A 230686-nucleotide genomic window follows, 5' to 3' on the forward strand; every position below is an offset into this window, starting at 1 on the left:
AACATCTAATTGAAGCAAGATTTGATATTACCATTAACCAGGAAAAAGAGGGAATGCCAAAGTTCTACAGCCATCAATACCGTCTATTCGAGCTTTATGAATTGCGCATGCTGATTGATGCCGTTGCTTCTGCACGCTTCATCACCAAAGATGAGACAAAACAGCTGATCCGGAAAATTAAAAAGCTGACAAGCATTCATCATGCCAAAAAGCTGCATAATGAAATATTGATCGATTCCTCTGTGAAAAGTGAAAGTAAACTGGTTCGGCTGGCTATCAATGATTTGCATGAAGCCATTTCAGAACGGAGAATCGTCACATTTCAATATGGAAGATATAATCTCAACAAGGAATTTGTTTTAAGCCACAATGGAGGGCAATACAGGGTCAAACCGCTGGCGCTCACATGGGTAAATGACTTTTATTATTTAATAGCCTACTATTTTGCAAAAGAAGAAATCCGCCATTATCGGATTGACCGTCTCCGTAATGTTCAAATAACAGAAGAACAATTCGCATATGAACCCTTTGATGTATCCAAGTATGTGAGCTCAACCTTTCATATGTATGCCGGATCTGAAGAGTGGATAAAAATCCGATTCCACAATGATTTAATCAACGTGATAATTGATAAATTTGGGCGGGATGCAGACATAAGAAAACAGGATGAGAACCATTTCGTTTTATCAGCAAAAGCTATTGTGAGTGATGGACTTGTCAAATGGCTCCTCAACTGGGGTAATCAGGCCAGAGTGCTTTCACCATCCTCACTCATTGATCAGGTAACAGACGAAATCAAAAATATGATGGCTGTGTATGAAAAAGAAATGGATTAACCTCAGCTATTAAACTTAAAGACACTCCAATATTGGGGTGTCTTTTTATTAGAAAAATATTTGAAATCCCTTTGAACGATTTATGTACTTAAACGTCATATGAATGACAGTACAAAGGGAGGACATCGAAATGGAAATTTTAGAAGGCATTAACTGGGCAATTCTTGCACCTATAGTCATCATTCAGCTGATATTATTGGTCGTTGCCATTATTGATCTCGTAAAAATTGAAAAAGCAAATGGTCCGAAATGGGTATGGGCTCTCGTCATTATATTTATTAATCTGCTTGGGCCGATCATTTACTTTATTTTCGGAAGGAGAAGCTGATTATGCCGGTTGTAAGCATAACAAATCTTAAAAAGCGGTATAAGGATCAGGAGGTAATAAAAGGTCTGGATTTTCAATTATCTGAAGGGAAATGTATTGCTTTGCTGGGAGCAAATGGAGCAGGAAAAACAACTACACTTAAGATGCTTGCCGGCCTGGTGAAGCCAGATTCCGGCACGATCGTGTATGAAGGGAGAGAAAAAGCGGATTTTCGCAGATTAATAGGCTATCTTCCTCAATTTCCTGTTTTTTATGAATGGATGACAGGCAGGGAATTTCTTGAATACGCGGGGCAGCTTGCAGGCCTTCCCAAAGCAGAAGCAAAAGACAGAGCAGCGGAGCTTCTTAAACTTACCGGTATCTCCGAAGCTAAAAACCGCCGGATTGGAAAATACTCTGGAGGTATGAAGCAGCGGCTTGGCATTGCTCAGGCGATCATTCACCGCCCCAAGCTTGTCATGCTCGATGAACCGGTTTCAGCGCTTGATCCATTTGGACGCAGGGAAGTGCTGGAAATGATGGATAAGCTGAAAAATGAAACTGCCATCCTGTTTTCAACACATATCTTAAATGATGCCGAAGAAATCTGTGATGAAATACTATTTCTCCATAATGGTGAACTGGTTGAGTCTGGAACAATGGCAGACCTGAGAGCTAAACATCAGCAGGCAAAGATTGACTTAGCTTTTAAGCAGAATACTCCGCAATTTGCCGAAGAATTATCTCTGCTTCAGCCTGTTTCTTCAATGAAATTGGATGGAGAGTGTGCGAGTTTTTTGGTTGAGGATATAGAATATGCCAGAAAACTATTTTTAACTGAGATTATGAAACGGAACTTGCCGCTGGTTAAGTTTGAAATCAGCAGAACAAGCCTGGAGGATGTCTTCATGAAGGTGGTGCGAAAATGAACCAATGGTTAACTTTATTTAAAAAAGAGATGCTTGAAATGGCCAGAAATTACAAATGGATCTGGGTGCCTCTTACTTTTATTTTGATAGCTGTAAAAGAGCCGCTGACATTATATTATATGCCTCAGATTATTGATTCTTTAGGCGGTCTTCCGGAAGGGGCAGTCATCGAGCTTCCTGTTCCTTCTGCAGGTGAAGCACTCGCTGCAAGTCTTAGCCAGTTCAATACGTTTGGTGTGCTTATTATTATATTAATTACAATGGGGACTATTGCTGGGGAAAGGAAAAGCGGTGTGGCGGGTCTTATACTGGTGAAGCCTGTTTCATACGCTCGGTTTGTAACTTCAAAGTGGGCGGGTTCTATGATTCTCATATGGTTCTCATATTTTCTAGGTTACTTCCTCTCCTGGTACTATGTGGGCATATTATTTGAATTTATTCCTTTTGCGGATTTTCTTCAATCCTTCTTTGTTTATGGTATCTGGCTTACCCTTATAATCACTATAGTCATCCTCTTCAATACATTTATAAAATCGCCTGGGGCAGTTGGATTTATCTCAATTGGCATTATAATCATAGCAACTTTATTGAGCACTTCGCTTTCTCATCTGCTGGAGTGGAGTCCGGCCCTTCTGTCTGCTTATACAAATACTTTTATCATGGGCGGTAACTTCTCTGATGATTTATTGCCGAGTATTATTGTTTCTGTGATTGCCATTACGCTTTCCATACTTGCATCCATTGCGATTTTTAAACGGAGGGAACTTGCCTGATTTCATGCAAGTTTCTTCCTTTTGGGCATATTTGTATATCGGAGGGTGCTATTTTGGTAGTATTGCTTTAAAAGATAGAAAGGAAGATGAAAGGTGATCAGTGAAACGGGCCTGGTGCTTGAAGGCGGAGGAATGCGTGGAGTGTATACAGCCGGTGTTCTCGAATATTTTCTTGAACAGGACCTCAGCTTTCCTTATGTTATTGGTGTTTCTGCAGGGGCATGCAATGCCGCTTCGTATTTGTCCAAACAAAAGGGCAGAAACAGAATTGTAAATGTGGATTATGTAACAGATCCGCGATATATCTCATGGCGCAATTTCTTTAAATCGCGTCAGTTTTTCGGAATGGATTTTATTTTTGATGAAATACCGAATAAGCTTGTCCCGTATCACTACGAAGAGTTTTATAAAAACCAGTCTGAATTTGTAATTGGAACAACAGATTGCCATACAGGCAAGCCTGTTTATTTCAGTAGAAAAGACTATGGGAAAGATATGCTGAAGGTTTTAAAAGCATCCAGTTCCCTGCCTTTTATTGCACCTGAGGTAGATTTTAATAAAAGGGTCCTCCTTGATGGAGGAATCAGCGATCCCATACCAATCAAAAAAGCGCAGCAGGATGGATTCAAAAAAAATATAGTAATCCTGACAAGAAACCGGGGCTATTCCAAAAAGCCCTCAAAATTTGCTTTTATGGTAAAAAGGAAATATCCGCATTTTACCGGGCTGCAAAAAGCACTGGCAGAAAGGTATCGGACCTATAACGAGACCCTTCGCTATGTAGAGCAGGAAGAAAAGAAGGGGACAGTCCTTGTCGTCCAGCCGCAGGAGCCGTTAACAGTGGGACGGATGGAACGGAATCCTCAAAAATTGGAAAAGTTATATCTCCAAGGATATGATGATGCCAGAAAATCACTTGAAAGAATCAATCAATTTTAACCGTATCTATCAGGATGCGGTTTATTTTTATTAGGACAAAACTCTTATCTTTTCGACATTAAGGAAATGGAAAGAAAAAATGTTTTGCAGAATATAAGGCTAATATGCCTGTGTTTGTTTAAATCTTTGGATTTTAATGTAAATAATATGAGTTCTTAGTTGCAGCTTTTGTTCTTGGGACAGAAGGATATGTCGAATAACAAAGATTGCCGGCATATTTATTTTGAATATAATGAAAATTAGGAAATATAAGGGGGGTCAATTACAAAATGAATATGAAAAAGGGCATCGTAACGGGTGCATTAAGTTTGGCATTATGTGCCTCAGCTGTTTTTGCGGGTGTTGGACAAGCCCAAACGGCAGAAAAAAACTATTTAGTCGTTTTTAAAGATGAAGCAAAGCTTCCTGCAGGGTATGCAGATTTAGTGAAAAAGGCTGGAGGGCAAGTAGAGAATCAGCTGAACAAATTAGGAGCTGTTGAAGTTTCTTCAGCAAATCCTAACTTTCTTAATGAAATCAGAAAGTCTTCCCTTGTATCGGCTGCCGGCGCTGAAAATGTCATATATCCCGAAGCTCCTGCAGTGGAAGCAGATCTTCCATTAGATGGTGCGGATTTATATAATCGTCTGCAATGGGATATCAAACAAGTAACAAATGATGGAGCATCATGGAACCTTCCAGGAGGAACTGGAAAGGCCGCTGATGGCAAAGATATCGTGGTTGGGGTAATCGATACAGGTATCGACTATAATCACCCGGATCTAAAGGAAAATTACGCATATGGTAAATCATTTGTTCCCGGCTATCCAGATCCAATGGATGAAAACAGCCATGGAACACATGTTGCGGGGTCCATCGCAGCTAAAGGAAGAACGATGGGTGTTGGACCAGACTTAAAGGTAGCGGCTTACCGTGTATTCGGTCCTGAAGGGGGAGCAGCTACTTCCCATATTGCCGAAGCTTTAATGACAGCTGCTGATGATAATGTAGATGTTGTTAACATGTCTCTTGGCGGATATGATTGGTTCCAGAATCCTGAGTATGCAACAAAAGATACTGTAGCGGACGTGCAAATGTTTAACAGAGCTATCAAATATGCGATTCAAAAAGGTGTTACTGTAGTTGGTTCAGCAGGCAATAACGCTGTTGATTTAAAGAGTCCGGGGCAGCTGTCAGGTTCAGATACTGGTGCCACACACAGAAGTCCCAGCAGTCAACTGATGATTCGGGTGTCTGCGGGAGGAGCTTTAAAGAATCTTGCGTTCTATTCCAATTATGGTGTCGGAAAAATTGATGTTATGGCTCCAGGAGGAGACTTGGGACCAAACTATGATCCAAATACTGGAGCGGGCAGGGATAATACTTACTTGGCATTAGCAACAATCCCTGGCGGAGGCTATGGCTATAAGGGAGGAACTTCCATGGCTGCCCCGAAAGTTGCGGCACTTGCTGGTGTGATCATCGCAAAACATGGGAAAGACAAAATCTCTCCCGCACAAGTTAAACACATCATTCAAACTTCTTCAGAAGATATCTTTAGTCCTGGGTATGACGAGCAATCAGGCCACGGGCTAATAAATGCAGTTAATGCGTTAAAATAATCTATTAATCAGGCTGGCGGAAACTTTCCGTCAGCTTTATTTTTTGAAATGAATTATTAAGAGTTCCCATCAATTAATTCCTTTCATAATTCATTTTTATTGGACCTGATTAATAGAATATAGAGAGAATTAAATAATACAGGGGAGACTTACTGATGAATATCCAGCACTATTACCTGAAAACAGCTGACATCTCTTTGAATGCAAGCCTTACAGCACTTATGCCCCCATCTTTCTTACTTTTGTTATTCTTCAACAAATTTCCAGGGGCTAATTTCATTGTTATTTTGATCCCTTTTGTTATTTATAGTTTTTTGTGTCATCAAATGTATCTGCTGAATAAACAAAGGGCAGCCGAGGCAGCAGCAAGTAATGATTTCTATATAGGACAAGCCCCTCTATCGTTTTTAGAGCAGTCAAGTGTGCTGATCGCTTTTTTGCCGGCTCCTTCTCTCAGAATGGTTATTTTTGATCCTCAAGGAATGATGATAGGTGAAATCAGAGATATGAAAATGAGGAGGATTCGCTGGTTCCTTCCTTATTTTATTGACCAATTTTTCCCAAAAATACTGGGGGTTTATGACCATACTGAAAATCTTGAGGCATCAATCATCATCCGTAAAAAGGGAATCGAAATCTTGTCTTCAGATGGACACTGCAGGGAAATAGTCGAATTTAAAAAGGATGGAAGCACTCTGCTGTTTCAGAATGGAGATATGCAGTATGCCGTTCCTAAAACCTTTTTCCACACAGATCTGCAGGTTTTGGATGATCAATCGAAAAGAATTGCCCGTCTTCGCAAAGGGTGGATGCCATTTGAGTGGGGGAAGCGCTTTAAGGATCCAAACACACCTGTCCTTTCCTTTAATATTATTCTGGATGCAAAAGAAAAGCGCAGAATTTATGCCATTTTTGCGGCTCTGTTTCTTTATCGCAATCATTAAAACCATGTGCACATTTATAGATTCTGGATTCCCCATATAGTATGATAAATTCAGTTTAAGTATAGGGAAATCAGTACAGAGGTGTTGGAATGAAAAAGTTTTTACTGGCAGCTGCAATTATTGTCCTTTTGCTGTTCATTGTTGACAAGACCATTCTTAAGGAAAAGGGAGTAGTAGAGCAGGCTGGACAAATGCAAAAATACGATAAAATTGAAGATCCTGAGGATTTGCCTATTGGTTTGGAGAAAGGCAACATTGCTCCAGATTTTGAACTGACAGATATGGAAGGAAATCCGGTGAAACTCAGTGACTACAGGGGCAAAGCTGTACTTCTGAATTTTTGGGCAAGCTGGTGTCCTCCATGCCGCGCGGAAATGCCGCATATGGAAAAGCTGTATAAAAAGTACAAAGATAAAAAATTCGATATTCTTGCCGTAAATCTCACAAACACTGAAAAGAATAATGGAGATGCTGAGAAGTTCGTGAAAGAGCTGGGTCTGACTTTTACAATCCCTATGGATGTAAAAGGCGCTGTTGGTGCGGATTATAATATTATGGCCTATCCTACAAGCTATTTTATTGACTCTGATGGAGTTATTAGAGAAAAGGTTTTGGGAGCCTTAAATGAAGAATATATGGAGAAGGAGATCAAAAAGCTTCCATAAACAAACCGGAGAGTCATATTAGCTCTCCGGTTTTATATCTGCAATCATATCCTGGTGAAGCCTATTAACGATTACTCTTTTTCTGTATAGCATTATGCCGGCTTCGGCAATATCGTTAACAGCTGAGCGATTTATAAAAGCACCAAAAAGCAATCCGGCTATAGGGATCATTTGGAAAAGTTTTTTCCATCCTATTTGGTCCCTGTACGAAAACACAACCTCTCTCCAGCCTTGAAGCTCAGAAACGACTTCCCTCTTCGGTCCTTCTTCTTTAGCGCCAAACATGGTAAGCTGCTGCAGAATGGTTTTTTTTCCAACAATGTCACTGGAAACAAATTGAAGGATTTTGACGATGAACATTCTTTCATTTTTATCTGCAGGATCGAAACCATAGCAAATCGCAATATCCTGCAGTGTTTTTAATTGAATGCCGAGGAGAAGGGGGATATCAATGGTCAGGGTGAAAATCCCTCCGACTCCAGTTCCAGCACCCTGCAATGCAGCGGTCCTTTTTCGGTTTGCGGTTAGCTTTTCCGCGGCTTCATCTATCTTTACTATGGGCAGGGCTTCTACATCCTGCAGGGTATGGATATTCTGTCCAGGATAATAATTCTTTAACGCTGCTGCTGAACTTAAATATCTTCCTCCTGATTGAATGTACGTGCCAAGCTCATCAAGAATCACTCCAACCTTTTTTTGTATGAACTCCGGTGTGAATCTATCAATAAGTTTGAAAGGCAGCCTCCCGAGCTTCTCCCAAAACCACAAATCACCTTGGTCTTTTTCCCATTCTTCGCATTTCTTCAATTCATTTATCAGCTGTTCTTTCTGTTCAATCATTAGTACCGCCCTTTCCTTCCTTCTTCTATATTTTAACTATACGGCTGGTAAAAGCAAAAGTTTCAATTCTGTTATAACCAATTCTCTTTGTATATTCCGACTATTCATGGTAAGATTCTTATAATAGAATAGGATTTCCTTCGGGGCAGGGTGAAATTCCCAACCGGCGGTGATGAGGGTACGCCCTCTTAGTCCGTGACCCGGTTTTATTAGCAGAGATAGGTGCTTGCGCTTTTAAAAGATAAGTTTGCAAAATGCTGAAGCTAGATAAGTGTCTAGCTCCAGGCGCCTTCCGCTTTTCTTATAAAAACGGTGGATTTGGTGAAATTCCAAAGCCGACAGTGAAAGTCTGGATGGGAGAAGGAATGAGTATAGTAACGCGTTGAAAATTTCATTTTTAAACGCTTATTTCGTCATGTGTTATTGCCCCGTTTCACCTACTTGGTGTACGGGGTTTTGCCGTTTCATACTTAATTTGGAGAAATAGTAAGGGAAGGAGGATTCAAATAATTTGAACCATCAGGAATATATGAAGTTAGCCATCAGTCTGGCAGCGGCAGCCAAAGGACAAACAAGTCCTAACCCGCAGGTGGGTGCGGTTGTTGTTAAAAATGGTGAAATTCTGGGGATGGGTGCTCATTTGAAAGCAGGAACTCCTCATGCAGAAGTCCATGCGATTGCTGCGGCTGGCGATGAGGTTAAAGGCGCTGATATTTATGTCACTCTTGAACCGTGCAGCCATTTTGGCAGGACTCCGCCATGCGCAGACTTAATTATTAATTCGGGAATTAATAGGGTTTTTATTGCTTCTGCCGATCCAAATCCTCTGGTTTCAGGCAAAGGAATCGAAAGGATGCAGGATGCCGGTATTGACGTGGTGACCGGTCTATTGAAGGAGGAAGCAGATGCCCTAAACGAACCATTTTTCCATTTTATAAAAACAAAGACGCCATACGTAACCATTAAAGCAGCTTCATCGTTTGATGGGAAAACAGCTGCAAAAACCGGTGACAGCAAATGGATTACCTCTCCAGAATCCAGGCAGGATGTACACCGTCTACGGCATGAACATGACGCAATACTTACAGGTGTAAATACCATCATTCACGATAATCCCCTTTTAACCGCCAGGCTGCCCCAAGGCGGAAAAAATCCCATTCGAGTTGTATTAGATACAAATCTGAGAATTCCGGCTGACGCAAATGTCATCCGAGATCAATCTGTAAAGACCATAATTTTTACCGGCTGCGAAATAGATCGGTCAAAGGCAGAAGAGATTAAGAAGTATAATGCTGAAGTTTTTTCTTTTCCTGCTACTGAGGTGCCGATTAAAGAAGTATTAAAAAATTTAGGTGAAAGAAATATCATGACTTTATTTGTTGAGGGCGGATCAGAGGTTCATGCTTCATTTATAAAAAGTGGTTTCTTTCAGCAGATAATCCTTTATATGGCTCCTAAAATTATTGGAGGCAATAAGGCTATTCCATTTATTGGAGGGGATGGTGCCGACTATGTTAAAGACGGCTCTGTACTGGAATTCACAGAAATTCAAAGGATTGGCGGAGACCTTAGAATTACCGCAAAACCGCTGAGGGAGGCCAGGGAATAATGTTTACTGGAATTATTGAGGAACTGGGAACAGTAAAAAAAGTAGTTCAGCAAGGCAAGGCAATGAAACTGACGATTCAGGCCTCCGAAATTTTATCAGATGTTCAATTGGGGGACAGCATTTCGGTAAATGGCGTGTGTCTCACGGTTACGGAATTTGCAAATAATGAATTTTCAGCAGATGTCATGCCTGAAACGTTCAAAAGTACTTCGCTTTCAGCCATTAAAGAACGAACAAAAGTCAACTTGGAAAGGGCGATGTCGGCAAATGGCCGTTATGGCGGGCACTTTGTGACAGGGCATGTGGATGGTACAGGTCAGATTCTTAAAAAGACATCGAGTGAAAATGCTATTTATGTACAAATATCTGTGCCGGCTGCCTTAAGCCATTTGCTTATTATGAAAGGCTCTATCGCAGTGGATGGGATTTCACTGACGGTTTTCGGAAATGAAGACAATACAGTTACAGTCTCGATCATTCCCCATACAGCGAGTGAAACGGTATTGGGCTTCAAAACAGTTGGAGACATTGTTAATCTCGAATTCGATATGCTTGCCAAGTATCTATATTCCTTTATGAACAGGCAGCATCAGAAGACCACACCGCCTAAAGAAGGAATATCAGAAGGATTCCTTAAGGAGAACGGCTTCTTATAATTAGCAAAAGGAGGGGCAATAAACCATGTTCAGTGAAATAAATGAGGCCTTGGAAGATTTAAAAGCAGGAAAAGTCATCATAGTCTGTGATGATGAAGACAGGGAAAATGAAGGGGATTTCCTGGCAATCGCGGAATATGCGAAACCGGAAACCATCAACTTTATGGCCAAAGAAGGCAGAGGCCTGATTTGTACACCCATCACTGAGGAGCTGGCTGAAAAACTGGAACTGAATCCGATGGCAGAAGTAAATACTGACAGCCATGGAACAGCCTTCACAGTAAGTATTGATCATGTGAAAAGCACTACAGGCATCAGTGCTTTTGAGCGTGCTTTCACAATAAAAGAAATGCTCGAGGGTGACGCTAAGCCTTCAGACTTCTCCCGTCCGGGACATGTTTTTCCGCTAGTTGCAAAAAAAGGAGGAGTCCTTAGGAGGGCAGGCCATACTGAAGCGGCAGTCGATCTGGCTCGTCTTGCCGGTGCTGCACCTGCCGGGGTTATCTGTGAAATCATGAAAGATGATGGAACAATGGCGCGCGTGGATGACCTTGAAAAAGTGGCAGAAACGTTTAACTTAAAAATGATTACGATTCAGCAATTGATCGAGTATCGATTGAAACATGACTCCATTGTGAAAAGGGAAGTGGAGATTCAGCTTCCAACAGAATTTGGAGATTTTAAAGCAGTAGGGTATACGAACACTGTCGATGGAAAAGACCATGTTGCTCTTGTAAAGGGAGAAATTGATGAAAATGAACCGGTATTGCTTCGTGTTCATTCCGAGTGCCTGACCGGAGATGTATTCGGATCTAACCGCTGTGATTGCGGACCGCAGCTTGAAGCAGCGCTGACACAGATTGAAAAGGAAGGCCGGGGCATTCTTTTATACATGAGACAGGAAGGACGAGGCATCGGCCTGATCAATAAATTGAAAGCCTATAAGCTTCAGGAAGAAGGCTATGATACCGTCGAGGCAAATCATAAGCTCGGGTTTAAGGACGATCTTCGCGACTATGGGGTAGGTGCACAAATCCTAAGGGATCTGGGAGTGAAAAAAATGCGCCTCCTAACCAATAATCCCCGCAAGATTGCGGGATTGGGCGGCTATGGGCTGGAGGTAGCCGAACGGGTTCCTCTTCAAATGCCTGCCAAATCTGAAAATGAGAATTACTTAAAAACAAAGAAAACAAAACTTGGACATTTATTACAATTTTAAGGGAGCGATTTGAGATGAAAAAGGTAATCGAAGGACATTTAGTAGGAACAGGATTAAAAATGGCAATTGTCGTGTCGCGTTTTAATGAATTTATTACGGGCAAGCTTTTAAGCGGAGCGGAAGATGCACTTAAGCGCCATGGAGTGAGTGAAGAAGACGTGACAGTAGTATGGGTTCCTGGAGCATTTGAAATCCCGCTTGCAGCTAAAAAGCTATCCCAATCCGGAAAATTTGATGCAGTTATTACACTTGGCACAGTAATCCGCGGAGCAACTCCGCATTTTGATTATGTCAGCGGCGAAGTGGCAAAAGGGGTCTCCAGCATAGCATTGCAAAGCGGTGTCCCAGTTATATTCGGAGTTCTGACAACTGACACAATTGAACAGGCTATTGAGCGTGCTGGCACCAAAGCCGGAAACAAAGGATGGGAAGCAGCTGTCGGAGCCATTGAAATGGGCAATCTATATAGACAGTTATCCGTTGGTGAATAAGGTTTCATAATATATATGTATACAGGTGCAGTTATGTTGACCTGTTATCAATCAAAATCGGCGGGATAATATTCGCCGGTTTTTTTTTAGGTATATCTGAACAGACGTCTGACCTTTCTATTGGCAGAATGTATTTTTTTTGTTAAAATACTGCTTGTGGCTCACCCGTGTTTAGATCTGCGGGGAGAGCGGGTAGGGAGAGGGCTAATTGAATAGATAGGTAGTATATATGAATAAGTGGTTTAACCGGCTTTTTCAGCTGAATTCAAATGGAACAACTGTTAAAAGGGAGGTTATGGCTGGGACAATCGGCTTTTTTACGATTGTTTATATTATCGCAGTTAACTCTCTAATTCTCTCTGAAGCAGGAATACCTTTGGAAGCAGCTATCTTTGCAACCATTTTAACTTCGGTGGTTGGCTGCTTGATTATGGGGTTTTGGGCAAATGTACCGATCCTCCTTGTGCCTGGAATGGGAATAAATGCGTTATTCTCCTATACTATGGTCCAATCCATGGGCTTATCCTGGCAGGAAGCATTGGCTGTAGTCTTCATATCCGGTCTAATCTTTATGTTCGTGGCTTTTTCGCGATTTGCACAGACATTAAGTGAATCGATTCCTCATTCACTTAAAGAAGCGATAACAGTGGGACTGGGTCTTTTCCTGATGCTGATCGGACTTGAAAAAGGCGGAATCGTTGAAAAAGGGACAAACTCCATTATTGCTTTAGGTGAGCTTGGAGACCCGCAAGTGCTTGCAACCATCTTAACGTTCCTGCTGGCCATCATTTTATTCATGCGGAATGTACCTGGCAACTTTTTAATTACTGTTGTAGCAGGAACAATGATCGCATGGGCTTTTGGGCTGATAGATGTGCAGAAGACTGATGAAAAGTCGTTCGCACTCTCTGACTATATGGATGTATTTGGAGCAATGTCATTTGATAACTTTCTTTCCGTCACTTTTTGGATTGCAATTTTTTCGTTGACAATGGTTCTGGTATTTGAAAATATCGGATTAGTCCATGGTCATGTTGGTTTTATTAACAGGCCCGAACAGTTTAAGCGTGCTTTTCAGGCAAATTCTGTTTCAGCACTATTGTCCGGTATTTTTGGGACAAGTCCAACTGTAGCAACAGTTGAAAGTGCAGCAAGTATGGCTGCCGGGGGACGTACAGGATTGACAGCAGTTACAACCGGGATGCTGTTTGTGCTTTCTGCATTCTTTATTCCTGTTATTAAGTTGATCCCCAACAGCGCGATTGCCCCTATTCTGATCATTATTGGCGGACTGATGCTTCAAAACATCCGCAATCTTGATTTAAAGGATATGAGCGAAAGCTTCCCGGCTATCTTTATCATTGCCATGATTCCGTTCACTTACAGTATCGCGGACGGCATTGCAATTGGATTTATTCTTTATCCAATCTTAAAGATTTCGATAGGCAAAGCAAAGGAAGTTTCAGTTGCTTTATATGTAATAGCAGCTTTGTTTTTATTCAACTTTGTTTTTCATGTGATTAGTTAATATAGATAATGGGATGTCCTTATAATGGGGCATCCTTTTTCTTTTTTTTGGAAATGCAATTATTCGCAAGGTTTGTTGCTTTTTATATATATATTTGCTGAGTTGATTAGAGCGGAAATCAACGGACAACATTGATAGCTGAAAAAATATGAAAAATGAGCCTGCGAAAAAAAGAAAATATTATAAATAAAATAAAAAAATTCTATTTATTCAACAAGTTTCGACAAGCGTAATAATTAACCTGAGTTAAAATAGGCCTATAGTATTAGGTATTTTCGGAGGTATGTTAATGGAAGTGTTTGTAGCAAGACAGCCGATTTTCAACTCAAAGGAAGAAGTGTTCGCTTACGAACTTCTGTATAGAAATAATCAGGTGAATGCCTTCCCTGATATAGATGAAGATCAGGCTACAGCTGAGGTTATCATTAATAGTTTTTTAAATATAGGAATCGACCAGCTATCTGAAGGGAAGCCATGTTTTATAAATTTTACGGAAAAATTGCTTAAGCTAAGGGTGCCTGCCTATTTTAGGCCCCGGGAAATTGTTGTCGAAATCCTGGAAACTGTAGAGCCGAGCGCGGAACTTGTCAGGATATGCAGGGATTTAAAGGAGCTTGGCTATCAGGTAGCGCTGGATGATTATGTATTTAATGAAACCAATCCATTTGCAAGGCAATTGCTGAAATATGCAGACATCATTAAGGTGGATTTTCTTAATACCCCAAAGGAGATGCGGAAAAAAATAGAATTGCTTGTTAACCAGCTCAGAATAAAGACAGTAGCTGAAAAGGTTGAGACAAGAGAGGAATACGAGGAAGCCAAAAGCAAGGGGTATGATTATTTTCAGGGTTACTTTTTTGCGAAGCCTGTCATTATGTCTACACATGATGTGCCGGCATATTTTCAATCCTATTATGAGATGATCCAAAACCTGTCAAAAGAGGAGCCAAGTCTTGACCGTATAACCGAGTTAATAGAACGTGACATATCACTGTCTTATAAATTGCTGAGACTAATAAACTCACCGGCTTACCGTCCTAAGCAAAAGATAAATTCTATCCGGCAGGCCATCGTTCTCCTGGGTCTGATAGAGCTTGAAAAGTGGATCTATGTACTGGCAGTAAGGGAAAATATCGTTCATCATTCCCAAATGGCTGAAGAGACCATCAGGTTATCAATGACTCGTGCGAAAATGTGTGAGGAAATAGGCAGACTCCAAACCGGAAAAAGCGTTTCGTCAAGCTATTTTATGACTGGAATGTTTTCATTAATGGATTCATTGCTTAATATCCCGATGAAGCAAATTCTGGATGAGCTTCCCCTGCAGGATGATATTTGTGAAGCCCTCCGCGGGGAAAATAATCATCTTAAAGAGATACTCGATCTTGCTGTTGCAGTCGAGAAAGCACAATGGAGCAGAATCAGTGAAATGTGCGAGAAGCTGAATGCTGATGAAAAAACCATTTTTAAGATCTATTCAGAAGCATTAGCCTGGTCCAGTCAGCTGCTGAATCCTGAAAAGATCACAAACTAAAGCCGCAAGGTTTGTAGAATTATATTCTCAGAGTCTATATAATATAGAAAACAATTATTGAATAATAAAAGCTTTTATGGCACTCTTATCTATAAGTTGAATTACTATTGGTCTGGAGGTATTACATTGAATATTGAACTATTGAAATGTCATGGATCAGGAAATGATTTCTATATTATAGATGAGATATCCAATACGTATCATTTTACAGAAGAGAATCGTGCGGAGCTTGCCAGAGCTATATGCGACCGCAGCACTGAGCTGGGCTCAGATGGAATTCTTTTCGTATTAAAAAGCGATAAAGCAGATGCCAGGATGCGTGTTTTTAATCCGGATGGTTCTGAAGCCTCAATGTGCGGAAATGGGTTAAGATGCGTTGCCCGTTATGTTTGTGAACTTCTTGGGCTGAAAGAAGCTATCATTGAGACCATGAAAGCTGATTTACAGGTGAAAAAGCAAGAAGATATATTTGTGGACATTCCGACTTATCTTGTTGAAATCTCACCTGTTTCATTCGATTTGAAGGATCTTCCTTTAGTTCTTGATAAAGATACTGTATTTAATGAAAAAGTGAGCGGGATTTCAGATGAATTAGCTTTTACAGCCTTAGCAGTCCCTAATCCTCATTTCGTTTCTATAGTGGAGAAAGAGCAAATAGCATCAGACCTGCAAAAAAAGATCAGCGAATATTTGAATGGGCCAAATGAATTCTTTCCTGATGGAGTAAATGTCAGCTTTGTAATGCCGCTAAAAAAAGGGCAGATTTATGTACGAACATTTGAACGGGGAGTAGGATTTACCAATGCCTGCGGTACAGCGATGTCCGCTTCGACACTTGTCACTTGCATGAATGGGCTGAATAAAATCGAAGAGCCTGTAGAGGTATATAATAATGGCGGAAAGGTGCGCTGTGTAGTCCATGAAGAGAATGGCAGGCAATCCATTGACTTAATTGGAAATGCGAGCTATGTTTACCGCTGTGAAGCAGAGACTAACATGGAAAACCCTGCAGAGTTTTCCCTTTCCCCGAAAGAGGAATATACTGGAGAAATTAAGCAGTATGCTAAACTTCAGGAATATGCTCAGGCAGTACTTAAAGAGTGGTTGTAGGATAAGGCATCAGAGCCTTATCCTTTTTTATTATGTTCCTTTAAAAACTCCAGCACTGGTGAAAACGGCTGAATTTCCTTTGTTTGAAAATAAGTGGTAAAAGGATCGCCATCACTGTTTATCCTTTTAATCATATTGGTTATTTGAAACCTTTCCATAGAGAGCTTTTCGTTAACTTCCTCCCAAAACAGCGGAGCTGCAACTGTTGCCGATTTATTTCCTCTGGGTGAATAAGGGGCTATAATCGTCTTACCTTCTGCATGCTGGATATAATCTACATAAAGCCGCCCGCCCCGGTGTTTCTTTAACCTTTCAATTGTAAAAGAATCCGGGTCTTTGTTTAAGAGATACTGGGCAATGAATTCAGTGAAAAGCCGTGTATCATCAAAGGTATAAGCATTTTCCGGCAAAGGAATATAAACTTGCAGCCCTTTATTGCCGGATGTTTTAACGAAGCTGATTAATTTAAGCTGATCCAGCACCTCTTTAATATAAACAGCGGCTTTAATGGCGAGAGGAAAAGCCTCCCGGGACGGCGGGTCCAAATCAAAAACGATTTCACTTGGTCCGGAGCTTGCGATCGTTTTAAACGGTATATGATATTCAAAAGCAAGCTGGTTGCCAAGCCACAACAAGGTCTTTAAATTATTACAGACAATATAATCAATACCTTCAGACATCTCGGTTTCTACAAAGTCAGGTGCGTAATCCGGGCAGTTTTTCTGGTAGAAGGGTTCGGCAAATATCCCATGCGGATACCGGATAACGGTTAAAAGCCTGTTTTTTAAAAATGGCAGCATATAGGGTGCAACTTCTCTTAAAAAATGAATGTAATCAATCTTTTGAATAGCCGGAGTTTCCCATAATGGCTTTTCCGGATGGGTGATTTCTATTTCTGGAGGCAGGTTTTTCTGCTGCTGTATAAATTGATCATATGTACAGGCATCAGGCTTCAAATCGAAACGAAATTGGTGAAAGTGCGGCTCCCGCATTTGCTCCTCATAGATCTCGAGGTATTTAACATCCACACAGATTGCAGGTTCTACAAATATGAATTGGCTGTTTTCATCTGCTTTATTTTCTTTAATTATTTGAAATAAGGCTTGTTTTTCATCCGGCTTCAAGCCAAAAAGAAACTGTCCGATTCCTATGACAGCATCCCCCTGATATACCCCGGCATAAAAGTATCCATTTGATTTTTCATAAGCAGTGATAAAGCAGGAAACGTATTTCCAGTTTTTGAATTTCAGCCATAAAGAAGATCTTTTTCCTTCTTCCCATTTATTCTTCATCTGCTTGGCCACAATTCCTTCACCGTCATGTAGAACGATTTTTTCCCAAAGCTCCTTAAAACTGGGGTATGGAGGAATTAATTGCATTAGCCTTGAATCCTTCTCGTCAGGTTTTAAAGGCAAATCACAGCTTTTAAACAAAGCTTCAAGCTCTGCTTTTCTGGCAGAGTACTCTTTATCGGCAATTTTTCTGCCCTTTATCATCAGGATGTCAAAAACAAGAAATCGGCAGGGAGCTGTTTTGGCTTTCTCAAGAATCTTTTTTTCAGATCGCATTCTTCCCCTGACCTGAATCGACCCAAAATGAGCTTTATAGGCATTTTCCAGCAAGACTACTTCTCCATCTAATATAAGCGGAAGGTATTGTGCAATTTTATCTTTGTGCTGTTCCAAAAAAGCCTTTATCTCCGGGAAAAGATTTAATAAGGGTTTATCGTTTCTGCTTGTCAGTCTGAGTTCCTTGTCCCAGTGCAGGATCGCTCTAAAACCATCATATTTTGCTTCAAATAGCCATTCTCTCTCTTCCGGAACATCGAAAGTTAATGTAGGAAGCATAGGTTTCATGCAATTTGGCCTCCTTTACAATCGTCATTATAGTTTTAGCAGTTGCCGCTAAAACTACTCAGTTTCCAATTCTTTTTGCGTATCTCAGTTTTTATTAATACACAAATTATGATTATTACATCAAAATGAATGGGAGTCTGACTATGCATACAATGTGGAAAGGAAGCATCAGTTTTGGGCTGGTGAATATACCAATTAAGCTGCATTCGGCTACAGAAGATAAGGATATTAAGCTGAGAAATCTTCATAAGGAATGTCATTCGCCAATTAAGTATGAGAAAACATGTCCTGTTTGTGAAAAGGAAATTAAGAACGAGGATATTGTAAAAGCTTATGAATACACAAAAGGAAAGTTTGTTGTTTTAGAGGATGAGGATTTAGAAAAGCTTAAACAGGAAAATGAGGATAAAGCTGTAGAAATAATGGACTTTGTAAAATTACAGGAAATTGATCCAATTTACTACAATCGCACGTATTATATGTCTCCAGGGGACGGGGGAGGGAAAGCGTATTCCCTTTTGAGAAAAGCGCTCGAGACGTCTGAAAAAGTAGGTCTGGCAAAAATTATTATCCGCTCCAAAGAACAGCTGGCTGTTGTCCGTGTATATGAAAACACTCTTGTCATGGAGACGATCCATTACCCTGATGAAGTACGGAAAGCTGCGGATGTGCCAAATGTGCCTGCTGAAGACAAAGTGACGGATAAGGAAATCGATACTGCCATCATGCTGATTGATCAATTAACCACAGAATTTAAACCAGAAAAATATAATGATGACTACCGGACAGCCCTTTTGGAGCTTATCGAAGCAAAACGGACTGGCAAAGATATCGTCACGCCTGTTGAAAAAGAGCCTGCGGCAAATGTTACCGACCTCATGGCTGCCCTTCAGGCATCAATTGATAAAACTAAACCTGCTGATGCGGAAACAAAGAAAAAACCTGCAGCTAAAAAGAAACGTGCTTCAATAAAAACAAAGGCTAAAAAGCAAGCTTGATGAACAAAAACCGAATTTGCTGATGCAGACTCGGTTTTTTTATTGGGCGGATCATAATTTGGGTGGATGCGGCTCACTCTATTCGCAAAAATGTTCCGATTATGATATTTTGTGGTAATTCTAACTAAAAAGGATTTGAGTGAATGAACTGGAGAAATATAACACGTAATAATATACTTTACTTATCGTTGGCTGCTTCTATCATTGGCGGGTTTTTGATGCTATTTATCGAAATAGTGGACGAACTGAAGGAAGAGGAGCTAATTCATTTCGATGAGTCAGTGATCCAATATATACAGGCATTTATTTCTCCCCGGCTCACAGAATATATGAGTGTAGTTACCTTTTTGGGGTCGGTAAAGTGGCTCGCTTTTTCTGTACTTCTAGCAGCTGTACTTTTGTTCCTGTTTAAAAAGAGATCACTTGCATGGTTCATGGTTCTTTCATCGGGTCTAGGAGCACTTTTTAACCTGCTGCTAAAATGGATTTTCAAAAGAGAACGTCCGGATATCAGACCTCTGATTGAAGAGCAGGGCTTCAGTTTTCCTAGCGGACATTCAATGGGATCTTTTATTTTTTATGGCTCACTTGCCTATATGATCATCCATCTGGCAAAAAGAAAGCGCTGGAAGGCTGCTTGGACAGTGATGCTGGTATGCTTTATTATAATGATTGGATTAAGCCGCATTTATTTAGGTGTTCATTTTCCAAGTGATGTAATAGCTGGTTTTGCAGCCGGAGGTGTCTGGCTTACCATCATGATTATTGGATTCCGCTATTATGAGTACCGTAAAAATTTATAATGGGTATTGAGAAATATGCACATTCTTAATAACATAGGGAAATAACAGAAACAGGAGTGGAAAGAATGAACCAAAAAATTTTGCCGGCATCAACAAATATGAAAGAATTTGAAAAGTTCCTGAGAAGCCCTTATGAAATTGGTGTATTTCTCGATATGCATATTTCACAGCTGAAACATATTTCGCAGATGGCTAAAACACATAACAAAAAAATGATTTATCATGTTGACCTGATTCATGGCTTGAAAAGCGACGACTTTGCCGTTGAATATATTTGCCAGGAATACAAGCCGTATGGGTTAATATCTACTAAATCCAGCGTCATCCTGAAAGCCAAGCAAAAGGGAGTGATTGCTGTCCAGAGGATTTTCCTAATCGATTCGCACGCACTTGAAAAGAGTTATAAATTAATCGAGAAAACCAGGCCGAACTATATAGAAGTTTTGCCGGGAGCCATGCCATGGATGATCAAAGAAGTGAATGAACGTTTGAATACCCCTATATTTGCCGGAGGACTCATCCGCTCAGAAGAAGAAGTGAAGAATGCGCTTGATGCAGGAGCAGCTGCCATTACAACATCAAAAATAGAATTATGGGAAAGGTTTTCATAAAAATGTTCTTGAAATGTTTGACAACGTTTTCATAGACTTGTATACTCGGTTTAACAAGTTAATTTATGTGTCGGAGATTAGGAGATTCACACAGTTTTGCCTTTTTAGGGTTAATCTGTCGTGAATCTCCTTTTTTGTTTCCGATCAGCAAAAATGGAAAGGGGATTTTCAGATGTCTGCTTTTATGGGAGAAATGATTGGAACGATGATTTTGATTCTTTTTGGAGGAGGAGTTGTTGCCGGGGCGAATTTAAAAAAGACCTTCTCTTTTAATGGAGGCTGGATTGTTATTACGATTGCCTGGGGACTTGCTGTAACGATGGGGGTTTTTGCTGTAGGGTCGATCAGCGGTGCGCACTTGAACCCTGCTGTAACCATTGGATTTGCGCTTAGCGGTGATTTCCCATGGCAAGACGTGCCCGGGTATATTCTGGCTCAGATCCTGGGTGGGTTCTTGGGAGGGGTGATTGTATTTCTTCACTATCTGCCGCATTGGAAAGAAACAGAGGACCAGGGTGCCAAGCTTGCTGTTTTCTCAACAAGTCCTGCCATTCCCCATACATTTTCAAATTTATTGAGTGAAATAATCGGGACGTTCATTCTTGTATTGGGTTTGATGTTTATAGGAGCAAATCAATTTACTGAAGGATTAAATCCGATTGCTGTTGGCCTTCTCATCGTTGTTATCGGCATGTCGCTTGGCGGGACAACCGGCTATGCAATTAATCCGGCCCGTGATTTGGGGCCGCGCATTGCTCATTTTCTTCTTCCCATTGCAGGCAAAGGGAAATCGAACTGGGGATATGCATGGATCCCGGTAGCCGGGCCAATCCTTGGGGGATTAATGGGATCAGCATTCTATCAAGTTATGTTCGATGGCAAAGCATCAGGTATGTTATGGGCAGTGCTGGGTGTTAATATAATAGTATTAATTCTTTCGTATATTTTTGGCAAAAAACAGCCGGGAGAAGTTGATTCTTCAAAAGTGGCTGCATAAATAAGAGTATTGAACGAGATTGGGAGGGGTCCAAAATGGAAAAGTATATTTTATCATTAGATCAGGGAACTACAAGTTCACGGGCTATTCTTTTTAATAAAGAAGGGGAAATTGTGCACACGGCACAAAAAGAGTTCACACAGCATTTTCCTAAGCCTGGCTGGGTTGAACATAATGCTAATGAAATATGGGGTTCAATTTTATCGGTAATAGCAGGTGTTTTTTCAGAATCCGGCATAAAGCCTGAACAGATTGCCGGCATTGGCATCACAAACCAGAGGGAAACAACTGTTGTTTGGGATAAAGAAACGGGAGCACCGATTTATAATGCGATTGTATGGCAGTCAAGGCAGACCAGCGAAATTTGTGATGACTTGAAAGAAAAAGGCTATAACGACCTGTTCAGAGAAAAAACCGGCCTATTAATTGATGCATATTTCTCCGGAACAAAGGTTAAATGGATATTGGATCATGTGGAAGGGGCAAGGGAAAAAGCGGAACAGGGAAAATTATTGTTTGGAACCATTGATACATGGCTAATCTGGAAGCTATCTGGAGGGAAGGCACATGTGACCGATTACTCCAATGCCTCCCGCACATTAATGTTTAATATCCATGAACTTAAGTGGGATGAAGAGCTCCTGAATATTCTTGGAGTCCCGAAAGCGATGCTTCCTGAAGTGAAGCCATCTTCCGAGGTGTATGCCAAGACCATTGACTATCACTTTTTCGGAAAGGAAGTACCGATCGCCGGGGCGGCGGGGGATCAGCAGGCTGCGCTGTTTGGACAAGCATGCTTCGAGAAAGGAATGGCTAAAAACACTTACGGCACAGGCTGTTTCATGCTTATGAACACAGGTGAAAAAGCCGTGCAGTCTGAACATGGACTTCTAACAACCATTGCCTGGGGGCTTGATGGGAAAATTGAATATGCATTGGAGGGCAGCATTTTTGTTGCCGGCTCAGCTATTCAATGGCTGCGTGATGGAATGAGAATGCTCAAGGATGCGAAGGACAGTGAAAGCTATGCCAAAAAAGTGGACTCGACTGATGGAGTATATGTAGTTCCAGCTTTTGTAGGCCTTGGGACTCCGTATTGGGATAGTGATGTAAGGGGAGCAGTATTCGGAGTCACGCGGGGAACGTCCAAAGAGCATTTTATCAGGGCGACACTTGAGTCACTTGCTTATCAGACAAAAGATGTCCTCTCTGCGATGGAAGCAGACTCTGGCATTGAACTTAAGACGCTTAGAGCTGATGGCGGTGCCGTGAAAAATAATTTCCTGATGGAGTTCCAGTCAGATATTTTAAATGTTCCTGTAGAGAGGCCGGTAATTAATGAAACGACCGCTCTTGGGGCAGCTTATCTTGCGGGATTGGCTGTCGGGTTCTGGAAATCACAGGAGGAAATTGCTGAGCAGTGGGCAATTGACCAATCATATCATCCATCGATGGATGATCAAGTGCGTGAAAATCTTTATCAGGGCTGGAAAAAGGCTGTAAAGGCAGCTATAGCCTTTAAATAATCAGACGCAAGTTGTTTACACAAATTATATCTTTTATGTTATAATAATCTTAAGTTAATAGTTCGGCAGGAGATGCGGAGAGACCACAAAATCATTATCGTCTTATCGATAATGTATTTTGTGGTCTCTTTTTTATTACCTGCTTAAAAAGGGTAGTTACAACTACCAGCTATTCGACAAGGAGGAGACAGCAATGACATTTTCTAATTTAAATCGTACTGACATGATAAATACACTTACAGCAGAAGAATTTGATATTCTCATTATTGGCGGCGGCATAACGGGAGCGGGGATTGCTTTGGACGCTGCAACACGGGGAATGAAAACGGCGCTCGTTGAAATGCAGGATTTTGCAGCCGGAACTTCCAGCCGTTCAACCAAACTGGTTCACGGAGGCTTAAGATATCTTAAGCAATTCGAAGTTAAAATGGTAGCTGAAGTCGGCAAGGAGCGGGCGATCGTATATGAAAATGGCCCACATGTGACTACACCGGAGTGGATGCTGCTTCCAATGCATAAAGGGGGCACCTTTGGAAAATTCTCAACTTCAATCGGCCTGAGAGTTTACGATTTTCTTGCAGGCGTCAGAAAGTCTGAACGCAGAAATATGCTCAATGTCCGGGAAACCTTAACAAAAGAGCCGCTTATAAAAAAAGATGGACTAAAAGGCGGGGGCTATTATGTGGAATACCGCACCGATGATGCCCGTCTTACAATAGAGGTAATGAAAGCTGCTGCAGAAAAAGGCGCTCTTCCAGTTAACTATTTGAAGGTCGAGAACCTTTTATATGATGAACAAGGTAAAGTATGCGGAGCTGCTGCTGCAGATCAGCTGACTGGAAAGATTCATGAAATCAGAGCGAACAAGGTCATCAACGCTGCTGGTCCCTGGGTTGATTCTATACGTGAGAAAGACGGTTCCAGAAAAGGAAAGACCCTGCGTCTGACTAAAGGTGTTCATTTGGTAATTGACCAATCAAAGTTCCCTTTAAAACAGGCTGTGTACTTTGATACTCCTGACAAAAGGATGGTATTTGCCATACCTAGAAACGGAAAAACATATGTGGGGACAACAGATACATTCTATGATTCAGATCCCGTAAATCCAAAAATGACTGCAAGTGACAGAACATACATCATAAACGCTATTAACTTTATGTTTCCTTCTGTGAAAATAACGGAGAATGACATTGAATCAAGCTGGGCTGGTGTTCGTCCGCTTATTTGGGAAGAAGGAAAAGACCCTTCCGAAATATCACGTAAAGATGAAATTTGGGAGTCTGATACTGGTTTGCTGACAATTGCCGGCGGGAAATTGACCGGCTACCGGAAAATGGCCGAAACCATTGTTGATTTGCTTGCTGAAAAATTCAAACAGGAATCGAATAGGACATTTAGCAGCAGTATTACAAAAACATTGCCCATTTCTGGTGGAAATGTAGGGGGATCATCCAAGTTCCGGGAATTTATTGGGTTCCAGACTGAAAAAGGTACAAGTATCGGTTTAACAGCTGAACAGTCCAAACACCTTGTTAATTTGTATGGTTCTAACGTTGGCATCATTTTTAATATGATTGAAGCGGACAGGAGTGAAGCTGAGAAATACGGTCTGCCGATTGTATTGTGGGCAAAGTTGAAATATGCAATTGAACATGAAATGGCTGCCACCCCTGTTGACTTTTTTAACCGGAGAACAGGAGCGCTTCTTTTTGATATTGAAACGGTAAGAAATTATCAAAGGCAAGTAATATCATATATGGCTGATGCATTTAAATGGGATAAGGCTTCTGAAAGAAATTTTGAGAACCAGCTGAACCAGGAACTAAGCTTTGCAATAAAGCCTGCTGATCAGGAATAAAACTCTCCGGACGGGGAGTTTTATTTTAATAGGTGAATTTAAACAAAAGGGACATTCCACAGGCATACTATATTATAAATAGGTAGCGGAGGTGGGTTATGTACAATGTTCTCATGTTTGTTGACTCGGGGGTTGATGATTCACTTGCCCTAATGTATGCCCTTCAGCATCCTGAGATTAATTTAGTTGGTGTAGTCAGCGCTTATGGTAACATAACCAAAGAAGAATCCATTAATAATACTGCCTATTTGCTGAACCTTGCCGGCAGAGAGGACATTCCTATTATAGCAGGGGCAAGCGGGCCATTATCGGGTGAGACCGCTGTCTTTTATCCTGAAATTCATGGGGAGGAAGGACTGGGGCCCATTCAGCCTCCGGAGAATTTTAGCAGCAAAATAAAGGTATATGATATTGACAAAATTATTGAAATTGTGAATCAATACAAAAATGATCTTGTGATCGTTGGTGTTGGAAGGCAGACAGATTTGGCACTGCCGCTCATTCTGTATGGAAAGGATGCATATCAAGATGTAAATGCATTTTATTTAATGGGCGGTGCGTTTCTGGTTCCGGGAAATGTAACGCCAGAGGCAGAAGCCAACTTTTATGCTGACCCCATCGCAGCGGATTCAGTGCTGGAAAAAGCTAAAAACATTTATATATTTCCTCTGAATGTAACAAATAAAGCGATTATCCGGCCTGAGACGATTAATTTTATTGTAAGTAATACCCAGTCACCTTTTAAAGATTTAATCAAACCGGCTTATGATTATTATTATGAAGCTTACCAAAAGCTTGTTCCGGGAATTCAGGGTGCACCTCTCCATGATGTTCTTGTTCTAAGTGTTCTTACAAATCCCGATCTGGTCAACTATGTTAAACGAAGAGTGAGAATTGAACAGTTTGGAAAGGCCAAAGGAAAAAGCATAGCTGATTTTAGGCCTAAACCAGAAGAGGAACCGCCGGAAACAATTGATAATATCGCTATGGAGCTTGACATGGAACCTTTTATCATTGATTTTATGGAGGTTTTTCTCTCTCAGAAAAATCAGAAATAGCTTTTGACACATTGTGTTAAAAGCTTTTTTATTTGTGTTGAAGGGGAATGGGAAGTTCACATAGAATGTATTAACATGGAAAACATTTGCAGTGAGTGGAAGATTATTTCGAAATAATTAAAATGGCAATAAATCCATTTCTTCGGCAACATTAATCAAAATCAAATGGAGGCTCTCAAATTGCTGAAAAATAAAAAATTAAACATGACTCTTTCAATTCTCGGAATGGTCATAGCCATTGCCCTGGCGTACAGTGTGCTTGTCTTTTTAAATAAGGATGAATCTAAGATGCAAAAGACCTCGGCAAATGCGGAGGCACCCGCACAGGGATTAATGTACGAAGATTTAGGGGACTTTATTGCCTCCAATCATACTTTTTATAATGAAACACTTGGATGGGGAAGAGACCGTAAAGTCAGCTGGCCTAAGCAAAAAGAGCAGGCTGATTTAATCGTCAACTCCCTTAAAAAAATATCAGCGGAGAATAAAGACCTTCAGACAGACCTGGGCACAATTAAAAGTCTGGCAGAAACTGTGCAGTCAGGCACCAAGGAAAAAGACGTATTAATCAAACTGCACCGGTATTTTCATGATCTGGATATAGGTTTTAATGACTATAAAGATACAACCGATTATTTTGATGTAACCGAGTATAAAGGAGAAAGCTAATCTAAGGGTGACAAGATTTTTTCTTGACAGATAACCGCATATAAGATAATATAGTGATTGAAGTATTTGAGGTATATTGTTGAAGTCGTTAATTCACATGGAATGTTCGGCAGCCGAACCTTCTTGCTAGTGAAACTGCGGCTTTTTATTATGTTTTATGCTCTTTAGGATTTTGAAAGAGTAAGTATGTGTTTGTAATTAAGAATAATTTGTGTGGACAGCTTTATGCTGAATGTTCTTCTTAATCATCTTCTGTAAACCAGACACTTCTCCGTATTTTTACTTCAGTAAGTTTCTTACCATTTAATATTAAAATCTCAGAGAGCATCTAAGTCGGAAAGGATTCCGACCAACCTGATTCCCACTGGCGCGGTCTCGGAGCCGCAAGGATGGAAGAGAGGAAGGGCTTTCATTGTTTTAGGTAATAATTAATTAACTCAAATATATCACTTATAAGGACAGTATTTGCTGTCCTTTTTTATTTACTTTGCAAAAACACGAACATTTGAATAAATTTCAGTTTGAACATTTGTGTTTTTGTGGTATTATCTACTTAATAGAATAGCTTTTCAAAATCGCAGTGACTGACGACAATGCGGAATCAACCGCTGGGGAGCTGCGTCTATGTATAGCCGGTCGTCTGGGCAGAGATAAGGGATACCCTTGTCTCTTTTTTTCATAACAAAATGGAAAAGCCCGCAAGCCGAATAGGTGCTTTTCCTATAGGAGGAATATGCATGGCGGAAAAAAAAATTACTCTTGATGGAAATGTTGTGGCAAAACATGTGAAAGACCAATTAAAGAATCGAATTGAAGAATTAAAGGGAAAAGGTGTTGAGCCATGTTTAGCCACAATTTTAGTGGGGGATGATCCTTCGTCTGAAACGTATGTAAGGATGAAGGGGAATGCATGTGAAAAGCTAGGTATTTTATCAAAACGTATTCATATGTCAAAGGATACAACAACACAAGAACTACTGGAGAAAATTGCAGAACTGAACGAGGATCCTTCAGTACATGGAATCCTTCTCCAGCATCCTGTACCCGGACATATCGATGAACGTAAAGCTTTTGAAGCCATTGCAATTGAAAAAGACGTAGATGGTGTTACAAGCCTTGGATATGGTCAAACTGCTTTCGGCTTTGGTGAATATCCGTCCTGTACACCTGCAGCTATTTTGGAGATTATGGATTATTATAAATTGAATGCTGAAGGTATGCATGCTGTTGTCATCGGCAGAAGCCCAATCCTTGGCAAGCCGGTTTCTGCCCTTTTACTCAATCGAAATGCAACGGTCACAACCTGCCATTCATATACCAAAGATCTGCCCCGGATTGTAAAGCAGGCTGATATTGTAGTTGCAGCTGTGGGAAAACCTAACTTTGTTAAGGGTGAATGGATTAAAGAAGGGGCCATTGTTCTTGATGCCGGATATAATGAAGGAAATATTGGAGATGCAGAGTATGACAGCTGTTTCGAAAAAGCATTTGCTATTACACCTGTACCTGGTGGAGTAGGACCTGTAACGATTTCCATGCTTTTGAAACATACAGTTCAGGCTGCGGAAAAGACGCTAACTAACAAGAAAATCGTAAATAGTCAATTTATCCCTAATTAAAAATTGATCTTCAAAAGGATTGACTTATAGATGGGTGTCGTTTATTATTAGGTTAACGCTGTAAAGTTCGTAATATACTTTTTGGATAAGTAGTCGTAGCTGCAAAGAAATGTAGGCGATCGTTCATCCTCATTTCTGGCAGCTGCGGCTTTTTTATGTTTAAGTTTATATGGTACATTATAGTGAAAAACAACTTATTGGGAGGCAACACAAATGAACACAGGTAAAGTTAAATGGTTTAATGCAGAAAAAGGTTTCGGATTCATCGAATCTTCAGAAGGTCAAGATGTATTCGTACACTTCTCCGCTATCCAAACTGAAGGTTTCAAAACTTTAGAAGAAGGTCAAGACGTAACTTTCGAAATCGTTGAAGGTAACCGTGGACCTCAAGCTGCTAACGTAACAAAAGCATAATTTTGCTTAAATGAGGTGATGCATGTCTAATCATGCATCACCTTTTTATGTTTGCTTATCCACTTTGTAGCCTTCAGCATTCCTCAAAACAGATCTTCTGCAATACCTGCTTTTAGGATATGTATTTTTCATTTCACCCAATTAAAATTCTTCACTTACAAAAAGTTTAAAATTAGTGCAAACGGAAATGTAAAAAAGAGATGCAAACTGGAAAGCCTAGTAAAGTGTCATTGTCTTTATACAAAACAGTCTTTCAGTACCTAATAACATATATAATTCAAGGAGGAACAAATATTTTGACAACTTTTTCAGATTTTGGCTTAAGTAATGAAATAGTAAAAGCTCTTTCCAATATGGGCTTCGAGGAACCAACACCAATTCAGGCACAGGCTATTCCAATCGGAATGCAGGGGAAGGACATGATTGGCCAGGCGCAGACTGGAACTGGAAAAACCACCGCTTTCGGTGTACCGCTTTTAGAGCAGATTGATTTAAACGAAGGAATTCAAGGACTTGTCCTTGCTCCAACAAGGGAGCTTGCCGTACAGGTAGCTGAAGAATTAAACCGTATAGGACAGGTAAAAGGTGTGCGGACACTTCCTGTTTACGGCGGTCAGGATATTAGCCGCCAAATTCGTGCACTTAAAAAACACCCGCATATCATTGCAGCTACACCAGGCAGATTAATTGATCATATTGAAAGAAAAACAATCCGCTTAAGCAATATCAAAATGGTCGTTTTAGATGAAGCGGATGAAATGCTCAATATGGGATTCATTGAGGATATCGAAAGAATATTAAGTGAAATTAAAGGGGAGCGCCAAACCCTGCTTTTCTCGGCAACAATGCCAAGAAGAATTCAGTCCCTTGCTGAAAAATTCATGCAGGAGCCTGAAATGGTTAAAGTGAAAGCGAAAGAAATGACAGTTAAAAATATTGAACAGTATTATATGGAAACGCATGAAAAACAAAAATTTGATGTGCTTTGCAATTTGCTGGATATTCAATCACCTGAGCTGGCGATTGTATTTGGCCGGACAAAAAAGCGTGTAGATGAAGTGGTGGAAGGACTCATTAAGAGAGGATACTCAGCTGAAGGAATTCATGGCGATATTCCACAGGCGAAAAGAGATCAGGTAATCCGCCGATTTAAAGAGCAGACAATCGATATTATGGTAGCAACTGATGTTGCTGCCCGAGGCCTTGATATTTCAGGCGTCTCCCATGTTTATAACTTCGATATCCCGCAGGATCCTGAAAGCTATGTTCACAGAATTGGACGTACTGGCCGTGCAGGAAACAAAGGGCTTGCGATCACGTTCGTTTCACCAAGAGAAATCGACCACCTGAAAATAATTGAAAATGTTACAAAGAGCAAAATGGCGAAAAAGCCTGTACCTTCATTTAAGGATGTAGTAGCTGGCAATCAGGAGTCGACTATTAATAAGCTCATGGAAGTTATTGAAAAAGAGGAACATGCAGACTTCAAGAGAGTAGCCGAAAACCTTCTTGAAGAGACAGATTCTGTAACCTTGCTTGCTGCAGCAATGAAATTACTGACTAAAGGTCCTGATGTAACACCGGTTAAATTAACTGCGGTTGAACCTATCCGTGTCAGAAAACCTAAAGGTGATCGCGGAGGAAGAAGATTCAGCGACAGATCCAGAGGCGGCGGACGCGATAGAAGAGATTTTAAAGGCGGCCGGGACAGACGGAGCAGTAAGCCACGCAGCAATAGCAATAAGGGATAATGCGGCCTGAATAGCGAAAAAAAGATTTTTTTCACTGCTTTTTGAATATTTTATTATAAAAATTGAAGTTTTTACCCATATTAGTAAATGCAGGGTAATTAATCACTCTGTGAGTTATTGATATTAGGAGGAAATTTACATGGCAACAGGCAAAGTAAAATGGTTTAACTCAGAAAAAGGTTTTGGTTTTATCGAAGTTGAAGGCGGAGAAGATGTATTTGTTCATTACTCTGCAATCCAGACAGAAGGTTTCAAAACCCTTGATGAAGGCCAGGAAGTTAACTTTGACATAGAGCAGGGCCAGCGTGGACCGCAAGCTGTAAATGTAACAAAGTTATAATGACTGATAAGAGAGTCCCTTAATGGGGGCTCTCTTTTAATTTTGGGGGTAAATAAGATACTACAGTAAGGAGAAAGGACTGATAGTGATTAGAATCATCATTTTATCCGATACCCACATGCCAAGGAAATCAAAAAAGCTGCCAGGAGTATTGCTGAATGAAATGAATGGCTGTGACTTAATTATTCATGCAGGGGATTGGCAGAGCATCGAACTTTATGAGGAATTAAAAGAACGTGCTCCGGTTGAGGGGGTATATGGAAATACTGACAATGATGAACTGCGCGCTATTTTGAAGGAAAAAATTCTGCTTGAAATAGAAGGTTATAAAATAGGTGTTGTCCATGGGCATGGAAGGGGAAAAACAACTGAAAAAAGAAGTATTGAGGCTTTCGATGATGAAGAGGTTGATGCTGTTATTTTCGGGCATTCGCATATCCCGGTCAAGAAACTTCATAATGGAGTTATCCTGTTTAATCCCGGGTCTCCAACTGACAAGCGCAGGATGCCGAATTATTCGTTCGGCATCCTGGAAATTACAGATGAGTTAATATTCAATCATGTTTTTTTCAATTCTAAGGAATAAAACTTCATTAAATCTTAAGTGTATTAAGGTCAAATTCATAATAATCCTGTGTGCCGTATGGTTCAAAGCCGCATAATTTGTATAGTGATAGAGCATGGTCATTTTCTGCAGCGACTTCAAGATGCACCCAGCTGATTCCCTTGCTGTGCTGATGGTTAACAGCATTAGTAAGGGCGCTTCTGCCGATTCCTTTTCCCTGGAATAAAGGATCGACAGCAAAACCGTAAAACCAGGCAGCACCTTCTTCTATTTGAATCCTGATTTTGCCGGATTTTACGCCTTTGTATTTAATTATAAATGTCTTCTCATTTTCGCAGTCAAAGATATTTTTATTAAATGCCGCTGCCTCTTCTTTTGGAACATCAAAGCATACTGTATCCAGATGATTAATGAAATCCAGGTCACTTCTCACTGCTTTCTCCATGGTTACTTCCTGGTTTATTGTTCCGATCTCCGCGCTTTTATGGCGTTTCATTTGATACTCGGAGAAAGAATAGCTGCAAGGAAATGACTTTATAAAACCTTTCGCAGATTCAGAAGTGGCTGGTGCATTAATAAGCAATTTGCTTGCCTGGGTCAATTGTTTAGCTGCTTCATTGAACAGACTGCAGAAGATGCCTTTGCGTCTATGATCCGGATGAACCATTCCGCATAATTCCGCCGGGCCTCCGAAACTATAAAGAGCAAGGTAGCCCAATAATTTTCCGCTTTTATCATAATGAAAATAGTCATTTTTCTCATCTGCAGGTCTCGATTTCAAAGTATCCCAATTTAATTTTAATTCGATATTCTCTGTCTCTTCGCATATCTGCTGTAGAGAACGAATATCGTCTAATTGTTTTTTTGTCAGCAATCAGGCAGCCTCCTGTATAAAAAATTGATAAACCAATAATATATGAAAAAGGTTCAAACGAATAGTCATAAAATTGAATACATTTGAGTGCGGATTGAAATTATGTTAATAAATATAGCAATATGTTAGGATTGTATGGATTAGGGGGAGATTGAATGAAAAATTTCACAGTGAAGTTCCATAAGGAAGACAATATAAAGCAGATGGCTGTTCAGAAGCTGAATGAAAATGATTTTGAGCAATATACAGAAGGCGGAACAAGGCATTTATTTGAATTGAACTCAAATGTTGGCTATTTTATATTTTTTGATGCTGTCGACAAGGAAGGTAAAGAGTCTTACATGGTTCTCCAATATGAAGGCGAATCGGAAGAACCCAATTCATGCTTTGCTTTTGAATTAAAAGACTTCTACCAATTCACAGCTCTTTATCTGAATGACCTCGATTTTAATGAAGGAAGTAATGTGGACAGGGAAGAGGCTTATACACCTATACAGCATTTAGCGCATCTAATGTATCACATTATTGAAGAGGGAAAGGGAGTTTAAATAAAGTGAAAGAGCAGGGGAACCCTGCTCTTATTCTTCTGCATGGGAGAGGTTGTCCCGGCAGAAAGCTGAGACTGTTTTTTCTTCGTCTTCATCTAAAGCGAAATCCAAAACCGTTCCAGAACCGCCTTCAACAAAATGATAATTAAGAATCCTCTCGTCTTCTCCGTTTTTAAAGTAAAGCACTCTTAGCTTAATCCCATTCTCTGAATATAATTCATCTTCTTCATCCACATCAATATCTAAAAAGAATTCGTAGCGGTCACCTGTTAAAATGCCAGTAGGATCCTGTATGTACTCAACAGTATAACTTGTAATGTTCATGGTCTTCACCCTTTCTATCGCTGCTGTACATGTCATTATACACTTTTCCCGGATTGGGTTAATAGTATTTAACAATTTTTTGCTGTGTTTCAATGATTACAGCTGCAGGTTTAGAACTTTTTGACAGAAGCATTTAAATATGTTATACTAATTTTAGTTAAAAGAATATAATATTGCCCATAAACACTTGTTATATAGAGCCAGTGGTTCGTCACTTTATATAGCAAGTGATTTTTATTTTGGGTAAGGGTCTTACTCTTTGGGAGGTGCCTCTATATGGCAATGGGATTTGGCAGAAAAAACATGGAAGAAATCAAGGTTGAAGAAGTGAAAATCTGGGAGTGTACATCTGAGTCCTGCAACTGCTGGGTAAGGGACAATTTCAAAAGCAGCCAGGTGCCTCTTTGTCCGATTTGCAAAAGTGAAATGAAAGAAACGACTAAAGAATTGCAAGTCGTTAACAATAACAGCATATTTTCTAAATAGTTGCAAGGGCGATCTAAATCGCCCTTTTATTTTTTGCATCATAATAAATAAGAGAAAGTCTTGTCTAAGTTACTTTCCCTGTCTTACATTCGTTCCGCAGAAAGCGCTGTTATTCAAGGTAGGCGTTTTTTCATAAAAAATTTTCTCGTTCCTTGAAAAAGTATATGTTTGTCCGAGATGAACAAAATAATGGAAACGAGCGAAACTGGATGTGGAAGAATGTCAAACTTGCTTTGGTTTCTTGGATTAGTGCTCATTAGCATTGGCCTTATTTATATAACTTATAAGAAAACAGACTTTCGTTTTAATTTGGCGGTTTATTTCTTCACTATGGGTCTTGCTTTTTTAATGGAATATGTCGTATTGATTTTAGGTAACGCCTACTCCTATTATCCGAATGTCTTTTCAATCCATTGGTATGATGATGTTTTTGGTTCGAGTATTTCACAGGCTTTTTTTATTCCTAGTGTTTTAATGGCAATAGCGGCTTTTAGAATCCCCTTCAAGTGGATTATTTTAATAATAGCCTCTATATATGGAATAGAAGAGCTATTTCTGTGGCTTGGCATCTATGAACATAACTGGTGGAAATCCTGGTTTACCCCTGTAATATTGTTTGCGTCTGTGTTTGTAATAAAATGGTGGAGGAATAGGGTCGAGGGGCCATCTTTTTTTATCCAATTTATAACTGTGTATATGGCTATCACCACAATCTTTCAAGGAATCTCTTTTGGATTGACGGCTATCGTTGGATCTCATCATTATAAAATCGGCTGGTTTGAATCTCCTTATCAGGACCATGTAGCTTTCAGTGTTCTAATCTGGATTGTTTATGCACTGCTGCTGACAGTTGTGACAATAAAATATTATCAATTTAAATGGCTCTCATTATTATTTTTTGCTGATTTTGCATTTCATATTATTATGGAAAAGGTGGGCATTTTAGAAATAAGCTCTTTTTGGAATCCTATTTTCTTTAGTGTGATACTTATACTATTGCTTATGGTAATCAGGAAGTTAAATAATTATATGTTCCCGTCCATGCGATTAGCGCGAAACACTTAAAGTTGTTTTTTTTTAAGTAATATATAGTATAGAAATAAATTGGTATAATATACCACGTTTAAAACATTGACCTCAAACATAGACGATGATATTATTTAAGAACAGCTTTCAAAAACATCTTAAAAAACTATTATTGATTTTTGTTGACGCGGAAGGCTGTAAATGATATTGTATTAAAGTTGCTTAAAGATAGCAACTGACAGATTGATCTTTGAAAACTGAACGAACAATACGTCAACGTTTAATCATTAGTCTTTTTTGAAAAGACAATCAGAGCTTAATCAACTCTTATATGGAGAGTTTGATCCTGGCTCAGGACGAACGCTGGCGGCGTGCCTAATACATGCAAGTCGAGCGGACAGATGGGAGCTTGCTCCCTGAAGTCAGCGGCGGACGGGTGAGTAACACGTGGGCAACCTGCCTGTAAGACTGGGATAACTCCGGGAAACCGGGGCTAATACCGGATAACTCTTTTCCTCACATGAGGAAAAGCTGAAAGATGGCATCTCGCTATCACTTACAGATGGGCCCGCGGCGCATTAGCTAGTTGGTGAGGTAACGGCTCACCAAGGCCACGATGCGTAGCCGACCTGAGAGGGTGATCGGCCACACTGGGACTGAGACACGGCCCAGACTCCTACGGGAGGCAGCAGTAGGGAATCTTCCGCAATGGACGAAAGTCTGACGGAGCAACGCCGCGTGAGTGATGAAGGTTTTCGGATCGTAAAACTCTGTTGTCAGGGAAGAACAAGTACCGGAGTAACTGCCGGTACCTTGACGGTACCTGACCAGAAAGCCACGGCTAACTACGTGCCAGCAGCCGCGGTAATACGTAGGTGGCAAGCGTTGTCCGGAATTATTGGGCGTAAAGCGCGCGCAGGCGGTTCCTTAAGTCTGATGTGAAAGCCCCCGGCTCAACCGGGGAGGGTCATTGGAAACTGGGGAACTTGAGTGCAGAAGAGAAGAGTGGAATTCCACGTGTAGCGGTGAAATGCGTAGAGATGTGGAGGAACACCAGTGGCGAAGGCGACTCTTTGGTCTGTAACTGACGCTGAGGCGCGAAAGCGTGGGGAGCAAACAGGATTAGATACCCTGGTAGTCCACGCCGTAAACGATGAGTGCTAAGTGTTAGAGGGTTTCCGCCCTTTAGTGCTGCAGCAAACGCATTAAGCACTCCGCCTGGGGAGTACGGCCGCAAGGCTGAAACTCAAAGGAATTGACGGGGGCCCGCACAAGCGGTGGAGCATGTGGTTTAATTCGAAGCAACGCGAAGAACCTTACCAGGTCTTGACATCTCCTGACAACCCTAGAGATAGGGCGTTCCCCTTCGGGGGACAGGATGACAGGTGGTGCATGGTTGTCGTCAGCTCGTGTCGTGAGATGTTGGGTTAAGTCCCGCAACGAGCGCAACCCTTGATCTTAGTTGCCAGCATTCAGTTGGGCACTCTAAGGTGACTGCCGGTGACAAACCGGAGGAAGGTGGGGATGACGTCAAATCATCATGCCCCTTATGACCTGGGCTACACACGTGCTACAATGGATGGTACAAAGGGCTGCGAAACCGCGAGGTTAAGCGAATCCCATAAAACCATTCTCAGTTCGGATTGCAGGCTGCAACTCGCCTGCATGAAGCCGGAATCGCTAGTAATCGCGGATCAGCATGCCGCGGTGAATACGTTCCCGGGCCTTGTACACACCGCCCGTCACACCACGAGAGTTTGTAACACCCGAAGTCGGTGGGGTAACCTTTTGGAGCCAGCCGCCTAAGGTGGGACAGATGATTGGGGTGAAGTCGTAACAAGGTAGCCGTATCGGAAGGTGCGGCTGGATCACCTCCTTTCTAAGGAATATTTACAAGAAACGTGACGTTCTTTGTTCGTTCAGTTTTGAGAGTTCAATCTCTCAATGAAAGATTCGTTCTTTGAAAACTAGATAATGTTAATGAAGAAGCAATAACCGAGTAATCGCCATCTTAGTTTTTTTCTCTTATTTAAAAATAAGTAAGAGCACAAACCATGAGGACGATGAGCGGCAAGGAGATTAAGGAAGCGACCGAGTGAGCACCGAAGCGTACTTTAGTACGTGAGGAGCGGAGCGAGAGAGCTGACGCAGAGATCCGCAGTCGATCAGCGGCCGAAGTAGGTTAAGTTAGAAAGGGCGCACGGTGAATGCCTTGGCACTAGGAGCCGATGAAGGACGGTACTAACACCGATATGCTTCGGGGAGCTGTAAGTAAGCTTTGATCCGGAGATTTCCGAATGGGGAAACCCCCTATCCGTAATGGGATGGGATCCTTATCTGAATACATAGGATATGGAAGGCAGACCCGGGGAACTGAAACATCTAAGTACCCGGAGGAAGAGAAAGCAAACGCGATTCCCTGAGTAGCGGCGAGCGAAACGGGATTAGCCCAAACCAGGAGGCTTGCCTCCTGGGGTTGTAGGACACTCTACACGGAGTTACAAAGGAACGAGGTAAATGAACAGGTCTGGAAAGGCCGGCCAGAGAAGGTAAAAGCCCTGTAGTTGAAACTTCGTTCCCTCCAGAGTGGATCCTGAGTACGGCGGGACACGAGAAATCCCGTCGGAAGCAGGGAGGACCATCTCCCAAGGCTAAATACTCCCTAGTGACCGATAGTGAACCAGTACCGTGAGGGAAAGGTGAAAAGCACCCCGGAAGGGGAGTGAAAGAGATCCTGAAACCGTGTGCCTACAAGTAGTTAGAGCCCGTTAATGGGTGATAGCGTGCCTTTTGTAGAATGAACCGGCGAGTTACGATTACATGCGAGGTTAAGTTGATAAGACGGAGCCGCAGCGAAAGCGAGTCTGAATAGGGCGAATGAGTATGTGGTCGTAGACCCGAAACCAGGTGATCTACCCATGTCCAGGGTGAAGTCCAGGTAACACTGGATGGAGGCCCGAACCCACGCACGTTGAAAAGTGCGGGGATGAGGTGTGGGTAGCGGAGAAATTCCAATCGAACCTGGAGATAGCTGGTTCTCTCCGAAATAGCTTTAGGGCTAGCCTCATGTAGTAAGAGTCTTGGAGGTAGAGCACTGTTTGGACTAGGGGCCCCCATCGGGTTACCGAATTCAGACAAACTCCGAATGCCAAAGACTTATCCATGGGAGTCAGACTGCGAGTGATAAGATCCGTAGTCAAGAGGGAAACAGCCCAGACCACCAGCTAAGGTCCCAAAGTATACGTTAAGTGGAAAAGGATGTGGAGTTGCTTAGACAACCAGGATGTTGGCTTAGAAGCAGCCACCATTTAAAGAGTGCGTAATAGCTCACTGGTCGAGTGACTCCGCGCCGAAAATGTACCGGGGCTAAACGTATCACCGAAGCTGTGGATTGACATCTTCCGATGTCAGTGGTAGGAGAGCGTTCTAAGGGCGTTGAAGCCAGACCGCAAGGACTGGTGGAGCGCTTAGAAGTGAGAATGCCGGTATGAGTAGCGAAAGATGGGTGAGAATCCCATCCACCGAATGCCTAAGGTTTCCTGAGGAAGGCTCGTCCGCTCAGGGTTAGTCGGGACCTAAGCCGAGGCTGAAAAGCGTAGGCGATGGACAACAGGTTGATATTCCTGTACCACCTCTTTACCGTTTGAGCAATGGGGGGACGCAGGAGGATAGGGTAAGCGCGCTGCTGGATTAGCGCGTCCAAGCAGTTAGGCCGGTAACGAGGCAAATCCCGTTACCACACAGGCTGAGCTGTGACGGCGAGGGAAATTTAGTACCGAAGTTCCTGATTCCACACTGCCAAGAAAAGCCTCTAGCGAGGGAAAAGGTGCCCGTACCGCAAACCGACACAGGTAGGCGAGGAGAGAATCCTAAGGTGAGCGAGAGAACTCTCGTTAAGGAACTCGGCAAAATGACCCCGTAACTTCGGGAGAAGGGGTGCTCATTAGGGTGAATAGCCCTGATGAGCCGCAGTGAATAGGCCCAGGCGACTGTTTAGCAAAAACACAGGTCTCTGCGAAGCCGCAAGGCGAAGTATAGGGGCTGACGCCTGCCCGGTGCTGGAAGGTTAAGAGGAGAGGTTAGCGCAAGCGAAGCTTTGAATCGAAGCCCCAGTAAACGGCGGCCGTAACTATAACGGTCCTAAGGTAGCGAAATTCCTTGTCGGGTAAGTTCCGACCCGCACGAAAGGCGTAACGATCTGGGCACTGTCTCAACGAGAGACTCGGTGAAATTATAGTACCTGTGAAGATGCAGGTTACCCGCGACAGGACGGAAAGACCCCGTGGAGCTTTACTGTAGCCTGATATTGAATTTTGGTACAGCTTGTACAGGATAGGTAGGAGCCTGAGAAGCCGGAGCGCCAGCTTCGGTGGAGGCGTCGGTGGGATACTACCCTGGCTGTATTGAAATTCTAACCCGCGCCCCTGATCGGGGCGGGAGACAGTGTCAGGTGGGCAGTTTGACTGGGGCGGTCGCCTCCTAAAAAGTAACGGAGGCGCCCAAAGGTTCCCTCAGAATGGTTGGAAATCATTCGCAGAGTGTAAAGGCACAAGGGAGCTTGACTGCGAGACCTACAAGTCGAGCAGGGACGAAAGTCGGGCTTAGTGATCCGGTGGTTCCGCATGGAAGGGCCATCGCTCAACGGATAAAAGCTACCCCGGGGATAACAGGCTTATCTCCCCCAAGAGTCCACATCGACGGGGAGGTTTGGCACCTCGATGTCGGCTCATCGCATCCTGGGGCTGTAGTCGGTCCCAAGGGTTGGGCTGTTCGCCCATTAAAGCGGTACGCGAGCTGGGTTCAGAACGTCGTGAGACAGTTCGGTCCCTATCCGTCGTGGGCGCAGGAAATTTGAGAGGAGCTGTCCTTAGTACGAGAGGACCGGGATGGACGCACCGCTGGTGTACCAGTTGTCTTGCCAAAGGCATCGCTGGGTAGCTATGTGCGGAAGGGATAAGTGCTGAAAGCATCTAAGCATGAAGCCCCCCTCGAGATGAGATTTCCCATAGCGTCAAGCTAGTAAGATCCCTGAAAGATGATCAGGTTGATAGGTCAGAGGTGGAAGCGTGGCGACATGTGGAGCTGACTGATACTAATCGATCGAGGACTTAACCAAGTCATATTGGTAATTACTCGGCAACTGCTTCTTCATGCATTATCTAGTTTTGAGGGAACGAAGTTTCTTCAAACCAAATAGTCCGGTGGCGATAGCGAGAAGGTCACACCCGTTCCCATACCGAACACGGAAGTTAAGCTTCTCAGCGCCGATGGTAGTTGGGGGCTGTCCCCCTGTGAGAGTAGGACGCTGCCGGGCAAAAGAAAGAGCACCTGTTGGGTGCTCTTTTTTGTGCAGTTGCATGATTTTTCGATTAAAAAAACTGTATTGGGGCTCTTTCAGAGGAATTATAAATCCGTGCAAATCTGGTCAACATATGTGCCACTCTCATATATATATTTATATGCCACTCCATATATCTCCGGCTTCTAAATAAACGAAATATGTTCTCTGCAAAGGTTGTCTGCAGCGCAGTTTTAAAGATACTACTCAATATATTCTTCTCTATTTACCGAATGGGTGGAATATGTATTTAAAACAAAAGTTTATAAGCCTGCAATCCAAAATAAATCCCAAAGCCAATCAAGGACATTCCAGATAAAACTGAAATAAGAGCGAGAATTTTTCCGGTTAAAAATCTTCTAAAGCTGCTGGCGACAGCTGCCATTGTTACATCCCAGAGAAGAAGACCTGTAAAAATCGCTCCGCTGTATAAAACAACATGGGCCTTGTCATACTCAGCTGCTGTTTTTGCAAGGATGGAACCATAGATGCCGAGCCAAAACAGTATTGTTAAAGGATTTGACAATGACATGAGAAATCCTGACATAAAGGATTTAACTTTAGATTCATTTTTAGTCCTTACGCTTGATACTACTTTGCCGGCGCTTAATAAGGTTTCCAAACCTGTATATACCAGGACAAAGAATCCAAAGCACCATAAAAAAGCTTTCATAAATGGAATCTCAAGAAAATGTACTATACCCAAATATACGGCCGCCATATAAACTGCATCTGCTGTTATAGCTCCCAGCCCCACAAGCCAGGCGTGGAAAAAACCATTTTTTATCCCTTTATCCAATTGCGCAGCATTTATTGGACCAATTGGTGCCGCAAGCGATAGACCCAAGAAAACATAGCCTAGAAATATGCTCATATGTGTACAACCCCTAACTGCCAAAACATGTTTGTACAAAGTGTATTCAGAATATAGGAAGGATAGGACAACTATTTAATCCGGAGCAAGGTGCACCTGCCCGGGGCACACTTATAAGATTGTTGTATTGTATTTATCACACCATAGACAGAGCATTCAGTTTCGCAGGAGGCGGAAATAACACCAATCTGTTGGTGATTGAGGCTTGGGGTTGTTTTTGACTTGGGCGGATTCGGACTCTGACTGCAGTTTTAATGCGTTTTGTGTCCGAAGGTATCTCAAGTTCGGACTCAAACAGGAGTGTTCCAGCGCTCTGAGTCCGAAGTTGTCCCAAGTTTTGACTCTAACAGGTGCTTTCGTGAGTTTTGAGTCTGAAGGTATCTAAAGTTCGGACTTAAACAGGAGTGTTCCAGCACTCTGAGTCTGAAGTTGCCCCAAGTTCTGACTCTAACAGGCGCTTTCGTGAGTTTTGTGTCCGAAGGTATCTAAAGTTCGAACTCAAACAGGAGTGGTCCAGCATTCTGAATTTGAAGTTGTCCCAAGTTCCAACTCTGACTCGCGCTTTCCAGCATTCTGTGTCCTAAGTTTTCCCGTGTGCGGGCTATCAAAAATGACTGCTTCACACTTTTAACAAAGCAAGCATAAATTTCTCAGCGATGCAAAAAATAAACTGAAAAAAGCAGAGGAGAGTGTTTCTTATGGATGCAAAGCGAGTGAAGCAAATTCTTTCATCATCAGCAGATATCGAAGTAAGATACAATGGTGCTTCCGTGTGGATCGATAAGCTTAATGAAGATGGGAGAACAGCGACAGTACATTTACGCGGCCCGCTTGAAGAAAGGTCCGAGGTGGAAATAGGAGAACTGACTGAATTGTAATATGACATTAAGCCGCCAGCACTGGCGGCTTTTCGTCTATATATCCTGATTGGATTCAGTTTCTGCCCGTTCATTTAAGTACTTATTCTCAGCAGAAGCAAAGTTTACTGACTGCAGGCTAATTTCTTTGTCAATTCCATACAGATCTTTGCCCGTGTCTTCTAAATTTTCATGCCTTCTATCCACATCATCGGCCTCCTTTTTAAGTGTTTCCGTTAGTATAAACAGAGATTTTCAATAACATGAAAGGGAAATTATACTTGAAAATCCGAAATTTATACCATTTTGAATTCAGAACTTTACATAGGGTACCGGGGTATAATATAATTAATATTAAGGAGGCTGATCAAATGGCTTTTGATTTGGAAAATGAGGATTTATCTGCTGCCAGCTGCTCGGTTGAGTCGGAGCGAAAAAGTCATCATTCAGAAAAAGTTAAGAAGAATTTGACTACCCGATTAAATCGAATTGAAGGGCAAATACGCGGGATAAAAGGACTTATTGACAGAGACGTGTATTGTGACGACATAATAACACAAATTTCTGCAACTCAGTCCGCTTTGAATAGCGTAGCCAAGCTATTGCTTGAAGGCCATTTGAAAAGCTGTGTTGTGGATCGAATCCACGAAGGCGATGAAGAAGTGCTTGATGAATTTTTAGTCACAATCCAGAAGTTAATGAAAAAATAACGGGAGGCTGCATTATTATGGAAAACGTAACTTTAAAAGTAAGCGGAATGTCATGCGGACATTGTGTAAAAGCGGTAGAGGGCAGTGTCGGCAAATTAAATGGTGTGGATAAGGTAGCAGTGGACCTTGATAATGGTCAGGTGAAGGTTCAATTTGACTCATCTGCAGTTTCACTTGAACAAATCAAAGAAACAATTGACGATCAAGGCTATGATGTAGAGTAATCTAATTGGGAAGGAACGTGTGAACTAAATGCACGTTCTCTTTTTTTACAAATTAAGAAATTTGTCTAATTATATATGGTTGACATATAGGGTAGGAGGGTATAGTATATTAGTGTAAGGTACTTCGTTTGATAAAGGAGTGGGAGTGATGGGTGATGCGGCTCTGAAGGAGGTTCACCTTCCAATATCGGGAATGACATGTGCAGCCTGTTCATCTCGAATTGAGAAGGGGCTGAATAAGCTGGATGGTGTCCAGGAAGCAAGTGTCAATCTTGCATTGGAAAAAGCAGCGATAAAATATAATCCAGAAGTAACTTCTGTTGAAGCTTTTGAGAAAAAAATTGAGGATCTCGGTTATGCAGTAGTATCGGAGAAAGCAGAGTTCGAATTGCTTGGGATGACATGCGCAGCCTGCTCCGGAAGAATTGAAAAGGGACTTAATAAACTTCCTGGGGTAAAACATGCTGTGGTCAATTTGGCTCTTGAAACGGGCACTGTCGAATATAATCCCGAGCAAGTCTCAATCCAGGATATGATAAAGAAAGTAGAGAATTTAGGGTATCAGGCAAAAGTAAAAACGGATAAAGACCAAGAAATCGAAGGTTACAGGGAAAAGGATATCGAGAAGCAAAAAGGCAAATTCATCTTCTCATTAATTCTTTCCATCCCTTTATTCTGGTCCATGGTGGGACATTTCGAGTTTACATCCTTTATTTACGTTCCCGATATGTTTATGAATCCGTGGGTGCAGCTGGCGCTTGCAGCTCCCGTGCAATTTTTCATAGGAAAACAATTTTATGTTGGGGCGTATAAGGCATTAAAAAATAAAAGCGCCAATATGGATGTGCTGGTTGCACTGGGTACTTCTGCCGCTTTTTTCTATAGCTTATACCAATCATTATTATCAATTGGCAGCAATGGACATATGGTGGAGCTCTATTATGAAACAAGTGCGATCCTTATAACATTAATCATTTTAGGCAAGCTGTTTGAAGCGAGGGCTAAGGGGCGTTCTTCTGAAGCAATCAAAAAGCTTATGGGTCTTCAGGCAAAAACAGCAACTGTCTTAAGGGAAGGGGAAGAAATTGAAATTCCCCTGGAAGAAGTTATTGCTGGAGAAATCTTATTTGTAAAACCGGGTGAAAAAATTCCGGTTGATGGTGAGATTATCGAGGGACAGTCAGCATTGGATGAATCCATGCTGACAGGGGAAAGCGTACCTGTTGATAAAACAGCAGGCGACACAGTCATTGGATCCACCCTTAATAAAAATGGCTTCCTGAAAATTAAAGCCACTAAAGTTGGCAAAGATACAGCACTGTCACAGATTATTAAAGTAGTGGAAGAAGCACAAGGTTCCAAAGCGCCGATACAGCGAATGGCAGACAAAATCTCCGGGATATTTGTTCCTATTGTTGTGAGTATAGCAGTGGTTACATTCCTGGTATGGTATATATGGGTAAGTCCCGGCAATTTTGCAGAAGCACTGGAAAAATTGATAGCCGTCCTGGTGATTGCATGTCCATGTGCCCTGGGTCTGGCTACGCCAACTTCTATAATGGCAGGTTCTGGCCGGGCAGCGGAATATGGAGTTCTTTTTAAAGGCGGGGAGCACCTGGAGCTTACACATGAAATCACTACAGTCGTTCTTGATAAAACCGGAACAGTAACACATGGCAAACCGGTTTTAACGGATGTGTTTACGGAAGCCTGCGTTGAAGAAAGGGCATTTCTCCAGCTTGTAGGGTCTGCTGAGAAACAGTCTGAGCATCCATTGGCCGAAGCGATTGTGAAGGGAATAAAAGATAAAGGAATCACTCTATTTAATCCGCAGGAATTTGAGGCTATTCCCGGTTATGGGATTAAAGCAAAAGTGGAAGGCAAGAAGCTTCTAATCGGTACAAGAAGATTAATGGACAAATACGATATCAATGCCCAATCAGCCAAACTGAAAATGGAGACACTTGAGGAAAATGGAAAAACGGCAATGCTTGTTGCGGTCGATGGCAAATATGCAGGTATCGTTGCAGTTGCAGATACAATAAAGGAAACTTCCAGAAATGCAATCAATCGCTTAAAACAACTGGGGATTGAAGTCATTATGATAACCGGTGATAACAAACGTACAGCACAGGCAATAGCTGAGGAAGTGGGGATAGACTTTGCAATTGCAGAGGTTCTGCCTGAAGGCAAGGCAGAAGAAGTAAAAAAACTTCAAAACCAGGGAAAAAAAGTCGCCATGGTCGGCGATGGCATAAACAATGCTCCTGCACTTGCTGTTGCTGATATAGGAATGGCGATTGGAACCGGTACAGACGTTGCGATGGAAGCAGCAGATATTACTCTAATGAGAGGGGATCTGAATAGTATCGCAGACGCCATCCTAATGAGTAAAAAAACCATAAGGAATATCAAACAAAATCTTTTCTGGGCATTTGCATACAATACACTTGGCATCCCAGTAGCTGCATTAGGGTTCCTTGCTCCATGGCTTGCCGGTGCAGCAATGGCTTTCAGCTCCGTATCTGTCGTTTTAAACGCACTTAGATTACAACGAGTAAAAGTAAGTGAAAAAAACGTTTAATTGGAAGGGGCAAATTTAAATGAAGAAATGGGCAGGTGCAGCGATTGCTTATCTGGTACTTGTAATAGCTGGTTATGCGGCATATGATTCTTTTTGGGCTAAGCCAGAGCTGGTACCACATGATATTGAAATCGAAAATCATGAATAATAAATGACCGGGCAGAGGGGAATCCTCCTCTGCCCGTTTTTCGCAGATTAATAAATTGTAATTTATTTCTCGATATGATAGAATCGTCTACAATATATAGTATGGATTTTTAAAAGTAAAAACTACATATAGATCGTGATTGGTGTCCTATATGGACTTAATAGGGAATTCGGTGAAAAACCGAAGCTGTCCCCGCAACTGTAAGTGCAGACGAAAAAAGCATGCCACTGTACAAAGCGCTTCATGGCGCTAGTATGGGAAGGGCTTTTAGTAGAGTGAAGCACAAGCCAGGAGACCTGCCAGGGCGATCGAAAGTTTCTTATCTCCGGGGATTGAGATGATGAAACGATCGCGTAATGGCCGTTTGTTCATCTGCTTCCTGCTATTATACTATCGTTTGATCCGCTCATTTTCCGGGCGGATTTTTATTTTGCCTTTAGGAGGAAGTAAAATGGTCCAAACCATACAACCGATAGAAATTTTAGAAGAACTTAAGACTGAATTTCCACAGCTTGGCATTGAAAAACTGGTAAAAAGGTATGAAGATATGAGTCAGCTGAGAGCAGAGGCCATGTATGACCAGCTTATTCTTGATTGTTTATCTTTTATCAGCATTGAAGAGCCTGATTGGACGTTTGCCGCTTCACGTCTGCTTCTTAAAAAGCTCTATATCGAGTCCGGAAAAAACAGAGGATGCGAGCCGGATGATTCCTACACACATTTTTATACGCTAATTAAACGTCTGACCGCTTTGGGAATTTATGAACAGGATTTATTAGATGTGTATTCAAAGGATGAGATAAATGAGCTGTCCCATTTTATTAAAAAAGAAAATGACCGTTTATTTACATATTTGGGGCTGAAAATGCTGGCAGATCGGTATCTTGCCAGGGACAAACAGAGAAAACTCTATGAGCTTCCACAGGAGCGGTTCATGATCATCAGCATGGTTCTGATGAAAAAGGAGCCGAAGGACAAGCGTCTTAAGCTTGTTAAAGAAGCGTATTGGGCAATGAGCGGGTTGTACATGACTGTTGCCACTCCGACCCTTTCTAATGCAGGGAAAAACTGGGGTCAGCTTTCAAGCTGTTTCATTGAGACCGTTGATGACAGTCTTGATGCCATTTATGACAGTAATACCGATATTGCATCACTTTCCAAAAATGGCGGAGGAATCGGAGTTTATTTGGGGAAAATCCGCAGCAGAGGCAGTGATATTAAAGGGTTTAAGGGGGCATCTTCAGGTGTGATTCCCTGGATGAAGCAGCTGAATAACACAGCTGTCAGTGTCGACCAGCTTGGACAAAGGCAGGGTGCTATAAGCGTCTATCTGGATGTCTGGCATAAAGATATTTTCTCGTTTCTTGATGCAAAGCTTAATAATGGAGATGAAAGGCAGCGGACACATGATTTATTCACAGGTGTCTGCATTCCTGATTTATTTATGGAAAAAGTGGAAAGCCGCGGATATTGGTATTTATTTGATCCCCATGAAGTCCGCACAGTCATGGGCTTTTCTCTGGAGGATTTTTATGACGAAGGAATAGGCAAAGGTTCATTCCGCCAGAAATATAAAGAATGCATTGATAACCCGAATCTATCAAGGGAAAAAGTTCCTGCTATCGAGATCATGAAATCCATTATGAGAAGTCAGCTTGAAACCGGGACACCATTCATGTTCTACAGGGATGAGGTTAATCGGAAAAATGCCAATTCACATTGCGGAATGATTTATTGTACCAACCTTTGCACTGAGATCGTACAAAACCAAAGTGTTACTAAGAGGGTTGAAGAATATACAAGGGATGGGAGAATTATTATCGAAAAACAGCCGGGAGACTTCGTTGTCTGCAATCTTTCATCCATCAATCTTGCACGGGCCATAAGTGAAGGAGTCCTTGAAAGGCTTGTGCCCATTCAGGTGCGAATGCTTGATAATGTTATTGATATAAATAGAATTCCAGTTCCTCAGGGGCATATAACAAATCAAAAGTACCGTGCGATTGGACTGGGGACTTTTGGCTGGCACCACCTTCTTGCACTGAAAAAGATCACATGGGAAAGCGAAGAAGCAGAAGAATTCGCTGACATTCTATATGAACAAATTGCTTTTTTAGCGATAAAAAGTTCTATGAATCTGGCAAAAGAAAAAGGTAGCTATTCAGCCTTTAAAGGCTCTGATTGGGAAACGGGTGCTTACTTTGAAAAGCGGGGATATCTGGAGGCAAAGCCAGAAATGGACTGGACAGGATTGAGCAGGGAGGTAAAGGAATTCGGCATCCGAAACGCCTATCTGATGGCGGTTGCCCCTAATGCATCTACTGCATTAATTGCAGGAAGCACACCGAGTATTGATCCTATATTTAACAAGCAGTATTCCGAAGAGAAAAAGGATTATCGAATCCCTGTTACAGCCCCTGATATTAACAGTGAGACCATCTGGTACTACAAATCTGCCTATCATATTAACCAGGAGTGGAGCATCAGGCAGAATGCTAACAGACAAAAGCATATAGATCAGGCTATTTCATTTAATTTCTATATACCTAACCATATTAAAGCTATCGATCTTTTAAATCTGCATCTTTCAGCATGGAAGAATAAATTAAAAACAACTTACTATATCCGTTCAACTTCATCAGAGGTTGAAGACTGCGAATCTTGCTCAAGCTAAAGGAGGACCCTTATGAATACTCTAAAAAAACGCCAAATTATTAATCAATCGGCGCCTAATAAATCAACTTCAATCATCAATGGAGAATGCTCCAATATCCTTAATTGGGATGATGTCCGCTTCTCATGGGCCTATCCAAAGTATAAAAAAATGCTTGCTAACTTTTGGACGCCCTTTGAAATAAACATGTCACAGGACATTAAGCAATTTCCGGATTTAACGAAAAGTGAACAAGATGCATTTTTGAAAATTATTGGGCTGCTTGCATTGCTCGACAGCATCCAGACGGATTATGCCGGTAAAGTTGCTGATTATATTACCGATTCAAGCATATCAGCACTCATGATCATACTTGCACAGCAGGAGGTGATTCATAATCATTCCTATTCCTATGTTCTATCAAGCCTTGTTGCCAAACAAAAACAGGATGAGGTTTTTGAATTCTGGCGGACAGAACCTATATTGGCTGAAAGAAATGAATTTGTTGTGAACGGATATAAAGATTTTGCAGAGAATCCAAGTGCGGAGAACCTGCTGAAATCCATTGTGTTTGATGTCGTTCTGGAGGGGCTTTTCTTTTATTCAGGCTTTGCATTCTTTTATCACCTGGCAAGAAATCAGAAGATGGTTGCCACCTCAACAATGATTAATTACATCAACCGGGATGAACAAATCCATGTAGATTTGTTTGTTAAAATTTTTAAAGAAATTCTTAAGGAAAATCCGGAGCTTAATACTAATGAATTAAGTGAATTCGTCCAGGAGACTTTTGAAAAAGCAGCTGAACTGGAAATTGAATGGGCCCGCGATGTGATCGGCAGCAAAACAGAAGGCATCCTGCTGTCTGACGTTGAAGCTTATATCAAATTTTATGCCAACGTCCGCTGCAACCAGCTGGGATATGAACGGCCATTTGAAGGCTATAGGACCAATCCTCTCCGCTGGATAGTAGCCTATGAGGAGGTTGATCACGGGAAGTCCGATTTCTTTGAGCAAAAATCACGGCAATATACTAAAGTTCAAATAGATAATGGGTTTGACGAATTATAGAAAAGATATATATTAAAAAAGATTCTGCTTCGGCGCAGAATCTTTTTTTGATCAGGATAATACCGGCTCCCCGGCTGCATAATCAATTTCAAAACCCAGATCCTTCAGCATTTGATGGTCTGCTGTGCTTTCCTGACCGGCGGTGGTTAAGTAATCTCCTACGAAAATGGAATTGGCCGGGTATAATCCAAGTGGCTGTAGGCTCCTGAGATTCACTTCTCTGCCCCCGGATATTCTGATTTCCTTTGATGGATTGATAAAACGCATGAGACAAAGCACCTTCAGGCAATAGCGGGGATTCAGCTCATCGGTTCCTTCTAATGGCGTCCCATCAATGGCATGGAGGAAATTAACAGGAATTGAGTCGGCATCAAGCACTTTTAAGCTTCTGGCCATCGCTATGACATCTTCCTTGGTTTCCTTCATGCCGATGATTACACCGGAGCATGGTGAGATGCCTGCCGCCTTTATTAATTGAACAGTATTGACTCTGTCTCGATATGTATGGGATGTAGTAATGCTCTCATGATGATCTTCAGATGTATTAATATTGTGATTGTAGCGGTCTACTCCGGCTTCCTTCAGCTTCTCAGCCTGTTCAGGCTTCAGGAGTCCGAGGCAGGCGCAGACCTTCATGTTATAGTGGTCCTTTATTTCTTTAACAGCAGATACAACTTCATTTAGCTCTTTGTTGCTTGGTCCTCTGCCGCTAGCAACGATACAATATGTTCCAACATTAAGCTGATGCGCCTGTTTAGCTCCCTGTATGATGGAGTCCTTATCCATCATACGGTATTTTTCAATAGGTGCAGTTGAGATGCTGGATTGTGAACAATAGCCGCAGTTCTCAGGGCATAATCCGGATTTTGTATTTATAATCATGTTTAATTTAACTCTATTCCCGTAATGATGATGGCGGATTTTATAGGCACTGTGCAATAAATCCAGAAGCTCATCATCTGGGCAATTTAATATGGACATTGCCTCCAAGTCTGTCAATTCATGTCCTTCCAATACATCAAAAGCTAATCTTTGATAATCCATATGTATCCTCCTTTATACTATTTGTTAAGCTGCACGGTTCATCTTTCTGAAATGACTGCGGGCAAATACTCTATGCTCCAGTCGATATGCCATTAACCCGGCAAAAACAGAGAGAATGATATCCTTTGGAAGAGGGACTGCCATCCATAGCCATGCCATTTGATAGGTAAATCCTTGGGGTGCCGTAAACCAGAGTTTATAAGCCAGGTACATCCAATTTGTCCCGAATACATAATTAATCGCCATTCCGATTAGAGCAGCAGTAACATACACCGGAACTGATTTTTTCTTTTCAATAATTTTTCCTGTGACATAGGCTGTTAGAATAAATGAAAGGATAAAACCGAAAGTCGGATTTAGTAATGATGCAAAACCGCCGCCGAATTTTGAAAAGACCGGGGCGCCTGCAAGCCCAACGAAAGCATAGACAGCTATTGTAATAGCTCCCAATCGGCTTCCTAAAATAGCCCCTGCCAAAATGGCAAAAAAGGTCTGTAAAGTAATTGGTACTCCTCCGATAACCAAAAATGGAACAAATGAAGTGATGTTTGCCCCAACCGCCATCAGGGCAACAAACATTCCAGCCAATGTTAAATCAATTGTCCTCAAACCTGTCTTCATAAAAAGCCTCCTGCTAGATTTGTATTTATCGCTGTCTTACGGACAGTAAGACCCCCACTTCAAAACTCAGATGAAAAAATGGAGGATAAGTGGGGGATCTAACTGCCCGTAAAGGCCCGAGTGATTCAACTAACAATCAGTAGGAGATAAAGAAAACCCCCACTGATTGAAGTTCCACTTTATACAATTTAGAATAATAGCAGCAGATGACAATTGTCAACCTAATTTTAATTAAGGTTTACATATATTTCGTGTTAAAGAAGGTATCGGAAGGGAGGGAGGACAACTAGCGAATGGGCTGGGTGGCTTGATTTTTCCGAATTAAATAGCCGCCGGCAATTCGCCAGCGGCTATATTGAAGTATTAATTATTGCCCTTTGTTTTTTTTCGAACCACATCAAAAAGTCCGGAACCAATAATATCAAGTGCTGATTGCATTCTTTCTTCAGAGATATTATCTTCAATTGTATCCTGAGGTGTATGGTATACTTTTTCAATATGATAAACAAGCGGATCCCAGCTGTCTATGCCCATCCAGATAAAAAGGGCCGCAGGAATGCCGGCATTATGAAAAGGAACATGGTCACTCGATCCGAATTTGCCTGGGAGAATGTCCGAATTGCCTAAGCGTGCACCAGCTTCACCAGTTGAAGAAGTTACAATGTTTTGGCTGCCGTCTGGTGTCATGGCATATAGGTTTGTCGCCTTGTCATAATTTGTAGCAACCATATCAGGAACAAAAACAGCCTCTATCTGATCTTTTTGTGTCTCTGTTAACTGATCTACATAATATCTTGCTCCTAAAAGTCCGCGTTCCTCAGATCCAAATGCAATGAATTTGAGGGTTTTGTCTGTATTATAACCTTTATAAACTCTGGCTAGCTCAAGCATTAACCCTACCCCGGAAGCATTATCATTCGCACCAGGAGCACCCACTACACTATCATGATGGGCGCCAAGTATAACCTCTTTTGTATCTTTATCTTTTGATTTAGCTTCTTTTGTAGCAATTACATTTACCGATTTAAGATCTTTATAATGTTTTGCTGTCAGGGAGAGCTCAACTGCACCTTGCTCCATTTGTTCCTTAAGCCACTCACCATGAATATAGGAAGCCCCGAAAACCGGAATATCATATTTCGCAGTAAGGTTGGGATTAAAAGTTTGTCCGTAATTGCCGCGGCTTCCAACGAGGCTTTGCAGAATTACACCTGCTGCTCCTGCCTCGACTGCTTTTTCTACCTGCTCACGGTATCCGGCTGTAGTATCTGCGCGAGCCAGCAGTACAACTTTACCTTCGGCTCCCTGGAAATTTTCATTTTCCACAAAGATCACTTCAGCATGAACTGGTGCTTCGCTGATTGCTCCATTCGGGGCAGCACCCATTTCCCAAACAGTTCCGTCTCCAAATGCAACACTGCCTATGTATTGATCTGCAACAGGAAAGTATTGAAATTCGACATCATAACCATAACTCTTAAGTGTATTTGCAATATACTGTGCAGACTTCTTTTCATTTTCTAATCCGCCCGGTCTTGTCCCAATTTCTTCTGATAAATACCTTACGTGGCCAATAGCACGTTCAGCATTAACTCTGGCAATAATCTTCTGATCCTGCGAGTGAGATGAGTTTCCGTTTTCAGTACTTACCGGGGCAGCATACCCGACTGACCCATAAGCTAATGAAGCTGCTAGAGCTACTGCGAGTATCCTGGCGGATTTTCGGTTTTTTCTTGACATAATAACCTCCTGAAAATAAGTATTTTTCGATTACCTAACGATTCCTAGTTTAGTAGATATTGGTATTTTATGAATAGAGTAATAGTTCCTATGAGGCATACCCATTATTCCGACACCATCTGCTAAATCTATATGTTAAACGACAAAGTTTTCGGTACATTACTCCTATATTTATTAAAAGCTGGGTGTTTTTTATTTTTCCTGAGAGGGTAAAGTGAAACTGCTCATCAATTAGATGATGTCCACACAATATAAGGAGGTATAAACATGGCAAATAATAATAACAACATTCAAAGTGACGAACAAAAACAATATTTTAAAGACCGGGCAGGCACAGATGATGCGAGATTCCATGTAGTACCGCATGATGAAGAAGGGTGGGCAGTCAAAAAGGAAGGTCAAGACGAGCCAGAGTACACTGCAGATTCACAGTCAGATGCTGTTGAGGAAGCAAAGCGCATGGCTAAAGAAGCAGGCACAATGGCGATTCTGCACAATGAAGATGGAAAAATTGAAGATCTGCTAAATTATGAAGATAAATAATCTTAGAGAAGGGCATTACCTTTGTGTAGTGCTCTTTTGTTTTGGAGAAAATGTGATTTTTTCCTAAAACAAAAAAATTCCGCTTTCTATAAGAAAGCGGTTCAAAAAAGAGACCTTGGAACGAGTGAATTCTAAAAATTAAACAATATATAGTAGCGTTAGTTGTAAGAAGAAACTATATATTGTTATTTTAGATTCTAGCATAATAAATCATAGAGAGCAAACTATTATCTTGATATATTTAAAATATTCTAATAAAAAGAATAAATATTCTATAAACAATCAAAAACGTTCAAATTATGATTGGTTTTGATTTATTTTGAGCGAAAATGATTGATTTTTGCAATCGGTTTCAGTATGATGAATTCAAGAAGAACAACACAGCCAGGGAGGTGATGTTTTGTTAACACCAGAGCGCCACAAATTGATACTGCAGCTTATAAAAGAGAAAGGTGTAGTGAAAATTCAGGATCTCGTTGACATGACAGAAACATCGGAATCAACAATCAGAAGGGACCTTACCCAGCTCGAGGAAGGAAAGTACCTAAAAAGAATTCATGGAGGTGCAGCCAGGCTTCAGGGCAAGCTTCAGGAACCCAGCATGTCTGAAAAATCATCCAAAAACCTTCAGCAAAAGCGCCAAATTGCACAATACGCAGCAAACCTTGTTGAAGAGGGGGATTCCATCTATTTGGATGCAGGCTCGACAGTAACTGAAATGATTCCCTTTTTGCCTGCAAAAGAAATTGTGGTTGTGACGAACGGATTAATGCATATCCAAGCATTGCTGGAACGGAATATAAAAACATTTTTAATCGGCGGATTTGCCAAGGAACAGACAAAAGCGATCATCGGCAGGGGTGCATTGGCCAGTCTGGAAAATTATCGATTTGATAAATGCTTTATGGGGGTTAACGGCATCCATCCTCAATTTGGCTACACCACACCGGATCAGGATGAGGCCATGATCAAGCAAATGGCCATTTCGCTTTCAAGGGAGGCATTCGTGCTTGCTGATGATACGAAGTTTTCAGAAATCGCGTTTGCGAAGATTGCCGATTTGCATACAGCAGCAATTATTACAAATGAGCTGAATGAGGATCAGAAGGAGACTTATAGCAGCAAAACTACAATAAAGGTCGTGACAGCATGATACACACATTGACGCTAAATCCGTCAGTGGACTACATCGTCGAATTGGATGAAATTATAGTCGGCGGTCTTAACCGCATGAAGCATGATTCAAAGTTTCCTGGAGGAAAAGGGATCAATGTTTCGAGAGTGCTGAAAAAAATGAATGTTGAAAGCAAGGCCCTTGGCTTTGCAGGCGGTTTTACAGGAGATTATATTGTTAATTCCTTAAATAAGGAGAATATCCAAAGTGACTTCATACAAGTTGCTGAGGACACAAGAATCAATGTAAAGATCAAGGCTGAGACGGAAACAGAAGTCAATGCCAAAGGGCCGGCCATTTCAGGAAGGAATTTTGAGGATCTTAAAAATAAGATCCGCAGCCTGTCAGAAGAAGATTTGCTTGTCCTCGCAGGCAGTATTCCATCAACCCTGCCTGAAACAACATATGAAGAGCTGGTGAAGATCTGTTCAGGAAATGGAGCGGCTTTTGTGGTGGACGCTGAGGGAGAATTATTGAAAAAGGTCCTTCCTTACAAACCGTTTTTAATAAAGCCTAATCACCATGAATTGGGGGAAATATTCAGCACAGAATTTACTTCCGCTGAAGAAGTCATCCCTTTTGGACAGAAACTTGTTGAAATGGGCGCCCAAAATGTAATTGTTTCATTAGCAGGCAAGGGAGCAGTCTTGATATCTGCTGATGCTGCATATATTTCAAGCGTTCCAAAAGGAAAAGTAAAAAGTTCAGTTGGCGCCGGAGATTCCATGGTAGCCGGTTTCCTTGCAGCTTATGAAAAAAACAAAAATATAGAAAAGGCTTTTCAATACAGTGTTGCTTCCGGAAGTGCTACCGCTTTTTCGCTAGGTCTTTGCACAAAGGAAAAAGCGGAGGAATTGCTTTCTCAGGTTTCAATTGAAAAGGTTAGCCTAAAAGGGGAGATTTAGGATGAGAATAACAGAATTACTGACAAGAGATACGATTCTGCTCTCATTGAGCGGAACAGGCAAAATGGATGCCATAAATGGATTGGTAAACAAGCTTGATGCAGCTGGAAAGCTTCATGACCGGGATGCCTTCAAGAATGCAATCTTAAAAAGGGAAGAACAAAGCACAACAGGCATAGGTGATGGAATTGCCATTCCTCATGCCAAAACGGGTGCGGTCAAAGAACCTGCTATTGCGTTCGGCAAATCAGAAGAAGGCGTAAATTATGAATCGCTTGACGGTCAGCCAGCACACTTATTTTTTATGATTGCAGCCCCGGAAGGAGCAAATAATACACATCTGGAGGCTCTATCCAGGCTTTCATCGATATTAATGAACGAGGAAGCACGCAAAAAACTTCAGCATGCTGCTTCTGCGGACGAAGTTATTGAAATCATTGACAGCTATGACGGGACAGAAGAAGAGGAAGTCCAAAATATTGCAGACAGCAAACGATTTGTTGTGGCTGTAACAGCTTGCCCAACAGGAATTGCCCATACTTATATGGCAGCTGATTCACTAAAGGCTAAGGCAGCTGAAATGGGTGTTGATATTAAAGTTGAAACCAATGGCTCAAGCGGTGCTAAAAACGTTCTGACACCAGAGGAAATCGCGAATGCAGCAGCAATTATCGTTGCAGCTGATACCAAGGTTGAAATGGAGCGATTCAGCGGTAAGCATGTTCTTGAAACGGCAGTTGCTGACGGCATCCGTAAACCTCAGGAGCTTATTGAAAAAGCGCTTAACCAGGATGCTCCTGTATACAAGGGCGGAAGTGCGGACAACAGCGGGTCTGCTGGGAATCAAAAAGAACAAAAAGCCGGAATTTATAAGCACTTAATGAATGGCGTATCCAACATGCTTCCATTTGTTGTAGGCGGAGGAATCCTGATTGCCATTTCATTTATGTTCGGATATAAAGCAGCTGATCCTAATGATCCGTCATACCATCCTATCGCTGAAGCACTGATGACGATTGGCGGGGGGAATGCATTTGGATTAATCGTTCCAATCCTTGCGGCGTTCATTGCCATGAGTATTGCGGACCGTCCCGGCTTTGCGGCAGGTGCAGTCGGCGGAATGCTGGCAGCATCTGGAGGCGCCGGCTTCCTTGGCGGCATTATTGCCGGCTTCCTTGCTGGTTATGTGGTAGTTGGGTTAAAAAAAGTTTTTGCTGGCCTGCCTTCATCTCTTGAAGGAATTAAAACGATTTTGCTCTATCCGCTCTTTGGAATTGCTGTCACAGGATTGCTGATGCTTTATGTTGTCAACAAACCAGTTGGCGCATTAAATTCTGCTATCACTGAGTGGCTTTCAGGTCTTGGCACTGGAAATGCTGTCCTGCTTGGAGCAGTCCTTGGGCTGATGATGGCATTTGATATGGGCGGCCCGGTTAATAAATCCGCATACGTTTTTGGTACAGGGCTGCTTGCAAATGGAGTATATGAACCAATGGCAGCAATCATGGCGGCAGGTATGGTTCCGCCACTTGCCATCGCGCTTGCCACGACTTTATTTAAAAATAGATTTACTAAACAGGAACAGGATGCAGGAAAAGCAAACTATATAATGGGATTTTCGTTTATTACAGAAGGTGCAATCCCATTCGCAGCAGCGGACCCATTGCGTGTTATCCCATCCATCATGGCAGGATCTGCCGTGGCAGGTGCCATCTCTATGATGGCTGGAATCGGATTAAGGGCGCCGCACGGCGGAGTCTTTGTCGTCCCTCTAGTCGATGGACCATGGGGAATTTACCTTGCAGGAATAATAGCAGGTGCTCTTTTGTCCGCTGTCCTTATTGGACTCCTGAAAAAGCCTATAAATAAATAATGTATGAACCAGAGCCGGTACTAGATGTATCGGCTTTCATTTTTAAAAAAGCTTTTAAAATAGATTGAAAAAACTGAAAATAAATGCTTTAATTAAAATAAACTCATTAGTCTATATATTTTTTGTTATTAAATAAACTACTCAGTCTATTTTGAGATGGAGGTGTAGAAGGATGGCCATTATCATTGTAATTAAAAGAGGGAACAAACATAAATAACTAACCACCAGAAAATCATGAAGGAGAGCGGCTATGAAAATAAAAAGACTTTCCCAATGCACCCTGGAGGAGGCGCTGACTGCCTGGAACAAAGGCTTTGAAGGCTATATAGTTCCCATTAAGATGGATCTTCAGGCATTTGTTAATCGAATGATATCTGAGGATCTTTCGCCTGAAAAATCGATTGTTGTCTTTATTAACGGTGAGCCCTGCGGAATTATAATGAATGGATTCCGGGAGATTAACGGCAGGAAAATTGCATGGAACGGAGGCACTGGAATCGCACCTGAATTCAGGGGTAAAGGCCTCTCTGCAGCATTGATGGAAGAGGTAATTAGCATCTACAGAGCTGAAAAAGCCCACACCGCTGTTCTTGAAGCAATTGAAGAAAATGAGAGAGCGATTAGGCTTTACAAAAAAGCCGGCTATGTGGTTACTGATCACTTGCTTTATTTAAACAAGAAGCTTATACGTAAAGAACCAAACTTATTAAAGGAAAGCCATTTTGCCATAAAAAAGTTATATCCTGAACAGCTGCAGTCACTAAGCATTTATGACAGCAGAGCTGCCTGGCAGTGCCAGTGGCAAAGCGCAAAAAATGGAGAAGCTGCTGTGCTATTAAATGAAGATGGGAAAGAGGAGGGCTGCATTTTATACAAAAGAATACTGGAAGCGGGAGGACGAACAGACCGTATCATCATCTATCAGCTAAGGGTTACTAACGAAAATGACTATGAAAAAATGACGGAAAGCATTCTTCGCCATCTGTTCCTTGATGGAGATAATTCTATTGATTTCACTGCAGTTAATATTTCTGTTTCCAATCCTGTCTCAAAAGCTTTAATAAAAATGGGATTTGAAAAGAAGATTGGCCAAGTAATGATGGAAAAGCCCCTATAGTATTCCTGCTTTTCAATTTTCCCCTTTCTGCCAAAAGCTAAGTTGCCGATCTATAATTGAGGTTAGTGCTTAGGCATAATTTCAGCTGGTTTCTGATATGTTTTTATGAGTAAGCTTGAAAGGGGAGATATAATTGGCTGCTGGATTTGAAAATGCTGCAAAATTTGAACACGGGTTTTGGCTGCAGATTTTGGGTGACCATGCACGCTTTATACATGATTCGCTATCACCAAAGGAAAAAGACAGCATTGAACGGGCAAAGTACTTTATACAAACCTTTGATCAGCTATTAGGAAGGGTTGAAGTGGATAATCTGGAGCAATTGAGCCGGAGGGCTGAACAGGAAGCTAATAAGCTGCGGGAATTTAAACTGACCCTGATTGAACGACATTTGACAGGGAAAATATCCATTCATCTTGGCCCGGTATTTATTAACCATATGGTCAATGAACTTGAAGAATATATGCTTGTCCTCCAATATTTAAAAAAGGGGGAAGCCCCGCCCGTATTTCATGAGCTCCATCACCATTTAATCTGGCTTCTGGATGCAGCTGGCCATGCAGGTGCCATATCTGACAATATGGATCGGGTTGAGAAGAAAATTAAAAAAATCAGTGATGGCTATACAAAGGATTTTGAAGCATTTTATTTAAAGGCCGTAGAAATGTCCGGCTTCCTTCGGACTAAGGTTGAATCATTCCCCGCACTGCAAAAGTTTAACAGCGATGTTACGCTGGAAATGTCTTTGTTTATGAACTTTCTCAATGAAATTGAGGAGCTTAAGTTAAGCAAGGAGGCATTGGGAACATTTGCAGCTCTAATGGCTGATCACATGTATCGTGAAGAATGCTATTACCTCTCAAAGCTTGCAGAGTCCACGCAGTCAGAAAAGCCGAAATGTGATCCAGCCAAACCAAGGCTTAAGGAATAATTTCAAAGCTGCCATTTTCGGCAGTTTTTTTGCATTCAGAACATGAAACCATGTTTTCCGGGTAAATGAATATTAAAAAGGCTGATATCATGGAACTGATTAAATGGAGTTATATGAGGAGAAATCAGGTAAAGGGGTTCTTTGACTGTTATCCTGAAGCAATCATCATTTTTAAAAGAATAAAAAGTTATTATTTTATCCATAGTGTGGAATGGAGAGGCATTCCCCAGTTAATTGCTGAGCAGCAGCTGAAGGAAATGGAGTATTTGCTTAATCAGGAGATGGGTTTTCTTCATGGATATCTTCAAAGGAAATCTGCAGATAAAAAAGATTTGAAAAAATAGGAAAGAAGAATCAATTTACTTAAAATAGAACACACGTTCGACTAAATGGACAGGATTGTGTTATAATAGAGAAGCAGTGGGAGTTTCTCAAGGGTGGTCGGCTAGCCCCGTATTTGAAAGGGGGTGATGCCTTTGACAGTTTTCGAATCGATCATGATGATGATTTCTTTTTCAAGTCTGATCATTGCTGTCATGACTTTTAACCATAAAAAATAGACCTCCCTTGATCTGACAATTGAGGGAGAGGTCTACGTCTTTGACAGGCCGATCCCCTAAGGGAACGACTATTGCGAATGACCGTGGGTGCGGCAACACCTGCGGTCGTTTTTTTTATTCATATTCTTAATTCAAGGATATCATATACGTCTCAGAAAGTCACGGAAATAAGCAGAATCGCATGATCACTTATAGTATATGCAGATCTCGATTAAAAATCCCATAATGATTTTTAGCCTGGGGTGCAATACTAATATGGCAGCACAGTACCATTTAGTTTGAACAATAAAGGGTGTAGCGTTCCGCATAAAGCCATCTATGTTTTGTCAATGGAAAGGACGATTCAATTGCCGGCATTTATTTATGAGGATACAAAGATTTTTTATGAAACGATGGGCAAGGGTGTGCCGATCATCTTTATACATCCGCCTGCTATGGGGAGAAAGGTATTTTATTATCAAGGCCTCCTGGCAGAGCATTTTCAGGTTATTTTTCCTGATTTAAGCGGGAATGGAGATACCGCTGGCCCCGAAAAAACAGTAACCATACAAGGATATGCAGAAGAGATAAAAGCTGTATTAGACCACTTGGATATTGAAAAAGCTGTTATTCTGGGGTATTCATCAGGCGGCATAATAGCTCAGGAGTTTGCCCTCTCATATCCGGAAAGGACACTTGGTGTCATTCTCTCAGGCGGGTTTCCTGAGGTGTTATCAGAAACCTTCAAATATGAGCATATTCTGGGAATGTACTTTGTGAAGCACTTTCCTGGTTTTCTGCAGTATGTAATAGCATCGAGCCATACAAAAGATAAAAAAGTCAGAGACGAGATTCTGGAGCATATGAAAAAAGCAAATCACACCATGTGGTTTCAATTTTATGATAGATCACTTCACTATTCCTGCACCGACCGCCTTAGGAACTTAAGTGTCCCCCTTCTCCTTATATATGGCTCAAGAGATTTTGTTAATCAGCATATAAGGAGCTATAGAAGATATGTCAGCTTTCAGGCAGCCATAATCAAAGGTGTTTCCCATCAGGTGCCAACTAAAAAGTGGCAGCTATTCAACCAGGTTGTAACTGGTTTTGTACAGCAGAACTTTAAATAAAAAAATCCGTATCGTCATTGAACGATACGGATTTTTTTAGCTGTCATTTGCGTCAGGTTTGATTGCTATAATGGCTGCAAGGGCAGCAAGAATGGTTATTCCGCTTAAAATATAAAAGAGCCCTTGATCAGAATGCTTCATCAGAATAGCAATGGCCGGCGGGCCGCCGGCAACGCCTATAAACCTCATAGAACTGTATAAAGAAGTAATGGTACCACGTTCTTCTTTTGCAATTCCTTCCGTAATCAGCGCATCCAATGAAGGCAATGCAACGCCTATGCCAATACCGGCAAACAGGAACATGCTGATCATAAACCACATATTGTTTGAAAAGCTTAAGATGGCAGTGGCAGCTGCCACAAGCACTGATCCTAAGAATATGATCCACTTCATCAGTATTTTATTTTCTTTTATTTTTTTGCCTGTCAGATAGGATGATAGGCAGAGTGCGCCAAGCGGGACAGCCAGTAGCAGCCCTTTTTTAACATCTTTAATATCATATGTCTTTTCAAGCACATCAGATAAATAAAAAAGGATTCCAAAAAGTACAAACATAAGAATAGCACCAATTAAGAAAATAGCATAAAGCCATTTTCCGTCGTTTTTAAAAGTATCCATGATATTGCTCCAAAACTTCTTTAGCTGTAGAGGTTCTTCTCTTTTATTTGGCGTTTTTACTAGGAAGAAAACCAGCAGGATTGAAATGGTACAAAAAACTGGAAAAGAAAAAAACGGCAAAAACCATATAAACCCTGCAAGAAAAGCGCCAAGTATAGGTGATAAAACTTTTCCAAAAGTATTGGAAGTTTCAATAAGGCCAAGGGAGCTGCTGACATCATCATCATTTTTAAACATATCCCCGACTAAAGGCATAACTATTGGTGCAGCACCTGCTGCCCCAACACCCTGCAATGCCCTCCCGGCTAATATGATCCAATAAGCATCCGCCATTTTCCATGCCGCCCATCCAGAGATCAGCCCGCCAATTCCTGCAATGAGAAGACTGGGTATAATGACTTTTTTACGGCCGATATGATCGGATAAAAAGCCTGCGATTGGAATCAATATAATGGCTACAATACTGTATACCGTAATAATCATGCTGGATTGGAATGCAGAAATATTTAGTTTATTTTCCATCGCCGGCAGAACGGGAATCAGCATGGAATTCCCAAGTGTCATAACGAGAGGAATGGAAGATAGTGAAAGAATGGCCCATTTTTGGTTATGAACATCATCACCTGACTTCTTTTTAGCTTTTGAATTTACAGGTTGTAAATTTTCAATGTGCTCCATATTTCTGACCTTCCTTTTCGTTAATCAAACTAGTCTTAATATGAGCTAAATCAAGAAAAACAAACTAGAAAAAGCTTTGTCTTTTTATGGGAAAGTTCAAATTCTGGAAAAATTTGTTTCGATTTCCTAAAAAGAAACCGTTACACTATAAAGAAAAACGAATACGGGGAGGGAATCATGTGGGGGTGATTATTTCCTTAAGCATTGGAAAGCCAAAAAAGCACAGCTGGAAAAACAATGAGGAAATTTCGGGAATTGGCAAAGAAAAAATCCACAGTGTGTTTCTAACAAAGGAAGGTTTTATGGGGGATGGAGTGGCAAATACTGATTTTCATGGCGGTCCAGACCGTGCAGTGTGCCTATATCCCTACGAACATTACGGTATGTGGGAGAAAGAATTTAAAAAGACATTCTCTACGCCGTCATTTGGGGAAAATATTTGTGCGGGAAATATGCTCGAAAAGGATGTTTTTATAGGTGACACCTTTTCACTGGGGGAATCTGTCATCCAAATAACTCAGGGGCGTATCCCATGCTCCACAATATCAAAGCATAACGGAGAAGATCGGCTTTTAGGAAGAATTGTGGAAACAGGCTTCACAGGCTACTTTTTCAGAGTGCTGAAAGAAGGAACTGTAACAGCAGACAGCGTACTAAAGCTCAAAGAACGGAAGCAGGAAAGACTATCAGTCCTGCAATCAAACTATATCATGTTCCATGACCGCAAAAACATTAAAGCCATTGAAGAACTGCTTCGGATTGAGGAGCTTGCAGATGTGTGGAGAGAAAAGCTGGAAAAAGCATTATTATAAAAAAAATGAAATTTTCCCCTTGACATTTTTCATTTATCGGAATAGTATAATAAGCAATATATCGATCGGCAATGACAAAGAGTAGTAACTGCGGTTGAAGCTAAAGAGAGCTGATGGTTGGTGCAAATCAGTGTGGAAACAGCAGTGAATGGACTTTCGAGCCTCCAAACCGAACCTTTTTTAAGCAGTAGGCTTTGGCGAACGGTCTCATCGTTACAAGGGACAGATATTCAGGCGATTTTCGCTTTGATATCTGTTAAGTGAGCTGTTTGATCAGCTAACGAAGGTGGCACCACGGGTTTCTCGTCCTTTTTAGACGGGGAGCCCTTTTTTATTTTCATACAACTTTAATACTTTAAATCGCTGAGCAAGAGGAGTAGATTGATGGAGTCCGTTTTAGAGAGCCGGGGAAAGGTGAAAGCCCGGTACGGAAAGTCATTCGAATGGACTTGCGAGAGGCTTCCTGAACGATAGTAGGGAAGCACGGGTTTCCGCCGTTAAGAGGATGGGGTATCGACATATTTCCGTACCCGAGAAAGGGAGCAGTATTTTGCTCTAAAAAGAGGTGGCACCACGTTCACAAGATACGTCCTCTATACCTGCAGCTGCTGTGGGTATAGGGGACTTTTTTATTTTCCTTAAAGAACTGGAGGAGAGATATAGTGAAAACAAAATTAGCTGGGACGTATATGATCGAAGAGCTAGAGGGTGACACATTAACACCTATTTTAATCTATCAGAGAATGAGCGGAAGAAAGAAATTCCTGTTAGAAAGCTCGCTAAAGCATGAAAAATCGGGAAGGTATTCCTTTATTGGCGCAGACCCTGTGATGGAACTAAAAGGGGAAGGGGCCCGGACAGCTGTTACGGCCGGGGGGAAGACAGAAGTTTTTGCTGAAAAGCCGCTTGATGCAGTAAGAAGGCTGATGCCTGAGGAAAAGGTGCCCACCCTTGAACGTTTCCCTTTCTGTGGAGGAGCTGTTGGCTATGCAGGCTATGATGTCATCAGACAATACGAAGATATCGGAATAATTCCTCATGATGAACTGGATGTTCCGGATGTTCACCTTATGTTTTTTGAGGAAGTGGCGGTTTTCGACCATCTGGAGCAAAAGGTATATCTCGTAGCCATGCCTTTACTGGAAGAAACCGATGAATCTCAGCTGCGTGAAAAAATAAAGAAAAGAAAGGCCGAAATACAAGAGGGGACAGCGGGAGCTGGATCGGAAGCAGCCACACTGTCAGCTTTCAAAGCTTCCATATCTAAAGAAGACTTCGTTAAAAAGGTAAACAGAGCTAAGTCCTATATTGAAGAGGGAGACATCTTCCAGGTGGTGCTTTCTCAGCGGTTAAAAGCAGAATTGACCGGAGATCCTTTCGCATTTTACCGGAAGTTAAGAGTACAAAATCCTTCCCCATATATGTATTATCTTGATTTTGATGAATATGCAGTTGCAGGGGCATCACCGGAAAGTCTTATAAAAACAGCAGGAAACAAAGTAATCACGAACCCGATTGCAGGAACAAGGCCAAGAGGCAAGACAGAAGATGAGGACTTACAGCTTGAAAGGGACCTGATAGAAGATGAAAAGGAGCTTGCCGAACACAGGATGCTGCTCGATCTGGGCAGAAATGATCTCGGCCGTGTCTGCGAATTTGGATCGGTCGCTATAGAAAAAAACATGGTAATTGAGAGATATAAGCATGTCATGCACCTTGTATCCGAAGTTGGCGGCAGGCTGAAAAATCCCAACACATCGATTGATGCTTTAATAGCGTGTCTGCCTGCCGGAACAGTTTCAGGTGCTCCTAAAATTAGAGCAATGGAAATCATCAATGAACTTGAAACTGTGAAAAGAGGAATTTACTCAGGAGCAGTCGGCTATTTTTCCGGGAATGGCAATATGGATTTCGCACTGGCAATCAGGACAATGGTGATTAAAGATGGATTTGCCTATATACAAGCTGGGGCGGGCATAGTGCATGATTCCATCCCTGAAAAAGAGTACGAAGAAACACTTCATAAATTAAAAGCATTTTTGGAGGACAAAAAATGATTCTGCTGATTGATAATTATGATTCATTCACATTTAACCTTTATCAGTATCTGGGTGAACTGGGACAGGAAATTAAAGTTGTAAGAAATGATCAGATAACAATCGAAGAAATTGAAAAATTAAATCCTGAAGCGATTGTTCTTTCACCTGGACCGGGACGGCCGGAACAAGCGGGAGTCATTGTTGAAGTTATTCAGCAATTTTACAGGAAGCTTCCTATCCTGGGCATTTGCCTTGGCCATCAGGCAATCGGCTACGCCTTTGGGGCAAGGATTGAAAAAGCCAAGAAAATTATGCATGGCAAGGTGTCTAATCTGAAGCATAACGGATCACAGCTGTTTCAATACATGCCGCAGCCAATCAGCATCATGCGTTATCATTCCTTAATAATACAGTCGGGAACACTGCCTGGCATATTTAAGGTTTTAGCCCGATCAATGGATGATAATGAAATAATGGCAATCAAGCATGAAGACTATCCTTTATACGGGTTGCAATTCCATCCGGAGTCAGTAGGAACAGGCCTTGGAAAAAGGATTTTGGAAAACTTTTTACAAACAATCAGGAGGGAAGAAGAGAGTGAAAACAATACTGCAGAGGTTATCTGAACGGGAGTCATTAACAGAGGCAGAAATGAAGGAAGCAATGGAAAATTTATTTGCCCATGATGTGACGGACAGTGAAATTGCGGCATTTATGGTGGGTCTTAAAACAAAAGGGGAAACAGTTGAAGAAATTGCAGGCATCGTAAAAGCAATGAGGGATAAATCCCTTTCATTTAGTAAGAAGATTCCTAATGTTTTGGATAATTGCGGTACAGGAGGAGATGGTTCAAGCAGCTTTAATATCAGTTCCACTTCTGCCTTTGTGATTGCAGGTGCCGGAATTCCTGTTGCTAAGCATGGTAACCGAAGTGTATCCAGCAAAACAGGCAGTGCAGATGTTCTGGAGCATTTGGGAATCAATCTAAATCACCCGCCTGAGCGCACAGAGGAAATATTGGAGGAAATCGGGATTGCCTTTCTTTTCGCCCCTCATGTCCATCCGAACATTAAAAGAATCATGAAAGTGCGCAAGGATTTGAGAATACCGACAACCTTCAATCTGATAGGTCCATTAACCAATCCGGTTGAACTTGATCATCAGCTTCTCGGGATCTATCGAAGAGATTATATTGAAATGTTTGCAGAGGTCCTGAAAACTTTGGGAAGGAAGCGAGCAGTTGTTTTAAATGGTGCAGGGTTTATGGATGAAGCATCCCTGCAGGGGGAAAACCACCTGGCTATCCTGACTGACGGCAAGGTAACGAAAAAGGTCCTCCACCCAGATGAAGTTGGGTTATCCGTCTGCAGCAATGAGGCGATCAGAGGGGGAGATTCCAGGGAAAATGCTGAAATACTTCTGAGTGTCCTGAAGGGAGAAAAGGGAGCAAGAAGAGATACGGTCCTCCTTAATGCCGGCATTGGGATCTTTACAGGAGGCAAGGCTGAAACAATTCAAGATGGGATAAATTTAGCCAAAGAGAGCATTGATTCAGGAGCTGCATTACAAAAGCTTCATCAGTTAATTGAGACAAGCAGAAGTGTCCATAAAGAGGTGATATAAGTGGGAACGATTTTAGATCAAATACTGGCTGAAAAAAGAAAAGAAGTCGTCGTGCTGAAGCAGGAAATTATCGATGCTCCAGAAACCGCAAGTAAACGCTCATTTATTAATAAGCTTGGGTCAGGCAGTGAACTGGCTGTGATTGCCGAATTCAAAAGAGCTTCACCTTCAAAAGGTGATATAAATATCGGTCAAAATCCGAAAGACCAGGCATTATTTTATAAAAAGTATGGTGCGGATGCGATTTCCGTTTTAACAGACAATAGGTTTTTTAAAGGAAGTTTTGATGACCTGTCAGCTGTCAGAGAGACAGTGGACCTGCCGATCCTCTGCAAAGACTTTATTGTTGATGAGGTGCAGATTTTAAAAGCAAAAGCATCAGGGGCAAACCTGATTTTACTCATTGCTGCTGCCATGGATGCAGAACGGCTTCAAGAGCTTTTTGATTTTGCTGAGGGTGAAGGCCTTGAAGTATTAATGGAGGTTCATAATGAAGAAGAGCTGGAAATAGCGCTAAAAACCGGAGCACAACTGATCGGAGTAAACAACCGGAATTTAAAAACCTTTGAAGTGGATCTGAGTGTAACAGAAAAACTTGCGCCGCTAATAAAGAAAGCGGGGAAATTTCTGATCAGCGAGAGCGGAATTCAGTCGGAAGACGATGTGCGGCGTGTCATTGCAGCAGGAGCAAATGCCATCCTTGTCGGAGAAGCATTTATGAAAGCAGAGAATCTGGAAGGGCTTTTGAAGGCCATGAAGCTTCCTTTGCAGGGGGCTGTAAGACAATGAAGGTTAAGATTTGCGGAATTAGAGATATCAGCACGGCACTTTCTGCCATTGAAAGCGGTGCGGATGCTCTGGGATTTGTTTTTGCTGAAAGCAAAAGAAAAATTACACCTGCGGCGGCAGGCGAAATAATTAAAGAGCTTCCCTTGGACGTTTTAAAAGTCGGAGTATTTGTGAATGAAACGAAAGAAAACATTGAGAAAATAGCCAGTATTTCAGGAATAAATGTCATCCAGCTTCATGGAGATGAAACGCCGGAATTTTGCTGCTCATTTTCTTTACCGGTTATAAAAGCTCTGAGCATTGGATCATCAGGTGATCTATCTAAACTGGATGAATATGCATGTGAATATGTTCTTCTTGATAGTCCAAAAGGAAAATATCGGGGGGGCAACGGGGTATCGTTTGATTGGTCGATTCTAAACAAAAATCCCAAACAAAACAACAAAACCATCCTTGCAGGAGGACTCAATCCTGAGAATGTCGGGGAAGGAATTAAAGCAGCCAATCCTTATATGGTTGATGTAAGCAGCGGGGTTGAAACGGAAGGAAAGAAAGATCCTGAGAAAATAAAAAGATTCATAGATAACGCTAAACGTGTGGAGAGGGAGGAAGTAAAATGAACGAAGCTTATACATTGCCTGATGAACGGGGGCATTTTGGGACATATGGAGGCAGGTATGTGCCTGAAACACTTATGCAGGCCATTCTTGAATTGGAGGAGGAGTATAAGAAAGCACAAGCTGATGAAGTGTTTCAAAAGGAACTTCAAGGTTTGCTGAAAGACTATGTCGGGAGGGAAACTCCTCTGTATTTTGCAGAAAACCTCACAAAATATGCCGGCGGTGCGAAGGTCTATCTTAAAAGAGAAGATTTGAATCATACAGGTGCCCATAAAATCAACAACTCACTCGGTCAGGCTCTATTGGCGCAGCGAATGGGCAAAAGAAAAATCGTAGCTGAGACGGGTGCTGGGCAGCATGGAGTCGCAACAGCCACAGCTTGTGCGCTTTTAAATCTTGAATGCATTATTTTTATGGGTGAAGAGGATATCAGGAGACAGCAGCTGAACGTCTTCAGAATGGAGCTGCTTGGAGCGAAGGTTGTAGGTGTGCAATCAGGAAGTGCCACACTAAAAGATGCTGTCAACGAAGCCCTCCGCTACTGGGTGACAAATGTTGAGGATACCCATTACATTCTTGGTTCAGTCATGGGCCCGCATCCTTTTCCAATGATTGTCCGGGATTTTCAAAGTGTTATCGGAAATGAGACAAAGGAGCAATATCTTGAAAAAGAAGGAAAACTCCCTGATGCAGTTGTAGCCTGCATTGGCGGCGGCAGCAATTCAATGGGCATGTTCTATCCTTTCATAAAAGATGAAACGGTCCGCATGATTGGGGTGGAAGCAGCAGGATTGGGAACAGATACTGAAAAACATGCTGCCTCTTTAACAAAAGGAACTCCAGGAGTTCTTCATGGGGCATTAATGTATTTGCTGCAGGATGAACACGGACAGATTCAGGAAGCCCATTCCATCTCAGCGGGCCTGGATTACCCTGGAGTAGGTCCCGAGCACAGTTATTTAAAAGACAGCGGAAGAGCCGAGTATGAATCGATCACAGATGAAGAGGCACTCGAGGCGTTACAGCTTTTATGCAAGCTGGAAGGCATTATTCCTGCTTTAGAAAGCTCCCATGCCATTGCCTATGCATTAAAGCTTGCACCGCAAATGAAAAAAGATGAAGGCCTTGTCATTTGTTTATCCGGCAGAGGAGATAAAGATGTAGAAACTGTGAGAGCAAGATTAGGAGGGAAAGGACAATGAACCGGATTGAAAAAGTTTTTCAGAACCTAAAGCAAAACAATGAAAAGGCGTTTGTGCCATATATTATGGCCGGTGATGGAGGCTTGAAGACACTGGCTGAGAAAATTACATTCCTCGAAAAAGCGGGAGCAACAGCCATTGAGATCGGGATTCCGTTTTCGGATCCGGTCGCAGATGGGCCGGTAATCCAGCAGGCAGGCATTCGGGCATTAGAAGCCGGAACAACACTTAGGGGCGTATTAGCTGCAATTGCGGAAATCCGGCCTATTGTTCATATTCCGCTTATTTTTATGACATATATGAATCCGATCATGGCATATGGCATTGGCAACTTTATATCTGATGCCTCAGGATCTGGGGTGGACGGCCTAATATTGCCGGATCTTCCTGCAGAGGAAGAGGAAATTATTGCACCAATTGCTGAGAAAGCGGGAATCGAGATCATCCGGCTTGTGACACTGACCAGTCCATTAGAGAGGATACAAGAGATTGCAGCTAAAGGGAAAGGCTTTTTATACGCTGTAACTGTTAATGGCATAACAGGCGCAAGAAAAGGATTCAAAGATGAACTCGGAAAGCATTTGGAAAGGGTTAAAGAAATTAGTCCGATTCCGGTATTGGCAGGCTTCGGAATTTCGGAGCCTGAGCATGTAATAGAAATGAATAAGCATTGCGACGGGGTTATTGTTGGGAGCAGGATCATAGAGCTTTTTCAAAGCGGTGAGTTAGCAAAAGTGGAAGAGCTGATCGCTTCATCTAGAATAGAAGAAATTAAATTGTGAAACAAAAGCTTCCTCCTTTATGGAGGAAGCTTTTTATTTGATTATGCCCATTTTTAAAAATATTTGGTGTAAAGGTTGACATGCAAAGTGAATACATTATAATTACAAGTAATCCGAGTAAATTAATGAGATTTATAGGAATAGGTGATTTTGAATGTTCATTGAGATAAACGATGTAAATAAACAATATAACGATAAAGAAAATCGGCCTGTTGACGTCCTGAAAGATATTAATCTATCGGTTGAGAAGGGGCAATTTGTCTCGATTTTAGGACCTTCAGGATGCGGAAAGTCAACACTTCTATCAATTGTTGCAGGGCTGACTAAAACCACTTCAGGCAACATTCAAATTGATGGAAAAACCATAACAAAACCCGGAAAAGACAGGGGAATGGTTTTCCAGCAGGCAGCGTTATTTCCCTGGCTGACAGTCATGGAAAACGTTACGTTTCCCCTGAAAAAAGAAATGAAGAAAAAGGATGCAGAGGAAACCGCACTAAAGTATCTGCAAATGGTTCAGCTGGGAAAATATATATCCCATTATCCTCATGAGCTTTCAGGAGGAATGCAGCAGAGGGTAGCAATCGCAAGAGCACTTGCCATGAACCCTGAAACACTTCTAATGGATGAACCATTCGGAGCTCTTGATGAACAGACCCGAACGCGATTGCACGGACAGCTGGAAAACATTTGGACTGAGACGAAGAAAACGATTCTTTTTGTTACTCACAGCATCTCAGAATCTATTAAACTTTCAGACCGGATCATTGTAATGGGGACAAAGCCGGGAATTATATTACAGGATATAATCGTTGATATTCCCAGACCCCGTGAGGACCACAAAAAAGAAATGCTCGAAATCGAGGATCACATTATGAAATACCTGAAAAAGGAAATAGATAAAGTTGTCAGTGAGGAGCTCCAATATGCAAACAGCCATTAAACGGATCATATTTTTTGCAGCCATCATTGCCTTCTGGGAAATTGGATCACGGCTTGAGCTCTGGCATCCTCTGATTTTTCCTTCTCTGTCCAGTGTATTCAGTGCTCTTGTTGAAGGGTTTCAGGATAAAACATTAATCTATGATTTAATCGCAAGCTTTAAGCGGCTCGCAGTCGGTTTAACGATCAGCCTTATTATTGGTACTCTGATTGGAATTCTTTTAGGGAAATCCAAAACGGCTGATGAAACACTTGGTGCTGTCATTCTTGCTTTACAAAGTGTACCAAGCATCGTCTGGCTGCCGATCGCGATTATGTGGTTTGGCTTGAATGAAAAGGCTGTTATTTTTGTAACCATTCTTGGCGGTACATTTGTAATGGCTCTGAACATGAGAACAGGGATTAAAAATGTTTCACCATTATATATCAAAGCAGCCCAGACAATGGGTGCGACTGGAATTGACTTATTTACAAGAGTCATCTTTCCTGCATCCATTCCTTACGTAGTAACCGGCTCCCGTCTTGCCTGGGCATTTGCCTGGCGGGCATTGATGGCTGGTGAGCTTTTAAGTACAGGACCTGGATTGGGATACACACTTCGTTATGCTTCAGACTTTGGAAGAATGGACATCGTAATCGGTGTCATGATTATTATTGGAGCAATCGGAATGATTGTTGACCAATTCATATTCCAGCGCATTGAAAAATCTGTTATTAAAAAATGGGGACTTGAGTCTTAAATTTGGAGGGATATTTATGAAAAAGGCGTTTTTATGGGCCGCTGTATTATTTATGTTCACCGGGCTGCTTACGGGCTGCGGATCATCTGAGAAAAGCAGCGGTGAGGAAGACAAGATTGTCATCGGTTATTTCCCTAATATCAATCATGTGCCGGCAATGGTTGCGAAAGATCAGGGATATTTTGAAAAACAGCTTGGCGATGGGACGAAAGTCGAATATAAGACATTTGCTGAAGGCGGTTCTTTCATGACAGCTTTGAAAACGGGCGACATTGATGCAGGTCTTGTAGGACCCGGACCAGCCATGAACAACTTCTCAACCGGGGCTGATGTTAAAATTATTGCAGGTGCCTCAACTGGCGGAACCGTTGTCCTTGCCAGAGAAGGGGTAAAAATCAACTCCCTGGAAGACTTCCAGGGAAAAACATTTATCACACCTGGTGTAGGCTGCACACATGATGTTCAGTATGAAACATATCTTGAAGAAGCGGGCATCACATCAGCACGCATCGGCGGTACTATGAAGCATTTAACAGGTAACCCTGCACAATATGCAAGCATGCTGAAAACAGGTAAAGTCGATATTGCAGTTGCTCCAGAACCATGGGCAGCCGTCATCGAACAGGAAACAAATGCAGAAGTGGTAATCGGATGGGATGAAGTTTCCTTTGGTGAAACACTTCCAGCATCCGTATTAGTTGCAACGGGCGACGAAGTGAAGAACAGCCCGGAAAAAGTACAGAAAATCGTTAATGCACATAAAGATGCTGTAAAATTTATCGAAGAAAATCCTGAAGAAGCAAAAGCCATTACAATCAAAGACATTAAAGAAGTGACCGGCCAGGAGCTGGAAAAAGAAGTAGTAGACCGCGCCTGGGAAAGAATTGGGTTTACTTACGATGTTGATGCAGACACAATCCAGGAATTTGCAGATTCATCCTACACGTTAAAATTCCTTAAGGATAAACCGGAATTCAGTGAACTGATTGCGAAGAACTTTATTAAATAAGCAAATTTTACCGGAGCCCGGATGGGTTCCGGTTTTTCTTGTCCGCTCAGAAGGGGTCGCCTCGCGTGAAACACACTAAAATTCGTGCCCAAAAGTACCATTCCCGCTCAAAAGAAAATGCAGCCCGCGCATAAAAACGTATTACCTGCGCAAACCAAAAGCTGCCCACCCAATCTCCTGGTTTAACTTTCACCCAAAAAAGGAAAAATATCATGCAAGTGACAAAAACAACATAGAAACAGGAGTGGCGAAAATGAAAAAAGGTATGGGAGTTTTAATTGCCGTAATTGCGGCAGTAGTCATAGCAGGTATGCTGCTGATGTCAAGCTATAACGGATTTGTCAGTGCTGAGGAAAATGTGGATCAGGCTTATTCACAGATTGAGAACCAGCTGCAGAGAAGGCTGGATTTGATTCCTAATCTGGTAAATACAGTTAAGGGGTATGCTGCACACGAGAAGGAGACGATTCAAGCGGTATCAGATGCACGTGCCAGATTGGCGGGAGCCCGTTCGCCTGAAGAGGAAGCAGCAGCAAATGCCGAGCTGTCAGGAGCTCTGAGCCGGCTGCTTGTCGTTGTTGAGAACTATCCCGACCTAAAAGCGGATAAGCAGTTTACCCAATTAATGGACGAGCTTGCCGGTACGGAAAATCGGATTTCGGTTGCCCGCAAGGATTATAATGACCAGGTTTCTGTATATAACAAAAAAGTAAAAAGGTTTCCGGGTGCAATTGTAGCCGGGATAACAGGCTTTGATGAAAAAGAGTATTTTAGGGCGGATCCTCTGGCGAATGAAGCACCTGAAGTTGACTTTGGAGGCAATGGAGAATGATCATCCGCAGGGTCTTCTTGACCCTTCTTTTAGTAAATTTGATAATGGGTGCATTCTCAGTCCATGCAGATGAATCCATACCCCAGCCTGCTGGAGATATTTATGTCCAGGATTTTGCAGGTGTTCTAAATGAACGGGAAAGATCTGAGCTGATTAACCTGGGGAGACAATTGGAGGATCAGACAACTGCACAGGTGACAGTGTTAACCGTTGATACAATTGGGGACAGGCCGATTGAAGAATATGCGAATGAAGCTTTCCGGTCATATGGCATAGGCAGTGCTGCTAAGAATAATGGTGTCTTATTAGTTGTAGCCATGCAGGATCGGAAGGTGCGCATTGAGGTTGGATATGGGCTTGAAGGCCGAATTCCTGATGGAAAAGCCGGCAGAATTCTGGATCAGGTTACCATTCCATATCTCCAGGATGGCCAGCCCAATAAAGCTGTAATTGAAACCTATAAGGTGCTTGTACAGGAAGCTGCCGGAGAAGAAGTGAATTTAGGGAATAGCGGCGATTATGCTGATGCCGGGTCAAAAGATGGAGGCATTGGCATACCGTCCTGGCTGTTGATTATCATTGCTGTCGGTTTGCTGTTTCTTGATATTAAATTCTTTGGCGGAGCCTTTTCATATGCCATACTTTCCATTCTCTCAAGAGGCGGAGGCAGAGGAGGAGGCGGTCCGCGGGGAGGCGGAGGCGGCTCATCAGGCGGTGGAGGAGCCAGCCGGGGCTGGTGAAAGCGGAAAAGAGCGGGGGCTCCCCGCTCTTTTCTATTATTTTATTCCAGTTACACAAACGGTTAATACGGGCCGGGCCTCTTTATATGAAATGGAAATGGAATTAAACCCTGCAGCCTCCATATCAGCTTTGATTACCTGCCCCAGATTTTTAGCAATGGTTTCATCTGCACCTTCTTCTCTCGGCTGAACCGTAATGGCAATTACTCCGTCTTTCTCAAGCATCTCATGCAGATGCTGAAGGGATTCTCTTGGTTTTGTCCAGAGTGGATAATTGTTGACTGAAAAGATTTTATTATACTTTTTATCCGGAAAGTAATCGTGAACATCTATAAGGAACAATCTGACCTTTCCCTGCTGAATATAGTCATCGTTCAGTTTGGCTGCAGCTGCCTTCATATCTTCGGATACATCGACTCCATCCGTCTCTGCATGGCGCCAGTGATCCATAATATGCTTAATACTGTAGCCGGGACCGAAGCCAACCTCTAAAATAGAGTCCCTGCGATTAATCTGTAATTGTTCTATTGTCCATTTGTTAATCTTGCGGTTTTCAAAGTACATGATTTTACCGGCAAGCTTTCCCAATAATCCTTCTGGCTTCTCAAATTGTTTTCCCAAAATATCGAACATGTCCCTCACCTCGGTGTTTAATACTTATATTTAGTCTCTTTATAGAGGTTCTAAACCTATTCCGTAAAATGGATAAATAATTTTTTACTGGAAAAGGTACTATTATGAATTAAGATAGGAGGAAGTCCGGTGATTTATGGCGAAGATCAATACCGAAAAGATCTAAATCGGTATATAGGAAATATTGATGATCAAATTCACTCGCTTTCCAAAACTCTTGAGGAATTCAGCTGCTGTATTTTATCTGATTTCGAAACCTTGCAGAAGACAGTTGCAGAAGCCCACACCATTGCTTCGACATATTATCTGCAGTCATATTTAGCTCCTTTTACGAAGGAATATTCAAGCGTATCACTCGCTGCCCAGCATCTATCTGAAAAAAGGCATGGGGGGCTGATTGTTGTAGAAAGAAGACAGCCGGTTGAAGAATATATACATAACGGGACGCCGATAGGAGCAAAAGTAAGCAACACATTGATTGAAACGATCTTTTATCCGGGTAACCCGCTGCATGATGGAGGTACATTAATAAGAGAAGACATCATAGTTTCTGCAGGAAGCATTCTGCCCCTTACAAATAAAACCATTGAAGGAAAGAAACTTGGGACAAGGCACAGAGCTGCAATTGGCATCACTGAAAAATCAGACGCGGCTGCCATAGTTATTTCAGAGGAAACAGGCCGCATTTCTTTTGCAGTAGATGGCCAGCTATATACAATCCGTACTTAAAAAATCCCCCTAATACTGGGGGATTTTATCTTAGTTATTTCTTATTAATTTGTTTCCCGCTTTTTTTCTGGCTTTGAGATTTATTGTTTCCCGCCTGAAACTCATTTCCGAGTTCAATATCGTTTCGCTTATCCTGTTTTTCAATTTGGGCTCTCGTTTGATTTGAATTTTGTCTGCCTTGTTTTGTCATATTTCATTCCTCCCTTAAAATAGCTGACAGTCTTAATATGCGCTATAACCGGGAATAGATGAACAATATATTATAAAAATGACTTAAAGAGGTGATTATAGTGTGCGGCAGGTTTACTTTAACGGAAACAATTCATAAACTTCAGCTGCTGTTTGGGTTTGAATATGCAGAAGGTGAGGTTATGCCCAGATATAATATTGCCCCCAGCCAGAATATTTTAACAGTCACTGCTGACGGCAAGCAGCGAATCGGCAGACAGATGAAATGGGGACTGGTTCCTTTCTGGGCGAAGGATGAAAAAATAGGTTACAAAATGATAAACGCCAGAGCGGAAGGCATCGACTCGAAACCAAGCTTTAAAGCTCCCTTTAGAAGCAAAAGATGCTTAATCCTGGCAGATGGGTTTTATGAATGGAAGAAAACCGAAGAAGGAAAGCAGCCTTACAGGTTTATCATGAATGATGAACAGCCTTTTGCTTTTGCAGGAATTTGGGATATCTGTAATAAAGACAAAGCTCCTTTATTAACCTGTACAATTATTACAACGGGACCTAATGAAGTAACAGAAGAAGTTCATGACAGGATGCCGGTCATCTTAAAGAAAGATGATTTTGAGGATTGGCTGAATCCCCGTTTTCATGACACTGAATACCTGAAGTCTTTACTTGTACCTTACCCGGCTGAAAAAATGGATAAATATCCGGTATCAGCTAAAGTGAATTCACCCAAGAATGAACTGGCAGAATTAATTTCTCCACTTAATAGTTTATAAAACGGACGCGCAATGCGTCCGTCTCCTTACCCTTTGCTCACAAACATCGGAAGATCCGTATGGCCCATTTCCCGTACATAAACAAACAGGTTCCCTTTATGGTGAATTTCATGATCCATTGCAATCTGCAGCAGCTGGCTGCCGGTAAGTTCCATTCCGAAAATTCCGGTCATATCAATTTTTCTTTCCAATTCCTCACTGGTTAAGGATGAAATCACTTCAATTGTTTTCTCTGTAAAATTTTCAGCAGCTTCTGATAGATTTGGAGCAATTTCATCGAACTTTTCACCAAACACTGCCGGGAAGCCATCTTTTGCTGTTTTGGCAAACATATAAAAAGAGGTGAGCATATGGGTAACCAGTTTGCCGGCAGGCATGCTAGTTTCAGTTGGTCTGTAACCATAATCTTTGTCATCAATTTTCCTGATCAGCTCATTGGTCACCTTTCTATGTGATAAAAAATAGGTTAAGTATTTTTGTGCTCTTTCCAAATAAGTTCCCTCCTAAAAAGATTATCAGAATTAAATTTCAACTAAACCTGTGTAAATCCCTTTATATTACAAAAATTTTATAGCTGGCAGGAATTTTGCGAAAATGGTGGAATTATTTAACAGGGGAAGATTTGGAAGAATCTCTATATTGCAGACGTATTGTTCATAGGGGGGAGATTCAAATATGGGGAAAAAGAAGAAAAAGAAAAGCCATGTGCCTTTTAGGGTCAATTTATTGTTTTTCTCTGTTTTTGTTTTATTTTCATTATTAATCTTAAGGCTTGGTGTAGTACAGATTGTAAATGGCGAGACATACAAAAAAGAAGTCGACAGGACGGAAGATGTCATCGTATCTAACCCGGTTCCAAGGGGAAGGATGCTTGACCGGAACCATCAGGTTATTGTGGATAATCACCCAAAGAGTGCGATTACATATACCAACCGGAATGCCAAACAGGACGAAATGCTTCAGGTGGCAGAACGGCTGGCTGTTCTGATTGATAAAAAGACTGATAAAGTGACCGAACGGGATAAGAAGGATCATTGGATCTTGAAAAACCCGGAAGCTGCCCGGAAAAAAATAACTGAAAAGGAATGGAAGCTTTTTAAAGAAAAAAAACTGGATGATAAGCAAATCTATAAGCTGCAGCTAAAAAGAATCACAGAAGAAGATCTGAAGCAGCTGAGTAAGAAGGATATGGAAGTGCTGGCAATCTTTCGTGAATTCACGAGCGGCTATGCGATGACACCGCAAATTGTTAAGAATGAAGGTGTATCACAAAAAGAATATGCGGCGGTAAGCGAGAATCTCCAATATCTTCCAGGTGTCAATACAACGACTGATTGGGACCGGACTTATGCTTTTGAAAGTACGCTCCAGACAGTGCTTGGCAGGGTTACGGATTCCAGTGAAGGGCTGCCCCAGGAGCGGCTTGATTATTTTCTGTCCAGAGATTACAGCAGAAATGAACGTGTTGGAAAGAGCTATCTGGAAATGCAATATGAAGATGTTCTGCATGGCCAAAAATCAAAGGAAAAGCTTATTACGAAAAAAGGGGAAATTCTCGGAAGTGAATTGGTTTCTGAAGGACAAAGAGGCAAAGATCTTGTCCTGACGATTGATATGGACCTTCAGAAAGCTGTGGAAGAAATTTTGGAAGAGGAAATTTGGGCTGCCAAGCGGACCCGGGGAACTTATTTAATGGATCGTGCGTTTGTCGTCCTAATGGATCCGCATACAGGTGAAGTTCTGACAATGGCAGGAAAGATGATTGGCAAGGATGAAAATGGCAAAATCGTTCTGCAGGATTATGCGCTGGGTACCATTTCATCTTCTTACAATGTGGGATCCTCTGTAAAAGGGGCAACTGTTTTAACAGGCTATAAAACGGGTGCAATTACACCCGGAACGACCTTTTTAGATGCACCGATGAAAATTGCAGGAACCCCGCAGGTGAAAAAATCATGGTTTAACTTTCAGGCAATCATGAACGAAACAAGGGCATTGCGTATCTCCTCAAACGTATATATGTTTAAAACAGCCATTGAAATTGCGGATGCGCGTTATGCTTATGATCAGCCACTTGGATTTAAAAATCCTAATGCATTTGAAGATATGAGAGAATCTTTCGGCCAATTTGGCCTTGGTGTCAGAACTGGCATTGATTTGCCAAATGAGGCAATAGGTTATGAGGGTCCTCTCAGATTGCCGGGATTCCTGTTAGACCTTGCAATCGGACAGTATGATACCTATACTCCAATGCAAATGGCCCAATATATATCAACGATAGCCAATGGAGGATACCGCATTCAGCCGCGGCTTTTAAAAGAAATTCGCGAGCCGGCAACGGAGCAGGAGGAACTTGGCCCAATCTGGAAGGATATTCAGCCGACTGTCTTAAATACGATAGATGTAAGCGAAAGAGAGCTAAAGACTGTTAAAGAGGGACTAAGACAGGTGATGCAGCATCCAGAAGGCACTGCATATAGAAGGTTCGCAGACGCACCATATTCTCCAGCAGGAAAAACTGGCACAGCGGAAGCATTTTATGACGGCCCGCTCAAAAAAAAGGGTGATAAATTAATAGATGTTATGAACTTGAGCCTTGTTGCCTATGCACCGCATAATAATCCTGAAATCGCCATGTCAGTCATTGTTCCATGGGCATACCAGGGAAGAAGCGGGCATACTGCCAATTATGAAATTGGCAGGAAAGTTTTAGATAGATATTTTGAGCTGAAAAAGAAGCGGATGTCCGGTGCAGAACAGGAGAAGCCTGCCGAAGAAGATTCAGAAACAGAAGAAAACTAATATTTTTTGGCCTAAGACGGCTGGACAAAAAGCCTTTCCTTATTGGGAATGGCTTTTTTTATACCTGAATTTATTTTTAAAGTGTTTGAATTTATCTTTAATCAAAATCGGTTCGTCATTTTTTTCAAAGATCTTGCGGTTAACCATGAATTGAATCGCTTCTTCCAGAATTGCGAGGATAATAATAGGGATGAAGATTACCAGAAACCAAAACCACATTGCTTCTGCTCCTTTCGTCTGATCGCATACAATTTATTTATATTCAGGAATGTACAGATAATGATGTGAATGGGAAAATAACCCATTCATTCTCCGGGCTTAACCATGTCCTGGTTGTTTTCTTAAATAACCTATTATTACTAAAATAAACTTCTGCTTCTTTAAGGTACTGTGTAGTTTAATGAAAGGGCATTCGGGAAAATAAGTTAAAAAGGAGGTCCTGACATGAAAACAATAAATGTAGAGCTTCAATATGATGATCAGGAAATGAATAATAATCAGACAAAAGCATTTGATAAATTGAAGAGCCATCTCGAAGGCACAGGATTTAAAGTGGTAACGATTATGGAAAATGACCAATATCTAAAGGATAATTCTGGCCTTCCAAGTCAAAAGAAAAATAAGGTTTTGCCATCTCAGCCTGAAGGAGCAGAACCTGATATCAATTCCAGCGGTGCTGGAGGCATGGTCTCCCCTGATTCCAGTGAAAGCAAATACTCTGAGTAAGAATATTAGCCTTAGTCACATTGCAGACTAAGGTTTTTTATTATTAAAAAGGAATTAATCTGTTTGGAGGAGTATCGTTATTGAGGTTAGGGCTCCTAAAAGCGGAAAACAGTTTACCTATTCATCAGAAAATTACTAAGAGAGCAGACAATGTACTCTGCTCTCTTTTCCATACAGCAATGTTTTATATGCAACCCTTTAGCAATTATCTGATTTGTGTAGATGAAGCGGCGGAGGAATCAGCCAGCCTTTTTCTTTGTTCATGCGAAGAACCTTTATGCCTAAAGCAGCTTTCTGAGTATGAAATTGGCCAAACATGCCTGCAATATCTTCGCGTACACATTGACCCATGATCGTACTGCAGCCAACCATTCCTGCAGCCAAGTCTCCTGCTAATTTTGCAGCTACCTCAGGATCCATGAACCTGGCACCTGGAGGAATATCATTCACACAAGCATCAGGTCTGTCCGGTGGTGAAGGAGGAAGGCCAATCCCGTTCTCCTTTAACATAGCCTCAACCTGTTCTTCTTCCTGTTTGGAGAGGCGGATTGCTTCTTCAAGCATCTTCTTTAAGTCCTCATCTCCAGAGTGACTTAGCATGGTCTGGTAGGCAGAAGCCATACCTTTGCCTGCGAGCAGGTAAGACCAGGTACTAAAGACTTCACCATAGTGCATCGGTTCATCTTTTGGATTTCCGCTTAAAATACCCATAGTATACCTCCTGAGAAAATTCATTATTGTGCCACCTTCCTTATAATGCACAGCTATATCATGCCCATTCGGAGCCTGAAAATGTAATCAATATTAAATGGTTAATTTTCATTAATTTGTGGTAAATAACGTATAAAAGCAGAGGAGATGAAAACTATGGACCAAACAAAAAATACCTATTATATAGATATTGAAAATGCGCAGATTTACTCCGAACCTGTAGAAGCTGCCGAATGGCAGTTTAAAATATTTGCGACTGACGAAGAATTGGCTCAGTTAAATGAATACATTAATGAGAATTATGATGCAGATCTTAAAACATTTGCCCGTGCCCATGTGCCGTTCCTCGAGTACCACAAAGAATCGAAAAATGATGAATACGATGCATCCATGGAAGGCATATATAAAATGATTTATAAATTGGGTGATGAGGAAGCCCGGAAACATATAGAAGGAATGGGGATACTGTAATCGGAAAAATGCAGCTGGTCTTAAACAGACTGGCTGTTTTTTAATAAAATAATACATAAAAAGAACCGTCTATTCTGCTTTCATCAGAATGACGGTTTTTATATTTGTTCCTGTATAATTGATCTTTTTTAGTTTTTGTTTTCCTTGTGCGCATGTCGCTAAACACAAATGGGCTTCGATTGCATTCAGGGTTTCTTGTTCCCTCACGCACTGCTTTGTCCCTTACCTTCTTAGCAGATGATTTAGCCATATTACCAGCTCCTTTTGTTAGGATTGTATCATTAATTCCTAGATAACTCCATCCCCGGCAGACAGATTTACTGCCAGTCAAAAAGACCGTGAGTGGTCTTTTTTTTGTCAAAAGCTTTGTCTGTCATTTCTCAAATTTTTTTAAGATAGGGGAATTTTCCCCTCCAAATGGGGAAGTTCCCCGATATGGAAAAAAACCTCCCGCTTATACAATAAGGTTAAGGTAATTGTTTGTGAATGAGGAGGAGTTATTATGCAGGCAAAAGCTGCAGTCAATCAAAAATCAGGGCACACATTAAACAATGCGTTTGCATCACATTTTGCCAAGTCGATGTTTTTATCTGTAACAGCATTAGCTATTCTTTCTTTTATTGGCACAAGAATGTTTACACATGTTGATTTAAACCTGTACGGATATATGGTCGGAACGATTGTGTTTATTGGAGGGTTCTTCTATAGATTCATCGCTTGGGGCGAAAGGCCGCCAACAAAGCTTATCCTGAAAAAAGGATTGAAACTGTTATTTAGAAAGTCAACGCCAAAGACATCTGTTGAGCATCTGGCAACATACAATTTCATCTGGAATAGGGGAATTTACCGATGGACACAGCACGTGCTGATCGGCTGGGGCTGTATCTTATCCTGCTTCGTTACATTCCCTCTCGTTTTCGGCTGGATGTATTTTACGATGGATGACAATGGCCATTACAACATAATTGCAATGGGCATGAAGGTAATGACTGTCCCCGCGGATGGCGTTATCGCCAACCTTTCTTACAACGCACTGAATATTACAGCAGTAATGGTAATCGCCGGTGTTTGCATGGCGCTTTACCGCCGCCTGAAAAATATGCAGGCAAGAGCAGAGCAGAAATTCCTGTATGATTTTATGCCTTTATACATGCTGCTTCTAGTCAGCATCACAGGCTTGGCTTTAACTTTTATGAATATCTTTTTACACGGTGCGGGACAGCCGGCAATGTCACTGATCCATCAATGGTCAGTTATCATTACTCTGATTTACCTGCCATTTGGTAAACTTGCGCATATTCCTTTCCGGCCAATGAGTGTTTTGGCTAGAAACTACCGGGAACACTATGCCGAACAGGGCATGAAGGAATGTAAGGTCTGCGGAGATCATTTTGTTTCAGTTGAGCAATCAAAAGATGTCGTCGATGTACTCGGCGTAAATGCTATTGAATTTAAAGCGAAGGAAGGGCATCATCTTGCAGAAATGTGCCTCCCTTGCAGAAGAAAGTACCGGATTGCACAATTTTCCGGATTCCCTACTCATGAAGTGAAGGTCAAGGAGGCAAATCAGAATGCAAAGGGATAAGTTTTTTAAAGAAATTGAAAATCTGAACCATCCGAATGAAAAATTGATAAAAACACACTGCAGCTATTGCGGCATGCAATGCGGAATGAATTTGAGGGTTAATACACAGACAAACAAAATCATCGGGGTTGAACCCCGTTATGACTGGCCGGTTACTGTCGGCAAAATGTGTCCGAAAGGGGTTACCGCCTACCAGCAGACCAACCACAAAGACCGCCTGCTGAAGCCGCTGATCCGGGATGATGCTTCTTTGAAAGGAACTGCAGAAGGATTCCGTGAAGCAAGCTGGGATGAGGCATATGATTTGATCGCAAAAAAATTCAAAGAGCTTCAGGCAGAATACGGAAAAGATTCACTCTCCGTCTTCAGCGGAGTTTCCATGACAAATGAAAAATGTTATCTGACAGGCAAGTTTGCCCGGGTTGCTATGGGAACGCGCTATATTGACTATAACGGCAGATTCTGTATGTCCAGTGCAGCCGGCGGATTCCTTCGTTCTTTCGGAGTAGATAGGGGCTCAACATTGCCTTGGACGGATATTCACGAAACGGATTGCCTGTTTATCGCCGGAAGCAATACGGCTGAATGCCATCCAACCTCCATGTTCCGTATTTGGAACGTTCAGGAAAGAGGCGGTTATATCATTGTGGTGGATCCCCGTGAAACGCCAATTGCGAGAAGGGCGGACCTTCATCTTGATTTGCAGCCTGGAACAGATCTTGCACTTGCAAACGGGATTGTAAATCAATTGATTGAAATGGGCTATATAGATGAAGAATTCATTAACAAACATACAAACGGATTTGAAGAAACAAAGGATCTTGTAAAGGATTTTACACCTGAATATACAAGCATGCTGACTGGTGTGGCGCCTGAAAAAATTATTCGCGCTGCTGAAATATACGGAAAAGCTCCAAATGCGGTTGTTATGTTTGCGCGGGGTGTTGAACAGCAGCATAAGGGTGTTGATAATGTTTCCGCCTACACCAACATGGCGCTTGTTACTGGAAAGATCGGCCGCCCTAAAGCCGGAGTAGCCACTTTCACTGGACAGGGCAATGGACAGGGCGGGAGAGAGCATGGGCAAAAGTCAGATTTGCTTCCAGGCTACCGGAAAATTACTAATCCAAAACATGTTGAAGAAGTATGCAGCGTTTGGGGAATCACACCTGAAGAAATGCCGCAGCCTGGTGTATCTGCTTATGAAATGATTGAACTGATGGAGCAAAAGACCATTCGCGGTTTATACCTTCTATGTTCGAATCCGGCTGTATCAGCACCAAATCAAAATTTTGTGAGGAAAGCATTTAAAGCCTTGGATTTCATGGTCTGCTCCGATTTCTATCTTTCTGAATCGGCAGAATTTGCAGATGTGATCCTGCCAGCCGTTACATGGTCAGAGGATGAAGGGACAGTAACAAATATTGAAGGACGTATTATAAAAATCAACAAAGCACAGGAGCCTGTTGGTGAATCAAAGCCGGACTGGCAGATTCAAGTGGAGCTGGCTGAGCGGTTAGGCAGAGGGAAATATTTTTCTCATCTGAAAACAGCCAGAGATGTTGCAGATGAGTTCAGGCTGGCAACTAAGGGCGGCTATGCTGATTATTATGGTGCCACATGGGATAAGATCGATAAGCAGGACGGGGTTTTCTGGCCTTGCAAAGACGAAAAAGATGAAGGAACACCGCATATGTTCCTTGATAAAAAGTTCTATCATCCGGATGGCAAAGCAAAGATATGCGCCCTGCCATACCGTCCGCCAGCGGAAGAACCGTGTGAAAAATATCCGCTCCGTTTAACAACCGGCCGTGTGGTTTACCATTATCTATCAGGAAATCAGACTAGGAGAATTCCTTTCCTTCACGATATGTGTCCTGAACCATATGTGGAAATCCATCCGGAAACAGCATCAACATATAATATGGAGCATGAAGAAAGAGTCCGTCTGTTTACAAGAAGAGGCGAGGCTATCTATAAAGTCAAAATTACGGAAGCCATCCGCAAGGATACAGTCTTTGTTCCATACCATTTTGGACATGAAGACTCTATTAATCTATTAACGATTGCAGCGTTAGATCCAATCTCCCGTATGCCTGAATTCAAGGCATGTGCTGCACAGCTGGAAAAAGTCGAACTAAAGAAGGTGCAATAAATGAAGAAGAGGCTGTATTTGGAACTTGAAAACTGTATAGGATGCCGTTCTTGTCTGGCAGCATGTACACAATGCGGGGGGCATGAGGAGCGCAACAGAAACTATGTGTATGATGTAAATCCTCTTGTGAACCGGCAGACAATGCCTCTCATGTGCCTTCACTGTGAAAACCCGGCATGTGCGCGAAGCTGCCCTGCCCAGGCTATTCAGATTCATGAGACAGGGGCTGTTTTATCTGCACTTGTCGAAAAGTGTATCGGCTGCCAGAACTGTACAATTGCCTGCCCATATGGCATACCAAAGTTTGATCACGAGCAGAACCTAATGTATAAATGCGATCTATGCATTGATCGTACAAAAGATGGAATTCCTCCTATGTGTGCGAGTGTGTGTCCATCCAATACACTTCAATGGCTGACAGATGAAGAAATAGAAAACAAGAAGAAGCAATTTAACCTTGATAACGGCAAATGGGTTACAAGTATGCCATATCTTGAAGGTGAAACAAACGTAAAAGTAAATCTGCCGGGAATCCTTCAGGGGATTACAAAGCTGTTTTAGGAGGGATTAGGGATGTCTGATAAGAATAACAAGATTCCCTTTAATGAAGATAACTATACGCACAATATCGAACGGAATAACGAAAGAAAACTGGATAGACGGGGATTCATGAAAACTTTGGTAGGTGCGGCCGGTGTATTTGCGGTTTCCTCCCTTCCCTGGGGGGCGGTAGCTGCCAAAGAATTGATGGGGCTTGGCGAAAAGGAATATCCTCATAAGAAAATAACCGAAGTAAGCAAGCTTCCAATCGGCGATGCAGTGGAGTTCAAGTTTCCCGGAGATCATGATGATGCAATATTAATCCGCTTATCAGAGAACAAATATGTTGCCTATCAGAACGCGTGTACACATCTGCGCTGCCCGGTATTCTGGGTGAAGGAGCAAGGAGAAATGATTTGTCCTTGCCACCACGGCAAGTTCAATGTGGAAACTGGTGCGCCGACTGCGGGACCGCCAAGAAGGCCGCTTCCGGAAATACAGGTTAATGTGGAGAATGGCGCAATTTATGCGGTCAGGGTGAAGCGTTATGAAGCGTAGATACCTTGGAGTCATTATTTTGGCCGCGATATTAATGATGAATATTATCTTTACTCAATATATGGTCCACCAATATTATTACGAAAACTATGAAAATGTACTAATTTTTGGCGGGCTGAATATTGTTCTTTTTCCCCTGGCTGTATTCGCTTATAAAAAGACGATTAACATGAGGGCGTGATTCATATGAACAGTGAAACATATCTTGATTTTTGTTTTGTAAGAGAACGATCCGGGGATTTTGCTCCGGAAGTTGATCAGCTCCTCTCCGAACTCTTTAAGGGAGTCCGCCTCAACTGGTACTTGGATGAAAAGTCACATGACGGCATGGACATTGTTGTAGCGGAGGTAAAAGGCATGAGCAAATGGCAATCGGAAGAGGAAACCATTGAATTTATAGAAGAAAATGCAGGAGAATCTTTCTGGAAATATCTGCAGGGATACCAGATGTATGTTTATCCTGCCAAAAGAGGGTGCGGCAGCTGTGGAACTCATTAAAAAAGAGGATCTGGATGGATTTGTCCGGGAGAAGGTTCAGGTGGCAATCTTAGATGAAGATGGAAATGACAAAGCACCATTTGTTCCTAAGATCATTGAAAAAACCGGACTATGTCCTGATGGAACACACTTACGGATTTATTTCGATAAAATGAACTTTTTTGCGGTCCCGCTGACCTCCTCTGCAGAAGCATCTGAGACCCAGTGGGCTGCAATTGATCAGGAAGCCGGATTAAAATATGTAATTAAGAAGAGAGCGTGAACAAAATGATAAGAAAAATACAGCTTCCATTGCAGACGTTAAACTTAGTGGCCGGGTTTATGGTTTGGGTGCTGATATCCTCTCTTATGCCATTTATAAAGGAAGATATCAATATACCTGCCGATAAGCTTGCTCTTGTAACAGCTGTTCCGGTCATCCTCGGATCGCTGCTCCGCATACCTCTGGGATATTATGCTAATCAGTTTGGCGCAAGAGTAATCTTTATGCTGAGTTTTATTCTTCTATTATTTCCAGTCTATTATATCAGCATAGCAGATTCGATTACTGATTTGCTTATCGGGGGATTATTCCTCGGCCTTGGAGGAGCGGTATTCTCTGTTGGTGTTACTTCTCTTCCGAAGTATTACCCAAAGGAGCGCCATGGGTTTGTTAATGGCATTTACGGGGCAGGGAATCTTGGAACAGCCATCACTGCCTTTGCAGCACCAGTTGTTGCCACAAAATTTGGATGGTCCCTAACTGTACAGATTTACCTTGTTCTGCTGGGGATTTTCATTGCGGCTAACTTCTTCCTGGGAGATAAAAAAGAAGTTAAGGTACAGACTCCGCTTCTTGAGCAAATAAAAGGGGTCTACAAAAATGAAAAACTATGGCTATTGAGTTTATTCTATTTTATTACCTTCGGTTCATTTGTGGCATTTACTATTTATCTGCCAAACTTCCTTGTCGCTCATTTTGAACTTGATAAAGTTGATGCGGGCTTAAGAACTGCAGGTTTCATTGTTCTTGCAACTGCCATGAGGCCAATAGGCGGATGGCTGGCTGACCGCTTTCACTCTTTAATTTTGCTGATGTTTGTTTTTGGAGTCTACACTATTTCAGCGGTGATCCTATCTCTATCCCCGTCTATTACATGGTATACATTCGGATGCTTAAGCATTGCTCTATCAGCAGGAATTGGAAACGGCGTTATCTTTAAGCTTGTGCCTATGTACTTCCAGAAGCAGGCCGGCATCGTAAACGGAATTGTGTCTGCGATGGGCGGTCTGGGAGGATTTTTCCCTCCGCTGATTTTGACTCTTTTATTTAACATTACTGGTCATTACGCGATTGGTTTTATGGCATTGTCTCAAGTGGCGCTCGCCAGCCTGATTCTCGTTGTATGGATGTACTTCCAGGGAAGAATGGAAATTGCGAGCCAGGTGATTGATCATACAATCGAAGGCATTCTGGTTACGGATAAGAATGGAAAAATAATCTCTGTAAACCCTGCCTTCACAGAAATCACCGGATATAAGGAAGAGGAAGTAGTCGGAAAAAACCCAAGTGTACTTAAATCAGGGAGGCAGTCTAAAGGCTTCTACCAGGACTTGTGGACTTCAATCGAAAAGAATGGATTCTGGCAAGGGGAAATATGGAATTCCCGTAAGGATGGGGAAGAATATCTCCAGTGGCTAACCATAAGTGCAATAAAAAATGATGCAGGTGATGTAGTCCAATATGCAGGCATGTTCAGTGATATTTCCAGCCATCGGGTAAAAAAAGCTTAAAAAAAGCAAAATAATAAATTCAAAAGGAGGAGGGATGAAATGGAAACCCAGCCAGCAAAGAAAAATATCAGTTCATATATTATTCAATCTCAGGAAGATGAGATCAAGCGTATCGCTCTGGAGCTTCACGAAGGGGTAGGGCAGACGCTTTACAGCTTATATACAGGCATGCAGTTCATTCAGACAGCTGTCGATCAGCCTGAGGTGAAGGGCTATTTAGGGGATATGGCTCAAATGATGGAAAAAACGATTCAGGAAATCAGGCTTCTGGCTGTGGAATTGCATCCCCCTGCTTTAGGAACCCTCGGTCTGCTGCCGGCCCTGAAAAGTTATCTGAAATTATATACTTCCACCTATGGAATCATCGTTGATCTTCAAAATGAGGGAACGGAAGTGCAAATCAGGGAACAGGAAAGGATTACTCTGTTCCGTGTTTGCCAGGAAGCCCTGGCTAACATAGCAAGGTATGCTGACACAATGAGTGCAGGCATTATTCTTCGGTGGGAACCGGGAAAGCTTTCGATCACTATTCAAGATAAGGGGAAGGGCTTTGATGTAGATGCCGCGATGAAAAATTCAGCCGGCATTGCTGCCATGATGGAGAGAATGCTGTTAATCAACGGCAGATGCGTAATCAGCTCAAAAATCGGTGAAGGGACTTCAATAGATATCACCCTTCCGTTATACTAAGATTATACTTAACAAGGGATCTGCATATAGCGGCTCCCTTGTTGCCTATTTCAGATTTTTATATACGGACAAATACTAAGGGGGAGCGGGCTTGATCAATATTTTACTTTGCGACGACCACGCGGTGGTCAGGATGGGTTTGAAAATGCTTTTAAATAACCATGATGACATGCAAGTGGTTGGTGAAGCTTCTGAAGGCAATGAGGGGATTCAGCAGGCCCTGGAATTAAAGCCTGATGTGGTTGTCATGGATTTAAGCATGCCCCATGGGAAAGATGGCATGTCGGCAACCTCAGAATTAAAAAAACTAATGCCTGAAATAGCGATCCTTATTTTAACCATGCATGATGATGAGGAATACTTATTCAGGGCGATTCAAGCGGGCGCTTCCGGGTGTATTTTAAAGAGTGCACCTCATGATGAACTGCTCGCAGCAATCCGGTCTGTTGCAAGCGGGAATGCGTATTTGCATCCTTCTGCAACCAAAAGGCTTATGGAAGAATATATCGGAAGTGTGAAGCAGGGGAACACCGATACATTCAACCTTCTTTCCGACAGGGAGAAAGAAGTTCTTACATTAATAGCCAAAGGGTTTTCCAATAAGGAAATTGCTGAACAGCTTGTGATCAGTGTCAAGACAGTTGAAACACATAAAGGAAATTTAATGGAAAAGCTTCAGATGAAAACCCGGCCTGAGCTCGTTGCTTACGCCTTAAAGAAAGGGCTGCTTGGCTATGGAATATAAGGGGTGCAGTCCTGGCGAAAGCGTCCAAATTGATCAGGCTTGTGAGAAGGTGCTGACAGAGCTTGAATGTGATTTTGTTGGATTGGCACTGCAAAATACTGATGGCCCGGATGTGAAATGGCATTATGCCGCAGGAAACAGCAACGAGAAATATAAGCGGATAACAGTAAGGTACGGCAAAGGCATTGCAGGGAAAGTGATTTCAACCGGAAGGCCGATGTATGCGGACAACTTCCCCGAAAATATTGCCGGCAAAGCATTGGAATACCCGATTATGCTTGCTGAAGGCCTGAAGCATGCATATGCTGTTCCCATTCATTTTAATGGTATCCCCAAGGGGGTCCTCCTGATCGGGAACCGGTCGGCTCATCCTATAAATGAAAGCATGCAAAGTTCAGCAAGGGATGCAGCCAGGACACTTGAAAAAAAGCTGAATGGTTAAAATAATGCAACTGGAGGAACGTAAATGGACAGGAATAATCAGCTGGCGAAAAAGAGAGAGATTGCTCCTGATTCCAGTGATGCAACGATTCTTGTAAATAGATTTGGGAATATTTATTATGCGAACGAGCAGGCTCAGAAGCAATTTGGATATAGCGAACTGGAGCTGCAGGGGAAGAGTCTGGAGGAACTGCTTCCTGAGATCACTCTTCTTGAAACAGAAGAGGGTAAAGTGGTTCACCAGTATGGACATCATCGTAATGGTGGCGTATTTTCAATTTTTTATAGAATTAATTCTTTCAAGCTGGCAGAAGAAAGCTATTATCTAATCGTCTTTCACTCAGTCAAAGACCGTTCCCGCTTAAAAAAGCAGCAGTCATACCCGTTAAAGGAATTGGTTGACCTGCAATTTGCCCTGGATGAATCAACAATTGTCGCCTTTACAGACAGAAAAGGGAAAATCACCTATGTGAATGAAAAGTTCTGTGAGGTATCGAAATATTCTGCAGAAGAGCTGATTGGCAAGGACCATAGAATTATCAACTCCTCATACCATTCCAAGGATTTTATGGAAAATCTTTGGACTACCATTTCGAGCGGGGAAGTCTGGCGCGGAGAAATAAAAAACAAAGCTAAAGACGGAACTTATTATTGGGTAGATACTACGATCGTTCCTTTTATTGATGAAAAAGGGAAGCCGTATAAATACCTGGCAATCCGGAAGGAAGTAACAGAATATAAGCGGGTTGTCGAGGAACTGAAAAATTCCGTGAACGAGCTGATTGATTTAAAGTTTGCCCTGGATTCTTCATCCATTGTGGCCATTACAAATCAGAAAGGAACGATTACGTATGTGAATGATCAATTCTGCAGCATCTCAAAATATTCAAGGGAAGAATTGCTGGGACAGGATCATAGAATTATAAACTCAGGGTACCATTCCAGAGATTTTTTCAGAGATTTATGGAGGACCATTACTTCCGGGAGGGTATGGAAAGGCGAGATCAAGAACAGAGCTAAGGATGGAACTTATTATTGGGTGGATACCACGATCGTCCCATTCCTTAATGAAAAAGGGAAACCCTATCAGCACCTTGCTATTCGACATGAAGTCACACAGCGAAAAAATGCAGAAGAAGAGCTGCAGAAAATGATGACAAGAATAATAGATGTTCAAGAGGATGAGCGGAAAAGGCTGTCACGGGAACTTCACGACGGAATAGGACAAAATTTGTACAGCCATCTGATTACCATTAATAGGCTTCAGGCTGAAATAAGCCATCCGCTGCTTGATCAAATGCAGGATGAGGCTACTGAAATCATTGAAGAGCTGCGGAATCTTTCATGGGAGCTTCGTCCCTCAGTGCTTGATGACCTGGGTCTGATACCTGCGATCCGATCCTACCTGGTCCGTTTTTCAGAACATCATAATATCAATGTCCATTTTGATTGTTACCTGGCTTCCCGCCTTAGTTCAAATAAAGAAATCACCATCTATAGAATCATTCAGGAAGCACTGACGAATATAAGGAAATATGCTGAGACAGATGAAGCAGCAGTTACAATCAGGCAAATGGAAGCAGAAATCCGTATTGTCATTGAAGATAAAGGGAAAGGGTTCAATGTTAATGAAGTTTCAAGAGGAGTCGGTCTATTTAGCATGGAAGAGCGGGCAAGAGCTGCGGGCGGTTCCATAAATGTTTATTCAGAAGAAAATAAAGGGACAAAAATTATACTTGAAATTCCTTTATAGAAAAAAGCTGCCGAGTTTTGGCAGCTTTTCCTGATGCGTTTCTAAATTACATATCCTAATAAAGTTCCGCCAAGGGCTCCAGTCACAACAATGATCCAAGGCGGCAGTTTCCAATAAACAAGCATGCTGAATAATACTGCGGCAAAGGCAAAATCCGCCGGCTCGAGGATACTGCTGGTCCATATGGGATGATAAAAGGCAGAGATTAAAATGCCGACAACTGCCGCATTCACACCCATTAATGCGCCCTTGATTTTAGGATTGCGGCGAAGTGTGTCCCAAAATGGGAGTGTTCCTAAGATCAGCAGAAAAGCAGGCAGGAAGATTGCAGCCGTTGCAAGCAAACCGCCCTGCCACCCGTTCATCACTGCTCCAAGATAAGCTGCGAAAGTAAATAACGGCCCCGGTACTGCCTGAGCTGCACCGTATCCTGCCAGAAAGGCTTCTTCACTTAGCCAGCCTGTTGGGACGAATTCTCGTTCCAGCAAAGGAAGGACAACATGACCGCCGCCGAAAACCAGAGATCCTGAACGATAAAAGCTGTCAAATAAAGCAACCCACTCCACTGCGGTTAGCTCCCTTAAAATCGGAAGCCCTATTAAAAGGCTAAAAAACAACACTAAACAGCCAATGGCAAAGCCTTTGGAGATTGGGAACTCCATCGGTGCATTATCGTTATCTGCATGCTTTTTATAGATTAAAAATCCGATAAAACCAGAGACAAGGATGACCGCAACCTGCGTAATGGCTGTCTGCCATAAAAGTGTTGCAATAATTGCAAGCAGTGCCAGCGTTTTTCGGGAAAGGTCAGGTACAAGCTTTTGTGCCATTCCAAGGACAGCGTGAGCCACTACGGCCACCGCGACAATTTTGAGTCCGTGGATCCAGCCGGCTTCTGCCGGATTAATGCCTTGAAGAAGAATGGCAAAAATAATCAGAGCTATAACAGATGGCAAGGTGAAACCAAGGAATGCCATAATGCCGCCTGCTGCTCCAGCCCTCATGGCACCAATGCCGATCCCGACCTGGCTGCTTGCCGGACCGGGAAGGAACTGACAAAGTGCTACTAAGTCTGCGTAGCTTTTCTCATCCATCCATTTTCTTCTGCGGACATACTCATCGTGGAAATAGCCGAGATGAGCTACAGGTCCCCCGAAAGATGTTAGTCCAAGCCTTGTTGAAACCATTAATATTTCCAGTAAAGTTTTAAGGCCAGTTTTGTTTTTTTTCATATGCATCTCCTTTAATCCTTGATTTCTTTAAAAAGCTCATAAGCTTTTTTTCTCGATTCCTCCAGAACAATAATCCCTTTTTTAGTTGCGGTATAATACTTTCTGATTCTGCCATCTACATTTTTCTTCTCCTGTTGAAGGAGTCCGTCTGACTCCATTGAATGCAGGATCGGATACAATGTTCCGGAACTGATGCTGTACCCATGCTCTCTCAGTTCTTCAGCCATCCATGCGCCGAAGACAGGGTGCTCCTTTGCATGATGAAGAATATGGATTTGAATAAACCCCAGAAAAAGTTTTCGCAGTATTTTATCTTCCAAGCAAAAGCCTCCCTTGTTAATTTCGAAAATCGATATCGGATTTCGATAATTGGATGATACCAAAATAAAGGTGACAGGAAAAGGGGGAGCATCTTAAATTTACAAAACTTTAACATAGGCATAAAAAAGAACGCTTTTAAAGCGTTCCATTATCAGCTATTCTGTTCATTTCTTAAAATTTCATAAGCCTGATAACCGGCTTCTGCCGTTAACTTTTCCCACAGCTGATCACGCAGTAAATCGAGTTCAATAATCCTTCTCGCCAGATCTATTGTATTTTTTGAATCCATAATGGCCCCCTGATTAATAACGGCATGAATTGCTGTTTTTTAATATAACCTCAAGTTCTGTTAGGGTCAGCTTTTGTAAAGCAGGTTCAGAATGCTGATATTCGCTCCCTGATTTGACCAGCAGATCAATTATATATTGCCGTTTTTTCTCAATGGCTTTCCGTAAATATTGCATTATTGTCTCCCCTTCTCTTTAAGTTTTTGTTTATTCTAAAATAAATGCAACTCTTATTCAGTTGTTATGTTAATTTTTCTGACATGGTTTTTGCTGTTTTGTTAGATTTTCTGACAGGAGTAATGAAAACTTTTGAAAGATTAGTATAATGAAAGAAATTGGATATATTGAGGTGACGCGATTGGATAGAGAAACATCCTATAAAACCAGAAAAGTCATTTCGATTGGGACGGTAAGCGAACTGACAGGACTTAGTGAACGGCAGATTCGTTACTACGAAGAGAGGAAATTGGTTTTCCCTGAAAGGTCAGAAAGAGGAAGCAGAAAATATTCTTTTCTCGATGTGGAGACGCTCATTGACATAGCCAACAAAAGGGAGGAGGGAGTCCGAACAGAAGAAATCCGCTCTGAATTGAAGCGAAAAAAGAAAAAAGACGATAAAGCATCACGGTCAAAAATGATTCAGGGTCAGATTAATGCGCAGTTTGGAATACCGAAGAAATAAATGAGAAAGTGATTATTCTGCAGGCAATAATCGCTTTTTTTTATTCAATTTCTATTCAGCCTTACATGGTATGCTCCGATCTTAGCGAACATTTTTATATAAAATATTAGACAAAAGGTCTTTCTTTCGTTTACCATTTCCGTTAAGATGTAACCCTATATAAGAGAGTTTTCAATTTTAGTTTTATAAAGCAGGTGGAAAAATGGGGAAAGAATACCCGCCGACAATAGAAGTAATTGAGATATGCTTGCTTGCAGGGAAAATCATGCTCCAGGGCGGGGCAGAAACGTATCGGGTAGAGGACACCATGACAAGGATTGCTGCTTCCCTGGGCATACCGCACTCACATAGCTATGTAACGCCAACCGGAATTATATTTTCTACAGATGGAACTGAACCGGCGAAGCTGATCCGGATTTCAGAACGTTCAACGGATTTGTACAAAGTGACATTGGTGAACGGAGTTTCGCGCAGGATCAGCAGCGGTGAACTGGATGGAAAGGAAGCATTGGCAAGGCTGAAGGGAATTGAAAGTGCCGACTATACCTTCCCTGTATATCAGCAGATTCTTGCAGCCTCAATTGCAAGCGGCTGTTTTTTAATTATGTTCCTTGGAAGCTGGACTGATTTTATTCCAGCCATGATTGCAGGCGGTCTTGGTTTTGTATCATTTTTATACGTACATAGAGTTGTCCAGATCAAATTTTTCTCTGAATTTATTGCTTCATTATTAATCGGCCTTATCGCCTATTTCTTTGTGTACTCAGGAGTGGGCACAGAGCTTGATAAGATCATTATCGGGTCAGTGATGCCGCTTGTTCCGGGGCTATTGATAACAAATGCAGTCAGGGATTTAATGGCCGGGCACCTTGTTTCCGGACTGTCAAAAGGTGCTGAAGCATTTTTGACAGCTTTTGCCATTGGTGCTGGGATTGCTCTGGTCTTCACTTTTTAAATGCAATAGCGGAGGAATATGCCTATGTTTATGTTGACTCATATGATTACAAGCTTTATTGCATCAGCAGGGTTCGGAGTGCTTTTCAATGCCCCGAAAAAATCGCTGCTGAAATGCGGCTTTGTCGGGATGGTCGGCTGGTTCGTTTATATTTGGCTTGTCAATTGGCAGTATGATGCTGTCATTTCTTCATTAATTGCAGCTTTTACGATCGCCGTGATCAGCCAGATTTTTGCCAAAATGTATAAAACACCTATTATTATTTTTAGTGTTGCCGGCATCATACCACTGGTTCCAGGAGGGATTGCTTATGATGCGATGCGGAATTTTGTTGAAAATGATTACAATACGGCCATTCAGCTCGCTGCAAAAGCATTCATGATTTCCGGAGCCATCGCAGTAGGACTTGTCATTTCAGAAGTAATCAATCAAATGATCCGCAAAGTTCAGTTCAAATCAAGGATTTGAATTTCAGCTGATGCTTTAACACCAGCCTTATAAAGCGGTACAGCCAGACTCGTTCTGGAAATAAAAGGAACGGATTTTTCTTGTAATATATTCCTGGTGAATTTATAATCAAATATATTTGATTTTTTCAGAAAAAGGAGAATAAAATGATCCGACGGTTTTTTAGCTACTATAAGCCGCATAAGCGCTTGTTCATTCTTGATTTCAGTTCAGCAGTATTCGTTGCAATCCTTGAATTGGGCTTTCCGCTTGCGGTTCAGTGGTTTATCGACAGCCTGCTTCCAAGCGGGAATTGGTCCATGATTGTTTCTGTCAGTGCCGGCCTGCTTGCTCTTTATGTGACGAGCACACTTCTTCAGTTTGTGGTTAACTATTGGGGCCACAAGCTCGGCATCAACATCGAAACAGATATGCGGCAGCAGCTTTTTCAGCATGTGCAAAGGCAGTCTTTCCGCTTTTTCGATAATACCAAAACAGGGCATATCATGAGCCGGGTGACAAACGATCTTATGGATATCGGAGAGCTTGCCCATCATGGACCGGAGGATTTATTTATAGCGGTCATGACGTTTGTGGGTGCATTCTGGATTATGCTGACGATCAATGTCAAGCTGGCTTTTGTAACCATATTTGTTCTTCCGTTTCTTGTATGGCTGATTACGTTCTGCAATATTAAAATGAACAAAGCATGGAAAAGAATGTACGGTGAAATTGCCGATATCAACGCACAGGTAGAGGATAGTGTATCTGGTGTTCGTGTGGTTCAGTCTTTTACAAATGAAAGCTATGAGATTAAAAGATTTAAGGAAAACAATGGCAGATTCCGTCTTGCCAAGCTTGCAGCTTACAAGATTATGAGCTTCAGTGCATCCGGAGTCTACATGCTGACCAGATTAGTTACGCTGATTGTTCTTGTATATGGTTCCTGGCTGAGCTTTAGCGGGCAGCTTTCATACGGTGAATTGGTTGGATTTGTGCTCTATGTGAATGTGCTATTAAAGCCAATTGATAAAATCAGCGCCCTTATGGAACTGTATCCAAAGGGAATGGCTGGTTTCAAACGGTTTTTAGAAATCATTGATACTGAACCGGAAATTGAGGATACGAAAGATGCCATAGAGGTTGAATCCTTAAGGGGTGAAATCCGTTTTCAGGATGTATCGTTCAGTTATGACGAGCATAAATCGGTGCTTGAAGGAATTGATCTTCAAATAAATGCAGGTGAAACAGTTGCTTTTGTCGGACCTTCCGGAGCCGGAAAGACAACGATTTGTTCTTTGATTCCACGCTTTTATGATGTGAATGGCGGAAGTATTAAGATCGATGGAATGGATATCAGGGACATGACGAAAAAATCACTGAGATCGCATATTGGCATTGTCCAGCAGGATGTCTTCCTGTTTACCGGTACCCTGAAGGAGAATATTGCTTACGGAATGCTTGGAGCTACATATGAGCAGATTGCGGACGCGGCAAAAAAAGCACACCTGCAGGACTTCATCACATCTCTTCCGGATGGCTGGGAAACACAAATTGGGGAACGGGGATTAAAACTGTCAGGCGGACAAAAACAACGAATCGCCATTGCGAGAATGTTCCTTAAAAATCCGCCGATCTTAATCCTGGATGAAGCAACCTCGGCGTTGGATACTGAAACCGAACAAATTATTCAAACGGCATTGAACGAGCTTGCCGTAAACCGCACCACACTGGTCATTGCCCACAGGCTTGCAACCATCCGCAATGCGGACAGAGTAGTCGTTGTCACAGAAGACGGGATTGCTGAAGAAGGCACACATGATGAACTGATCGAAAAGAACGGAATCTTTGCAGGTCTTCATAATGTACAGTTTCAAAGATAAGCAGAATCCGATTTGGATTCTGCTTTCTTTGTGTTACTTCGAAATCTGAGAATCATCCAATAAATTGAGGTTAATTTTCAGAACAGTCAAAAAGTACTATTGGTTTTTCTGCTTTATATGGAAGTTTTTAACTAGAACAGGACTTATGTGGTATAGACAACTATACTCTAGCTCTATTAATCTTACAATATGTAAACCCTTTCATTAAGAAGAGGAGGTTAAAGGCTGATGAAGATTCATAAAAATAAAGGAGGTAATATGAAAAATAAAACTATGCTTGTTGCGCTATCTGCCGCACTTAGCACATCACTCTTTATTCCGGCAGCATATCCTGCGTCTGCGCAAAGCGCTGAAGGAGTTAAGCCAACGATGGAAATGAAAAACAATAAAGATGTGAAACACAAAATTCATCCTATTTTTTCGTGGGATCGTCCTGGGCCGATTTCTCCTATTCTTCATCCTGGTTCTGCAGTGGGTGCCGGAATGGTTCAGCTGCCCCTTGATAAAATCGATCCATTAATGGAGGAGATGATTTCAGAAGGCGTCATGCCGGGTGCTGTCACTTTTGTGGCAAGGCGCGGCCATATCGTCAAGCATGATGCATACGGATATTCGTACCGCTACACGGATGATAAGTTTACTGAGGCTCAGAACCCGATTGAAATGACAGAAGATACCATCTTTGATCTGGCTTCAATCAGTAAAATTTTTACCACAACAGCTGCGATGATAATTTATGATGAAGGCCGCTTTCAGCTGGATGATCCTGTTGCGGAATATATTCCCGAGTTTGCCGAAAACGGAAAGGAAAATGTAACGATACGCCAGCTGATGACACATACTTCAGGCTTTACTGCATGGATTCCATTATATTCACAAGGAAGCAGCAGAGAGGAACGCATGCAACTCGTTTTTAAACATCCATTGGCCAATGAGCCGGGTGAAGCGTATACATACAGCGATTTGAATATGATTACGCTCGGTGCACTAATCGAACGCCTTTCAGGACAAAGCCTGGATGAGTTTGTGAAAGAACGCATAACCAAACCGCTCGGTATGAAGGATACGATGTATAATCCGCCTGAATCTTTGAAGCATCGGATTGCAGCCACGGAATATCAGCCTGCTATCAACAGGGGGCTTGTGTGGGGAAAGGTTCACGATGAAAATGCCTGGTCGCTTGATGGAGTTGCCGGACATGCGGGTGTCTTTTCCACTGCCTCCGATCTTGCCAAGTTTGCCCATATGTATGTAAATGACGGGCGGTATGGCGGCAAGCGGATATTAAAAGAAGAGACGGTGAAAATGCTGATTCAAAATCAAATCCCTCAATTTCCAGGTGATGATCATGGCCTGGGCTGGGAGCTTGGCCAGGGATGGTTCATGGATGCCTTATCAGAGGGGACTTCGCTTGGGCATACAGGGTACACTGGAACATCCATTGTCATAAACCGAAATAATGGCACGATTGCAATTCTCTTAACAAACCGTGTGCATCCTTCAAGAAATACGGTTACAACGAATATTGCAAGGCGTGCATTTGCAAGACAAGTGGCGGATTCAATTCCTGTAGCCATTCCGGGAAAAGGGCCGGCGTGGTTCTCAGGATATGGAGATAAAGTTCAGCATGAGTTAACCGCTAAAGTGGATCTCAAACAAAAGGCGGTCCTGTCGTTCGATACCTGGTACAGAACTGAAACAAATGCAGATATGGGTGTGGTTGAGTTCTCAGAAGATGGCGTTAATTGGAAACAGGCAGCACAGCCATATACAGGCAGCAGCATCGACTGGAAAAAGGAAAAGCTGATGATTCCGGCAGGAACTTCCCACATCCGATTCCGTTTCGTGACAGATAGTACAGTAAACGGCAGAGGCTGGTATGTTGATAATGTAAAACTCCAGCTTTCAGATGGACAAAAAGTGAAGCCTGCCCTCTCAGGAAACGGTTGGGAAAAAAGAAATTACTAGTATTCGATTTTTTAGTAAAAAGTAAGCTCATATGAAAAAGCAGTAAGGACGGTGGAAGAAATGGGTAAAGTCAGCAAAGTTATGTTTATTTTCCTTCTCACAATTACACTTGCCGTTTCGCAATTATGGATGGGAGGATCCTTGAAAAACGCAGCGGCAGAAAGTACAGCAAAGGATTTAATACTCCTGGAGAATGTACCCCAGGCCAGCACGGAAATCAGTGGAGATGCATTCCAATTAAAAGCGCTTCATGTATATAAAGAAGGGCATTTCATGGGAGTATCTGAAGGGCTGAAATGGAATTCCAGCAATAAAACTGCTGCAGCAGTTGATCAGTCAGGGAATATTACTTTAAGAGGGAAGCCGGGAAAAACCTTTATCAGTGTAACAGACGGAGTATATAAGGACCGTATCGGACTTCAAATAAAACCTGACCATAAAAAGGGCAGCAAAGGCAAGCCTGCTTTTAAAGTGAAAATTATAAAAGAGCATGGGAAACGGTATGACCTCATCAGCCGGGCAGTGAAAAATATGTCCATTGAAGAGAAGGTAGGCCAGATGCTGATGCCGGATTTCCGCACCTGGAAGGGACAAAATGTCACTAAAATGCTGCCGGAAATAGAGAAGCTGGTAAAAGATTATCATCTTGGCGGGGTAATATTATTCCGTGAAAATGTGGTGACAACCGAACAGACTGCCACATTGGTTTCAGATTATCAGAAAGCTGCCCATAAATTCGGCTTATTGATGACGATTGACCAGGAAGGCGGAATTGTTACACGTCTTCAATCAGGAACTGACATGCCTGGCAATATGGCGTTAGGGGCTGCCCGTTCTGAAGAAATTTCCCGCAAGGTCGGAAAGGCGATTGGGGAGGAGCTTTCATCACTCGGTATTAATATGAACTTTGCACCTGTCATGGATGTAAATAATAATCCCGACAATCCTGTAATTGGCGTTCGTTCATTTGGGGAGGACCCGCAGCTTGTTGCTGACTTGGGTGTTGCTTATACTGAAGGATTGCAATCAGCAGGTGTTGCTGCTACTGCAAAGCATTTTCCCGGACATGGAGATACAGCAGTTGACTCACATCTTGGATTGCCTGAAGTGCCTCATGATAAAGAACGTCTAAAGGAAGTTGAATTGTATCCTTTTCAAAAAGGAATGGAAGCAGGAGTGGATGCCATCATGACTGCCCATGTTACCTTCCCTAAGATTGATGACACGAAAGCAATTTCGAAAAAAACAGGTGAAGAAATCGCCGTCCCGGCCACTCTTTCCCATAAAGTGCTGACAGAACTTATGCGTGAAGAAATGGGATATGAAGGGGTAATTACAACAGATGCAATGAATATGAACGCTATCGCTGAACACTTTGGGCCAGTTGACGCAGCTATTCGGGCAGTTAAAGCTGGAACAGATATTGTGCTAATGCCTGTTGGACTCGAAGAAGTTGCAGAAGGGCTACTGAATGCAGTGGAGAATGGAGAAATATCAGAAAAACGCATTGAATCATCAGTCAAACGAATTTTAACACTGAAATTAAAGCGGGGAATTATTAAAGAAGAGAAACCCCAGCCGATTGATGAAAAAATTGCAAACGCTCTTAAAACAGTCGGATCAGAAGAACATAAACAAATAGAAAAAGAAGCAGCAGAACGTTCTATCACATTGGTGAAAAATGAAGGAGATGCACTGCCATTACAAGTATCTCCTGAGGATAAGATTGTCGTTGTCGGCAATACGTATATTACAGACTTAAAGAACGCAATGGGCAAGTTTCATGCAAAAACAACGGTCATCCAGACCTCAAGCTATGTATTAACGGAAGAGCAGAAGGAACAAATCAGGAATGCCAGTGCGGTTATTGTGGGCTCCTATACGTTTAATGTATCAGGACGATCACCAGATAGCGCCCAGATGAAGATGGTTAATTCCATCATTGCTGAATCAGAAGCTCCAGTCATTTCGGTTGGCATCCGTAACCCATATGACATCATGGCCTATCCGGAAGTTGATGCTTACATTGCACAATATGGCTTCAGAACGGCGAGCTTTGATGCAGCAGCAGGTGTTATCTTTGGCCAGATTAATCCTTCAGGCAAATTGCCTGTAACAATTCCGGGTACAGATGGCAATGTACTATATGAATTTGGGCATGGATTGAGCTATTAGGATGAGGCATAAAAAACAGAATGGGTACATGCAGGTTTAGTTCTTGCATGTACCTATCCTTAACCTGGGAGGGGAAAATAATGAAGAAATGGTTTATGGGTTTTTTGACAATGATTCTCGTACTCTCTTCTTTAACTGTTGTGCTAGCAGATAACGGCAATGGCAAAGGAAAAGGCAAGAAAAAGAAATTCGAGCTTGGTGTTGAAGTCCTTTTGGATGATAAAAAAGACCTTATTGAAGGAAAACGGGTTGGCCTAATTACAAACCCGACTGGGGTCGACTCGAATTTAAACAGTATTGTTGATATTCTGCACAATGATCCGGACGTGGAGTTAACTGCGTTATATGGTCCGGAGCATGGAGTCCGCGGGAGTGCGCAAGCGGGAGAATATGTTGAGTATTATATCGATGAAAAGACAGGGCTTCCTGTTTACAGCTTATATGGAAAAACCAAAAAGCCTACGCCTGAAATGCTTGAAAATATTGACGTGCTTCTGTTTGATATCCAGGATGTCGGAACACGTTTTTACACGTATATTTACACAATGGCTTACGCGATGGAAGCAGCAAAAGAAAACAATATCCCTTTCATCGTGCTGGACAGGCCTAATCCTCAAGGTGGTACAAAGGTTGAAGGACCGGTGCTTGATATGGAGTATTCCTCCTTTGTGGGGAATTACCCGATTCCGCTTCGCCATGGGATGACTGTAGGTGAACTGGCCGAATTGTTTAATGAAGAGTTTGAAATAGGTGCAGATTTAACTGTTGTCAAGATGAATGGATGGAAGCGCAATATGTATTACGATGACACCAGACTTCAGTTTGTCATGCCGTCTCCTAATATGCCAACACTCGAAACAGCGTTAGTATATCCGGGAGCGGCATTGATTGAAGGAACGAATGTTTCTGAGGGGCGCGGCACAACAAAGCCGTTTGAACTGATTGGTGCTCCATTTATCAATGCCGATGATTTGGCTGGACATTTGAACGGTCTAGATCTTCCCGGGGTAACTTTTAGAGCTGCATCATTTACACCAAGCTTCTCCAAGCATGCAGGACAGCTTTCCCACGGGATTCAGATTCATGTTACACATCGTGATGCATTCAAGCCTGTCGAGACCGGCCTTCACATTGTGAAGGCGATCCATGATATGTATCCGGAAGACTTCGAATTCCGTGCAGAGAACAGTTCTGGAATTTCATTCTTTGACAACCTGATGGGTAATGGCTGGGTACGTGAAGCCATTGAGGAAGGAAAAACTGTTGAAGAAATCTCCTCCAAATGGGAAAAGGAATTAAAACAATTCAAAAAGACACGCGAAGAATATTTACTCTATTAAATTTGCAGGAAAGAACCTGGTGGCATTATGCTCCAGGTTCTTTTTTTGCGGGTCAGCGCAGCACTGATGGTCCCTGGTACTGAATTATAAAGCCTGTTCATATTATGTAATAATCCATGGAGAAAGAGGTGTGTGAAAATGCTGGGGTTTTTACAGAAGATTGGCAAGTCTTTAATGCTGCCGATTGCAGTTATGCCTGCTGCTGCACTTTTGCTGAGGCTGGGACAGGATGACCTTTTAGGGATACCATTTATATCTGCAGCCGGAAATGCTGTTTTCGGACATTTGGCTCTCTTGTTTGCCATTGGAATTGCCATCGGTTTTTCTAAGGATGGCAGCGGGGCAGCTGCCCTTGCTGGTGCAGTGGGTTATTTTGTACTGACTGAAGGTGCCGCAGCGATAAACGATACGGTCAATATGGGCGTTTTTGGAGGGATCATTTCCGGTATAATTGCAGGGCTATTATACAATAAATATCATGATATTAAGCTGCCGGAATGGCTTGGTTTCTTTGGGGGAAAACGGTTTGTGCCGATTATCACTTCACTCGTTATGATCGTTATTGCATTTTTGTTCGGCTATGTGTGGCCGCCGGTCCAGGCAGGCATTAACAGTGTCGGCGATTGGATAATCGGTGCAGGTGCAGCAGGTGTCGGGGTCTTTGGATTCCTGAACCGTCTATTAATTCCGGTTGGTCTCCATCATATACTGAACACACTTGTCTGGTTTGAGTTCGGCGAGTTTACCAATGCAGCAGGGGATGTCATCAAAGGAGATTTATGGCGCTTCCTTGCCAAGGATCCATCTGCTGGAATCTTTATGACAGGATTCTTTCCAATTATGATGTTCGGGCTGCCTGGTGCGGCTCTTGCCATGGTTGCGGCTGCAAAGAAGGAAAGAAGGAAGGCAGTGGCAGGGGCGATGGCCGGACTCGCATTTACTTCCTTCCTGACAGGTATTACAGAGCCGATTGAATTCCTGTTTATGTTCTTATCGCCGGTTCTATATTTAATTCATGCTGCTTTGACAGGTCTGGCTATGTCCATTACCTATGTCCTGGATATTCATCATGGGTTCGGGTTCTCGGCAGGTGCCCTCGATTATATACTAAACTTTGGAATAGCTCAGAAGCCGGTTCTGCTGGCCGGGATAGGTATTCTATATGCCCTTCTGTATTTTGCAGTTTTCTATTTCCTGATCAAGAAACTGGATTTGAAAACACCTGGAAGGGAAGATGAAATTGAAGGTGAATTTGAAGGGAATTCTGCTCTAAAGGGCAAATATGCTGAAGCAGGAGATGCTTACCTGGCGGCATTGGGCGGTAAAGAAAACCTTGAAGAAATCGATAATTGTGTTACCCGCCTTCGTTTAAGGGTAAAAGATATGGCTCTTGTCGATGAAGTGCAATTAAAACAGCTGGGTGCAAAAGGAGTCATCAAACTCAGCAAAACCAGTCTGCAGGTCATTGTGGGAACGGATGTAGAGTTCCTTTCAAATGAAATGAAGAAAAAACTATAAAATTTGCAATCTGGCTCTGATAAAGGGCCGGATTTTTTATTCTGTAGCAGTGATTGGACAAGTGCCAATTTTTGCATGGCCGGGATATTTGTTTATGCATGTCCAAGTTTGGAACATACGATGTAAACGTAAGGGTACCCTTATTAATTGAATAAAAGGGGGGATATCGTATGTTAACAGGATCCTTAACACCGTTAATTGTGCTAGGACTAGTAATTTTATGGGTTTTGGCAAGACTTATTTCACCGTGTTTAGCTGACAGACTTAGGGATAAAATTTGCAGTCTTTTAGGTTGTCAGGCTCTTCAAAATAGTTAAAAAGTTGAGTCCTTTGAAACCCTGGTAATTGTCCAGGGTTTTTCAATGTGTTTTCCATCGTTCTGCATTTTTTTGTATGTTTGTCCATTCCATTTATTAAGCTTATACATAATATAGGATAGAAACTATGAAAGGCGGACTAAATATGGATCAACCTACTAAAGGGAAAGATGTTTTTGAGGATTCGGATAACCTGGAAAAGCTGGCAGTTGAACTGCTGAAAGACGGACAGACTATAGATTTTAAATCATTATTGAGTTTGGCCGGTAAAATTATAGAAGATGATTCTATACTGAATCTTTCAGAAGGTTTAAAGGTGCATGAAGAAGAAGCGGCAGGTGAGGAAATCGGCGAAAATGGAGACATCGTATACGTAAAGAAACAAATGGCCTCTTTAAGAGCTGAACTGATAACTCTCAAAAAAGAGGTTAGTGAATTAAAAAAACAAAATAGATCCCTAATTGGCATCTATATGAGACTGGTAAAAGCGGCAAATCAAGACTTTCAAAAAGGTGTCGGGCTTATTACAGGATTAAGCAAGCTAATAAAATAAGAGCATTAAAGCATTACTTTAACCAAGTGATGCTTTTTTGTTTAACAACTTACTTTATTAGTTTAATAAACTCCTAACGAAAAAAAAGTTAGTTAAATAAAATACTGTGAAATAAAAAATTTCGAAAACCGATAAAAAAGTATTGTGCAAGGCAGGAAAATCATTGATAATCTTTTAAAGATAGAGTGATACTCATCTATACATTTTTCTGATGAGGGGGAGTACATTGAAAATTCGTGTATCCGCTGTGCAGTATCATCTGCACACCATTCGTTCATTTGAAGAGTTTGCAAGCCAATGTGAGCATTATATTAAAACTGCCCAGGAGTTTGGGTCTGAGTTTGTTTTATTTCCTGAGTTTTTCACCACACAGCTTTTATCAATAGGAAGTGAGCAGGGAACAAGTCTGACCATTAACGAACTGCCTGGTTTTACTGAACAATATAAAAACCTATTTTCCAATTTTGCTAAACAAACAAACATGCATATAATCGGCGGTACACACGTTATTAACCGAGATGGACGCCTTTATAATGTGGCACATTTATTTTATCCGGATGGGCGAATTGAAGAGCAGGCTAAAATGCATATCACGCCTACTGAAGTTCATGAGTGGAACATGTCACCTGGCGAAGGCCTGCGTGTATTCGATACAGATAAAGGAAGAATAGCCATTCTGACGTGCTATGACATTGAGTTTCCGGAAATTGTCCGTATGGCAAAAGCCAAAGGAGCAGATGTTATTTTCTGCCCTTCCTGTACAGACGATCGCCATGGGTTCCACCGTGTCCGCTATACAAGCCATGCCAGAGCAATTGAGAATCAGGTATATGTTGTGGTTACAGGAACAATTGGCTCCCTGCATACTGTCGATTTTATGCGTGCCAATTTCGGGCAGGCAGCCGTCATTACACCGAATGATATTCCATTTCCGCCAAAGGGGATTATGGTGGAAGGCGAGCTGAATGACGATATGATTGTGACTGCCGATCTTGACCTTAGCCTTTTATATGAAGTCCGTGAGCGCGGTTCGGTTACGACCTGGCGGGACCGCAGAACAGATTTGTATGTAGACTGGGAAAAAGAAAATATCGAAGGATAGCATATGGCATATCGAAGCGAATTTTTTGTGTTTGACGGGGATAAGCCGGTGCCGGCTGTAATCAGAAATTATACGAAAGAAGATTTCGATCAGTTAATAGACATTCAGGCTGAATGCTTTCCGCCGCCTTTTCCTTCAGATTTATGGTGGAATCGCGAGCAGCTGGCAAATCATGTAGAACTCTTTGCGGAGGGGGCGCTCTGTATTGAGGCTGATGGAGTATTGGCAGGGTCCTTAACCGGGCTTATTGTTGATTTTGATCCTTCACATCCACGGCATACATGGGAAGAAATAACCGACAGCGGTTATATACGCAATCATAAACCTCAAGGCAATACATTATATATTGTTGATATCAGTGTCCGGCCTCGTTTCCGTAAACTAGGTCTTGGCAAACTTTTGATGCAGTCTATGTATCAGACTGTCATAAATTTAGGACTTGATCGATTGCTCGGTGGAGGACGGATGCCCGGCTACCATAAATGCGCACATGAAATGTCAGCCGAAGACTATCTCCAGCAACTGATCGACGGGAAAAAGAAGGATCCGGTCATCACATTTTTGCTGAGATGCGGAAGGACACCGCTTTGTGTAGCAGAAAATTATTTAGAAGATGAAGAGTCACTTAATTACGGCGCCTTGATGGAATGGAAGAATCCTTTTAAGGATAAGCGATTATAATTCGGCAAGAAGCCCTTTTATTAAGGGCTTTTTAATTTGAAGTTTAGCGGGCACACTGAAAAGGTAAAGGATATTATAAAGATGTTCAAACCGAAATGAGGGATCCGTTCATGGCTGTAAAAAGAATAATTAAAGCTTTTATAGTAAAACAAGGTGCAACTATAGTAAAAAAGTATGTTGTTCCCGCAGTAAAAAGAAAGCTGAAAAGCAGGAAATAAATTGATGCAGGCATCTTCCTTTGGAAGGTGTTTTTTTTGGGGGGACAAAAGAAATAAAAGCTCCTTGTAATCTAGTTATATAGAAGGGGGCAGAAAATGTCTTATTATGTAGAAATAATAGGAAAGATTGTCGATATTAAAAATTCTGAATTTTCTTTAATATAGAAACTGCAGTATTTCGGGACACTTAAATTCTATAATGTACCGATTACATAGCACCACAAATAAGGAGGAATCACTTTGAAAAAGAAAATCCTGATTAAAACTGCATTGGCAGGGGTGCTTGTACTCTCTGCCGGAGGGACAGCCGCATTTGCACATGATGAGTTCAGCGGAGGCATTGAAAAAGGTGATAGTCTGGCCGGTATTGAATTAGCAGTTCCATTGCTTGAAGGCAGCAAGAATACAGGTAATCTCCAAGAAGTGGCTGCTGTTCCACTGAAAGAAGTTAAAGAGGGCGTACAAAATTCATCGGGGGATGTTTATGCGCATAAAGGCTTTGCTTATGTAGGCACACATACAAAAAATGGAGGAGAAGGCGGTGTCCGCGTATTTGATATGAAAGATCCTTCAAATCCTGTGGAAGTGTCGTCATTTGCTCACCTTCCAGGGACTTGGCAGGAAAAAGTGATTGTGAAAACAGTGAATACAAAGCATTTCAAAGGGGACTTAGCCGCAGTCAGTGTTCAAAAGGTCGATCGCACCAACCCTAATGCAAAGGGAGGATTTGTATTATATGATGTAACAAATCCAAGGGAACCGAAAGAGCTGGGGTTCTGGGAGGATACTTCCGGTGCGAGAGGAACCCATGAGCTTTACCTGACAGTCCAGGGGAATAATGTTTATGTGCTGACTGCAAATTGCTATGCAGATCTTTACTCTCATGGTGAAAAGATGGATGTTAATATTGTAGACGTTTCAAAGCCATCGGCACCTGAAACGATTTATGAATTTAATCCGCGTAATTATATTCCTGAAGTAAGTGATGCCAATTATGACGGGTATAATTGGACTGATGAAAATGGAATTAAAAGGGCAGCATTTGCACATAGCGTCAAAACAGATGGAACTGGGCAAACAGCTTTCCTATCTTACTGGGATTTAGGTACAATCATGCTTGATATCAGTGATGCAAAAAACCCTGTATATCTAGGTAGAACCGATTTCTCCAATGAAGTTCAGGGGGCTGCCCATTCAATGGATTTAGCCAAGGGCGGAAATGTCCTTATTGAGACAAGGGAGGTATTTGGACCAACTAGAGAAGGCTTTGAGAGTGCCTATGGATACACAATGATATATGATATTAAAGATAAAACAAATCCAAAGCTGCTAAGTACGTTTAGAACGGATTTCACCGAGAAGATTCCTGGTGGTGCGACGGTCCACGATCCTAAGGTACAGGGGAACACATTGTACCTCTCTCATTATGCTGGCGGAGTAAGAACAGTAGACATTACTGATCCATCTAATCCTGAGGAAATTGGTGTCTATATTCCAAGCAAATCTAATATTTGGGGTGTATTCGTAGATCGCAATTATGTACTTGCATCTGATATGGGTTCAGGCCTTAAAGTTCTGCAGAAGAACGGCAGCCATTAATACCTAAAAAAACAGGAGTTCTCTGATGGAGACTCCTGTTTTTTAATCTCTGCTAAATAAAGGACAAAAATAATGAACTATTAATCTTATAAGAAAGAAAGCCTAAAGAAAGTTATGAATTCATTTCTAAGTTATAGAGTTATTTTTGAGTTTTCAGCTCTCCCTTTTCGCGGCCAAATTGTATAGCTGAAGCTGATGGCAAAATCGATTGCCAGAACCAATGTCCACATTTTTATTAATCCCCGCAGGTTTTCTGTTTGCTCTGGATTTCCTATGAAGAAGATCATGGCAAATAATAATGCCAGACCAATGATCCATGCGAGAAGATGTCTGTACCATCCGTTTCTTTCTCTCCTGGCATGTTCGCTGCCGTACTTTGGAGGCTTTGCCGGTTTAGAGCCATTCCCGAACTTATAGGCGAATCTTTCATCTGCCCATTGAACCATCTGTTTTCCATATGCAATGGTTACCCCGATATAAATTGCCGCTATCCCATGGAATATGGTAGCTTTGGTTCCTTTGTGCAAGTCAATTGTGGTTGCTGCGACTAGAATTAAATCAATCACAGGTGTGCAAAGCAAAAGCAGACTGCCTAATGTTTTATTCCTCAAAATATATCTTGCCGTTAAACCTGCTGCAACGAAAACCCAAAACCCAATCTCACAGGCGATTATCAGCCAGCCAATCATTTAATTCACATCCCTTTTTAATACACTTGTGTTATGAAAATTAATATAACACAAGTGTATTAAAAAAACAATTGGTGCTATAATATATTTATGCCTAAAAAAGTTGATCATGAAAAACAAAAACATTTATTAGCAAAAGCAGCATGGCGGGTGATTAAGAAGGAGGGCATTGAAGGAGCTTCTGTCCGGAAGATAGCAGAAGAAGCTGGTTTATCACCAGGATCACTGCGCCATTACTTCTCAAATCAAAGTGAATTATTGGCTTATTCTATGAATTTAGTTTCAGAAAGGGTGAAAACCAGAATTCAGAATGCACCATTTACAGATGATCATTTTGAAAATATGATACTGGTGCTTGGCGAGCTGCTTCCTTTAGATGTAGAACGGAGATTGGAAATGGAAGTCTGGATAGCATTTAATATTAAAGCTCTTGTTGACCCGAACCTTGCTGAACTTAGCAGCCGCGTATACGGAGAAATGAAGGAAGGCATCCGAAAAGTCATCGAGGGGCTGAAGTTAATGGGGATATCCAGGTCTGATTTGAATGTTGGAGAAGAGGCGGAACGTCTCTATGCTCTTATTGACGGTCTCGCCCTCCATGCGGTAATGAAGCCTGATCTTTTTACTGAAAGTAAAATGAAAGGGATTCTTAGAACTCACTTGTTGTCATTATGCTAATAATGAATCCGGTAAAAAACAGCTGAATTTTCAGCTGTTTTTTTACTATTCACTTTTTTATGAATGCCAGGGCACATCATCCAATATCATTAACTAAACGTTTAACATTTTCCTGCGAGGGTACTGAAAACCTAAGAAACTGATTCATTGAAAGGATGGTTGATTTGCCAGGATCTCTCAATTTAAAGATAAATGGTATAGAAATGAAGGCAGAGCAGGGGCAAACCGTTCTGCAGTTATTAAATGACAGCTCGATCGAAATTCCTCAGGTCTGCTTCCATCCCAGCCTTGGAGCAATAGAAACCTGCGATACCTGCATTGTTTCCGTTAATGGAGAACTTGTACGGTCATGCTCCACAAAAATTAATGATGGAGACGTAATTGATACGGTGGGGCCTGATGTTAAACAGGCGCAGACCATTGCCATGGATAAGATTCTCTTTAATCATGAGCTGTATTGTACGGTATGTGATTATAACAACGGGGGATGTGAAATACATAATACGGTTAAGGCGATGAAAATCAATCATCAAAGCATCCCTTTTGATCACAAGCCATATGAAAAGGATGAATCTCATCCTTTTTACAGATATGACCCGGATCAGTGCATTCTGTGCGGCAGATGTGTGGAAGCCTGTCAGGATGTTCAGGTGACTGAAACCCTTACCATTGATTGGGAGAGGGAGAGACCAAGAGTTATCTGGGATAATGATGTGCCCATTAACGAGTCCTCCTGCGTTTCCTGTGGACACTGCTCCACTGTTTGTCCGTGTAATGCCATGATGGAAAAAGGAATGGAAGGGGAAGCAGGGTTTCTGACCGGCATAGCCAAAAACACCCTTCGTCCAATGATTGAAATCACTAAAAACGTTGAAACAGGATATGGCTCTATCCTTGCTATATCCGATATGGAAGCTGCCATGCGCGAAGAGAAAATCAAAAAGACCAAAACGGTCTGTACCTATTGTGGTGTCGGCTGCAGTTTTGATGTATGGACAAAAGGCCGGGAAATATTGAAGGTGGAGCCTCAGGCGGAAGCGCCTGCCAATGGCATTTCTACATGTGTAAAAGGGAAGTTTGGCTGGGACTTTGTGAATAGTGAGGAACGTTTAACCAAACCGCTAATCAGAGAAGGCGATTCATTCCGTGAAGCAGAATGGGACGAAGCTCTTGACCTGATTGCAAGGAAATTTACAGAAATCAAAGAACAGCATGGTCCGGATGCACTAAGCTTTATTACCTCTTCTAAATGTACCAATGAAGAATCGTATCTAATGCAGAAGCTTGGCAGGGCAGTTATAGGAACGAACAATATTGATAATTGTTCAAGATATTGCCAGACTCCTGCAACTGTAGGACTGTTCAGAACTGTTGGATATGGCGGGGATGCCGGTTCAATTGAAGATATTAAGAATTCCGGTTTAGTATTGATTATCGGATCCAATACATCGGAATCCCACCCGGTTCTTTCCACCAGGGTGAAGCGATCCCAGAAGCTTAACGGCCAGAAAGTAATCGTAGCTGATTTGAGGGAACACGAAATGGCAGAGCGTTCTGATCTGTTTGTGCGCCCTAGAGCCGGTACTGATATGGTATGGCTTTCTGCCATTACGAAATACATTATAGATCAGGGATGGGCGGATGAGAAGTTTCTGCAGGAAAAAGTGAATGGTTTGGAAGAATTTGTATCAAACCTGGAGAAATATACGCTGGAATTTGCTGAAGAAACAACCGGTATATCCAGAGATAATCTAATCAAAATGGCAGAAATGATTCATCAAGCCGATAGTGTTTCTGCATTATGGGCAATGGGTGTCACACAGCATCTTGGAGGCAGTGATACAAGTACAGCCATTTCAAATCTGCTGCTTGTAACCGGCAATTACGCCAAGCCTGGTGCAGGTGCTTATCCTTTAAGAGGCCATAACAATGTGCAGGGGGCAGGAGATTTCGGAAGCAGTCCTGATAATTTGCCTGGTTATCAAAAGGTGTCAGATTCTGATGTGAGAAAGAAGTTCGAAAATGCCTGGGCTGTAAAACTTCCTGAAAAAGCCGGAATGAATAATCACGAGATGGTAGAAGGGGTTCATGAGGGGCAGCTGAAAGCGATGTATCTGAAGGGCGAAGATATGGGGCTTGTGGATTCAAACATCAATTATGTGCAGTCAGCATTTGAGAAGCTTGATTTCTTTGTCGTCCAGGATATCTTCCTATCCCGTACAGCTGAGTTTGCAGATGTTGTTCTCCCGGCAAGCCCAAGCCTGGAAAAGGAAGGAACATTTACGAACACAGAAAGAAGAATCCAGCGTCTGTACCAGGCGTTTGAACCCCTTGGAGATTCAAAGCCGGATTGGCAGATTATTATTGAAGTTGCGAATCGCCTAGGAGCAGGCTGGACGTATACACATCCAAGCGAAGTAATGGCCGAAGCCGCTAAGCTTATGCCTCTATACGCAGGCGTTACCTTTGATAGATTGGAAGGATACAATAGTCTGCAATGGCCTGTCGCTGAGGACGGAACTGATACTCCACTCCTCTATACGGATGGCTTCCCGTTCCCGGATGGCAAGGCAAGACTTTTTCCGGTAGATTGGACTCCTGCTCTTGAATTCCCGGCGGAATATGATATCCATGTCAATAATGGCCGTCTCCTGGAGCATTTCCATGAAGGAAATATGACATATAAGTCAAAAGGAATCAGCTCTAAAACACCGGAAGTGTTCCTTGAGGTATCACCTGAATTGGCCAATGAGCGAGGCTTGAAAGACGGCACGCTTGTTCGGCTGACTTCACCGTATGGCAATGTGAAAGTTAAATGCCATATAACCAACAGGGTAAAAGGAAAGGAAGTTTACCTTCCTATGAATGATAGAGGAGACGGGGCCATAAATTTATTAACAAGCAGCTATGCCGACAAGGATACTGATACGCCGGCATATAAGGAAACAAAGGCAAAGCTTGAAATTCTGAGTGAAGAAGGCAGCAATCCACTTCCTAGAATTAATCACCGCTATGGCAATCCGCAGCCGCAAATAGGTGTAAATGTCCAAAAGAAATGGGCAAGGAAAGATTATATTTTCCCGGGAGAAATGGTGAAAAAGGAGCGGAAGCATCATGGCTAAAGCGATCAATAACATCAAGCGTTTTGAGTTGACACCCGAGGATAAACGAAAAAAAGACCTGGAGGAAGTGGAGAATGCCCTCATAGAAAATAAAGAACCCATACTTGAGCTTTTGAAAGCGGTCGGACATATGCATGACCGGGGAGTTCTCTCATTATTGAATGGCCTGTTTGGACAGGGAGATAAAGTTTTGAATGTCCTTGTTAAAGCATTAGACAAACCAGAAGCTACAAATACAATAAAAAACCTGCTTCTTATGGTTGGAACCCTCGGTACCATTAATGTCCAGCAGCTTGAACCCTTGCTGTTAAAATTAAATTCAGGTATTGCTAGAGTGGCGGATTATAAAGATACTGATGAAAAAACAAGCTATTTCGATCTTGTTAAGGCATTGAAGGATCCGGAAGTCAATCGGGCAGTTACACTTCTGATCACCTTCTTAAAAGGAATGGGCGAAGATACAAGCGAAATGGAAAGGAACACCCAGCTTCCAGAAGATCAGAAATTACACAAAATGGAGAAAAACGAAAGTGATGTTCCTCCCAATAAAAGAGAATGACATTTAGCCAGTGGTCCAAATAGCGGTCACTGGCTTTTATTATGAAATAAAATACAAATAGGTACATAGACTCAAATTTTTACAATATTATCTTATAAACCAAAAATATAGCAGAATTTTGTGGAAAAATGGAAAACCATATACTAGAATTGGAATATAAGATAGATAAATAGGTGAAACCCAATACATACATCATTTGAGAAGGTATTAGAAAGAGGGTAATAAAGTGGGCATTATAAATGAAGCTAGTTTCATTGAAACAGTCCACATGAAAGGGTTGCAAATCTCCCTGATTGCTTCGGGGGACGGTACGGAGGTTATTTACCATAGGCTGGAACCAGATGCTAGGTGGGGACTGGAACCGTTAGAAGGCGGTGAAACGCTGGAATATCTTCATTTACTTTCCGGTGAACTGCTATTAAAGGATTCTAATGGGGAAAAAACACTTAGAGCTGGTGATTCGTTTCAAAGATGCCCAGTAACTGAACATCATATCTTTCAATCAATAGGTCAATCTGAATTTTTATATGTAACATCTAGTCCAGTTTTTCATTACTACAGCAGAGTGACAAATGAATTAAGAGAATTGGTCATATCAATTGAAGAAAAAGATGGATATACAAGCGACCATTGCGATAGAATTACAAAAATGTCAATGCTCATGGCTGACGCACTTGGTTTAAATTCCCGGCAAATTTTAAAACTTAACCTTGCTGCATTTTTGCATGATATAGGAAAAGTAAAGGTTCCAATAGACATTCTTCAAAAACCAGGTAAATTAACCTCTGATGAGTGGGAGTTAATGAAACAGCATTCGACATTTGGACGAGAAATATTGCAAGAAACAGGTCTGCCGAGTTTAATAGAAGCAGGCGAAGTGGTAGAACAGCATCATGAAAAATATGATGGCACTGGATACCCCAAAGGACTTAAAGGTGATCAAATTACAATAGAGGCAGCAATTATTTCAGTTGTAGACTCATTTGATGCAATGACTACTGACCGTGTTTATCAGAAAGGCAGAAGTGTAGTTGAAGCATTAAATGAACTTAGAAGTAATCGGGGCACTATGTACAATCCAGTTATTGTAGATACATTTTTTAAGATAAAAGACAAATTAGTAAAAATCTAAGGGGGAACAAAAATGAAGAAAGCAGTTGTTGTACTGTTAAGTTTGATGTTATTACTTGTATTCAACGTAAAAACATCGGAGGCTGCATACTTACCTGAATATGATAAGTATGTAGAAGTATCGTATGAAGAAGCTAGGTATATAGCTGATTTAATGGGATTGCAGGATTATGAATTAGGTGAAGAAACAGCAAGATTGTCATTTGAATTGCAGGAAGGGTTAATAGCAAAGATCGAGAACGTCCTGAAAACGGAAATTGACCATTATTACATCTGGTTAACCGTAGATGGTGAAACGGTTTTGGGTATAGATCCTCCACATCCAATGTTTTAACAAAAAGCAAGTTAAAGCTTATGCTTTAACTTGCTTTTTGTTTTCCTGTACTAATGGCAAAAAGGTGTGATGAAACATAAAGAGCCTCTGGAAATAAAGAGATCCCAAAATTAATTGGGACCCCTACTAAGCTTTCTTCTCAAATACTATTCTTTCAGAATGCGAATAAACATTAAAAGATTGACCGCGAATAAAGCCAACTGCTGTAATATTTAGGTCTTCTGCCAGCTTGATGGCTAAATCAGTCGGTGCAGATTTTGATAGAATGATGCCAACTCCAATTTTTGCGGCTTTAAGCAGAACTTCAGATGAGATTCTGCCGCTGAATGCAATGACTTTATCCCTTACAGGAATCCTGTTCTCAATGCAATACCCAAGGATTTTATCCAGAGCATTATGCCGGCCAATGTCTGTTCTGCTGAGAATCATTTCATCTGCAGAAAATAAAGCTGCATTATGCACTCCGCCTGTTTCATGAAAAGTCATACTGCCATCCTGAAGCTGCTGCATATATGAAATGCATTGGTTGGGAGTCAGTGTCAGCTTTGATGTAGAAGTCCTGGCTGTCCTGGCATCGTTATGAAAGTAAAATTGCCTGCTCTTTCCGCAGCATGAACCGATAAATCGTTTAGAGTGAAACTCATGGCTTGCTGTAGAGGTTTGGGTATGTAATTCGACATAAGCAAATCCCTTGTTTTCATCTATTTGAATACTCTTTATTTCCTCATATCTTCTAATAAAGCCTTCAGAAGCCAAAAAGCCGATTGTCAATTCCCTAATGTTCGAAGGGCTGCAGACCATCGTTGCGAACTCTTCTCCGTTGAGATGAATTGTGAGCGGATGTTCAGAAACAATAGAATCTTCTGCTTCCTGCAGAACATCATTCTCAAATCTGACCATTTTTCTGCTGCTAATATCCATAATACTTCCTCCTAGAACCTTTCGACTAACAAAATATTAGCATATAATTTCAGTAATACAAGAAATTAAGATTGTATGGTTTGACAATTATTGTATTAATTGATTAACTTAATAAAGTGTATACGGACTTGTATCAATGAGATTATACATGAAATAAGGGTATATGAGGGCTGGAATATGAACAAATATGAAGCTGAATTCAGTAACTTAGTGCGCTCCTTCCGAAAAAAACATATGGGCAAAGGGCCAAGCAAGGTTAAGACTACTTTCTGCAAAAATTGGGCCATATGTGAAATGGAAGGCAATTTATCTCCTGTGGAAAAATTTATAGCGAGTGCAGATGAAGGGAAGCAAATGCTTCGGGCTGCCAGAACAGAGATGGTCAAGGAAATGTATAAAAAAAATCGGCCGGCAGAAATGGAAGATTTTTTGCAGGCAAGGCTAATAGATCTTTTTGTGGATATTGATATAGAACGGGATTTTGGAATGTCGGTATTTGTATTCGATCAGGACATTCAAAGCAAGTTTATGGAATAAAAAGACTGAAATCTGGAAGATATATTCTGGATTCCAGTCTTTTTTATTTTTTTGGTATCCTTCTTAAAACTCACGTTGGATATCTTTATTGTGTAAAATAGGGAATTATGTCACATGAGAATAGCGAAAAAAGGGGTTTAATGTCACGTTTGAAATATTTTTGTAATATTACTCTAACAAGTCTGTCAAATAAGGATGGTATAATCCTCCATGGAAAGACAAATTTACTAGAGACATAACTGAAAAGATATACATAGATAAATAGTTTGATATACGGCTGTTTAATAGACCGAGTACATATTAGAAAGCAGGGTAATGACTTTGAAAAAAAGGCTCCTCGTTTTAAATACGACAATTATTCTTGGGCTTGGAAGTGCTTTTTCAATACCGGGTGTAAATGCTGAATCAATTAATAAGCTCGAGAATCAAAAAAGCCAAATCCAGCAGCAGCGCTCTAATTTGCAGGCTACATTGGCTGAAGCTGATAAGGAACTGGTAAGTGTACTTAAAGAAATTGCAGAGTTAAATGCTAAAATTACTAAAGTTGAAAAAGCAATTGAAGATAATAATAAATTAATAGCAGAAACGGAAACTAATATTGCCAGCACAAAAGCCGAAGTAGATCAATTGAAGGCAGAAATGGCGATCATCCAGGAAAGAATTGAAAAGAGAAGTGCTATCCTGAAACAGCGTGCACAATCTTTTCAGGAAAGCGGCGGAACAGTTGCATACCTGGATGTTCTTCTTGGGGCTTCCAGTTTCAGTGATTTCGTTGACCGTGTCGGGGCAGTAACCACATTTGTGCAGGCGGACAAACAATTACTGGAAGAACAGGAACAGGATAAAAAAGCTTTTGAAGAAAAGAAGGCTGCAGTGGAAGAAGAGCTAGCAGGATTAACAAGCATGATGACTGAGTTAAAGGGCATGCAGGCTACTATGGAAGAGCAAAAACAGCAAAATAGCTCATTAATCCAGCAATTAAAAGAAAAGGAAAACTCTATTGCTGCTAAAAAGGCAAAGCTGCAGAGTGAAGATGTTAAATATGCATCATTGATTGCTCAAATCGAACAAAGCATTGAGGCCCAGGCAGCACCGGCAGCTCAGTCTGTACCGTCAGCCCAGTCAGTGGCTTCAGCACCATCAGGCTCGGCTGCGGCCAATACGCAAAAAACTGCTGCCCAAAAAACAAAAGGCTCCAGCTCCTCTGCTCCAAAGCCAAGCGTTAATGGCGGAAGCGCAATTAGCATTGTTACAACAGCAGGTAATAAATATATCGGTAATTCTGTTTATGTGTTTGGCGGCGGCAGAAATGCTTATGATATCGCAAATGGAAGATTTGATTGCTCAGGCTTTGTACACTGGTCATTCTCCCAAGCAGGGATCAGTGTCGGAGCAAGCACAGATTCTCTTAAATTTGCCGGACGCCAGGTTTCAGCAAGCGAGATGAGAGCGGGAGACCTTGTTTTCTTTGATACCTACAAGAGGGACGGCCATGTAGGCATTTACCTTGGCGGCGGTAAATTTATCGGTTCCCAAAGCTCTACGGGTGTTGCGATTGCAAATATGTCCAGCGGCTATTGGAAAACTACATTTAACGGCCGTGTTGTACGCGTTATAGAATAGTGAAATGAACCTGACTTACATGTGAAAACGTGGAAGTCAGGTTTTTTTGATCTTATCTGAGTTAGAGGTAGAAACAGGTTCGGACTCAAGTTATTGAATTTGCAGCTCCTGAGTCCGAAGTAGAACCAAGTTCAGACTTAAATTTCAGGATTTGACCTGTCAGAGTCGGAAGTTACTCCAAGTTCGGACTCAGTTTACAAGATTTGCTCCATCTGAGTCAGAAGTTACTCCAAGTTCGGACTCAATCTCCTATATTCCCTCTATTTGAGTCAGAAGTTACGCCAGGTTCGGCCCTCATCTCCTAGATTTCCTCCACATGAGTCCGAATTTGCCCCCAGCGCCCAAACAAAAACCCTATCCATAAAAAACTTTCAAATTTTTAATAGATTCAAAATATTTTATTGATTATTACAATTAAGCGTGATTAAATAGTAAATAACAAACAACTTATCAGATATGTGATGTCTGCAAAGAAAGGGGGGCGTGAGGATGAATGTGAAAAAGATTTCAACACGCAAAATTTCTGAGATTGCTGCTGAGCAAATTGAAGATATGATTGCCAAAGGATCCTTTAAACCTGGGGATAAGCTTCCTTCAGTAAGAGAGCTGTGCGAATTATTCGGTGTCGGACGGTCAGCTGTCAGAGACGCCCTAACCTCTTTGCAGGGCAAAGGAATTGTGCAGGTTAAGCAGGGGGAAGGCACTTATATAACCAGGTTTGATTCTTCTAAGCTGTTTATCAATCCGCATTTGCATCCGGACATAAAAGACATCCAGGAGTTGTTCCAGGCAAGAAAAATGGTGGAAACAGGGCTTGCTGAAATGGCAGCTGCAAATCGGTCGGATAAGGATTTGGCAATGATGAAGACGCTGATTTCCGATGCAGCCATACATGGATGGGAGGAGGATTACCAGTTTCATATGGCGATTGCCCGTGCAGCAGGTAATGATATCCTTATCCAATTTGTGCAGTTCATTTCTGAAACATTGAAAAAGTCCATGATTGATTTTCACCATTACCTTGAAACACGGGCTGACATTGCGAGAAAAATTGAGGAACAGCATTTGGAAATCTATTTGTCTATTGAAAATAAGCAGCCCGATCAGGCACATAAAAACATGGTTGACCATTTAGAATTGGTTGAGAAACTATTGCAGATGAGTATCCTTCAGGAGCAATGATGTTTTTTTGAATTTTACCAGAAACATTGTTTGTTATTACGAAACAAAAGGCGGTGGATAGTTTGATTGCAGCAGAATCAATAAGTGAGTTAAAGGCTTCTTTAAGAGAAGACCAGATTAGTAAAAATGAAGCTTTAAGCCCATTTGGCAATTCCGGAGATATGGTTGTTTTTCCGGAAACAGAAGAGGAAATTGCAGCTGTACTTAAGCATTCAGATTCGAATGGTTTAACCATCAACATTATGGGCGGAGGCACAAAGCGGGGATTCGGTGGCTTAACCGAAAAAACGGATATTCTTCTATCGCTTGAAAAATATACAGGGATTGTGGAACACACGCCCGGTGATATGACGTTAACGGTAAAAGCTGGAACTCGCTTTAAAGATCTTCAGGATTATCTCGCACAGCATAATCAAAAAATATCACTCGATCCTTATTGGCCTGAAAATGCCACAATAGGCGGGATCATTGCAGCAAATGAAAGCGGACCCAAAAGATTGGGCTACGGTTCAGCCCGTGATGCAGTCATTGGTTTAAGGACTGTATACCCTGATGGAAAAGTAATCCGATCCGGTGGAAGAGTCGTAAAAAATGTGGCCGGCTATGATATGAATAAACTATTTATTGGGGCGATGGGCACACTTGGTGTCATTTCTGAGATCACCTTAAAGCTTCGCCCTATACCTAAGTGCGAGAGCCTGGTTCTTGTTTTGTTTCCACAAGGAAACCTGGAGGGAATTAAAGCTTTTGCAGTGAAGGTTTTGGATTCTATGATTGAACCTGTCTCACTTGAACTCCTGAATCCGGCACTTTCTGATAAGCTAGCCGGAATAAAGGCCTACACTATAGCGATGGGTTTTGAAGATGTGGAAAGCTCTGTCCGCTATCAGGAAGAATTCGTGAGGAATATGCTGCCTGATGATGCGAAATTGTTTATAAATCCAAAGGAAAAAGCCGATTTGTTTTGGCACCGGTTTTACAGGCACATCCCCAATGGATTGGATGGGGAATTGCCAATCCAAACCGAAGCCATCCTTAAAATTGGAACTGTAAATCTTGAAGCGTTGAACTTGTTAAAGGAAGCGGAACTGCTGCAGGACCGATTTAATGTTGAGATCGAGTCGCATGGAGGACTTGGCCACGGATTGAGTCAAGTAACCATCAGAGGTGCAGAATCTGATGTCGCCAATGCCGCTGCCCATGTAAGGCAAATCGCTGAAAAAGCCGGCGGCTATGCGATTATCAAGCATTTGCCATTGAATCTTCGGAAACAAGTCGAGATATGGGGCAATAAACCGTCTTATTTCTTTTTGCTGCAGGGCATTAAAACAAAGGTTGATCCAAATAAAACATTAAATCCAAACAGATTTATAGGAGGGATTTAAATGAGCGTGCGGGAACTCGATTTAAAGCAAGAACCGCCATGTACTTCCGGATTGGGAAATTATTTATGGAGCGATCCGCCCGATGAAAAGAAATGGGCTGACTGTGTCCATTGCGGCATGTGTCTGGAATCCTGCCCGACATATGAACAGACAGGCCAGGAACAGCATTCTCCAAGGGGCCGGGTTCACTTAATCAAATCGGTGGCAGAAGGGAAGCTTCAAGTAAATGAGCAATTCATGGACCCGGTGTTTCAATGTCTGGATTGCCGCGCCTGTACAACTGCATGCCCGGCTGATGTCGATGTGGGCGGTTTGATTGAGGAAGCACGGGGCCAGATTCGTCAGGCAATGCCATTAACAGGTGTAAAAGGAGCCATAAGTAAATTTTTTCTTCATGATCTATTCCCGCACCAGAATCGCTTAAATACGCTCGGCAGCCTTCTGAGATTCTATCAAAAAAGCGGCATGCAAAAAGCTGTCCGGAAAACAAAATTAATCAATGTCATGCCGCAGCACCTCGTAGATATGGAATCCATTATGCCTGAAGTGAAAGAGCCTGTTAAAAAGAAATATAAAGACGTAAAAGTAATAAAAGCAACTGGGGAGACAAAGCAGGAAGTTGCCATGCTGACCGGCTGTGTAATGGATGTCATGTTCAGTGATATTAATGAATCCACCATCAGCGTACTGACCAGGAATGGAAATGATGTTGTCATTCCACAAAAGCAGACTTGCTGCGGAGCCCTGCATGTTCACGCGGGAGACCGTGATATGGGCAGAAAGCTGGCAAAGCAGAATATGGAGGCATTCAAGGACTTTGATAAAGTGATTGTTAATGCTGCCGGCTGCGGATGCATGATGAAGGAATACGCAGAATTATTTAAGGAAGACCCGGAAATGCATGCAAAAGCGGAAGAGTTTTCCGAAAAGGTAGAGGATATTTCAAAATTTCTTCATGAAACAGGCTATGAAAAGCCAAAGGCTGAGATGAACACTAGAATTACTTATCATGATGCCTGCCATTTAGCGCATGGACAGGGGATCCGTCAGCAGCCGCGCGATATTCTCCTTGATATTCCCGGTGTAGACATGGTTCATATGCCTAATTCAGACCGCTGCTGCGGAAGTGCAGGAATCTACAATATTACCAATCCTGAAATGGCCAATGCCGTCCTTGAAAGCAAAATGGAGAATGTTCCCGATGATGTTGAAATGATCTCTATGGGTAATCCCGGCTGTATGCTGCAGATGGCAATGGGAGTTCAAAAATACGGCAGAAACCAGAAAATCGTCCATACAGTCCAGCTTCTGGACTGGGCTTATCAAAAGGAAGACCGTATGCGGGAGGGAGAAGAGTGAAAGCAAAAGACCGGGTTAAATCAAAGGACAAACACATCTTAAATTTGGCTGATATCGTTGGCGGTGCCCGTTCCATTCTTTACCTGAAAGAAGATCTGGTTGCCTATGACTGTGACGGCTTTACGATTCATAAACATTTGCCGAAGGCCGTCGTTTTTCCTAAAAACACACAAGAAGTGGCGGAGATTGTTAAATATTGCTCTGAAAACGATCTTCCCTTCCTGGCAAGGGGAGCAGGAACAGGGCTTAGCGGCGGAGCCATACCGCTTAATGGAGAAATCATTATCAGTATGGTCAGGATGAAAAAGCTTATTAGCGTAGATCTGGAAAATCGCCGTGCCGTTGTAGAGCCTGGATTTGTCAATCTGAAACTCACCAATTCCATATCCGATAAAGGGTATTATTACGCACCAGATCCATCAAGCCAATATTGCTGTACAATTGGGGGCAATGTGGCAGAAAATGCCGGCGGTGCACATTGTCTGAAATACGGAGTCACGACAAACCATATTCTTGGACTTGAAGTGGTCATGCCCAATGGAGAAATAGTGGAAATTGGTAAAGACGGTATTCCGGATGCTCCTGGATATGATTTGCTTGGTCTGATCACAGGTTCTGAAGGAACCCTTGGCATTGTAACAAAAATAACAGTGAGGGTTCTGAAAAATCCTGAAGGAAAACAGACCGTTCTTGCCTACTTTGATCGTGTTGATGATGGTAGCCAGGCTGTATCGGACATAATTTCTGCAGGTATAGTGCCGGCAGCCCTTGAAATGATGGATAAAACTGCGATTGAAGGGGTGGAAGCTGCTGCTTTTCCGGTAGGCCATCCAAAAGATATCGAAGCAGTGCTCCTGATTGAAGTGGATGGGATTGCTGCGGGAATTCAGGAACAGATTGACCAGATCCTCGAGGTATGCCGAAAGAGGAATGTCCGTGAAGTCCGGGCGGCTGGAAGTGAAGAGGAAAGAGCCAGATGGTGGGCGAACCGGAAGACAGGCTTTGGTGCAATGGGAGCCATTTCTCCTGATTATCTGGTTCAGGATGGGGTTATTCCCCGAAGCAGGCTGCCTGAGGTTTTAAACAGAATCAATCAGATCAGCAGTGAATCGGGTTTGAGGATTGCGAATATTTTTCATGCAGGAGACGGAAATCTTCACCCCCTTGTTCTTTTTGATGCACGGGTACCAGGAGAATCAGAGAAAGCACTTGAAGCTGGAAGTCAATGCCTGAAGGTATGTGCGGATGTTGGAGGGACCATTACTGGAGAACATGGTGTCGGTATTGAGAAACGGGAAGAAATGCGATTTGTTTTCACAGAAGAGGAAATCGCTGCCCAGACAGAAATCCGGGAAGTCTTTAATCCTCATAATCTGCTGAATGCAGGAAAGCTGTTCCCATCGCCGGGCAGATGTGCCGAAGTTAAAAAAGAGATGAAAACCCAGGCAATTTCATAGGGAGTTCCCAGCCTTTCCTGGTGAAAGGCTGGCATTGAGATCAGAGAAGAATAAAATTGTGTGAAAATTATTGAAAATACTTTTGGAAACATGCTATTATTTTTTTAAGAGAAAGTTAGAAACGCTGTTTCGTAATAAGAAACAACCGAAATTAAAAGCAGCAATCAAAGGAGGAAATGAATAATGGAGAACTATGTGAAAACAGGAAGCCTGCAGGTTGCAAGGGAGCTCTATGAATTTATTAATTCCGAGGCTCTGCCGGGAAGCGGAGTTAATCAGGAGCAATTCTGGTCAGGTTTGGAATCGCTTATAAATGATCTGACCCCTAAAAATAAAGCATTGCTTGCAAAGCGTGATGAAATTCAGCATAAGCTGAACACTTGGCACAGAGAAAACCAGAATTTTGATTTTAATAACTATAAGTCATTCTTAGAAGAAATCGGTTATCTTGAGCCAAAAGCCGAGGATTTTAAAATCACTACAGAAAACGTGGATGAAGAAGTAGCTGTGAAGGCCGGACCGCAATTGGTCGTTCCAGTTAATAATGGAAGATATGCGATCAATGCAGCAAATGCCCGGTGGGGAAGCTTGTACGATGCACTTTATGGAACCGATGCAATCAGTGAAGAAAATGGGGCAAATAGGGACGGCGGATATAATCCTGTAAGGGGAGAAAAGGTTATTGCATTTGCCAGGGAATTCCTTGACCAAACTGTTCCTCTCTCAAGCGGTTCGCATAAGGACGCTGTACAGTACAAGGTTGATGAAGGGAAACTGGAAGTTGTGCTGGGCAATGGCGAAACTGCAAATCTAAAAGAAGAAGCAAAGTTTGCCGGATACCAGGGAGATCAGGATCAGCCTTCTGCGGTACTCTTAAAGAATAATGGCCTTTATTTTGAGATTCAGTTTGACAGAAGCCACCCAATTGGAAAAACGGATAATGCAGGGGTGAAGGATGTTTTACTTGAAGCTGCAATTACCACAATTATGGACTGTGAGGATTCAGTAACAGCAGTTGATGCTGAAGACAAGGTCCTTGTATACCGCAACTGGCTCGGTTTGATGAAGGGTGACCTTTCCGCAGCCTTCACAAAGGACTCTAAATCAATGACACGTAAATTGAATCCAGACCGGTCATATGTGTCTCCTGAAGGAAAGGATTTCTCATTATCAGGACGTTCATTGATGTTTGTCAGGAATGTCGGACATTTAATGTCCATTAACGCTATTTTGGATGCAGAAGGAAATGAAGTGCAGGAAGGTATCCTCGATACGGTAGTTACTTCCCTGATTGGGAAGCATACATTGCTTGGAAATGGACCATACCAAAACACATCTGAGGGATCCATTTATATCGTTAAGCCAAAAATGCACGGGTCCAAAGAGGTTGCTTTTGCAAACGAGTTATTTGACCGGACGGAAGATCTGCTTGGACTGGAGCGGAACACACTGAAAATTGGTGTAATGGATGAGGAGCGCCGTACATCCTTGAATCTTGCAGCCTGCATCCGTGAAGTAAAGGAGCGCATTGTTTTCATAAACACCGGATTCCTTGACCGTACAGGGGATGAGATGCACACTTCCATGGAAGCTGGCCCGATGATCCGCAAGAATGATATGAAAGCAACAGCCTGGCTAAAAGGCTATGAAAAATCCAATGTCAATACAGGCCTTGAAACAGGCTTCCAGGGACGTGCGCAAATTGGAAAAGGCATGTGGGCTATGCCTGATATGATGGCAGATATGATGGAGCAAAAGATCGGCCATCTGAACGCCGGCGCCAATACTGCCTGGGTACCGTCTCCAACTGCAGCCACCCTTCATGCATTGCATTACCATCAGGTAGAAGTTCAGAAGGTGCAAAACAAGCTGCTGGAGGAAGTTACAGACCTTCGTGACGAAATTCTGCAGATACCGGTTGCAGAAAATCCGCAATGGACTCAAGAGGAGATCCAGGAAGAACTGGAAAACAACGCACAGGGTATTCTCGGATATGTGGTACGCTGGGTTGAGCAGGGCATCGGCTGTTCCAAAGTTCCTGATATCAATAATATTGGTTTAATGGAGGACCGTGCGACATTAAGGATTTCGAGCCAGCATGCTGCAAATTGGCTTCACCATGGCATCTGCACGAAGGAACAAGTGCTTGAGACACTTAAGAAAATGGCTAAGGTAGTAGATGAACAAAACAGTGGAGATACCGCATACCGCCCAATGGCAGCTGATTTCGATCAATCGGTTGCATTCCAGGCAGCATGTGACCTTGTTTTCGAAGGCTATGATCAGCCAAACGGCTATACAGAACCAATCTTGCACCGCCGCCGTCTTGAAGCGAAGTCCAAATATGCTGTTAAACAGTAATAATTTCAGAACAGGGCATGCAGGTGCCCTGTTTTTCTAAGGATGTGCAGACTTAAAGTAATTGAGGGGAGAGGAAGAACAATGAAATTCACCAGATTTGAAGTTAATGGAGCAGTACATGCAGGAGTATTAGAAGACGGTATGATTAAAGAAATTAAAGGTGATATTTTCGGAGATTGGGAGTATACCGGCCAAAACTTTTCCCCGAATGAAGCTAAACAGCTTGCACCGCTGGTTCCAAATCAGATAATTGGAATTGGAGCCAACTATGTGTCCGAGAAATCTGATTTGCCTGAGACACTCCCTGAAATTCCTGTATTCTTCTTCAAGCCTGTATCTTCTGTTATCGGTCCTGATGAAGATATTATCATTCCTGAAGGCATTGAAGAGGTGAAATTCGAATCAGAACTGGCTGTAGTTATTGGCAGAGAAGCAAAAAATGTAGCAGAGTCAGACGTGCTTGATTATGTTTTCGGCTACACAGTGGGGAATGATGTTACTGCTCCGCAATTTTTCCATAATGACGGACATTGGACAATTGGCAAATCCTTTGACAGTTTTACCCCGCTTGGTCCCGTAATCGAAACAGAACTCGATCCGTTTCAGTTGAAAGTTGAAGCAAAATTAAACGGCTCAGAAAAGCAGAACAGCAGCACTGATCTCATGATTATCCCAATCCGAAAAATGATTTCCTACCTGTCTAATGTCATGACACTGAAGCCGGGTGACGTTATCCTTACAGGAAGTCCTGTTGGAGCTGAAATGGTCAGGTCAGGCGATGTTATCGAATGTGAAATCAAAGAGATTGGAACCCTGCGAAATACATTTGCAGTGGCACGTGAAAGCGCAAAAACGGTATAATTCAAGTATATTGAATTATGTTTTTGCACCTGAGGTGAGTATTTTGGAAAGAGAAAATATGGTCAAGTCCGTCAGCAGGGCATTGGATATTATTACATTGATCAGCCTGAAGAAAACCGGTCTTGGCGTTACGGAAATTGCCAATCAGATCGACATCAACAAAAGCTCTGTTTATCGTATTCTATCTACCCTTGTTCAGTACGGATATATAGAGCAGGACACCGGAACCGGAAAGTACAAATTAGGGTATAAGTTCCTCGAGATCAGCTCAAAGCTGCTTGAATCAATCGATTTGCGTGCAGAAGCAAGGCCTTTTCTGCAGGAGCTTGAAAATGAAACAAATGAAGTCATTCATTTAGTCGTTTACGATCAGGGCGAAGTTGTGTACATCGAGAAGCTTGAGGGCAATGAGACGTTAAGAATGCATTCTAAAGTCGGGAAACGCGCTCCCATGCATTGCACATCTGTCGGGAAGGCCATTCTTGCACACCTGCCTTCAAGCATTGTATCCGATATTCTAGAGAGAAAAGGGATGCCGGTCCATACAGATAAAACCATAACGGATAAAGACGAATTCATGAAAGAATTGGGTCAGGTAAGGCAAAAAGGATATGCTTTTGATCTCGAAGAAAATGAATACGGAATTACTTGTGTTGCCGTTCCTATTTTTGACCACCTTGGCAAGGTTATTGCTGCAGTCAGTATTTCAGGTCCGACCATGAGGATGACAGATGATCGGCTTGATGCATTAAAATCCATAATGGTAAAGACAGGACAAGGAATTTCCGCACGTCTTGGTCATGTAAGCCGAATCAATTAGTTATTAGCTCGATATATCTCGATAAAAAGATATATTGAGCTAATTTTTTTGTATATACATACAAATATTTTTGTGTAAATACATAGATTTAATTTTCCAAATATTATTGAAATTATGAAAAATGTTTGTATAATGTAAATAAGCCTAATGCCATGTTGTATAACAAAACCATTATAGTTATATAACATGTTTCGCTGTCCGCAACAAAATGCAATCATTGTTCGTTATTACAAAACAAAGGGGGAAACGTAATTTGAGTACTGGAATGTTAGCTTTATTATCTTTATTGCCAATTATTGCAGTTGCAGTATTTCTTGTCGGATTGAGATGGCCGGCAAGTAAGGCGATGCCCATCTCGTACCTGGTAGCAGTTGTCCTGGCGCTATTTGTCTGGAAGGTGTCGGGTGCTAAAGTGGCGGCTGCATCCATTAACGGCCTGGTTGTCGCCGGAACACTTCTTTATATTATTTTCGGGGCTATTCTGCTTCTAAATACCCTTCAGGAAAGCGGTGGCTTAAAAACCATCCGTCAAGGATTTACAGATATATCGCCTGACCGCCGTATACAAGTCATTATCATTGCCTGGCTGTTCGGTTCTTTCATTGAAGGCGCATCCGGGTTTGGTACTCCAGCGGCAGTAGCTGTTCCGCTGTTAGTTGGACTTGGCTTTCCGGCTATGGCCGCAGTTATTGCCGGAATGGTCATTCAAAGTACACCAGTGTCATTCGGTGCTGTAGGGACACCGATGCTTGTCGGCGTTCAGACTGGTTTATCCGGCAATGCCAGCCTTACAGATAACCTGCTTGGATTAGTAACTCAAATCGCAGGTCAAGTAGCTATTCTCCACATGATTGCGGGAACATTAATTCCTTTATTTGTAGTAGCTTTAATGACAAGATTTTTCGGCAAAAATAAATCATTTACCGAAGGGGTAAAAATCTGGAAGTTTGCCCTTTTTGCAGCTTTTTCCATGACAATCCCTTATGTTATTGTCGCAAATGTCCTTGGACCTGAATTCCCATCGATGATTGGGGGATTAGCTGGTTTAGCTATCGTTGTTTTTGCGGCTAAAAAAGGCTTCCTTATGCCTCCTAAGGATCAGGTTTGGGATTTTGAAGAGAAATCCAAGTGGGATCCTGAATGGACTGGAAAGCTGGAAATCAAAGCTGTTGCTCACAAAAGCGGAAGCATGAGTATGATGCGTGCCTGGACACCTTATGTTTTAGTCGGACTATTCTTAGTATTGTCAAGATTGAAATCGCTTCCATTTTTAGAGTGGCTTCAGGCGTGGACGGTCAAATTTGAGAACATCTTTGATTCCGGCATCACTTCAAGCTTCCAGCCACTGTATTTGCCGGGTACGATTTTTATTCTTGTATCTGTTATCACTTATTTTATCCATGGAATGAATTCCAGTTCATACAAAAAAGCCTGGGCAGATTCAGGAAAGACCACTGTTGCTGCTTCAACAGCTTTAATTTTCACTGTTCCGATGGTACAGGTTTTCATCAATACCGGCGGTGGAGAAGCAGGCTATAATCAGATGCCGATCGAGCTCGCGAACGGTGCTGCAGCTCTTGCTGGAGAATTCTGGCCATTCTTTGCAACCTTCATCGGGGGTCTGGGAGCCTTTATTGCAGGAAGTAATACAGTCAGTAATATGATGTTTGCATTATTCCAGTATGATGTCGGCTCGCAGATCGGGGTCGATGCCACCTGGATTGTAGCCCTTCAGGCAGTCGGAGGCGCAGCCGGAAACATGATTTGTGTGCATAACGTCGTTGCTGCATCAGCTGTTGTGGGACTTGTCGGAAAAGAAGGCACTGTCATTCGTAAAACGTTATTCCCATTCTTCTACTATGCACTGCTGGCAGGATCTGTAGGTTACTCGATTGTCTGGTATTCGCAAAAAGGGATTTTCAATATCGGTTCCTTCATTGCAGTTGCCATCGCATTCGCAGCTGTTTATATAATTGCAACAAATAACAGGCGTTCCAACATGATTTTGCCTCCGCCTCCGGTGAATGTAAAATCTGCTAAATAATACTTTTAACTGGTTTAGCCCTTTGGCTGGCCAGTTTTTTCTTGCGTAAAAAAATTTAATTTCCCTCTTCTCTTTTCCAATAACTTGTAATATAATTTAACTGTGTTAACTGTACTAGGAATCATAGTACACTATATACAGGTGGGAGGGTAAGCATGTTTGAATTGGACGTAAGGAGCCGAAAACCTATATATGAACAGCTGGTTGAGCGGCTTAAAGAGCTGATCATCACAGAGGTCTTATCAGCAGATGAACAGCTGCCTTCCGTTCGAACGCTGGCCCAGCAGCTGACGATCAATCCTAATACCATTCAGAAGGCGTATAGGGAGCTTGAGTCCCAGGGCTATATTTATTCCATAAAAGGGAAAGGCAGTTTTGTCAGTGCAGCGACACCCAATCTGAACAGCGAAAAAATAGAAAAAGTGAAAAATGAACTTTCAAAGCTTTTATCAGAAGCTATATACCTTGGAATCACAAAGAATGAATTATTCAAGCTCATACAGGAAATAGAAGCAGCTATAGGGGGAGGGATAGAAGATGATCAAAATCCGTAATGTGCGAAAATCTTTCGAGGAGATGGATGCTGTCGAAAATGTCTGCATCGAAGTGAATAAAGGGTCCATATACGGCTTGCTTGGATCCAATGGAGCCGGAAAAACAACACTTTTAAAGCTTTTGGCAGGCATCTATGCAGAGGATGAAGGGTCCATTGCCATTGACGGCCAGCCGGTGTTCGAAAACCCGCAAATGAAAGAAAAGATCTTTTTTATTCAGGACCATCCCTATTTTCTGCCTCAATATACAGTTAAGCAGATGGCGCAATTTTATAGAAATATTTACAGCAGGTGGGATGAAGAACGCTTTGAAGAACTGGCTGCTATTTTTGAAATGGATATACATAAAAAGATTCATAGATTCTCAAAAGGCATTCAGAGGCAGGCTGCTTTTATCCTTGCTTTGTCTGCCAGGCCGGAAGTGTTAATTTTGGATGAGCCTATGGACGGGCTTGACCCTGTCATGAGGAAGAAAGTGAAAAGCCTGCTGATCGATGAGGTTGCAGAAAGAGAAATGACGATTCTTATTTCCTCTCATAATCTGCGTGAAGTTGAAGATCTATGTGATTATATAGGCATTATGCATAATGGGCGTATGATTCTGGAAAAAGATCTTGATGATCTTAAAACAGATACCCATAAAATTCAGGTTGCCTTTAAAGGATCTGTACCAGCCATTTTCGATCCGCTGAAGATTCTTCATAAAGAAAAAAGAGGCAGCATAATGATCTGCATTGTAAAGGGAGATGCAAAGGAAATATCGTCATATGTAGAACAATTTAAACCAGTAATTTTCGATATGCTTCCCCTGACATTAGAGGAGATTTTCATTTATGAAATGGGGGACATTGGATATGCAGTCCAAAACATCCTTGATTAAAAGGGAAATTCTAAAAACGATCTTCAGAAGTGTCGGCTGGGTTTCCATCTTGTATTTTCTCGGTCTGTTCTTTGCCATTCCTCTTGATATCATAATGAATTCTTCAGAGGAACAGCGGAAATTCCTGGACATTGATAATCTGTTTCAATACAACTTCCAGCTCCAATTTATATTTAGTATATCAGTACCGGTGGCCTTGTCTGTGTTCTTATTCAGGTATACACAGGTAAAACAATATAGCGATTTAATGCACAGCCTCCCAGTTAAAAGGGAATCCATTTTCCATCAATATGCTTTAACAGGAATCATGCTATTAATTTTGCCGGTTTTACTCATTGCTTTGATTGTCCTGGTTCTTTACCAGCCCATGAATTTGCAGGACTTTTATTCAATGGGGGATATCCTCAATTGGGTGGGCATCACGCTTTTATTTAATATTGTGATCTACCTGGCAGGTGTTTCTGTAGGAATGCTGACGGGATTAACCGCGGTACAGGGTGCCTTAACGTATATCTTTCTCTTGCTCCCTGTTGGACTGATCATTTTAGTTTCTATTAATTTGCCTTTCTATTTATTCGGCTTTCCAGGCCAATATTATATGGAAAGCAAATTCGAAAAGTTCTCTCCTTTGATTGCATTTACTCAGATGAATATGCGTACACCGTCAAGTGTGGAGGCTGCCGTTTATCTCATACTTATTGTGTCCCTGTATTTTCTCGGTTTGCAGATTTATAAAAGGAGAAGAATGGAGGCGGTCTCCCATGCGCTTGTTTTTCCGATAACAAAGCCCATTTTTAAATATGGTGTAACGTTTTGCACCATGCTTCTTGGCGGCGGTTATTTCGGTGAGATGCAGGGCGGCATGAGCTGGATTATAGCGGGATATGTATTTGGAGCATTGATTGGTTATGCTGCGGCCGAAATGGTACTGCAGAAATCATGGCGAGTGACCATTCATATAAAAGGATTGATGGTATACACAGCCATAATGGCGGCTTTATTCGTCTTATTTCAATTTGATTTGACTAAGTATGAAAAAAGCATACCGCGGAGCAATGAAATTGAGCGGGTCCATTTCAGCGAGAGTTATTACCTTTATAGTGATATTGATCATGAAGAACCGATATATTTAAAGGAATACGAGAATATTGATTTGGTCAGAAGGTTTCATGAGAAGCTTGTAAAGAATGAAGACAGACAGGCGCAGCTTTCGGGCCGTGATTCCATATTTATTGTATACGAACTGAAAAATGGCGAAAAGCTGATTCGCGATTACAGGATTAGTAAAAGGGAATATAAGCCATTTCTTAAGCTGATTTATGAATCGGATGAATATAAAATGGCAACAAATGAAATCTATCAGGTATCAGCAGATGATACTACGAAAATCACAATTACCCCATCCGGGCCAGTTTCAAAGCGGGCGGTCATTACAGATAAAGAAGAACTAAAAGAAGCTGTTGAGATATTGACTGAGGAAGTGGACACAGCTTCTTATGAAGAGCTTCAGGGAATTGACGAGCCATATGCGCATATTGAGATTTATTATAATGACAGCAAAAAAGCTTATATGACCTGGAATCCTTCTTATACAAGATTTGAGAAATGGCTGGAAGAAAAGTCATTGCTGAATGATGCAAAAGTGAATAGCAATGATATTTCTTATGCACTGGCTGCAAAAGCGGATGATATCGATATCAACTTTGCGGCAGGGTACTCTTATGAGGAAGTTTTTGAAGAGATGGCTGACAGCAAATCTTCAATCAAAATTACGGATAAGGAACAAATAGAAAGCGGTTTGAGGAATTCAAATGGATACATTGAAGGAGACTATATTATTGCATTCTATTTTGATGAGCAAAGGACAATTGATATTAAGAGTTTCACTGAAAAAACAATACCGGACTTCATAAAAGAACGGCTTCAATAATAAGGGAGAAATCTACAGGAGAGGGGGATTACAGTGATAAAACCTTCAATGGATATGAGAGAAATCTGCAGACTCTACAATAAGCGGCTTTATCATATCGCATATAGCATAACACGGGATCATTATCTAGCACAGGATGTTGTACAGGAAACACTGATCAAGGCTTATAAAAAAATGGACAGCATAGATGATCAGGATAAGCTGGGATCATGGTTATCATCAATTGCGACCAGAACTGCAATAGATTTTGTGCGAAAAGAAAGAAGGACTAATGAGAGGATACAGGATTCCGTTGATTTTGAGAACTGCATGGAAAGCAGGTACAGCGATACTGGGCAGGAAGCAGAGATCAATATGCTTCAGGAGCAGATATACGCTTATGTGGATTCCCTCTCCTATGAACAGAAAAGGGTTTTCCTGCTTAAAACGAAGCATGGACTGAAGGAAAGAGAAATAGCGGACCTTCTCCATCTCAACCCGAATACTGTTAAAACAAAACTATATCGGGTTAGACAGCATCTGAGAGAAATCCTTGCTGATCGGAATTTGGCATAGAAAAACAGCTTCTGAAAAGGAGCTGTTTTTTGTCCAATAACAAGAACTGATAAATAATCAGACAGTCAGCAGGAAAATCACCATTCCAAATGGAAATGACTTCATAGAATACCTGATTAATAAAAGGAGGTTCATTATGGAATTGAAAGAATGCAGAGCTATAGTTACGGGCGGTGCTTCGGGGCTTGGAGAGGCGACAGTGAGAAAAATAGCCGGATGCGGAGGGAAGGTCCTTATTGCAGATTTGGCGGAAGATCGGGCAGCTTATCTTATCAGGGAACTGGGTGAAAATGTTCTTTTTGTGAAAACGGATGTTACAAAAGAAGAAGACGTAAAGAGGGCAGTGTCGTTTGCTGTTGAACAATTTGGCAGCATTAATACTGCAGTTAATTGTGCCGGCATCGGAATTGCCGCAAAGCTGCTGGGCCGAAAAGGCGTCCATTCTCTGGACATGTTCCAAAAGGTCATTATGATAAATCTGATTGGGACTTTTAATGTCATTCGTCTGGCTGCAGAACAAATGGCAAAGAATGACCCGAATGATCAAGGAGAAAGAGGTGTGATTATTAATACGGCTTCCGTCGCAGCCTTTGAAGGACAAATTGGCCAGTCAGCATATAGTGCATCCAAAGGCGGAGTGGTTGGTATGACCCTGCCGATTGCCAGGGAGCTGGCGGGTTATGGGATTCGTGTGATGACGATTGCCCCTGGGTTGTTTAACACACCAATGTTTGATTCGCTGCCTGATGAGGCAAGGGATTCTTTGGGGAAAATGGTGCCTTTTCCTTCAAGGCTTGGATATCCTGAGGAGTATGCCAGGCTGGCTGAAAGTATCTTAGTAAATCCCATGCTGAATGGCGAAACTATCAGGCTGGATGGAGGCATCCGCATGCAGCCAAAGTAAATGAGAGAACCGTCCTTTATTCAAAAGACAAGGTTTTCTTAAAAAAAATGAATTTTAAATGTTCTAAAAATATAGATAATTATTGTACAATATAATTGTAAGCCTTTACAAAGGCAGTAGATATCACTTTGTGTTATGCAAAAAAAATTTTAGTTTCGGAGGTTCATAATATGGCAGCGTCATACCTGCAGGAAGAGCATGAAATTTTTAGAGAATCTCTGCGTAAGTTCTTAGAGAAAGAAGCATATCCGAACTATGACAAATGGGAAGAGGACAGGATCATTCCCCGTGAATTTTGGCGCAAGATGGGGGAGCAGGGTTTTTTATGCCCCGATATTGAAGAAAAGTATGGCGGAAGCAATGTTGATTGGGGCTTTTCAGTAATTATCAATGAAGAACTTGAACGGGTTGGCTCTGGGCTGGTGGGAATTGGGCTCCACAATGATATCGTCGTCCCGTACATTACTGCTTATGGAACTGATGAGCAAAAAGAAAGGTGGCTGCCAAAGTGTGCAGCGGGTGAATTCATTACGGCAATAGCAATGACTGAACCTGGCGCCGGCTCTGACTTAGCAGGCATCAGAACGACAGCTAAGCTTGAAGGGGACCATTACATAGTGAATGGCGAAAAGACCTTTATTACCAACGGAATTCATTCCGATTTAATCATCATAGCCTGTAAAACAGATCCCCATGCCGTCCCCCGGCATAAAGGAGTAAGCCTGCTTGCGGTCGAGAGGGGAACAGAAGGGTTTTCAAGAGGGAGGAAATTAAACAAGGTCGGTCTTCATTGTCAGGATACTGCAGAGTTAATCTTCGAGGACTGCAGGGTTCCGAAGGAAAACCTGATCGGCGAAGAAGGAAAAGGTTTTCTATATTTAATGGAAAAGCTGCAGCAGGAAAGGCTTGTCGTGGCAATTGCTGCCCAGGTGACTGCAGAGGAAATGCTTAACTTAACAATAAATTATGTAAAGAATCGCGAGGCATTCGGAAAACTGGTCAGCCAGTTTCAGAACACTCAATTTAAAATTGCAGAAATGGCAACAGATATTGAGATGGGAAGGGTGTTCCTTGATCAATTGATTACAGAGCATATGGCAGAAAAAGATGTAGTCACAAAGGTCTCCATGGCGAAATGGAAGCTGACAGAAAATGCCCGCAAGATTGCAGCTGAATGCATGCAGCTTCATGGCGGCTATGGCTATATGGAAGAATACGAGATTGCAAGGAGGTTCAGAGATATACCAGTCGCCAGCATATATGCAGGCACAAATGAAATCATGAAAACCATTATTGCGAAGAACATGGGTTTATAGGGAGGAGTATATATGCGTGAAGCTGTCATTGTCGAAGGAGTCAGAACACCAGTAGGAAGAAAAAACGGCTTATTAAAGGATATCAGGGCAGATGATTTGGCTGCAGAAGCACTAAAGGCACTTGTGAGACGTGCAGGCCTTAAGCCGGAAATGATTGATGATGTCATTCTTGGCTGTGTCTCCCAAATAGGAGAACAAACAGGGGATATTGCAAGGGTCTCTGCATTGATCGCAGGGTTTCCGATTGAAGTGCCGGGTACAACCATAGACCGCCAATGCGGGTCCAGCCAGCAGGCTGTCCATTTTGCAGCTCAGGCGATTTTAGCCGGAGATATGGATATTGTGATCGCAGGCGGTGTCGAAAGCATGTCCCGTGTCCCTATCGGCTCCAGCTATCAGGGGGTTGGTTTCAGTGAAAAACTGACAGACAGACATGAAATCATCCACCAGGGCTTATCAGCTGAACGCATTGCTGAAAAATATGGCTTTACAAGAGAAGAGCTGGACCTCTATTCATTTGAGAGCCATCAGAAGGCTTTAAATGCCCAAGCTGAAGGCCGGTTTGAGAGAGAGATTGCATCATTGGATGTGACAATGTCTGATGGACAGCTTTTGACTGTAACGGAAGACGCTGGACCGAGAAAGGAAACCTCTCTGGAAGCATTGGCGAGCTTAAAAACTGTTTTTAAAGAGAATGGAGTAATTCATGCAGGAAACTCCAGCCAAATTAGTGATGGAGCAGCAGCCCTATTAATTATGTCCCGTGAAAAGGCAGAGGAGCTTGGAATAAAACCGAGGTTCAGAATTCTTGCGCGTACCGCAGTGGGCTCGGATCCTGCTTTAATGCTGACTGGCCCAATACCGGCAACAAAGAACGTGTTAAAGAAAGCTGGACTGGCTATTGAGGACATAGATGTGTTCGAAGTGAACGAAGCATTCGCTCCTGTACCGCTTGCCTGGCTGAAAGAAACAGGAGCGGATCCGGCAAAGCTTAATCCAAACGGGGGTGCTATTGCACTCGGCCATCCTTTAGGCGGAAGCGGTGCACGGCTGATGGTCACCATGATGCATGAACTTGAAAGAACAGGGGGGCGCTATGGACTGCAGACCATGTGTGAAGGTCTTGGCATGGCGAATGCGACTATTATTGAACGATTAGATTGAAAAATGGGGAGGAATGACAATGACTACTACTATAGGAAGAATTTTTGATCTCACGGCAGGAAAATTTCCCGATAAAGAAGCTCTGTATGATGTCAGAAAAAATCTGCGTTTTACCTATAAGGAATGGAGTTCTGAGATCAATAAATTGGCCAATGCCTTAATAAATGCAGGTGTCAGGAAGGGTGACAGGGTTTCAACCTGCCTTTTTAACACCGAGGAACTTGCAACAGCATTCTTTGCCTGTGCAAAAATCGGCGCCGTTTTTAATCCGATCAACTTTAGGCTGATGTCAGAAGAAATTGCTTATATTCTCCAGGATGCAGAGCCAAAAGTAGTGTTATTTGAACAAATGCTGGAATCCGGCATTACCCCCATTGCTAAGCGTTTTCCGCATACAGAGTTCTGGTACATTGATGACAATGCACCTCCATACGCTTCATCCTATCGCGAAAAGGTGGATGCAGCATCGCATGATGAAATAGATATTGAGATACATGAGAATGATTTGTACGCGATCATGTACACAAGCGGCACCACGGGAAGGCCAAAGGGTGTAGTCCACAGACACAGGGATATGGCTGAACAAAGTCTGATTGTTGTAGGAGCGACAAAGCTTGAAAGCAGTGACCACGGTCTTGTGACTGCGCCTATGTTCCACTGCGCAGAGCTTCACTGTGCTTTTTTGCCAAGGGTGCATGTGGGTGCTGCCAATACCATCCTGCATCACTTTGATGCAAAGGAAGTATTGAGGTTAATCTCAGAAGAGAAAATCACAAAGTTTTTTGCAGCTCCGACCATGTGGAATATGCTCCTGCAGGAAAACTTAAGCCATTATAGTCTGGAAAGCCTGAAGCTGGGACTGTATGGAGCGGCACCAATGGCTCCTGCACTTGTTTATGCATGCCGTGAAAAATTAGGCATCTCCCTGGTACAGGCATATGGAATGACCGAGATGGGTCCGGCGATTACGTTTTTATCGGAAGATGATCAAATCAGGAAAGCTGGATCTGCAGGACAGGCCTGTTTAAACCATGAGATCAGGATTGTAAGGCCGAATGAGAATGGTCCATCAGATCCTGATGATGTGATGCCTCCGGGAGAAACGGGTGAAATCATTGTAAAAGGTCCATGCATGATGAGTGGTTATTTTAATCGGGACGAGGCAACCGTTCATGCCATGCATGGAGGCTGGTACCACTCTGGTGATATCGGATATCTGGATGACGAGGGCTTTTTGTACGTCAAAGATAGAGTCGACGATATGATCATTAGCGGCGGAGAAAATATTTATCCCCGTGAAGTGGAGGATCTTTTATATACGCATAACGGCGTACTGGATGTTGCAGTGATCGGCCAGCCTGATGACCGCTGGGGTGAAACCGTCACAGCTTTCGTTGTCAAAAAAGATCCGGCACTATCTGAAGAAGAACTCGATGAATTGTGCAGGAATAGTGATGAACTCGCCAATTATAAGCGTCCTAGAAAATATGTATTCTGTGAAGCTCTTCCAAGAAATGCGAGCGGAAAAATTCAAAAGTTCATGCTCCGAAAACAGCTGGAGGATCTGTTCGCTGAAGGAAAAATCTAGCCGGAAGAAGGGAATGCAAGATGTTAAAAGGCATAAGAGTGATCGATTTTTCCAACTATCTCCCTGGTCCGTTTGCTTCCCAGAGGCTTGCAGAGCTTGGAGCAGAAGTGATAAAAGTGGAACCGGAATCCGGTGACCCCGGCAGACATCTCGATATCAAAATAGAGGGGACAGGTGCAGTGTTTGCCGCCAATAACCGCGGCAAAAAAAGCATTACACTTAACCTGAAGAGCGAAGAAGGAAGAAATGCGGCCCTCATGCTGATTTCAGAAAGTGATGCGGTCCTTGAAAGTTTTCGGCCTGGTGTAATGAAAAAGCTGGGCTTGGATTATGAGAATGTGAAAAAGCATAAACCAAATATCGTTTATTGCTCACTTACAGGCTACGGTGAGAATGAAGACTATCAATATTTAGGAAGCCATGATTTAAATTATATGGCGGTAAGCGGGGTCCTTGCCCAGTTGAAGGACCGCAATGGCCGTCCTGTTCACCCGTCCAACACAATAGCGGACTTCATGGGAGGAATGGCAGCCAGTGAAAGGATACTGGCTGCCCTGCTTTCCAGCAAAATGTCCGGCCAAGGCGGGCATCACTGCATTTCCATTGCGGAAGTGATGGCTTCCACCATGGGGAACCATTTGCTGATTGAGAATAAGACAGGATATCCTAAAGGACTTTCGGTATTGAACGGTGAAGTCGTTGCCTATTCTATTTACGAAACAAAGGATAGCCGGTTTGCTGCACTTGCCTCTCTGGAGCCGAAGTTCTGGATAAACTTCTGTAAGAGTGCAGGAAGAGAGGATTGGATTGATTATCATCTTTCCACTGCCTCTGCTGATAATCCTGTCTTTATGGAGATAACCGAATTCTTTAAAAGCAGGACATTAAAAGAGTGGACTGAATTTGGCCAAAGAGCAGATTGCTGTCTGACTCCTGTATTGGAGGCCGGCGAATTGCAAGACTTTCCGCTATTTAATGGAATTTTAAATTCTACCCCAAATTACCCTTTGGTAAAAATGCATGGCGGAATAGAATCAGCAATGGGGGGTCCTCCAAAATTAGGAGAACATAATGAGGAAGTTCTAAGCAATATTGCAAAGAGAAATATTAAAATATGACCGTATGATTAAAGAGTCCCTAATCATGAGGATGATTAGGGATTCTTCATTTATTATGCCTCAAAAATGGTGACACTGGCGAAATCCAGGCGAGTCACTCTTCCTTGAGGGAAAGGCGAAGGGCCGGATAGTACAAGACGGATCTTATCTCCCTTCTCCAGCTCCTCCAGCAATAAAGTGGATGTTGCATAGTCAACGTCAAAATTATTGTTATTAAAAGAGGTTTGGGAGTTGATGAGAGTTCCGCCATTCCGCTGAAGCTCAAATTTCAACGGCAGATTCGCCTGTCCTGCAGCAGCAAATACTTGTACGCTGAACTGAAGGAAATAAAAGCCTCTTTCCTTAACTGTAATCGTATTGTTCACCGGGTCAAAGTGAAAATGGGATTTCCCTTTGGCGCTGTTTAGATTGACTGTGGATGGAATGGATGTGTTCTGGTCAAAAAATTGCGGAATGAAGTCATTGGTGACATAAATCTTACCCGGAGCTTTTGAATATTCTTCTTTACCCGAGCAGTAGTGGTCCTGGGAATAAAAAGATAACAAATGAATCACCTCCTACTATATTTAATGATGAGTTTTAAAATTGGTATAGGACAAGTACCTAACACAATGGATTTTTGCCTTGGAATTTTCGAAAGGGAAGGATGCAGCTGAGATTAAATGGTATAATGAAAGGGCATATATATTAAAATAATCTTTTCAATTTTTGGAGTGTGATGGTCACTAGTGCGTTTTATTAAAACAATCCCCAATATGGTCACTTTGGGTAATTTATATTGCGGCTTTCTTTCAATCGGCATGGCTGCCAATGGAGAATTTAAAAATGCAGCCATATTAATTTTAATTGGCATGATGCTTGACAGCATGGACGGCAGGCTGGCCAGAATGCTGAAAGCGGATAGTACACTAGGAAAAGAGCTTGATTCACTGGCAGATATTGTTACATTTGGCGTAGCCCCTTCATTTTTGGTCTTTTATACATACTTTTTTCAATTTGGAATTCTTGGATTAGCTGTTTCAGGCCTTTTTCCTTTATTTGGGGCATATCGGCTTGCCCGATTCAATATCAGCCCGCCAAAATCCTCTTTAAACTATTTTATTGGAGTTCCGATAACAGCAGCAGGCGGGATCATGGCCATACTGACCCTTTTTGGTGAGCATATACCCAATATCATTACAACGGTTGTTTTTACCGCACTCTGCTTTCTTATGGTAAGCAGAATCCGGATTCCCAGCTTTAAAGAAGTTCCCCTTCCAAAATACGGAACAATTGTTACCGTTTTTCTGGGAAGTGTTCTATACGTTATTTACAAGGGCTCTTACGGGCCGTTTCCCGATTTGATTTATATTGCGATACCGCTTTACATTGCGTATTTGACATACCGATTCATAAAAGGCAAAAACAAAAAAGAGATAGATTAAATAAAAAAAGGCCGGGATGGCCTTTTTTTATTTGTAAAATACTTTGTCGATATTATATTTTGCCTGAAGGGCATTAATGATATAAGTCTCATAAATCTCGCGCTCCATGCTGTCTTCCACAAAAATGACCGCAATTTTATGGACATCATCACGATGATTTTTTAAAGGAGAAACATTGTCTTCAAAATGCTTTTTAACCCGCTGTCTTAATTTGCGGGCTTTTCCTACAAAGAGCAGATCTTCTTTCGCATCAAAAAATAGAATCATGCCGCCCTTGTCTCTTGGTATCTTATGATAATCTGTGAATCCATAGACACTGCTAAGGTCACTTTCTCCTGCCTGTCCCGTCTGTCTGTTTCTTGTAATGACGAGATTAGGCTCTGGTATTTCAATTTTTATCAATATCATCACTTCCTATTCTAAGATTAAAGGGTACCATAAATTTGAAATGTAATCCACATTAAAAATATCATTGTATCCTGCCTGTCCACCACTCTTCGGAACAGCACTGAAATATATTTAGAAAGCTTGCATCTGCTCCTTATATGAAGTGTAATGTTTTTGTCTTTCTTCTGTCATATTCAGCAGCATTTCATTGTTGAGCGAGTATGCCATTTTAAGGGTGAGATCTAAAACTTTTTTGATTCCTTCCTCCTGGCCGTAATCAAAAGCTATCCGATCACATTGAACCTCAGTATCTGTACAGATTACATCCTTTCCAGCCGGATAGGTGATATGTCCAATTTCATGCAAAATTATAGCTTCTTTTATTTCTATGTCTGAACTGAACTTTTCATAGTCATAGACGACAATAAACCAGTCATATTTCGCATCCAGGGATTGAAAAAGCATAGTCAGGAGTCTGGAGTCAATATTCCAAAAGCTCAGCCAGTTTCCATCGTTTAGACCAAAGTTTTTTAAAACTGTATGTTTGTCTTCTAAAATGGCAATTTTTCCGTCCAGGCCCCAGCAGGATAAGGAAAGCTCTTCACACAAACAGATCAAGTCAGATTCTCCTTTTATTAAATTTTTGTTTTACTAGCATTGTTATGTAAATCGCATTTTTTTAATCACTATCCAATAAGAAAATAAAGATAATAATGAATAAGATTGCAAACCTGCCATATGGCATTCCAAATACAAAAAAGTAGTAGAGGATACATTTAAGGAAAAAGCGAGCTGAAAGGGATATAGATGTGACTTAAACTATTAATCCAAAAGCGGGACTTTAGCAGCCTTCATGGAGGTAGAAGCTGGAACCAGACTAAACTAAACTCGGCGCATTTGTGTCGGGCTATTATTAATTAACTCGACCCAGCTAATATATCACCATTTTCATAGTGAAAAATACTTGCACATAAGGAATTTGTCATATCAATATTTCCCTTCACATAAAAATGAAAAATAGCTTAGGAGTGAAAAATATTTTAAATATTAAAAGGAGAATACAAACATGTAAAGAATATTTAAACTATTCTTAATTTTATAAATAATATTTTATAAATCGAAATAAAGGGGGTTAAAAGATTGGGGATTTTGGAGATTAAGGATGCAACTTTAAGGTTTGGAGGTGTAATAGCTCTAGACCATGTCTCCTATGAAGTGCAGGAGGGGGAGATTTTTTCGCTGATTGGTCCAAATGGTGCAGGTAAAACTAGTATGCTGAATTGCATAAGCGGGCTGTACAAACCATCATCTGGATCGATTTATTTTAAGGGTGAAGATATAACCCGTTATAAACCTCACAAAAGAGCCAGTATGGGCATTGCACGTGCTTTTCAGAATATCGAGCTCTTCCCGCACTTATCTGTTTTGGACAATCTGATGCTTGGCAGGCATGTGAGAATGAAAACCGGGCTGCTTGCAGGAGGGCTGTATTGGGGGAAGGCGCAGAGAGAGGAAATCGAACATCGGAAAAAAGTTGAGCAGGTGATCGACTTTCTTGAAATCGAGGATATCCGTAATACCCCCGTGGGAACTCTTTCATATGGACTGCAGAAAAGGGTCGAAACCGGCAGGGCTCTGGCACTGGAGCCTGAAATTCTCCTTCTGGATGAGCCGATGGCAGGCATGAACAGTGAGGAAAAAGAGGACATGGCCAGATACATTATCGATATTCACGAAGAAATGAACACAACCATTATATTAATTGAACACGATATGGGGGTTGTAATGGACTTATCCGATCACATTGCAGTTCTTGATTTCGGGAAGCTGATTGGTTACGGGACACCGGAAGAGATTCAGAATAATCCTAAAGTCATAGAAGCCTACCTGGGAGAAGAGAATGCCGTTTAAAAGATAGACCGGCTAAAGTGATTTTTAGATATTTAGGAGGGGGGAGCGATTCTATGAGCAAGACGTTTCCGCAGCTGCTGATTAAAAGGGCTTACAGGAATGGGTCACAGGTTGCTTTAAGAGAAAAAGAATTCGGAATTTGGAATGAAATCACGTATGAAGCGTTCTTGGACAAAGTAAAGAATTTCAGCCTGGGTTTGGCATCGCTGGGTCTGAAAAGAGAAGATAAGCTTGCCATTATTGGCGATAACAGGCCCGAATGGGTCATCAGTGAGCTTGCTGCGCAAAGCTTAGGCGGCATTTCAGTTGGAATTTATCAGGAATCCCTATCTGCTGAACTAAGTTACATTATTGATAATTGTGACGCAACCATAATCGTTGCGGAGGACCAGGAGCAAGTGGATAAACTGCTGGAAATTAAAGACTCCATTCCTAAAGTCAGAACGATTATTTATTATGATTCACGCGGTATGAGGGGTTACCGGGAGGATTTTCTGCTGGAATTTAACGAAGTCCTGGAAATGGGACGAAGTTCTCACTCAGGGCAGCCTGGCTTATTTTCAGAGGAAGTTGAGAAGGGGTCTGCAGATGACGTGGCGATTTTATCATATACTTCAGGAACGACAGGCAATCCAAAAGGAACGATGCTTACTTACCGGAATCTGATCGATATGGCTAAAAATCTGTCAGACATTGATCCGCTGACAGATAAGGATGAGTATGTTTCATTCCTTCCGCTTGCCTGGATCGGGGAACAGATGATGACCCTTGCCATGGGCTTATACAATGGGATGACGATTAATTTCCCGGAAGAGCCGGCAACCGTTTTGGAAGACCTCCGTGAAATTGGGCCACAGGTTATGTTTTCGCCGCCAAGAATATATGAAGATATGGTATCGCGCTTTCAGGTCAGAATTCAGGACAGCGGCTGGCTGAAAAGAAAGATCTATAACTGGTGCAAGCCGATAGGCGAAAAGATAGCAAAGGCCCATTTTGAAAATAAACCAGTCAGTACGGGTACGAAGGCTCTTTATAAAGTTGCCGATTACCTGATGTTCAGTGCGATCCGCGATCACTTTGGACTCTTGAAGATCAAGCGTGCCTATACAGGCGGTGCACCTTTGGGACCTGATGTATTTGAATTTTTCCATAGCATAGGAGTTAATGTAAAAAGCATTTACGGGCAGACAGAGGTAGCCGGCATATCCATTGTGCACAGGGACGGCGATATTAAGCTTGATAGTGTTGGAATTCCAATACCGGGTACAGAAGTGAAAATTTCTGAAGAAGGGGAAATTCTGATCAAAAGCTCGAGTGTCTGCAAGGGGTACTACAAAAACGAGAAAAGCACAACGGAAACCATTCAGGATGGGTGGCTGCATACCGGGGATGCAGGGAGGCTTGATGAAGGAGGGCATTTGTATATCATTGACCGGATTAAGGATGTCATCCGCCTTGATACGGGGGAAATGTTCTCTCCGCAATTTATCGAAAACAAGCTGAAATTCAGTTCGTTCATACAGGAAGCGGTTGCCATCGGCAAGGACCGGCCTTACGTGGTTGCCATGATTAATATCGATATGAAAAATGTAGGGCGTTGGGCGGAGAAAAATCAAATCAGCTATACCACATATACCGATTTATCTTCCAAGCCGCAAGTGCTGGAGCTGATTGAAAAACAGGTGCTGGAAATCAATCAGACTCTTCCTGAAAAAGCCCGGGTGAAAAAATTCGTTCTTCTTTATAAAGAACTGGATGCAGATGATGAAGAGCTAACAAGAACAAAGAAAGTCCGCAGGCAGTTTGTTGCTAAAAAATATCAGGCCTTAATCGATGGACTTTATACAGAGGACAAAAAAATACGTGTCAATGGTACGATCAAGTATCGTGATGGCATGGAACAAACCATCCAGACAACGCTTCAGGTAATTTTTATGGATGAAGGAGAGGGGGCAGCTTAATGACATTTTTCTTGCAAATGCTTGTAACAGGGATCGTGGTAGGAAGCGTTTATGCTCTTGTCGCACTGGGTTTTGTGCTTATCTATAAATCCAGTGATGCCATCAACTTTGCACAAGGGGAGTTCCTGCTAATTGGAACGTATGTCTGTTTAACGCTTATTACAGCCTACAACATTCCGTTTGCTGCAGCCCTGTTAATTGCACTGATGTTCAGTGCAGTTTTAGGATTTGTCATTGAACGGATCGTTCTGAGGCCTTTTATTGGAGAGCCCGTCATATCTATGATTATGGCGACGATCGGATTATCGAGTGTTCTTGCCGGGATTGTCCATATAATTTGGGGCCATGAAACACGTGTATTTCCTAAGATTTTCTCTGAACAGCCTGTTAACCTAGGTGAGATCGTCATTGCTCCTGTCTATTTATGGTCACTTTTAATCGTTGTGGTGATGCTTGTCATTTTCACCCTCTTTTTCAAATACTCCAAGCTTGGAATTGCGATGAGAGCAACCGCAGATGATCAGCAGGCGGCAATGTCAATGGGCATCAGTGTAAAAATGATATTCGCAGTTGCCTGGGCAATTGCAGCAATTGTATCAGCGGTTGGGGGCATCCTTCTCGGAAATATCAATGGTGTGAATGCATCCCTTTCAGCGATAGGCTTAAAGGTGCTTCCGGTTGCCATTCTTGGAGGACTGGACAGTATTCCCGGTGCCATCATCGGCGGGCTGATCATCGGCATTCTTGAGAGCCTGACCGGCGGATATCTGGATCCATTGGTTGGCGGGGGTCTGAAAGAGGTTATGCCGTTTGTCATCCTCGTATTTATCCTTATGTTCAAGCCATATGGTTTGTTCGGAAAAAAAGAAATCGAGAGGGTGTAACCGATGAGAAATCCTTTTGTAATGGATTGTGGAGAGTTCCATGTGAATTATAAACAAGATATGGCTATCTGGAAGATCACCAGAGTAAGGCTGCGCGTGTTCATTCTTCTGGCTGTATTTGCAGTATTCCCAATGTTTGCATCCGATTATATCATTGGACTGGCTACGCTTTGCGGAATTGCCGCTATTGGTGCGATTGGACTGAACATCCTGACTGGCTTTACAGGTCAGATTTCCATAGGGGTAGGCGCCTTTCTCGGGGTAGGCGGGTATACATCGGCTATTCTGACAGCAAAGCTGGGATTAAGCTTCTGGATTGCCATGCCGACAGCCGGTATTGTAACGGCGATTGTGGGCGGATTATTCGGACTGCCATCCTTAAGGCTAAAAGGATTGTATTTGGCGATTGCCACCCTTGCAGCACAGGTAATCATTTTGTTTGTTATTTCCCGCTGGGATGCGCTGACAGGCGGAACAGCCGGAATGGTCTTATCCAGGCCTGAACTTGGCAGTTTTGTCTTTTACAGTGAACGGAGCTATTACTACCTAATGTTTGTGGTGCTGGTTATTACGGCCATCTTCACCCTGAACCTTTTCAGGTCACGGGTCGGCAGGGCATTCATAGCAGTCCGTGACCGTGATGTGGCAGCAGAGGTTATGGGTATCGATTTGTTTAAATATAAAGTATTGGCATTTATTGTAAGTTCCTTTTTTGTTGGCATTGCCGGTGCTTTACTGGGCCATTATACAATGGTTGTAAGTCCTGAGCTATACAGCATTACTGTGTCCATCGAATACTTAGCGATCATATTGGTCGGTGGTCTGGGAAGTGTATTCGGGTCTATTTACGGAGCTGTATTTATCACGTTGCTTCCGGTTGTCCTAAGATCCGGGGTAGAAATGATGAGCGGAGTTTTTCCCGACTTATCAGCTGTCTTAATCGGGATGAAAGAGGTAGTATTCGGTCTTGTAATTATCTTATTCCTGATTTATGAACCGCAGGGTCTTGCGAAAATATGGAAAAACATTAAAGACTATTTTAAGCTCTGGCCGTTTTCCTATTAATTCCCGGGTAATAATATCTGAAAATTTTGAAAGTAAATCTTTCAAATTTTTATAAAAAGGCTGTTTTCGCAAAGTTTGTTGCTATTTGTATTATGTTTACTGAGTTGGTTGTAGCGGAAGGTGCGAGACTCCTACGGGAGTAGCGGGAACAGGTGAGACCCCGCAGACGCATAGCGTCGAGGAGGCTCACCGCCCCCCGTGGAAAGCGAGCATCCTGGAGCGGAAATCAACGGACAACATTGATAAGCGAAAAACAAATTAATACGAAAAGAGCCAATAAAAAAGAAAAAATGAGGGGGAACATTATGAAGAAGGTTTGGAAGGGTTTATTGGCAGCAACATTAATGGCTGGAATGCTGGCTGGCTGTTCTGGAGGCAGCGAGGAAGCATCAGGTGACAAGAAAGGCGGCACCGTTAAAATCGGCGGTATCTTTGACCTTACGGGCGGTACTGGTGATGTTGGAACACCATATGCAGAGGGTGAAAAAGCATTTTTTGAATCCATTGCAGGCGAGGAGATTAACGGTTATAAGCTTGAATTAATCGGTGATGACTATGCTTATAAAATTCCGGAAGCCCAAAAACTTTATCAGAAATTAAAATCAAAAGATAAAGTATCGGCCATTTTGGGATGGGGAACAGGGGACACTGAAGCCCTGCGCCAGCAGGTGGCAGCCGACAAGCTTCCATTCATATCGGCTTCATACTCAGAGAACCTGAAAAATATTGACGAAAGCCCATATAACTTCCTGGCAGCGGCTTCCTACTCCGACCAGGCAAGATCCGTACTGAAATGGATAAAAGACAATCACACTGGCGGCACACCGACTGTAGCATTAATTTACAATGATACGGCTTTTGGCAAATCGCCAATTGAAGATGCTAAAAAGTTTGCCAAGGAAAATGGCATTGAAATTGTAGATGAGCAAATCGTTGACCTGAAAACACTTGATGCAACATCCCAATTGCTGAACATGGAAAAGAAAAACCCTGATTATGCAATTATCAACCAAACTTGGGGTGCAACAGCAACTATACTAAAAGATGCTAAAAAGCTTGGTTTGGATACACAATTCATCGGTTTAAACTGGGCTACAGGTGAAGGCTTGCTTCCTATTGCGGGCGATGCGGCTGAAGGATTTATCGGGGTTGTTACACATGCATTTCCTTACGAAGATCTTCCTGGAATGGAGGAAATCAAGAAGTTCGTAGAGAGCAAGGGTGAAAAGCTGGAAGACAAGAACCAGAAATTTATTCAGGGATGGGTATCCGCCAAAATCATGGTTGAAGGCATGAAGCTTGCTGAAGATCCGACTTCAGGCGAAGGCATCCGAGCTGGCCTGGAGAAGATTTCAAACCTGGATCTTGGCGGTTTAGCAGCACCGGTTACTTTTTCACCTGACAATCATGCCGGTACAAACCAAGTTCGATTGGCAGAAGTGAAGAACGGCCAGTTTGAAGTGTTCACTGATTATATCGGCTACTAACAAGATGGGGGGCGAGGTTTTATACCCGCCTCCTCTTCACTTTTAAAGGCATGGCAAATAAACTCGAAATTTAGCAAACAAACATGAAAATTTACAAATAAACTATCGGAATCAGCAAACAAATCACTGATTCTGCAAATAAACGAAGAAAACCAGCAAACAACAAATGATTCAGAACTTGACCTGGGAACGAAAATAGAGAAATAGCCGGGAGGACAGATGCATGCTGACAATAAACAATGTGGAAGTGATGTACGACAAGGTCATCCTTGTATTAAAAGGGATGTCAATGGTGGTGCCAAAAGGGAAAATTGTCGCTTTGCTCGGCAGCAATGGCGCCGGGAAAACGACCACTCTTAAGGCGATATCCGGCCTTTTGAAAAGCGAAAACGGTGAAGTGACGGATGGATTTATCGAGCTTTATGGCGAGCGCATTGATGTAAGCGATGCTGAAACCATCGTAAAGAAAGGCATTTTTCAGTGCATGGAAGGAAGACGCGTGTTCAAGCACCTTTCTGTGGAGGATAACCTGATCGCAGGTGCACATACCAGGAAAGACCGGAAGAATATTAAAAGTGATATCCAAAAAGTCTATCATTACTTTCCAAAGCTTGAAATGCTTAAGCACAGACAGGCTGGATATCTGTCAGGAGGAGAGCAGCAAATGCTGGCCATTGGCAGGGGTATCATGGCAAAGCCAAAGGTGCTGCTTCTCGATGAACCTTCATTAGGGCTGGCGCCGCTTTTAGTCAAAGAAATCTTCGGCATTATAAAGAAAATCAATGAAGAAGAGGGGACCACGATCCTGGTAGTGGAGCAAAATGCCAATGTTGCCTTATCGATTGCCGATTATGGATATATCATGGAAAACGGCCGGATTGTGATGGATGGAACGGTGGACCGGCTTCTTTCCAATCAGGATGTGCGTGAATTTTATCTTGGAATGGGGGATAAGGGCCGGAAAAGTTATAAAGATATTAAATCTTATAAAAGAAGAAAGAGGTGGCTGTAGTGGAAAAGCTGAAGGAAGTTATTCACCATGCATATAAAAATGCCAGCGGATTTAAAAGGCGGCTTGATGATGCCTGTATTTCTCCAGGTGACATACAATCCTTAAAAGACCTGGAAAAAATCCCTGTGCTTAAAAAAGATCGATTGCCGGAATTGCAATCTGCAGACCAGCCTTTCGGAGGCTTTGCAGCTGTAAAGCCAAATGAGATGGAACGAATTTTTATGTCACCAGGTCCGATTTACGATCCGCAAACGACAGGGAAAGATTTCTGGCGTTTCTCAGAAGCACTCAAGAAGGCAGGCTTTGGTAAAGGGGATATAGTACAAAATACATTTTCCTATCATCTCTCACCGGCTGGCTTTATGTTTGATTCCGCACTTCGTGAATTAGGAGCAACTGTCATCCCTGCAGGAACCGGTAATCGTGAGCTGCAGATCCAGATTATGAAGGTTGTCAGGGTAACCGGCTACGTGGGAACCCCGAGCTTCTTTAGCCTTTTGCTTGATGCCCTTAAAGAAAAGGGATGGGAGGCGGGAAAAGATGTTTTCGTGACTAAAGCTTTCTTTACTGCTGAAATGCTGACGGAACAAATGCGGAAAAGGTGTGAAGATAATGGAATTTCCGTATATGAAGGATATGGGACTGCAGATTGCGGGTGTCTTGCTTATGAGGACAAATTAGGGCCTGGACTGAGTATCACGGATTCTGCCATTGTTCAAATCTGTGACCCGCAGACTGGATCGGAAGTTACAGAGGGAGAAGGAGAAGTGGTTGTCACTTTATTTGATAGAAGCTACCCGCTTATCCGCTTTGGCACAGGCGACCTTTCCCGCTGGGTAAAAGGATATGAGGGAAAAAGGATTGCAGGAGTGCTGGGGCGTGTCAGTGATGGGATAAAGGTAAAAGGAATGTTTGTAAGAGAAAAACAGCTGGCGCAGGTATTAAATGAAGCTGGATATCCGTCATTCCAGGCTGTGGTAACAAATGAGCAGGGGCAGGACCAGATTACGATTTTCATAGAATCGGAAAATGGATTAAACCCTGAGCTTGCTTCAAAAATCCAGAATGTGATCAGGGTTAAGCCGATTCTTGAATTAACAGCGTCAGGCTTTATTAAAAAGGATGAAAAGAAGCTGGTGGATAAGCGGAACTACGAATTAAAGAGGGTGTAGTCTAAGGGGGCTGATTGAATCGGCCTTCTTTTTTATGGGGTTTGAAATTTTGATAAACGCCGTAAAAGGAGTCATTCAGCGACGGCCAAAAATCCCAGGCAAACCTACTCAATTTAATCACAAATGGAACCACTGATGAAAATTAACGGCCGCCATCAGGATTCTCACACTCCACCACTAGAAATAATCCTTTATAATAGGCAGTAACGTTGGTTATCTTCATGCCTGAGTCCTGAATAGTCTGAAGTGTATCCCGGTTCAGGTGGCAGCCGTCGCATATCCGTTTCCATAGAGGATTGAGCGCGTCCTGGGCAAATCCGAGAGCGGGCTGCGCCATTTTCACATGTTCAAAGAATAGTATTTTTGCCTGTGGCTTGCAGACTCGTTTGATCTCTGTGAGTGCTTGTTCAGGATTTGGGATTGTGCATAACACCAGAGTGGCAACTGCTGAATCAAATGTATTGTCAGCAAATTCAAGTTCTTCAGCAGACTGCCGGTGAATGTGAATAGGAACTGAAGCTGCATTTTTTCGAGAAAGTGATTTTTCAATCATTGCCTGATTTGGTTCAATGGCATCGACACGGTCCGCCTTTTGGTATAAGGGAAAGTTAATGCCTGTACCCGCTCCGATCTCGAGAACACGGCCGTCAGCCATGTTAAGGATCTCACTTCTGATTTTCTGAAATTTTCTTTTCTCAAGAGGCTGCATGGCCAGATCATATAGGGAAGGGAATAAGCTGCTCAATTATTTCACTCATTTCTTAATAGCTGTCTATTCTATTTTACCCTTTTTCCAGAATGAAACAAGCCGGCACCTCTATTGGAGGAGCCAGCTTTCAATCAGGGGATGCTGTCGAACATCTCGTTCAGCTTCTCATATGTGTCCGGATATTTTGCCTCATACTGAAGGTAGGCTGGGACAGGGTAGCGCACACCGCCTTTGTGGGTTTGCTTTAATCCATCTGCAAATTCATCTGCCATGGAAAAAGGAATGGTGAAGGCCATTTCATGATCATGCGTCTGACCGAAGACCCTGTCCCCATAGCATGGGAGGATTACCTGCGGCTTACCGCTTTGTATTGTCTTAATAACAATATCAGCGCAATCTGCCCGGGCAGTAAAAGTGGAAGTAATTTCGCCGCCCGTATGATAGAGTGCGCCCGCCACCATTCTCATGACTTGCGCTGAATTCCCATAAACTGTGATAACATCCGGTTCAAATGCTGCTCTCCCCAGAGGAGCCATCAGCACTGTCCCGGCTTCCTCTTTTGTAAACTTGGGTACGGCAGCTTCGGTTAATGCGCCAAGATCACAGGTTTTTGTGTACATTCCATCTGTTAAATTTCCCTCAGAGTAATAGTCCAATTCCTCTTCAAACCCGAAAGCAATTTTGGCAATTGGGCATGATAAGTCTTCTTTGCCCATGGCAATCGCCCATCCATATCTTCTTGACATCGTCACACCCTGGCAGATGCTGAAAGTTTTGTTAAAGTCTCTTGCCGGACGCTTGACCCTGTCAGGTACAGAATCTTCCTTTTTCATAACTCTAATGGCAAGCGGGAAGGTGTCGGGACGAACATATGTATGTATCGCAGTTTCCAGATCAGATAGCTTTTGAGCGTGAATGGCTCCCTGCATTAAAAATCCCTCCTTAAGATATTATAAGTATTCTGTAGATTATATGGATTAACCTGCATAGTTAGGCTTTATTTTTGCAAACATCTGTTGACATGAAACCAAAAGGTTTTATATGATTTAAATGGAACCAAAAGGTTTTATTTTATATACAAAGGAGAACTTATAAATGGAAACACTTCAGGATATTAAACAGACCGTCATTCTTAATGCGCCTATCGAAAAAGTCTGGAAGAAAGTTTCTACATCAGAAGGAATCGAAGCGTGGTTTATGCCAAATGATTTCAAGGCTGAACTTGGCTATGAATTTCATATTCAGTCCCCATTTGGCCCGTCTCCTTGTAAGGTGACAGAACTGGATCAGCCAAACCGGCTTTCTTTTGAATGGGATAAGGATGGCTGGTTTGTATCTTTTATTTTAAAAGATTTGGACGGCAAAACTGAATTCACTCTTATACATGGCGGATGGAAACAGTCAGATGAACTGGTTGAGAAAGCTCAAGCCGAGAGTGCGGTTATTCGTGAAAGAATGTCTCATGGATGGACTGGAATTCTTTCGAAGCTTAGCAAGGCTGTTGAGGAATAATGGGTGCTTCTGCCAGGAAACATGATGTTTTTCAGGCAATCGCCGATCCTACGAGAAGAGAGGTTTTAAGGCTGCTTGCTGAAAAAGAACGCCCGATCTCAGAGATAAGCGCGCATTTCCCTATAAGCCGTACCGCCATATCAAAACATCTCCATATTCTCTCTGAAGCTGAATTAGTAAAGGGGGAAAAGGCGGGGAGAGAAAGAATTTACTATCTCCAGCCTGAGCCGCTGACTGAATTGAGGCAATGGCTGTCCTTTTATGAGCAATTCTGGAACAATAAGCTGCAAAAACTTAAATATATAGTTGAAGAAGATGAGTGATTTTCTGGAAAAAGAGCTTCCGCAGCTCTTTTTTCTTTTGAATGAAAATGAGGTCTTTCTTTTTAAAGATATAATATAATAATATTTGTGTTTACTATTTTGTGAAGGAGTCTTTATGATGTATCAGACGTTTACTTTACAGGAGAAGATCAGGCAAATAACAATTATGTTAATTCCTATCCTAATCACGCAGCTTGGCATGTTTGCAATGGTCTTTTTTAATACAATTATGTCAGGGAGATATAATGCTTCAGACCTTGCAGGCGTAGCGATTGGCTCCTCCATTTGGAATCCGGTTTTTACTGGGCTTAGCGGGATTTTAATGGCTGTATCCCCAATTGCGGCTCAAGCAATTGGCGAAAAAAAGAACAATGAAGTTTCATCTATCGTAAAAAATGGCATCTTATTGGGTTGTATCATTGCCTTAGCAGTCATCCTATTGGGCTCAGTTTTGCTTGACCCTCTGCTTAATAGCATGAATCTGCCTGATGATGTGAAAGCAACATCTCGTGGCTATCTTGTAGGACTTAGCTTTGGAATCATCCCTTTATTCATATTTAATGTTTTAAGATCTTTCATATATGCACTCGGCAAAACAAGAGTTGTGATGGTGATTTTATTTTGTTCACTTCCCATCAATTTCTTCCTGAATTATGTCCTGATTTTTGGCTATTGGGGATTTCCTGAATTGGGGGGTGCAGGAGGAGGGTATGCAACTTCTTTTACTTATTGGTTCATCCTTGTCATGACTGCACTTATTATCAAAACGAAGGATCCTTTTTCAAGCTATGCCATTTTCAGCGGCCTTAAGGAATTTTCATGGGATAAATGCAAAGAAATCTTAAAGATAGGCGTACCCATGGGACTGTCCATCTTTTTTGAAACGAGTATGTTTGCCGCGGTGACCATTTTAATCAGTAAGTTCAATGTAACAACTATTGCTGCATATCAGTCTGCATTAAACATTGTTTCCTTCCTGTATATGATCCCAATCAGCATTTCCATGGCACAGACCGTGTTAGTCGGATTTGAGGTGGGGGCAGGCAGGTATAAGGATGCAAAATCCTACAGCTGGCTGGGCATCTATCTGTCTATTTTAATTGCGCTGTTCACAGGCCTCCTGGTTGTATTTTTCCGCTATGAGGTGGCAGGCTTTTACTCTACTGATCAAGTGGTTATTGCCCTGACAGCCCATTTTCTGATTTATGCTCTGTTTTTCCAGATTTCCGATGCCATCCAGGCTACTGCGCAAGCGGCTTTAAGAGGATATAAAGATGTGAATATTTCTTTCGTAATCACACTGGTTTCTTATTGGCTGATCTGTCTTCCTGCTGGTTATGTTCTTGCGCACTATACAGACCTTGGCGCAACTGGTTACTGGCTTGGCCTTACGATCGGGCTTCTTGCTGCAGGTGTTTGCCTTTCAATGAGGCTCATTTTTATCCAGAAGAGAAAATTCATAATTGAAGAGATCAGGGAAGCAGGCTAAAACCGTCTCTCCGCTTATTGCGGGCATGGCGGTTTTTTTTTTGCTAAATGCTGGCTAATGCACTGAAAACAAATTTATTTTTTTAAGAAAGTTTGGCAAATGGCACTGTATTCACGATTAAGCGGGAAGAAGAAGGGTAGGTATAAGCGGGGAGGACTTGTTTCCCTATTCTTTTTTGGGGGTGAATATAAACTCTGCATGCGAAAAATTATATTTCGCGGCAATTCTCAGCAGCTATATTATATGGATTTTTTTCATCTGTGGTAAGGTTCTACCAGCAGCATAATCATTTTTGACTCCGAAATAACCTTGAGGTTAGAATAATATTGTTCTTTAAATAGATGAATTAAACACAAAAAGAGATGGAGGAAATTCGATGGAGACTAAATCTTCCAAGTATGAAATAAATGTGAATGGATCTCTGTTTGAATGGGATCTGGATGATGCCACGTTTAAATTTGAAAATGACGAAGTGCTGGTGTTTTGGGTAAACACAGCTTTCAAGACTCTGCTGGACTCCATTGAGGAAATCTCTGGTGAAAAGTCTGCCGAGCTTGTTCTTGAAACCGCTGGCTACCGGACAGGGGAAATTGTCAGCAAATTTTATCTGGAATCGAATAAAGAAAAAGAAGACATTATTAATCATTTACCTAATATGTATTTAACTGCCGGATGGGGAAAAACAGATATTGCATCCTTTAGTCTCGAAGATAAAAAAGCGATCATTCGTGTTAAAAATGGCTGGGAATATAAGATTAATGTGAAACAAAAAAAAGAAGCAGAAGGCACTTTTTTGCCTGGACATTGGGCAGGGGTGTTAAGCGGCCTGTTTGAAACAAAGGTATGGTATAAAGTGAGGCAAAGCCAGGTCCAGGGAGATCAGTATTCAGAATACGAATTTTTTGAGTCCGACATTACGCCCTCTCAGAATATCAGTGCCTTGATTAAAGAGCAGAATCAAAGCTCCCAGAAAAAGCTGGAAAAGGAAATTGCTGAGCAGACCAGAGTATTGTCTGAAATCATTAAAGAGATTTCTTCTCCTATAATTCCAGTGATCGATTCCATTTTGGTCATTCCTTTAGTAGGAAGATATGAGGAGCTGCGGGCGGAGGAGCTGCTGAACAGAACATTACTGAATCTTCCCCGTTATAAAGCAGAGTATTTAATCTTGGACTTAACTGCATTAAAGGGTGTTGATCAATATACTTTCGATTTTTTGCAGAAATTCGTCAAAGCAGCTTCCCTATTGGGCACAAACTGCATATTTGTCGGGATATCACCTGAACTTAGCCTGCAAATAATCGAGAGCGGAAATAAAGAAACACAAATTCCTTGTTTTTCAGTTCTGCAGCAGGGAATCACACACGCGTTAGATCAAGTTGGATTGGAGATTTCCCCCAAAAAGTAAAGAGTAAAAAACCAGCATTAAGGACCAATGCTGGTTTTTTACTGCATATTATTGTAACTAGCCTTTGACAACATTACCTTCGGCGGGGATCGGATGAGTTTTTAACATTCTAGCAAAATGGAGTAAATTATAGGCCATTATTTTGGCATGCTCTCTTGTGAAATCATTGTCATAGCCCTTTGCTTCAATGAAGGAAGGTCCTGGGCCAGCCTCACCAACCCAATAAGTGTCAACGTTTGGAGGGATGGTGAATCCCATATGGGAGAGTGAATATAGCACGGAGCGGGAAACTTGTTTAGCCCCATCTTCATTGCCAGTCACCACAACTCCGCCAACCTTGTTGTAATAAATATACTGGCCTTTTTCATTGGTCAGACTGCTTCCTCCATATAATCTTTCGATTACTTTTGTGGTGATGCTGCTCTGCTCGCCAAGCCAGATGGGAGAACCAAGGATAAGGATATCTGCCTCTTCAACCTTCTTAAAAATATCCGGCCATTCATCCTCCTGATCTACAGCTTCAGAAGTAATACCGTAACCAATCCTAAAGTCTGCAGCTGTAATTACCTCTGTTTCCACTTCCGTTTCATCAAAAAATTTAACCACCTCATCTATAAGTGCACCGGTATTGGATGGTTCACTGCTTTTTTTTAGTGTACAGTTTAAAACTAAAGCCTTAATTGACATGTTCCATACAGCTCCCTTTCTATATATTCACTACTCTTAATTCCCTCTGCTAAGGACCAAAAACAATCAAAATGAAGGAAATGTGAGATATTCAACGAATTACATAATTTGGTGCGAGACTGGAGGGACTGAAATGACCTATGAAATGACGGTTCAATTCCGGAGATGACTGCTATGGATCATCATTATGCAGAAAGAGAGAAGGTTATTTTGAAAGCTTGACATAAAAAGGAGGACATAATGAAGATTCGAAAAATTGACCATTCAGAGGCCCCTCCTATGAATCTGCTATTATTGGCAGATCCTTCAATTGAATTTATTGAGGATTATGTAAATCGAGGGGAAACCTATATTGCTGAATTAAATGGAGAAGCAGTCGGCGTTTATATCCTTCTATCCACAAGGCCAGGAACATGTGAGATTGTAAATATTGCCGTTAGTGAAAAATATCAGGGTGAAGGCATCGGCAGAAACCTTCTTGAGCATGCAATAGAGCTTGCTTCCCAAGGCGGAAATAAGACCCTTGAAATTGGTACGGGGAATTCCAGTATTGGACAGCTGTCTCTTTATCAAAAATGCGGTTTTAGAATCACCGGGATCGATAAAGATTTTTTTGTACGGCATTACAAAGAAGATATCCTTGAAAATGGAATCCATTGCCGTGATATGATCAGACTGTCTATGGATTTGCAATGAAAGTGCCCCAAATGATTAGAACCAGCAGTGTAAAGGGCAGACTTTTTGTGGTTGTTCAGAACCAGGAGCTACGTGAGAAAATTAAGAATGCCTCATGGGGAGCCTTCGGTAAACTGCCTCAAGCAAGCCATTTTGTTTTAATACTGGCAAGAACGAAAAAAGATACAAAATATGATTCCCAGTATCTGCAGGATCATTTTAAAAATACCCTGAGAATGCCGGAAGAAATGATGGAAAAATATTTGCAGCGGATTGAGGAATTCCAGAAGTCCGATTTTGATCTTCTGGAAGGAGACCGCCCTCTCTTTGATTGGGCCTGCAAGCAAAGTTACATCGCACTTGGGAATATGATGACCGCTGCAGCACAAATTGGCATAGATTCCTGCCCAATTGAAGGGTTTGACATTGAAAAAATGAATAGGCTGCTGGATGAGGAAGGCTTGCTTGAAGAAGGAAGCTTCGGGCTGTCGGTAATGTGTGCCTTTGGTTACAGAGTAAATGACCCAAGGCAGAAAACACGCAGACCATTTGATGATATTATAAAGTGGATTGATTAGGAAAAGAGCTTTGACTCTTTTCCTATTTTTATTGTTTTTAAAGGAGAATTCATTTTAAAGGGAGAACAATACTTTTGAATGGCTTGCTTAAATGAGGTGGAAATTATAAATCTAGTAATGAAAAGTGACTTAGCTGAGAGGCTTGACCAGACAGAGACAAATGTACTGCACTCCAGATTGACGGCAATTAAAAATCGGGAAGGAAACCCGATGGGTGTGGAAATTCAAAGAATTGGCGGGACAACCGCTTTCGCTGCCAGGAATATTCCGGGTCCATCCTTTAATCTTGTAAAAGGATTCAACGAAGCAGATGCCGAAGCTCTGGATCAAATTATTGATTTCTATCAGGGAAAAGGAATTCCCATTCGATTGGAGATCACACCATTAAACGGATCATCAGATTTACTGAAAATGCTTCATCAAAAAGGGTTCTACCAATGTGATTTCCATACCACTTTGTTTGCGGAACCTACAGATCTTGTAGACATTCCCATTAATGCCGATATTGATATACGAAGGATGCAAGGAAGCGATTTTGATCTTTTCGGCGAGCTATATACAAAGGGGTTTGGAATGCCTGGATTCCTTAGCCAAGGAATAGCTGAAAATAATGAGGTTCTATATGACAATAGAAACTGGTTCTTTTATCTTGCCTTTATAAACAATGAACCAGCTGGAATAGGTGTGATTTTTATCGATGATGGGGCAGCGAATCTTGCGGCTGCGGCTGTTTTACCTGTTTTCAGAAACAGAGGGGTCCACAGCGCGCTTATTCAAGCCCGATTGTATCAGGCGATTACACAAAATTCCGAGCTGGTGACAGGCCAGGCAAGGTTTGGTTCGGCAAGCCAGAACAATATGGAAAAAGCAGGCTTGAAAATTGGATATACAAAGGCAATCTGGATAAAGGAATAAAACCATGAATGAAGGCAGGAAGGTTCCAAAATGGACTGAGCGCGAAGACGCTCATCTATTTTATATAAGTTTAGGCTTTCAGTCAAAGAGTACCGGGTTTGTGAAAACTCTCCTTTAGAAAGCGGAATCCATATTAAGTATTTATGGAGCCGTCTGTATTATATAGTGAAGGAAAAGGAAAACCAGGCTGCTTAAACAGCCTGGAATTTTCTTTATAAAGAAGCTTTTACATCCATCTGTTTTGCTGAATCCGGCTGCTGCCTGTCAGTTTTGCTAAGAAGGATGCCCAGTGCTGTACCTGCTGCAGCTGGTACAACCCATTCCATTCCAACCGATGCGAAAGGCAATACTTCCCTAAGGGATTGAAGGGCTCCGAGATCAAAGCCAAAGGTGCTTAAACCTCCCAGCGCTGCAAATACTCCTGTGAATAATAGCGCACTCCCGTAAACTTTTCGCGGATTTCGGAAAAAGCCATTAAAGAAGCTCAGGGTAATCAAAACAATGGTTAAAGGATAAGCTGTTACCAGGAAAGGAACAGATACTTTGAGAATTTGATTTAACCCAAGATTTGATAAGGTGAAACCAATTAGGGTTACGGCAGTAATGACTAATTTATAGCTTACCTTTGGCAGCAGCTTTGAGAAATATTGTCCGCAGGCTGATGTTAAGCCTACTACAGTCGTAAAACAGGCAAGAGTGAAAATTGCACCGATGAATGCCGTGCCAGCTCTTCCGAATAACAGGGTAGCGGCAGATGATAAAATTGCTGTCCCATTTTCAAAAGTGCCGTTAGCAGCTGTTTTAGCTCCCAATAAACCAAGGGAAATATAAACGGCTGCCAACAGCACGCCAGCTATTATTGCAGCTCTTAGTGTATAGAGGGATAATTGCTTTTCGTCATGTACACCTTTTTTCTGGATGGCAGTAAGAATGACAATTCCAAAGGCTAGAGCGGCAAGGGCATCCATTGTGTTATAGCCTTCAAGGAAACCCTTAAAGAATGCGCCGCTGTCGTAACCGCCAGATGGAGACAGCTGCTTCGTGTCGAAATTCATGATTACAGCTGTACAAAGAATGACAACCGACAGCAGCAGAACTGGAGTAATCCAGCGGCCCATAAATCTTTCCATTTTGGCCGGATTTAAACTGACGACATATACAAACAAGAAAAAGACCGCGGAATACGTAAACAAAACCAGTGATAGGTTCCATGAATCATTAATAAATGGCATGACCCCCATCTCGAAAGCAACACCTGCATTTCTGGGAATAGCCAGGAAAGGACCAATGGACAGGTAGATAATAACCATAAATAAAGTGCAGAAAAGAGGATGAACCCGGCTGGCAATCGCTTCAATTCCACCCTTTGCCATGGAGATGGCAAGCAGTACAATAAATGGCAAGCCTACAGCAGTCAGAATAAAACCTGCAATCGCAAGCCAAAAGGAGGTACCTGATAAGGCACCGAGGTAGGGAGGGAATATTAAATTACCTGCTCCAAAAAACATTGAGAATAACATGAGACCGATAAAAAAGCTGTCAAATTTCTTCATAAGTTGTTCTAACTCCTTTATTAAAAAATAAAAAGACCCGTCCCCAGAAAGGGACGAGTCTATACTCGCGATACCACCCTAATTCCGCAGTTCAAAAAACTGCAGCACTCAGCTGCGTACAATTATACGCGTTCCATTGTAACGGCGGAAAACCCGTCAAAGCTTACTGTATTTCAGCTTTGCATCTCAGAGATGATCTTCGGATCAGGTACTGGACACCGGCTTTCACCATATGCCGGCTCTCTTTGGAACAGCATTCCTGTCTTACTCTTCTCTTCAGCGATTTATTATTTGAAAATAATTTATCAGATAAGTTTAGATAAGTCAATATTTTTTGTTAATTAAAATTACTTTTTGCGTTAAAAGCGTTAAAGCAGCCGGAGTTTTAGAGTATATATTTTCTATTATTATCGTTATATTCTTGTTTAGCAGAGCAAGGAAAAGAGGTAAATAATAAATATACCATTTGAAGAGTTAGGATATCCTTATCAAAAATGGAAAAAATATGTTTACAGATTGGAAAGACTAGGAGACAATCATGATTAGAATACAAGCTGTTAATAAAAAAAATGAACTGAAGAAGGATATTCCTTTAGAGAGGCTGAAGGCGGAGTGGGAAAGTTATAAGTGGTTTTGGGTTGATTTTGATAAGCCAACCGAGGTGGAAACTGCTGAACTGGACAAGACTTTTCATTTTCACCCCCTGGCAATAGAGGATTGTGTTGTCAAACTCCAGCGCCCCAAAATGGACTATTATGAAGACTACAGCTTTTTTGTCACCCATAGCTTAAATCATATTAACGAAGACAAACAGGAAATTAACTTTTTTATTGGTTCAAATTACATAGTATCCTACCATCATGAACTCTCCAGGGAAATGGATGATGTTTGGGAAAGGCTGAGCTTAAGTAAGAAAATCAGTAAATGGGACCCTTACCTGGTCATGTACCATATCATTGATAAAATAGTGGATAATTACTTTCCTATCGTTTATCAGCTGGAAGATCGTTTGAGTCTCATTGAAGATAACCCAAATGATGAAACGATGGAAGAATTATTGGAGAAATTATTTGATATCCGCCATCATTTACTGCAGATTCGGTATACTGTGATTCCAATGCGGGATTTAATATACCGTGTCATTAATTCCCATAGGCTTAAAGGTGTAAAGGAAAGATACGAATACTTTGCTGATATTCATGATCACTTATTGAAATTGACTGAAATGATTGATGGAAACAGGGAATTGACGACCGATATCCGTGACAGTTATTTATCGATCAACTCCCATCAGACAAACCGGGTGATGAGAGTCCTTACCGTGATAACCACCATTTTCATGCCCTTAACCTTCATAGCGGGCATTTATGGGATGAATTTTGAAAACATGCCGGAATTATCGTGGAAATATGGATATTTTGAAACACTGTTATTAATGTTTATTATCGCCTCAGGCATGTTTTGGTGGTTTAAGAAGAAGGGCTGGTTCAGATAAAGCGGGTTTAAGGCAGAATGCATTTTAATGGGCATCTGCCTTTTTATTTGTGTGAGCCACTGGTATTTTAAACGTGGAAAGCGATGCGTTCGAATGGCATGCCCTAAAAATTATTCCTTTATCATCTGATATAGTTCTAACATATCTTTTCTGCCGAAGATTTTCGGCACAGGATACAAGGGATTGGCTTCCTTTAAGGCACGTTCAGCCATTACCGGAATGTCAATGTCTCTAATTCCGCTCACCTTTTGGGGGATCCCCATTTTATGGTTGAGAGATTTTATGCTGCTTACAAAGCTATTTGCATTTTCTTCAGCTGATGCTCCCGGATACCCGATGCCCGCGGCCATCGCGAGTTCAGCTAAAAGCTCCCAGACTGCCTCTCCGTAATGCTCCAGTACATATGGAAGAATGACTGCATTAGCCAAACCATGAGGGACCGAATAAAATCCTCCAAGTGTATGGGCGATAGCATGAACATTGCCCACATAGGATCTGGTAAAAGCCAGTCCTGCCAGATAAGCAGCTTTTTGCATATTGGCTCTAGCCACCAGGTTTTCTCCATTAATATAGGCTTCATAGAGATTATCATAAATCAGCCGGACTGCATCAATGCTGAATTTTCTAGTCTCTGCTGTATTGCTTCTTCCAATGTAGGCTTCGACGGCATGGGTTAGTGCATCCATACCGGTTGCAGCTGTTATATGAGGAGGCAGTTTTATCGTAATCATGGGGTCCAAAACTGCATAATGCGGAATTAGACACAGGTCAATAATGGCGTATTTTTCATGTGACCGGCTGTCGGTAATGACCGCTGCAACAGTGGCTTCACTCCCCGTACCTGCTGTGGTCGGGACTGCAAAAAGGGGAGGGAGCTTTTTTCTGACTTTAAATTGGCCTTTCATTTGCGGGATGCTTTTCTCAGGCCTCACAGCTCTTGCACCAACGCCTTTAGCGCAATCCATTGGCGAACCCCCGCCAAAGGCAAGAATACCCTGGCAATTATTTTTGTTGTAAACTTCCAAAGCTTCTTCAATATTGTTAATTGACGGATTTGGAACTGTCTTATCATAAATATAGAATTCAATATTCCTTTTCTGTAAATTTAATAGCAAACCATCCATCAGCCCAAGAGCAGTGATGCCTCTGTCAGTTACAATCAAAATTCTGCAAATGTCTTTCTGTTTAATAATATCAGGCAGTTTGTCCAGGCTATTGGCGCCTTCTATCAGTTCCGGTTCCCTCCAGGGCAGAAGAGGCGATACCAGCTTGAAGGATTTCTGGTACATTCGGCAGTATGCATTGTACATTTCCTTACCTCCGTTAATTTGTCGGAAAATTCTAATATTATAATTCATATATACCTTTATGTTTAAGAAAATGTCAATATGCTGAATCAAATAAACTTGGCACAATTAGTGCAGATTCAATTTCTTATCCGCTCGATTTCTCCAATTCAAAAGATTGACACCCGCATGAATATATTTTATAATTATCTTTAATTCGAGATAAATTAATTCGAAGTAATAATTCGTGGTATTATCTTGAAGTGAAAATATTTGATTTAAAATGAGTTTCAGGGATTGAATTTTGGTTACATTAATGAGAAAGAGGTGGGAATAGTGAACAAAGTTACAAGCGGAATTCATCATATCAGTGCGATCGTAGGCCACCCGCAGGAGAATATCGATTTTTATGCAGGCGTGTTAGGTTTAAGGATGGTCAAGCAGACCGTGAATTTTGATGACCCCGGCACTTACCACCTGTATTTTGGCAATAATGAAGGGAATCCGGGGACAATCATTACATTTTTCCCATGGGCAAATGCATCCCAGGGAGTTATAGGGGATGGCCAGGTTGGGGTCACTTCCTATGCGATTCCCAAAGGTGCCCTTGGATACTGGAAAGACAGATTTGAGAAATTTAAAATTTCTTACACAACTGAAAAAAGATTCGGCGAAGAATCAATAAGATTTCAGGATCCTCATGGTCTGGTTTTAGAAATAGTGGAAAGAGATGACGGCTACAAGAATACATGGACTTTTGGAAGTATTACTCCTGATGTTGCAGTAAAGGGCTTTGCAGGGGCGACTCTTAATTCATCTGAGCCGGAACAAACAGCACATCTGCTTGAAAGGGTAATGGGCCTTGAACGCATTGGGGAAGAGGGAGAAATGATCCGGTTCCAATCCTCAGCCCAAATCGGCAATGTCATAGACCTGAAAAAGATTCCCGGCAAGCGGGGACAGATGGGTGTCGGCACTGTCCATCATATCGCCTGGCGGGCTGAAGATGACCAGGATCAATTAGAGTGGCAGGAATATGTGAGATCCAATGGCTATGGAGTAACACCAGTCAGGGACCGGAATTATTTTAATGCCATTTATTTTCGGGAGCACGGGGAAATTCTTTTTGAAATTGCAACTGATCCTCCAGGATTTGCGCATGACGAATCTCCCGGGAAAATGGGGGAGAAGCTGATGCTTCCTGAACAATATGAGAATATGAGAAATCGAATCGAGAGAAAATTAATTCCTATTGAAGTCAGGGAACTGGATTAAAACAAAGAGAGGAAGATATGATGAAACACATTTTTCAAAGAGGAAAGGATCCTGCAAAGCCTGTATTTTTGCTTCTTCACGGAACGGGAGGTACAGAAACTGATCTGCTTCCGCTTGCAGATCATATTGATCCGGAGGCTTCTGTTCTAAGTGTGCGCGGTAATGTGCTGGAAAATGGGATGCCGAGATTTTTCCGCAGGCTGGCAGAAGGTATCATTGATGAAGAAGATCTGCTTTTTCGCACGAAAGAATTAAACGGCTTTTTAAATGAAGCCGCACAGGAATACGGCTTTGAGCGTGACAACATTGTAGCAATCGGCTATTCAAATGGAGCTAATATTGCAGGGAGCTTATTATTCCATCATGAAAACTCTTTAAAAGCAGCGATTCTGCACCATCCGATGGTTCCAAGGCGTGGTGCTGAATTGCCTGATCTCAGCGGAACATCAGTATTTATCGCGGCCGGAACCAATGATCCGATTTGTCCTGCAGAAGAATCCACTGATTTACAGTCATTATTGGAAGGTGCAGGAGCGAAAGTCGAGCTTCACTGGGAAAGTTTTGGCCACCAATTAACCATGGGTGAAGTTCAGGCTGCAGCCCGCTGGTATAAACAAATATAAAAAAGTTAATCTAATGAATTATAAGGGAAGAGAATGAAAGAATAGGGAGTGCTATCATGGGTATCCTATCAAGGTTATTTGGAAATTCAACTAAAAAGGAGACGATCAATATGGAAAATGTGAAATTGGCCGTTATTTTTTACAGCATGGGCGGAACAAACTATCAATTGTCTAAATGGGCGGAGGAAGGCGGTAAAGAAGCTGGTGCGGAAGTAAAAGTTTTTAAGGTTCCCGAACTGGCTCCGCAATCTGCAATTGAAGGCAATCCGTCATGGAAAGCAACTGTGGAAGCGACAAAGGATGTGCCTGAAATTAAGCCGGACGATCTTGAATGGGCAGACGCCATCATATTCAGTGTGCCTACCCGTTTCGGCAATATGCCTTCCCAAATGAAGCAGTTCCTAGATACAACTGGCGGTCTCTGGGCAAAAGGAAAGCTTGCGAATAAGGCAGTAAGTGCAATGACATCAGCCCAAAATCCGCATGGAGGACAGGAAGCAACCATTCTTTCACTTTATACTACGATGTATCATTGGGGTGCTATTGTGGCTGCTCCCGGTTACACCGATCCGGTTCTTTTCGGAGCAGGCGGCAATCCGTATGGAACGAGTGTAACGGTTGATCAGGACGGAAACATGGTTGAAGATGTTAAAGAGGCTGTTAAGTATCAGGCGAAAAGAACAGTCACTGTTGCTGAGTGGATTAAAAAAGGAAATCAATAATATAGATGGAGCAATTGTTTTGCAATTGCTCCCTTTACATATAAAGGGGAGAAATGGCGGATGCAGAATGAAAAAATCACTAAGCGGGAGATTGCTTCAATCAGGAAAGTAAAATTGCAGGAGCACAGTCCCATTCACGCAGCAGGCCCTGTAATAGAACCGGGAAATTGGAAGCAGTATGACCCATTTCTTCTGATGATGGAAGATAAATTTCAAAAGGGAGCGTTTGACGTTCATCCCCATCGAGGGATTGAGACGGTAACTTATGTCATTGAAGGGGCCATTGAGCACTATGACAGTCATTCCGGTGAGGGCGGTGTGTTAGGGCCTGGTGATGTCCAATGGATGACAGCAGGCAGCGGAGTTGTTCATAATGAAGTGCCATCTGAAGGAATTACTGCACATTCGCTGCAGATGTGGATCAATCTTCCGCGGGGGAAGAAAATGACTTCACCAAGATACCAAAACCTAAAGGGCAGTGAAGTACCTGTCCGGGAGGAAGAGGGGGCTGTTATTAAAGTCTTCTCCGGTTCCTCGAAAGGGGTTGTATCTCCAACCTTAAATCATGTGCCCGTCACAATGGTTGAAGTAAGGATGGAAAAAGGCGCCAATCTTTCACAAGATCTGCCTGGCAGCTACAAAGGCTTAATTTATATTATCGAGGGCAGCGGGGTTTTTGGAGAAAATGAAGTTCAAGGGGCCAATGGCCAGGTCCTTGAATTGGGAGATGGCGGGAACGCTGAAAGTGAAATAGCCATGAAAGCCGAACAGACTTTGCGCTTTCTGCTATATGCAGGCGAGCCAGTCAATGAACAGATTGTGGCCCGTGGACCGTTTGTCATGAATACGGAAGAAGAAATACGGACCGCATATAAGGAATATATGAATGGTACCTTTCTGAGATAAGATACGGGTGAGGAGCAGTCCAGGGCTGCTCTTTTTTGCCGGTGCTTCCGACTTGAAGGATGGTATAAATTACCAGGTTACTTGAATGAGAAAATATTTTTTAATTAATATATTCATTGAAGGTGAGCTTATGGAGCCAAGTTCTATCCCTGCAGATCCACTCATTAAACGCAGAAGAAATAAAGTTTATCTAACTATAAATAAGAAATTTGTCATTAGTCACCTGATTTCTCTATTATGGATGGCTTTTTCTATATATCTATCATTGCCCTGGCTGAAGGATTTATCAGAAATTGTCACACTCCCAATCAGCATTTTTATTATTGGGGGTATTGCCTATGTACCGGGCTATATGAATGCATTTCTGGTGATGAGTCTGCTTTTGGACAGGCAGCCATCTTTTAAGAATGCGAATACTGATAAAGAAGTGACATTGCTGGTAGCTGCCTACAATGAAGAAAAAACAATCTTTCAAACGTTAAGCTATGTGGCGGGCCAGGACTATCATGGGAAGATTAAGGTCATCGTTATAGACAATCTTTCTACAGACGATACTCACCTTGAAATAGTAAGAGCACAAAAAGAGCTTAACCTTGCGATTGATATTTTGAAGGAACCAAAGACCGGGAAATTCAATGCATTAAATAAAGGCCTTCAGCATGTGACAACAGAATATGTTATCACACTTGATGCAGATACCCTGCTGCATCCTTCAGCAGTCCGCTTTTTAGTATCACGCATGGAAAGCAGTCCTGAAGAGGTGTGTGCGGTGGCGGGCTCGATGCTTGTACGGAATAGCCGGGAAAACCTTTTGACGAAAACACAGGAGTGGGACTATTACCTGGGTATTGCCTCAATAAAAAGGCTGCAGGGCTTATATCAGGGAACACTGGTTGCACAGGGGGCATTCAGTTTATACAAAACTGAATCCGTCCTGCAGGTAAATGGCTGGCCCGATGCCATTGGAGAAGATATTGTATTGACTTGGAGGCTGCTTCAGAAAGAATGGAAAGTGTATTTTGAGCCGCTGGCTGCAGCTTTTACCGATGTTCCTTCCTCTTTATCTCACTTTGCAAAGCAAAGGTCAAGGTGGGCGAGGGGAATGATTGAAGGACTGAATGAAATCAAGCCATGGAATCAGCCGCAAATTTACACAAAATACTTAACAGGTGTGAACCTGGTTATGCCATATCTGGATATGGTATATACTTTCTTCTGGATTCCCGGATTGCTTTTGGCGTTCTTCGGCTATTTCTGGATAGTTGGACCGATGACCTTGTTTGTGCTGCCGCTTACCATTTTAAGCTACGGGATCTTATATATGTATCAAAAGCATTATGTGTTTAAAAATCTGAATCTGAAAGTCAGAAAAAACATTTTAGGATTCTTCACATTTATCCTATTCTATCAAATGATCATGTCACCCATATCTGTATGGGGGTACCTTCAGGAACTTTTTAAATCAAAACGAGTCTGGGAATGATCCTTCGCTGCATTAAAAGGCGAAGGTTTTTGTTTTTATTATGCACATTTTCTTCAATCCTTCTTATAATATTGAAGAGAAAATAATCGAATAGTCCTTTTTTATTGCATTTGGTTTGGGTAGGAGATAAAATGTTTACCAAAGTAAACTTTTTAAGTTAGGCGCATATACTTATAGTAAATTGGCATTTATATTTTTTTAATGCAAAAGTTGCCCTTGAGAAACTTTTTGGCAATAGAGAAAAAGGAGAGAGCGGTATGTCGCAGGAAGTATTATTTGCATTAGGTCTTACTTTGTTTGCCGGCTTAGCGACAGGTATTGGCAGTTTAATGGCTTTTTTCACTTCTAGAACGAATACGAAGTTTTTATCATTGGCACTTGGCTTTTCCGCAGGTGTGATGATTTATGTCTCCATGATTGAAATCTTTGTAAAAGCCAAAGATGCACTTGTAGGAGCATTAGGTCAAGTAAGCGGGAACTGGGCAACTGTTGGAGGTTTTTTTGGGGGTATCCTCCTTATTGCATTAATTGACCGGTTTATTCCTAAAAAGGATAATCCCCATGAAGTGAGGACAGTTGAAGAAATGAATGATTCCGGCAATGCGGTCAAGGATCCGGCACTCTTAAAAATGGGGACCTTTGCGGCGCTGGCGATTGCGATTCATAACTTCCCGGAAGGAATTGCAACATTTACTTCTGCACTCCAGGATCCTTCGCTTGGAATCGCCATTGCGGCGGCCATTGCCATTCATAATATACCAGAGGGAATTGCTGTCTCAGTTCCTGTCTATTATGCCACAGGAAGCAAGAAGAAGGCTTTTAAGCTATCATTTTTATCAGGGCTGTCAGAGCCGATTGGAGCTTTAGTGGCCTACTTGATTTTAATGCCATATTTAAACGATGTCATGTTTGGTGTCATTTTTGCCGCAGTTGCTGGAATAATGGTGTTCATTTCTCTTGATGAATTATTGCCGGCTGCCAAGAAGTACGATGAAGCCCATACCTCCATTTATGGTCTTGTGGCAGGGATGGCCGTGATGGCGCTCAGCCTCCTGCTGTTTATATAACAAAAAAGCAGTCTCCCGCACTGGTGCATGTTTGAGGGAGGCTGCTTTTTTATTAGTGCGCTGTACCTTTATCAAAATTGCTGCCGCTGACATCGGCAATATTTTCAATAGCCACTAATGCTCCAGGGTCAATATCTTCCACTATGGAACGGAGCGTTGATAGTTCAATCCTTGTTACGATTGTATAAATGATCTTTTTGGGCTCTCCGGTAAAAACACCCTGGCCCTGAATATAGGTCATTCCTCGTCCCAATTGCTTCTGGAGCTCAGCTGAGATTTCTTCAGGCACATCAGAAATGATTGTAACCGACTTCAGCTCTTCCATACCTTCCACAACGATATCAATCATCTTATAAGCAATATAATAGGTGATAATGGAGTACATGGCTGTTTCCCAGCTGAAAACGAGAAAAGCTGCAAGAATAAAGATAAATACGTTGACAATCATGATAAATTGGCCGACAGATACCGGACGCTTCTTGCTGACCAGGATGGCGATAATCTCTGATCCATCCAAAGCCCCGCCAGTTCTGATCACAAGTCCAACCCCTGTTCCCAGAATGACTGCACCAATGACTGTTGCCAGAAATAAATCATCTGTAACAGGCTCAAAGTGATGGAGATATGCGGTACTTGCGGATAAAACAATTACTCCGAATAAGGTATGTACCGTGAATTTCATTCCGATTTTGCGATAGCCAATATAAAGAAATGGCAGGTTTAGAATAATTAAAAATATACTCATGGTCATCCCGGTCAGCTCTGCAGCAATTATGGAAAGACCGATAACACCGCCATCAAGAATGCTGTTGGGAACGAGGAAAAACTCAAGTCCTGCTGCTGCAATCATCGCACCTATCGTGATCATGATGAGCTGTTTTACCTCTTTTACTACCCGCTTTTTCTTCGTCATTGCCATATGATCAAGCCCCTCTTTTTAAAATACTTACATATTATAGCACTTATTAGGGTGGTTTTTTTAGTAAGAATTACTTTGGCTTCAAAAGAAGGAATAAAAGCACAGATGTTGAATGTAATTAAACGGATTCGGCATGGGAAGGTGATTATTTGAAAAGAGTGATGGTGATTGGGATTTCAGCAGGTGCAGGAAAATCAACCTTTGCCAGAAAATTGCGCGAGAAAACAGGCATTGAGGTACACCATTTGGATGCGGTTTTCTGGAAGCCTGGCTGGGTGGAAAGCGGGTTTCAGGAATTTTCGGATGCACAGCGTGAAATAGTGAAAAAAAAGCAGTGGATTATTGAAGGCAATTACAGCAATACTTTTGAAATCAGGGCAGCTGCATGTGATACTGTCATATATCTGGAAGTCCCCCTCTATCTCTGTCTGTACAGAGTATTAAAAAGGTGGGTGACCAATCTTGGCAAAACAAGGCCTGATATGGCTGCAGGCTGCAGAGAGAAAATGGACTGGAAGTTTATAAAATTCATTGTGACAACATACGGACTGCGCAAAAAGAAAATGGCTGAGCGGCTTGACAGGTTTGCAGCTGAAGGTAAAGAAGTCATAGTACTGAAAAACAGATTGGATATTGATTCTTTCCTTGAAGATTTCGATGTTAAGACTGACAATGCTTCATAAAATAGTAATACCCCTGCACTTTTGCAGGGGTTATTCTTTTCTGGTTTTTGAAACATTCACCCGGCCTGAAAAGAACACGGCACCGCCGCCCATATCGGAAAGCCGGTCCGGTGTCAGCGAATTGACCAGATGTCTGGTTCCCGGGATATCTGCCCATATTCCCTGTGAAACTACTGTACCTGGAAGGACAAGTTCTCCCACCGCAGCTTTGAGTTCGCATTCTCCGCGCTCATTCCAAACGCGGACGATCTCTCCATCTTCAATTCCATAATTCTTCGCATCCTTACTATTCAAGTGAAGACGAGGCTCCTTCTCCATGCCTGCATGTTTTTCATTATTTGAAAAGGTTGAATTTAAAAAGTTATGATTCGGTGCAGGCACAAATAGAAACGGGAATGTGTCGTCTTCCTTCAGCGGTTTATAATCAGGCAGAGGAGGATGTCCATCATCTTTCATTCTCTGCGAATATAATTCAATTTTTCCGCTTGGCGTGGACAGCCTGCCGGGAAACAGCGGTTTTACCCTCGCTTTGATGTACTTGTATTTCTTCAGGGATTCAGCATTAATTTCTTCAATGAAGGGGTTAGCTGAGAAATCTAATGCGGCATCAATCATCTCTTCTTCCGTTTCATTGAATACGGCATCATGATAGCCCATTCCTTCTGCAAGAAGCCGAAACACTTCGACATTTGACTTTGACTCGCCATATGGTTCAATGACTGGCTCCTGAATCTGCATGTAGTGATGCCAATAGGATGAATATATGTCCGTATTCTCAAAAGAAGAAGACGCCGGAAGCACAATATCAGCATATTTGGCCGTTTCCGTTAAGAATAGATCGTGGACAACAAGGAACAAATCCTCTCTCTGCAGCCCTTGCCGGACTTTATTCCCTTCCGGTGCCACAACAGCAGGGTTGCTTCCATAGACATACATAGATTTAATTGGTTTTTCCAGGTCAAGCAATGCAGAACCGATCCGATTCATATTAACAATGCGTGTATTCTTGTTATGCAGGAGATCAGGCCTTTGAAGGGCTCCAGTATTAAAAGCAAGATAGCCGGAGTTTCCCTTGATGGCACCGCCGCCCTTTAAGAGCCATTGCCCTGTAATGGCAGGAAGACATGCGATGGTGCGGATGCACATTCCTCCATTGTCATGATGCTGTGGCCCGTTGCCGATCCGTATAAAAGCGGGGGAACTCTCTCCATACATACGGGCTAATTTAATAATATCTTCTTTCGGCACACCTGTTATGCCGGCTGCTGTTTCAGGGTCATATTGCTTCACATGTTCGCGAAGTTCCTCATGGCCAACCGTAAACTCCTCGAGAAAAGCTTCATCCACTAAATTTTCCGCAAACAGAACATGCATGATGCTAAGTGCCAGAGCAGCATCAGTGCCGGGTGTAATGGGGATAAACCAGTCGGCCATTTTCCCGGTCTGGTTTTTATGGACATCAATTACAACGATTTTCGCACCGCTTTTTCTTGCTTTTTGGGCGAGAATCATTTGATGCATGTTCGTGCTGACTGCATTAATGCCCCATAAAATTATAAGCTTTGAATGGATGGTATCCTCTGGGTCAATCCCAAAGCTGCCTCCCATTGTGTACGAATATCCTGCTGTACCGGCAGATTGGCAAATCGTCCTGTCAAGACGGGATGCTCCGAGTTTATGGAAGAAGCGGCGGTCCATTCCTTCTGCGCTTAATCTGCCCATATTTCCATAGAAACTGTATGGCAGGATGCTATCAGGACCGTTTTCGGCAATTAGTTCCTTCCATCTGGAAGTTATCGTGTCTATAGCCTCTTTCCACCCAATTCGTACAAAATGCCCTTCACCTTTGGTCCCGGCACGCTTCATTGGATATTTGAGCCGATTCCGATCATAAATCCTTGAAGGCATGCTGCGGACCTTGTTGCATATATTCCCCTGTGTAACGGGATGATCGGGATCTCCTTCAATCTTTACGATTTTTCCTTCTTTTTTATGTACCAGAAGGCCGCATTGATCCGGGCAATCCAAGGAGCAGACAGATGGAAAAACACCATTTAAGGTACTGCTGTAAGAGTTCATATCCACATACTCCTTCCTCATAGTAAATCGATCATACCATAAAATTCAGATTATATGATGGATGTCCGGGAGCAGCAGGGAAATTTCTAATATGAAACATGAAACCTCATATTTGAAACTGTACTATGAAAAAACTTTTGTAAAATAGGTTTGTTAGATTTTGTGGTTCAGAATACAACTGAGCAGGTGAACAGGTAATGGTACTGAAAATTGCGATTATAGATGATCATAAGCTTTACAGAGAAGGGGTTAAACGAATACTGGAAATGGAAGAGGGCATTGAAGTAGTTGCTGAAGGGGAAGATGGCCGCGATGCGCTCAAAATTGATAAAGCTTTTAAGCCGGATGTAATGATTATGGATATCGACATGCCAAATATGAATGGCATAAAAGCCACCGATAAGCTGAGTGAAAACAAATCAAAAAGCAAAACCATTATTTTATCTTTTTATGACGATGAAAATTATGTCACCCGGGTGCTGCAGAATGGTGCTGCCGGATACCTGATCAAAGATATTGGTGCCAAAAGGCTGATAGAAGCAATAAGGGTTGTTGCCGGCGGCGGCAGTTATCTGGATCCAAAGGTAACAAAAAATATTATTAAGGAATACAGGAGACTTACAGAATTAAATTCAACAGGCCATTACTGCAATCAAAACTATCAGCGTCCGCTGCATATATTGACCCGGCGCGAATGTGAAGTGCTGCAGCTGCTGGCAGATGGAAATAGCAATACTGATATCAGTAAAATTCTTTTTATAAGCGATAAGACAGTTAAAAATCATGTTAGCAGCATTCTAAGAAAGATAAAGGTCCATGATCGGACACAGGCAGTATTACTGGCGATTAAAAGAGGCTGGGTTAGAATCGGTTAGGATTTTAAAAATGCACTGAATTTATAAAAAGGCATGTTCTCAGAGCATGTCTTTTTATGGTTGAGCTGTAAATTGGGATGAGTAAGCATTGACGGTAATAGAAAAGATATATTGGAAGAGCCTGAAAAGATAGGTGATAACATGAATAGGTTTTATAAACGCTACTCAGATTTAATTTTTCATTTGCTCAGTGAAAATAATTGGATCAGCTTAGCGCAGCTTGCAGAACGAACAGGCTTTTCCAAAAGCACGATATGGCGTGATCTGGAATTCCTGGAGACGATTATGCCGGGGGATTGGAAGCTCGCCAAGCATGAGTCCTTAGGCGTTAAGTTAAAAAAGCCTGAAAGCGGCACGCTTGAAAGCATCTTAAGAGAAATTCGCGAAAAAAATACGTATTTTCATACGTTAAAGCTGATTCTAATGAGCGATGGAATTGACATTTCCCAAATATCCAATAAGGTGCATATTAGCCGTTCGACCGCATACCGACACATCGAGAAGCTGCAGGAAGTTCTGAAAGAATCCCAGCTTACTTTAACTCCAAGTCCTTTCAAAGCAGTTGGTGATGAAAGAAATATCAGGCGTTTTCTCATGCAATACTTGGATTTGATGAGCTTTAGACCTGAAGCTGAGAAGGATTGGCTGCATTCCGGAGGTTTTCAGCAGGCATTGCTGGAGGTAACATCAGGCCATTCGATGACACTCCGGACAGGAGCCATTCAACGCCTCAAAATGGTTATCTATATTTCAAATCTGCGTATGTCCAAGGGATATTTTGTATCGTTTCCAAAAGCTTTTCTGGATGCATATAAAGAAAGTAAATATTTCCTAGCTGCCAAAGATTTAGTGCATTTTATAGCTAAAGCCAAAATTCCATCCAGGGAAACACAGCTTCAGGAGATACTGTTCTTTGCCGTTTATTTAATGAGCGAGGAAAGGCCGACGAATCGGGCGCAGCATCTGCGTTATCTGCGCAGGAGGAGGATAGGTGAAAAAGAACATCCCTTTTCTGTCTACTTGGAACGCCTTTCTAACATAGCCGGCTTCAATCTGACAGATGATGATATCTTCTTATTTCACATTTACCAGACCTTTAAAAGGATCTATCTGGGGAAAGAATTTAATACGGAAACACTGCATAGCTCAATGCTTCAGCATCTTCCGTATTATGAGACTAACTCACTTTTTATAACATTAGAGAACTTGGGAGTCAAAACATTCTCGAAAATCCCCCTTGTTTTCAATAAACTGGATGTACTTGAGATTTTTACTCTTTTCCAGGCTGCTATTCTGCGAAGGAAGAATAAACATATCATACAGGCTGCACTGGTATGCCGTACTTATTACGAAAAAGATTATATCAGGGAAGTGCTAAAATATCATTTTGGAAACCAGCTTGCTATATCCACTCTTGATTCATCCAGCGTTGATTTAATTTCTGAATATGAAGAGTTTGATTTAGTCATTTCTACTGAGCTTTATCAGTCATCCAAGCTGATAGGACACCTGCCGGCCATACATGTTTCTGCTTTTCCGACAGGGTCGGAGCTTATGGAAATCAGGCAATTCATACATGATCACTTCTTTGAACAAATTGGGCTGGACAAAGAATTGATCTATCCCTTTGAAAAATAAGCAGGTAAATATGAAGACGCCTTCAAACTGGTAAGGGGTTCCGTTTGGGGAGAGAAATTGACAAATAGCAATAAAAATAGCAGGCTAATTCGCTTATGAATTAGACCTGCTATTTTTGTTGTTATAACAATGTTTTCATTTAATTTTGTGGCGAATTAGCACTTTAATTAGTATCTTAATTATCAAGCGTACAATAATTATTGTACACCAAAAAAAGAAGTGTCAATTAGTGTGCTAAATGACTTGTTAATCCGCAACTTGTCCTTGAGTAGAACCTTACTCTTTTGTGCCTCTAGGAAGGAATTGTGTAATACAATTGTAAATATTGAATATTCCATTAACGGGGCAGTTTTGTTGAAGAAGAATTTTTAATATATTCTCGAGAAAGGTCTTAAATCAAATAAAGCTTTTTTCGGAGGAAGATATGGAAGAGTTTAAAGTGAAGCAATTAAAAAGTCTGTTTTATATTGATTTAGCCCATTTAGATAAGGAAAGCAAAGAAGAGGGTTTTTGGTTTCTTGATAGATTAGTTAATGATTTTGAAAATGGAACTAATAAATTTAATAAGTCTGGGGAATCTTTAAATGGTTTGTTTAACAAAGAAGGTGTTCTAATTGCTATTGGAGGGCTTAATATAGATCCATTTTCAAATGATGAAAAAGTTGGACGGTTGAGAAGGTTCTATGTTTCTAATAATTATCGAAGGAGGGGTCTTGGAAGACTTTTGTTAACAAAAATAATTAACGATGCAAAACACATTTATAAGGTTTTAGTACTTCATACAGATACAGAACAAGGAGATAAATTTTATACCTCTCTTGGATTTTCAAAGGAAAATATTTATCCAAATTCAACCCATTATTTAAGCCTATTTAATATGTGATGTGTTATTAAAAAAATGATGCGTTATATGATCCAGCTGCCAAACCAGGTGCTTTTTGAACAAAAGGGGCAGGTTTGTGGAGGAAGAGCCCTTGAATGCTATCTCACTTTGTAGCCTTTCAAGAATTAATACAAAATAAAAAGGTACTTCCCTACAGTGAAAGCACCTTTACTATAATTTAATCCCAGATTCTAATCCGTGGTACCCCTGCAGTTCTTAAATAATCCAAAAGCTGGCCAGTGTGAATTGATTCGTGGTAGGCAATACGGAGGAGCATATCCCCCAAGTCTCTTATGTATCCTGAATCAGAGCGGTCTATCTTTATGTTTGTCAAATCTTCCTCAGAAAATGACTTGATTGTATCAATGAACTTATTGCGATATGGTTTTGCAAACTCCAATTCCGCGTTTACAGTAGTGAAAGGTCTATTTTCAAAAGGTGAAATAAACTCTGAAAGACTTCCTCTATTTATAAGTGCTAGGTGATAATAATGTTCACTTTCCAGAACATGCCTGATCATTTCTATGCAATTCATGGCTTCATCATCAGGCTTCCATTTTAATTTTTCTTCAGGAATTGATGTCCACACATTAACGCTTCTTCTTCGAACTTCATTAAAGTTTAAAATAATTAGGTCAATTGAATTCAATTGAACCCCTCCCTTAGTAGTCATAAATGAATTATACACGAATATATGTTCCGGTGGAATTTTTGTTGAGATTTATTAGAAACTATTTTAACGAATTACTACAAGTATTTGTGCCAGGTGGTAATCGAGACTGAATTGTTAATGTTCTTATTAAACAAAAGGGCAGGTTGCTTGCCATTGCACGAAATGAAAGTGCATCACTCCCAGCAATGGAACAGGATCAATACGTTTCTGTGGCAAATTTCAACAAATTATCCTGGGCGCAGTTACTGGCTGGTTTAGACACGGTACGCTCCAACACGTTAAGCCTTATTTCAACCATTGATGATGCAGCATGGGTTCGTAATGGAATTGTAATGACCAGCCCCGTTTCGGTAGGTACCATTGCATATGGAATTGCCGGGCACGAGCTACACCATATGAAAGTGATTAGTGATAAATACTTATAAGTCTTTTTCCATTAATGAAAAAACCTAATTTCTTATTTAATCTGAAAAATTAGATTTATATTTTTAACATTAAAACTTCCTTTACGTAGTAAATCTGTATTTTCCGACGCTAGCCCTTATAGCGAATAAAGCATTGAAATGATGACCGCCGCTTATTTGGGAAAGGAAAAAGACGGAACAGATGACTTTACAAGCGACAAATGAGTAGATGAACTAATAAATAAATTGGACCAGATGTACTAAAAGAGATGTATATGAAAAAGCAACAAAATAATTAAATAAAACTTCAATTAACGGGGGCTTTAACTAAATAAGAAGTTAATACCACAAAAAACCCAGAGCCATTTAGGTCTGGGTTTTTTGTGTTAAATACAGTGTTATTTACACTGCTATTACGGATGGTAATTTGGGTGTGATTTAAGGTTTTCCCTCCCTAATCGGAATCCCTTATCAAACTGGAGGTGTTTTTTTATTTATTTTTTCAAAATATGTTGATTTTGATAATCATTATCAATTAAAATATGATAATTGATAATCGTTTTCATACATAGTTTAGATTTTAAGGAGGCGAAGAATTGATTAATAGCCCTCAAGTATCCGTCCGCACAATGACTGACCAGAATTTAACGGACTTTATCCGGTGTCCTTATAGATTTTATTACACACATATTGAAAAGAAAAAACATCCCCTTGGCTGGCGTCAGGCCATTCAGCATATTATCAATAAAGTCGCTTCATCGTATTTTCAACTGCCTCAAAGCCATCGGACACCTGCAAATGTTATGATGCTGATCGATCAATATTGGGGAAGGCTGGAGCTGCGCATGTTTGATTCCCAGCTCCAATATTATATGGCTGCAGCAGCAGTTACAGATGGTTTAATGAGAAACTTAAGCAGTGAATCTGAAATCGATCAGCCGCTGTTTTTGTATGAAAAGTTTAAAATAAATCTAAAAGAGCTGAATGCAGATCTTTCTTTAACTTTTGATGTGGCGGAATGGCAGCAGGATTCTTTTAATGTGAAGAAATTCCTGGTGGATGCTGACAAGCAAATGCTTGAGCTTTATTGCCATCTAACAGTGGTTTTTTCAGAAAAGGTATTTGGAATAAGGCCGGCCAGAATTGAAGTCGTGACATTAATGGATGGTGAGAGGCACGTATTCAATCCAAGTAAAGATAGCCTTGAAGCGGGATTAAACTATCTGCAGATGATGAAGACGCTTCTCGAAGACACAAAGCAGTTTTCTGATTTGTATAATATGAATGAGTGTCCAGCCTGTCCTTTTCAGGATGTCTGTGACAGGGATGAAAAGAAAGAGGGAAAACAAAAATACTTATCCTAAAAAGGCGCCTGGGAAATCCGGGCGCTTCTGCTTGTATGAACCTATTTAGGGTGAATGTATTTCCATTGCTTTTAAATGAATTTCCCGCTAAAGTTTTTAAAGGGATGTCAGATAGAAAGGCTGTGATTCTTTTTTGAAAATACTTATTACAGGTGCAAATGGTTTTTTAGGGAAAAAGCTTGCATTGAAGCTTTTGGAAGAGGGGCATGAACTTTATTTATTAGTCAGAAGCAGAAAGCGGCTGGACGCCTTTATGCAGGGCGAAGGAAGCGGCTTTTCCAAGCAGATTCATATATTGGAAGGCGATGTTACAGAGGAGCATCTCGGAATAAATAGAGAACTTGCGGGTTCATTAAAAGGAAAGGTAGATGCTTTATACCATAGTGCAGCACTTCTATCATTCGATGAAAGAGATCGGGATATGACTTTTGAAGTGAATGTGGGCGGAACAGAAAATGTCCTGAAGCTTGCTTTGGAAATAAATTGTCCTAAGGTCTTATATATCAGTACCGCCTATACGGTTGGGACAGAGAATGTGGGGGCGGAAGCTCTTTACTCAGCGGAAAGGCAATTTGTAAATCCGTATGAAGCTTCTAAATGTGTGGCAGAACACCTAGTATATACCTTCCGGGATAAACTGGATATTGTTATCCTCCGTCCGGGGATTATCATCGGTGATTCCAGAACAGGTGAAGCTGATACGAATTTTGGCTTATATGGATTTCTAAAAGGCATCAAGATTTTAAAAAAACGGGCAATTAGAAAACAAGACGGCCAAACCTGCAGAATCTATCTGGATCCTGATGTGGCCCAGAATTTTGTGCCGGTGAATTATGTTATTGATACACTGGATGCCGCCTTAATTCATGGAGTAAATGGCGCGATATACAATATTACAAACCCTAACCCGCCTCTGCAATCAGACATATATGAAATAGTAAAAGAGGTATTGGATTTTCCGCAATTGAAGATGTGTGTCCCTGGATCCTCTGCAGAAATGACAAATGAGGAAAAGGCCTTTCATGAATCAATGAGCATTTTCCACAGTTATTTCCAAAGGACCATTGATTTTCCGTCAGAAAATACGGAAAATCTGCTTGCAGCTGCCGGGATTCCCATGCTGCAGATGGATCGTGAGGTATTAACGAGAATAATAGCAGGATATTTGCTCGATAAAGCGAGTATATCTTCCTGACGAGAAAAAGACCGGGGATTTGAATTCCCGGTCTTCATTTATTCATTCCTGCCTGTTTCCCGCCTTTTTGGGCACCTGCTTCAAGGGGGGCTTTTAAAAGCTTACGGTGTTTAATTTCCATATTCTGAATTTGATTCAATTCCTCAATTAAGTCATGGATGGAGAGAATTTCATAGAGAATGGCTGTCCCAGGCTGGACATGGTGTTGTGTGCGCGGTTTTAAACCGCCCGCAGGGTCCAGTTGTTTTTGCTCAATAAACCACTGTGTTACCTGGCTGATTTTTTTACGCTGGCTTTCTGTAATAAGAAAGCCGGGATCATACAGACTGTCTTTTAGATCCTCAAGAACTGACAAGGCGAACTTTTTCCTGCTTTTCTCAAGGTCCAGCCTGCCAGGCGGCAGGAAGATCAAGTTACCGGCGTGATAGGTGATCTGCCTTAAAATAGTCAGTTTTTTATATTCATAATGAAAGTCCCGCATATCTTCACGGCTGAATCGGTGATATCTATATTCAGCTTTTTGATAATGGCATAAAGTTTCCGTTTTATCGATATCTTTAATAAGTCCTTGGAAATCAGAACGTATAGTGCCATCAGCTTCCTGTGATCTAAAAATCTCAAGGCCTCTTTTAAGTAAAATATCACCGGATCGTCTGTAAAGGGCGTGGATATTTTTCATGATCGATTTTGAGTAATTGGGCGGCATGACAAAAAAGTTTACTGCTGTAGAAACGACAATTCCTGTAGTGGTAGTCCCCAATCGAATGAAAAAAGAGGACAGATAATGATCATGTACCGTTGAGATCATAGCAACACCGGTCAATGTAGCCACCAGCATTCCATCATGAAGCTTAAGCTTATGGCAGACGATGATTGTTGCAAGCGATACGGAAGCATAACTATACGGGCTGTCACCGAAAATGAACGTAAATAATACAGCAAATCCCGCACCAATGGCAGCCGCCGGAAACCTGACATATGCTTTCCGGATGGAGTCCGCAACAGTGGGCTCAATCGTTACGATGGCCGTAATCACAGCAAACATGGCTGGCCAATTCAGCATATGGCAAATAAAAGCTGTAATAAAAACAGCCAGTCCGGTTTTGGCAATTCGTCCTCCTATAAATTTATATGGAATAGTCTGTTTCATAAAAAATCCTTCTTTAAATCTGTGTTTTTAATATAAATTTTATATTAGTGCAAGGGACCAATAAGAGCAAATGCAAATCTTCTGATAAAATAGAATTATCCCGGTGACAGGCTCTGATAGTATGTTAAAATAGACAACTATATAGTATAGATAATGAATATATATAAGATTTTAACAAAGGGAAGGGTGAGTTTGAGTGTCAATTGAAAGTGTGAAAGCCCATTTTAAGAAATGGGACCGGGAACAGGATGTAATGGAGTTTGATTCTTCAAGCGCAACAGTGGAACAGGCTGCTGAAACAATCGGTGTCTGCCCTGCACAAATTGCCAAAACGCTTTCCTTCAGGGGTGATGGGGATGAAGCAATTCTTGTGGTGGCAGCAGGTGACGCGAAAATTGACAACAAGAAGTTCCGGAAAACGTTTGGATTTAAAGCCCGCATGCTTTCAGCGGAGGAAGTTCTCGAACAGACCGGCCATGCTGTTGGCGGAGTATGTCCATTTGGACTGAAGAATGACCTGGAAGTCTATCTGGATGAATCTATGAACAGATTCGAAACACTTTTCCCTGCATGCGGAAGCAGCAATTCTGCCATTGAACTGACTCCTGCTGAAATTAATACATATTCAGATGCCAAAGCCTGGGTGGATGTCTGCAAGGACTGGGAAGATGCACTGATCGTTGAACGGCCTTTGGAGAAAATAACGAAATAATCGTTCTGCAAAATAATTAAATAATGTATTATTATGATTATATATGAATAAATATATAGATTGACGGATTAGGAGAGCAGATATATGGAAAAAAATCTGATTATTAAACAAATCGATGATCTTCAAGCTGATTTTTATAGAATAAGCACATACATAGGCGAGAATCCTGAACTGGGGCATGAAGAGTACAAGGCATGCAAAGTTTTGACAGAGGAGCTCAAGAAGCATGGATTCTCCGTGGAAATTGGCACATGCGGCCTGCCGACTGCTTTTACGGCGACCTATGACAGCGGGAAAGAAGGGCCTGTAATCGGATATATGTCTGAATATGATGCACTGCCTGAAGTTGGGCATGCATGCGGCCATAATCTTATTGGGACAATGGGAATTGCTGCCGGAATAGGTTTGAGCAAAGTGATTCATGAAACGGGAGGAAAAGTCATTGTCTTTGGCACGCCTGCAGAGGAGACAAAGGGCGGCAAGGTGACAATGGCCGAAGCGGGTATTTTTGACGCTTTGGATGCAGCAATTATGGTTCATCCCCTCGACAATTATGTGAAAAGCGGTTCATCACTGGCGATGGATGCGATTCAGTTTGAGTTTTTTGGAAAGTCAGCACACGCAGCTGCCAGCCCGCATTTGGGAATAAATGCGCTGGATGCTGTTCTGCAAACGTTCAACAGCATAAATGCTTTGCGCCAGCATATCAAACCTGATGCCCGAATACACGGTATTATTACGGAAGGGGGCAAGGCTGCAAATGTTGTTCCGGATTATGCAGTTGCGCAATTTTATGTTCGTGCAGCCAAACGTGAGTATGTAAATGAACTTGTAGAAAAGGTCAAAAAATGTGCTGAAGGGGCGGCTCTGCAGACGGGTGCCGAAATGAAGTGGTCATTTTATGAATTCTCATATGATGATATGGTTACGAACAGCCCTTTATCAGAAGCATTTAATAAGGAACTGATTTCCCTAGGTGTGAATGAGGAGGAAATAATGGAGCAGAAGGATGGCTCAGGTTCTTTGGACATGGGGAATGTCAGCCAGGCGACACCTTCCATTCATCCTTATATTAAAATTACAAATGAGGCTTATGCCTGCCATACACATGAATTCCGCGAAGCTGCTATGAGTGAGAAGGCCAGAGAAGCCATGATCCTTGGAGCAAAGGCAATGGCACTTACAGGGTATGAAGTGTTAACAAATAAGGAGCTTTTAAAAAGGGTCAAAGAAGAATTTGAGTCGAATAAGGCATTAGCATAAGTTCAAAATAAGGCCATGATCCGCAAAAGGATCATGGCCTCTCTATTATGATAAACTATTCCATTCTGAATATAGTCCGGTTCCATTGCAGCCCTGACAGTCAAATTGGTTAGCGTGATAAGCGAATTCGTTCCCCGGATAAAGTGAAAAACCCCTGCCGTAACAGTCCGGACACTTGTTTTCTTCCTTCATGCGATTGACATGATTCTGATATCTCATTTCGCGCCATTCATTAAAGGCATTCAATAATCCCATTTTTTTCACCTCAGCCATTTTTTCCTTATTTTGAATAAAATGGACAGTTTTTATACACGTTGACAATATAGTATATGAATAAAGTGGGACTAGTGTGAAAAAAAGCTTGTCTTACTTTTTTTTGAGTCTGAACCTGGAGTACCTTCGGACACAGCGACCGGGTTTTTCCAATGTTGAGTCTGAATCTGGAGCAACTTCGGACACAGCGACCGGGTTTTTCCAATGTTGAGTCTGAACCTGGAGCAACTTCGGACACAGCGACCAGGCTTTTCTAATGTTGAGTCTGAACCTGAAGCAACTTCGGACACAGCGACCAGGCTTTTCTAATGTTGAGTCTGAACCTGGAGCAACTTCGGACACAGCGACCGGGTTTTTCTAATGTTGAGTACGAACCTGAAGCAACTTCGGACACAGCGACCAAGTCTTTCCAATGTTGAGTCTGAACCTGAAGCAACTTCGGACACAGCGACCAGACTTTTTCCATTTTTGAGTCTGAACCCGAGGTAACTACCGACTCAGCGTCATTATTTATGATGCCATTTTTCGCTGAGAGCTTCGATAAAAATGCTGACATTTCTTTTTTCCTGCATAATGGGAGAAAGTACATGGGACAGAGTGCGTTTGAATTCCTGATTTTTCACCTTGATGATAGACAGGTTGTTTTGTTTTACGTCCCTTGCAACTACGCTTCCGGAAAGAATGCTCATTCCCAGCCCATTGATGAGTGTTTCTTTTATTCCCTGGTTGCTTGAGATTGTCAGGAGTGATTTCACCTTAAGCCCATTTGATCTGACCACATGGTTAAAATACTCCCTGGTTCCTGACCCGTTTTCCCTCATGATCCAAGCCTGATCCTGGAGGTCGGCAATGGTTGCTTCTTCTTTTTGTGCCAAGGGATGCTCGTTGGAGGTCACAATAAATAATTCATCCTCTAAAAAGGGAGTCACGATAAGCTCTTTTTCATTTGTCTGGCCCTCAATTAAGCCGATATCGACATGATGGGAGCGTGTGGACTGGACAACTTCCTCCGTGTTGGCAATAGTGATCTGGAGATTCAGTTCAGGATATTCATTCTGCAAATTAAGGAGAATGGGAGGCAGGATGTATTCCCCTATTGTGAAACTGGCCGCAATTTTCAGATCCCCTTTAATAGTATGCTGCTGATCTAAAATTTCCTGCCTGGTTTGCTCGTAAATGGTAATCATCTGCTTGGCCCTGTCATATAATATTTCACCGCTGGGCGTAATCTTCAAGTATTTTGGAGAACGCTGAAAGAGTTTTGTCTGAAATTCCTTCTCCAGATTTTTGATATGGAGGCTGACACTGGGCTGAGACATGAGAAGGAGCTCTGCCGTCTTTGTAAAGTTTTTCACTTCAGCCAAGGTGACGAATGTTCTTAACGCATCATAATGCAAAATATCACCCTTTTGTAATTAATAATATTAATAGTTATGATAATTAATATTTATTTTACTAATGCTAAATCATTCGGTAAAGTATTAGATATATATTTTTTTAATTATAAACCCGACTTTTTTTATAGGAAAAGAAGAATATTAAAGAAATAAGAATAAACCAGCCCTATTCTGCTGGTTTGCGAGGTGGATCATGTTGCAACTTCAGGTAATGAACAGTCCGTTTAACCAGGAGCAGACAGAGCTCCTGAATCGTCTTCTCCCGACTTTGACAGAGACACAATCCCTATGGCTTAGCGGTTATCTTGCCGCGATACAGACCTCATCATTGCAGGCTGCCCCGGCAGTGGAAGAACGTCCCGCACCGGCAGCGGCGCCGGCCATTCCAAAAGAAGTGACCATTTTATTTGGGTCTCAGACCGGGAATGCGCAGAATCTGGCAAAAAAAGCCGGGAAAACGCTTGAGGAGAGAGGTTTTCAAGTAAACGTCTCTGCCATGAGCGATTTTAAGCCCAATAACCTTAAAAAGGTCAAAAATCTGTTAATTGTCGTCAGTACTCATGGTGAGGGAGACCCGCCGGACAACGCTTTGACATTCCATGAATTTGTTCACGGAAAAAGGGCTCCAAAACTGGAAGACTTCCGTTACTCAGTTTTGGCTCTTGGCGACAGCTCATATGAATTTTTCTGCCAGACTGGGAAGGATTTTGATAAACGTCTCGAGGAGCTTGGCGGAACGAGAATAACGCCGAGGGTAGACTGTGATCTTGATTTTGACGAACCGGCGTCCGAGTGGACGAAAGCCGTATTAGCCGGCTTGAGCGAAGGGGTAAGCAGCAATCCTTCTCCTTCAGCAGCTTCAGTTTCAACTGATGCACCTGCAGAGTCTGTCTATTCCCGGTCGAATCCATTCAGGGCAGAAGTGCTTGAGAATATTAATCTCAATGGCCGCGGCTCCAATAAAGAAACACGCCATCTTGAGATTTCGTTAGAGGGTTCGGGACTGACATATCAGCCTGGTGACAGTCTTGGGGTATATCCGGAAAATGATCCTGAATTGGTTGGCCTGCTTTTAGCTGAGATGAACTGGGATCCCGAGGAATCAGTAAGAGTGAAGGATGGAGCTGTTACATTAAAACAAGCACTTACGGCTCACTTTGAGATCACTGTCCTGACCAAACCGCTTGTAGAAAAGGCTGCAAAGCTGTCTGGTAATGAAGAGCTGCACCAGCTTGCCACAGACAGCAATCAACTGAAATCCTATATCGATGGCCGCGATTTAATTGATTTAGTCCGTGATTTTAAGCCATGGAACAGTTCGGCACAGGAGTTTATCTCTATACTGCGCAAGATGCCTGCGCGTCTATATTCTATTTCAAGCAGCTTTGAGGCAAATCCTGATGAAGTACACTTAACTATCGGTGCGGTCCGCTATGACGCCCATGGCCGTGAACGCAAAGGGGTCTGTTCGATTCTTTGTGCGGAGCGTCTCCAGCCTGGCGATACATTGCCAGTATTTATTCAGCATAATGAAAACTTTAAACTGCCTGAAAACCCGGAAACACCAATCATTATGGTTGGTCCCGGAACCGGAATTGCACCATTCCGATCTTTTATGCAGGAGCGTGAAGAAAACGGCGCGGAAGGGAAATCATGGCTATTCTTCGGCGACCAGCATTTTGTAACAGATTTTCTTTATCAGACTGAATGGCAAAAGTGGCTCAAGGATGGAGTCTTGTCAAAGCTGGACGTTGCTTTTTCCAGGGATGATGATGAAAAGGTTTATGTTCAGAATAGAATGCAGGAAAATAGCAGGGAGCTATTCCAGTGGCTCGAGGAAGGTGCGGCTGTGTACATCTGTGGTGATGAGAAAAACATGGCGCATGATGTCCATAACACACTCATAGATATTATTGAAAAAGAAGGCGGTTTGAGCCGTGAACAGGCTGTGGAATACCTGGCCGATATGCAGAAAAATAAACGCTACCAGCGCGACGTATATTGATTTGGAAGGAAAGGAGTTTTTCAGCATGGTAAATCCAAATTTAAAAGCACCGGACGGACCTCCGAGTGATGTTGAGGGAATTAAGGATCGAAGCAACTTTTTGCGCGGAACGCTGGCGGAAGTCATGCAGGACCGGATCAGCGCCGGGATCCCGGATGATGATAACAGATTAATGAAGCACCACGGCAGCTATCTGCAGGATGACCGGGATCTCCGGAATGAACGCCAGAAGCAGAAGCTTGAGCCGGCTTATCAGTTTATGCTCCGCCTGCGTCTTCCCGGAGGGGTCGCCACACCGGAGCAATGGCTTGTCGTGGATGACTTGGCTGAGAAGTATGGCAACGGCACTCTCAAATTAACAACACGCCAGACCTTCCAGATGCATGGAATCCTGAAATGGAATATGAAAAAGACAATCCAGGCCATTCATTCGACGATGCTTGATACGATCGCGGCATGCGGAGATGTGAACCGGAATGTCATGTGCATCTCCAATCCCGATCAATCTGAGATTCATGAGGAAGTGTATGAGCTGGCGAAGATGCTAAGTGACGATCTTCTGCCCCGCACACGTGCCTATCATGAAATTTGGCTGGATGAAGAAAAAGTAGCCGGCACTCCAGAAGTGGATGAAGAGATTGAGCCGATGTATGGCCCGCTTTATTTGCCGAGAAAATTTAAGATTGGGATCGCTGTACCGCCTTCCAATGATATCGATGTCTTTTCACAGGATCTAGGCTTTATAGCGATAGTCGAAGATGGCAAGCTGGCTGGATTTAACGTGGCAATTGGCGGCGGAATGGGCTTCTCTCATGGAGATAAAGCCACATACCCGCAGCTTTCGAAGGTCTTCGGCTTTGTGACGCCAGATAAGATCTATGAAGTGGCTGAAAAGACCATTACGATTCAGCGCGATTACGGAAACCGCTCCGTCCGGAAAAATGCCCGTTTTAAATATACGGTTGACCGCCTAGGCCTGGAGACTGTTATAGAAGAGCTCGAGAACCGATTAGGCTGGAAACTGGAGGAAGCCCGCGGATTCAAGTTTGATTCCAACGGTGACCGCTATGGATGGGTAAAGGGTGTCCGCGGAAAATGGCATTTTACGATGTTCATAGAAGGAGGCCGTGTGGCAGACTTCGACGGGTATAAATTGAAAACCGCACTGCGGGAGATCGCCAAGGTTCATGAAGGCGATTTCAGGCTGACTGCCAATCAGAACCTGATTATCGGCAGTGTGGCTGATGAAGATAAGGCTGTGATTGAGTCGCTGATTGAAAAATATGGCTTAACAGACGGAAGCCGCTTCAGTGCACTGCGCCGCGGATCCATGGCCTGTGTGGCCCTGCCGACCTGCGGGTTGGCGATGGCTGAGGCTGAGCGCTATTTGCCTGGATTGATCGATAAAATTGATGAAATCGCCGATGAGGCAGGCTTGCGGAATGAAGAAATTACGATCCGCATGACTGGCTGCCCGAACGGCTGCGCACGTCACGCACTCGGAGAAATCGGCTTTATCGGCAAGGCGGTCGGCAAGTACAATATGTATCTCGGAGCAGCCTTTGACGGAAGCCGCCTCAGCAAAATGTACCGCGAAAATATCGGGGAAGAAGAAATCCTGAACGAGCTGCGCGTCATCCTGCCTCGCTACGCGCGCGAACGTCACGACGGCGAGCATTTTGGCGACTTCGTGATCCGAGCGGGGATTATTGAAGCGACAACGGATGGGACTAATTTTCATGATTGAGGTAGAGGAAAGATGGGGCTGGGGCCCTGTCTTTTTTTCTTCTCAAGTTCGATAAACGAGAGCTAAACGAAAATAAAATGGACTAGTTCGAAAGTAAATTCATCTATAAGAAAGAAAAAAGTCCTTATCAGCAAGTAAAAATACTTATCCGAAAATAAATCCATCATAATGAATAAAAAGAAGGGATTTTCCTCAATGAGTAGAAATCTAAACAAGATAATTATAGATTGGAGTGAAAAAATGATTGTAAAACAGCGTGAAATCCCTCTTGTGATTCTCAAATTGGAAGCTCTTCTTCGCAGGCTGCCACCTCATCAGCTATTTCGCAATAAGGATGGAGAAGAAAGTGTTTTTCCATGTCCCATTTTTCAAGTGAATCGTCAGGAAAACCAACTAAAGGATAATGGTCTTGGACAGTTACCTATTTTTTTAAAAGTAGTAATCACAAATCCTCATACTGGAATTAAATCAATTCCCCCTAATGTAAACCTCAGTCAAAAAGTCATCCACAAAGTAGTATTGCCATCGAAAATAATACAAATTGAAACAAATATCTCTTAAAATCAAATCTCTGAAAAACAACTTAAGAAATCAATCCGACTCTTAAAGAAGGCAGCTGTTAAATCAGATTCATCTTACATAATTAAGGAAGATATCGCAACAGGTGTATTTTGTCCTAACTGCAATCTTATGCCTATGAAAAGGTAAAGCGAACATGGCATTGTAAAGCATGCAGGAGAAATTATAAAGCGGCCCACATTAATGCCATTAAAGATTTTAGTTTGATATTTGGAACCAGCATAACAAACAGAGAACTTCGGAGTTTTCTTCAAATAGAATCTATTACTGTTGCTACACGAATACTCAACTCTATGGAACTACCCCACACCGGAGGATATAAGGGCAGAAAATATGAATTAATATCAATTGATGATAAGAATAAAGGTTTTTAAAATGAAATGTCGAAACATTTAGATATCTACACCTACCAAAGGAGGATTTATCATGCCAAACGAGGAAATGCTTTTGATTCCGGGGCCGACGCCTGTTGTGGATTCAATTTATAACGCGATGTCACAGGAGACACGGGGGCATACGGATCCAAGGTTTGCTGCTGTTTATAAAAGAGCGATTGAGAAAACGAGGGAGATGCTGAAGGCGGATGGAGAGGTGTTTGTCATTTCCGGCTCCGGAACGATTGCAATGGAAATGGCTCTGGTGAACACGGTAGCAGCAGGAGAACGGCTATTGATTATAAGCCAGGGCTATTTCGGTGATCGGTTCTTGCATTTAGCCAAGGCATTCGGAATTGAGGCAGATATTATTCAGTCCGAATGGGGAAAGCAGGTGGACCCGGCAGCCGTTGAGGAAAAACTTGCGTCCCAACCCTATAAAGCTGTGACGATTACCCATGCTGATACGTCTACAGGTGTTGCGGCTGATCTGGATTCCCTAGTGCCAATCATTAAAAAGCACGGGGCACTTGTCATTCTGGATGGAGTCTGTGCGACGGCTGCGATGGAAGAGGATATGAGCAAGTCATATGGCGAAGGGAAAATTGATGTCGTTTTAACAGGCTCACAGAAGGCGATCGGTGTCCCGCCAGGACTTGCTGTTGTGGCATTCAATGAGACAGCATTGGCTGCCCGTGAACAAATGGAGCGAGTTCCTGCCTACTATTGCGATATCTATAATTGGATTCCCATTATGCATGACCCGCAAAAATACTTTGCCACACCACCTGTGAATCTGATCTATGCCTATGATGAGGGAATGAGACTGGTGTTAGCAGAAGGAATGGAAAATCGTTATAAGCGCCATGAAGCATTTGGTAAAGCTGTCCGGGCTGCACTTGCTGAATATGGTATGAAGGCAATTGCTGATGAAAATGCCGCTGCAGCAACTCTCAGCTGCATTTTATATCCAAAGGGACTGGACGATTCGGAGTTCCGGGCATCTCTTGCGAAAAAAGGTGTCATTGTTGCCGGAGCTCTGGCCCATCTGGCAGGGAAAGCATTCCGAATCGGCCATATGGGGAATACGACTGAGGCCATGCTGGAAAAAGCAATTGTGCTAATCGGTGAAACAATGAACGAATTGGGATTTGAGGCAGATATCCAAAAAGCAGCTGATAGGTTTAGAGAACTGGCACTGCCTGTTGCTTAATAAGGAGAGAAAAGATGCCTGATTTGACTGAGATAGAATTTGGAGAATTAAAACTAATAGGGATCCGCGTCTTATGCCCGCCGGATCAGTATCCAGCTGAAATTCCGCAGGCTATTCACCTATTATCGGAACGCCTAACAGAAATTAAGGGAGCTGTAAATTCAGATCGCCTTGTTGGTGCCTTCAAAGTGGAGGAAGACTCTCCTGAAGAAGACGGGTATTGGATTGGCATTGAGGTGAAGGAATTTATTAGTATTCCTAATGGTATGAGCTCATTAGAAATTCCGCCGCAAAAATATGCTTCTATCCGGCACAAAGGATCTAATGATGAGATTGGGAATTCCTATAGGGAATTGCACAGCTGGATTGAAGAAAAGGGTTACAAACGGCTGAAAAATAAGTGGCACATAGAAATCCATTACAGCTGGGAAAGTATTGAGGATTTAGATATAGAGCTGCTGGATACGATAGCATAAGGTTAAAAGACTGCCTTCCCGGCAGTCTTTTCCCTGAAAAAAGAAGAATGGAGAATTTAAACGTGATAGATTATCGGATTAAACATGTGAAGGGATACGATGATAAAATAGGAGACCTTGTTTCAATGCTCGAACATACCAGGTCTGTGACTCTTAAAGATGTTGCTGGCTTGACACAGAATGAGCTGGATTTTCTTCCCGATGAAAACGGTAATTCAATAGGATCCCTTCTGAAGCATATTGCTTTTGTTGAATATGTTCACCAAATCATTGCTTTTGAAAATAGAGATCTTAACGATGAAGAATTTTCGAAATGGTCCGCGGCGTATGAACTGGGTGAGAAAGCAAGGAATGAATTTAATAATCATCCACTTGGATTTTACTTGGATGAACTGTCAGCGATTAGAGAGAAAACGTTGAAACTCTTAGCATCCAAGCAGGATAGCTGGCTATACGAAGAAGGTAAGTGGAGCAATGGAGTCCCTTTCAATAACTATTGGTTCTGGTATCACGTTATGGAGGATGAAATCAGCCATCGCGGGCAAATCCGGGTGATAAAAAGACAGCTGGCAGCCCAGAGGTGATAAGATAACCGTCTGCCTTTTTCCATAAATATGAAACTTAACTTCCTTTTGTTCGTATATAAGGGAAAACATTTAAAGGCTGTTTAATGGATGAGAAAAATGAATTGGGGTTTTTCAGGAAGCGGAATGGGATTTGGTCTGTCTCTGGGATTCGTTTTTGGGATTCTTTTTGAAAATTGGGCTTTGGGCATTGCTAAGGGAGTTGCTTTTGGGGCATCGTTTGGATCCTCAGAAAAGAAGTAAAGGAGGATCTGCCTTGATTAAAAATAAAAAGCTCTTTATGACATCCATTGTCTTAATCTTTATTTCCATGGCTTTGAACTTTCCTTTTCCGCATGAAAATCGACTAGGTGAAGCAGGGGTTATGATATTAAATATTCCAATTAATTCAGCGGACGGAATTCATTATATAGGGATTTTTATTCTCCTTTTACTTGTGCTGGGTATGGTCTTGCTTCATCGTTCACTAAAAATATCATTTGTGATCATTTTTTGCCGTTATCATCATCGTTTCCCTTCTTCCTCCTTCTCTGGCTGAGGCTTATCAAAAAACGCTGGCAAATGGCATCAATGCCGTTTCCTATATAAAAGATGAAAGTCAATGTAAGTTTGTAATGATTGGTGAAGATACTTTGCAGGGAACTTGTGAACTGCCATTTGAAAATTACAGCAATGAGGAAGTTTCTTTTACAATCGGCTTATATGACAGATATTTATTTGAAGAGGATGTAAAGATGCTTTCACTGATGAACAGCGGTAAACCAAGTAACGTTAAATTGCTCCCTAACGAAGCTAAGGTTGTCCGGATTGAGAAAGAGAGATCGATGTGTCAAAAATCAAAAATCACGTTGAAAATGGAGAGGCCGCTTATGTAAGCATCATTATTCAGTCTGGTGAGAAAAACAGGAAATTGTAAGAGGAGCTGAAACAATGAACATTGAGTTAAAACCCGTCACAAGAGACAACTGGGAAGAAGCCATACAGATGAAGGTAAAAGAATCACAGCGTGATTTCGTTCCCTCAGCGGCTGTTTCACTTGCAAAGGTATATATTAAACCGGATGGGGATGCAGTAGAGTATATCCCATTCTCAATATATGACAATGATAAAATGATTGGTTTCATCATGCATGCCTATGAGCCGGATACAGTTAGTATGTATTGGATAAACGGTTTTTTTATTGATCAGAAGTATCAGGGCAGGGGCTATGGCCGTGCAGCATTAGGCGGGATGATCAGCTGGATAAAAACTAAATTTCCAAAATGTGAGGAAATCCGCTTAACGGTTCATAAAGATAATCAACACGCAAGGAAACTTTATAAAAACTTTGGATTTTCCCCCGCCGGTGAGATATGGGGAGAGGAAGAGGTTTACTATTTTTCGGTATAAAGGAGTTATTTATGATTAATGAAACACTGGAATTAAATAAGAAAAGCTGGGACGAAGCGGCTAAAAGGTTTTATGGGCGCAATCCGCTGCCTGAATATGGACCGTTAGCGCCAACTGAAGATGACCTTAAATTGTTCGGAGATGTGCGCAGCTTAAAGATGCTGGAGATTGGGTGCGGCAGCGGTCATTCCCTAAAATATTTGGACCAGCGGGGAGCAGGTGAATTATGGGGATTGGATTTGTCTCCCAGGCAAATCCAATCCGCGAAGGAACTTCTAATAAATTCTTCATCGCTGGTAGAGCTGTTTGAATCTCCGATGGAACAAAATCCCGGAATCCCAGCTGATTATTTCGATGCCGTTTTTTCCATTTATGCGATTGGCTGGACCACGAATTTAGAAAAGACGCTGAAAAACGTTCATTCCTACCTTAAATCAGGCGGGGTGTTTATTTTCAGCTGGGAGCATCCAATGTATAACCGGATTAAGGCTGAAAATGGAGAATTAATGATGGATAAATCCTATCATGAAGAAGGCCCCTATCAGCACATAGCATGGAACCAGCCTGCCATTATGCAGCAATATAAATTAAGTACATATATCAATTTATTAATTGAAAACGGGTTTTTGATTGAAAGGGTAATTGAAGATGTCAGCCTTACTGAGGAAGATGTTCAGCGGCATGCCAATCGATGGTATTCCTATGAAAAGGCAAGAGCTATACCCGCTGCTTTTATTATTAAATGCAGAAAGCTAAAGCATGTGGAGATAAAAAAATGAAGAAAGAAATCATAATTGATTGTGGTGAAGTAATTCTAAGGGAATACAGGATGGAGGATGTCCAGGCACTCTATGAAATTACTTCCCAGCCGGAAGTTTATGAGTTTATTCCAGGTGCACAGGCTACTCTGGAGCAGCGGGTGAACTGGATGAAGAATTATGAAATTCCGGCGAATGAAAAATTCAAGGCCTTGATGCCAGAACTGAAGGATGCCGGATTTTTGAATCTGGGAATCTTTCTAAAGGAAACTGGAGAGTTTATTGGCTTTTGCAATACAGGTATAAAGGATGAATTGCCGGAACCGAACAGGGAAATTGGCTATGCCATCTCAAAGCACTGCCGGAATAAAGGCTATTCTACCCTTGCTGCAAAAGGGCTAATAGGTTTTCTTTTTGAAAAAACGGCTCTTGAAACACTAAATGCTGTTGCATTGACCAGCAACACCAGTTCCAATAAAGTTCTGCAAAAATGCGGTTTCAAGCTTACTGGCGAAATAGAGATTGATGGAGAACCGTTTTTCCATTACATCATGAGAAAAAGGATTGGGCATAAATAATCTTCGAAGACACCCGCCATTTAATATGGGGGGTGTCCCGTTATTTTGGTTATAGATCAGATTTAGGATTTGTATTAAATGTGCCGTTTTTATTTTCCTTTTCATGCCCCCGCACCTGGTCTCCGCCATTTCCTTTTTCATGCACCTTTTTGCCGCCAAGCTTTACGTTTGGATATTCTTGTTCCCGCATGGTCTTCACCTCCATGTTAATTAAATTATCCATAAAGGATAAAAATATATAAATTTTTGGGTTTTTATATGGAAATAACACTAATCAGACATGGCAGGTCAGGGTATATAGCAGGTCACCGCCTGAATAGCCGTGAATTTAAGAAATGGGTTGAAACGTATAACCGTATAGGGATTCTTGAGGATGAGGTTTGTCCTTCGGATGCACTGGAAAAAGGGTTTTCAGCATCTTTCATACTCACAAGTAATTTGAAAAGGTCTATCGAGTCCGCTAAATGCATAAATCCCTTCGCAAAGATACAAGCAGATCCATTATTCCGAGAAGCTGGATTGCCCATTCCTGCAAGTAATTTGCCTGGATTGAAATTAAGGCCCAATACCTGGGCACTAGTATTAAGATTACTTAGGATATGTGGCTATTCACAAGGATTTGAATCATACTGGGATGCAAAGCTGCGGGCAAAGCAAGCATCACTATTATTAATCTCAATTGCAAAAGAACATCATTCTGCTGTTCTCGCGGGACACGGTTTTTTAACCTGTAAATTGCGCGGGAGCTTCAAAAAGCCGGATGGACCGGTAAGAGAAAAACAGGTTCAAAGCATTGGAACACAGATACTTACGTTCGTTTCGGAGGGGATGAAAATGTTAATACCTAACCTATCATCGAAATTCAAGACATTTGGACAATATGAATGCCGCGGTTCGAGTAATCTTTATGAATTTTTATCTAATAAAATTGAAGAGGATGAGGAATTGCTGGTTTTGGCATCTGAGGCGAGAGACGGCCAGCCTGTGCCAAATTTGTTTTTTGGGGCCATTCATTATCTGCTGTTACAAGGGAAAGAGCATGTACTTAAGGAATTCTATCCAAGTATAGTGGAGGATCCAAGAAACCTTCAAGATTCCTTCCAAAGCTTTAAAGATTTCTGCAGGCTGTATTCACAAGAAATTAAAGAGATAATACAAACAAGAATAGTTCAGACGAATGAAGTAAGGCGCTGTGCTTACCTGTACCCGGTATTCGCTTATATTTACCAGCAAACCAAAAAGCCGCTGGCCCTGATTGAGATAGGGACTAGCGCCGGCCTGCAGCTTCTTTGGGATCAATACAGCTACTCTTATGGAACAGGAGAAACATACGGGAATCCAAACATGAACGTTCATTTATCCTCTGAAATCAAGGGGAGCCAAGTCCCGGTTTTTCCTGAAGAAATGCCGCCGGTTGCTTCAAGAATTGGCATTGATCTTCATATAAATGACTTGAATATCGGGGAAGATTTTTTGTGGCTGAAATCACTTATCTGGCCTGAACATGAGGAGAGAAGAACTCTATTCGAAAAAGCTGCCCAATGTGTAAAGAAAAATTCAATCAGCCTGATTGAAGGAGATGGTGTTGAGTTATTGCCAGGTCTGATTGAACGTATACCTGATGAGCATTCAATCTGTGTATTCCACACACATGTGGCCAATCAAATGCCTCCCGATGTTAAAGAGAAGCTGCTTGCAAAAATAAAAGCAAGCGGACGCATGAGGGACATTTTTCATATTTATAACAATATCCAGGACCGGAATCTGCATCTTGATTATTATCTGGATTCTAAAGAATACAAGAAATCCGTCGGCCAAACAGAAGGGCATGGCAAGTGGTTTACCTGGGATTTGAATTAGATTTCATTAATCTTTCGCTCTCCGAAAATTTTGAAACTTGACATCATCTGTTATACTTATCTAGGTAAGTATATATTGTTTTAACCTATTAACAGATATATCTTGCAAATATTAAGTGATAGGTGGAAATACAAATGAGTCAAAAACCGTACAGAGTATTACTTTACTACATGTATGTTCCGATTGAGGACCCTGAGGAGTTCGCAAGGGAGCATAAAGCATTCTGCAATGAGCTGGGCCTTAAAGGGCGTATTCTTGTTGCAAATGAAGGAATTAATGGGACTGTATCCGGACCAGTGGAACAGACCGACCGCTATATGGAAGCGATGAAGCAGGATCCGCGCTTTGCGGAGATGGTTTTCAAAATAGATGAAGCAGATGGACATGCATTTCCTAAGATGAAGGTTCGTGCACGCCCTGAGCTTGTAACACTTCGCCTTGAAGACGATGTGAACCCGAACGAGATTACTGGGAAATACCTTGAGCCAAAAGAGTTCTACGAAAGACTTCAGGATGAAGACACGATTGTGCTGGATGCACGAAATGATTATGAATATGATCTTGGACACTTCAGAGGAGCGATCAGGCCGGATATTGAAAACTTCCGCGACCTGCCAAACTGGGTCCGTGAAAATAAGGAATTGCTTGGCGATAAAAAGATCATTACGTATTGCACAGGCGGCATCCGCTGTGAAAAGTTCTCCGGCTGGCTTGTAAAAGAAGGCTTTGAAGATGTAGCCCAGCTTCACGGAGGAATTGTCACATATGGAAAAGACCCAGAGGTTCAGGGTCAGCTATGGGATGGCCAGCTTTATGTATTCGATGATCGCATTGGCGTACCAGTTAACCAAAAGGAGCATGTAATCGTAGGTAAGGACTACTTCACAGGCGAGCCTTGTGAACGCTACGTCAACTGTGCAAATCCTGCCTGCAATAAAAAAATTCTTTGCTCTGAAGAAAACGAGCATAAATATATGCGCAGCTGTTCTGATGAATGCCGCATGCATCCCCGGAACCGTTATATTGCTGAGCACGGCCTTTCAGAGGCAGAAGTGGAAGAAAGATTAGAAAAAGTAAGAGCATAAGGTATTTAGAGCAGATTTTCCTTTTGGGAAACTGCTCTTTTTTTATGAAAACTGATATAATATTCTTAAAATTTTTTATGAGGCGGGTGTAATATGGAGAATTTGCTATTATTTCTGTTTATGTCGTTTCTGCTTGTCATTTTGCCGGGACCTGATACAGGAATCCTGATTCAAAACACGATTTCAAGCGGGAAAAAAAGCGGTATTAAAACGATGTTCGGATCTGTCGCCGGGCTGATGGTCCATACAATGGCTGTAGTTTTTGGCTTATCGGCATTAATTGTAAAGTCTGCATACATTTTTTCTTTTATTAAGTATGCTGGTGCGATATATCTTATATATTTGGGCATTGTTTCGTTAAAGTCTCTATCGAAAAAACAAGAACCGGCTGACATGGAGAGAAAGCATAAGAAGACCAAATCGCATTTTCTTCAAGGCTTTTTCACTTGTGTGTCAAACCCAAAAGTAGCTGTATTCTTTTTAACTTTTTTTCCTCAATTTTTAAGTACGGAAGGGAATCACTTTGCGCAATTTCTTGCCATGGGCTTAATATATAGTTTTATAACAATCATCTGGTTCTTTTTCTATGTATATTTGATTGACTTTTTCAGGGCATGGCTGAAAAAACCTTCTGTTAATAATGCAATACAAGGAGTTTCTGGTGTGGTTTTAATGGGATTTGGCATTAAATTGGCCCTTGAGAAACAGCCTTAAGAAATGGACTGCACAACCTTTAATATAGGTTGAAGCAGTTTTTTTAATGGGTAAAAGGTTGAAAATATACTCTTTAATTATAGCTGTTCTCCCCACTTTCTAATGATTCCGGTCATAGCATAATTGTTCTGCTCAAACTGCTTAGCCCTGTGGCCATTTGCGCCGGATGGATGCGGGAAGCCAAATAAAATGGTATGTCCTGTAAGCCGGTTGGCTGTGTACAGTTGACGGAGGAGCCTTTCAACGGTTATCCCCAGCGGAATAATAAGTGCATGACTATTAATTAGTGTCAGCTCTGCTGGAAATACTTTTGTTGCATACTCAGCAAGAATCTCTGTTTTTAATAGATCAGGCTGGTGTCCGGTATAATTTTTGCCCCGGTAGAAAACAGGATACTTTACAGCGGAAGTGGTGTGCAGGATTGCTCTATTTCGTCCGAAAAGCGTATCAGAGCTATCTATGCCAAGGGCATCTTGTAAGCCGCATTGATCAAGCATACTTATTAAATTTCCCCTCATCCCTCCTGCAAAACTGGCTGCTATCTTGGTTTCTTTCAGTATTGTATCGTGCTTCTTTTCTGCTGCCAGCCCTTTCAAGAATGCTTCAAAGGCAATCCTCATTTGGCTCCATCCGGGAGTAATCCCGACGATGATAATTTTCGCTTCATTATTGATATATTCGTTGTGCGGGGCATAATATATTTCCAAATCCCCATTCTTACTGATTAAAAAATCCGGGGTAATCAATTGATCCCTTGTCAGCGGCTTGCTATCAGGAAGCTGCTGAATGGCCGGAAGAAACATTGAAAGCAATGAGCGCTCCATCAAATTCTCCTTTTAATCACAGTTGTTATATGAATATGTTACCAAATCATGAATAATAAAAGCCATCTAAGAGACATTAACAAATAAAAAGGATTTTGCTATGATTGGACTGCTGGTAGCCGCCATTCTTTTTAATTTAATTGCTTTTAAAACAAATAAACGTTTGACAAAAAACCAGATTTTACATATATGGACATTTACAATATCCCTTCAGCTGATATTTGATGTTATGGTTGAGTTTAAATATTGGGGATATTGGTATTTTGACAGGGAGCCAAATTGGTCAGGGCTGCTTGCGCACATTGCGCTGGTGCCGCCGGTGAATATGATGTTTCTGAACTGGTATCCTTTTAAAGGAGATCTTATTAAACGTTTTTCTTATATCTTTTTTTGGGTGGTAGCCATTTTGCTGTATGAAGTCATCGCCCTATTGCCCGAACCCTGGGGGTATTTTCACTATGGCTGGTGGAGATTGTGGCATGCGGCAATTCTTGACCCATGTCTTCTTCTTTTAATGGTGATATTTTATAAATGGATTATCAGGCTGGAGGGCGAACTTAAATAATTGATGTTTCAAAAGGGGGATATACTCCCCCTTTTTGTGTTGCATAAAATGAATTCAGGCTGCTGACTATGATACAATTTCGGTATAGCTTTTCCCGGAAGGAGAACATTTGTGGATATTAAATTGACTCACAAAATGATAAAAGAAATGTGCGGTACTGTCTCCTTCAAAAGAGGGGACGCCTTTTTCAGGAATAAAAAAGTAACGATAAATAAATACAATGGTGAAATATGCGAGGCAACGGTATCTGCAGGTGAAGATTTTTATGTTGAGGTACAGAAAACTTCAGGTAATGGCTTCAAAACAACATGCAGCTGTCCCAAGCTTGCATCATTTGATAAAGAGTGCCAGCATGCTGCGGCTGTACTGCTGGCAATTTATGATATGCAGCAATATAGATCGCCAAACCTTTCAGCAGGCACCCTTGAAGCTTCTCCGGAACACGCCTTAACTGATAGCCTTATGACACTTTTCAGTGAACAGCCGGGAAGGTCAAGCGGGCACCAGCTTCATTTTGAAAACAGGCAAGTGCTCCAGCCTGAGTTTACCTGTGTGCCTGTTCATTTGGGAAAAGGGCATCATCTGTTTGCCATCAAATGTTCCATCGGCCCAATGGCTGTACTGGATATCCGTCAATTTCTACATTCAGTTAAAGAGGGGAAACCAAGCCTATTATCACTATCTTTTTCCTATGATCCCGCCCTTCATTGTTTCCCGCCGGAAGCGGATGCCGTCCTTCAGCAGCTGATACAGGTAATACACGATGAATCTATTTATATCAATGCTTTAATGGATGATTTCGATTATACCGCGTCGAAGCATATGCTCTTAATCCCTCCATCATCATGGGAACGCCTGAAGCCCGTTTTGGCGCTCGCAGAAAAAGTAAAGCTTGAAATAAGAGGGAAAACGTTTGATCGAATGGCTTTTTCAGAGAGCCGGCTGCCATTGCAATTTGAACTGGCCGAAAAAAAAGATCATTGTTATTTACATGTTAAAGGGCTGGATCGGTTGCTGATCCTGGTTTCGTATAGTGCGGTTCTATCCGGCGGAAAATTCATCACGCTCAAGAAAGATGACTGTAAGCGTCTGTATGATTTAACACAGATGCTTGAGGCTGCCGGAAAAAACGAAATTCCGATAGCTGCTGAACAAATGGAGATGTTTCTTGAAAAAGTGATTCCTGGGTTGAGAAAACTGGGGGATGTCCATATTTCTGAAGATATGTCACACAGATTTATGAAAACTCCTTTGACTGCAAAGCTGTACTTGGACCGACTGCGGAACCGTCTGCTGGCAGGAATTGAATTTCATTATGAAAATATCGTGATCAATCCTCTGGAGAGCAGAGAGCCAAAGGGCGGAACAAGGATTATTAGAGATGTGGCATTAGAGGATGAGATCCTTCAGCTTATGGAGGAAAGCTCTTTTGCCAGAACGGATGGCGGCTATTTTCTGCAGAATGAAGAGCTGGAATATGAATTCCTTTATCATGTTGTCCCTAAACTGCAGAAACTGGTGCAGATATATGCGACTACGGCAGTCAGAAACCGGATTTTTAGGGAGAATGCCAAACCGCAAATACGGATAAAAATGAAAAAAGAGCGGACTAATTGGCTGGAATTCAAGTTTGAATTGACCGGCATAGCTGACCAGGAGATACGGGATATATTATTTGCACTTGAGGAGAAAAGGAAATTCTATCGCCTCAAAAATGGCGCACTTCTTTCTTTGGAAACAAGGGAATTTGAGGAAATTCAGCGTTTTCTGAAGGCTGTGCCAGAGCAGGCGGAGGATCTGGAAAGCGGTTTGAACATGCCGGTTATTTCAGGTCTTAGAATGCTGGACGCAGCTGGTGATCAGGAAGTGTTCTGTCATGAGGAAACCTTTAGGACGTTTTTGGCGGAGCTTGAGGATCCATCATGCCTGCAGATTTCTGTGCCGGAAAAACTGGATTCTATTTTAAGGGAATATCAGAAAAATGGATTTAAATGGTTAAAGACAATGGCGCATTATGGATTTGGCGGCATTTTGGCAGATGATATGGGACTTGGGAAGACACTGCAGAGCATTTCATTTATTCAATCTAACCTAAAGGATATTAGGGAAAATACCGGCCCTGCCCTTATTGTGTGCCCATCATCCTTAACGTACAACTGGTTAAGCGAACTGACGAAGTTCACACCGGATATCCAGGCAATTGTCATTGACGGAAATCAAAATGAACGGGCTGAGCTTCAGAAGGATTTATCCGGCGCAGATGTGGTGATTACTTCCTATCCGCTGGTGCTTAAAGATATTAAATGGTATGAGATGCAGCAATTTCATACGGTGTTTTTCGATGAGGCACAGGTTTTTAAAAATCCGGTCACCCAAACAGCGAGAGCGGTAAAGAAAATCCAAGCGAAATATCGCTTTGCGTTAACAGGCACACCCGTTGAAAATTCTGCAGAAGAGCTGTGGTCTATTTTTCATGTCGTTTTCCCTGAATTGTTTGGCGGCTTAAAGGATTACGGAAATTTAACAAGGAAGACGATTGCAAGAAGGGTTCGTCCCTTCATGCTCAGGAGGCTGAAAGAAGATGTCCTTTCAGAGCTGCCTGAAAAGATGGAGCTGATTGATTCGGCTGAATTGCTGCCCGATCAGAAGAAGCTCTATGCAGCATACCTGGCAAAACTGAGAGAAGATACCTTAAAGCATTTAAATAAAGACACAATCAGAAAAAACCGCATAAGAATCCTTGCCGGTTTGACAAGGCTCCGCCAGATTTGCTGCCACCCTGCTTTGTTTGTGGATGGATATAAAGGGACTTCAGCAAAATTTGAACAGCTCAAGAGAATAATAGAAGAATCCAGATTGTCTGGCAGACGAGTGCTAATCTTTTCACAGTTCACTAAAATGCTGGACCTTATTGGCAGAGAACTGGCCCTTATGGATTTGCCGTTTTTTTACCTGGATGGACAGACACCTTCGGGAGACCGTGTGGAAATTTGCCGCCGATTTAATGAGGGGGAGCGCGATTTTTTCCTGATTTCATTGAAGGCAGGCGGCACAGGACTCAATCTGACTGGTGCTGATACCGTCATCTTGTACGATTTGTGGTGGAACCCTGCCGTTGAGGAACAGGCAGCCGACCGGGCTCATCGCATAGGACAGAAGAATACTGTTCAGGTAATAAAATTGCTGTCGAGAGGCACAATCGAAGAGAAGATGAATGAACTCCAGGATAAAAAGAAAAACCTGATCGAGGAAATCATAGATTCGAATGAAAGTGCAGCGGGTAGTCTGACGGAAGAGGACATACGGGAGATCTTGATGATTTAAAAAGTTGCAGCATCGGACTTGAAAAGGGTTATGTGTGGTTGCTGAGTCTGAAGTGGCTTGGGTTCGGACTCAAAAAAGGGAAATCGTGGTTATTGAGTCGGAAGTTTGCTTAGGTTGGACTCAGAATTAGAAAAACCTGATCGCAGAGTCCGAAGTTGCTCCAGATTCATACTCAAAACCAGAAAAACCTGGTTGCAGAGTCTAAAGTTGCTCCAGGTTCAGACTTAAAACCAGAAAAACCAGGTCGCAGAGTCCGAAGTTGCTCCAGGTTCAGACTTAAAACCAGAAAAATCAGGTCGCAGAGTCCGAAGTTGCTCCAGGTTCAGACTCAAAAAGACATACGCAAGTTCGCTGAGTCCGAAGATACCCTTTGCCTCACACTAAATAATGAGATCGTGGAGTTAAAGAGACGCGTCCCACAAGGCGCGTCTTTTCTCATGCATAAGAAAAAAGGAGGGTTTTTCCATCTCTTAGAGAATTTCATATGAATAAAAGTTTAGGGGGACTTATAATGTGCAAAGTGGCATTAAAAGAATTTAAAGCTGCAGTCATAAGGAACAAGGGTCTTTTTAAGGATTATGCCCGTCTGGTGCCTGAAACAGCTCAGGCTTTTTTAAAGCAGAGCCATCTTGTTCAAAACAGCAGCGGTTTAGAAGTGGCCTTTTTTGAACCAAAGAGAGGGGAAGACCATTTGGAAGGAACCTTTTTTACCGGGTTTTTAGTTCATGAAAAAGCAGAAACGCTGCCATATGGGATGGAGTATATAGAGGCCGAGCATACTTATGCATCGATCAGAGGAAAGACTGCTGAGATGGGCGATTTGCATTCGCGCCTTAACAGCTGGCTCAGTGAGAATAACCGCCAGCAATCTATTGATGATTATATTATTGAAGTTTATTACCCGGCTGCAAATGAGGAGGAAGAGGTGGAAGTTTTTATCCCAATCAAAGATTAAACCGCTCAAATACTTGAGCGGCTGCTGTCTTAAATCTCTTTCGATGAAAGGGGAAGAAAGAGCTTTACTCCTCTTTTATTGAAGGGAAGGACTTTTAAATCGGCAATCAAATGGCTTATGTAGCCGGCAAGGCAGGTATAATAGACTCCTTCTATGCCAAGGGACATTTCAAATCTTGAAGAAATGAATGCGAAAAAAATAACCCCCAGCAGGGAATGAGTATAACTGCGGTGGGAAACAAAGGAAGCTATTAAAATATATATCCCAAATAATATGAGCCAAAGTTCCTGCAGGGAGGCTCCTCCTGCCAGGACACCAATTCCCGTTATGGTCAGCATGTGCTTTTGCCTGATTTTCGCTGAGATGGCTGTCATTCCAATTCCTATGCCCATTCCGAGCCATTTCTCTTTCGGGGAGCCCTCATAAAAACTATAGATAATCATTAAAATTCCAATGATTTGGGCAACCGTCTGAAAGATTTCATGTGATAATGTCAGCCGGTCGCGGAGCTTTCCATCAATATCAAGATCAGGGATTAATCCTGAAACACTTCCGAGGCCGACTAATAAAAGTGTTGTGGAGGGGCTGGCATGAACAGTGTTCGCTACCACGTATCCTGCTGCTGCTCCAATTGCTGCATGGGCGGTACCATTCAAAATTATTTCCACCTTTATGTGATATTTGCATTTTTTTCATGCATTCTTACATTATATCAAAACATTTGTTCTGTTTGGCGGTTAATAGATTAAAATCTCCCGGCAGTTCATGGTATAATGTGGACAAAGCTAAAGCATACATAATAGAATTTGTAGCTAAGGAAGGTATTTATGTCAGAGGAAAACATAACGAGGATTCATTTAGACGGCAAGGAATACATACTGATCGGAACAGCACATGTGTCAAAGCACAGTGCAGAACAGGTGAAGGAAGTCATTGAGGCTGAACAGCCTGACTCTGTTTGTGTGGAATTGGATGAGCAGAGATATAAATCAATTATTGATGGCAGTAAGTGGAAAGAGATGGATATTATCCAGGTGATTAAGGAAAAGAAGGCATCATTGCTTTTAATGAACCTGGCGATTTCATCCTTTCAAAACCGTATGGCTGACCAATTTGGCATAAAGGCTGGCCAGGAAATGATCCAGGGAATTGAGTCAGCCAAAGAAACAGGGGCAAAGCTCGTTTTGGCGGACCGCAATATCCAGATTACCTTTGCAAGGATTTGGGGCAACCTTGGATTAAAAGGAAAATCACTGCTTCTCAGTCAGGTAATTGCAAGTATTTTCAGCAAAGATACCATAACTGAAGAAGAACTTGAAAAAATGAAGAATCAGGATACAATAAATGCAATTCTAAATGAATTTACAGAAAGTTTTCCGCGATTGAAAAAACCTCTTATTGATGAGCGGGATCAATACCTGGCTCAGAAAATAAAAGATGCGCCAGGGAAAAAAATTGTAGCGGTGCTGGGGGCAGCACATGTACCGGGGATCAAAGAGGAAATCAAAAGAGAGCAGGACATGGCCAAATTGACTGAGCGCCCGCCGAAATCCAAGATTCCTAAGATTATTGGCTGGAGCATTCCTTTTATGATTATAGCCATTATTGCTTATACGTTCATAGCAAATCCATCAGCAGGGTTTTCCCAGACATTAAGCTGGATTCTATGGCATGGTTCTTTATCAGCTCTCGGGGCTGCAGTTGCATTAGGACATCCGCTTGCAATTCTAACAGCATTTGTAGCAGCGCCAATCACTTCCTTAAATCCGCTGTTGGCATCCGGCTGGTTTGCCGGGCTTGCACAGGCTTATGTACGCCGTCCGAGTGTCCATGATTTCGAAACACTAACAGACGATGTTTTTACCGTAAAAGGTTTTTGGCGCAATAAGGTAACACGGATTTTACTTATTGTTGTCCTTTCTAATATTGGAAGCTCAATCGGCACTTTTATTGGGGGAGCCGATGTAATCAGAGTGTTTTTTGAAAATTTATAAATGACGATTATAGGTGAAACCCAGGTGGTTTCACCTTTTTTAATCATTTTTATCAAACTAAATATGAACCAGGAAATCTTTTTAATAAAGTTGCGATGGATGGGGAACCATATATCAGACAAAATGCAGGAGGGAAAGATATGCCTGGCGGAAATTATGAAGATAAGCTTACTGCAGCTGAACATGCAACCCTTTGGTCACAATATGTGAATGACAGCCTTGCTGTTTGTATCCTGCAGCATTTTTTAAACCATGTAAAGGACAAAGAGATCCGCAAAGTACTTGAATTTGCCCTTAAACTATCTGAAACCCACATAAAAAAAATTACAGGGTTTTTATCAAGAGAGAATCAGCCGATTCCAATTGGATTCACTGACAAAGATGTTAATGTGGATGCACCGTTGTTATTTACTGATATTTATATGGGGATATACATACACATTATGGCTATACATGGGGGGACAAGATATGCAGGTGCCTTAGGCAATGCTACCCGGACAGACATCAGGAAGTATATGAAGCAGGTTATAGATGAAACGATGGAATTACATGATCGTTCTTCAGATGTTTTAATTCAGAAGGGAGTAATCGTCAAACCGCCGATATTAAACAACCATCACGAAATTGACTTTGTAAGGAAACAGAGTTACTTAACAGGGTGGTTCGGGAAGCGGAGACCTATTAATGCAATTGAAATCAGTGGAATTTACTTGAATATGCAGAAAACGATGATGAAAATTGTTTTAGAACTTGGATTTGGACAAGTGGCCCAATCTAAAGAGGTTCAAAAATATATGGAAAGAAGCAGACAGGTATGCCGCAAACATCTTGAAATTTTATCAGGGATATTAACTCAGTCGAATTTGAATATCCCCAGGACATTTGAGGCAGAAGTAACGGATTCAACGATTCCTCCCTTTTCTGATAAACTTATGATGTACCATATCGCAACTCTTCTATCAGCTTCTATTGGCTATTATGGGGAAGCGATGTCCATGGCGCAGCGAAGGGACATTTCAGCAAACTATGCACGAATGATTGCCGAGATAGGACTGCTGGCAGAAGATGGGATGAATCTCTTAATAGAACAAGGCTGGTTTGAAAAGCCGCCTATGGCTACTGACCATGAAGATTTGTCAAAGAAAAAGTTTTGAGGTTATAGGAGTTTTAGGTTATTAGGTTCTAAATTATGAGGTCCAGCAGCCTGATTCCAGGCAGCCGGGCCAATTTTATTTATCTATCTGCAGCAATTGCCTTCCTTTTATAAAGCACCGACCCCAGAAGGAAGGTAACCGCACCCCAAATCACCATCACGGCAATTCCTGCCCAAAGTGACGCCGTAGCTATCCCGGTTTCATAAACCATGCTTTCTCTTAAACCATCAGCGAAATAGGTGAGCGGCAGAACAGCCGAAATCGGCTGAATCCATTCAGGCATCGTTTCAATAGGGAAAAACACGCCGCTTAAAAACATCATGAGAAAGCTGCAGATATTGGCTACCCCCATATAAGCCTCGGTCGTTTTGCTGAAAGAAGAGAAGAAGTAGCCAAGTGCATTAAAGGATAGAGCTCCGATCAAAAATACGATAATCAGGGTAAAAGGATTTATATAAAGATTGGCGCCAAATAAGAGGACTCCTATTAACGAGAGCAGGATGATCTGCACAATGCTGAACAAAAGTCTCATAATCATATCGCTTAATCCGAATATGCCCATATTGGCCGGTGTCATACGCAGCCTTTTGATTAATCCCTTTCTGCGCATTTCCACCAGGTCCACCATGCCAAACATGCCGCCCTGGGCAATGGATAAAGCAATCATGCCGGTTAAAAGGAAATCGGTATAATCCAATTCATTGGTACCGGATGTAATCGATTCATATTGCAGATCATATTTTGGAGAAGCGCCGGCAGCCAGTAAATTAGCCTGCTGGACAAACTTATCCAGAATGCCGGAAATGGCCTGGGCTGCTGCACCCTGTTCATTTTCTTTATTGACAACAAGAAACACAGAAGATGCTTCCGCTGACTCCGGCAGGATAATCGCGGCATCCACTTCCTGATCTCTTACCCACTCCTCCGCTTTATCCCTCGTAACTGGCTTTCCTGACTTAATCTCAAAAACAGGAAGTTCACTGATCTGGGATAACATCATCTCGGAAGCCGGATTCGGGCTTGGATCCACTATGGCAACCTTTGTTTTAAACTCTTCGTCTGAATTTCCGCTGAAAATGACCATAAATATGACCATTAAAATAACAGGAAAAAAGATGCCCCAGAACCATGCCTGTTTTTCACGAAGAGTTAATTTCAGCTGCGCCAGAAACATCATTTTAAATTGATTAAATTGATTAATGTTAATCCCTCCATTCTTTGCCGGTAAATGCAATGAACACATCTTCCAGGCTCATTTCCCGTATGGAGACCTGTTCTACCCCGTATGATTTTTCTTTTGTAAATTTAAATAAGTCCAAAAGGGTTTCTTCCGGCTTTGATGCCCATATTTTCAGAGCAGCCCCTTCCCGTTCTGTTTTTGAAACGAATGCCAGCTCCTTTGAAAATCCGTCAGCGTCCTCAGCCGCCTTTTCTCCATCAAGAAAGCTCAGTCTTATTTCCCGCTCATCCGTCAGCTTCTCAATAAGTGCCGAAGGGGTGTCGAGTGTAATCACATTCCCCTGGTCCACAATGCATACCCGGTCACTCAGCTTTTCCGCTTCTTCCATGTAATGTGTTGTTAAAATGGTTGTTTTGCCTAATTCCTTTAGGTGGAGAATAATATCCCAAATATTTCTTCGGGCCTGAGGATCGAGTCCTGTAGTCGGTTCATCCAGAAAAATGATTTCAGGGTCACTAATCAGTGCCAGGCCAATGGCGAGCCTTTGCCTTTGGCCGCCTGAAAGTTTTTTAACGTGATTTTTGCGGTGCTCAGTCAGGTTGACAATTTCAAGGATCTCTTCCGTTGGTCGCGCATGGTCGTAAAAGGAAGCAAAAAGGTTAAGGTTTTCTTCAGGGGTCAGCAAATCAAACATGGCACTTGACTGAGGCTGTACTCCAATTTTCTTTTTTATCGAAACGGCATGCTTATTCCAATCGAGGTCACCAAAATGAATTATGCCATTGTCAGGTGAAACAAGGCCTTCAATCATTTCCAGTGTCGTCGTTTTACCTGCTCCGTTAGGTCCAATGATGGTGAAAACTTCACCGGCATGAACCGAGAAACTGATATCCTGGACAGCCTTGATTGAGTCAAAGGATTTTTGTAGATTCCTTACCTCTAAAACAGTCATTCATTTTCCCCGCTTTCATAACAAGTTGTTTGTCAGTATCCTGCAAAATTCCTAACCTTCTATTTAATACGTAGCTATTTTTGAAAAAATTCACTTTTTTAGTAAACTTAATAATATCAAGGATGGTACCATAATATGGGACAAAAAAGTGATCGAGGCTAACTTTATAAAAAACGGGGGAGAAGTGCAGATGAGAGAACTTCCAATAGCAGTTGATAATAAGCTGGCTAAGTACATGAAATTATTTAATGAATATATGCCTAATCGGCTTGCAGGCTTATATTTGCATGGATCGCTTGCACTGGATGCTTTTGTAGAAGGATCAAGCGATATTGATTTTATTGCGGTTACACATAGCGGGTTAACCCAGTCAGAATTGAAAAAGGCTGAGGAGATTCATAGGATAATAGCAGACAAAAATCAGTTTCCTGAAATGGATGGGGTTTATATAACTCAAAATGACCTGGGCACTCTTCGTGAATGTTTCTTCTATAATAACGGGCGAATGAATTATGGTCAGTTCCTGAATCCAGTTATCTGGTGGCTTTTAAAAAAGAAGGGGATTGCCATTTATGGGGATCTTCCGGTTATAGCGATAAATGACAATGATTTAGTTTCATACACTTATGAGAACATGAATACATATTGGGCAAATCGGATCCGGATATTCGAGAAATCGATTGATGAACTTGCACAAAAAGCTGACTCTGAGATTGATATAGAAGTCGAATGGACAGTGCTCGGCATCTTGCGCCAATTCTACACATTGAGAGAGAAGGATATTATCTCTAAGCAAGGGGCCGGGGAGTACTCCTTAAAGCATTTGCCGGAAAAATGGCACCCAATCATATTGGATGCCGTTAATATTCGCCTTGGTGAGAAAAGTAGGCATTATGCAGGAAAACTTGATCGAATTGAAGAGACTATTAGCCTGTCAAAATATCTTATAAGCCAATCAGCAGCAATCCAAAATAAGTGAGCATCCCCTGATGTGAAGCTCACTTGACCGGTACTGGAGGCCGTTATGTTAACCTCATTGGAGCATTCAAATTATGGGCATCCCGGTAGGAACGATAAGAGACAAATCTTTTTCCATGGGAGGAACCATCCAATTGAAGAATGCGGTCATTGATGGTTTCCATATACAGAAAGTCATCATTAGCATTTAGACGATAGAAAGTGTATGTGTTGCCAAGGAGTTCTTTCTTTGTTATCTGTGTATCGGGATGCTGCTGGATGAATTCTGACAGCTGCTTAACAGAAACGGATGGTATATCTGCCATTTCATATAGCTTCCCTTTAAGGTTTGATTTTAGTTTGTTTACCGCACTCATTGCCTTTTCTTTATATTTATTCCTGGACATGTTGTCACTCCTTAAATGTGATAGTAAGAATAATTTCCATTTGAAGAAAGAATAAACATTCCCTGCAGTGAAGTCAAGAACAGTATCAAATGAAATATTGATGAAATCTTTCTGTACTTTTAATGAAAGGAAGTGCATTGTTTTGCACAAAGAAATGAGTAAGTTAAGATCAGATTGTGAAAATTGTTTTGGACTTTGCTGTGTGGCCCTCCCCTATGCAAAATCTGCGGACTTTGCTATGGACAAGGAAGCAGGTAGGCCATGTTCAAATCTGCAGGCTGATTTTCGCTGTAAGATACATGCCGACCTCAGGAAAAAAGGTTTCAGAGGCTGCACCACATTTGAATGCTTCGGAGCAGGCCAGAAAGTATCTCAAGACACGTTTAAGAATAGAGACTGGCGCAGCCATCCCGGGCTTGAGAAAGAGATGTTTGATGTGTTTCCCGTTATGCATCAGCTTCATGAAATGCTATTCTACTTAACAGAAATTCTATATTTGGAAGCCGCGAGCCCTATTCATGGTGAAGTGAGAGGGATTTTGGACAAAACAGAGGATTTAACTAATATGGAACCGGATTTGATTTTGGCAATTGATGTTCAGGCTCATAGGCATGAAGTTAATAAGCTGCTTCTAAAAGCCAGTGAGATTGTCAGGAAGAACTCTGGAATGCATCAAAAAAATCGGCGGAAAAATACAGCGGGCGGAGAGATTTTATCGGAGCCAAATTAAAAGGTGAGGTGTTATGCGGAGCGAACTTAAGGGGTTCCTTGTTTATTGCTGCTGACATGCGAAAAGCTGACTTAAGATATACCGATCTTATTGGTGCGGACTTCAGGGACGCAAATTTAAGCGGAGCCAACTTAATGGGAAGTATTTTTCTAACACAGGCTCAGGTTAATTCAGCAAAAGGGGATATGTATACGAAGCTGCCAAAGGGATTGCAGAGGCCACACCACTGGGTGAATTAAAATGAAAGAGGAGATGCCGAGTGACACAGAACGAAATCGTGCTTGTTGTCAGCACATCAGTCATACAAGAAGGCAAAGTGCTGATGATAAAAGAGAAGAAAGCCACAGTAAAGAATAAATGGAATTTCCCGTCCGGCCGTTGAAAAAGGGGAAGATATCATTGAGGCTGCCTGCAGGGAAGTTAAAGAAGAAACAGGCCTGGATGTTAAGCTGACTCATACAACTGGAATCTATAACTTTATCAGCAGTACGGACCATCAGGTCATCTTATTTCATTTTATTGGTCAAATAACAGGGGGCTTTTTGAGGCTTCAGGAAGAAGAAATAGCCGATTGCAAGTGGGTGAATCTATCAAACTTTAAAAGCTTTAAGGACGAGGAACTCCGTGATGCCAAAATCATCAGGCAAATTCATGATGCCGTAAAAGCTGATAAGCTTTATCCCCTCGAACTGTTTCAAATAAAGTTAAACTGACAAAGTGAAAGGGATTTTCAGGAATTTTGTCGAAAGAATACCCTATCGAATAAAATAGGCGGGGTATGAATGGAGTTTAAAATTAAGAATGAATATTTTAATAAAGCAATTGTAGAAGTAAGCAGTGCAGTTTCAGCTAAGACTCCTTTTCCAATTTTGACCGGGATAAAGCTGACTGCATGTGAGGATCATTTAACACTCACTGGAAGCAGCTCTGATATTGTGATTGAAAAGGTCATTCCTGCATCTGATGAAGGAGCCGGACTTGAAATTGAAGAGACTGGAAGTGTTGTAGTAACATCCAGATACCTGACAGAGCTCATTAAAAAGCTGCCGGGTGACATACATATTAAAGTGGCTGAAAAGAATAGCCTGACAGTATTGTCAGATGAAATCCTCATTTCCTTAAATGGGTTTCCTGCTGAAGAGTATCCAGCACTTCCTGAATTTGAAGATTCCCAAGGAATTGCATTTTCTTCTGCAGAGTTAGTAGAAATGATAAAGCAAACCGTGTTTGCTGTTTCAAAAAATGATACAAGGCCGGCTCTTACAGGTGTGCATATGAATTTTAATGGAAACAGCTTTTCATGTGCCGCAACTGACTCACTTCGATTAGCATTTCTGGAGACAAAGATCCTTTCTGCAACTAACGGCTCTTTCATAGTTCCGGGCTCCAGCCTTAAGGAGCTTTTAAAGCTGTTAGCTCATCAGGAAGAAAGTGAAATACAAATATTATCATCAGAGAGCTATTTAGCTTTCAAAACAAAATCAATCATGCTCTGTTCACGGCTTATTGAAGGCAAGTATCCGGATGTAACCGGACTCATCCCTAATGAAGCGAAAACAGTTATACAATTGGATGCAAAGAAACTATTAAAGGGAATTGACCGCGCCTGCCTTTTTGCGCATGAGTGGAAAAACAATAATGTCCTTTTGGAGATAAAAGAAGACGCATTGAAAATATCCTCTGTTTCTTCTGCGATCGGAAAAATTGAAGAAACCCAGCCTCTAATAGAATTGACTGGGGAGAGGGAACTATCCATTTCACTTGATGGGAACTTTTTAATGGATGCCCTAAAAGCCATACATGAAGAGCATGTTCTTTTAAGCTTCAGCGGCTCAATGAGACCGGTCATAATCAAGCCTGTCAGCAGCGAGTCTTATATTCAGCTGGTTTCGCCTGTCCGCTCCTATTAAAAACTGGATTTTATTCTTTATGCACCATCCATCAGCAAATTCAGCTGGCGGATGGTGCTTTTTTGTGTCTTGCAATTACAAGTCTATATTTCCATTTCCACCCTATATAAAATAGAAGAGATAAGATTAATGCAATCCTCGTAAAGGCAGCTAACTACATTTGACCTCTGAGTTGATTGGAGCGGAAATCAACGGGCAAAATTTAGAAAACACAATTCCAATCTTAAGAAATTCTTAAGATTTCTATTACATTAATGTTAAGATTTTACGTTTAGTATAAAAATATGAAAACGAGCACCTTGAAAGCAGGGGGATTATGGATAACTATAATGTACTTGTCGTAGATGATGAAAAAGAGATCAGGGACGCCATTGAAATTTATCTTAAAAATGAAGGCATTACTGTATTGAAAGCGAAAGATGGAATCGAAGCTCTGGAGATTTTGAATGAGCAGCAAGTGCATCTGATCATTTTAGATGTCATGATGCCTAGGCTGGATGGCATTTCGGCTACATACAAAATTCGCGAAAAGAAAAACATTCCGATTATCATCCTGAGTGCCAAGACAGAGGATACCGATAAAATCCTCGGGCTGCAGGTTGGGGCTGATGATTATGTGACCAAGCCCTTTAATCCGATGGAACTGGTTGCCCGCGTGAAATCGCAGCTGAGAAGATATGTGACATTCGGAACGTTTGAAGGAGTTAAAAAGGTCATTGATCTGAACGGTCTCATGCTGGATAAGGAAGCAAAAGCAGTGACTGTTAATGGAGAGCCGGTGAAACTAACTCCAATCGAGTATAAAATTGTGGAGCTTTTGATGACAAATGCCGGACGCGTTTTCTCCATAGATGAAATTTATGAACGGGTATGGAATGAACCATGCTATAACGCGGAAAATACGGTGGCGGTACATATTCGGAAAATCCGTGAAAAGATTGAAATCGATCCGAAAAATCCGAGATATTTAAAGGTGGTATGGGGAATTGGATACAAGATGGAAAAATAGGTTCATTATTGTGATGATAATGGTTTTATTTGCTTTCGGAGCAAGCGGCGTCTTGTCCGTTCTGATTAATGGCAGGGAATATGCAAACCCGGATTACTTTCACACAGCAGAGTTCAGAAGTGAAATGGATCAATATGCCGGCTATCTGGAATTGTATGAACTGAATAACGTGACCATCGAAAAAGCTAAAGAAGCGATAGAGGTGACGGAAGAGGAAATTAATGAACACCGCTATCGGTATGGAACACTTCCTGAACAAATTGATAATATTAGAAGCCAATATGAGCCCAGGATTCAAGAGGCAAAGGATATAGAAAATAATGAATTTGCCAAGGCTCTGACTGATCAGATGAACAAAAGAATCGAAGACATTACCAGGAATTTTGAAAGTGATGAACACGTCCGTCCCAAAGTAGTGAAAGAAAAAGAAGAAAAACTTGAACAGTTTTATAAAGAAAAAGAGCAGTTAAGGGATCAGTACGATTTTTATAAGGATTCATTTACCTATTATTTCAAGGACACTTCGACTGGTGAAGTGTACACCAATTTAACTTTAGCCAAGAATGAGTCTCCGGATGAAGTCATGGAAAAGGAAATGCTATATCATACCGATTACAGGATGGATAAAAATTATTTCCTTCATTTTATTATGGGGGGATATGAGGAATTTGATCAGGCACTGGTTGAATCGCAATCAGGCTACTTTAGGGGACAAATAGGCCTGGCTAAAAATCTTCCTGATTCAAATATGTTCATTGACCAGAATAATCATTTCAAGCAAAAGCAGATTGTATTATTAATTTATGGGGGATCAGCTGTTTTAGCGGTTATCGCTGCATTGATTGCTGGCAGAAAGTCAAAAGCACTGTCAGCTGAAATCAAAAGGTGGGAGCCTTTATACAATAAGATGCCAATTGATTTACGAATCACCTTCTTAGGGTTATCAGCAATGGGCAGCATTTTAGCACTTTTTCTGGTAAACGATTTTCTTATAGACAGCTACAACATCCTATCGCGTGTAATTGAATTGATTATTGTTCTCCTTGGAGCATCAGTTCTTTGCGGCCTGACAATTGTTCAGCTTAAATATATTGCAGGTGAATTTAAGGACTTGGAAAACGCAAAATCAGTCTTGAAAAAAAGTCTGATGTTTAGGGCGGCAAGGGGTTTGAAAACAAGCCTCCAGGAAGCCTTTTTAAACCGGAGCACAGGAACGCAGCTGTTTGTTGTACTTGTAATTATCTTCGGAATGGGAATGGGTTCCGTTATCATGTTCTTCCACCCGCTGTTTATCCTGTTTTATATAATGGCCTTAGCTTTTGCAGGTATTCCTATAGTTATGGCATTAATCAGACGCGTTGGCTATTTCAACCGTATTGTTGAGACTGCCGATGAATTGGCTTCGGGTCACATGGGACAGGACTTGCCTGTTAAAGGAAAAGGGGTCCTTGCTTCACTTGCAGGAAACATGAATGTATTGAAGCAGGGCGTAAAAACGTCCCTTAGCGAGCAGGCAAAAAGCGAAAGGCTGAAAACGGAACTGATTACAAATGTCAGTCATGATTTAAGGACACCTTTAACTTCCATTATTACGTACACGGAGCTGTTGAAAACAGGCGAGGTCTCAGAAGTCGATCGCTCTGCCTACCTTGAAATCATTGACCGGAAGTCAAAACGGTTAAAAGTTTTGATTGATGATTTATTCGAGGTCTCAAAGATGGCAACCGGCAATATTGAGCTTAGGAAGGAAAGAGTGGACCTGGTCCAGCTGCTGCAGCAGGCGCTTGCAGAGCATGATAATGCCATTAGGGAATCAAATCTGCAGTTCCGCGTCACCAAGCCTGATCATCCGGCAATCGCGAATGTGGATGGCCAAAAGCTCTGGCGCGTGTTTGATAATTTAATAGGCAATATCCTTAAATATTCATTGGAACATTCACGGGTATATATTGCCCTTGCGAAAGTCAAAGGCCAGGCAGTCATTACATTTAAAAATGTTTCAAAATACGAGCTGGACGACCAGAGTGAAGAATTGTATGAGCGATTTAAGCGGGGAGATAAATCAAGGCATACTGATGGTTCAGGCCTTGGGCTCGCCATTGCCAAGTCGATCATTGACCTTCATGAAGGGAATCTCGAAATAGATACAGATGGTGATTTGTTCAAGGTGAGCATTTCACTGAAATTAGAGGAGTAAGGGAAGAGGGGAATTATGGATATTGCAGAGCTGTATTCCTGCCATTATAAACGGCTTTATCATATATGCTTTTCGATGACAAGAGACGCATATCTTGCAGAAGATATCGTTCAGGAAACGTTTATTAAAGCTATGAAGAAGGCGGAAACAATTATAGATGAAGAAAAAGCAGGGGCATGGCTGTCTGTCATTGCCAGAAGAACCGCACTGGATATTATTCGGCGGGAAAAGCGCAAGGCTGCAATGCCGATGGAGCAGGACACTCTTGAAAGCTTCTGCATCATTACAAAGCAAGATGTCGAACAAGAAGTGGAATCAGGTTTTGCGCTTAAGGAAATCAAGTCAGCCATCAGACAGCTTGCATTGAACTACCAGGAAGTGCTTTTGCTCAAGGTTGATGGAGGATTAAAAGAACAGGAAATTGCCAACGTTCTAAATTTAAAGCCTTCAACTGTGAAAACAAGGATTTTCAGGGCAAGAAAGCAGATGAGGGCCTTGACGGGATTAGGAGCTTAATTGAAAGAGAGAGTTGACCAAGTCATTTAGCGGGTCAGCTCTCTTTTTTTATTTGTAAACTATTCAAATAATTGAAAAAACAGTGTTTAAACTATGTTTAACAGGGTATTCGCCAAGCAGAGTCTACTATTTTCCATAATTACACCAATCAGGATAACTTCCCCTTATTTTGTAAACAATAGTAACGTTCTGAAAGGAAGGAATGATTAAAATTGACTAAAAAGATACCGCCGTTTTTGAGGAAATTGCGTTACTTTGGAAAATCGGAGGACATTACAGATCATGCCACCGTTTCACCTTATGATAGAGAAACTGAGAAAATTTACAGGAGACGATGGCAGCACGATAAGGTAGTGAGAACAACCCATGGTGTAAACTGCACGGGGTCCTGCAGCTGGAAGGTTCATGTCAAGGACGGAATTATCACATGGGAGACCCAGCAGACAGACTATCCCACCACAGGGCCTGATATGCCGGAGTATGAACCGAGGGGATGTCCAAGAGGTGCAACGTTTTCATGGTATACATACAGTCCCATTCGGATTCGTTATCCATATGTACGCAGCGCATTGATTGAGCTATGGAGAGAGGCATATAAAGAGCATAAAAATCCGATTGAAGCCTGGAAAAGCATTGTAAATGATCCTGATAAGTCTGCAAGATATAAATCAGCGAGGGGAAAAGGCGGTTTTGTGCGCTCAAGCTGGGACGAATTGAATACGCTGATTTCGGCCTCACTGATTCATACAATCGAAGAGTTTGGACCTGATCGGATTTTTGGCTTTTCACCGATTCCAGCCATGTCAATGGTCAGCTATGCGGGCGGTGCGAGATTTTTAAATCTGATTGGGGCATCTCTCTTAAGTTTTTATGATTGGTATGCAGATTTGCCTCCTGCTTCTCCGCAGATCTGGGGGGAACAGACAGATGTGCCGGAGAGCTCAGATTGGTATAATTCCAGCTATTTAATGGTTTGGGGCTCCAATCTGCCGCAGACACGGACTCCGGATTCGCACTTCATGGTGGAAGCCCGCTATCGAGGAACTAAAGTAGTGGCTGTAAGCCCTGACTATGCTGAATTCGTTAAGTTTGCCGATAAATGGCTGCCTGTACAGGCCGGTATGGACGGTGCCATCGCCATGGCGATGACACATGTTATTTTGAAAGAGTTCTATGTTGACCGGCAGGTGGACTATTTTAATAACTATGTTAAGCAATATACAGATCTGCCTTATCTTCTTGTGTTGAAGAAAAATGGTGACTTTTATCAGGGAGATAAGTTTTTAAGAGCATCAGATATTGGCAGAAAAACAGAGAACGGGGAATGGAAAACCGTTGTGCTCGATAAGAACACAAAAGAGTTTGCCGTTCCTAATGGAAGCATAGGACATCGCTGGGAAACTAACCAGAGCTGGAATCTTCATTTAAAAGACAGTGATAATGAATTGGATGGCATAGACCCGGTTCTTACCCTTAATGGAATGGAAGATGAAGTCGTAATGGCCGGCTTTCCGTTCTTCGGGACGGAGAAAAAAGAAGTGTTAAAGCGTGGGATTCCTGTTAAAAAGTTTAAAAAGGACGGGGAAACCTATGTGGTGACAACCGTTTTTGATATGCTTCTGGCCAATTGCGGCGTGAATCGGGATTTGCCTGGAGATTACCCGAAGGATTACGATGATCCGAAGCCTTATACACCTTCATGGCAAGAAGGCATCACAGGGGTGAACAGGAAGGATTGTGCACAAATTGCAAGAGAGTTCGCTCAAAATGCCATCGATTCAAAGGGAAGGTCCATGATTATCATGGGATCGGGAATTAACCATTGGTACCATTCGGATATGATTTACCGTGCCATTTTGAATATGGTTCTCCTCACAGGCTGCCAGGGTGTAAATGGAGGAGGATGGGCGCATTACGTGGGCCAGGAAAAAGTCCGGCCGCTTGAAGGCTGGCAGACCGTTGCCATGGCGAGGGACTGGGGCGGCCCGCCAAGGCTCCAGAACGGGACTTCCTTTTTCTATTTTGCAACTGAGCAATGGCGTTATGACAATCAAATGTCTGATGAATTAATTTCACCCCTCGTCGACAAACCGACTTATAAGCATCCAGGTGATTATAATGTCCTTTCTGCAAGACTCGGGTGGCTGCCGTCCTATCCGCAGTTTAATGAAAATTCCATTAAAATTGCCGAAAAGACCGGTCTGAAAGACAAAGATGAAATCATTCAATCGGTCGTCAGGCAGCTGAAGGAAGGAACGCTGAAGTTTGCCATCGAAAACCCGGAGGATCCGAAAAACTTTCCGAAGGTCCTGTTTGTGTGGCGGGCTAACCTGATCGGAAGCTCTGCCAAGGGACATGAATATTTCCTGAAGCATCTTCTGGGCACACATCATGGAAACTTGAGCGAGCAGAATGAGGAAGACCTGACCAATGAAATCAGCTGGGTCCAGGAGGTGCCTGAGGGCAAGCTTGATCTGATGATCGACTATGACTTTAGAATGTGCGGAACCGGCTTATACTCTGACATTATCATGCCGTCTGCGACCTGGTATGAAAAATATGATGTATCGAGCACGGATATGCATCCCTTTATCCATCCGTTCAATCCGGCGATTACTCCTCCATGGGAAGCCAAATCGGACTGGGACGCATTTAAAAATCTGGCGAAGCGTTTTTCTGATATGGCAGTAAAGTATTTCAAAGAGCCGATTACCGATCTTGTGGCAACACCGCTCTTGCATGATTCCAGGGACGAAATCTCCCAGGCATACGGGAAAATACCGGACTGGAAAAATGGAGACGCTGAGCCTAAGCCTGGTGTGAATATGCCGCGGCTTCATCTGGTGGAAAGAGATCTTTCGAAGGTGTATGACAAGTTCATCGCACTTGGTTCGAACGTAAAAGAGTCCATCGGTTCAAAAGGAATCGGCTGGGATGCCGCCAAGGAATATGAAAAGCTGAAATCGATGATTGGCACAGCTTCGCAAACCATGGATTATAAGGATTTGCCAAGCTTGTATACAGACCGGAATGTAGCTGAGACGATTCTGACATTATCCAGCACAACCAATGGTTCGCTTGCGATGAAAGCCTGGGGTGCATTAGAAAAGAAAACAGGATTGCAGCTGAAGGATTTGGCGGAGGAAAGGGCAGAAGAGCATGTGTCCTTTGCAGAAATTACAGCTCAGCCAAGGAAGGTTATTTCATCACCGGTATTCAGCGGAACGGAAACCGGAAACCGGCGTTACAATCCTTTTACCACAAATGTGGAGCGCCTGGTGCCATGGAGGACCCTGACGGGCAGACAGCAAATTTACATGGATCATGATTTAATGCTCGAGTTTGGCGAAGAGCTTCCGAACTTTAAGGCACCGCTCCATAAGCTTGCTTTCTACAAAGGAGATCATGAGCCTGCAGGCAAGGGAAATGAAATCACCCTTAGCTATTTAACACCGCATTTTAAGTGGTCGTATCACAGCACCTATGCAGATACGCTCCCAATGCTGACCCTTTTCCGCGGCGGGCCGCATGTCTGGCTCAATAATGAAGATGCTGCGTCTGTCGGCATTGAAGATAATGACTGGATTGAGATGTATAACCGGAACGGTGTTGTCGTGGCCAGAGCTGTGGTCAGCCACAGAATGCCAAAGGGAATCGTGTTCATGTATCACGTTCAGGAACGCCACATTAATGTGCCTGGTTCCCCAATCACCAAACAGCGCGGAGGCACCTTTAACAGCCCGACAAGAATCCATGTGAAGCCCACTCAAATGATTGGCGGCTATGCTCAGTTTAGCTACGGATTTAATTACTATGGACCAACTGGGAACCAGAGGGATGAAAAAGTGGTTATCCGGAAAATGAACAGGGATGAGGTGGATTGGCTTGAAGATTAAAGCGCAGTTCGGGATGGTCATGAATCTTGATAAATGCATCGGCTGCCATACCTGCAGTGTCACGTGTAAAAACACCTGGACGAACCGTCCGGGGGTTGAATACCAATGGTGGAACAATGTGGAGACCAAGCCGGGCATAGGCTATCCGAAGGAATGGGAAAACCAGGAGCTGAGAAAAGGCGGATGGGCGCTGAAAAATGGGAAGCTGGAACTGAAGGCAGGCGGCCGCGTCAATAAACTGCTCAATATCTTTTATAACCCTGACCTTGCCGATATTGATGATTATTATGAGCCCTGGACATATGATTATGAAAATCTGATCCAGAGCCCTGAGAAAAAACATCAGCCGGTAGCAAGGCCAAAATCTCAGCTTACAGGTGAGTATATGGACATCCAATGGGGCCCGAACTGGGAGGATGACCTCGCAGGTGTGCATGTAACCGGAAAGAAGGATCCGAACATGGCAGGTTTGGATGATCAAATAAAATTTGAATTTGAACAGGCTTTTATGATGTACCTTCCGAGAATTTGTGAGCACTGCATGAATCCTTCCTGCGTGTCTTCCTGCCCATCAGGAGCCATGTACAAACGGGAGGAAGACGGGATTGTGCTTGTGGACCAGGAGGCATGCCGCAGCTGGCGGTTCTGTATGACGGGATGCCCTTATAAAAAAGTTTATTTTAACTGGAAGACCCATAAAGCAGAAAAATGCACCTTTTGTTATCCGAGAATTGAAGCGGGGCTGCCAACTGTATGTTCGGAAACCTGTGTCGGCAGGCTTCGATATATCGGGATTGTTCTATATGATGCCGATAAAGTGAAGGAAGCTGCATCCGTTCCTGATGATAAAGATTTATATAAAGCACAGCTCGATATGTTCCTGGATCCCCATGATCCGGAAGTAATTAAGGAAGCGAAAAAAGAAGGCATTCCGGATGATTGGATTGAGGCAGCGCAAAGATCGCCAGTTTATAAAATGGCAGTGGAACAGCGGATTGCGCTTCCGCTTCATCCTGAATATCGCACGCTGCCGATGGTTTGGTATGTTCCGCCGCTTAGCCCATTTGTGAATGCGTTCGGAGGGCAAATTGATGATTTGGATCCAAACATCATTTTCCCAACGATTAATCAGTTCAGAATCCCAATCGAATATTTAGCCAACTTGTTCACAGCAGGTGATACAGAAGTGATTAAATCTGTGCTTAAAAAGCTTGTTGCGATGCGGACCTATATGCGCCAGGTCAACCTGGGAAAAGAGCCGGATACAAGCGTACTGCAAGCGGCGGGAATGACGGAAGAGATTGTGCGTGATATGTATGAGCTTTCAGCCATTGCCAAGTATTCCGACCGATATGTGATCCCTGCTTCCCATAAAGAAAGAACCGGTGATATGCACAATATGCGCGGAAATGTCGGCTTTGATGACTTGGCCACAGACTGTAATTCCTGCAGTGTCGGTTCCGAAAGAGATCCGCTTTACTATTATGGCGAAGAATATTGGAGTGATTTGGATGAATCAAAGCCAAGCGGTCTATAATTTAGCATCTGTCCTGCTTCAGTACCCTTCCAGGGAATGGAAAGACTATTTGCCTGACCTGCATAGTGAAGCGGACTCCCTGAATGATAAGCAAATCGCCGTCAGCCTGAAGAAATTTTTGGACTATCTGGACAGTACTGCTTATGCGGATCTGTGCCAAAATTATGTCCTGACCTTTGATTTTAATGAACGCAGCACCTTGTACCTGACTTATTCCGTGTTTAAAGATAATCGGGAGAGAGGGCCGGCGCTGGTTAAATTGAGGCAGGAATTCAAGGAAGCGGGGGCAGAGCTCGAGAGCGATGAGCTTCCGGACTATCTGCCGCTAATTTTGGAATTTGCGGCTATAACGGAGCCTGAGAAATCAGCTAAGCTGCTGAAGCTGCACTTTCGGTCAATTGAGCGTCTGTCTTTGGAACTTGGAGCCCTGAACAGTCCTTATCACTTCCTGCTGGCGGCATGTGCCGACTGCATCAAGCAGCTTCGTGCATCTAATGCAATTGGCAGCTCGGATGAAAGGAGAATCATATGAGCAGTCTTGATCTGTTTTTATGGGTGATTTTCCCTTATATTTGTCTGACGATATTCGTGCTCGGTCATATTTATCGTTACAATACCGACCAGTTTGGCTGGTCGGCTAAATCAAGTGAATTCCTGGAAAAGAAAAAGCTTAAATGGGGAAGCATTCTGTTCCATTGGGGCATTATCTTCGTGTTCTTCGGTCATGTAGCGGGCGTATTGATACCTAAAGTATTCTACGATACTGTTGGGATAACGGAGCATATGTATCATTTTGGCGCCGTCTGGTTTGGCGGAGCGGCAGGAGTCATTTGCGTAATCGGCGGTGCATTGCTATTTGCAAGACGTGCATCCGTAAAACGGATTAAAATGAACAGTCAATTCAAAGACTGGCTATCACTCATCATTCTTGGCATCGTGGTCATCGTCGGTTTTACCAACACAGTCGGATATACGGCATCCGGAGGGGATTTCGATTACAGGGTGACCATTGGGCCGTGGTTTAGAGGGCTTTTAACCTTTAACCCGGATCCCGCCTATATGATCGGAGCGCCGATTGGCTTCCAGGCACATGTATTGCTGGCATTTGTCCTATTTGCCATCTGGCCATTTACAAGGCTGGTTCATGTGTGGAGCCTGCCTTTGGCTTATCTGAAAAGGAGATATCTTGTGTATCGGAAAATGTCGCCTGCTAAAAATCAGAATGTAACAAAGCGCTAAAAGAAATAAGGAGCAGAAAGGCTTCATCGTGATACAGCCTTTCTTTTTTCCTTTACAAGGAGGAATTATTGTTGGCTGGTCCAGCGTTAAAAAACCATTATTCACACCAATCCATTCATGATGGGTATTATACGGAAGGCCGCGATCTCACTGAAGTGCTCGTTAAACTGAATCGTGAAGGCAGAGAGAAGGAGTGCGGAATTGCTGCCGAGGCTCTGGTGGAGCATTGGGAGACCCGAACCATTGCCCATGCGGATTCCGAAGAGGAAGGGTTTTACCAAGAAGTTATGAAGGAAAAACCGGAGCTGAAGGAGGAAGTCATTAAGCTGATCAGAGATCATGATCTCTTAAGAATGCTTGTTTCTGACCTTAAAGAAAGAATTCCGCGCGATGGGGTAACGGAAGAAGTGGTTGACCGCTTTAAAACCATTCTCATGCTGGTGGATATACACAATCATGCAGAGGAAAGAGTGTTATTCGGAATGAACCATAAAGGCCATTTGCACAAGTTGCGTGAAAGCGATGAAGGAACTGCTTCCGGCCTATAAAGTTGAAAACAGCTCCCATGGAGGAAGCTGTTTTTTATTTTTTGGAGATATCGCTGAACATGGCCACATGCAGCTTTGGTTCGTCTGCATCATTTTTGATGGTACTGATGGTTAGCCACTCTGGAAAGATCTCGCCGTTTTTCTTTTTGTTCCAGATTTCACCCTGCCAATATCCTTTCGTCTCAATTTCCTCCCACATTAGCTTATAAAAATCTTTTGTATGTTTTCCTGACTGCAGGATTGCAGGTGTTTTCCCGACCGCTTCTTCCTGTGTATATCCAGTAACCTTTGTAAAGGCAGGATTTACTTTTTTAATAATTCCTTTTAAATCGGTAATCATCATGCCGGACTCTGTGCTTTCAAGGACCTGTTTCGATAAGCTGAGTTTATCCTGGTAGTAAAGCCAAACGACAAGAATTAAGCTTGCGAGGGCAAATTCGGAAAGTGCCATAAAACCGATGGCGTAATGTCCGGTCCAATCGAACAGGACGGTTAAGATAATCGGCGGGAAAAATCCGCCAAGTCCCCCCATAGCAGCGACAATCCCATTGACAATCCCTGCCTGCCTGGAAAAATACATGGGTACGAGTTTGAAAATTGTTCCATTCCCAATCCCCGCACAAATCGCTACGCCGAGACAGCCGACAGTATAGATGGGGAGTGATGGCGTAAAGGATAGGAGAAAGCCGCCGAATGTCAGCCCGGAGAATACAAGCATCAAAATGACAAAGGAATTGAATCTATCCCCAAGCCATCCGCCGACAGGGCGCGAAAAGGTAGCGATTGCAATAAAGCCGGCCGTCCGAAGTCCTGCATCAACTTTATCCAGTCCAAAGTGATTTACAAGGAAATTGGGCAAATAAATGGTAAAGGCTACAAAGGATCCGAACGTGATGAAATAAAACAAACTTAACAGCCATAACTTGGGATTGCGGTAAACACCATTTATCTGCTCCCCGAGAGACACCTGGACTTTCTTTTCTTTACGGTCACCAAGCAGGAAATTTAATACAGCAATAAGGGCTAAAAGGATTAAAAAAAACTGTACCGTTAGCCGCCAGCCAAAGCTGTTTGCCAGTACCGGCGCCAAAAAAGCGGTTAAAGCTGTACCGATGTTGCCGGCTCCATAAATGCCATTTACAAAACCGTGCCTTTCTTTTGGATAGTATTTGGGCAAGGAAGTAACACCGACAGAGAAAACTGCTCCGCCTATTCCCAGTAAAAGGCCTCCGAGGATGAGGGTCATCTTCGTACCTGCTGAACTGATCACAAACACAGGCAGAATTAAGACAATGAAGCTTATGGTAAAAATAGGCCTGGCACCATATCGGTTGGTCCAGTATCCAATTGGGACTCTTAGCAAAGACCCCAATATGACAGGTATGGCCGTGACTAACGCCACCTCTCCTGGCTTAAGGGCAATATCGGACTGGATATAGGGCATCAGTGAGGAGAGAATGACCCACACCATGAAGCCGACGACCAAACTTCCTGTCTGCAGAACTAATTGAAAGCTTCCTTTTTGCATAACGCTCTCCTTTCATGTATGAAAATGCATGTGTGAACGTGATGTATATAGGACAATCTTAGTTTTAAAATACCCAAATGCTTACAGGTCAACCATACTTTTTACGAGACCATAACCTGTGTTGACAAAATCAGAAACATTGTCTCTATATAGCTCATTGATTAATAAGGAAATATATATTAAAACTCTGATTATACATATGTGCTTCTGTTGGAGGAGATAAGTTCTTTTCATAGTTAGTATTGAAATTATAAAAGGCGGTTCATTGTATGTATTGGGTTCCATATCTTTCATTGGCCATTAATCTCATTGTAATCTGGTTTATGCCAAAGCATTTAACGAATAAAGAAATATACGTAAGCTGGGCTGTCATTGCGTATTTACTTAAGTACAGACGTAATGCTAAGTTTATATTTTCGGCTGTATGAGTTAAACGGCGGGGGAGTGCAGCTGGGGGTTCATATCATTGAATTAACTCTTGGGGCATCATTTGGGATTATCTTTCTGAATTTCATACCGGAAAGCAGGCGTTCTTTTTTCTTTTATACAGCAGCCTGGGTCGTTTTTTCGGTGCTTTTCTAAATGCTTACGGTTAAGCTGAACACCTGGAAATGGTGGTAATCTGCCTTCTACTATTTTGCTGCTTTTTTATTTGTCCGCTGGCATTTGCATTTTATCAGGTCAAATTAGAGCTTCCTGCTATTGTCGGAAGCTCACAGCCTTTCTTTATTCCTTTCCATTCTGTTATCGAAGAATTTCCTGGCCTCTTCTTTTATCATTCTTCTTATCGTACTTAGTATTTTCATGTACATCACCACTATAGCAATACGCGGAGGGAAATATTCTGTGCCAGTCCGTGTATCGGCAAAAATGAATAAAAGACTCCTGCTCCGATAATCAGAGGCAGCAGTCTATCAGAGCGGGTATTAATTTCTTTCAGGAGTGCCAGGCGGCATATAGCTTGGCGGTATTCTCAGCCAGCCTCTTTCCTTCATTAAATTCTTAAGGGGTGATGCTATTTCCATTAAGTGCACCTGTAAGGAAAAAAACATTAACCCCACATCTGTTCTGACTGTTTTACTCATAGCCTGTGCACAAAAGGTTATGCTTGCTGCGAGTTTTACAGATATTAAATTAGCTATTTCATCTTCCGTTAACTTTACACCTTCAGGAACAGAATCCGGGTTGGAAAGTGGTTTTTCGGCATTAGTTAAAGGGAGCGGCACCCCTTCTTTAAGCAGAAAATCTTCAATCATTTTTGTGTCTGCCCTGCTTCCTTCAATGGAGGAGCGTATAGTATGCAATAGTTCAGGATCTGTGGTCATATTTAAGGCAATATAGTAAAGGGAGTGGGCTTCATGGAATGCTGTATACAGAGTCCATAAATCCATAACCTCCCCCACATGCAGCGGCGGCTTTGGTTCGTTATCAGCAAAATTCTTAATGGTTTCGTTAATGGCCTCGAATGGGTTTCTCATTATTTCACCCCATAATATGTATTTTTTTTAATTTTACCGATATTTTCACTTTCATTCGGTTTTAAGGAAAGGACTAATTTTTTTGAAACTATTTTTGAGAATATTCGTAATACATTAGGGATAGTTCTTACTCGGAAAAGGGGAATTTCAGATTGAGAAATAGAGTGCTGAAGAGACTTTCATATCTTTTTACCGGAGAATCAATGAGCCTTATCATGTTTGTATTCATCAGTTACCTGGTGAACTATACATATCCGGATCTCCATTTATATTCACTGTTTTCTTTCTGGTCATCATTTCTGCTGCTGGAGTTCATATTGCTTCAGGGCTCCATTTATTGGTTTGTAAAATGGAAGCGATTAAAAAGAGAAAATACGTCAGTTGCCCCGATCAGGCTTGTACAGCGGCTATGGGTTTCTAAGAAATGGAATCTGGGCATGATCACCGTGATTCCAGGTGCATTCGTGGCAGACTGCATGATATGGCATCCGGCAGTTCCGCTGGGGCTTGTGATTGCCGGCTTTATCTATATCTTTGCCATTCTGGAGTATATCAACTATTTTCATATTCAGCTTTCCTATGATAATCGCTCTGACATTAACAGTCTTAAACAGACTAAGCGCTTGAAACAGGCTTGTTTGAGCAAGGATTTTAAGAGGCTGGAGAATTTTGATGGGAGGAAATTAGGGTGAGGATATGGAACATACACGATATAGTATTGGTGGCCTTATCCTGATTGGTAGTGTGGTTTAAAGCAGCTTGTTTTGATTTTTGCTGAATAAGTGGCTTCTATCAATCGAAATGGTTATTTTAAAAATACATATTAAATAGATGAAAGCAGGAGATAACAATGGCAAAAGTAGTTGGGTTCGAATTAAACTCCCAGGATCCGGAAAAAGCAGCTGAGTTTTATTCCAAAGTTTTTAGCTGGGAGATAGAAGAGCCGAAGTGGGGCTATCGGCCCGTCCATACTGAAGGAGTTCAAAATAAAGCAATTATTGGGGGAATCAGTAAAGGACCAATTGATTACCCGCATGGAACCAGGATTCAGATTGAAGTAGAATCGATTGATGAAACCATATCACTAGCAACAGAGAATGGAGCAATGGTTGTAAGAGCTAAAATGGAATTTGATGACTTTTATCTTGCCTATTTGGCGGATCCGGTTGGGCTGGGAATTGGACTAATACAGAAAAAGCGATAATGGAGACGGTTTAAGGTGCCTGCCTTGTTTTCTGTCATGGTAAAGGAGAACGTTAAAATGGAAATAATGATTGAAAAAGCAATGATGCAAGATGCAGTGCAATTAACAGACATCATGAAAGCTGCATTTGATGAGGAAGCTCAAAAATGGCTTACAGATGATGAACAAAATATAGCAGATTTTAATATTCAGCCGCCGGGATACGATTCACTGCAAATGACGAAATATATGATTCAGGAACTGGATTATTATAAAGTGATTTATAAAAATTCAATAGCAGGCGGAATTATTGTTACGCTTTCCGGAAAATCATATGGAAGAATTGATCGGATTTTTATCCGGCCTGATTTACAGGGGTGCGGAATTGGTTCAGCTGCCATTACGTTTATAGAAAATCATTACCCCTATGTGAAGGCATGGGAGCTCGAAACATCGGCCAGACAAATCAATAATCATCACTTCTATGAAAAAATGGACTATCAATTATCTTTTAAAACGGATGAAGAGTATTGTTATGAGAAAAGAACCGGACCTTCCAAAAAGGATATTACAGATTCTCAATTTGAGAACTGCGATATGGGAAACACTGAAGTTTACAAAGTGAATATGTCGGAAAGTTCGTTCAGTAACAGCAGTCTGAGTAAAGCACATTTCAGCAATTGTAATTTAAGTCATTCAAAGTTTCGAAATATTAATTTCCAAAAAACACTTTTTGCCGACTTAAATCTATCCCAAAGCAGGTTCATGCATGTTACATTAAGCGGAGTGCAATTTGCTGAGACAAATCTTCGAGGTGGAGAGGATCCCATTTCATTTAATGGATGTAACCTTGAAGGAAGTAAAATAACTAACAGCTGTATGAAAAATGTTGAAATTTCCGAAAGCAGCATTAGTGGAATGAAGATCAATGGTATTCGTGTGGAAGAACTATTGCGTGTTTATGAACAAAATAAATGAGGGCTGCACGAATTTGTATTATGATAACTTGAAAAAAAGCGGGGAGCTTTTAGCATGAGTAAGCCTGATGTAATGGAAATTGTTAATCATTTAGTAGAAGAAGCAAAGATGCTATTAAAGGATAATTTTAAGGGTTTATATTTGCATGGCTCATTGGCGATGGGCGGATTTAACCCGGACAAAAGTGATGTTGATATTTTAATTGTAACGTATCATTCCTTGTCTTCTGAAATTAAAAGTAAGATGGCAAAGTTATTCTTAAAGTGCTCAAATGCACCATTCCCCATTGCAGTCAGCTTTTTGAATGAAAGAGATCTCAGCAATTGGCAGCATCCATGTCCATTTGATTTTCACTATAGTGAATTTTGGCGGGAGAGACTTGAAGAAGAAGTGGATCCGCATAGCGTTTCAGGATATGATCCTGATTTGGCTGCTCATATTACGATCGTTAATCATCAAGGTATCTGTGTTGCTGGAGAATCCATAAAAGCAACCTTTCCTAATGTGCCGAGAGAGGACTACCTGTCTTCTATCCTGGGGGATTACCGTGATTGCCTTGAAAATCTTAAAGAGGATCCTGTTTATAGTGTCTTAAATATGATTAGGGTATATTGGTATCTCAAGGAAGATTTTATATCATCCAAGTATGAAGCCGGGGAGTGGGCACTGGAGTCAATGCCAGATGAGTTTATACCTGCTATTCAAAAGATAGTGGGAAAATATAGTTCAGATGCAAATGATCCTACTGACATAGATTTTACTAAGCTTTATGACTTAAGAGATTATATTGATGGTGAAATCCAGAAACTGCTAACCTA

At 42.0% G+C, this 230686-nt stretch carries 224 protein-coding genes, 3 rRNA genes, 2 pseudogenes, 3 riboswitches and 3 other annotated features (2 of these 235 cut by a window edge); of the genes and pseudogenes, 185 read left to right on the forward strand and 44 right to left on the reverse strand.

Going from position 1 to position 230686, the window contains the following annotated elements; translation table 11 throughout:
• The 8 genes from NYE23_RS04135 to NYE23_RS04170 form a co-directional block, all read left to right on the forward strand.
• Positions 1-836: the 3' portion of a helix-turn-helix transcriptional regulator gene (locus NYE23_RS04135; RefSeq protein ID WP_341075682.1), read on the forward strand. Its footprint begins 166 nt before the window's first position; only the last 836 of its 1002 coding nucleotides appear in the window; its start codon lies beyond the left edge, outside the window; the stop codon is at positions 834-836.
• A 130-nt stretch (positions 837-966) separates the two neighbouring features.
• Positions 967-1164, forward strand: a complete 198-nt coding sequence (locus tag NYE23_RS04140) for a PLD nuclease N-terminal domain-containing protein (protein WP_341075683.1) — start codon at positions 967-969, stop codon at positions 1162-1164.
• Between the two features lie 2 nt (positions 1165-1166).
• Positions 1167-2072 (forward strand): ABC transporter ATP-binding protein, encoded by a 906-nt coding sequence (locus NYE23_RS04145; protein WP_341075684.1) that lies wholly within the window; start codon positions 1167-1169, stop codon positions 2070-2072.
• Positions 2069-2845: an ABC transporter permease gene (locus NYE23_RS04150; protein WP_341075685.1), complete on the forward strand. Its 777-nt coding sequence runs from the start codon at positions 2069-2071 to the stop codon at positions 2843-2845. Before NYE23_RS04145 ends, NYE23_RS04150 begins: the two co-directional genes overlap by 4 nt.
• Positions 2846-2938: 93 nt before the next feature.
• The gene (locus NYE23_RS04155) at positions 2939-3784 is read left to right on the forward strand and encodes a patatin-like phospholipase family protein (protein WP_341075686.1); all 846 of its coding nucleotides are present in this window, start codon (positions 2939-2941) and stop codon (positions 3782-3784) included.
• Between the two features lie 269 nt (positions 3785-4053).
• Positions 4054-5385 (forward strand): S8 family serine peptidase, encoded by a 1332-nt coding sequence (locus NYE23_RS04160; RefSeq protein ID WP_341075687.1) that lies wholly within the window; start codon positions 4054-4056, stop codon positions 5383-5385.
• Between the two features lie 155 nt (positions 5386-5540).
• Positions 5541-6329, forward strand: a complete 789-nt coding sequence (locus NYE23_RS04165; protein WP_341075688.1) for a hypothetical protein — start codon at positions 5541-5543, stop codon at positions 6327-6329.
• Between the two features lie 89 nt (positions 6330-6418).
• Positions 6419-6994 (forward strand): TlpA disulfide reductase family protein, encoded by a 576-nt coding sequence (locus NYE23_RS04170; protein ID WP_341075689.1) that lies wholly within the window; start codon positions 6419-6421, stop codon positions 6992-6994.
• Positions 6995-7012: 18 nt separating this feature from the next.
• On the opposite strand, the gene NYE23_RS04175 is transcribed toward NYE23_RS04170, so the two are convergent.
• A complete protein-coding gene (locus NYE23_RS04175; RefSeq protein WP_341075691.1) occupies positions 7013-7834 on the reverse strand; it encodes an EcsC family protein in 822 nt (273 codons plus the stop codon).
• 132 nt (positions 7835-7966) lie between these two features.
• A riboswitch (FMN riboswitch) is annotated at positions 7967-8203 on the forward strand.
• A gap of 142 nt (positions 8204-8345) precedes the next feature.
• Here NYE23_RS04175 and ribD point away from each other — a divergent pair.
• The 7 genes from ribD (at position 8346) to dapF (ending at position 15981) form a co-directional block, all read left to right on the forward strand.
• On the forward strand, positions 8346-9443 hold the full coding sequence (gene ribD / locus NYE23_RS04180) for a bifunctional diaminohydroxyphosphoribosylaminopyrimidine deaminase/5-amino-6-(5-phosphoribosylamino)uracil reductase RibD (RefSeq protein ID WP_341075692.1): 1098 nt from the start codon (positions 8346-8348) through the stop codon (positions 9441-9443).
• A complete protein-coding gene (gene ribE, locus NYE23_RS04185; protein ID WP_341075693.1) occupies positions 9443-10099 on the forward strand; it encodes a riboflavin synthase in 657 nt (218 codons plus the stop codon). The genes ribD and ribE overlap by 1 nt, the downstream gene beginning before the upstream one ends.
• Before the next feature lie 25 nt (positions 10100-10124).
• The gene (locus NYE23_RS04190; RefSeq protein ID WP_341075694.1) at positions 10125-11318 is read left to right on the forward strand and encodes a bifunctional 3,4-dihydroxy-2-butanone-4-phosphate synthase/GTP cyclohydrolase II; all 1194 of its coding nucleotides are present in this window, start codon (positions 10125-10127) and stop codon (positions 11316-11318) included.
• A 14-nt stretch (positions 11319-11332) separates the two neighbouring features.
• Positions 11333-11809, forward strand: a complete 477-nt coding sequence (gene ribH / locus NYE23_RS04195) for a 6,7-dimethyl-8-ribityllumazine synthase (protein ID WP_341075698.1) — start codon at positions 11333-11335, stop codon at positions 11807-11809.
• A 229-nt stretch (positions 11810-12038) separates the two neighbouring features.
• The gene (locus NYE23_RS04200) at positions 12039-13337 is read left to right on the forward strand and encodes an NCS2 family permease (protein ID WP_341075699.1); all 1299 of its coding nucleotides are present in this window, start codon (positions 12039-12041) and stop codon (positions 13335-13337) included.
• A gap of 289 nt (positions 13338-13626) precedes the next feature.
• Positions 13627-14871, forward strand: coding sequence for an EAL and HDOD domain-containing protein (locus NYE23_RS04205; RefSeq protein ID WP_341075701.1), 1245 nt, complete (start codon positions 13627-13629; stop codon positions 14869-14871).
• A gap of 126 nt (positions 14872-14997) precedes the next feature.
• Positions 14998-15981, forward strand: coding sequence for a diaminopimelate epimerase (dapF, locus tag NYE23_RS04210; protein WP_341075702.1), 984 nt, complete (start codon positions 14998-15000; stop codon positions 15979-15981).
• A 17-nt stretch (positions 15982-15998) separates the two neighbouring features.
• Here dapF and NYE23_RS04215 read toward each other — a convergent pair whose 3' ends face one another.
• The gene (locus NYE23_RS04215) at positions 15999-17837 is read right to left on the reverse strand and encodes a DNA ligase D (RefSeq protein ID WP_341075703.1); all 1839 of its coding nucleotides are present in this window, start codon (positions 17835-17837) and stop codon (positions 15999-16001) included.
• Between the two features lie 143 nt (positions 17838-17980).
• On the opposite strand from NYE23_RS04215, the gene ku reads away from it, so the two are divergent.
• The 13 genes from ku to NYE23_RS04280 all read left to right on the forward strand — a co-directional run bounded on the left by ku (position 17981) and on the right by NYE23_RS04280 (position 31067).
• The gene (ku, locus tag NYE23_RS04220; protein WP_341075704.1) at positions 17981-18835 is read left to right on the forward strand and encodes a non-homologous end joining protein Ku; all 855 of its coding nucleotides are present in this window, start codon (positions 17981-17983) and stop codon (positions 18833-18835) included.
• A 143-nt stretch (positions 18836-18978) separates the two neighbouring features.
• On the forward strand, positions 18979-19638 hold the full coding sequence (locus NYE23_RS04225; protein ID WP_341075705.1) for a phosphatase PAP2 family protein: 660 nt from the start codon (positions 18979-18981) through the stop codon (positions 19636-19638).
• A 65-nt stretch (positions 19639-19703) separates the two neighbouring features.
• Complete coding sequence (locus NYE23_RS04230; protein WP_341075706.1) at positions 19704-20249, forward strand: glycerol-3-phosphate responsive antiterminator; 546 nt, start codon at positions 19704-19706, stop codon at positions 20247-20249.
• Positions 20250-20421: 172 nt separating this feature from the next.
• Positions 20422-21246 (forward strand): MIP/aquaporin family protein, encoded by an 825-nt coding sequence (locus tag NYE23_RS04235; protein WP_341075707.1) that lies wholly within the window; start codon positions 20422-20424, stop codon positions 21244-21246.
• A gap of 35 nt (positions 21247-21281) precedes the next feature.
• Entirely contained in the window at positions 21282-22772 is a 1491-nt protein-coding gene (gene glpK, locus NYE23_RS04240) for a glycerol kinase GlpK (RefSeq protein WP_341075708.1), read from the forward strand.
• 193 nt (positions 22773-22965) lie between these two features.
• A complete protein-coding gene (locus NYE23_RS04245; RefSeq protein WP_341075710.1) occupies positions 22966-24630 on the forward strand; it encodes a glycerol-3-phosphate dehydrogenase/oxidase in 1665 nt (554 codons plus the stop codon).
• A gap of 98 nt (positions 24631-24728) precedes the next feature.
• Positions 24729-25688, forward strand: a complete 960-nt coding sequence (locus NYE23_RS04250) for a nucleoside hydrolase (protein ID WP_341075711.1) — start codon at positions 24729-24731, stop codon at positions 25686-25688.
• A 180-nt stretch (positions 25689-25868) separates the two neighbouring features.
• Positions 25869-26357: a hypothetical protein gene (locus NYE23_RS04255; protein WP_341075714.1), complete on the forward strand. Its 489-nt coding sequence runs from the start codon at positions 25869-25871 to the stop codon at positions 26355-26357.
• Positions 26358-26927: 570 nt separating this feature from the next.
• Positions 26928-27010, forward strand: a riboswitch (ZMP/ZTP riboswitch).
• 84 nt (positions 27011-27094) lie between these two features.
• Positions 27095-27976: a bifunctional 5,10-methylenetetrahydrofolate dehydrogenase/5,10-methenyltetrahydrofolate cyclohydrolase gene (locus NYE23_RS04260; RefSeq protein ID WP_341075715.1), complete on the forward strand. Its 882-nt coding sequence runs from the start codon at positions 27095-27097 to the stop codon at positions 27974-27976.
• 213 nt (positions 27977-28189) lie between these two features.
• A complete protein-coding gene (locus tag NYE23_RS04265; RefSeq protein ID WP_009332508.1) occupies positions 28190-28390 on the forward strand; it encodes a cold-shock protein in 201 nt (66 codons plus the stop codon).
• A 296-nt stretch (positions 28391-28686) separates the two neighbouring features.
• Positions 28687-30141, forward strand: coding sequence for a DEAD/DEAH box helicase (locus NYE23_RS04270; RefSeq protein ID WP_341075718.1), 1455 nt, complete (start codon positions 28687-28689; stop codon positions 30139-30141).
• 139 nt (positions 30142-30280) lie between these two features.
• A complete protein-coding gene (locus NYE23_RS04275) occupies positions 30281-30481 on the forward strand; it encodes a cold-shock protein (RefSeq protein WP_009332506.1) in 201 nt (66 codons plus the stop codon).
• Between the two features lie 88 nt (positions 30482-30569).
• Entirely contained in the window at positions 30570-31067 is a 498-nt protein-coding gene (locus tag NYE23_RS04280) for a metallophosphoesterase family protein (protein WP_341080593.1), read from the forward strand.
• Positions 31068-31074: 7 nt separating this feature from the next.
• Here the strand turns inward: NYE23_RS04280 and NYE23_RS04285 are convergent, their stop codons facing one another.
• Positions 31075-31920: a GNAT family N-acetyltransferase gene (locus NYE23_RS04285; protein WP_341075720.1), complete on the reverse strand. Its 846-nt coding sequence runs from the start codon at positions 31918-31920 to the stop codon at positions 31075-31077.
• Between the two features lie 155 nt (positions 31921-32075).
• On the opposite strand from NYE23_RS04285, the gene NYE23_RS04290 reads away from it, so the two are divergent.
• Entirely contained in the window at positions 32076-32468 is a 393-nt protein-coding gene (locus tag NYE23_RS04290) for a cytosolic protein (protein ID WP_341075722.1), read from the forward strand.
• Positions 32469-32498: 30 nt separating this feature from the next.
• Here the strand turns inward: NYE23_RS04290 and NYE23_RS04295 are convergent, their stop codons facing one another.
• Positions 32499-32792, reverse strand: coding sequence for a DUF6509 family protein (locus NYE23_RS04295; RefSeq protein ID WP_341075724.1), 294 nt, complete (start codon positions 32790-32792; stop codon positions 32499-32501).
• A gap of 276 nt (positions 32793-33068) precedes the next feature.
• Here NYE23_RS04295 and NYE23_RS04300 point away from each other — a divergent pair, with 276 nt between their 5' ends.
• The 5 genes from NYE23_RS04300 (at position 33069) to rrf (ending at position 39618) form a co-directional block, all read left to right on the forward strand.
• Complete coding sequence (locus NYE23_RS04300) at positions 33069-33278, forward strand: cold-shock protein (RefSeq protein WP_048011448.1); 210 nt, start codon at positions 33069-33071, stop codon at positions 33276-33278.
• A gap of 219 nt (positions 33279-33497) precedes the next feature.
• On the forward strand, positions 33498-34343 hold the full coding sequence (locus NYE23_RS04305) for a hypothetical protein (protein ID WP_341075727.1): 846 nt from the start codon (positions 33498-33500) through the stop codon (positions 34341-34343).
• A 289-nt stretch (positions 34344-34632) separates the two neighbouring features.
• Positions 34633-36183: ribosomal RNA gene (locus NYE23_RS04310) — 16S ribosomal RNA — on the forward strand.
• A gap of 301 nt (positions 36184-36484) precedes the next feature.
• Positions 36485-39420: ribosomal RNA gene (locus tag NYE23_RS04315) — 23S ribosomal RNA — on the forward strand.
• An 81-nt stretch (positions 39421-39501) separates the two neighbouring features.
• A 5S ribosomal RNA gene (gene rrf / locus NYE23_RS04320) occupies positions 39502-39618 on the forward strand.
• Together the 16S, 23S and 5S rRNA genes form the textbook arrangement of a ribosomal RNA operon.
• Before the next feature lie 274 nt (positions 39619-39892).
• Here rrf and NYE23_RS04325 read toward each other — a convergent pair.
• On the reverse strand, positions 39893-40516 hold the full coding sequence (locus tag NYE23_RS04325; RefSeq protein ID WP_341075728.1) for a LysE family transporter: 624 nt from the start codon (positions 40514-40516) through the stop codon (positions 39893-39895).
• 698 nt (positions 40517-41214) lie between these two features.
• Between NYE23_RS04325 and NYE23_RS04330 the strand changes: the two genes are divergently transcribed.
• A complete protein-coding gene (locus tag NYE23_RS04330; RefSeq protein WP_048011339.1) occupies positions 41215-41394 on the forward strand; it encodes an H-type small acid-soluble spore protein in 180 nt (59 codons plus the stop codon).
• A gap of 36 nt (positions 41395-41430) precedes the next feature.
• On the opposite strand, the gene NYE23_RS04335 is transcribed toward NYE23_RS04330, so the two are convergent.
• Positions 41431-41580, reverse strand: coding sequence for a hypothetical protein (locus tag NYE23_RS04335; protein WP_341075730.1), 150 nt, complete (start codon positions 41578-41580; stop codon positions 41431-41433).
• Positions 41581-41744: 164 nt separating this feature from the next.
• Here NYE23_RS04335 and NYE23_RS04340 point away from each other — a divergent pair, with 164 nt between their 5' ends.
• The 6 genes from NYE23_RS04340 to NYE23_RS04365 all read left to right on the forward strand — a co-directional run bounded on the left by NYE23_RS04340 (position 41745) and on the right by NYE23_RS04365 (position 48763).
• Positions 41745-42083 carry a metal-sensitive transcriptional regulator gene (locus tag NYE23_RS04340; protein WP_341075731.1) on the forward strand — a complete coding sequence of 113 codons (339 nt, stop codon included), beginning with the start codon at positions 41745-41747 and terminating at the stop codon, positions 42081-42083.
• 17 nt (positions 42084-42100) lie between these two features.
• A complete protein-coding gene (gene copZ, locus NYE23_RS04345; RefSeq protein WP_341075732.1) occupies positions 42101-42307 on the forward strand; it encodes a copper chaperone CopZ in 207 nt (68 codons plus the stop codon).
• 148 nt (positions 42308-42455) lie between these two features.
• Entirely contained in the window at positions 42456-44891 is a 2436-nt protein-coding gene (locus NYE23_RS04350) for a heavy metal translocating P-type ATPase (protein ID WP_341075734.1), read from the forward strand.
• 19 nt (positions 44892-44910) lie between these two features.
• Positions 44911-45039 carry a hypothetical protein gene (locus NYE23_RS04355; RefSeq protein WP_341075736.1) on the forward strand — a complete coding sequence of 43 codons (129 nt, stop codon included), beginning with the start codon at positions 44911-44913 and terminating at the stop codon, positions 45037-45039.
• Between the two features lie 123 nt (positions 45040-45162).
• Positions 45163-45356, forward strand: a riboswitch (cobalamin riboswitch).
• Positions 45357-45490: 134 nt separating this feature from the next.
• Positions 45491-47713 carry a ribonucleoside-diphosphate reductase subunit alpha gene (locus NYE23_RS04360; RefSeq protein WP_341075738.1) on the forward strand — a complete coding sequence of 741 codons (2223 nt, stop codon included), beginning with the start codon at positions 45491-45493 and terminating at the stop codon, positions 47711-47713.
• A gap of 12 nt (positions 47714-47725) precedes the next feature.
• Positions 47726-48763 (forward strand): ribonucleotide-diphosphate reductase subunit beta, encoded by a 1038-nt coding sequence (locus NYE23_RS04365; RefSeq protein WP_341075740.1) that lies wholly within the window; start codon positions 47726-47728, stop codon positions 48761-48763.
• Between the two features lie 51 nt (positions 48764-48814).
• On the opposite strand, the gene bioB is transcribed toward NYE23_RS04365, so the two are convergent.
• From bioB to NYE23_RS04380, 3 genes are all read right to left on the reverse strand, one after another.
• Entirely contained in the window at positions 48815-49807 is a 993-nt protein-coding gene (bioB, locus tag NYE23_RS04370; RefSeq protein WP_341075742.1) for a biotin synthase BioB, read from the reverse strand.
• Between the two features lie 24 nt (positions 49808-49831).
• Positions 49832-50428, reverse strand: a complete 597-nt coding sequence (locus NYE23_RS04375; protein ID WP_341075745.1) for a biotin transporter BioY — start codon at positions 50426-50428, stop codon at positions 49832-49834.
• A gap of 363 nt (positions 50429-50791) precedes the next feature.
• Complete coding sequence (locus NYE23_RS04380; protein ID WP_341075747.1) at positions 50792-52168, reverse strand: M28 family metallopeptidase; 1377 nt, start codon at positions 52166-52168, stop codon at positions 50792-50794.
• 267 nt (positions 52169-52435) lie between these two features.
• Here NYE23_RS04380 and NYE23_RS04385 point away from each other — a divergent pair, with 267 nt between their 5' ends.
• From NYE23_RS04385 to NYE23_RS04420, 9 genes are all read left to right on the forward strand, one after another.
• Positions 52436-52711, forward strand: coding sequence for a DUF2188 domain-containing protein (locus NYE23_RS04385; protein WP_341075749.1), 276 nt, complete (start codon positions 52436-52438; stop codon positions 52709-52711).
• A gap of 400 nt (positions 52712-53111) precedes the next feature.
• Positions 53112-53864: a DeoR/GlpR family DNA-binding transcription regulator gene (locus NYE23_RS04390; RefSeq protein ID WP_341075751.1), complete on the forward strand. Its 753-nt coding sequence runs from the start codon at positions 53112-53114 to the stop codon at positions 53862-53864.
• Positions 53861-54790 (forward strand): 1-phosphofructokinase, encoded by a 930-nt coding sequence (gene pfkB, locus NYE23_RS04395; protein ID WP_341075754.1) that lies wholly within the window; start codon positions 53861-53863, stop codon positions 54788-54790. Before NYE23_RS04390 ends, pfkB begins: the two co-directional genes overlap by 4 nt.
• Position 54791: 1 nt before the next feature.
• Entirely contained in the window at positions 54792-56663 is a 1872-nt protein-coding gene (locus NYE23_RS04400; RefSeq protein WP_341075755.1) for a PTS fructose transporter subunit IIABC, read from the forward strand.
• A gap of 250 nt (positions 56664-56913) precedes the next feature.
• Entirely contained in the window at positions 56914-57780 is an 867-nt protein-coding gene (locus NYE23_RS04405) for a GNAT family N-acetyltransferase (RefSeq protein WP_341075756.1), read from the forward strand.
• A gap of 133 nt (positions 57781-57913) precedes the next feature.
• Entirely contained in the window at positions 57914-58711 is a 798-nt protein-coding gene (locus NYE23_RS04410; protein ID WP_341075758.1) for a DUF2935 domain-containing protein, read from the forward strand.
• Positions 58712-58800: 89 nt separating this feature from the next.
• Entirely contained in the window at positions 58801-59055 is a 255-nt protein-coding gene (locus NYE23_RS04415) for a hypothetical protein (protein ID WP_341075759.1), read from the forward strand.
• 126 nt (positions 59056-59181) lie between these two features.
• The gene (locus tag NYE23_RS25245) at positions 59182-59271 is read left to right on the forward strand and encodes a putative holin-like toxin (RefSeq protein WP_219993454.1); all 90 of its coding nucleotides are present in this window, start codon (positions 59182-59184) and stop codon (positions 59269-59271) included.
• 347 nt (positions 59272-59618) lie between these two features.
• Positions 59619-60380: an alpha/beta fold hydrolase gene (locus NYE23_RS04420; protein ID WP_341075761.1), complete on the forward strand. Its 762-nt coding sequence runs from the start codon at positions 59619-59621 to the stop codon at positions 60378-60380.
• A 36-nt stretch (positions 60381-60416) separates the two neighbouring features.
• Here the strand turns inward: NYE23_RS04420 and NYE23_RS04425 are convergent, their stop codons facing one another.
• Complete coding sequence (locus NYE23_RS04425) at positions 60417-61676, reverse strand: MFS transporter (protein WP_341075762.1); 1260 nt, start codon at positions 61674-61676, stop codon at positions 60417-60419.
• Positions 61677-61855: 179 nt separating this feature from the next.
• Here NYE23_RS04425 and NYE23_RS04430 point away from each other — a divergent pair, with 179 nt between their 5' ends.
• From NYE23_RS04430 to NYE23_RS04490, 13 genes are all read left to right on the forward strand, one after another.
• Positions 61856-62488: an MOSC domain-containing protein gene (locus tag NYE23_RS04430; RefSeq protein WP_341075763.1), complete on the forward strand. Its 633-nt coding sequence runs from the start codon at positions 61856-61858 to the stop codon at positions 62486-62488.
• Between the two features lie 62 nt (positions 62489-62550).
• Positions 62551-62802 (forward strand) — a binding site (T-box leader).
• Positions 62803-62842: 40 nt separating this feature from the next.
• Positions 62843-63085 (forward strand) — a binding site (T-box leader).
• A 65-nt stretch (positions 63086-63150) separates the two neighbouring features.
• A complete protein-coding gene (gene trpE, locus NYE23_RS04435) occupies positions 63151-64545 on the forward strand; it encodes an anthranilate synthase component I (RefSeq protein WP_341075765.1) in 1395 nt (464 codons plus the stop codon).
• Positions 64542-65153, forward strand: coding sequence for an anthranilate synthase component II (locus NYE23_RS04440; protein WP_341075766.1), 612 nt, complete (start codon positions 64542-64544; stop codon positions 65151-65153). Before trpE ends, NYE23_RS04440 begins: the two co-directional genes overlap by 4 nt.
• Positions 65125-66150, forward strand: a complete 1026-nt coding sequence (gene trpD, locus NYE23_RS04445) for an anthranilate phosphoribosyltransferase (RefSeq protein WP_341075767.1) — start codon at positions 65125-65127, stop codon at positions 66148-66150. Before NYE23_RS04440 ends, trpD begins: the two co-directional genes overlap by 29 nt.
• Entirely contained in the window at positions 66151-66939 is a 789-nt protein-coding gene (gene trpC, locus NYE23_RS04450) for an indole-3-glycerol phosphate synthase TrpC (protein WP_341075769.1), read from the forward strand.
• The gene (locus tag NYE23_RS04455) at positions 66936-67559 is read left to right on the forward strand and encodes a phosphoribosylanthranilate isomerase (protein ID WP_341075770.1); all 624 of its coding nucleotides are present in this window, start codon (positions 66936-66938) and stop codon (positions 67557-67559) included. The genes trpC and NYE23_RS04455 overlap by 4 nt, the downstream gene beginning before the upstream one ends.
• Positions 67556-68761 carry a tryptophan synthase subunit beta gene (trpB, locus tag NYE23_RS04460; protein ID WP_341075772.1) on the forward strand — a complete coding sequence of 402 codons (1206 nt, stop codon included), beginning with the start codon at positions 67556-67558 and terminating at the stop codon, positions 68759-68761. Before NYE23_RS04455 ends, trpB begins: the two co-directional genes overlap by 4 nt.
• On the forward strand, positions 68758-69543 hold the full coding sequence (trpA, locus tag NYE23_RS04465; RefSeq protein WP_341075774.1) for a tryptophan synthase subunit alpha: 786 nt from the start codon (positions 68758-68760) through the stop codon (positions 69541-69543). The genes trpB and trpA overlap by 4 nt, the downstream gene beginning before the upstream one ends.
• A 154-nt stretch (positions 69544-69697) precedes the next feature.
• Positions 69698-70486 carry an ABC transporter ATP-binding protein gene (locus NYE23_RS04470; protein ID WP_048011363.1) on the forward strand — a complete coding sequence of 263 codons (789 nt, stop codon included), beginning with the start codon at positions 69698-69700 and terminating at the stop codon, positions 70484-70486.
• Positions 70470-71225 (forward strand): ABC transporter permease, encoded by a 756-nt coding sequence (locus NYE23_RS04475; protein ID WP_035329616.1) that lies wholly within the window; start codon positions 70470-70472, stop codon positions 71223-71225. The genes NYE23_RS04470 and NYE23_RS04475 overlap by 17 nt, the downstream gene beginning before the upstream one ends.
• A gap of 16 nt (positions 71226-71241) precedes the next feature.
• On the forward strand, positions 71242-72234 hold the full coding sequence (locus tag NYE23_RS04480; RefSeq protein ID WP_341075776.1) for an aliphatic sulfonate ABC transporter substrate-binding protein: 993 nt from the start codon (positions 71242-71244) through the stop codon (positions 72232-72234).
• 253 nt (positions 72235-72487) lie between these two features.
• Positions 72488-73066: a LemA family protein gene (locus NYE23_RS04485; RefSeq protein WP_341075777.1), complete on the forward strand. Its 579-nt coding sequence runs from the start codon at positions 72488-72490 to the stop codon at positions 73064-73066.
• Entirely contained in the window at positions 73063-73806 is a 744-nt protein-coding gene (locus NYE23_RS04490; RefSeq protein WP_341075779.1) for a TPM domain-containing protein, read from the forward strand. The genes NYE23_RS04485 and NYE23_RS04490 overlap by 4 nt, the downstream gene beginning before the upstream one ends.
• 36 nt (positions 73807-73842) lie before the next feature.
• On the opposite strand, the gene NYE23_RS04495 is transcribed toward NYE23_RS04490, so the two are convergent.
• A complete protein-coding gene (locus tag NYE23_RS04495) occupies positions 73843-74439 on the reverse strand; it encodes a class I SAM-dependent methyltransferase (protein WP_341075780.1) in 597 nt (198 codons plus the stop codon).
• 129 nt (positions 74440-74568) lie between these two features.
• Between NYE23_RS04495 and cdaS the strand changes: the two genes are divergently transcribed.
• Positions 74569-75168: a sporulation-specific diadenylate cyclase CdaS gene (gene cdaS / locus NYE23_RS04500; protein WP_341075781.1), complete on the forward strand. Its 600-nt coding sequence runs from the start codon at positions 74569-74571 to the stop codon at positions 75166-75168.
• 34 nt (positions 75169-75202) lie between these two features.
• Here the strand turns inward: cdaS and NYE23_RS04505 are convergent, their stop codons facing one another.
• A complete protein-coding gene (locus NYE23_RS04505; protein WP_341075782.1) occupies positions 75203-75358 on the reverse strand; it encodes a hypothetical protein in 156 nt (51 codons plus the stop codon).
• 100 nt (positions 75359-75458) lie between these two features.
• Here NYE23_RS04505 and NYE23_RS04510 point away from each other — a divergent pair, with 100 nt between their 5' ends.
• Positions 75459-76130 carry an SOS response-associated peptidase gene (locus NYE23_RS04510; RefSeq protein WP_341075783.1) on the forward strand — a complete coding sequence of 224 codons (672 nt, stop codon included), beginning with the start codon at positions 75459-75461 and terminating at the stop codon, positions 76128-76130.
• A 26-nt stretch (positions 76131-76156) separates the two neighbouring features.
• Here the strand turns inward: NYE23_RS04510 and NYE23_RS04515 are convergent, their stop codons facing one another.
• Positions 76157-76621, reverse strand: a complete 465-nt coding sequence (locus NYE23_RS04515) for a DinB family protein (RefSeq protein WP_341075784.1) — start codon at positions 76619-76621, stop codon at positions 76157-76159.
• Positions 76622-76805: 184 nt separating this feature from the next.
• Here NYE23_RS04515 and NYE23_RS04520 point away from each other — a divergent pair, with 184 nt between their 5' ends.
• Positions 76806-78932, forward strand: coding sequence for a peptidoglycan D,D-transpeptidase FtsI family protein (locus NYE23_RS04520; RefSeq protein ID WP_341075786.1), 2127 nt, complete (start codon positions 76806-76808; stop codon positions 78930-78932).
• Positions 78933-78971: 39 nt separating this feature from the next.
• Here NYE23_RS04520 and NYE23_RS04525 read toward each other — a convergent pair whose 3' ends face one another.
• Positions 78972-79151, reverse strand: a complete 180-nt coding sequence (locus NYE23_RS04525) for a hypothetical protein (protein WP_341075787.1) — start codon at positions 79149-79151, stop codon at positions 78972-78974.
• A gap of 225 nt (positions 79152-79376) precedes the next feature.
• On the opposite strand from NYE23_RS04525, the gene NYE23_RS04530 reads away from it, so the two are divergent.
• Complete coding sequence (locus tag NYE23_RS04530; protein WP_341075788.1) at positions 79377-79658, forward strand: hypothetical protein; 282 nt, start codon at positions 79377-79379, stop codon at positions 79656-79658.
• A gap of 198 nt (positions 79659-79856) precedes the next feature.
• Here the strand turns inward: NYE23_RS04530 and NYE23_RS04535 are convergent, their stop codons facing one another.
• Entirely contained in the window at positions 79857-80369 is a 513-nt protein-coding gene (locus tag NYE23_RS04535; RefSeq protein ID WP_341075790.1) for a DUF3231 family protein, read from the reverse strand.
• 156 nt (positions 80370-80525) lie between these two features.
• On the opposite strand from NYE23_RS04535, the gene NYE23_RS04540 reads away from it, so the two are divergent.
• Complete coding sequence (locus NYE23_RS04540; RefSeq protein WP_341075792.1) at positions 80526-80840, forward strand: hydrolase; 315 nt, start codon at positions 80526-80528, stop codon at positions 80838-80840.
• A 40-nt stretch (positions 80841-80880) separates the two neighbouring features.
• On the opposite strand, the gene NYE23_RS04545 is transcribed toward NYE23_RS04540, so the two are convergent.
• Positions 80881-81090, reverse strand: a complete 210-nt coding sequence (locus NYE23_RS04545) for a hypothetical protein (RefSeq protein ID WP_341075793.1) — start codon at positions 81088-81090, stop codon at positions 80881-80883.
• Positions 81091-81342: 252 nt separating this feature from the next.
• Here NYE23_RS04545 and NYE23_RS04550 point away from each other — a divergent pair, with 252 nt between their 5' ends.
• From NYE23_RS04550 to NYE23_RS04605, 12 genes are all read left to right on the forward strand, one after another.
• Positions 81343-82425: a hypothetical protein gene (locus tag NYE23_RS04550; RefSeq protein WP_341075794.1), complete on the forward strand. Its 1083-nt coding sequence runs from the start codon at positions 81343-81345 to the stop codon at positions 82423-82425.
• Complete coding sequence (locus NYE23_RS04555) at positions 82412-84580, forward strand: molybdopterin oxidoreductase family protein (protein WP_341075796.1); 2169 nt, start codon at positions 82412-82414, stop codon at positions 84578-84580. Before NYE23_RS04550 ends, NYE23_RS04555 begins: the two co-directional genes overlap by 14 nt.
• Entirely contained in the window at positions 84581-85141 is a 561-nt protein-coding gene (locus tag NYE23_RS04560; protein ID WP_061792992.1) for a 4Fe-4S dicluster domain-containing protein, read from the forward strand.
• 12 nt (positions 85142-85153) lie between these two features.
• Positions 85154-85678: a Rieske (2Fe-2S) protein gene (locus tag NYE23_RS04565; protein WP_341075797.1), complete on the forward strand. Its 525-nt coding sequence runs from the start codon at positions 85154-85156 to the stop codon at positions 85676-85678.
• Positions 85668-85859, forward strand: a complete 192-nt coding sequence (locus NYE23_RS04570) for a hypothetical protein (protein WP_341075799.1) — start codon at positions 85668-85670, stop codon at positions 85857-85859. Before NYE23_RS04565 ends, NYE23_RS04570 begins: the two co-directional genes overlap by 11 nt.
• Positions 85860-85864: 5 nt before the next feature.
• Positions 85865-86176, forward strand: coding sequence for a hypothetical protein (locus NYE23_RS04575; RefSeq protein WP_197206101.1), 312 nt, complete (start codon positions 85865-85867; stop codon positions 86174-86176).
• Positions 86163-86438 (forward strand): hypothetical protein, encoded by a 276-nt coding sequence (locus NYE23_RS04580; RefSeq protein WP_341075801.1) that lies wholly within the window; start codon positions 86163-86165, stop codon positions 86436-86438. Before NYE23_RS04575 ends, NYE23_RS04580 begins: the two co-directional genes overlap by 14 nt.
• Before the next feature lie 5 nt (positions 86439-86443).
• The gene (locus NYE23_RS04585) at positions 86444-87949 is read left to right on the forward strand and encodes an MFS transporter (protein ID WP_341075803.1); all 1506 of its coding nucleotides are present in this window, start codon (positions 86444-86446) and stop codon (positions 87947-87949) included.
• Positions 87950-87988: 39 nt separating this feature from the next.
• Positions 87989-88639, forward strand: a complete 651-nt coding sequence (locus NYE23_RS04590) for a sensor histidine kinase (protein ID WP_341075805.1) — start codon at positions 87989-87991, stop codon at positions 88637-88639.
• A 91-nt stretch (positions 88640-88730) separates the two neighbouring features.
• Complete coding sequence (locus tag NYE23_RS04595; protein WP_035329596.1) at positions 88731-89384, forward strand: response regulator; 654 nt, start codon at positions 88731-88733, stop codon at positions 89382-89384.
• On the forward strand, positions 89374-89826 hold the full coding sequence (locus tag NYE23_RS04600; protein ID WP_341075808.1) for a GAF domain-containing protein: 453 nt from the start codon (positions 89374-89376) through the stop codon (positions 89824-89826). The genes NYE23_RS04595 and NYE23_RS04600 overlap by 11 nt, the downstream gene beginning before the upstream one ends.
• A gap of 24 nt (positions 89827-89850) precedes the next feature.
• Entirely contained in the window at positions 89851-91578 is a 1728-nt protein-coding gene (locus tag NYE23_RS04605) for a PAS domain-containing sensor histidine kinase (protein WP_341075809.1), read from the forward strand.
• A 41-nt stretch (positions 91579-91619) separates the two neighbouring features.
• Here the strand turns inward: NYE23_RS04605 and NYE23_RS04610 are convergent, their stop codons facing one another.
• From NYE23_RS04610 to NYE23_RS04625, 4 genes are all read right to left on the reverse strand, one after another.
• On the reverse strand, positions 91620-92816 hold the full coding sequence (locus NYE23_RS04610) for a chromate transporter (protein WP_445662580.1): 1197 nt from the start codon (positions 92814-92816) through the stop codon (positions 91620-91622).
• A gap of 5 nt (positions 92817-92821) precedes the next feature.
• On the reverse strand, positions 92822-93130 hold the full coding sequence (locus NYE23_RS04615; RefSeq protein ID WP_341075811.1) for a PadR family transcriptional regulator: 309 nt from the start codon (positions 93128-93130) through the stop codon (positions 92822-92824).
• A 152-nt stretch (positions 93131-93282) separates the two neighbouring features.
• Entirely contained in the window at positions 93283-93420 is a 138-nt protein-coding gene (locus tag NYE23_RS04620) for a hypothetical protein (protein ID WP_341075813.1), read from the reverse strand.
• 13 nt (positions 93421-93433) lie between these two features.
• The gene (locus tag NYE23_RS04625; RefSeq protein ID WP_341075815.1) at positions 93434-93595 is read right to left on the reverse strand and encodes a Fur-regulated basic protein FbpA; all 162 of its coding nucleotides are present in this window, start codon (positions 93593-93595) and stop codon (positions 93434-93436) included.
• Positions 93596-93776: 181 nt separating this feature from the next.
• On the opposite strand from NYE23_RS04625, the gene NYE23_RS04630 reads away from it, so the two are divergent.
• The 12 genes from NYE23_RS04630 to NYE23_RS04685 all read left to right on the forward strand — a co-directional run bounded on the left by NYE23_RS04630 (position 93777) and on the right by NYE23_RS04685 (position 108856).
• Complete coding sequence (locus tag NYE23_RS04630) at positions 93777-94100, forward strand: MerR family transcriptional regulator (protein ID WP_341075817.1); 324 nt, start codon at positions 93777-93779, stop codon at positions 94098-94100.
• Positions 94101-94302: 202 nt separating this feature from the next.
• The gene (locus NYE23_RS04635) at positions 94303-95055 is read left to right on the forward strand and encodes a threonine/serine exporter family protein (protein ID WP_341075819.1); all 753 of its coding nucleotides are present in this window, start codon (positions 94303-94305) and stop codon (positions 95053-95055) included.
• Positions 95056-95079: 24 nt separating this feature from the next.
• Positions 95080-95523 carry a threonine/serine exporter family protein gene (locus tag NYE23_RS04640; RefSeq protein WP_113881300.1) on the forward strand — a complete coding sequence of 148 codons (444 nt, stop codon included), beginning with the start codon at positions 95080-95082 and terminating at the stop codon, positions 95521-95523.
• 146 nt (positions 95524-95669) lie between these two features.
• Positions 95670-97385: an ABC transporter ATP-binding protein gene (locus NYE23_RS04645; protein WP_341075823.1), complete on the forward strand. Its 1716-nt coding sequence runs from the start codon at positions 95670-95672 to the stop codon at positions 97383-97385.
• Positions 97386-97643: 258 nt separating this feature from the next.
• Positions 97644-99353, forward strand: coding sequence for a serine hydrolase (locus NYE23_RS04650; protein WP_341075824.1), 1710 nt, complete (start codon positions 97644-97646; stop codon positions 99351-99353).
• A gap of 60 nt (positions 99354-99413) precedes the next feature.
• Positions 99414-101528 (forward strand): glycoside hydrolase family 3 protein, encoded by a 2115-nt coding sequence (locus NYE23_RS04655; protein WP_341075826.1) that lies wholly within the window; start codon positions 99414-99416, stop codon positions 101526-101528.
• A gap of 80 nt (positions 101529-101608) precedes the next feature.
• On the forward strand, positions 101609-102868 hold the full coding sequence (locus NYE23_RS04660) for an exo-beta-N-acetylmuramidase NamZ family protein (protein WP_341075827.1): 1260 nt from the start codon (positions 101609-101611) through the stop codon (positions 102866-102868).
• Positions 102869-103006: 138 nt separating this feature from the next.
• Positions 103007-104386, forward strand: a complete 1380-nt coding sequence (nagE, locus tag NYE23_RS04665) for an N-acetylglucosamine-specific PTS transporter subunit IIBC (RefSeq protein ID WP_341075829.1) — start codon at positions 103007-103009, stop codon at positions 104384-104386.
• Positions 104387-104848: 462 nt separating this feature from the next.
• On the forward strand, positions 104849-105256 hold the full coding sequence (locus NYE23_RS04670) for a hypothetical protein (protein ID WP_341075831.1): 408 nt from the start codon (positions 104849-104851) through the stop codon (positions 105254-105256).
• Positions 105257-105482: 226 nt separating this feature from the next.
• A complete protein-coding gene (locus tag NYE23_RS04675; protein WP_341075832.1) occupies positions 105483-106358 on the forward strand; it encodes a carbon-nitrogen hydrolase family protein in 876 nt (291 codons plus the stop codon).
• A 3-nt stretch (positions 106359-106361) separates the two neighbouring features.
• Positions 106362-107039 (forward strand): GNAT family N-acetyltransferase, encoded by a 678-nt coding sequence (locus tag NYE23_RS04680; protein ID WP_341075833.1) that lies wholly within the window; start codon positions 106362-106364, stop codon positions 107037-107039.
• A gap of 458 nt (positions 107040-107497) precedes the next feature.
• Complete coding sequence (locus NYE23_RS04685; RefSeq protein ID WP_341075834.1) at positions 107498-108856, forward strand: LVIVD repeat-containing protein; 1359 nt, start codon at positions 107498-107500, stop codon at positions 108854-108856.
• A 131-nt stretch (positions 108857-108987) separates the two neighbouring features.
• Here NYE23_RS04685 and NYE23_RS04690 read toward each other — a convergent pair whose 3' ends face one another.
• Positions 108988-109545 carry a hypothetical protein gene (locus tag NYE23_RS04690; protein WP_341075836.1) on the reverse strand — a complete coding sequence of 186 codons (558 nt, stop codon included), beginning with the start codon at positions 109543-109545 and terminating at the stop codon, positions 108988-108990.
• Between the two features lie 90 nt (positions 109546-109635).
• Here NYE23_RS04690 and NYE23_RS04695 point away from each other — a divergent pair, with 90 nt between their 5' ends.
• The 5 genes from NYE23_RS04695 (at position 109636) to NYE23_RS04715 (ending at position 115369) form a co-directional block, all read left to right on the forward strand.
• Complete coding sequence (locus NYE23_RS04695) at positions 109636-110223, forward strand: TetR/AcrR family transcriptional regulator (RefSeq protein WP_341075837.1); 588 nt, start codon at positions 109636-109638, stop codon at positions 110221-110223.
• A 155-nt stretch (positions 110224-110378) separates the two neighbouring features.
• Positions 110379-113345, forward strand: coding sequence for a formate dehydrogenase subunit alpha (gene fdhF, locus NYE23_RS04700; RefSeq protein WP_341075838.1), 2967 nt, complete (start codon positions 110379-110381; stop codon positions 113343-113345).
• Complete coding sequence (locus NYE23_RS04705) at positions 113338-113904, forward strand: DUF1641 domain-containing protein (protein ID WP_341075840.1); 567 nt, start codon at positions 113338-113340, stop codon at positions 113902-113904. The genes fdhF and NYE23_RS04705 overlap by 8 nt, the downstream gene beginning before the upstream one ends.
• 226 nt (positions 113905-114130) lie before the next feature.
• Entirely contained in the window at positions 114131-115036 is a 906-nt protein-coding gene (locus NYE23_RS04710) for an HD-GYP domain-containing protein (RefSeq protein WP_341075841.1), read from the forward strand.
• A 12-nt stretch (positions 115037-115048) separates the two neighbouring features.
• Positions 115049-115369, forward strand: coding sequence for an 8-amino-7-oxononanoate synthase (locus NYE23_RS04715; protein WP_341075842.1), 321 nt, complete (start codon positions 115049-115051; stop codon positions 115367-115369).
• Positions 115370-115495: 126 nt separating this feature from the next.
• Here NYE23_RS04715 and fdhD read toward each other — a convergent pair whose 3' ends face one another.
• A complete protein-coding gene (gene fdhD, locus NYE23_RS04720) occupies positions 115496-116290 on the reverse strand; it encodes a formate dehydrogenase accessory sulfurtransferase FdhD (protein WP_341075843.1) in 795 nt (264 codons plus the stop codon).
• A gap of 177 nt (positions 116291-116467) precedes the next feature.
• Here fdhD and NYE23_RS04725 point away from each other — a divergent pair, with 177 nt between their 5' ends.
• The 19 genes from NYE23_RS04725 to NYE23_RS04815 all read left to right on the forward strand — a co-directional run bounded on the left by NYE23_RS04725 (position 116468) and on the right by NYE23_RS04815 (position 139928).
• A complete protein-coding gene (locus tag NYE23_RS04725; RefSeq protein WP_341075844.1) occupies positions 116468-116827 on the forward strand; it encodes a DUF2294 domain-containing protein in 360 nt (119 codons plus the stop codon).
• 315 nt (positions 116828-117142) lie between these two features.
• Positions 117143-118450 carry a C40 family peptidase gene (locus NYE23_RS04730; RefSeq protein WP_341075845.1) on the forward strand — a complete coding sequence of 436 codons (1308 nt, stop codon included), beginning with the start codon at positions 117143-117145 and terminating at the stop codon, positions 118448-118450.
• A gap of 489 nt (positions 118451-118939) precedes the next feature.
• Positions 118940-119632, forward strand: coding sequence for a FadR/GntR family transcriptional regulator (locus NYE23_RS04735; protein WP_341075846.1), 693 nt, complete (start codon positions 118940-118942; stop codon positions 119630-119632).
• Between the two features lie 62 nt (positions 119633-119694).
• Positions 119695-121017 (forward strand): FAD-binding oxidoreductase, encoded by a 1323-nt coding sequence (locus NYE23_RS04740; RefSeq protein WP_341075847.1) that lies wholly within the window; start codon positions 119695-119697, stop codon positions 121015-121017.
• Positions 121018-122376 carry a (Fe-S)-binding protein gene (locus tag NYE23_RS04745; protein WP_341075849.1) on the forward strand — a complete coding sequence of 453 codons (1359 nt, stop codon included), beginning with the start codon at positions 121018-121020 and terminating at the stop codon, positions 122374-122376. It begins immediately after the preceding gene.
• A complete protein-coding gene (locus tag NYE23_RS04750) occupies positions 122373-123833 on the forward strand; it encodes an FAD-linked oxidase C-terminal domain-containing protein (protein WP_341075850.1) in 1461 nt (486 codons plus the stop codon). Before NYE23_RS04745 ends, NYE23_RS04750 begins: the two co-directional genes overlap by 4 nt.
• 183 nt (positions 123834-124016) lie before the next feature.
• A complete protein-coding gene (locus NYE23_RS04755; RefSeq protein ID WP_341075852.1) occupies positions 124017-126194 on the forward strand; it encodes a malate synthase G in 2178 nt (725 codons plus the stop codon).
• Between the two features lie 81 nt (positions 126195-126275).
• Complete coding sequence (locus NYE23_RS04760) at positions 126276-127055, forward strand: fumarylacetoacetate hydrolase family protein (RefSeq protein WP_341075854.1); 780 nt, start codon at positions 126276-126278, stop codon at positions 127053-127055.
• A 43-nt stretch (positions 127056-127098) separates the two neighbouring features.
• A complete protein-coding gene (locus NYE23_RS04765; protein WP_341075856.1) occupies positions 127099-127875 on the forward strand; it encodes an IclR family transcriptional regulator in 777 nt (258 codons plus the stop codon).
• Positions 127876-128128: 253 nt separating this feature from the next.
• A complete protein-coding gene (locus tag NYE23_RS04770) occupies positions 128129-129919 on the forward strand; it encodes an L-lactate permease (RefSeq protein ID WP_341075859.1) in 1791 nt (596 codons plus the stop codon).
• Between the two features lie 155 nt (positions 129920-130074).
• Complete coding sequence (locus NYE23_RS04775; RefSeq protein ID WP_341075860.1) at positions 130075-130473, forward strand: GntR family transcriptional regulator; 399 nt, start codon at positions 130075-130077, stop codon at positions 130471-130473.
• A complete protein-coding gene (locus NYE23_RS04780; protein WP_341075862.1) occupies positions 130457-131353 on the forward strand; it encodes an ABC transporter ATP-binding protein in 897 nt (298 codons plus the stop codon). The genes NYE23_RS04775 and NYE23_RS04780 overlap by 17 nt, the downstream gene beginning before the upstream one ends.
• Entirely contained in the window at positions 131307-133283 is a 1977-nt protein-coding gene (locus NYE23_RS04785) for a DUF6449 domain-containing protein (protein WP_341075864.1), read from the forward strand. Before NYE23_RS04780 ends, NYE23_RS04785 begins: the two co-directional genes overlap by 47 nt.
• A 33-nt stretch (positions 133284-133316) precedes the next feature.
• Positions 133317-133838, forward strand: a complete 522-nt coding sequence (locus tag NYE23_RS04790; protein WP_341075865.1) for an RNA polymerase sigma factor — start codon at positions 133317-133319, stop codon at positions 133836-133838.
• A gap of 136 nt (positions 133839-133974) precedes the next feature.
• A complete protein-coding gene (locus NYE23_RS04795; protein ID WP_341075868.1) occupies positions 133975-134742 on the forward strand; it encodes a 3-hydroxyacyl-CoA dehydrogenase in 768 nt (255 codons plus the stop codon).
• Between the two features lie 170 nt (positions 134743-134912).
• A complete protein-coding gene (locus NYE23_RS04800; protein WP_341075871.1) occupies positions 134913-136058 on the forward strand; it encodes an acyl-CoA dehydrogenase family protein in 1146 nt (381 codons plus the stop codon).
• Between the two features lie 12 nt (positions 136059-136070).
• Complete coding sequence (locus NYE23_RS04805; protein WP_341075873.1) at positions 136071-137222, forward strand: thiolase family protein; 1152 nt, start codon at positions 136071-136073, stop codon at positions 137220-137222.
• 19 nt (positions 137223-137241) lie between these two features.
• Positions 137242-138810, forward strand: coding sequence for a fatty acid--CoA ligase (locus tag NYE23_RS04810; RefSeq protein WP_341075874.1), 1569 nt, complete (start codon positions 137242-137244; stop codon positions 138808-138810).
• A 20-nt stretch (positions 138811-138830) separates the two neighbouring features.
• Entirely contained in the window at positions 138831-139928 is a 1098-nt protein-coding gene (locus NYE23_RS04815) for a CaiB/BaiF CoA transferase family protein (RefSeq protein WP_341075875.1), read from the forward strand.
• Between the two features lie 53 nt (positions 139929-139981).
• Here the strand turns inward: NYE23_RS04815 and NYE23_RS04820 are convergent, their stop codons facing one another.
• A complete protein-coding gene (locus NYE23_RS04820) occupies positions 139982-140473 on the reverse strand; it encodes a hypothetical protein (protein ID WP_197216883.1) in 492 nt (163 codons plus the stop codon).
• A gap of 183 nt (positions 140474-140656) precedes the next feature.
• On the opposite strand from NYE23_RS04820, the gene pssA reads away from it, so the two are divergent.
• Positions 140657-141352, forward strand: coding sequence for a CDP-diacylglycerol--serine O-phosphatidyltransferase (gene pssA, locus NYE23_RS04825; RefSeq protein ID WP_048011058.1), 696 nt, complete (start codon positions 140657-140659; stop codon positions 141350-141352).
• A gap of 27 nt (positions 141353-141379) precedes the next feature.
• On the opposite strand, the gene NYE23_RS04830 is transcribed toward pssA, so the two are convergent.
• Positions 141380-141754 carry a nucleotide excision repair endonuclease gene (locus NYE23_RS04830; RefSeq protein WP_341075880.1) on the reverse strand — a complete coding sequence of 125 codons (375 nt, stop codon included), beginning with the start codon at positions 141752-141754 and terminating at the stop codon, positions 141380-141382.
• 117 nt (positions 141755-141871) lie between these two features.
• Entirely contained in the window at positions 141872-142357 is a 486-nt protein-coding gene (locus NYE23_RS04835) for a hypothetical protein (RefSeq protein ID WP_341075882.1), read from the reverse strand.
• A gap of 522 nt (positions 142358-142879) precedes the next feature.
• On the opposite strand from NYE23_RS04835, the gene NYE23_RS04840 reads away from it, so the two are divergent.
• The 7 genes from NYE23_RS04840 (at position 142880) to NYE23_RS04870 (ending at position 151231) form a co-directional block, all read left to right on the forward strand.
• Positions 142880-143650, forward strand: coding sequence for an ABC transporter ATP-binding protein (locus tag NYE23_RS04840; RefSeq protein WP_341075883.1), 771 nt, complete (start codon positions 142880-142882; stop codon positions 143648-143650).
• Positions 143651-143703: 53 nt separating this feature from the next.
• Positions 143704-145611 carry an AMP-binding protein gene (locus NYE23_RS04845; protein ID WP_341075884.1) on the forward strand — a complete coding sequence of 636 codons (1908 nt, stop codon included), beginning with the start codon at positions 143704-143706 and terminating at the stop codon, positions 145609-145611.
• A complete protein-coding gene (locus tag NYE23_RS04850) occupies positions 145611-146495 on the forward strand; it encodes a branched-chain amino acid ABC transporter permease (RefSeq protein ID WP_341075886.1) in 885 nt (294 codons plus the stop codon). The genes NYE23_RS04845 and NYE23_RS04850 overlap by 1 nt, the downstream gene beginning before the upstream one ends.
• A 3-nt stretch (positions 146496-146498) precedes the next feature.
• Positions 146499-147560, forward strand: a complete 1062-nt coding sequence (locus NYE23_RS04855) for a branched-chain amino acid ABC transporter permease (protein ID WP_341075888.1) — start codon at positions 146499-146501, stop codon at positions 147558-147560.
• Positions 147561-147865: 305 nt separating this feature from the next.
• Positions 147866-149047: an ABC transporter substrate-binding protein gene (locus NYE23_RS04860; protein WP_258750760.1), complete on the forward strand. Its 1182-nt coding sequence runs from the start codon at positions 147866-147868 to the stop codon at positions 149045-149047.
• Between the two features lie 223 nt (positions 149048-149270).
• Positions 149271-150059, forward strand: coding sequence for an ABC transporter ATP-binding protein (locus NYE23_RS04865; protein ID WP_009333564.1), 789 nt, complete (start codon positions 149271-149273; stop codon positions 150057-150059).
• On the forward strand, positions 150059-151231 hold the full coding sequence (locus tag NYE23_RS04870; RefSeq protein WP_341075889.1) for a phenylacetate--CoA ligase family protein: 1173 nt from the start codon (positions 150059-150061) through the stop codon (positions 151229-151231). The genes NYE23_RS04865 and NYE23_RS04870 overlap by 1 nt, the downstream gene beginning before the upstream one ends.
• Positions 151232-151373: 142 nt before the next feature.
• Here the strand turns inward: NYE23_RS04870 and NYE23_RS04875 are convergent, their stop codons facing one another.
• Positions 151374-151976: a class I SAM-dependent methyltransferase gene (locus NYE23_RS04875; protein WP_341075890.1), complete on the reverse strand. Its 603-nt coding sequence runs from the start codon at positions 151974-151976 to the stop codon at positions 151374-151376.
• Between the two features lie 95 nt (positions 151977-152071).
• Positions 152072-152869 carry a DUF169 domain-containing protein gene (locus tag NYE23_RS04880; protein ID WP_341075891.1) on the reverse strand — a complete coding sequence of 266 codons (798 nt, stop codon included), beginning with the start codon at positions 152867-152869 and terminating at the stop codon, positions 152072-152074.
• Between the two features lie 166 nt (positions 152870-153035).
• On the opposite strand from NYE23_RS04880, the gene NYE23_RS04885 reads away from it, so the two are divergent.
• The 4 genes from NYE23_RS04885 (at position 153036) to NYE23_RS04900 (ending at position 156672) form a co-directional block, all read left to right on the forward strand.
• Complete coding sequence (locus NYE23_RS04885; RefSeq protein ID WP_341075892.1) at positions 153036-153452, forward strand: SRPBCC family protein; 417 nt, start codon at positions 153036-153038, stop codon at positions 153450-153452.
• Positions 153452-153775, forward strand: a complete 324-nt coding sequence (locus tag NYE23_RS04890; protein WP_341075893.1) for an ArsR/SmtB family transcription factor — start codon at positions 153452-153454, stop codon at positions 153773-153775. Before NYE23_RS04885 ends, NYE23_RS04890 begins: the two co-directional genes overlap by 1 nt.
• A gap of 118 nt (positions 153776-153893) precedes the next feature.
• Complete coding sequence (locus tag NYE23_RS04895) at positions 153894-155264, forward strand: MATE family efflux transporter (RefSeq protein WP_341075894.1); 1371 nt, start codon at positions 153894-153896, stop codon at positions 155262-155264.
• 376 nt (positions 155265-155640) lie between these two features.
• Positions 155641-156672 carry an STAS domain-containing protein gene (locus NYE23_RS04900; protein WP_341075895.1) on the forward strand — a complete coding sequence of 344 codons (1032 nt, stop codon included), beginning with the start codon at positions 155641-155643 and terminating at the stop codon, positions 156670-156672.
• Positions 156673-156729: 57 nt separating this feature from the next.
• Here NYE23_RS04900 and NYE23_RS04905 read toward each other — a convergent pair whose 3' ends face one another.
• The gene (locus NYE23_RS04905; RefSeq protein WP_341075897.1) at positions 156730-157359 is read right to left on the reverse strand and encodes a flavodoxin family protein; all 630 of its coding nucleotides are present in this window, start codon (positions 157357-157359) and stop codon (positions 156730-156732) included.
• Positions 157360-157599: 240 nt separating this feature from the next.
• On the opposite strand from NYE23_RS04905, the gene NYE23_RS04910 reads away from it, so the two are divergent.
• The 3 genes and pseudogenes from NYE23_RS04910 to NYE23_RS04920 all read left to right on the forward strand — a co-directional run bounded on the left by NYE23_RS04910 (position 157600) and on the right by NYE23_RS04920 (position 159527).
• A complete protein-coding gene (locus tag NYE23_RS04910) occupies positions 157600-158055 on the forward strand; it encodes a GNAT family N-acetyltransferase (protein ID WP_341075899.1) in 456 nt (151 codons plus the stop codon).
• Positions 158056-158099: 44 nt separating this feature from the next.
• Positions 158100-158612: pseudogene (locus NYE23_RS04915) on the forward strand (nitroreductase family protein); the annotation flags it as partial.
• Between the two features lie 78 nt (positions 158613-158690).
• Entirely contained in the window at positions 158691-159527 is an 837-nt protein-coding gene (locus NYE23_RS04920) for a GNAT family N-acetyltransferase (protein WP_341075900.1), read from the forward strand.
• 212 nt (positions 159528-159739) lie between these two features.
• Here the strand turns inward: NYE23_RS04920 and brnQ are convergent, their stop codons facing one another.
• Complete coding sequence (gene brnQ / locus NYE23_RS04925; protein ID WP_341075901.1) at positions 159740-161080, reverse strand: branched-chain amino acid transport system II carrier protein; 1341 nt, start codon at positions 161078-161080, stop codon at positions 159740-159742.
• 46 nt (positions 161081-161126) lie between these two features.
• Positions 161127-161369 (reverse strand) — a binding site (T-box leader).
• Positions 161370-161618: 249 nt separating this feature from the next.
• On the opposite strand from brnQ, the gene corA reads away from it, so the two are divergent.
• Positions 161619-162575 carry a magnesium/cobalt transporter CorA gene (corA, locus tag NYE23_RS04930; RefSeq protein ID WP_341075902.1) on the forward strand — a complete coding sequence of 319 codons (957 nt, stop codon included), beginning with the start codon at positions 161619-161621 and terminating at the stop codon, positions 162573-162575.
• A 110-nt stretch (positions 162576-162685) separates the two neighbouring features.
• On the opposite strand, the gene NYE23_RS04935 is transcribed toward corA, so the two are convergent.
• Complete coding sequence (locus NYE23_RS04935; protein WP_341075903.1) at positions 162686-163885, reverse strand: iron-containing alcohol dehydrogenase; 1200 nt, start codon at positions 163883-163885, stop codon at positions 162686-162688.
• Positions 163886-164197: 312 nt separating this feature from the next.
• On the opposite strand from NYE23_RS04935, the gene NYE23_RS04940 reads away from it, so the two are divergent.
• From NYE23_RS04940 to zupT, 6 genes are all read left to right on the forward strand, one after another.
• Complete coding sequence (locus NYE23_RS04940) at positions 164198-165136, forward strand: ring-cleaving dioxygenase (protein WP_341075905.1); 939 nt, start codon at positions 164198-164200, stop codon at positions 165134-165136.
• A gap of 17 nt (positions 165137-165153) precedes the next feature.
• A complete protein-coding gene (locus NYE23_RS04945; protein ID WP_341075907.1) occupies positions 165154-165759 on the forward strand; it encodes an alpha/beta hydrolase in 606 nt (201 codons plus the stop codon).
• Between the two features lie 110 nt (positions 165760-165869).
• Positions 165870-166481, forward strand: coding sequence for an NAD(P)H:quinone oxidoreductase (gene wrbA / locus NYE23_RS04950; protein ID WP_341080595.1), 612 nt, complete (start codon positions 165870-165872; stop codon positions 166479-166481).
• Positions 166482-166541: 60 nt separating this feature from the next.
• Positions 166542-167387, forward strand: coding sequence for a pirin family protein (locus NYE23_RS04955; RefSeq protein ID WP_341075908.1), 846 nt, complete (start codon positions 166542-166544; stop codon positions 167385-167387).
• Positions 167388-167517: 130 nt separating this feature from the next.
• Positions 167518-168870: a glycosyltransferase family 2 protein gene (locus NYE23_RS04960; protein ID WP_341080596.1), complete on the forward strand. Its 1353-nt coding sequence runs from the start codon at positions 167518-167520 to the stop codon at positions 168868-168870.
• Positions 168871-169127: 257 nt separating this feature from the next.
• Complete coding sequence (zupT, locus tag NYE23_RS04965) at positions 169128-169937, forward strand: zinc transporter ZupT (protein WP_341075910.1); 810 nt, start codon at positions 169128-169130, stop codon at positions 169935-169937.
• A 52-nt stretch (positions 169938-169989) separates the two neighbouring features.
• Here zupT and NYE23_RS04970 read toward each other — a convergent pair whose 3' ends face one another.
• Positions 169990-170856 (reverse strand): YitT family protein, encoded by an 867-nt coding sequence (locus NYE23_RS04970; RefSeq protein WP_341075911.1) that lies wholly within the window; start codon positions 170854-170856, stop codon positions 169990-169992.
• Between the two features lie 149 nt (positions 170857-171005).
• Here NYE23_RS04970 and NYE23_RS04975 point away from each other — a divergent pair, with 149 nt between their 5' ends.
• A complete protein-coding gene (locus tag NYE23_RS04975; protein ID WP_341075913.1) occupies positions 171006-171539 on the forward strand; it encodes a topology modulation protein in 534 nt (177 codons plus the stop codon).
• Positions 171540-171569: 30 nt separating this feature from the next.
• Here the strand turns inward: NYE23_RS04975 and NYE23_RS04980 are convergent, their stop codons facing one another.
• Positions 171570-173618 carry a molybdopterin-containing oxidoreductase family protein gene (locus tag NYE23_RS04980; protein WP_341075915.1) on the reverse strand — a complete coding sequence of 683 codons (2049 nt, stop codon included), beginning with the start codon at positions 173616-173618 and terminating at the stop codon, positions 171570-171572.
• Between the two features lie 197 nt (positions 173619-173815).
• Here NYE23_RS04980 and NYE23_RS04985 point away from each other — a divergent pair, with 197 nt between their 5' ends.
• The 3 genes from NYE23_RS04985 (at position 173816) to NYE23_RS04995 (ending at position 177014) form a co-directional block, all read left to right on the forward strand.
• Complete coding sequence (locus tag NYE23_RS04985; RefSeq protein ID WP_341075917.1) at positions 173816-174493, forward strand: response regulator transcription factor; 678 nt, start codon at positions 173816-173818, stop codon at positions 174491-174493.
• Positions 174494-174634: 141 nt separating this feature from the next.
• A complete protein-coding gene (locus tag NYE23_RS04990) occupies positions 174635-176131 on the forward strand; it encodes a helix-turn-helix domain-containing protein (protein WP_341075921.1) in 1497 nt (498 codons plus the stop codon).
• A gap of 424 nt (positions 176132-176555) precedes the next feature.
• Positions 176556-177014 carry a GNAT family N-acetyltransferase gene (locus tag NYE23_RS04995; RefSeq protein ID WP_341075923.1) on the forward strand — a complete coding sequence of 153 codons (459 nt, stop codon included), beginning with the start codon at positions 176556-176558 and terminating at the stop codon, positions 177012-177014.
• 178 nt (positions 177015-177192) lie between these two features.
• Here the strand turns inward: NYE23_RS04995 and NYE23_RS05000 are convergent, their stop codons facing one another.
• Positions 177193-177663: a DinB family protein gene (locus NYE23_RS05000; protein WP_197248836.1), complete on the reverse strand. Its 471-nt coding sequence runs from the start codon at positions 177661-177663 to the stop codon at positions 177193-177195.
• Between the two features lie 167 nt (positions 177664-177830).
• On the opposite strand from NYE23_RS05000, the gene NYE23_RS05005 reads away from it, so the two are divergent.
• The 3 genes from NYE23_RS05005 to NYE23_RS05015 all read left to right on the forward strand — a co-directional run bounded on the left by NYE23_RS05005 (position 177831) and on the right by NYE23_RS05015 (position 180650).
• Positions 177831-178112: a DinB family protein gene (locus NYE23_RS05005; protein ID WP_341075926.1), complete on the forward strand. Its 282-nt coding sequence runs from the start codon at positions 177831-177833 to the stop codon at positions 178110-178112.
• Positions 178113-178687: 575 nt separating this feature from the next.
• On the forward strand, positions 178688-179455 hold the full coding sequence (locus tag NYE23_RS05010; protein WP_341075929.1) for a hypothetical protein: 768 nt from the start codon (positions 178688-178690) through the stop codon (positions 179453-179455).
• 133 nt (positions 179456-179588) lie between these two features.
• Positions 179589-180650: an SDR family NAD(P)-dependent oxidoreductase gene (locus NYE23_RS05015; RefSeq protein ID WP_341075931.1), complete on the forward strand. Its 1062-nt coding sequence runs from the start codon at positions 179589-179591 to the stop codon at positions 180648-180650.
• Positions 180651-180684: 34 nt separating this feature from the next.
• On the opposite strand, the gene NYE23_RS05020 is transcribed toward NYE23_RS05015, so the two are convergent.
• A complete protein-coding gene (locus tag NYE23_RS05020; RefSeq protein WP_341075933.1) occupies positions 180685-181800 on the reverse strand; it encodes an aromatic acid exporter family protein in 1116 nt (371 codons plus the stop codon).
• A gap of 196 nt (positions 181801-181996) precedes the next feature.
• Between NYE23_RS05020 and NYE23_RS05025 the strand changes: the two genes are divergently transcribed.
• Positions 181997-182512 carry a YbaK/EbsC family protein gene (locus NYE23_RS05025; protein ID WP_341075934.1) on the forward strand — a complete coding sequence of 172 codons (516 nt, stop codon included), beginning with the start codon at positions 181997-181999 and terminating at the stop codon, positions 182510-182512.
• Positions 182513-182596: 84 nt separating this feature from the next.
• On the forward strand, positions 182597-183775 hold the full coding sequence (locus tag NYE23_RS05030) for a M20 family metallopeptidase (RefSeq protein ID WP_341075936.1): 1179 nt from the start codon (positions 182597-182599) through the stop codon (positions 183773-183775).
• A 45-nt stretch (positions 183776-183820) separates the two neighbouring features.
• Here the strand turns inward: NYE23_RS05030 and NYE23_RS05035 are convergent, their stop codons facing one another.
• A complete protein-coding gene (locus NYE23_RS05035) occupies positions 183821-184030 on the reverse strand; it encodes a hypothetical protein (protein WP_035329519.1) in 210 nt (69 codons plus the stop codon).
• Positions 184031-184554: 524 nt separating this feature from the next.
• Positions 184555-185445: a LysR family transcriptional regulator gene (locus tag NYE23_RS05040; RefSeq protein WP_341075937.1), complete on the reverse strand. Its 891-nt coding sequence runs from the start codon at positions 185443-185445 to the stop codon at positions 184555-184557.
• 196 nt (positions 185446-185641) lie between these two features.
• On the opposite strand from NYE23_RS05040, the gene NYE23_RS05045 reads away from it, so the two are divergent.
• The 12 genes from NYE23_RS05045 to NYE23_RS05100 all read left to right on the forward strand — a co-directional run bounded on the left by NYE23_RS05045 (position 185642) and on the right by NYE23_RS05100 (position 195148).
• Positions 185642-187450, forward strand: coding sequence for an assimilatory sulfite reductase (NADPH) flavoprotein subunit (locus NYE23_RS05045; protein WP_341080599.1), 1809 nt, complete (start codon positions 185642-185644; stop codon positions 187448-187450).
• Positions 187451-187475: 25 nt separating this feature from the next.
• Positions 187476-189197, forward strand: coding sequence for an assimilatory sulfite reductase (NADPH) hemoprotein subunit (gene cysI, locus NYE23_RS05050; RefSeq protein ID WP_341075938.1), 1722 nt, complete (start codon positions 187476-187478; stop codon positions 189195-189197).
• Positions 189198-189392: 195 nt separating this feature from the next.
• The gene (locus NYE23_RS05055) at positions 189393-189758 is read left to right on the forward strand and encodes a hypothetical protein (RefSeq protein ID WP_341075939.1); all 366 of its coding nucleotides are present in this window, start codon (positions 189393-189395) and stop codon (positions 189756-189758) included.
• Between the two features lie 444 nt (positions 189759-190202).
• Positions 190203-191363, forward strand: a complete 1161-nt coding sequence (locus NYE23_RS05060; protein WP_341075941.1) for a pyridoxal-phosphate-dependent aminotransferase family protein — start codon at positions 190203-190205, stop codon at positions 191361-191363.
• Positions 191364-191377: 14 nt separating this feature from the next.
• A complete protein-coding gene (locus NYE23_RS05065) occupies positions 191378-191839 on the forward strand; it encodes a GyrI-like domain-containing protein (RefSeq protein ID WP_341075942.1) in 462 nt (153 codons plus the stop codon).
• Between the two features lie 62 nt (positions 191840-191901).
• Positions 191902-192423: a DinB family protein gene (locus NYE23_RS05070; RefSeq protein ID WP_341075944.1), complete on the forward strand. Its 522-nt coding sequence runs from the start codon at positions 191902-191904 to the stop codon at positions 192421-192423.
• 99 nt (positions 192424-192522) lie between these two features.
• Positions 192523-192666: a hypothetical protein gene (locus NYE23_RS05075; protein WP_341075946.1), complete on the forward strand. Its 144-nt coding sequence runs from the start codon at positions 192523-192525 to the stop codon at positions 192664-192666.
• A 13-nt stretch (positions 192667-192679) separates the two neighbouring features.
• A complete protein-coding gene (locus tag NYE23_RS05080; RefSeq protein ID WP_341075947.1) occupies positions 192680-192961 on the forward strand; it encodes a hypothetical protein in 282 nt (93 codons plus the stop codon).
• 76 nt (positions 192962-193037) lie between these two features.
• Positions 193038-193298, forward strand: coding sequence for a hypothetical protein (locus NYE23_RS05085; protein WP_341075948.1), 261 nt, complete (start codon positions 193038-193040; stop codon positions 193296-193298).
• Between the two features lie 55 nt (positions 193299-193353).
• Positions 193354-193812: a GNAT family N-acetyltransferase gene (locus NYE23_RS05090; RefSeq protein ID WP_341075949.1), complete on the forward strand. Its 459-nt coding sequence runs from the start codon at positions 193354-193356 to the stop codon at positions 193810-193812.
• Positions 193813-193823: 11 nt separating this feature from the next.
• The gene (locus NYE23_RS05095; protein ID WP_341075951.1) at positions 193824-194591 is read left to right on the forward strand and encodes a class I SAM-dependent methyltransferase; all 768 of its coding nucleotides are present in this window, start codon (positions 193824-193826) and stop codon (positions 194589-194591) included.
• A complete protein-coding gene (locus NYE23_RS05100) occupies positions 194588-195148 on the forward strand; it encodes a GNAT family N-acetyltransferase (RefSeq protein WP_341075953.1) in 561 nt (186 codons plus the stop codon). The genes NYE23_RS05095 and NYE23_RS05100 overlap by 4 nt, the downstream gene beginning before the upstream one ends.
• A gap of 49 nt (positions 195149-195197) precedes the next feature.
• Here the strand turns inward: NYE23_RS05100 and NYE23_RS05105 are convergent, their stop codons facing one another.
• Complete coding sequence (locus NYE23_RS05105; protein WP_175609156.1) at positions 195198-195338, reverse strand: hypothetical protein; 141 nt, start codon at positions 195336-195338, stop codon at positions 195198-195200.
• 644 nt (positions 195339-195982) lie between these two features.
• On the opposite strand from NYE23_RS05105, the gene NYE23_RS05110 reads away from it, so the two are divergent.
• The 3 genes from NYE23_RS05110 (at position 195983) to NYE23_RS05120 (ending at position 198807) form a co-directional block, all read left to right on the forward strand.
• Entirely contained in the window at positions 195983-197008 is a 1026-nt protein-coding gene (locus tag NYE23_RS05110) for a DUF2332 domain-containing protein (RefSeq protein WP_341080601.1), read from the forward strand.
• Between the two features lie 134 nt (positions 197009-197142).
• Positions 197143-198093: an oxygen-dependent tRNA uridine(34) hydroxylase TrhO gene (gene trhO, locus NYE23_RS05115; protein ID WP_341075954.1), complete on the forward strand. Its 951-nt coding sequence runs from the start codon at positions 197143-197145 to the stop codon at positions 198091-198093.
• A 93-nt stretch (positions 198094-198186) separates the two neighbouring features.
• Positions 198187-198807 (forward strand): LysE family translocator, encoded by a 621-nt coding sequence (locus NYE23_RS05120; protein ID WP_341075956.1) that lies wholly within the window; start codon positions 198187-198189, stop codon positions 198805-198807.
• Between the two features lie 77 nt (positions 198808-198884).
• On the opposite strand, the gene NYE23_RS05125 is transcribed toward NYE23_RS05120, so the two are convergent.
• Entirely contained in the window at positions 198885-199631 is a 747-nt protein-coding gene (locus NYE23_RS05125; protein WP_341075957.1) for a hypothetical protein, read from the reverse strand.
• Between the two features lie 100 nt (positions 199632-199731).
• Between NYE23_RS05125 and NYE23_RS05130 the strand changes: the two genes are divergently transcribed.
• The 3 genes from NYE23_RS05130 to NYE23_RS05140 all read left to right on the forward strand — a co-directional run bounded on the left by NYE23_RS05130 (position 199732) and on the right by NYE23_RS05140 (position 204475).
• Positions 199732-200196: a hypothetical protein gene (locus tag NYE23_RS05130; RefSeq protein ID WP_341075958.1), complete on the forward strand. Its 465-nt coding sequence runs from the start codon at positions 199732-199734 to the stop codon at positions 200194-200196.
• Positions 200197-200307: 111 nt separating this feature from the next.
• Positions 200308-203520 carry a DEAD/DEAH box helicase gene (locus tag NYE23_RS05135; RefSeq protein WP_341075960.1) on the forward strand — a complete coding sequence of 1071 codons (3213 nt, stop codon included), beginning with the start codon at positions 200308-200310 and terminating at the stop codon, positions 203518-203520.
• 511 nt (positions 203521-204031) lie between these two features.
• Entirely contained in the window at positions 204032-204475 is a 444-nt protein-coding gene (locus NYE23_RS05140) for a GyrI-like domain-containing protein (protein WP_341075961.1), read from the forward strand.
• A gap of 29 nt (positions 204476-204504) precedes the next feature.
• Here NYE23_RS05140 and NYE23_RS05145 read toward each other — a convergent pair whose 3' ends face one another.
• Entirely contained in the window at positions 204505-205131 is a 627-nt protein-coding gene (locus NYE23_RS05145) for a metal-dependent hydrolase (protein WP_341075963.1), read from the reverse strand.
• A 171-nt stretch (positions 205132-205302) separates the two neighbouring features.
• Here NYE23_RS05145 and NYE23_RS05150 point away from each other — a divergent pair, with 171 nt between their 5' ends.
• Both NYE23_RS05150 and NYE23_RS05155 read left to right on the forward strand, forming a co-directional pair.
• A complete protein-coding gene (locus NYE23_RS05150; RefSeq protein ID WP_341075964.1) occupies positions 205303-206469 on the forward strand; it encodes a TraB/GumN family protein in 1167 nt (388 codons plus the stop codon).
• Between the two features lie 140 nt (positions 206470-206609).
• Complete coding sequence (locus tag NYE23_RS05155) at positions 206610-207623, forward strand: DUF3231 family protein (RefSeq protein WP_341075965.1); 1014 nt, start codon at positions 206610-206612, stop codon at positions 207621-207623.
• Between the two features lie 79 nt (positions 207624-207702).
• Here the strand turns inward: NYE23_RS05155 and NYE23_RS05160 are convergent, their stop codons facing one another.
• Positions 207703-208866, reverse strand: coding sequence for an ABC transporter permease (locus NYE23_RS05160; RefSeq protein ID WP_341075966.1), 1164 nt, complete (start codon positions 208864-208866; stop codon positions 207703-207705).
• Positions 208826-209755, reverse strand: coding sequence for an ABC transporter ATP-binding protein (locus NYE23_RS05165; protein WP_341075968.1), 930 nt, complete (start codon positions 209753-209755; stop codon positions 208826-208828). Before NYE23_RS05165 ends, NYE23_RS05160 begins: the two co-directional genes overlap by 41 nt.
• Before the next feature lie 190 nt (positions 209756-209945).
• Here NYE23_RS05165 and NYE23_RS05170 point away from each other — a divergent pair, with 190 nt between their 5' ends.
• Positions 209946-210734 (forward strand): aminoglycoside adenylyltransferase domain-containing protein, encoded by a 789-nt coding sequence (locus NYE23_RS05170; protein ID WP_341075969.1) that lies wholly within the window; start codon positions 209946-209948, stop codon positions 210732-210734.
• A 43-nt stretch (positions 210735-210777) separates the two neighbouring features.
• Here the strand turns inward: NYE23_RS05170 and NYE23_RS05175 are convergent, their stop codons facing one another.
• Positions 210778-211119, reverse strand: a complete 342-nt coding sequence (locus NYE23_RS05175) for a hypothetical protein (protein ID WP_341075970.1) — start codon at positions 211117-211119, stop codon at positions 210778-210780.
• 154 nt (positions 211120-211273) lie between these two features.
• Here NYE23_RS05175 and NYE23_RS05180 point away from each other — a divergent pair.
• From NYE23_RS05180 to NYE23_RS05235, 12 genes and pseudogenes are all read left to right on the forward strand, one after another.
• A pseudogene (locus NYE23_RS05180) lies at positions 211274-212088 on the forward strand (pentapeptide repeat-containing protein).
• A 20-nt stretch (positions 212089-212108) separates the two neighbouring features.
• Positions 212109-212231 carry a DNA mismatch repair protein MutT gene (locus tag NYE23_RS05185; protein ID WP_341075971.1) on the forward strand — a complete coding sequence of 41 codons (123 nt, stop codon included), beginning with the start codon at positions 212109-212111 and terminating at the stop codon, positions 212229-212231.
• A 55-nt stretch (positions 212232-212286) separates the two neighbouring features.
• On the forward strand, positions 212287-212562 hold the full coding sequence (locus NYE23_RS05190) for a hypothetical protein (RefSeq protein WP_341080603.1): 276 nt from the start codon (positions 212287-212289) through the stop codon (positions 212560-212562).
• Positions 212563-212631: 69 nt separating this feature from the next.
• On the forward strand, positions 212632-213759 hold the full coding sequence (gene dnaN, locus NYE23_RS05195; protein WP_341075973.1) for a DNA polymerase III subunit beta: 1128 nt from the start codon (positions 212632-212634) through the stop codon (positions 213757-213759).
• Between the two features lie 316 nt (positions 213760-214075).
• Positions 214076-214768 (forward strand): response regulator transcription factor, encoded by a 693-nt coding sequence (locus tag NYE23_RS05200; protein ID WP_095246185.1) that lies wholly within the window; start codon positions 214076-214078, stop codon positions 214766-214768.
• On the forward strand, positions 214746-216965 hold the full coding sequence (locus tag NYE23_RS05205; RefSeq protein ID WP_341075975.1) for a sensor histidine kinase: 2220 nt from the start codon (positions 214746-214748) through the stop codon (positions 216963-216965). The genes NYE23_RS05200 and NYE23_RS05205 overlap by 23 nt, the downstream gene beginning before the upstream one ends.
• Positions 216966-216980: 15 nt before the next feature.
• Positions 216981-217481 carry an RNA polymerase sigma factor gene (locus tag NYE23_RS05210; RefSeq protein WP_341075976.1) on the forward strand — a complete coding sequence of 167 codons (501 nt, stop codon included), beginning with the start codon at positions 216981-216983 and terminating at the stop codon, positions 217479-217481.
• A 212-nt stretch (positions 217482-217693) separates the two neighbouring features.
• A complete protein-coding gene (locus tag NYE23_RS05215) occupies positions 217694-221377 on the forward strand; it encodes a nitrate reductase subunit alpha (protein ID WP_341075978.1) in 3684 nt (1227 codons plus the stop codon).
• A complete protein-coding gene (gene narH / locus NYE23_RS05220) occupies positions 221367-222914 on the forward strand; it encodes a nitrate reductase subunit beta (RefSeq protein WP_341075980.1) in 1548 nt (515 codons plus the stop codon). The genes NYE23_RS05215 and narH overlap by 11 nt, the downstream gene beginning before the upstream one ends.
• The gene (gene narJ, locus NYE23_RS05225) at positions 222889-223446 is read left to right on the forward strand and encodes a nitrate reductase molybdenum cofactor assembly chaperone (protein ID WP_341075982.1); all 558 of its coding nucleotides are present in this window, start codon (positions 222889-222891) and stop codon (positions 223444-223446) included. The genes narH and narJ overlap by 26 nt, the downstream gene beginning before the upstream one ends.
• Positions 223443-224153: a respiratory nitrate reductase subunit gamma gene (narI, locus tag NYE23_RS05230; RefSeq protein WP_341075983.1), complete on the forward strand. Its 711-nt coding sequence runs from the start codon at positions 223443-223445 to the stop codon at positions 224151-224153. The genes narJ and narI overlap by 4 nt, the downstream gene beginning before the upstream one ends.
• A gap of 71 nt (positions 224154-224224) precedes the next feature.
• Positions 224225-224701 (forward strand): hemerythrin domain-containing protein, encoded by a 477-nt coding sequence (locus NYE23_RS05235; protein ID WP_341075984.1) that lies wholly within the window; start codon positions 224225-224227, stop codon positions 224699-224701.
• A 34-nt stretch (positions 224702-224735) separates the two neighbouring features.
• On the opposite strand, the gene NYE23_RS05240 is transcribed toward NYE23_RS05235, so the two are convergent.
• A complete protein-coding gene (locus NYE23_RS05240; protein WP_341075985.1) occupies positions 224736-226229 on the reverse strand; it encodes a nitrate/nitrite transporter in 1494 nt (497 codons plus the stop codon).
• Between the two features lie 269 nt (positions 226230-226498).
• Between NYE23_RS05240 and NYE23_RS05245 the strand changes: the two genes are divergently transcribed.
• Positions 226499-226657 carry a hypothetical protein gene (locus NYE23_RS05245; protein WP_341075986.1) on the forward strand — a complete coding sequence of 53 codons (159 nt, stop codon included), beginning with the start codon at positions 226499-226501 and terminating at the stop codon, positions 226655-226657.
• 498 nt (positions 226658-227155) lie between these two features.
• On the opposite strand, the gene NYE23_RS05250 is transcribed toward NYE23_RS05245, so the two are convergent.
• Positions 227156-227707, reverse strand: coding sequence for a DUF3231 family protein (locus NYE23_RS05250; protein WP_341075990.1), 552 nt, complete (start codon positions 227705-227707; stop codon positions 227156-227158).
• 152 nt (positions 227708-227859) lie between these two features.
• On the opposite strand from NYE23_RS05250, the gene NYE23_RS05255 reads away from it, so the two are divergent.
• From NYE23_RS05255 to NYE23_RS05270, 4 genes are all read left to right on the forward strand, one after another.
• Positions 227860-228399, forward strand: a complete 540-nt coding sequence (locus tag NYE23_RS05255; protein ID WP_341075992.1) for a general stress protein — start codon at positions 227860-227862, stop codon at positions 228397-228399.
• A 158-nt stretch (positions 228400-228557) separates the two neighbouring features.
• A complete protein-coding gene (locus NYE23_RS05260; protein ID WP_341075994.1) occupies positions 228558-228911 on the forward strand; it encodes a VOC family protein in 354 nt (117 codons plus the stop codon).
• A gap of 57 nt (positions 228912-228968) precedes the next feature.
• A complete protein-coding gene (locus NYE23_RS05265) occupies positions 228969-229868 on the forward strand; it encodes a GNAT family N-acetyltransferase (protein ID WP_341075996.1) in 900 nt (299 codons plus the stop codon).
• A 54-nt stretch (positions 229869-229922) separates the two neighbouring features.
• Positions 229923-230686, forward strand: the 5' portion of a protein-coding gene (locus NYE23_RS05270; protein ID WP_341075997.1) for an aminoglycoside adenylyltransferase domain-containing protein. Its footprint extends 1 nt past the window's final position; the window shows 764 of its 765 coding nt (coding positions 1-764); the start codon lies at positions 229923-229925; its stop codon straddles the right edge of the window (only 2 of its three bases are visible, at positions 230685-230686).

It is taken from the genome of Cytobacillus sp. FSL H8-0458 (genome assembly GCF_038002165.1).
Classification (GTDB): domain Bacteria; phylum Bacillota; class Bacilli; order Bacillales; family Cytobacillaceae; genus Cytobacillus.

What these genes read in the sequence shown, in the direction of transcription:
- NYE23_RS04795 (WP_341075868.1), top strand. Translation starts at nt 133,975, where the DNA reads ATGGAATTGAAAGAATGCAGAGCTATAGTTACGGGCGGTGCTTCGGGG.
- NYE23_RS05110 (WP_341080601.1), top strand. Translation starts at nt 195,983, where the DNA reads ATGTTAATACCTAACCTATCATCGAAATTCAAGACATTTGGACAATAT.
- NYE23_RS04690 (WP_341075836.1), bottom strand. Translation starts at nt 109,545, where the DNA reads ATGATTGGCTGGCTGATAATCGCCTGTGAGATTGGGTTTTGGGTTTTC.
- NYE23_RS04225 (WP_341075705.1), top strand. Translation starts at nt 18,979, where the DNA reads ATGAACTGGAGAAATATAACACGTAATAATATACTTTACTTATCGTTG.
- NYE23_RS04680 (WP_341075833.1), top strand. Translation starts at nt 106,362, where the DNA reads ATGGCATATCGAAGCGAATTTTTTGTGTTTGACGGGGATAAGCCGGTG.
- trpB (WP_341075772.1), top strand. Translation starts at nt 67,556, where the DNA reads ATGAACGAAGCTTATACATTGCCTGATGAACGGGGGCATTTTGGGACA.
- NYE23_RS04935 (WP_341075903.1), bottom strand. Translation starts at nt 163,885, where the DNA reads ATGTACAATGCATACTGCCGAATGTACCAGAAATCCTTCAAGCTGGTA.
- NYE23_RS04290 (WP_341075722.1), top strand. Translation starts at nt 32,076, where the DNA reads ATGAAAAATTTCACAGTGAAGTTCCATAAGGAAGACAATATAAAGCAG.
- NYE23_RS04360 (WP_341075738.1), top strand. Translation starts at nt 45,491, where the DNA reads ATGGTCCAAACCATACAACCGATAGAAATTTTAGAAGAACTTAAGACT.
- NYE23_RS04505 (WP_341075782.1), bottom strand. Translation starts at nt 75,358, where the DNA reads ATGACAAAACAAGGCAGACAAAATTCAAATCAAACGAGAGCCCAAATT.
- NYE23_RS04385 (WP_341075749.1), top strand. Translation starts at nt 52,436, where the DNA reads ATGGCAAATAATAATAACAACATTCAAAGTGACGAACAAAAACAATAT.
- cysI (WP_341075938.1), top strand. Translation starts at nt 187,476, where the DNA reads ATGGTAAATCCAAATTTAAAAGCACCGGACGGACCTCCGAGTGATGTT.
- NYE23_RS04375 (WP_341075745.1), bottom strand. Translation starts at nt 50,428, where the DNA reads ATGAAGACAGGTTTGAGGACAATTGATTTAACATTGGCTGGAATGTTT.
- NYE23_RS04555 (WP_341075796.1), top strand. Translation starts at nt 82,412, where the DNA reads ATGCAAAGGGATAAGTTTTTTAAAGAAATTGAAAATCTGAACCATCCG.
- corA (WP_341075902.1), top strand. Translation starts at nt 161,619, where the DNA reads ATGATTAGAATACAAGCTGTTAATAAAAAAAATGAACTGAAGAAGGAT.
- NYE23_RS05020 (WP_341075933.1), bottom strand. Translation starts at nt 181,800, where the DNA reads ATGAAACAGACTATTCCATATAAATTTATAGGAGGACGAATTGCCAAA.
- bioB (WP_341075742.1), bottom strand. Translation starts at nt 49,807, where the DNA reads ATGGATTATCAAAGATTAGCTTTTGATGTATTGGAAGGACATGAATTG.
- NYE23_RS04785 (WP_341075864.1), top strand. Translation starts at nt 131,307, where the DNA reads ATGAAATGGGGGACATTGGATATGCAGTCCAAAACATCCTTGATTAAA.
- fdhF (WP_341075838.1), top strand. Translation starts at nt 110,379, where the DNA reads ATGGTTGATTTGCCAGGATCTCTCAATTTAAAGATAAATGGTATAGAA.
- NYE23_RS04655 (WP_341075826.1), top strand. Translation starts at nt 99,414, where the DNA reads ATGGGTAAAGTCAGCAAAGTTATGTTTATTTTCCTTCTCACAATTACA.
- NYE23_RS04170 (WP_341075689.1), top strand. Translation starts at nt 6,419, where the DNA reads ATGAAAAAGTTTTTACTGGCAGCTGCAATTATTGTCCTTTTGCTGTTC.
- NYE23_RS04300 (WP_048011448.1), top strand. Translation starts at nt 33,069, where the DNA reads ATGGCAATGGGATTTGGCAGAAAAAACATGGAAGAAATCAAGGTTGAA.
- NYE23_RS04380 (WP_341075747.1), bottom strand. Translation starts at nt 52,168, where the DNA reads ATGTCAAGAAAAAACCGAAAATCCGCCAGGATACTCGCAGTAGCTCTA.
- NYE23_RS04200 (WP_341075699.1), top strand. Translation starts at nt 12,039, where the DNA reads ATGAATAAGTGGTTTAACCGGCTTTTTCAGCTGAATTCAAATGGAACA.
- NYE23_RS04800 (WP_341075871.1), top strand. Translation starts at nt 134,913, where the DNA reads ATGGCAGCGTCATACCTGCAGGAAGAGCATGAAATTTTTAGAGAATCT.
- NYE23_RS05200 (WP_095246185.1), top strand. Translation starts at nt 214,076, where the DNA reads ATGGATAACTATAATGTACTTGTCGTAGATGATGAAAAAGAGATCAGG.
- NYE23_RS04560 (WP_061792992.1), top strand. Translation starts at nt 84,581, where the DNA reads ATGAAGAAGAGGCTGTATTTGGAACTTGAAAACTGTATAGGATGCCGT.
- NYE23_RS04755 (WP_341075852.1), top strand. Translation starts at nt 124,017, where the DNA reads ATGGAGAACTATGTGAAAACAGGAAGCCTGCAGGTTGCAAGGGAGCTC.
- NYE23_RS04540 (WP_341075792.1), top strand. Translation starts at nt 80,526, where the DNA reads ATGGACCAAACAAAAAATACCTATTATATAGATATTGAAAATGCGCAG.
- NYE23_RS05105 (WP_175609156.1), bottom strand. Translation starts at nt 195,338, where the DNA reads ATGCGGGAACAAGAATATCCAAACGTAAAGCTTGGCGGCAAAAAGGTG.
- NYE23_RS05260 (WP_341075994.1), top strand. Translation starts at nt 228,558, where the DNA reads ATGGCAAAAGTAGTTGGGTTCGAATTAAACTCCCAGGATCCGGAAAAA.
- NYE23_RS04545 (WP_341075793.1), bottom strand. Translation starts at nt 81,090, where the DNA reads ATGGCTAAATCATCTGCTAAGAAGGTAAGGGACAAAGCAGTGCGTGAG.
- NYE23_RS04610 (WP_445662580.1), bottom strand. Translation starts at nt 92,816, where the DNA reads ATGCATATGAAAAAAAACAAAACTGGCCTTAAAACTTTACTGGAAATA.
- NYE23_RS05170 (WP_341075969.1), top strand. Translation starts at nt 209,946, where the DNA reads ATGAGAGAACTTCCAATAGCAGTTGATAATAAGCTGGCTAAGTACATG.
- fdhD (WP_341075843.1), bottom strand. Translation starts at nt 116,290, where the DNA reads ATGGATATTAGCAGCAGAAAAATGGTCAGATTTGAGAATGATGTTCTG.
- NYE23_RS04400 (WP_341075755.1), top strand. Translation starts at nt 54,792, where the DNA reads ATGAGAATAACAGAATTACTGACAAGAGATACGATTCTGCTCTCATTG.
- NYE23_RS04760 (WP_341075854.1), top strand. Translation starts at nt 126,276, where the DNA reads ATGAAATTCACCAGATTTGAAGTTAATGGAGCAGTACATGCAGGAGTA.
- NYE23_RS04305 (WP_341075727.1), top strand. Translation starts at nt 33,498, where the DNA reads ATGTCAAACTTGCTTTGGTTTCTTGGATTAGTGCTCATTAGCATTGGC.
- NYE23_RS04550 (WP_341075794.1), top strand. Translation starts at nt 81,343, where the DNA reads ATGCAGGCAAAAGCTGCAGTCAATCAAAAATCAGGGCACACATTAAAC.
- NYE23_RS04235 (WP_341075707.1), top strand. Translation starts at nt 20,422, where the DNA reads ATGTCTGCTTTTATGGGAGAAATGATTGGAACGATGATTTTGATTCTT.
- NYE23_RS04890 (WP_341075893.1), top strand. Translation starts at nt 153,452, where the DNA reads ATGGGTGCTTCTGCCAGGAAACATGATGTTTTTCAGGCAATCGCCGAT.
- NYE23_RS04570 (WP_341075799.1), top strand. Translation starts at nt 85,668, where the DNA reads ATGAAGCGTAGATACCTTGGAGTCATTATTTTGGCCGCGATATTAATG.
- NYE23_RS04530 (WP_341075788.1), top strand. Translation starts at nt 79,377, where the DNA reads ATGAAAACAATAAATGTAGAGCTTCAATATGATGATCAGGAAATGAAT.
- NYE23_RS04355 (WP_341075736.1), top strand. Translation starts at nt 44,911, where the DNA reads ATGAAGAAATGGGCAGGTGCAGCGATTGCTTATCTGGTACTTGTAATA.
- NYE23_RS25245 (WP_219993454.1), top strand. Translation starts at nt 59,182, where the DNA reads ATGCCTTTGACAGTTTTCGAATCGATCATGATGATGATTTCTTTTTCA.
- NYE23_RS04490 (WP_341075779.1), top strand. Translation starts at nt 73,063, where the DNA reads ATGATCATCCGCAGGGTCTTCTTGACCCTTCTTTTAGTAAATTTGATA.
- dnaN (WP_341075973.1), top strand. Translation starts at nt 212,632, where the DNA reads ATGGAGTTTAAAATTAAGAATGAATATTTTAATAAAGCAATTGTAGAA.
- NYE23_RS05265 (WP_341075996.1), top strand. Translation starts at nt 228,969, where the DNA reads ATGGAAATAATGATTGAAAAAGCAATGATGCAAGATGCAGTGCAATTA.
- nagE (WP_341075829.1), top strand. Translation starts at nt 103,007, where the DNA reads ATGCTGGGGTTTTTACAGAAGATTGGCAAGTCTTTAATGCTGCCGATT.
- NYE23_RS04780 (WP_341075862.1), top strand. Translation starts at nt 130,457, where the DNA reads ATGATCAAAATCCGTAATGTGCGAAAATCTTTCGAGGAGATGGATGCT.
- NYE23_RS04425 (WP_341075762.1), bottom strand. Translation starts at nt 61,676, where the DNA reads ATGGAGCACATTGAAAATTTACAACCTGTAAATTCAAAAGCTAAAAAG.
- NYE23_RS04955 (WP_341075908.1), top strand. Translation starts at nt 166,542, where the DNA reads ATGCAGAATGAAAAAATCACTAAGCGGGAGATTGCTTCAATCAGGAAA.
- NYE23_RS04475 (WP_035329616.1), top strand. Translation starts at nt 70,470, where the DNA reads ATGCAAACAGCCATTAAACGGATCATATTTTTTGCAGCCATCATTGCC.
- NYE23_RS05140 (WP_341075961.1), top strand. Translation starts at nt 204,032, where the DNA reads ATGTGCAAAGTGGCATTAAAAGAATTTAAAGCTGCAGTCATAAGGAAC.
- zupT (WP_341075910.1), top strand. Translation starts at nt 169,128, where the DNA reads ATGTCGCAGGAAGTATTATTTGCATTAGGTCTTACTTTGTTTGCCGGC.
- NYE23_RS04805 (WP_341075873.1), top strand. Translation starts at nt 136,071, where the DNA reads ATGCGTGAAGCTGTCATTGTCGAAGGAGTCAGAACACCAGTAGGAAGA.
- trpA (WP_341075774.1), top strand. Translation starts at nt 68,758, where the DNA reads ATGAACCGGATTGAAAAAGTTTTTCAGAACCTAAAGCAAAACAATGAA.
- NYE23_RS04585 (WP_341075803.1), top strand. Translation starts at nt 86,444, where the DNA reads ATGATAAGAAAAATACAGCTTCCATTGCAGACGTTAAACTTAGTGGCC.
- NYE23_RS04535 (WP_341075790.1), bottom strand. Translation starts at nt 80,369, where the DNA reads ATGGGTATTTTAAGCGGAAATCCAAAAGATGAACCGATGCACTATGGT.
- NYE23_RS04735 (WP_341075846.1), top strand. Translation starts at nt 118,940, where the DNA reads ATGAATGTGAAAAAGATTTCAACACGCAAAATTTCTGAGATTGCTGCT.
- NYE23_RS04600 (WP_341075808.1), top strand. Translation starts at nt 89,374, where the DNA reads ATGGAATATAAGGGGTGCAGTCCTGGCGAAAGCGTCCAAATTGATCAG.
- NYE23_RS04470 (WP_048011363.1), top strand. Translation starts at nt 69,698, where the DNA reads ATGTTCATTGAGATAAACGATGTAAATAAACAATATAACGATAAAGAA.
- ribH (WP_341075698.1), top strand. Translation starts at nt 11,333, where the DNA reads ATGAAAAAGGTAATCGAAGGACATTTAGTAGGAACAGGATTAAAAATG.
- NYE23_RS04860 (WP_258750760.1), top strand. Translation starts at nt 147,866, where the DNA reads ATGAAGAAGGTTTGGAAGGGTTTATTGGCAGCAACATTAATGGCTGGA.
- brnQ (WP_341075901.1), bottom strand. Translation starts at nt 161,080, where the DNA reads ATGAAGAAATTTGACAGCTTTTTTATCGGTCTCATGTTATTCTCAATG.
- NYE23_RS04405 (WP_341075756.1), top strand. Translation starts at nt 56,914, where the DNA reads ATGAAAATAAAAAGACTTTCCCAATGCACCCTGGAGGAGGCGCTGACT.
- NYE23_RS04620 (WP_341075813.1), bottom strand. Translation starts at nt 93,420, where the DNA reads ATGGATTCAAAAAATACAATAGATCTGGCGAGAAGGATTATTGAACTC.
- ribE (WP_341075693.1), top strand. Translation starts at nt 9,443, where the DNA reads ATGTTTACTGGAATTATTGAGGAACTGGGAACAGTAAAAAAAGTAGTT.
- NYE23_RS04265 (WP_009332508.1), top strand. Translation starts at nt 28,190, where the DNA reads ATGAACACAGGTAAAGTTAAATGGTTTAATGCAGAAAAAGGTTTCGGA.
- NYE23_RS04295 (WP_341075724.1), bottom strand. Translation starts at nt 32,792, where the DNA reads ATGAACATTACAAGTTATACTGTTGAGTACATACAGGATCCTACTGGC.
- NYE23_RS05210 (WP_341075976.1), top strand. Translation starts at nt 216,981, where the DNA reads ATGGATATTGCAGAGCTGTATTCCTGCCATTATAAACGGCTTTATCAT.
- NYE23_RS04455 (WP_341075770.1), top strand. Translation starts at nt 66,936, where the DNA reads ATGAAGGTTAAGATTTGCGGAATTAGAGATATCAGCACGGCACTTTCT.
- NYE23_RS04725 (WP_341075844.1), top strand. Translation starts at nt 116,468, where the DNA reads ATGAACAAATATGAAGCTGAATTCAGTAACTTAGTGCGCTCCTTCCGA.
- NYE23_RS04850 (WP_341075886.1), top strand. Translation starts at nt 145,611, where the DNA reads ATGACATTTTTCTTGCAAATGCTTGTAACAGGGATCGTGGTAGGAAGC.
- NYE23_RS04945 (WP_341075907.1), top strand. Translation starts at nt 165,154, where the DNA reads ATGATGAAACACATTTTTCAAAGAGGAAAGGATCCTGCAAAGCCTGTA.
- NYE23_RS04590 (WP_341075805.1), top strand. Translation starts at nt 87,989, where the DNA reads ATGGAAACCCAGCCAGCAAAGAAAAATATCAGTTCATATATTATTCAA.
- trhO (WP_341075954.1), top strand. Translation starts at nt 197,143, where the DNA reads ATGAGTCAAAAACCGTACAGAGTATTACTTTACTACATGTATGTTCCG.
- NYE23_RS04985 (WP_341075917.1), top strand. Translation starts at nt 173,816, where the DNA reads ATGGTACTGAAAATTGCGATTATAGATGATCATAAGCTTTACAGAGAA.
- NYE23_RS04920 (WP_341075900.1), top strand. Translation starts at nt 158,691, where the DNA reads ATGGCTTGCTTAAATGAGGTGGAAATTATAAATCTAGTAATGAAAAGT.
- NYE23_RS04605 (WP_341075809.1), top strand. Translation starts at nt 89,851, where the DNA reads ATGGACAGGAATAATCAGCTGGCGAAAAAGAGAGAGATTGCTCCTGAT.
- NYE23_RS05125 (WP_341075957.1), bottom strand. Translation starts at nt 199,631, where the DNA reads ATGGAGCGCTCATTGCTTTCAATGTTTCTTCCGGCCATTCAGCAGCTT.
- NYE23_RS05240 (WP_341075985.1), bottom strand. Translation starts at nt 226,229, where the DNA reads ATGCAAAAAGGAAGCTTTCAATTAGTTCTGCAGACAGGAAGTTTGGTC.
- NYE23_RS04575 (WP_197206101.1), top strand. Translation starts at nt 85,865, where the DNA reads ATGAACAGTGAAACATATCTTGATTTTTGTTTTGTAAGAGAACGATCC.
- NYE23_RS05250 (WP_341075990.1), bottom strand. Translation starts at nt 227,707, where the DNA reads ATGAGAAACCCATTCGAGGCCATTAACGAAACCATTAAGAATTTTGCT.
- NYE23_RS04810 (WP_341075874.1), top strand. Translation starts at nt 137,242, where the DNA reads ATGACTACTACTATAGGAAGAATTTTTGATCTCACGGCAGGAAAATTT.
- NYE23_RS04565 (WP_341075797.1), top strand. Translation starts at nt 85,154, where the DNA reads ATGTCTGATAAGAATAACAAGATTCCCTTTAATGAAGATAACTATACG.
- wrbA (WP_341080595.1), top strand. Translation starts at nt 165,870, where the DNA reads ATGGAAAATGTGAAATTGGCCGTTATTTTTTACAGCATGGGCGGAACA.
- NYE23_RS04245 (WP_341075710.1), top strand. Translation starts at nt 22,966, where the DNA reads ATGACATTTTCTAATTTAAATCGTACTGACATGATAAATACACTTACA.
- NYE23_RS05085 (WP_341075948.1), top strand. Translation starts at nt 193,038, where the DNA reads ATGATTGGTGAAGATACTTTGCAGGGAACTTGTGAACTGCCATTTGAA.
- narJ (WP_341075982.1), top strand. Translation starts at nt 222,889, where the DNA reads ATGAATCAAAGCCAAGCGGTCTATAATTTAGCATCTGTCCTGCTTCAG.
- NYE23_RS04775 (WP_341075860.1), top strand. Translation starts at nt 130,075, where the DNA reads ATGTTTGAATTGGACGTAAGGAGCCGAAAACCTATATATGAACAGCTG.
- NYE23_RS04275 (WP_009332506.1), top strand. Translation starts at nt 30,281, where the DNA reads ATGGCAACAGGCAAAGTAAAATGGTTTAACTCAGAAAAAGGTTTTGGT.
- NYE23_RS04625 (WP_341075815.1), bottom strand. Translation starts at nt 93,595, where the DNA reads ATGCAATATTTACGGAAAGCCATTGAGAAAAAACGGCAATATATAATT.
- NYE23_RS04730 (WP_341075845.1), top strand. Translation starts at nt 117,143, where the DNA reads ATGACTTTGAAAAAAAGGCTCCTCGTTTTAAATACGACAATTATTCTT.
- NYE23_RS04715 (WP_341075842.1), top strand. Translation starts at nt 115,049, where the DNA reads ATGAAGAAAGCAGTTGTTGTACTGTTAAGTTTGATGTTATTACTTGTA.
- NYE23_RS04340 (WP_341075731.1), top strand. Translation starts at nt 41,745, where the DNA reads ATGGCTTTTGATTTGGAAAATGAGGATTTATCTGCTGCCAGCTGCTCG.
- NYE23_RS05175 (WP_341075970.1), bottom strand. Translation starts at nt 211,119, where the DNA reads ATGTCCAGGAATAAATATAAAGAAAAGGCAATGAGTGCGGTAAACAAA.
- NYE23_RS05060 (WP_341075941.1), top strand. Translation starts at nt 190,203, where the DNA reads ATGCCAAACGAGGAAATGCTTTTGATTCCGGGGCCGACGCCTGTTGTG.
- NYE23_RS05160 (WP_341075966.1), bottom strand. Translation starts at nt 208,866, where the DNA reads ATGTGTTCATTGCATTTACCGGCAAAGAATGGAGGGATTAACATTAAT.
- NYE23_RS04865 (WP_009333564.1), top strand. Translation starts at nt 149,271, where the DNA reads ATGCTGACAATAAACAATGTGGAAGTGATGTACGACAAGGTCATCCTT.
- NYE23_RS04885 (WP_341075892.1), top strand. Translation starts at nt 153,036, where the DNA reads ATGGAAACACTTCAGGATATTAAACAGACCGTCATTCTTAATGCGCCT.
- NYE23_RS04900 (WP_341075895.1), top strand. Translation starts at nt 155,641, where the DNA reads ATGGAGACTAAATCTTCCAAGTATGAAATAAATGTGAATGGATCTCTG.
- NYE23_RS05075 (WP_341075946.1), top strand. Translation starts at nt 192,523, where the DNA reads ATGAATTGGGGTTTTTCAGGAAGCGGAATGGGATTTGGTCTGTCTCTG.
- NYE23_RS04650 (WP_341075824.1), top strand. Translation starts at nt 97,644, where the DNA reads ATGAAAAATAAAACTATGCTTGTTGCGCTATCTGCCGCACTTAGCACA.
- NYE23_RS05245 (WP_341075986.1), top strand. Translation starts at nt 226,499, where the DNA reads ATGTATTGGGTTCCATATCTTTCATTGGCCATTAATCTCATTGTAATC.
- NYE23_RS04485 (WP_341075777.1), top strand. Translation starts at nt 72,488, where the DNA reads ATGAAAAAAGGTATGGGAGTTTTAATTGCCGTAATTGCGGCAGTAGTC.
- NYE23_RS04165 (WP_341075688.1), top strand. Translation starts at nt 5,541, where the DNA reads ATGAATATCCAGCACTATTACCTGAAAACAGCTGACATCTCTTTGAAT.
- NYE23_RS04480 (WP_341075776.1), top strand. Translation starts at nt 71,242, where the DNA reads ATGAAAAAGGCGTTTTTATGGGCCGCTGTATTATTTATGTTCACCGGG.
- ku (WP_341075704.1), top strand. Translation starts at nt 17,981, where the DNA reads ATGCATACAATGTGGAAAGGAAGCATCAGTTTTGGGCTGGTGAATATA.
- glpK (WP_341075708.1), top strand. Translation starts at nt 21,282, where the DNA reads ATGGAAAAGTATATTTTATCATTAGATCAGGGAACTACAAGTTCACGG.
- NYE23_RS04705 (WP_341075840.1), top strand. Translation starts at nt 113,338, where the DNA reads ATGGCTAAAGCGATCAATAACATCAAGCGTTTTGAGTTGACACCCGAG.
- NYE23_RS04215 (WP_341075703.1), bottom strand. Translation starts at nt 17,837, where the DNA reads ATGAAACCTATGCTTCCTACATTAACTTTCGATGTTCCGGAAGAGAGA.
- NYE23_RS04855 (WP_341075888.1), top strand. Translation starts at nt 146,499, where the DNA reads ATGAGAAATCCTTTTGTAATGGATTGTGGAGAGTTCCATGTGAATTAT.
- copZ (WP_341075732.1), top strand. Translation starts at nt 42,101, where the DNA reads ATGGAAAACGTAACTTTAAAAGTAAGCGGAATGTCATGCGGACATTGT.
- NYE23_RS04205 (WP_341075701.1), top strand. Translation starts at nt 13,627, where the DNA reads ATGGAAGTGTTTGTAGCAAGACAGCCGATTTTCAACTCAAAGGAAGAA.
- narI (WP_341075983.1), top strand. Translation starts at nt 223,443, where the DNA reads ATGAGCAGTCTTGATCTGTTTTTATGGGTGATTTTCCCTTATATTTGT.
- NYE23_RS04960 (WP_341080596.1), top strand. Translation starts at nt 167,518, where the DNA reads ATGGAGCCAAGTTCTATCCCTGCAGATCCACTCATTAAACGCAGAAGA.
- NYE23_RS04525 (WP_341075787.1), bottom strand. Translation starts at nt 79,151, where the DNA reads ATGTGGTTTTGGTTTCTGGTAATCTTCATCCCTATTATTATCCTCGCA.
- NYE23_RS04895 (WP_341075894.1), top strand. Translation starts at nt 153,894, where the DNA reads ATGTATCAGACGTTTACTTTACAGGAGAAGATCAGGCAAATAACAATT.
- NYE23_RS04160 (WP_341075687.1), top strand. Translation starts at nt 4,054, where the DNA reads ATGAATATGAAAAAGGGCATCGTAACGGGTGCATTAAGTTTGGCATTA.
- NYE23_RS04365 (WP_341075740.1), top strand. Translation starts at nt 47,726, where the DNA reads ATGAATACTCTAAAAAAACGCCAAATTATTAATCAATCGGCGCCTAAT.
- NYE23_RS04645 (WP_341075823.1), top strand. Translation starts at nt 95,670, where the DNA reads ATGATCCGACGGTTTTTTAGCTACTATAAGCCGCATAAGCGCTTGTTC.
- NYE23_RS05035 (WP_035329519.1), bottom strand. Translation starts at nt 184,030, where the DNA reads ATGGGATTATTGAATGCCTTTAATGAATGGCGCGAAATGAGATATCAG.
- NYE23_RS04495 (WP_341075780.1), bottom strand. Translation starts at nt 74,439, where the DNA reads ATGTTCGATATTTTGGGAAAACAATTTGAGAAGCCAGAAGGATTATTG.
- NYE23_RS04980 (WP_341075915.1), bottom strand. Translation starts at nt 173,618, where the DNA reads ATGAACTCTTACAGCAGTACCTTAAATGGTGTTTTTCCATCTGTCTGC.
- NYE23_RS04910 (WP_341075899.1), top strand. Translation starts at nt 157,600, where the DNA reads ATGAAGATTCGAAAAATTGACCATTCAGAGGCCCCTCCTATGAATCTG.
- NYE23_RS05065 (WP_341075942.1), top strand. Translation starts at nt 191,378, where the DNA reads ATGCCTGATTTGACTGAGATAGAATTTGGAGAATTAAAACTAATAGGG.
- NYE23_RS04150 (WP_341075685.1), top strand. Translation starts at nt 2,069, where the DNA reads ATGAACCAATGGTTAACTTTATTTAAAAAAGAGATGCTTGAAATGGCC.
- NYE23_RS05090 (WP_341075949.1), top strand. Translation starts at nt 193,354, where the DNA reads ATGAACATTGAGTTAAAACCCGTCACAAGAGACAACTGGGAAGAAGCC.
- NYE23_RS04175 (WP_341075691.1), bottom strand. Translation starts at nt 7,834, where the DNA reads ATGATTGAACAGAAAGAACAGCTGATAAATGAATTGAAGAAATGCGAA.
- NYE23_RS04970 (WP_341075911.1), bottom strand. Translation starts at nt 170,856, where the DNA reads ATGGCAATGACGAAGAAAAAGCGGGTAGTAAAAGAGGTAAAACAGCTC.
- NYE23_RS04230 (WP_341075706.1), top strand. Translation starts at nt 19,704, where the DNA reads ATGAACCAAAAAATTTTGCCGGCATCAACAAATATGAAAGAATTTGAA.
- NYE23_RS04190 (WP_341075694.1), top strand. Translation starts at nt 10,125, where the DNA reads ATGTTCAGTGAAATAAATGAGGCCTTGGAAGATTTAAAAGCAGGAAAA.
- NYE23_RS04990 (WP_341075921.1), top strand. Translation starts at nt 174,635, where the DNA reads ATGAATAGGTTTTATAAACGCTACTCAGATTTAATTTTTCATTTGCTC.
- NYE23_RS04260 (WP_341075715.1), top strand. Translation starts at nt 27,095, where the DNA reads ATGGCGGAAAAAAAAATTACTCTTGATGGAAATGTTGTGGCAAAACAT.
- NYE23_RS04670 (WP_341075831.1), top strand. Translation starts at nt 104,849, where the DNA reads ATGGATCAACCTACTAAAGGGAAAGATGTTTTTGAGGATTCGGATAAC.
- NYE23_RS04415 (WP_341075759.1), top strand. Translation starts at nt 58,801, where the DNA reads ATGGAACTGATTAAATGGAGTTATATGAGGAGAAATCAGGTAAAGGGG.
- NYE23_RS05155 (WP_341075965.1), top strand. Translation starts at nt 206,610, where the DNA reads ATGCCTGGCGGAAATTATGAAGATAAGCTTACTGCAGCTGAACATGCA.
- NYE23_RS04880 (WP_341075891.1), bottom strand. Translation starts at nt 152,869, where the DNA reads ATGCAGGGAGCCATTCACGCTCAAAAGCTATCTGATCTGGAAACTGCG.
- pfkB (WP_341075754.1), top strand. Translation starts at nt 53,861, where the DNA reads ATGATACACACATTGACGCTAAATCCGTCAGTGGACTACATCGTCGAA.
- NYE23_RS05030 (WP_341075936.1), top strand. Translation starts at nt 182,597, where the DNA reads ATGGAAAAAAATCTGATTATTAAACAAATCGATGATCTTCAAGCTGAT.
- NYE23_RS04815 (WP_341075875.1), top strand. Translation starts at nt 138,831, where the DNA reads ATGTTAAAAGGCATAAGAGTGATCGATTTTTCCAACTATCTCCCTGGT.
- NYE23_RS05055 (WP_341075939.1), top strand. Translation starts at nt 189,393, where the DNA reads ATGAGTAGAAATCTAAACAAGATAATTATAGATTGGAGTGAAAAAATG.
- NYE23_RS05120 (WP_341075956.1), top strand. Translation starts at nt 198,187, where the DNA reads ATGGAGAATTTGCTATTATTTCTGTTTATGTCGTTTCTGCTTGTCATT.
- NYE23_RS04440 (WP_341075766.1), top strand. Translation starts at nt 64,542, where the DNA reads ATGATTCTGCTGATTGATAATTATGATTCATTCACATTTAACCTTTAT.
- NYE23_RS04140 (WP_341075683.1), top strand. Translation starts at nt 967, where the DNA reads ATGGAAATTTTAGAAGGCATTAACTGGGCAATTCTTGCACCTATAGTC.
- NYE23_RS04520 (WP_341075786.1), top strand. Translation starts at nt 76,806, where the DNA reads ATGGGGAAAAAGAAGAAAAAGAAAAGCCATGTGCCTTTTAGGGTCAAT.
- NYE23_RS04250 (WP_341075711.1), top strand. Translation starts at nt 24,729, where the DNA reads ATGTACAATGTTCTCATGTTTGTTGACTCGGGGGTTGATGATTCACTT.
- NYE23_RS05150 (WP_341075964.1), top strand. Translation starts at nt 205,303, where the DNA reads ATGTCAGAGGAAAACATAACGAGGATTCATTTAGACGGCAAGGAATAC.
- NYE23_RS04325 (WP_341075728.1), bottom strand. Translation starts at nt 40,516, where the DNA reads ATGAGCATATTTCTAGGCTATGTTTTCTTGGGTCTATCGCTTGCGGCA.
- NYE23_RS04330 (WP_048011339.1), top strand. Translation starts at nt 41,215, where the DNA reads ATGGATGCAAAGCGAGTGAAGCAAATTCTTTCATCATCAGCAGATATC.
- NYE23_RS04635 (WP_341075819.1), top strand. Translation starts at nt 94,303, where the DNA reads ATGGGGAAAGAATACCCGCCGACAATAGAAGTAATTGAGATATGCTTG.
- NYE23_RS04660 (WP_341075827.1), top strand. Translation starts at nt 101,609, where the DNA reads ATGAAGAAATGGTTTATGGGTTTTTTGACAATGATTCTCGTACTCTCT.
- NYE23_RS04145 (WP_341075684.1), top strand. Translation starts at nt 1,167, where the DNA reads ATGCCGGTTGTAAGCATAACAAATCTTAAAAAGCGGTATAAGGATCAG.
- NYE23_RS05165 (WP_341075968.1), bottom strand. Translation starts at nt 209,755, where the DNA reads ATGACTGTTTTAGAGGTAAGGAATCTACAAAAATCCTTTGACTCAATC.
- NYE23_RS05100 (WP_341075953.1), top strand. Translation starts at nt 194,588, where the DNA reads ATGAAGAAAGAAATCATAATTGATTGTGGTGAAGTAATTCTAAGGGAA.
- NYE23_RS05130 (WP_341075958.1), top strand. Translation starts at nt 199,732, where the DNA reads ATGATTGGACTGCTGGTAGCCGCCATTCTTTTTAATTTAATTGCTTTT.
- NYE23_RS04640 (WP_113881300.1), top strand. Translation starts at nt 95,080, where the DNA reads ATGTTTATGTTGACTCATATGATTACAAGCTTTATTGCATCAGCAGGG.
- NYE23_RS04905 (WP_341075897.1), bottom strand. Translation starts at nt 157,359, where the DNA reads ATGTCAATTAAGGCTTTAGTTTTAAACTGTACACTAAAAAAAAGCAGT.
- NYE23_RS04695 (WP_341075837.1), top strand. Translation starts at nt 109,636, where the DNA reads ATGCCTAAAAAAGTTGATCATGAAAAACAAAAACATTTATTAGCAAAA.
- NYE23_RS04350 (WP_341075734.1), top strand. Translation starts at nt 42,456, where the DNA reads ATGGGTGATGCGGCTCTGAAGGAGGTTCACCTTCCAATATCGGGAATG.
- NYE23_RS05095 (WP_341075951.1), top strand. Translation starts at nt 193,824, where the DNA reads ATGATTAATGAAACACTGGAATTAAATAAGAAAAGCTGGGACGAAGCG.
- NYE23_RS04845 (WP_341075884.1), top strand. Translation starts at nt 143,704, where the DNA reads ATGAGCAAGACGTTTCCGCAGCTGCTGATTAAAAGGGCTTACAGGAAT.
- NYE23_RS04745 (WP_341075849.1), top strand. Translation starts at nt 121,018, where the DNA reads ATGAGCGTGCGGGAACTCGATTTAAAGCAAGAACCGCCATGTACTTCC.
- NYE23_RS04995 (WP_341075923.1), top strand. Translation starts at nt 176,556, where the DNA reads ATGGAAGAGTTTAAAGTGAAGCAATTAAAAAGTCTGTTTTATATTGAT.